Raw genomic sequence first — 166,478 nt, forward strand, 5'->3', positions numbered from 1 at the left:
CGCTTACCGCTCATGGGCACCTCTCTTTAAGCCATCTTAAATGACTCTGAGGTGTCTGTTAAACCCGTGGCGATTCAGTATAGCGAAGAGATTTATACCCCACAATGTCACCCTCTATTGACCTCAGTGAAAATCAGAGAGCAATGAGAGACTAGTAACCCGTTGTTTTTACTTAAAACGGGTTACGATTCCTTCTTTGACGGTGGCCCTACGCTGGCATTATCCAGATCAGGTAATACGGGTATTTCTCAGCCTTCACGCAGAAGGGCACCCCGAGTCGAATGGTACGCCAGCAGCATAAGAGAGGCGGCCAGCGAAAGCAATATAGCTACCTCTAAAGAGGTATTACCAGTTAGCGTAGTTCAGCATGATCTCGATCAACCAGCCGGGAAGAAAAAAAGGGCTTAATGCTGCGGGTTTTAAATTAAGCGGCTGCCAGCAAAATATTTTATTAAATATTAGCGAGCCGGGAATAGAGATCAGGAAACCGCGAGCGAAACCTCTGCTTTCGCCAGGCTGCCCTGTCTGCCGCATAAACCCCACCTGCCTGAGACAGTGAATAATAATTATAATTATCAATTAGTTAAATATATTCATTCAATCGCCGCCAGGCTCAGGAAAGCAAAATGACGTTTTTCCCGTTTATTCCGCATTGCCACCGCTGGCAGGATATTCATATTTCTCGCGCTTACGCCGTTGCGCCCAACGGCCGATCCTTTTTCTCTACTTTTATTTCCGCCCGCTGTCGACGTTGCGATGAAATTATTCATCGCATTTATTACCGTGATATCAGCGATGCGCAGGCGCGACGCTGGCTGGGTTAAAAAGCCTGCTGCAAGGTGACGCTTTTGGCAACGTCATGTTACGCTGATGTTACCCGATGCAGAAAACAGACGTGCCATGCCCAGCTTGCTTGATACGCTTACCCATCAGATTTACCTTTCCGCTCCGCTGTTTATTTTGATTCTCCTTGGCTATGCCCTGACGCGCATCGGCAAATGGCCGATAACCATCAGCGAAGGCATGAACCGCTTCGTGTTTAACGTTGCCCTGCCCTGCATGCTGTTCCGCGTTATGAGCGACTTCTATAAAAGCCCGCCGGTGGATGTGCGGCTGCTGCTGGCCTTTTTCGGCAGCTGCCTGCTGATTTTTATCCTCGGGCGTATCGTGGGCGCGCGTCTGTTTAAGCTCGACGGCGTCGCAGGTACGGTTTTCGCGCTCGGCGGCATCTTCTCCAACAACGTGATGCTGGGTATTCCGGTGGCGACGGTGCTGCTCGGCCCGCAGGCGCTGCCTTCGGTAGCGCTGGTGCTGGTGTTCAACAGCCTTATCCTCTGGACGCTGCTGACGCTCTCCGTGGAGTGGGCGAAACAGGGTAGCTTCTCGCTAAAAGGCATCGGTCATACGCTGCTCAGCGTGGCGAAAAATCCGCTCATTATCGGCATCCTCAGCGGCACCGCGTGGAGCTTTTTAAAACAGCCGCTGCCAACTATCGCCGCCGAACCGCTGCGTATGCTCGGCTCCATTGCCGCGCCGCTGTCGCTGGTAACGCTCGGCATGAGTCTGGCGCACTACCGCGTGCGCGACGGTCTGCGTGAAAGCTATACCATCTGTTTGTTCAAGCTGATTTTACAGCCGATGACGATCTGGGCGATCGCCTGGCTGGTGCACCTTCCGCCGCTGGAAAGCCGGGTCGTGGTCCTGCTGGGATCGATGGCGGTGGGCGTGAATGTCTACCTGATGTCGCAGAAGTTTAACGTGCTGACAGGTCCCGCGGCGGCCAGCATGCTCTTTTCTACCCTGTTTGCGGCGGTGACAACACCGGTGTGGATGATGCTGATGTCGATGGCGGGCTATTAAAAAAAGGCCCCGAGACAGAAATCACGGGGCCGTTGCGTGGCTATCGCAAAAAATTAAACTTATTCAGCCGGTTTGGTGCGGATCAGGTAGTCAAAAGCGCTCAGTGAGGCTTTAGCGCCTTCGCCGCTGGCGATGATAATCTGCTTGTAGGGCACCGTGGTGCAGTCGCCCGCCGCGAATACGCCTTTCAGGCTGGTTTCGCATTTAGCATCGATCAGGATCTCGCCCATTTTATTGCGCTCTACCGCGCCTTCCAGCCAGGTGGTGTTCGGCAGCAGGCCAATCTGCACGAAGATGCCGCTCAGCGCGATATCGTGCGCCGTCTGGCTGTTGCGATCGATATAGGCAAGACCGGTCACTTTGCTGCCGTCGCCTTTCACTTCCGTGGTCTGCGCGTTAAGGATCACGTCGACGTTTTTCAGGCTGCGCAGTTTGTTCTGCAGCACCTGGTCGGCGCGCATTTCGCCAGCGAATTCCAGCAGCGTAACGTGCTCGACGATACCCGCCAGATCGATAGCCGCTTCAACGCCGGAGTTGCCGCCGCCGATAACCGCAACGCGTTTGCCTTTAAACAGCGGACCGTCGCAGTGCGGGCAGTAGGTAACGCCTTTGGTGCGGTACTGCTCTTCGCCCGGTACGCCCATGTTACGCCAGCGCGCGCCGGTGGCGATGATGATGCTGCGTGATTTCAGCACCGCGCCTGACGCGGTTTCAATCGCATGCAGGCCGCCCTCTTTCGCCGCCGGGATCAGCTTGATCGCGCTCTGGGTGTCGATCACATCAACGTCGTAGTCGTCAACGTGGGCGCGCAGCGAACCAGCCAGCTTAGCGCCTTCGGTTTTCTGTACGGAGATATAGTTTTCGATATCCACGGTGTCGAGCACCTGGCCACCGAAACGCTCACCCATCAGGCCGGTGCGGATACCTTTACGCGCTGAGTAAATCGCCGCTGCCGCGCCCGCCGGGCCGCTGCCGACGATCAGCACTTCATAGGCGTCGCGCTTGTTCAGCTCTTCCGCTGCGCGTTTGTCCGCGTTGGTGTCGACCTTACCGACGATTTCGGCGAGGCTCATACGCCCCTGACCGAACTCTTTGCCGTTCAGGTAGACTGCCGGAACGCCCATCACGTTGCGCTCGGTAATTTCATTCTGGAACATGCCGCCGTCAATCGCCGTGTGCGAGACGCGCGGATTGATAATCGCCATCAGGTTCAGCGCCTGTACTACGTCAGGGCAGTTGTGGCATGAGAGCGAGTAGTAAGTTTCGAAATGCAGGTCGCTATCCAGCGACGCAACCTGGTCGAGCAGGCTCTGCGTCTCTTTCGACGGATGACCGCCGGTCTGCAGCAGCGCCAGCACCAGCGAGGTAAATTCGTGACCCATTGGCGAACCGGCAAAGCGCGGGCCGCTGTGCGAGCCAGGGTTGGTGATCAGAAAAGAGGGTTTACGCACCGGACGATCGTTCTCTTCGCGGAAGCTGACTTTTTCAGACAGGCTCGCGATATCCGCCAGCAAATCGCGAATTTCCGCTGATTTGGCGCCATCGTCCAGGGTGGCGATCAACTCAACAGGCCTGGTTAATTTCTCAAGGTAGGCCTTGAGCTGGGTTTTTAAGTTGGTGTCGAGCATAGTGAGTTCCTGTCAGAAGAAATCGGGTGCCGTAGCACCCGATAGAGAAGATCGAAAAGCCGGTACAGAAATTAGATTTTGCCAACCAGGTCCAGAGACGGAGCCAGAGTTGCGTCGCCTTCTTTCCATTTAGCCGGGCAAACTTCGCCTGGGTGAGAAGCGACATACTGAGCAGCTTTCACTTTACGCAGCAGGTCAGACGCGTCGCGGCCGATACCTTCAGCAGTGATTTCGATTGCCTGGATGATGCCTTCCGGGTCAACGATGAAAGTACCGCGGTCAGCCAGACCTTCAGCTTCGCGCATGATTTCGAAGTTGCGGGTCAGCGCGCCAGTCGGGTCGCCGATCATGGCATACTTGATTTTCGCGATGGTTTCAGAAGAACCGTGCCAGGCTTTGTGGGTAAAGTGGGTGTCGGTAGAAACAGAGTAGATATCTACGCCCAGTTTCTGGAATTCTTCGTAGTGGTCAGCCACATCACCCAGTTCAGTCGGGCAAACGAAGGTGAAGTCAGCTGGATAAAAGAAGAATACACTCCATTTACCTTCAACGTCTTTCTCAGTTACGTCGATGAATTCGCCGTTTTTAAACGCAGCGTTTTTGAACGGTTTAATTTTGGTATTGATGATAGACATCTGAAGTCCTCCGCTAAAAGATGTGATGTACGTTACAAAATTTTCGGGCCAACTTCTAATATGCAGTCGTTATCAATCAGATAAACGAAAGCTATCAAACGCGGCAAGCCGCACCGCTATTGACGCCGCCCCGGCATTCTACACGCAAAGCACATTGATTTAACGTCGTTTATCTTTTCATGGCAGAACTGCTAGTTTTGTAGAAAAGGCGTTAAGGGAGTTTATCCGTGCTGATCCGTTCTTATACCGAAGCCGATCGTCCGTTTCTGAGAACCCTGTTTCTGGCTGCGCGCCGCCATAACTGGCGCTGGCTTGACGACAGCCACTGGCAGCTGGAAGATTTTGACAGTGTGATCCTGGGAGAGACCGTCTGGGTCGCCGAGCTTGAGGGGCATCGCGTCGGTTTTGCCGGCGTGCTGGAGAATGATAATTTTCTCCATAGCCTGTATGTCGATCCCGCTTATCAGGGCCGCGGCGTCGGCGCCGCGCTGCTGGAGAAAGTGCAGGCGCGCTTTACCAGCACCGGTGCGCTGAAGTGTCTGCTGATGAACAAGGCGGCGCAGGCGTTCTATCTTAAGCACGGCTGGAAGATGATCGCGCAAGGCGAGAGCGAGCAGGGAAAATATGTGCTGATGCACTTTCCGCTGGCGTCCTGACGCGACGCCAGCGGTACGCTGGCCTACAGCGCGCGGAAGGCGATATCGCCGGGGATCACTTCGCCCTGCCAGTAGAGACGCGCCGCGACGCGACCCGCCAGCTGGCGATAGAGCGCGGTAAACTCGCTCTCCGGGCGACGGATCACCGTCGGTTCGCCGTCATCCAGATCTTCACGCAGGTTGATATGCAGCGGCAGCTGCGCCAGCAGCTGCGTCTGATAATCCGCCACCAGCTTTTCCGCGCCGCCCGTGCCGAAAATCGGCTCATGGAAGCCGCAGTGGCTGCAGATATGCAGGCTCATGTTCTCCACGACGCCCAGCACCGGCACGTTTACCTTCTCAAACATCACCATGCCTTTTCGCGCGTCGATCAGCGCAATATCCTGCGGCGTGGTGACGACAATGGCGCCCGTCACCGGCACGTTTTGCGCCAGCGTCAGCTGAATATCGCCGGTGCCTGGCGGCATATCAAGCACCAGATAGTCAAGGTCTGGCCACAGCGTCTCATTGAGCAGCTGCATCAGCGCCTTACTCGCCATCGGACCGCGCCATACCATCGCGTTATCGTCCGTCACCAGATAGCCGATAGAGTTGGTGGCGAGACCGTGCGCCATAATCGGCGCCATATGGGTGCCGTCCGGCGAGGTAGGACGCTCGTGCTCAGTGCCCAGCATATTCGGCACTGACGGACCGTAGATATCCGCATCAAGAATGCCGACGCGCGCCCCTTCCGCCGCCAGCGCCAGCGCCATATTGACGGCGGTGCTCGATTTGCCAACGCCGCCCTTGCCGGAGCTGACGGCGATAATGTTCTTCACGCCGTTAACGCCGGGCTGGCCTTTGACGCGCTTCAGCGTGGCGATATCGTGGCGCAGCCGCCAGTCGATCGCCTGCGCACCGGTCAGGCGCAGCAGCTCAGCGCTGGCCTGCGCTTTCAGCTCTTCAAAGGCGCTCGCCCAGGCGAACGGCATAACGAGTTCGATATGCAGCTTGCCGTCCAGCAGCGCCACATGATGCAGCGCTTTCAGCGTGGTGAGATTGTGATCGAGGGTTGGATGCCGGAAGCCGCTTAACACGCCCATAACCACGGCGCGCAGGGCTTCAGGTGAATGTGATGTCCGGGATTGTGCTGTCATCCCCACTCCTTGTTATTTTTTCTGTCGCTGGGTTCAGCGGTAACACAACAATCATATCAGATGTCGGCACAGTCGACGCCAGGCCGCCCTTGTGTTTACGCCCGCCAGGGCATGAGTTACCATCTAAGCCCGTTTTTTCAATCAACAGAAAGCTACGCAAACTATGACTCAAGTCGCTAAAAAAATAATGGTAACGTGCGCCCTGCCGTACGCGAACGGATCGATCCATCTCGGCCACATGCTCGAGCATATCCAGGCAGACATTTGGGTGCGTTACCAGCGAATGCGTGGCAATCAGGTCTATTTCATCTGCGCTGACGACGCGCACGGTACGCCGATCATGCTGAAAGCGCAGCAGTTAGGCATCTCGCCGGAGCAGATGATCGCCGAAATGAGTCAGGAACATCAGGTCGATTTCGCCGGTTTCAACATCAGCTACGACAACTACCACTCGACGCACAGCGACGAGAATCGCGTGCTGTCCGAGCTGATTTACACCCGTCTGAAAGAGAACGGTTTTATTAAAAACCGCACCATCTCTCAGCTGTACGATCCGGAGAAAGGCATGTTCCTGCCGGACCGTTTCGTTAAGGGCACCTGCCCGAAATGTAAATCGCCGGATCAGTATGGCGACAACTGCGAAGTGTGCGGCGCGACCTATAGCCCGACCGAGCTGATTGAGCCGAAATCGGTAGTCTCCGGCGCGACGCCGGAAATGCGCGACTCTGAGCATTTCTTCTTCGATCTGCCTTCATTCAGCGCCATGCTGCAGGCCTGGACGCGCTCCGGCGCGCTGCAGGAGCAGGTCGCGAACAAAATGCAGGAGTGGTTTGAGTCCGGCCTGCAGCAGTGGGATATCTCACGCGACGCGCCCTACTTCGGCTTTGAGATCCCGGACGCGCCGGGCAAATATTTTTACGTCTGGCTGGATGCGCCGATCGGCTATATGGGCGCGTTTAAAAACCTGTGCGACAAACGCGGCGATATCGATTTCGACGAGTTCTGGAAGAAAGATTCCACCACTGAGCTTTATCACTTTATCGGCAAAGATATCGTCTACTTCCACAGCCTGTTCTGGCCGGCAATGCTGGAAGGCAGCGATTTCCGCAAGCCCAACAATCTGTTCGTGCATGGCTATGTGACGGTAAACGGCGCCAAAATGTCCAAATCGCGCGGCACCTTTATCAAGGCCAGCACCTGGCTGCAGCACCTGGATGCTGACAGCCTGCGCTACTACTATGCCGCCAAGCTCTCCTCGCGCATCGACGATATCGACCTCAACCTGGAAGATTTCGTACAGCGCGTAAATGCTGACATCGTTAACAAGGTGGTCAACCTGGCGTCGCGCAACGCCGGCTTCCTGACCAAACGCTTTGACGGCCAGCTGTCGGCCGAGCTGGCGGATCCGGCGCTCTACCAGACCTTTGTCGACGCCTCTGAGAAGATTGGCGAAGCCTGGGCGAGCCGCGAGTTCAGCCGCGCCATTCGCGAAATTATGGCGCTGGCCGATCTGGCGAACCGCTACGTAGACGAACAGGCGCCCTGGGTGGTAGCGAAAGAAGAGGGTCGCGACGCCGATCTGCAGGCGATCTGCTCGATGGGCATCAACCTGTTCCGCGTGCTGATGACCTGGCTGAAGCCGGTGCTGCCGAGCCTGAGCGAGCGCGCCGAAGCGTTCCTCAACAGCGAATTAAGCTGGGACGCTATCCCGCAGCCGCTGCTCAGCCATCAGGTAGCGCCGTTTAAAGCACTTTATGGACGTATCGAAATGACCAAAGTTAACGCGCTGATTGAAGCGTCGAAAGAGGATGCCGCAGCGGCCAGCAAACCGGCCACTGGCCCGCTGGCGGATGCGCCGATTGGCGACACCATTACTATTGACGACTTCGCGAAAGTCGATATGCGCGTGGCGCTGATTGAAAACGCCGAACTGGTGGAAGGCTCTGATAAGCTGCTGCGTCTGCAGCTCGATCTGGGCGGCGAGAAGCGTCAGATTTTCTCCGGCATTCGCGCCGCCTATCCGGATCCTTCGGTCTTGATCGGCAAGATGACGATTATCGTCGCCAACCTCGCGCCGCGTAAAATGCGCTTCGGCGTTTCGGAAGGCATGGTGCTGTCAGCCGGTCCGGGCGGAAAAGATCTGTTTGTGCTCTCCGTCGACAGCGGCGCGCAGCCGGGTATGCCAGTTAAGTAAGGGTTACAGGCTGGATAAGGGCGACAGCATTGTCGCCCTTAGGCTTTCGCTAACGTGCCCGTCGCGGGGGACATGGCCCGATCGCACAGACGCCAAAAACGGCATCTCGGCCTGCGCGGCTACGCGCCTATCCCTGAGGTGCGCCCGTAAACGGGCTAACGCGCTGCGTTTTTGTTCCTGCCGCAGGACGCTTTGCTCTTTGGTCCATCTCCCCCGCTTGCTGGCTTGTTTGCGGCCATTAGCCAGGAAAAGTGTCGTCCTCAAGGTAAGTGTGATCGCTAGCACGCTTAACGCTTAGTGCGTATTATGTTGTGCAGTGAAAACAGGAGCCTGCTATGCCCACCGTGCTGTCTCTTTGCTGGCGCTACGTACGCGCCTTCGTCATCATCTATCTCTGTCTCTATGCGGGTAACGCCATCGCCGTACTGCTGCCGATTACTATTCCTGGCAGCATCCTTGGCATGCTGACGCTGTTCGCCCTGCTGGCGACGCAGATCCTCCCCGTGGACTGGGTTAAGCCAGGCTGCCATCTGCTGATCCGCTATATGGCGCTGCTGTTTGTGCCCATCAGCGTCGGCATCATGAACTACACCGACGTGCTGAGCGCCCAGTTCGGTCCAATTGTGGTCTCTATCGTGGTCAGCACCTTTCTTGTCCTGACCATTGTCGGCTGGAGCGCCCATAAAATTCATACGCGAAGCGTGCAGGAGAAGCCCGGTGAGTGACATCTGGTGGTCGCTGCCGCTCAGCGTCGGCGCCTTTATGCTGGCGCGCCGCCTGGCGGCAAAGCTGAAAATCTCGTTACTCAATCCGCTGCTGGTGGCGATGGCGATCATCATCCCGCTGCTGCTGCTGCTGCACATCCCCTACACGCGCTATTTCGCCGGCAGCCAGATCCTTAATCAGCTGCTGCAGCCGGCAGTCGTTGCGCTGGCGCTGCCGCTCTACGAGCAGATGCATCAAATTCGCGCGCGCTGGAAGTCGCTTATCGGCGTCTGCTTTATCGGCAGCCTGACCGCCATGGTTTCCGGCACCGCTATTGCGCTGTGGATGGGGGCGACGCCGGAAATCGCCGCCACTATTCTGCCTAAATCCGTGACCACGCCGATTGCGATGGCCGTCTCCGCCTCGCTGCACGGCATACCCGCTATCAGCGCCATCTGCGTGCTGATTGCCGGCGTGCTCGGCGCGGTATTCGGCCATATGGTGCTGAACCTGCTGGGGATAAAAACCCGCGCGGCGCGCGGACTGGCGATCGGCAATGCATCTCACGCGCTCGGCACGGCGCGCGCAGCGGAGGTGGACTACCAGGAAGGCGCGTTCAGCTCGCTGGCGCTGGTGCTGTGCGGCATTATTACCTCACTGCTGGCGCCCTTTATTTTTCCGCTGCTGCTGCACGCCTTTGGCTAAAACTTTGCGATAGATCTCGCAAAGTTGAAACGATGCAAATCTGTTGCATTGTCAGAGCGATACAGATCACATATAACCCTTCAGGCGGCAATGGGCCGCCTGATATTGACGAGGCTATCATGCATCCACGTTTCACCTCCGCCTTCGACGCGCTGCCCGCGGCTCTGCAAAGCGCGCTGCGTCCGATCCTTGACGACGCGCAGTTTCAGGCGATGCTGACGCCGGAGCAGGTTGCATCGCTGATGCAGCAGACCCAGCTGGACGCCGATGCGCTCGCCCTGGCGCTGCTGCCGCTGGCGGCAGCCTGTGCAGTTGTGCCGGTCTCGCGCTTCAACGTGGGCGCCGTGGCACGCGGCGTCAGCGGCCACTGGTATTTCGGCGCCAATATGGAGTTTACAGGCGTGGCGCTGCAGCAAACGGTACATGGCGAGCAGAGCGCAATCGCGCACGCCTGGCTACGCGGCGAGCGCCGTCTGGAAGCCGTTACCGTCAACTACACGCCGTGCGGCCACTGTCGCCAGTTTATGAACGAACTCAACAGCGGCACCGATCTGCGCATCAGCCTGCCTGGCCGTAACGTCAGCACGCTGGGCGACTATCTGCCGGACGCGTTCGGCCCACGCGACCTGAACATCACCACGCTGCTGCTGGATAAGGTGGACCACGGCTATCTGGCGGAAGGCGATGCGCTGGCGCAGGCGGCAATCGCGGCCGCTAACGAGAGCCATGCGCCCTACAGCGGCTCCCACAGCGGCATTGCGCTACGCACCTCGGGCGGCGCGATAGTCACAGGACGCTACGCCGAGAATGCCGCCTATAACCCGAGCCTGCCGCCGCTACAGGCCGCGCTGATCCTGCTGAATATGCAGGGTGAAGCCTGTGAAAATATCGAGGCGGCAGCGCTGGCTGAAGTGGAAAACGCCACGCTGAACCAGTTCGCCGCCACTCAGGCGACCCTGGCCGCGCTGGGCTGCACCCAGCTCGCACGCGTCACGCTGCGCAAAGCCTGAGGCGCGCAACACGCTTTTCAACAATTGCAATATCTTTTATTTACAAAAGCTGTACATCGGCGAGAAATTTCATAGGATCGTGCGCCAGCAACACAAAAAAAGAACGACTGGCGTCTGAGCTTTGCCAGACAACACCGCAACCGGAGCATCAATTCATGGAACATGAGTACGAAAGTAAGCGTCCGCTGTACATCCCCTACGCTGGCCCGATCCTGCTGGAATTTCCCCTGCTGAATAAAGGCAGCGCCTTCTCGCTTGAAGAGCGCAACGAATTTAACCTCAACGGCCTGCTGCCTGAAGCGGTCGAGAGTATCGAAGAGCAGGCTGAGCGCGCCTGGCGTCAGTTCCAGGATTTCAAAAACAATAACGATAAACACGTCTACCTGCGCAATATTCAGGACACCAACGAAACCCTTTTCTATCGCCTGCTCGACAATCATCTCGAAGAGATGATGCCGATTATCTATACCCCGACCGTCGGCGCGGCCTGCGAACACTTCTCCGAGATCTACCGCCGCGCACGTGGCGTCTTTATCTCCTATCCGAACCGCGCCCATATTGAAGATATGCTGCAAAACGCCACCAAGCAGAACGTAAAGGTGATTGTGGTGACCGACGGCGAGCGCATTCTCGGCCTCGGCGATTTGGGCATCGGCGGCATGGGCATTCCTATCGGCAAGCTGTCGCTCTATACCGCCTGCGGCGGTATTTCACCTGCCTATACGCTGCCGGTGGTGCTGGACGCCGGTACGAACAACCAGCAGCTGCTTAACGATCCGCTCTATATGGGCTGGCGTCATCCGCGCATTACCGGCGAAGAGTATGACGCGTTCGTTAATGACTTTATCCAGGCGGTAAAACGCCGCTGGCCGAACGTGCTGCTGCAGTTTGAAGACTTTGCGCAGAAAAATGCCATGCCGCTGCTGCAGCGCTATCGCGATGAAATTTGCTGCTTCAATGACGATATTCAGGGCACCGCCGCCGTGACCGTCGGCACGCTGATCGCTGCCAGCCGCGCCGCGGGCAGCCGCCTGTGCGAGCAGAAAGTGGTCTTCCTCGGCGCGGGTTCCGCCGGTTGCGGCATCGCCGAGCAGATCATTGCCCAGATGAAATCTGAAGGATTAAGCGATGAAGAGGCGCGCGCGCGCGTGCTGATGGTCGATCGCTTCGGCCTGCTGACCGACAAACTGCCTAACCTGCTCGACTTCCAGAGCAAGCTGGTGCAGAAGAGCGAAAACCTGAAAGAGTGGGATACCGTAAGCGATTCAATCTCGCTGCTTGACGTGGTGCGCAACGCCCGTCCCGATATTCTCATCGGGGTATCCGGCCAGCCGGGGCTCTTTACCGAAGAGATCATCCGCGAGATGCACAAACACTGCGCGCGACCCATCGTGATGCCGCTCTCCAACCCGACATCACGCGTGGAAGCGACGCCAGCGGATATTATCGCCTGGACAGACGGCGCGGCGCTGGTAGCGACCGGCAGTCCCTTCTCGCCGGTGAGCTGGAAAGGCAAAACCTATCCGATCGCGCAGTGTAACAACTCCTATATCTTCCCTGGCATCGGTCTGGGCGTTATCGCCTCAGGCGCGACGCGCGTTACCGACTCAATGCTGATGACGGCAAGCCGCGCGCTGGCCGACTGTTCGCCGCTGGTGAACGAAGGCGAAGGTCCGGTACTGCCGGAGATTAAAGATATTCAGGGCGTATCGAAAATTATCGCCATGGAAGTCGGCAAAGCCGCGCAGCTGGCTGGCGTCGCGGTAGTCACGTCGGAAGATGTGCTGTCGCAGGCGGTGGCTAATAACTTCTGGCTGCCGCAGTATCGCCACTATCGTCGTACCTCTATCTGACAGACCAACGCCGGGCCGTCTCAGGCCCGGCAGTCGCGCAAAAATCCATCAGCCAGCCGGCGGTAACTTGCTTCGTAGCAGGTCCTCAAGTAGCCTTGATGCACCGAATTTTCCTGACCTCGAGCGCCCACGCGTATGTTGAAACGCGTTTTTATTGGTCTTCTGTTCATCATCTTACTGGTGGTGGCGACCGCGCTCGGCCTGGATCGCTGGATCAGCTGGAAAACCGCCCCCTATATTTATGAAGACGTCGCCTCGCTGCCGCATCGTCAGGTTGGCGTGGTACTAGGCACCGCGAAGTATTACCGCACCGGCGTCTATAACCAGTATTACCTTTATCGCATTCAGGGCGCGCTGAACGCCTACAACAGCGGCAAGGTCAACTATCTGCTGCTGAGCGGCGACAACGCCATGAGCAGCTATAACGAACCCATGACCATGCGTCGCGATCTGATCAAAGCTGGCGTCGATCCACAGGATATCGTGCTGGACTATGCGGGTTTCCGTACGCTTGACTCGATCGTGCGCACGCGCAAGGTGTTCGACACCAACGATTTTATTATTATCACCCAGCGGTTCCACTGCGAGCGCGCCCTGTTCATCGCCCTGCATATGGGTATTCAGGCGCAGTGCTATGCGGTGCCCTCACCGAAAAATATGCTCAGCGTCCGTTTCCGCGAGGTGGGCGCACGTCTCGGTGCGCTGGCCGATCTCTATGTAATGAAGCGCGAGCCGCGCTTCCTTGGCCCGCTGGTGCCGATACCGGCGGTGCATGAGGTGCCGGAAGATGCGCAGAGCTATCCGGCGGTGACGCCGGAGCAGCTGCTGGAAAGCGAGCAGAAAGCGCAGAAATAGAAAGAGCGGCCCGAGGGCCGCTCATGAAAAACAGAATTGTACTCGCGCGGATGGCATGGCTCGATCGCAAAGTCGCTCAAGGCATCCATGCTCGCTCGGCCCGCGACATCCCTGTCGCGGGACGCTTTGCTCTTCGATCCATGCCACCCACGCTTTGACGCCCAGGCCGTTTGCAAGAAGCCTGAGCGCTGCCCTTATTACTTCTTACGCGAGTACTTCAGCGAGTCCAGCGCCACGGCGAAGATAATGATGCCGCCCTTGATAATGTACTGCCAGTAAGGGTTCACGCCGATATAGGTCAGACCGTAGTTGATCACGGTAAAGATGATCACACCGGTCACCACGCCCGCTACCGTACCTACGCCGCCCGCAAAGGAGACGCCGCCCACCACGCACGCCGCGATAGCGTCCAGCTCATACATAAAGCCGAGGTTGTTGGTGGCACTGCCGATACGGCCCGCTTCCAGCATCCCGCCGAAGGCGTAAAACACGCCGGAAAGGGCATAGATAAGGATCAGGTTAAAGTTCACGTTAACGCCAGAAACCTTCGCCGCTTCCGGGTTGCCGCCGATAGCAAAAATGTTTTTGCCGAAGCGGGTTTTGTTCCACAGGATCCAGACGAAAACGATAGCGATAATGGCGTAGAAGGTAATATAGGAGAGCTTAAAGTCGCCAAAGCGGAAGAAGCCCTGCGTGAACTTTGAGAAGCCCGTATCAAACCCGGCAATCGGCGACGCGCCGACAAAATCGTAATAGAGCGAGTTGATGCCGTACACGATAATCATGGTGCCAAGCGTGGTAATAAACGGCGTTACCTTGAGATAGGCGATAATGACGCCGTTCAGCAGACCGATCAGGCCGCCAATAACGCACACCACCAGAATAACCAGCGGAATCGGTACGGTTTCCAGCGTCGGGAAGACCTTGTTGGCGTTTTCCATCGACTGCAGCAGCGTTGCCGCCACTACCGCCGCCAGCCCCACCTGACGCCCGGCCGAGAGGTCGGTACCCTGGGTAACGATCAGCCCCGCCACGCCCAGCGCGATAATAATACGCACCGAAGACTGGGTGAGGATATTACTCAGGTTCATCAGGCTTAAAAATGTCGGATCCTGGAAAATAATAATAGCCAGTAAAACCAGCAGAACGACATAAATGCCGCCCTCTTTCAGCCAGGTTAGCGCATTCTTTTTAGTAGTCGCTTTCATGTTAACAGCCCTTGCTTCATTAAAGGTGTAATGACGCTAAACGCAATATTTCGTTCTGCGTGGTTGTCTTGGTATCTACAATGCCCGCTACCTGACCGTTGCTCATCACCAGAATACGATCGGTAATGCCCAACAGCTCCGGCATTTCGGAAGAGATAATAATGATGCCCTTCTCTTTCTTCGCCAGCTCAGCAATCAGCTGGTAGATTTCGAATTTCGCGCCGACGTCAATACCGCGCGTCGGTTCGTCAAGCATCAGTATTTCAGGCTGGGTCAGCAGCCAGCGGCCGATAATAACCTTTTGCTGGTTGCCGCCCGAAAGCGATCCAATTTGCGTATGGTGCCCCGGCGTTTTTACGCGCATGGCGTCGATAACCCACTGGGTATCGCTCTTCATGCGTTTATTGTCCAGTAGCCCGATATTGTTTTTATACTTCTTAATATTCGAGATTAACGAGTTAAACCCGATATCCAGAAAGGCATAAATACCGGTAGAACGACGCTCCTCCGTCACCAGCGCAAACCCGTGATTAATGGCTTCGTTGGCGCTGTGGTTATTAATCGCTTTGCCGTGCAGCTTAATAGTGCCGCTGACTTTCTCGCGAATACCAAACAGAGTTTCGACGATATCGGTACGCTTGGCGCCTACCAGCCCGGCAATGCCCAGAATCTCCCCTTTACGCAGATCGAACGAAACGTCGCGAATCGACGGCTGACGCAGCGACGTTAAATTACGCACCTCAAGAATGGTTTCGCCCGGCACGTTAGTTTTGCTGGGAAAGCGCTGGTTAAGGGAGCGGCCGACCATCATGGCGATGATCTTATCCATATCCAGCCCTTCCAGCGGCTGGGTGGCGATCCACTGCCCGTCACGCAGAATAGTAATTTCGTCGCACAGCTGGAAAATTTCTTCCATCTTGTGCGAGATATAGACAATGCCGCAGCCGCGATCTTTCAGCTTGCGGATAATGGTGAACAGGTGGTTCACCTCTTTTTCCGTCAGCGAAGAGGTCGGCTCGTCCATAATGACGATTTTGGCGTCATAGGAGAACGCCTTGGCAATTTCAATCATTTGCATCTGCGAGACAGAGAGCGTCGCCACTTTGTCACGCGGATCGATATCAATATCCAGCTCGTCGAAAATCGCTTTGGTATCGCGATACATTTTATCCTGATCGACGAACGGGCCTTTTTGCGGATAGCGACCCAGCCACATATTGTCCATGACGGTGCGCTGTAAAACCAGGTTCAGCTCCTGATGCACCATCGAAACGCCGTTTTCCAGCGCCTCTTTTGAACTTTTAAAATCTATTTCCTCACCCTGAAACAGGATGCTCCCCGTATCTTTTTTATAAATACCAAACAGGCATTTCAATAATGTCGATTTACCGGCGCCGTTTTCACCCATCAATGCATGAACGGAGTGAGGCCGCACTTTTAAATTCACATTATCTAAGGCTTTAACCCCTGGAAATGATTTTGACACATTCGTCATTTCCAGCAGATATTCACGCTGCGCGGTCGGATTATCACTGGCCATAATTTACCTGGCTAAAAAAAGCGTTGGTCAAGTGAAAACAGGGCGCGGCTCAGCCGCGCCCGGACAGGATTACTTCTGGAACTGAGACAGATTCTCTTTATCGACCGGAACGTAAGGTACGCGGACGATTTTGTCGGTAATTTTATAGCTGGTACCTTCGGTCGCCGCTTTGCCGTCCGCCAGGTTTTTCGCCATATCCAGCGTCGCTTTCGCCTGGTTTTCAGCATCGTTCAGCACGGTGCCCGCCAGCGCGCCCGATTTCACCAGCGCCAGCGCTTCCGGCAGCGCATCGACGCCGAACACAGGAATCGAGGTCTTGTTATGCGCCTTCAGCGCTTCAACCGCGCCCATCGCCATGGCGTCGTTGTTAGCGATCACCACTTCGATTTTGTTGGCGTTCGGGCCAGAGAGCCACGCGTCCATCTTGTCTTTAGCCTGCGCGGTGTCCCACATTGCGGTATCCATCGCCAGCTGCTGAGTTTTGATGCCGTCTTTGTTCAGGGTATCGATGACATATTTGGTGCGCGCTTCGGCATCCGGATGGCCCGGTTCGCCTTTCAGCAGCACGAACTGAATCTGACCATCTTTGTTCAGGTCCCAGTTCGGCGAGGCTTTCCAGTGTTTCTCAATCAGCTGGCCCTGAATAATGCCGGACTCTTTAGAGTCGGTGCCGACATAGTAAGCTTTGTCGTAGCTGGCCAGCACTTTCGCGTTTGGCTCCTTGTTGAAGAACACTACCGGCACGTCATTGCTGCGTGCTTTATCGATCACCACGGCCGCCGCAGCCGGATCCACCAGGTTAATCGCCAGCGCCTTCACGCCTTTCGCCATCAGCACGTCGATCTGGTCATTCTGCTTGGACTGGTCGTTCTGCGAGTCATTCATCAGCAGCTGCACGCCGCCGAGGTTTTTGGCTTCTTTCTCGATGTCCTTGCGTACCATCGACATAAAGTTGTCGTCATATTTATAGATGGTCACGCCGATACGCGTGTCCGCTGCGTGTGCCGTTGCGCCGAACATCATGCTGGCAACCAAAGCTGTAAGCGTGAAAACCTTCTTATTCATGGTATCTCCGGTTTTTTGCAGGGTAGTACTGGCTCAGACGCGTCGGACGCGTAAGAGCTTTCGGTAAAATAAGATTCGGCGAGTCAAAAAGAGGCGAGTGGTATTCCGCTACCCCGCTGAATCGCCGTCCAGAAACCTGACTTCCTTGTGCGACAACGCATCCTGAAGATGTGATGAACCTTTTCAACGGGTTGCTGAAACCACGCCTGCTGCGGTTATGGCGGCGTTACATAATGTTTCAGTCCGGTAAGACGCAGCCATCATAGTGAGCGGCATGTTAATTAACTGTGAATACAATCACAGATTGAAAACGGTTACATCAGGCTATCGCCTGAATTAGTGACCGACTCCACATTTTGTCGCTGAGCCACTGAATGACGACGCACCAGCGTTGGCATAAAGACGTGCTGCGCGCTGGCGTCCAGCTGGCCCGCCGCGCCGCTCAGCGCCAGCTCTGTCGCCAGTTTCGCCATAGAAACAATGGGATAGCGCACCGTAGTCAGTTGAGGATCGGTGTAACGTGACATGGGAATATCATCGAAACCGATAATGGAGAAGTGCTGCGGCACCTGAATGCCGTTATCTTTCAGCGCGGTAAGCGCACCGGCCGCCATGCCGTCGTTGTAGGCGAAAATCGCGCTGAGATGCACGTTGCGCCCCAGCAGTTCCACCATGGCCGCTTCGCCGCCCTGCATATCGGGTTCGGCGCTGGCGATCCAGCTCTCCTGCGGACGAATGCCCTGCTCCACCAGCGCCTGCTCCCAGCCGTCGCGGCGCTGCTGCACATCCTCGATCGGATGGCTGGAGCAGAGATAGCCAACGCGGCTATGTCCCTGCTGCAGCAGCATTCTGGTCGCCATCAGCGCGCCAGCCACGTTATCCAGGCTGACGCAGCGATGGGCGAAGCCCGGCACGATGCGGTTTACCATCACCATGCCCGGCACCTGCTGCATAAAAGAGGCCAGCTCTTCGTCTGAAAGCGTTTTCGCGTGCACCACCAGCGCATTGCAGCGCTGACGGATCAGCACCTCAATCGCATGGCGCTCTTTATCTTCCTGATGCCAGGAGTTGCTGATCAATACATGTTTATGCAGGCGCTGTGCCACGGTATCCACCGCTTTTACCAGCGCGCCGAAGAAGGGATCGGAAACGTCCATTACCACCACGCCGATGGTATCGCTGACCTGCGTCGCCAGCGCCTGCGCGTTGGCATTAGGGCGATAGCCCAGCGACTCCACGGCCTGCAGCACCGCATCGCGCGTGTCGGCGGTGACGGCGCTACTGTTATTCAGCACGCGTGAGACGGTCGCCACCGACACGCCAGCCAGACGGGCAACATCACGAATCGTTATCATGCAGCTGTTCCACAGAGGAAAAAAAGGCATCACGCCAGGAAGTAAACCCGGCGCTATTCTGTCAGGCGCAGCTAACCAGCAGCGTGAATCACGTCACACTGATGAAAACGGTTACATACAATTATGTAACCTTTGTGATGAACATCATTATCTGAATGAGGGACGATGCGGCGTTTTGCCTGCCGCCAGACGCGTCAGCCGACGCCAGAGCCACTCAAGCGGCCCCTGCGGGAAAAAGCGCAGCCAGATTACCGAGAAGAGGATATTGACGAGCCAGACAGCAGGGACAAACGCCAGCAGCTGCAGGCGGTCGAAGCGCATAAAGAGATCAAAGCGATAAAACAGCGTGGTGCAGATCAGCGTCTGCAGCAGGTAGTTGCTCAGCGCCATACGGCCGACGCACTGGATCGCCGCGCTGAAGCGCCAGCGAACCAGCCGCGGCCAGTAGGCCAGGATAAGCGCAGCATAGCCGAGGCTGATAAAGGGGCTGGCGAGATCGCGCGGCACCTGCAGATAGAAGGCGCTCCAGCGAAACGACCAGTGCAGCATCCACTGCGACACCACGCCGGACAGCGCGATGGCATAGCCTGTTATCAGCAAGAACGCGGCACAGCGGCGATAGTGTCGCACGCTAAATCCGCCGGTCAGCCAGCCGCAACGCAGCAGCGCGGCGCCCATCATCATCAGTCCGGCCAGCTGCCAGCCATACTGCGCCGCCAGCGCCATCAGGCTGGAAGAGAGATGATCGAGACGGTTATGCACCGCTTCCCATCCGCCGGCCAGCTTCCAGAAGCGTTCATACTCCAGCTCGGCCGCGCCTGGCAGCCATGAACTGCTCGGTTCAGGATCGGAGATGGAACCGAAAATAAGCAGCACGCCGCAGCCCACCAGATAAAGCAGCGCGCCGGTATGAAACAGGCTGCGCGTTGAGGGCACGTCGCGCAGCATACGCCAGACGATCAGCCCGATAATGGCATAATCAAGCAGGATATCCCCTTCCCACATTGCAATGGCGTGGAACAGACCGATAATCGCCAGTAGCGTCAGGCGCGCCGACAGCCAGCGGCCGCCGCGCGGCAGCTGGAGCTGCAGACCCGCGCCGAACAACAGCGCGAACAGGGTAAGGAATTTCAGCTGTGCCAGGGTATCAAGCACCGCCCAGGTCCAGACCTCGTCGGTAGCGGGTTCGCCATGCCAGGCAGGATTCAGATAAGCGGCGGAAGGTAAAGCGAAGCCGACGATATTAAGCAACAAAATGCCGAGGATGGCGCAGCCGCGAATAAAATCCAGCGCATGATAACGTTGCATATCGGTCCCTGTTGACGTGAGAAACAGAGGCGGCTTACAAAGCCTGCAGGCGGATGGCACAGACCGAAGAGCAAACGTCCCGCATCAGGAAAAAAACGCCGGGAGCGTTTTTGCACAACGCAGAGCCCTGGCCCGCTAACAAAAGCACCTCAAATAAGGTGCCTGTCTGCACGGGCCGCGATCTCCTGTTTGCGTCTTTACGATCGGGCGCTCTCACCCGCGCAGGCGCATAGCCAACAGCCTCGCCCTGAGATTTAAATATGGCGTACCGCGCGCAGGAATTCCTGGCGGGTATTCTGGCTCGACTTAAACAGACCGCCCAGCGAAGTGGTGGTGGTTGCGCTGGTGGCATCCTTCACCCCGCGCGCTTTCACGCAGTAATGCACCGCATCGATAGAAACCGCGACGTTGTTGGTACCAAGCAGCGTCTGCAACGCCACCAGCACCTGCTGCGTCAGACGCTCCTGCACCTGCGGACGCTGGGCGAAGAACTGGACGATACGGTTGATCTTCGACAGGCCGATCACCTTATCTTTTGGAATATAGGCCACGGTGGCTTTGCCGTCGATGATCACAAAGTGATGTTCGCAGGTGCTGGTCAGCGTGATATCGCGCACCGTCACCATCTCATCCACTTTCATTTTGTTTTCAATGACGGTGATTTTGGGGAAGTTAGCGTAATCCAGGCCGGAGAACACCTCATCCACATACATTTTGGCGATGCGATGCGGCGTCTCCATCAGGCTGTCATCCTCAAGATCCAGATTCAGCAGCTGCATGACTTCAGTCATGTGGCCAGCGATCAGGCGCTTACGGGTTTCATCATCCATTTCACGCGTTGGCGCGCGTAACGGCGTTTCCAGGCCTCGCGCCAGCAGCGCTTCGTGAACCAGGATAGCTTCCTGACTAAGGGTGCTCATCGTACTCATCTCCGCAGGTGTAACGCCCGTCGGAGAGACCGACGGGTTCAATTCTGAGCGCGTATTGTGAAGCTTTCCGTTTGGGTAATCCAGTAATCAATCCAATCGGCGATGAAAGCTTTTCATTATGATCGCCGCCAGACCAGAAGACCGCCCGCGGCCAGCCCCAGACCGGCGATCCACAGCGCCGGCTCCAGCCGATGCAGCAGCGCGGTAGAGAGCGACGACAGCACCGGCCCCACCAGCTGCCCGATGGCGTAGCCGGTAGTCAGCAGTCCCGCCATATAGCGCGTATGCTGCGGCGCCAGCTCGCGCGCGCAGGCCAGCGCAAGCTGCACCACACAGAGAAAGCCGCCGCCCACCAGCAGCGCGCCGATCAGCAGGCCGCTAAAGCCCGGCAGCCACGCCGCCGCCACGACGCCCAGCGCCTGCGCCCAGAGCACCAGCGCCAGCCGCCGGTGCGTGCTGGCGAGGCCGCGCGTCAGGATCCCCAGCGCGATACCGACTATCGCCGCGCCGCCGAAAATCGGCCAGACGAACTGGGCGAATGCGCCATCGGGAAAGCGCGCCGCCGCCATCTGCGACAGAAAAGTCGCGGGCAGAATATAGCCGAAGCCCGCCAGGCTGTAGCTCAGCACCAGCCGTCGCAGATCCCTGGTCAGCACCAGCGGCTGCGGCGCCTGATCGGGTCGATGCAGATCGCCGACGCGGCGCGGCAAATTGCGCGCGACAGCGGCGATAAAGAGCAGCGCCAGCAGGCCGTAAGCCGCCCAGGCCAGCGAGGCGGAAACCTGAAACGTATGCAGCTGCACCGCCAGCAGGCCGCTGATGAAAATCCCCGCGCCGGGTCCGGCGAATACCGCCGCTGACAGGCTGGGGCGGCCGTAATGATGCAGCTGTTCGCTGCTCCAGGCGGCGACCAGCACCAGCGCCATGCCGCTCGCCCAGCCGATAAGAAAGCGCACCGCCCCGTGCAGCCAGGGGCCGCTGACGCAGGCGGAGAGCAGCGTCAGGATCACCGCGCCCCAGACGCCCAGCTGCAGGCGCAGTTCGACATGACGCCTGGCGCGCATCGCGTCAAAGGAGCCGCACAGGTAGCCGAGATAGTTAAGCGCCGCGACCAGGCTGGCGCTGGTTAGCGTCAGCTGGCCGTCGTGTATCATCAGCGGCACCTGCGGCGTAAAGGCGAAACGTCCAATCCCCATCACCACTACCAGCGCCAGAAAGGCGCTGAGCGCCACGCGAAAAGCCATTTCCCTACTCCTGCGTTTTATTATCTCTTGCTTATAACATGCCAGCTTATTAAACTCACGAAAACTGAATAATTCACATCAAGTTGTTTACGGGAAGAGAATACATGGATCTTGTCCAGCTACGTATGTTCTGTTCTGTGGCCGAAACCGGTTCGCTGGCGCGCGCCGCGGAACAACTCCATCGCGTCCCCTCTAATCTCACCACGCGGCTGCGCCATCTGGAAGAGGAGATTGGCGTCGATCTGTTTATCCGCGAGAAACAGCGCATTCGCCTGTCGCCGATGGGCCACAACTTTCTTAACTATGCGCAGCGTATCCTGACGCTGAGCGACGAGGCGCTGAGCATGGCGCGCGCCGGCGAACCGGCGGGTAACTTCGCGCTCGGCTCAATGGAGAGCACCGCCGCGACGCGCCTGCCGGGCCTGCTGGCGGCCTACCATCAGCGCTTCCCGAAGGTCGCGCTGTCGCTGATCACCAGTACTTCCGGCGAGATTATCGACAAAGTGCGCGAAGGCACGCTGGCCGCCGCGCTGGTTGACGGCCCAGCGCCTTATGACGATCTCAACGGCTGTATCGCCTTCCGGGAAACCCTGACGCTGATCACCAGCCTCGATCATGCGCCGGTGGAGAGCGCGCGCGACGCGCAAAACGATACGCTGTTCGCTTTTCGTAACAGCTGCTCCTATCGCGTGAAGCTGGAAGCCTGGTATCGCGACAGCGGTGTCGCGCCCGGCAGCGTCATGGAGATCCAGTCCTACCACGCGATGATGGCCTGCGTGGCGGGCGGCGCGGGCGTGGCGATGATCCCGGAATCGGTATTAGCGCAGATGCCTGAGCGCGCCCGCGTGCAGGCGCATGAGCTGCCGCCGGCGTACCGCGACACCGCCACCTGGCTGATGTGGCGACGCGACGCTTTTACGCCCAACGTCGAAGCCCTGAAGTATTTGATTATTGATATGTTTGACGACCGGCCGCAGGACGATCGGCTGCTGCATCCGCTGCAGGTCGCAGACTAATTACTCAGTTACGCGCTATTTTTATTGATATCACGACTACGGGCGCGACCGCTTCGGCGCGCCCCCATCTGACCGCAAGAGGGAATGCATGAACATGATTAAAACCCGTGCCGCCGTTGCCTGGGCCGCTGGCGAACCGCTGAAAATCGAAGAAGTGGATTTGATGCCGCCGCAAAAAGGTGAAGTGCTGGTGCGCATCGTTGCCACCGGCGTTTGCCATACCGATGCCTATACCCTGTCGGGCAAAGATCCGGAAGGCGTGTTCCCGGCGATTCTCGGCCATGAAGGCGGCGGCATTGTGGAAGCGGTCGGCGAAGGCGTGACCAGCGTCGAAGTAGGCGATCATGTGATCCCGCTTTACACGCCGGAGTGCGGCAAGTGCAAATTCTGTCTGTCGGGCAAAACTAACCTCTGCCAGGCGATCCGCTCAACGCAGGGCAAAGGCCTGATGCCGGACGGCACGACGCGCTTCTTTAAAGACGGCAAGCCGATTTTCCACTATATGGGCACCTCGACGTTCTCCGAGTACACCGTCGTGCCGGAAATTTCGCTGGCGAAAATCAGCAAAGAAGCGCCGCTGGAGGAAGTCTGCCTGCTGGGCTGCGGTGTCACTACCGGTATGGGCGCGGTGATGAATACCGCCAAAGTTAAAGAAGGCGATACCGTGGCGATTTTCGGCCTTGGCGGCATCGGTCTGTCGGCGATTATCGGCGCAAAAATGGCGAAAGCCGGACGCATCATCGGTATCGACATCAATACCAGCAAGTTCGACCTGGCACGCAAGCTGGGCGCGACCGATCTGGTGAATCCGAAAGATTATGAGAAGCCGATCCAGGACGTTATCGTTGAGATGACCGACGGCGGCGTAGATTTCTCCTTTGAGTGCATCGGCAACGTCAACGTCATGCGTTCCGCGCTGGAGTGCTGCCATAAGGGCTGGGGCGAATCGGTAATTATCGGCGTGGCCGGCGCGGGCGAAGAGATCTCTACCCGTCCGTTCCAGCTGGTCACCGGTCGCGTCTGGCGCGGTTCTGCCTTCGGCGGCGTGAAGGGTCGCTCGCAGCTGCCGGGCATCGTGCAGGACTATCTGGACGGTAAATTCGCCCTGAACGACTTTATTACCCACACCATGCCGCTGGAAGAGATTAATGAGGCCTTCGATCTGATGCACGAAGGAAAATCTATTCGTTCGGTGGTGCACTTTAACAAGTAATCGGGAGGCGATATGGCAACCACGCTGGAACTGCTGGAAGAACACCGGATGTTCGGCGGCTGGCAACAACGCTGGCGACATCAGTCAGACGTGCTGAACTGCCCGATGACCTTCAGCATTTTTTTGCCCAGTCCGAAAGACGACACGCCGCCGCCCGCGGTGTGGTTTCTGGCAGGGCTGACCTGCACGGATGAGAACTTCAGCACCAAATCCGGCGCGCAGCGCGTCGCCTCGGAGCTGGGACTGGTGTTAATTATGCCGGACACCAGCCCGCGCGGTGATGCGGTCGCCAACGACGCCGCTTACGATCTCGGTCAGGGCGCGGGGTTCTATCTCAACGCCACCCAGGCGCCCTGGTCAGCGCACTACCGCATGTTCGACTACCTGAGCCAGGAGCTGCCGACGCTGATCGCTGGCAACTTCAGTATCAGCGAGCGGCAGTCGATTATGGGGCATTCGATGGGCGGCCACGGCGCGCTGATGCTGGCGCTGCGCCTCGGCAATCGCTTCGCGTCGGCGTCGGCTTTTGCGCCTATCGTCAATCCCAGCGACGTGCCCTGGGGTCAGAAAGCGTTTAGCGCCTACCTGGGCGAGGACCGCGCGGCCTGGCGCGACTATGACAGTTGCGCGCTAATGCGCGAGGTGCAGGCGCGTCTGCCGATCCTGATCGATCAGGGGGACAGCGATCAGTTCCTGGCGGATCAGCTGCAGCCGGAGCGGCTGGATATGGTGGCAAGAGAGGTGGGATTCCCGCTGACGTTGCGCGTGCAGCCCGGCTATGACCACAGCTACTACTTCATCGCGACCTTCGTCGAGGATCATCTGCGCTTCCATGCGCAGCATCTGCTGGTGTAGTGCATTGAGGGCCGCAATGCGGCCCTGAATATCAGAGGTGCGGCACGCTATTTAAACCAGCGCTGAATCTGCCAGCCCGTCGATCATTACCTGCGGCATCCCCTGCGAGCAGCGCTCAATACGTCCTTTCACGCCATAGACCTGCGCCAGCGTTTCCGGCGTAATCACCCGATCCGGCGCGCCGTCCGCTATCAACGCGCCCTCTTTCAGCATCAGTGCATGGTGCGCATGGCGTAAGGCGATATTAATGTCATGCACCACCACAACGGTGACGATATTGCGCTGGGCGGTTTCGCGCCGTACCAGATCCATCACATGGAACTGATAGTTAAGATCCAGCGCGCTCAGCGGCTCATCCAGCAGCAGCAGTTCCGGGCGACGGATCAGCGACTGCGCCAGGCCCACCAGCTGTTTCTGGCCGCCCGAAAGCTGATCGAGATAGCGCATCGCCAGATGTGAAATGCCAAGCTGTTCCAGCAGATACATCACTTCCGCCTCGCTGGCGGCGTTGTGCAGCCCGCCAGACGCGCGCTGCGCCACAATGATCGACTCCAGCACATGCAGATGCACGCCCGCAGGCAGCGACTGCGGCAGATAGACCACGCGCCGGGCGCGGCGGGCAAAAGGTTGCTTCATCAGCTCCTCGCCGTTCAGCCAGAGTTCGCCCTGCCCTTTGTTCAGCCCGGCCAGCGCACGCAGCAGCGTCGATTTACCGCAGCCGTTCGGCCCCAGCAGCACGGTGATTTTGCCGCGCGGCAGCAGCGGCACGCTGAGATCCTCAATGACTTTGCGTTTCGGGTAGCCCGTCGTGAAGTGTTTTAACGTCAGTCCCTGGTTCATACATTCCCCCGGTGGCGCAGAATAATGCTCAGGAAGAAAGGTACGCCAACCAGTGAGGTGACGATGCCGACAGGAATAATCACGCCAGGGATCAGGTTTTTCGACGCCACCGACGCCATTGAGAGTACCAGCGCGCCGGTCAGGGCGCTGGCGGGCAGGTAGTAGCGATGATCTTCGCCGAAAATCATGCGGGCGATATGCGGCGCCACCAGCCCGATAAAGCCGATCGGCCCGACAAAGGCGACCGCCAGCGCGGAAAGAATACTGATGCGCAGCAGCGTCGCGAGGCGCAGACGGCGGACGTCGATGCCGAAACTGACCGCGCGGTCTTCGCCGAGGCGCAGCGCGGTCAGCTTCCAGCTGCTGAGCAGCGAGAACGGCAGCAGCAGCGCAAAAGCGGCACTCAGCACGCCCAGCTTCTCCCAGGAGGCGCGTGCGAGGCTGCCCATGGTCCAGAACACCAGGCCCTGCAGGGTATCTTCGCTGGCGATAAACTGCATCATCGACACCAGCGCGTTAAAGGTAAACACCAGCGCAATGCCGAACAGCACCACGCCTGAGGTAGAGACCCGCGTCCAGCGCGTCACACCGTCGAGCATCAGCGCGGCGAACAGAGCAAAAACAAAGGCGTTGGCGGAAATCAGCCACTGATCCGGCACGCCAGGAATGCCGATACCGAGAATAATCGCCAGCGCTGCGCCAAAAGCCGCCGCCGAGGAGACGCCAAGGGTAAAGGGGCTGGCCAGCGGGTTATTAAGGATGGTCTGCATCTCGGCGCCCGCCAGCCCAAGACAAAATCCCACCACCACCGCCATCAGCGCATAGGGCAAACGGATATCCCAGACGATCACGCGCGTACCGGCATCGACGGTTGTGGGGTGAAGCAGAGATTGCCACAGCGTCGGCAGCGAGAGTCCAGCCGGGCCAAGCGTAAAATCCAGCACCAGCGAGGCAATAATGGCCAGCACCAGTACGGCGATCATCAGCATGCGGCGGCGCAATACCTGATGATAGCGGCCCATAGCGCCCTGCGCGGGCAGAGTTGAGTCCGTCATAAAAAGCCTGTTCTAAAGGTTCGGTCGAAAACGCTGCCACAATAGAGCAGATGATAATAATTATCAATTCTTCAACCTAAACAAAAGGGCACCTTAACGCAAAAAGCGCGGACCCGCCGCGCTTCCTGTGCTTACGCAAATGACAAGGCCCGAGCGCAAAGGCGACCCACTTTTCTGTGGTCGGACGCTTTGCTCTTCGGGCCTCGTCACCTGTGCAGTGAGCTTTACTCTTTGTGGATCGGGAATTCCATGTCGCTGTACTTCACGAAACGGGTGCCTCGCGTCAGCCTGTAGCCGAACCAGATAATCAAAAACAGCGGCAGTCCGATATAGGTGGCGGCGACGCCGTACCAGTCGATTTTGTCGTTAAGGAAAGCCTGATAGTTCTGGCCCAGCGTGATGATCAGACAGAGCACGAAGGCAAAAATCGGACCGACCGGGAAAAAGCCTGAACGGTACGGCAAATCGTCAAGGTTGTGGCCCTGCGCGATATAGCCGCGACGGAAGCGATAGTGGCTGATGGCAATGCCCAGCCAGGCGATAAAGCCGGTCATACCGGAGGTATTCAGCAGCCACAGATAGACTTCCTGGTTGCCGAACTTCGAGGTCAGGAAGCAGAGACCCGCCACGACGGTGGTCGCCAGCAGCGCGTTACGCGGCACGCCGCCTTTCGACAGCTGCGCGAAAATGCGCGGTGCTTTGCCTTCGCTCGCCAGGTTATAGAGCATGCGCGTTGAGGCGTACATGCCGGAGTTGCCCGCTGACAGCACCGACGTCAGGATTACCGCGTTCATCACCGCCGCCGCCGACAGCAGGCCCGCATTCTGGAACACCAGGGTAAAAGGACTGACGCTGATATCGGTTACATCGTTATGCAGCAGCTGCGGATCGGTATAAGGCAGGATCAGGCTGATAATCAGGATAGCGAAGATATAGAACAGCAGAATACGCCAGAAAACCTGACGCACCGCGCGCGGAATGTTTTTCGCCGGATCTTCCGACTCGCCCGCCGCGATGCCGATAAGCTCAGTGCCCTGGAAAGAGAAGCCGACAATCATCGCCACGCCGATCATCGCGGCGAACCCGCCCGCGAACGGCGCGTCGCCGACCTGCCAGTTATGCCAGCCGGCATGTGCGCCGCCGCGCAGAATGCCAAGGATCATCAGTACGCCGACGACGATAAAGATAATGACGGTGACGACCTTAATCAGTGAGAACCAGTATTCCGCTTCGCCGAAGCCTTTCACGGAGATGAAGTTAAGCAGGAACATCAGGCAGAGGAACATCGCGCTCCAGATCCAGCCCGGCGTATCAGGGAACCAGTAGTTCATTACCAGCTGCGAGGCGACGAGATCCACGGCGATGGTGACCGCCCAGTTGTACCAGTAGTTCCAGCCCAGGGCGAAACCAAAGCCTTCTTCAACATATTTTGAACCGTAGGTGGCGAAAGAGCCGGAAACCGGCATAAAAGCCGCCAGCTCGCCGAGGCTGGTCATCAGAAAGTAGACCATCAGGCCAATCAGCGCGTAGGAAAGCAGCGCGCCGCCGGGGCCCGCCTGAGAGATAGTGGCGCCGGAGGCCACAAAAAGGCCGGTGCCGATCGAACCGCCGATGGCGATCATCGTCAGGTGACGCGCCTTTAACTCGCGTCGTAACGCAGGTTGTTGTGTTGTATTTGTGTCGTTATGCATGTGTAAACACTAGGCTCGCTAAAAATGAGGCGCGATTGTAGCAATTCACCCTGCCCTGTATAGCATTGAGGCCGTGTTATTAGTTACCTTCATGATCGCCGCTGAATTATAAGCAAAAACCTCTTGCAGCTATTCGCGGCAGTAAGAGAGAAAGCGGTTAAGCGCCCTGGAAAGATGCTTCTGACGATGGTGAATACGGTACAGCGTGCGCGTCAGGCGCGGCAGCGGAAGCGACAGCTCCACTAACGTTCCCGCCTCCAGCAGATCGGCAATAACGCGACGCGACAGACAGCTGATGCCCATATTGTGCCGCACCGCATGCTTGATCGCCTCTGAGTTGCCCAACTCCATGCCCAGCTGAAAAGCTGGCAGATGCGAGAGCAGCAGATAGTCGACGATTTCGCGCGTGCCGGACCCGCGTTCGCGCAGGATCCAGGGCGCGTTGCCGAGGCTCTCCAGCGTGACCGGCTGGCGCAGAATCTCCGCATCGGGCGCGGCGAACACCACCAGCTCATCCTCCAGCCAGGGATCGCTCACCAGTTCGGTCATATGACACGGCCCTTCAATCAGGCCGACATCGACGCGGAAATCGGCCACCGCGTTAATGACGTCCTGGCTGTTGCCGACGCTCAGCTCCAGCGGCAGGCCGGGAAAGTCGCGACGAAAAGCGGCTATCATGCCCGGCAGCAGGTAATTGCCGATGGTGCTGCTGGCGTAAATACGGATTGCGCCGTTGTCCTCTTTAAACAGCTGTTCGATTTCACTCGCCTGCTCCAGCAGGCCGATGGCGCGCGGATAGAGCAGACGACCGTGTTCGTTCAGCACCAGCCGCTTGCCGACGCGATCGAACAGCTGAACGCCAAGCTGGCCCTCCAGGTCCGCCAGCGCCGCGCTCACCGCAGACTGCGAGAGCGCCAGCACCTGCGAGGCCTGGGTCGTCGAGCCGCTTTTCAGCACCTCGGTAAACACTTCTATCTGACGCAGCGTGATATGCATGGTTTCTCCTCACATGGCGTAGCGATGCACCAGGTAAAACAGCACCGCCAGCCAGATCAGCACCATTAAAAACAGGCCAAAGCCGCTGACGACCTTTTTGCCGCGCGCGCGCTGCACTTCGGCACGCTCCGCGCTGCTGATACGCACGTCGCGCGGCAGCAGGCGCAGCAGGATCAGCACGCCCAGCGGAATAATAATCGCATCGTCCAGCAGACCGACGATCGGGATAAAGTCGGGAATAAGATCGATGGGGCTGAGCGCATAGGCCACCAGCCCAAACGCCAGCAGCTTAAACCACCACGGCGTACGCGGATCGCGGCAGGCGAACCACAGCGTCAGCACATCTTTTTTGATCAGGGCGGCCCAGCGGCGCAAACGGGCAAATAACATCTTTCGGCCTTATCGGTTTATCTGGTTGATTGCAAATATATTAGCAATTTCACTTTTAAGCCAGCGCGCCGCGTGGTTCCCATAACATATAAAGACTGTGCGATGCCCTGAATGCCGCAATTGCCGCCAGCAAGGTTCAATCTGCTGGCGCAGCATTTCTTGCATCAGGCGCATCGGGTATGATGCGGGCTTCTTTTAGTCAGCCTTTTCAGGAGAAGCGGCATGAAATATATCGGCGCACACGTCAGCGCTGCTGGCGGCGTAGATCAGGCAGTGATTCGTGCCCATGAACTGGAAGCCACCGCGTTTGCTCTGTTTACCAAGAATCAGCGACAGTGGAAGGCGGCCCCGCTCTCTGCCGCCACTATCGACGCGTTTAAAGCCGCGTGCGAAAAATATAATTTTGGCCCGCAGCAGATCCTGCCGCACGACAGTTTTCTGATTAACCTCGGCCATCCGGTTATGGACGCGCTGGAAAAATCGCGGGCAGCCTTTATTGATGAGATGCAGCGCGCTGAGCAGCTGGGCCTGACCCTGCTTAACTTCCATCCCGGCAGCCATCTGAATCAGATCGAGGAAGAAGCCTGCCTGAAGCGCATCGCCGAGTCGGTGAATATTGCGCTGGATAAGACGTCGCAGGTTGTGGCGGTAATTGAAAACACAGCCGGTCAGGGCAGCAATCTCGGCTTCCGCTTCGAACATCTGGCGACGATTATCGAGCACGTCGAGGATAAATCCCGCGTCGGCGTCTGTATCGATACCTGCCACGCCTTTGCCGGCGGCTACGATCTGCGTACCGAAGCGGCGTGCGAAGAGACCTTCGCCGCCTTTGAGCGCATCGTCGGCCTGCAGTATCTGCGCGGCATGCACCTTAACGACGCCAAAAGTGCCTTTGGCAGCCGCGTCGATCGCCATCACAGCCTGGGCGAAGGCAATATCGGCAAAACGGTCTTTAGCTGGCTGATGAAGGATGCGCGCTTCGATGGCATCCCGCTGATTCTGGAAACCATTAATCCGGATATCTGGAAGGATGAGATCGCCTGGCTGAAGTCAGAGCAGAAAAGTTAAAGACGCGCTGCTGCTACAAAGCAGCGGGTAATGTTGAGGCGATAAAAAAGAAGGGAGCCATCTGGCTCCCTTCTCCCTTTTCTGTTACGCCGGGGTTCAGGCTTTCGCCAGCTCCTCTTCCGGACGTTTCAGAATGGCGTAACCCAGTCCCGCCACCGCAGTGCCGACGATAATCGATACCAGGTAGCCCAGCACCGGCGTAATCGCGCCAGGAATAAGCAACACGAACAACCCGCCGTGCGGCGCCATCAGCTTCGCGCCGATATACATAGAGATCGCGCCGGTAATCGCGCCGCCGACAATACAGCACGGCAGTACGCGCATCGGGTCACGCGCCGCGAAGGGAATCGCGCCCTCGGAGATAAAGCAGAGACCCAACACCAGCGCCGCTTTACCCCCCTCCTGCTGACCTTTATTAAATTTACGACGCGCAACCAGCGTCGCTACGCCCATCGCCAGTGGTGGCACCATACCCGCAGCCATAATCGCCGCCATCGGCGCGTAGGTTTGCGAACTGAGCAGCCCGACGCCGAAGGCGTACGCCACTTTGTTCACCGGACCGCCCATATCGGTACACATCATGCCGCCCAGAATCGCGCCCAGCAGTACCGCATTCGCCGTGCCCATATTCGCCAGCCATGCGGTCAGGCCGCTCATGATCGCCGCGACCGGTTTGCCTACTACGTAGATCATCAGCAGGCCGGTGATCAGGCTGGCAAACAGCGGAATAATCAGGATCGGCTTCAGCGCTTCCATACTCTGCGGCAGTTTGACCTTGCCGCTGATCAGCTTCGCTGCGTAACCGGCAATGAAACCGGCGATAATGCCGCCGAGGAAGCCGGCGTTAATGCTGGTGGCGATCATGCCGCCAATCAGACCTGGCGTCAGGCCGGGACGATCCGCGATGGAGAAAGCGATATAGCCCGCCAGCACCGGCACCATCAGCGCGAAGGCGCTGCCGCCACCGATCTGCATCAGCGCCGCTGCCAGCGTGCCCGGCTCTTTAAAGGCGGTAATCCCGAAGGCGAAGGAGAGCGCAATGCTCAGACCACCCGCCACCACCATCGGCAGCATATAAGAGACGCCGGTCAACAGGTGACGGTAAGCGCCTGCTTTCTCTTTTTTCTCGTTCTGCGGCTCGCCGCTCTGCGCGCCAGCGGCTTTATAAGGTCTGGCTTCGACAACGGCTTTATCCAGCTCCTGCGCGGTTTTCTTCAGCGCCAGCCCGGTTGAGGTGCGGTACATCGGCTTACCGGCGAACTTCGCCAGGTCGACCTCGATATCCGCCGCGACGATCACCAGATCGGCCGCCGCGACTTCTTCGGGCGTAATCGCATTGCCTGCGCCAACGGAGCCGCGGGTTTCCACTTTCACCCACCAGCCGCGTTTGGTCGCTTCAGCCTGAATAGCCTCGGCGGCCATAAAGGTGTGCGCCACGCCGGTCGGACAGGCGGTGACCGCAACGATACGTTTCTGGCCGCCTGCCTGCGCAGCGGCTGGCGCCGCAGCGACGGCGGTCGGCTGCCAGGGTTTTGCTTCCGCTTTCGCCTGGGCAAGGAACTGCTCCGGCGCGCGTACGGCCTGCTGCACATCGCCCAGCCAGACCGATTTGCCGTTCAGCGCAGCGTCGTTCGGCAACTCGCGGCCAGTGACGATCACCAGCTCCGCTTCCGCCGGGTTTTCCGTCAGGGTTAAGCCAGCCTGCGCGGCGGCCGCCGCCAGCCGCTGTTGCGCCATATAGGCAGAGGCCAGCCCAATAGAAGGATCTTTTATCAGCAGCGTTTTCATTATCGCTCTCCTGCTGTCAGTTAACGGGTTGTAAGTCGACGCGCGCCATCATTGCGGCCAACTGGGTACGATCGGTCACGCCGACGTTGCTCTGGCTGACGGCCATCGCCGCCACTGCCGTCGCGAGACGCAGCGTATGCTCGCTGGATTCACGCATCAGCAGGCCGTAGATCAGCCCGCCGACCATTGAATCGCCTGCGCCCACGGTGCTGACTACTTCACACACCGGCGGTTTGGCGATCCATTCGCCTGAGGCGTTCACCCAGAGCGCGCCCTCGGCGCCCAGAGAAATCACCACATGGGCGATGCCCTGTTCGCGCAGTTCATGCGCCGCGCCAATCACATCCTGCAGCGTCGGCAGTTTGCGACCGGCCCAGATTTCCAGCTCGCGGCGGTTTGGCTTCACCAGCCAGGGGGCGGCTTTCAGGCCCGCCACCAGCGCTTCACGGCTGCTGTCGAAAATAATGCAGGGGCAATGGGTGCGCAGCTCGCTCATCCAGCGGGTAAAGGCTTCCGGCTGTACGCCCGACGGCAGGCTGCCGCTGACGCACACCATGTCGAACTGGCCCAGCCAGGTGAGCGAGTCGCTGGTAAAGCGATCCCAGTCCTGCTGGCTTACTTCAAAACCAGAGAAGTTAAGATCGGTGACGTCGTTGTTCTGCTCGGTGAGCTTGACGTTGATGCGGGTGCGGCCCGGCACGACCTGAAAACGGTTAGCGATCCCTAGCTCGCTGAACAGCTGCTGAAAGCCGTCCTGATTCTCTTTGCCAAGGAAGCCGCCAACCGTAACGTCGATGCCGAGATCCTTCAGCACTTTCGCCACGTTAATGCCTTTGCCTGCCGCGTGCAGCCCGGTGGTTTTCACCAGGTTGACTTCGCCGCGCTCGATCTCCGGGGTAAAACCCACCAGATCGTAGGCGGGATTCAGGGTAATAGTTGCGACGCGTCTGCTCATGCTACCCCCTCGCCCAGGCCGGAATTAATCGCCTCTTCAATGGCGTTGAGCGCCTGCTGCGCATCGTCGCCGCTGGCGGTAAAACGCAGACGGTGACCTTTCTTCACGCCCAGTGCGACCACTTTCATCAGGCTACGTCCGTTGGCAGGTTTGCCGCTGCCGTCGAGGTTAGTGACGGTAATATCGCTGTTGAACTGTTTGATGACGGTTACCAGCGCCGTGCCGGGACGCGCATGCAGCCCGTGCTCGTTACGAATGGTGAACTCCGCGCTCAGCACGTCGGCCTGCTCGTCCACTTCGCTGGTCAGCAGCGCATAGAGGCCCGCTGCGTCCGCTTTCAGCAGGCGATCCGCCTTGCCGTTGAGCAGCAGCGTGCTGAGATAGCTCAGCACTTCCAGCGGGCGATCGTCGACGGCGGAAACCGTCACCAGCAGCGCCACTTTTTCGCCTTCGTGCTCACCAGGCGTGGCGGCGCGGCTGACCGCAACCGCGCTGCGCAGATTGCCGCGGCGGCTGTCGCTCAGCCAGATGCCCTGCCCCAGGCTCAGCGGCGTCGCGGCGACGACGTCGGCAACAAAGCTGGCGTCTACCGCGCCAGCCGCCTGCAGGCGACCGGCATTCAGCGCCTGTAGCGTAATCAGATCGTTTGCGGCCACGTCTAAGGTAATCAGCGAGGTGTCGAAGCTGAATTCAGCTGGCTGTTTTTCACCCATCAGCAGCGCACGCAGATCTTCCGCCGAGGCGGTTTTCAGCTGTTCGGCGATGCTGTCGTCGCTCAGCACATGCGTCAGCTGGCGTAGCAACGCCAGATGCTCGTCAGATTTCGCGGCGATACCGATCGCCACATACGCGATCTGATCTTCGCCCCAGGCGATGCCCTGCGGAAACTGAAACACCTGTACGCCGGTTTTCTGCACCAGGTCGCGCGTATCGGTGGTGCCGTGCGGAATGGCGATGCCGTTGCCCAGGAAAGTTGAGGTCTGCTGCTCGCGCGCCAGCATGCCGTTGACATAGCCCTCCGCCACGTTGCCCGCCGCGGTCAGCGCCGCGGCGACCTGGCGGATAGCCTCTTCTTTATTTTGTGCACTGGCTCCGGTGTGGATGGCCTGCAATTCGAGCTGGAACATATTTCTCCTCGCTTACTGAAATTGAATCGTTTCAGCCTGATGGCCGTTTAAAGCGCAGCGAGGTTGCGCAAGGCGCGTGTCTGCTACGCTGAAACGTTTCAAGGAGTCTGGTACAGCGCACAAGGCCATGCAAGAAAATGCGTAAAATGCGTAGCAGATTTTTGACGTTACGCACAATTCACAAGGACCGGACGAAATTAAGGCGGCGTAAGCTGAAAGGGATGCTGTAACGACGTCACCACGCGGCGCGAAACCGTCAGCACCGTCAGCAGACTCAGGGCGCGGTATCCGCTTCCAGCTGCAGCAGGTAGACCATAGCATCGTGGCGAGTCGCGCCGCACATATCGCGCGACGGCTGCAAGCCGGCGCAGACGGCGGGCCGCAGCGGGGAGCCGAACAGTTTGCAACGCAGATCGGCATCAAGCTGGATGCAGGGCGTGTTCGCCGGCTTGCCATGCGGCATACCGGGGATCGGCGAAGAGATAGAAGGCGCGGTACAGCAGGCGCCGCACTGACTACGGCATTGCATGATGCGCTCCAGCGGGTATGAAGCCGCGACAATAACAGCCCGCGTGCGCGAAAGCCATGACTGCGTCATTGCGCGCATTTTTTCCGGCGCCATATTGCCTGTTTAACCCGGCGCGAGTAACGTGGCGCGCATCGGAATCCTCCTTTAAGCGAGAGTTGCAATGCCAAGAGCGAATGAGATCAAAAAAGGGATGGCGGTAAGCTGGAACGGCAAACTGCTGCTGGTCAAAGATATCGATATTCAGAGCCCAAGCGCGCGCGGCGCCGTCACGCTGTATAAAATGCGCTTCACTGATATTCGTACCGGCCTGAAGGTAGAAGAGCGTTTTAAAGGCGACGATATTCTGGACGTCATCCAGCTCAGCCGCCGCAGCGTCACCTTCTCTTATATTGACGGCGACGAATACGTTTTTATGGATGACGAGGACTATACGCCTTACTCATTCAAGAAAGATCAGATCGAAGAAGAGCTGCTGTTTATTCCTGAAGGCGGCATTCCGGGCATTCAGGTGCTGACGATGGACGGTCAGGTGCTGGCGCTCGAACTGCCGCAGACCGTGGATATGGAAATTGTCGATACCGCGCCGGGCATTAAAGGCGCCTCTGCCAGCGCGCGCACCAAACCGGCCGGCATGAGTACCGGACTGAGCATTCAGGTGCCGGAATACCTGAGTAACGGCGACCGCATCCGCATTCATATCGCTGAACGCCGTTATATGAGTCGCGCCGACTAACCGCCGCGATTTATGTTATAAAGTAACATTATGGCCGCCTTCGCGGCCATTCTCATTTAAGGAGGCAGAGCATGACGCGCGTAAACCTTATTACCGGCTTTCTCGGCAGCGGTAAAACCACCCTGCTGCGCCATCTGCTGGCGGGCAAGCCGGAGCAGGAAAAATGGGCGGTTCTGGTTAATGAGTTCGGCGAAATCGGCATTGACGGCGCATTGTTGCGCGACAGCGGCGCGGTGCTGAAGGAAATTCCCGGCGGCTGCATGTGCTGCGTCAACGGCCTGCCAATGCAGGTAGGGCTGAATATGCTGCTGAAGCAGAACCGCCCCGATCGCCTGCTGATTGAACCGACCGGGCTCGGTCATCCGCGCCAGCTGCTGGAGATGCTGAACGCGCCGGTTTATCAGCCGCATCTGCAGCTTAACGCCACGCTGACCCTGCTTGACGCGCGTCAGCTCGCCGACCCACGCGTAACGGCGAATGAAAATTTCCGCGATCAGCTGGCGGCGGCCGACATTATTATTGGCAATAAAAGCGATGGCTGGAACGACGATGACCGTCAGCGCCTGCAACAGTGGCAGGACGCAACGCTCAACGGCCGCCCTTTTATCGCTACCCGCTTCGGCGCGATCGATCCTGCGCTGCTCGATCTGCCGCGCACAAACCGTCAAACGCTGCCGCAGCCTGCACATCATCATGCTCACCTTAAACGCGATAGCGGCCTCGCCGCGCTGCGCCTTGAGGGCGGAACGCGCTGGCGCCGCGCGTTAAATGAAGGCCAGGGTTACGTTGCCTGCGGCTGGATCTTCGACAGTGCGACGCTTTTCGATGGCGAAGCGCTGCTGGCCTGGGCGCGTCTTGCGTCGGTCGAGCGCATTAAAGGCGTGCTGCGTACGCCGGACGGCTCGCTTCGCATTAATGGCCAAAAGAGCGATGTACATGTCGAAACGCTTACTGCCGCTGCGCCCGACAGCCGTATTGAACTGATCCATTCGCAACCGGTTGACTGGAATCGTTTGCAGTCCCAGCTGTTGAGGCTTCGTTTAAACTAGCCAGGTTAGTTTCTGCCGTTAATTTTTATTTGAGTGAATACGATGCGCGCAACTCGTCTTATCACAATTCTGCTACTCAACGCGCTTGGCGTTGTTTTGTTTCTCTCCTGGTATTTGCCGCCCGACCACGGTTTCTGGGCTGGCGTTGATAAAGGGATCTTTTTCAGCTTCAACGACCAGATGGTCGATCATCCTGGCTTTGCCATGCTGGTGGCGATCACTAACTTCCGTGGGTTCGATCTGGTGTCGCTGCTGGCGATGGGCGCGCTTTATCTCTTTTACTGGCGTCGCGAAACGCCGCCGGGCCGTCGTCGTCTGCTGGCGATCGGCATTACTATGCTGTTCAGCGCGGTTATCCTCAATCAGCTCGGCCATCTGTTGCCGGTGCAGCATAAAAGCCCGACGCTGTTTTTCGAAAATGCGCATCGCGTCAGCGAACTGACCGGTATTCCGGCCAAAGACGCCTCAGCCAACAGCTTCCCTGGCGATCACGGCATGATGCTGATGATTTTTGCCTGTTTTATGTGGCGCTATTTTGGCTTCCGCGCCTTTCTTATCGGCGCGGCTATCGTGGTGATTTTCGCGCTGCCGCGCGTGATGGCGGGTGCGCACTGGTTTACTGATATTGCCGTCGGTTCGCTTTCGGTACTGCTGGCTGGACTGAGCTGGGTGCTGCTGACGCCGCTGAGCGACGCTATCGTCAGCTTTTTCTACCGTAAACTGCCGGGCAAATATAAGCCCTGAATACCCTCGGGTATCGCAAGTCGAAATAGACTGATAAGCGCGGATGGAAGAATAGCCTTTTTCTTATCCCTCCGCGCTTAATAAAATCAGCGCAGTATTATTAGCACGCTAACCATATAGTGATATAAAGAAAATAGTATGACGTTTTCTGCTGATAAAGGCGCTTTTCCCCCGGCTGTCCAGCCCCAACGCTCTTAAAAAGCGTCCTACCCGTAGAATTAGCCCTGTTTTTACCGCTTATTTTAAAGATAATTTTTTAAAATTGCCGATAAAGTAACCACTCTGTTACAGACTGATTTCACATCAAAAAAAGCTATCAGAATTTACGTAAAACCACTCGCCACGGCGTCTGGAATCGGTTAACCTCCCATGCGTTGAGGGTACGGCAGCAGAAAATGCGGTTCTTTTTATACCAAAACGTGTTCGTTAACACATTTTAGTAATTAAGGAATTGTCTTAGCGTGCAACGCTTATTAATCTCAATCCGTTTTGTCATCTGGCTGGCGACATTCTGTCGTAAGGACATCGAAGGAATATACGAACAATGGTCAAGTCTCAACCAATACTGAGATATATCTGGCGGATTGTGCCTGCAGTAGCGCTGGCAACTCTCCTCTCGGCATGCAGCAGTACCGGTCAACACGCAAAAAACGAGAATCATGACGTTAAAAACCAGAATGGTTTTTTACTTCAGGCGTCTCAGGATGAGTTCGAAGAGATGGTGCGGAGCGTGGATGTTAAGTCCCGCATCATGGAGCAATATGCCGACTGGAAAGGCGTGCGTTACCGCCTCGGCGGCGATACCAAACGCGGCATCGACTGTTCTGCTTTTGTTCAACGTACGTTTCGCGATCAGTTTGGTTTAGAACTGCCGCGCTCGACCTCTGAACAGCAGGATACCGGCAGTGAGATTTCACGCAGCAAGCTGCGTCCGGGAGATCTGGTTCTGTTCCACGCCGGTTCGACGGGGCGTCACGTTGGGATCTATCTGGGCAACGATAACTTTGTCCATGCGTCCACCAGCAGCGGCGTAATGATCTCCAGTCTGAACGACAGCTACTGGAAAAAACGCTACCGCGAAGGGCGTCGGGTATTAAGCCGTAATCCCAGCTAATCCCTGACCTTCGATCGTTTCTCAGCCAGAGAAAACAGAACGCTGCTTCGGCAGCGTTTTTTTTTGCCCCTGTGCCAGATAAAGGCGTATTAATAACGTAAAAAGTGATTGTTTATCAGAAGAATATCGAGACATTTCCTGTCATCTCGTTATATTCTCATGACCTTCGCCAGAGAGCAGTCGTGCACAGTCAATAATAAAAGATAAGACAAGGGGAAAGCACTTCATGCCACTGTCCAGGGCGCTGATGCGCCAGGCCACCTATCCTCGCCGCATCGCCTGGAGCAGCGCGATTTTCGGTAGCCTGTTCTTTATTTTTTTTACCCTGACTCTGCTGACTTACACCTGGTATAAGCGGCAGCATCAGCACCAGCAACTGCTGCACGACAGCCGCGCAGATCTACAACAATCGCTGGATACGCTTGTCGCCAATACCCTGAATCCCCTTCTCTCTTTAACCCGTTTCGACTGCCATGCTATTAATCAGGAGCTGACTTCCCGCGCTGCCTTCGCCAACGACCTGCGTGCGATTTTACTGGTGCGCGAGGGCTACGCCTTCTGCTCCTCGGCAACCGGGGCGTTTTCCCTGCCGCTTAATGCCATTTCAGACCAGACCGATCTCAGCCGGGATCGCGATCTGCGCCTGCTGAGCGGCACGCCATTGCAGCCCGGCAAGCCCGTTTTTGCGCTCTGGCTGCGTAATCCGCAAAGCGTGCAGTCCGGCGTGTTCGCGACCGTTAATCTTAACCTGACGCCCTATCAGCTGCTGGCCTCTTACCATTCGGAAATCTCCGGCATGGCGCTGGTGGCGCAAAGCAGCGCGCTTACCAGCTGGCGACAGACCGTTATCCCCAACAGCGAACTGCCGCAGCAGCCGCTGATGCAGCTGCCGCTCGACGGTTATCCGCTGCAGTTTGTACTCTATGGCGATACGATATCGACGCGCGATATTCTTATGATCGTGCTGAGCGGCATTCTGCTGTCGCTGCTGGTCGGCGGCGGCTGCTGGTTGCTGCTCTCGCTGAATCAGCGCCCAGGCAAAGAGATCCTGCTCGGTATAAAACGCGGCGAATTTCATGTCGAGTACCAGCCGCTGATCAGCACCCATAGCGGGCGCGCTTACGGGCTGGAGGCGCTGCTGCGCTGGAACCACCCCAGCGAGGGCATGATCCCGCCGGATATGTTTATCAGCTACGCAGAGTCGCTGAACCTGATTATTCCGCTGACGCGGCATCTGTTCGAACTGGTGGCGCGGGACGCCCACAGGCTCAATCCTTACGTGCCCGCCGGCACCCATATGAGTCTCAATCTTTCGCCGCTGCATCTGGCGTCGGAGAGTTTTCAGCAGGACGTTAAGCGCTGGATAGCGGCGATGCCGGATAACCATTTTAACTACGTGTTTGAAGTGACTGAGCGCACCATGGTGCGGGATAAAAACGCCGGAGAGGTTTTCGCCTGGCTTCATCAGAACGATATTCAGATTGCGATAGATGACTTCGGCACTGGCCACAGCGCCCTGATCTATCTTGAAAAATACCCTTTTGATTATCTTAAGATCGACCGTGGCTTTGTGCAGAGCATCGGGACGCAGACCCTGAACTCCCCGGTGCTGGACGCCGTGCTCCATCTGGCGAAAAAGCTGAATCTGAAAACCGTGGCGGAAGGCGTGGAGACGGGCGAGCAGGCGGCATGGCTGGTGAAGCACGGCGTCTGTCATATGCAGGGCTATCTTTTCAGTCGCCCTCTGAAGCCGGACCGCCTGATTGACTATTACCGCAGTCGCAGCCTGGCGACGCTGTCAGGATAACAGACCGCCCCGCCCCGGATGTTGAATGACGACAGGAGAGCGCTAACCCTATGCTGTTTCGCCTGATCATGCTGTTGCTGGTCGCCCTTAGCACGCCGCTGCGCGCGGAAGTGGTGCATGAAAGCCGCGCATTCGCCACGCTGGGCGAGCCCAAATATGCGGCCGACTTTAGCCACTTCGACTATGCGGATCCCGCTGCGCCTAAAGGCGGCAAACTTATCCAGGCGGTAGTTGGCACATACGACAACTTTAACCGTTACGCCTCGCGTGGCAATCCCGGCGCAGGCACCGAGGCGCTCTACGATCGGTTGTTTGTCGGGTCTGATGACGAACCGGGTAGCTACTATCCGCTTATTGCCGAGTCGGCGCGCTATGCCGACAACTTCCGCTGGATGGAGATACGCCTCAATCCGCGCGCGCAATTTCACGACGGCACGCCGATTACCGCGCAGGACGTCGCCTTTACCTTCGATAAATTTATGCGCGAAGGCGTGCCGCAGTTTCGCGTCGTTTATCGCGGCGTGACGATCAAAGCGCTGGATAGCCAGCGCGTCCGTATTGACCTGCCGAAGCCAGAAAAAGATTTGATGCTGGGTCTGCTGACCTTGCCGGTGCTGCCGCAGAAAGAGTGGCAGGATAAAAAATTCAATGAGCCACTGAGTTCGCCGCCGCTCTCCAGCGGCCCTTACCGTATCAGTCGTTACAAGCTGGGTCAGTATATCGAGTACAGCCGGGTGAAAAACTACTGGGCGGCCGATCTGCCGGTGAACCGGGGCCGGTTCAATTTCGATACCCTGCGCTATGACTACTATCTTGACGATAACGTCGCGTTTGAAGCTTTTAAAGCGGGCGCGTTCGACCTGCGCGAAGAGACCTCCGCTAAAAAATGGGCGACCCAGTATCGCGGCCGTAACTTCGACGATCAGCAGATTGTCAAAGAGACCACGCCCAACAGGGTGTCGACCAATACCACTTGGCTTGCCATGAACAATGAAAAAGCGCTGTTCCGCGATCGTCGGGTTCGCCAGGCGATCACGCTGGCCTTCGATTTTGAGTGGATGAACAAAGCGCTGTTCTATGGCACTTATCAGCGGGTCAGCAGCTATTTTCAGAATACCGAGTACGCCGCGCAGGGTCTGCCGGACGCGGCGCAACAGGCGTTGCTGGCGCCTTTTAAAGAACAGCTGCCGCCTGAGGTTTTCAGCGCACCCTACGCGCCGCCGCGCACCGATGGCAGCGGCTATGATCGGGCTAACCTGCTGAAAGCACTGGATCTGCTGCGTCAGGCGGGCTGGCAGGTAAAAAACCAGCAGCTGGTGGACGACAAAACCGGCCAGCCGATGCGCATTGAACTGCTGCTGCGCAGCGGCGCGAGCAACGACTGGGCCCTGCCCTTCCAGCATAGCCTGTCGCGTCTCGGCATCAGCCTGACGCTGCGTGTGGTGGATGCCTCACAGTACCTGCGCAGGCTGCGCGAAGGCGATTACGATATGATCGCCCGCGTTTATCTGGCGATGCCCACACCCAGCTCGGATCTCCAGACCAGCTGGCAATCTGACTTTATCGACTCTTCATGGAACAGCGCGCGGCTCAAAGATCCGCTGGTCGATCACTTTGTCAAAGCCATCGTGGCGCATCAGGGCGATAAAGCGGCGCTGCTGCCGCTCGGCCAGGCGCTGGATCGCATCCTGCTGTGGAATGCGTATATGATCCCGATGTGGTACAACGCTGAGGATCGCATGGCCTACTGGGATAAATTCTCCCATCCCGCGGTAAAGCCCGCCTATGCCAGCGGTCTGGAAAACTGGTGGTATGACGTGAACAAAGCCGCGCGTTTGCCGGCCGAACGACGCTGAGGAGCCTGAGTTGGCCGCCTATTTCTTGCGCAGAATGCTGCTGATTATTCCCACGCTGTGGGCGATTATTACGCTGAACTTTTTTATCGTGCAGATCGCGCCCGGCGGCCCGGTTGACCAGGCGCTGGCTAACATTCAGTTCGGCCAGACCACAGGCCTGCCCGGCGGCGGCGAGAGCGGCGCGCGCGCGTCCCTGAACCGCGCCAGCCCCGGCGACAATCAGTACCGCGGCGCGCGCGGCCTCGATCCGGAAGTGATTGCTGAAATTAAAAAGCGCTACGGTTTCGATAAGCCGATGTGGCAGCGCTATGTCGAGATGCTCTGGAACTATGTGCGGTTCGATTTCGGCGACAGCCTGTTTCGCAGCGCATCAGTGCTGCAGCTGATTAAAGAGAGCCTGCCGGTTTCCATCAGCCTTGGGCTGTGGAGCACGCTGATTATCTATCTGGTATCGATTCCGCTGGGCATCAAAAAAGCGGTGCGCAACGGCAGCGCCTTCGACGTCTGGAGCAGCACCTTTATTATTATCGGCTATTCGGTGCCCGCCTTTCTGTTCGGCATTATGCTGATTGTCCTGTTCGCTGGCGGCAGCTATCTCGACTGGTTTCCGCTGCGCGGTCTCACCTCGCCGCAGTTTGACTCTCTCTCCTGGTACGGCAAAATCGCCGACTACCTGTGGCATATCAGCCTGCCGGTGCTGGCGACGGTGATTGGCGGCTTCGCCACCCTGACGATGCTGACCAAAAACAGCTTTCTCGATGAGATCCGCAAGCAGTATGTGGTGACGGCGCGCGCCAAAGGCGTGAGCGAGCGACGCATTCTTTATCATCACGTGTTCCGCAACGCCATGCTGCTGGTTATCGCCAGCTTTCCCGCCACCTTTATCAGCATGTTTTTTACCAGCTCGGTGCTGATAGAGGTGATGTTTTCGCTGAACGGACTGGGCCTGCTGGGCTATGACGCCACTATTCAGCGCGACTACCCGGTGATGTTCGGCACGCTCTATATTTTTACCCTGATCGGCCTGCTGATGAATATCCTCAGCGACCTGACCTATACGCTGGTCGATCCCCGTATTGATTTTGAGGGCCGCTGATGCGCTTGTCTCCCGTCAATCAGCAGCGCTGGCTGCGTTTCCGCCACAACCGACGCGGTTACTGGTCGCTGTGGATTTTTCTGGTTATCTTCGTGCTTTCACTCGGCGCCGATCTGCTCGCCAATGAGAAGCCGCTGCTGGTGCGTTATCAGCAGCGCTGGTTTGTGCCGCTGCTGGTCAGCTACAGCGAAAGCGATTTCGGCGGCGCGCTGCCGACCGCCGCCGACTATCAGGACCCCTGGCTGCAAAAACAGCTGAATGAAAAAGGATGGGCGCTGTGGGCGCCGATACGCTTTAGCGACAGCACCATCAACTTCGCGACCTCGACGCCCTTCCCCTCGCCGCCTTCGGCGCAAAACTGGCTGGGCACCGACGCCAGCGGTGGCGACGTGCTGGCGCGTCTGCTTTACGGCACGCGCATCTCACTGCTGTTCGGGATTATGCTGACGCTCTTTTCCAGCGTTATCGGCATTATCGTCGGCGCTGTTCAGGGCTATTTCGGCGGCCGCATCGATCTTATCGGTCAGCGCGTGATTGAAGTCTGGTCCGGCATGCCCGCGCTGTTTTTACTGATCCTGCTCTCCAGCGTCATCCAGCCCAACTTCTGGTGGCTGCTGCTGGTGACGGTGATTTTCGGCTGGATGGGGCTGGTCAGCGTGGTGCGCGCCGAGTTTCTGCGCACGCGCAACTTCGACTATATCCGCGCCGCACGGGCGCTGGGGGTCAGCGACGGGCGCATTATGCTGCGGCATATGCTGCCCAACGCCATGGTTGCCACCCTCACTTTTCTGCCGTTTATCCTGTGCGGATCGATCGCGACTCTGACCTCGCTCGATTTTCTCGGCTTTGGTCTGCCTGTGGGGTCGCCGTCGCTCGGCGAACTGCTGTTGCAGGGTAAGAATAATTTGCAGGCACCCTGGCTGGGGCTGGCGGGCTTCTTTACGCTGGCGATCCTGCTGTCACTGCTGATCTTTATTGGCGAAGCGGTACGCGACGCCTTCGATCCCGCCTGGGGAGGCTGATTATGTCGCTGCTTGCCATTCATCATCTTTCCGTCGCCTTTGCCCGCGGCGGCGTGACGCGCACCGTGGTTGAGGATCTCTCCTTCAGTATCGACGCTGGCGAAACGCTGGCGCTGGTGGGCGAATCGGGCTCGGGCAAAAGCGTGACCGCGCTTGCGGTAATGCAGCTGCTGCCTGCGCCGCCGACGCGCTATTCCGGCGGCGAAATTCTGTTTAACGGCGAGGATCTGCTGCGCGTCAGCGAGCGGAGAATGCGGGGTCTGCGGGGCAACCAGATGGCGATGATCTTTCAGGAGCCGATGGTCTCCCTTAACCCCTTACACACCATTGAGAAGCAGCTTTATGAGGTGCTCTCTCTGCACCGCGGCATGCGGCGCGAAGCGGCGCGTGGGGAGATCCTCAGCTGCCTCGATCGGGTCGGCATCCGTAACCCTGCCTCGCGGTTGAATGATTTTCCTCATCAGCTCTCCGGCGGCGAGCGCCAGCGCGTGATGATCGCCATGGCGCTGCTTACCGAACCTGCGCTGCTGATTGCCGACGAGCCGACCACCGCGCTGGACGTCACCGTTCAGGCGCAAATCCTGCGCCTGCTGCGCGAGCTGCAGCGCGAACGCAACATGGCCATGCTGTTTATTACCCACGATCTGGGCATCGTGCAGCAGCTGGCGGACAACGTCAGCGTGATGCGCCAGGGTAAAATCGTCGAGCACAACAGCAGCCATGCGCTGTTCAGCCAGCCGCAACATCCCTATACGCAGCAGCTGCTTGCGGCGGAGCCGGAAGGCCGCGCCGTACCGCTGCGTCCCGACGCGCCGCTGCTGCTGCAGGTGCGCGACCTGCGCGTTAGCTTTCCGGTCAGGCGCGGCCTTTTCAGGCGGCAGGTGGCGGAAAAAGTTGCCGTCAGCAACCTCAGCTTCTCGCTGCGGCGCGGCGAGAGCCTCGGACTGGTGGGCGAATCCGGCTCCGGCAAAAGTACCACCGGCCTGGCGCTGTTGCGGCTGCTCAGCGCGCAGGGCGAGATCTGGTTCGACGGCCAGCCGCTGCACGATCTGTCGCGCAGGGAGCTGTTACCGCTGCGTCGTCGCATACAGGTGGTATTTCAGGATCCCAACTCGTCTCTGAATCCGCGTATGACGGTGCAGCAGATCATTGCCGAGGGGCTGGCGGTGCATCAACCCGCTCTCGACGCTACCCAACAGGAAGCGCGCGTGATCGCGGTGATGGAGGAAGTTGGATTAGACGCGGCGAGCCGTCATCGCTATGCGGCGGAGTTCTCCGGCGGTCAGCGCCAGCGGATCGCTATTGCGCGCGCGCTGGTGCTTGAACCGCAGCTGATGGTGCTGGACGAACCGACCTCTTCACTGGATCGCTCAGTACAGAAACAGATTCTGACGCTGCTGCGCAGGCTGCAGCAGCAGCACCAGCTGACCTATCTCTTTATCAGTCACGATTTACAGGTGGTGCGTTCGCTGTGTCATCAGGTGATGGTATTACGTCAGGGCGAAGTCGTGGAGCAAGGCGACTGCGAGAGGCTGTTCGCCGCGCCCGCCGCAGACTATACGCGCGAGCTGCTGGCCTCGGCGCAACTCAGTGACCGTTAAAGGTTTCCGCGATCGCCACACCCTGGTTTTTCAGGCAGCAGTTCGTCGCGCTTTCGTCGCTGCGCAAAATAAAGAGACAGGGCGACCCTTCGCACTCCGCTACTTTGCACTCGACCTGAATCGACGCCAGCGCATCCTGCAGCTGATGCATGATCTCCCAGCCAAGATGACCATCATGGCTAATCAGGCGCAGCGCAATAAGATCCTGCTCGTTGGCGACGCCCTCTTCCGCCACGATAGCGCTATGAAGCTCGCTGGCCCAGCGAAAGCGCTGCGGCAGGCGATGCACGATGGAAAGTTGCAGCATAGTTAACAGATATCCCCAGAGCGATTAACTTCAGTCACGATGAACGTCGCTTGCTGTTGCTGCTAAACGGCAGAAACGGACGTCAAGGCCTGCTCTCTCGTTTCCCACTAAACGAAGTGGGAAAAGATTGTTATTTGCGAGTCGGCTCGCATTTTGGCCTATTAGTACCGCGTTCATCGACAGTTAACAATCAGTTTAGACGCAATCTCGTTACTTTCTTAATCATTAATTTTCACATATAAGAAACATAACGACGGTAGCGTCAGAGAGCGAAGCGGGGAAAATACCAAAAAGGGCATGTCAAAGGGGCGGTGACAACCTTGCCGACGCTGAGTGGCCTGGCCCTGTCGCAAAGCCGCTTAAAGCGTCCCTGCGCGGGACGCTTTAAGCGGCGGGGCTGGGGCTTAGCGTCTGATAGCGCGAGGGCGCGACGCGTAGATAAAGAAGAGAACAGAGAGCGTAGCGCATGCCGCGATGGTGCCCACCATCGGCCAGGCGCTGTTAAAGCTGGCCGTCGACAGCAGCGCGCCTACCAGCGCGCCGACGCCAAAGCGCAGCGTGCCCGCCAGCGACGAGGCGGTGCCTGCCATATGGGGAAACTCATCCAGAATAACCGCCATGGCGTTGGAGGAGACCATCGAGACGCAGCCGATAAACATGGCGACGCCCAGCACCATAGGAATAAAGCCCATGTGCAGCGCGCTGACCGCCAGCAGCCAGATGCCCATCGCGAACTGAATCAGCAGCCCGGCGCGGAACATCGCCAGCGGGCCAAAGCGGCGCACCGCGCGGCTGTTGATCAGGGTCATGACAAACAGAAACACCACGTTCAGCGCGAAGTAATACCCGAAGTTCTGCGGCGACACGTGGTTTACCTCGATATAGACGAACGGACCGGCATTCAGAAAGGTAAACAGCCCGGCAAAAGAGAAGCCGCTCGCCAGCATATAGCTGAAGGCGCGCTTGTGACGGAACAGCGTGACGAAGTTACCCAGCATGGTGCGCAGGTGAAAACGCTGACGCTGTTCCGGCCTGAGCGTCTCGCGGATTTGCGTCATCACCATCACGGTGGTGATCAAGGCGGCGATCGACAGCGTCCAGAAAATGGCGTGCCAGTCCCATACCAGCAGCAGCCAGCCGCCGATAATCGGTGCCAGCAGCGGTGCAATGGTGGTGATCAGCATGACAAACGACATCATGCGCGAGAAATCCTCTTTCGAGTAGCTGTCCCGCATCAGGGCGTTAATCACCACGCTGGCTGCGGCGGCGGAAAGACCGTGCAGAAAGCGCATAAGAATCAGCTGGTCAATCGACTGCGACAGCGCGCAGGCTGCTGCGGCACAGGCGAAAATCAGCGTGCCGAGCACAATGACCGGTTTGCGGCCGTAGCTGTCCGCCAGCGGGCCATATACCAGCTGACCGATGGCGAAACCAAGGATATAGAGATTAAGCGTCATCTGCACGCGACCCGCCGCTACGCCGAATTCGCGGGCGATCTGCGGCATCGCGGGCAGATACATATCAATGGAAAGCGGCATCAGCATCGCCAGCAATCCCAGAATCACTACCAGTCCCACAGCTGAATTTTTATCCTTGCGCACGGCCGCTCCGCTATTTCTGTTTTAACTCGTCGGGCAGCCCGACGCTGGCAATTTCATCTTCCGTCAGCGGACGATACTCGCCCGGCTCCAGATCCGCATCCAGCACGATGCCGCCGATGCGCTCGCGATGCAGCCCAACCACGCGATTGCCGACAGCGGCAAACATGCGCTTCACCTGGTGATAGCGCCCTTCGCTGAGCGTCAGCAGCACCTCGGTCGGCGTAATCTCTTCCAGCCGCGCCGGTTGGGTCAGGGATTTTTCGCCGTGCAGCTGAATGCCTGCGGCGAACTGCTGCGCCACATCTTCAGCGACGGGATGCTCCAGCGTGACGCGGTAGGTTTTCTCGCAGTGATGGCGCGGCGAGGTAATACGGTGCGACCACTGTCCGTCGTCGGTCAGCAGCACCAGACCGGTAGTGTCGATATCAAGGCGCCCTGCGGCATGCAGCTTCCACGCGGTCGGCTCTTCAATAAAAAACAAGATAGTCGGGTGATCGGGATCGTCCGTGGAGCAGACGTAGCCCTGCGGCTTGTTCAGCATAAAATAGCGCGGCCCTACCTGCAGCTGCAGCGGATTGCCGTCATATTCCACCTCATGCTCGGGCAGGATTTTGAAGGCGGTGTCGCGCACCACTTCGCCATTAACGGTGACTTTTTGCCCCCGGATTTCACGACCGGCAATAGCCCGGCTGACTTCCAGTTGCTGAGAGATGAATTTGTCGAGTCGCATGAATTCGCTTTGCCTGTTACTGCGGAGGGAAACTGAAACGGGGTTTTACCCGTTGAAAAAGTAGGAGAAGTATAGCCCGAACCGAGGCTGTCGCACAGAGCCGTTCCTGCGTTTCCTCTATTTTCATGGCATAATCTCGCTCAGTTTCGCAAAAGTGATCGGCAATGGCTTTTACTCTACGTCCCTATCAGCAAGACGCGGTTAACGCGACTCTCAATCATTTTCGTCGTCACGCCGAACCGGCGGTGATCGTACTGCCGACCGGCGCAGGCAAAAGCCTGGTGATCGCCGAGCTGGCGCGGCTGGCGCGCGGACGCGTGCTGGTGCTCGCGCACGTTAAAGAACTGGTGGAGCAGAACCACAGCAAATATCAGGCCTATGGCCTTGAAGCGGATATCTTCGCCGCCGGTTTGCAGCGCAAAGAGAGTCAGCGCAAAGTGGTATTCGGCAGCGTGCAGTCGGTAGCGCGTAATCTGGATCAGTTCGACAGCGCCTTTTCGCTGGCGATCGTGGATGAGTGCCATCGCATCAGCGATGACGACAACAGCCAGTATCAGCAAATTTTCACTCATCTGCGCCAGCACAATCCGCAGCTGCGCCTGCTGGGCCTGACGGCGACTCCCTTTCGCCTCGGCAAAGGCTGGATCTATCAGTTTCACTATCACGGCATGGTGCGCGGCGACGAAAAAGCCTTTTTCCGCGACTGCATCTACGAGCTGCCGCTGCGTTATATGATCAAACACGGCTTTCTGGTGCCACCGGAGCGGCTTGATATGCCGGTGGTGCAGTATGACTTCAGCCGTCTGACAGCGCAGGCCAACGGGCTGTTCAGCGAGTCCGATCTTAATCGCGAGCTAAAGCAGCAGCAGCGTGTAACGCCGCATATCATTAGCCAGATCGTGGAATTCGCCGAGGATCGGCGCGGCGTGATGGTATTTGCCTCGACGGTAGAGCACGCGCGCGAGATCCTCTCGCTGCTGCCCGACAATAGCGCGTTGATCTCGGCGGAAACCACCGCTAAAGCGCGCGATGCGACTATCGCCGCCTTTAAGGCGCAGCAGCTGAAATTCCTGGTTAACGTCGCGGTGCTGACGACCGGCTTCGATGCGCCCCACGTCGATCTTATCGCTATTTTGCGCCCTACCGAGTCGGTCAGCCTCTATCAGCAGATCGTCGGGCGTGGTCTGCGCCTGTCGCCGGGCAAAACCGACTGCCTGATTCTCGACTACGCCGGCAACCCGCACGATCTCTTTACGCCGGAAGTGGGCGCGCCGAAAGGCGCCAGCGACAATGAGCCGGTACAGGTGTTCTGTCCCGCCTGCGGGTTCGCCAACACCTTCTGGGGCAAAACCACCGCAGACGGCATGATTATCGAGCACTTCGGCCGCCGCTGTCAGGGCGTGCTGGAAGATGACGAAGGCAACCGCGAACAGTGCGATTTCCGCTTCCGCTTTAAAAGCTGTCCCGACTGCGGCGCCGAAAACGATATCGCGGCGCGCCGCTGCCATCAGTGCGATAAAGTGCTGGTCGATCCCGACGATATGCTGAAGGCGGCGCTGAAGCTGAAGGATGCGCTGGTGCTGCGCTGCGGCGGCATGACGCTGGCGCATGGCCGCGATGATAAAGGCGAATGGCTGAAGGCGACCTATTTCGACGAGGATGGCACCAGCGTCGACGAACGCTTTCGTCTGAGTACGCCCGCTCAGCGTAAGGCGTTCGAACAGCTTTTTATGCGGCCGCATCAGCGCGCGCCGGGCGTGCCGCTCGGCTGGCAAACCGCGGCCGACGTGGTCGCGCTGCAGCCGCTGCTGCGCCATCCCGATTTTGTGGTAGCGCGCGCTAAAGGGCAGTTCTGGCAGGTGCGCGAGAAGCTTTTCGACTATCAGGGACGCTTTCGCCGCGCCAACGAGCTGCGCTAAACGGCGGAATCATTTGCCCGCCCCGCCCATTACCGCTATACTGCCGCCCGCTTTTGCATTCGCATTAGCCTTTGAACAACCCTCCTGTTGCTGGGTCGCCTGTAGCAGGAATTATTAAAGAGACATGATAATGTTGACCATCAACGCAGAAGTACGTAAAGAGCAGGGTAAGGGTGCGAGCCGCCGCCTGCGCACAGCGAACAAATTCCCGGCCATCATCTATGGTGGTAGCGAAGCCGCTGTTTCTATCGAACTGGACCACGACTCAGTAATGAACCTGCAGACCAAGCCAGGTTTCTACACTGACGTTCTGACTCTGGTTGTCGACGGTAAAGAAACCAACGTCAAAGTGCAGGCTGTTCAGCGTCACCCGTTCAAGCCAAAACTGCACCACATCGACTTCGTACGCGCCTAATCGCCTGCGAATCGACATAAAAAACGCCGCTTATGCGGCGTTTTTTTTTGCTGGCTGACAGCGCCTGCACGCTTATTTGCCGCTGGTGCGTCGCTGCAGCTGATCGCGCAGGTTCGGCGGCGTGCCCTTAATGGTTAAGGTATCGGTGGCCGGATCCCAGAAGATGCGCTCACCCAGCAGCGCGGCGTCGAAATTTAGCGTCAAACCGCCGCCGCTGCCGGAGAATTTGGTCAGCTGGCGCAGCGTGCTGCGATCCGCCGGAAAGTGCTCCTCCAGCTCATAGCCCTGCTCCTGCGTAAAGGCCTGAAAGGATTTCTCGCCGAGCGGCGGCAGCTCCTTCGACAGATCTTCCAGCGCGATCTCCTCGCCCGCCTGCAGCTGCTCGTTGCAATAGCTGTAAACCTGCTGGCGATAGCTCTGTCGTTCGTTCTTATCAAGCGCCGACTCCGCACAGTAGTCATCCACCGCCTGCAGCAGGCCGCGGTTTTGCGCTTTAGTATCAAGACCGACGCTGGCGCCGAGGAAGTCCATAAAGAAATCGGCGACTTTGCGCCCTACGCGGCCGCGCAGAAAAGTCAGATAGCGGGTGGAGTCCGGCGTCAGTTCCCACTCGGTTAAGTCGATGCGCGCCACGATATCGGCATGGTTGATGTCAAGATAGTGGGTGCTGCTGATGTCGAGCTGCTCATTGACGCGCATGCTGCTCTGGCTATTGAGCACCGCCACCAGCAGATATTCCACCGCCAGATAGCGATAGTGCACAAACAGCACCACGCCACCTTCGGCGAAAGGATATTTTGCCAGCTCGTCGCGCAGACGGCCGGTCGCCGCGCGGCTGAACGCCAGGAAGTCATCATTGCCCTTCCGGCAGTTGCGCAGCGCTTCGGCCAGTTCGCTATCTTCGTTAAACAGACCGTAGGCTTTATTTTTGGCGCTGTAGACGCGGTGCAGCTCCTCTACCATCGCTTCCACGGTGGCGTTGGCGGGCAGCAGCGTATCGCGCAGCACCAGCTCAAGCTGATTCTCGTCGCGCTTGATAAGCTGATGCAGGGCAATCTGGTCGATATCCAGACTCATGGTAGACTCTCCTTTTGGTTCAGGCGCGTATTCAAACACCGCCCGCACCGGCTTTCAACTCCATGCGATAGCCGAACGATGCGCTTTCGATAAAATTGCGGCAAAAACCCTGTTGTTACGGTACTATATCGCCTTTTGAAACGAGATTAGTCGACGATATGCCACAATCATCCCGTTACAGCGACGAACGCGTGGAAAAACTCCTCGCGCAACTGGCCCAGGTGCTGCAGAAAGACAATGCGCCGACCGACCTTTCCCTGATGGTGCTGGGGAATATGGTGACCAACGTGATCAACAGCGACGTTGCGCCGGCGCAGCGCCGTTCACTGGCACGATCTTTCGCGGAAGCCCTGCAGGCCTCCGTACGTGACGACAACGCCCATTAATCGCTGATTTGACCGCATAATATGGTAACCAACCGGCAGCGCTACCGCGAAAAAGTGTCCCAGATGATCAGTTGGGGGCACTGGTTTGCTCTGTTTAATATTTTATTCGCGTTGATTTTAGGCAGCCGCTATCTGGCGGTCGCCGACTGGCCCGCTTCGCTCGTTGGACGCGTTTACGCTTTCAGCAGCTGGATCGGCCACTTCAGCTTTATTGTTTTCGCCGTCTACCTGCTGGCGATATTTCCCCTGACCTTTGTCGTGATGTCGCAGCGGCTGCTGCGCGTCCTGTCGGCGATTATCGCTACCGTCGGGCTGACGCTGATTATGGTCGACAGCGCGGTGTTCAACCGCTTCCATCTGCACCTTAATCCGGTGGTGTGGGAGCTGGTGATCAACCCGGACCAGAGCGAGATGGCGCGCGACTGGCAGCTGATGTTTATCAGCGTGCCGCTGATTTTCCTGGTGGAGATGCTGTTCGCCACCTGGAGCTGGCAGAAGCTGCGCAGCCTGAACCGGCGCTCGTTCGGCAAGCCGCTGGCGGCGCTGTTTATCAGTGCGTTTTTCGCCAGCCACCTGCTCTATATCTGGGCCGATGCCAATTTCTATCGTCCGATTACCATGCAGCGCGCTAACCTGCCGCTCTCCTATCCGATGACCGCCCGACGCTTTCTTGAGCGCCACGGTTTACTGGACGCGCAGGCTTATCAGCAGCGCCTGATTCAGCAGGGCGATCCGGAAGCGGTTTCGGTACAGTACCCGCTTAGCGATATCACCTTCCGCGATGGCGGCACGCGCAATAACCTGCTGGTCATCACCGTGAAAACGCTGAACGGCGGCGATATGGCAAAAACGCTGCCGCAGCTTAATCAGTTCGCCAGCGATAATGTGCGTTTTACCCAGCACTACAGCGCAGGCGATATTCCGGAAAAAGGGCTGTTTGGCCTGTTCTACGGCATTTCTGCCAGCTATATGGACGGCGTGCTGGCGGCGCGCATGCCGTCGGCGCTGCTTGGCGCATTAAGTTCGCAGGGCTACCAGTTTGGGCTTTTCTCATCGGAGGGCTTTAACCAGCCGCTCTATCGCCAGGCGCTGCTGACGGACTATACGCTGCCGAATACCGACAGCCAGCCCAACGCCAGCACGGTCACCCAGTGGCAAAACTGGCTGAACGGGCAGAAAGGCGACGGCAACCCCTGGTTCTCCTGGCTTGCGCTGGACGGCGTCGATCTGAGCGGCACGCCGGCGAAAATGCGTCAACGCAGCTACTTGCGTCAGGCTGCGACGATTGATGAGCAAATTCATAACGTGCTCACCACGCTGCAACAGCGCGATCTGCTGAAAAAGACCGTGGTGGTGATTACTGCGCAACAAGGCGTGGCGCTGGACGGCAACGCCGGTAACGTAGGCAATCGTGCGAACCTGCAGGTTCCGCTGGTGATTCACTGGCCGGATACGCCTGCGCAGACCATCGATCGTCTGACCGACCATCAGGATGTGATGGCGACGCTGATGCAGCGCCTGCTGCATGTGCGCACCAGCCCGGTGAATTATTCGCAAGGGGAAGATCTCTTTGCCGCGCAGCGCCGCCACGACTGGGTCGCCAGCAGCGAAGATAACCGTCTGGTGGTGACCACGCCTCAGGTGACGCTGGTGCTCAACAATAATGGCAGCTATCGCGCCTACGATGCGCAGGGCAATCTCCTGAAAGATCACCGGCCAGAGCTGGCGTTATTGCTGCAGGTGCTGACGGAAGAGAAGCGCTTTATCGCTAACTGATTATTTATGAGGCAGTTAGACGCCAGCTGCTTGCATTCCGGCGAAGAAACAGTAGACTAAGCCCCACTGTTCGGCACGTAGCGCAGCCTGGTAGCGCACTGTCATGGGGTGTCAGGGGTCGGAGGTTCAAATCCTCTCGTGCCGACCAAAATTCCCAACTAAAGCAGCCTGTTAAGGCTGCTTTTTTTATGCCTGAATCTTACGATGGCAAACCTCGTGCTGAAGAAATGAAGCGTTGATGACTATACAGGCTCGTCATCCCGTCAAACGCGCATAATGATGTCACTTACGTTTCCGGTACACCGGCCTCAGCGGACGCCTTGCCCGCGATTTTTATCCGCTGTCTGTAATGACAAAACCGCCGCCCGTCCGGGTTATCAACCTGCTCTCTTTTAACCTGCTCAGTACCTCTTCGCCGCGTTCTGTGAACGGTGTGCTTCGAACTTACGTGCCGTGACGAGTGCTTCATCGAAGGATGGGTATAAAAACAGCCAGAGCACGGGAGACTTTATCAGGTTACGTTCATTCTCAAATGAGAAGAAATACGTTCACGTCTTCTGTTTACTAAAGAGAGAATTTTCTTAATATAGAAAACGGTTCGTTGGCCGCCCCTTCTGAAGAATTGTATTCCGTTAATCCTGTGGCCGGTTCCTCCTCAAACAAGAAAAGCGTCGAGGGTAACGTATGGATACAGTTGAAGAGCTTAACGGAGCATATTTCTATGCAGGGCGATCCAACCTTACCGCCTCTGAGCTTTTTTTCATGGTTTTTGTAATGAATACTGCGAATCATTTCGGCATTCAGGATATTGCCGCTGTGGTTGCCCTCTATAGTGGGGTGAATAATCAGAAAACCAGGGCGAAACCTGCTGGAGCGAAACAAGGCACATCACGAGCATCTCAGTCCATGAGAGGGCTGTTTAAAACAGCAAAATTTCCTTTTGGGATCAAATTACCAACGTGGGTCGGAGGTTACACCCCATGGACAGCAGAACGCAGAATGGTTGCTAAAATCAGTACCTTCGTCGGTCGAACTATCCCTCTTATAGGTGAAGTTATTTTAATTACCGATGTCTCTCGTATCACCTACTGTTCTGTACGGGATTACAATGCCATAGCACGAGGTAAGGATAAATTATGGTAGATGATATTGAGCAGCGTATTTACCACTTAGTCAGGCGCTACAACGGCGTTTATTTATTTAATAACGAGAAAAAACAAAGGAAGCTAAATCCGAAGACCGATTTAGATACAGATATGCAGTTAGATGTAAGTGAAGCCGAAGATCTTATGGACGAATTTTTTACAACTTTCAACATTGACAAGGGCAACTTTAAAATAGAGACCTATTATCCTGACGTGCCTGTTTCATGGAACCCCTTTAAAAAAGTCCCGCCGATACCCGTCCCAGATTTCACCATCGGTATGCTAATTGAATCAGCGAAGGCTGGTCGCTGGTTATACGATTAAACACAAGTAAGGAGCGTTAAAATGGCCGTACCTGTTCACTTATTTTTGACCGATGACGGCGGTTCAGTTATCCAGGGGGCATCCGATGTGCTGGATCGTGAAGGAAGTATAGAGCTACGAGGCTTTCACCATAGCTTAACTCTTCCTACAGACCCGATGACAGGGAAAGTAACGGGAACACGCCAGCACTCGCCTTTCCAGTTTACTAAAGAAATTGATAGCGCCTCTCCGTATCTTTTCAAGGCTGCAGCAACGGGCCAGACACTTCGCTCAGCTGAGTTTCGTTTTTATCATATCGATTACGCTGGGCAAGAGGTGGAGTATTACCGAATCACGCTTGAAAAGGTCAAAGTGATTTCGCTCAGCCCCATGATGCACGACACCCGTGATTGTCCGGGCACAGGTCATATGGAGGAAGTCGCGCTGAACTACGAAAAAATAACCCATCTGTATAAGGACGGTAATCTGCTGGCTCATGATTCATGGAATGAGCGACCTACCACCTGAGCCGACATGCCGTGATGGTATCGCAAACGTAATTATTAACCATTCCCACCCTTCGATGCAGATAAACCAGACGCGGCTTGTTCCCTCAGTTAGCTCCAACACGCCAACTGCCATGATCTGAAGCGGCCTGCTTTTCATTAAGCAAAGAAGGCGATTACATTTTTGCTACTGGCGCAGTTATTGTCCGGTTAATTCTGATGTCACTTTTACGTCAAAAGAAAGACATGATCTGCAACCCGCCTTGTACTCTTTGCTGCCCCCCTTTTGTTACTGCCGTGCCGGGCCTGAACCGCTCCCTTCCACCATCGGGTCAGAAACATGGTCTATACTCTCTTTTGTGTGTGGGTAACAAGAGGAGAGTTTATGCATTACATTGAAAAAGACGATCCAAACAACGCGCCGGAGTCAGGCGATAAACGTCCTGAACCGGATAAAAAGCAGTAACCCACTAAGGCCGCCATGTGCGGCCTTTTTAATGGCTGCGCTCTATGAAAATGAACAGAGTAACTGCCAGGAGAGTAAAAGATTTGTAGGCCCTTCAGCTGCTTACTCTGTGCAATCATCCCTGACCGGTCTCACAAAAATTGCAAGCCGTCGCGCTTTTTAACCCTAATGAAACAAAACTGTCATAAAAAGTGATTAATCTAAAGATCTCTGAATTTCGGATGGATATCACAATGGTTATCAAAGCGAAGAGCCTGCAGGATGCAGAAGAACTGCTTCATTCAGGCGTCAGTAAAGTGGAACTGGCTTACAATATCGGCAGCGACGATTTTTTTCGGCTGGCCTCTCGCTGGTGCGATCGCGGCGCGCGCATCACCAAGGGTCACAACCATTTCGTGGTTTCCGTGAAGGGCTTTGCCATTCCGCCTAACGACTAAGCGGTTGCCGCGTCCATGGTGGGCTGCTTTAATGCCCTTTTGCGCGCTGCCGTGGAACCTCATGAATCTTCAAATGATTTCCCTGCCGCCCCCCGAAGGCGGCTTTATTTATACCTCCCATATGCACCGTGGCGATCACGTGCTGGCGCAGGCGCGCTTCGATCTAAACCTCTATGACGACGACCTCAGCGTGCGCTGGAACCTGCCTCTCCCTTCCGCTTTGCGCCGGGCGGTGAAAAAACGTCGTGCCGAGTACCTTGCCAGCCGCTGGCTGACGCGCGAAGTGATGCGCGGCTTTGGCATCTCTGATTTTCTGCTGCGGAACCACAGCGATCGCTCCCCTGTCTGGCCGCCGGGTATTCAGGCATCGCTGTCGCACACCGACGGCGCGGTGGCGCTGGCCGTTACGCAGCAGCCGTGCTGTGTTGGCGTCGATATCGAAATGACAATGAGCCAGCGCACCGCCGAAGAAACCGCTGCTGTACTGATGAGCGATGAAGAGAACGCACGACTGCGTGTGCTGCCGCTGCCCTTTCCACAGGCCGCGACGCTGCTCTTTTCGCTGAAAGAGAGCCTGTACAAAGCGCTGTGGCCGCAGCTGCACCAGCCGATGGATTTTCATCAGGCGAGCCTGCAGGAGGTCGATTTAACAACGGGCAAGGCGGTAATCAGTCTGAATGACTCTTTTAGCCGGGCTTTCGCCGCGGGTACGCGGCTGGAAGCGGAATTTCAGCTGGAGGCGGATCGGGTGCTGACGCTGTTGGTCCATCCGCTTACGGGCAATAAAAAACCGGCTTAGCAAGAGAGGCTAAGCCGGTATAAACACAAGACGACAGAAAATATTCCAGGGAGGCAAAAACGGCTGTTTTTGCTGAGGCACAGCTTAACGCCAGCGCCAGCAACCCCGCCACTAACCCTTTACGCTAAGCTTTCTCATTTTGCGGATAAGACAGATCGGTGCGCTGTACCGCATCCAGCGTCGCCATTTCACGCTCGCGTCCGGTCAGCTCGCTGAGTTTGCCTTCGCGCATTTCAAGCAGCCGGTCGGCATGGATAAAATAGTGGTCGTCGTGGCTGATAGCGAACACGGTTTTGCCTGACGCCTGCAGCCAGGGCAGCAGCTCGCGATAGAAGACACGGCGGAAATGGGGGTCCTGATCCGCCGCCCATTCGTCCAGCAGCAGCACGTCGCGCTCCTCAGCCGCCGCCAGCAGCAGCGCCACTCGCTTACTCTGCCCTTTCGACAGCTGCAGGTTGAGTATTTTGTTGCCTTCGATTTTCAGCTTGTCCTGCATTTTCAGACGCTCAAGCCAGGCCTGTACCAGTTTAGGGTTAGCGGGCACGCCCTCCCGGCCAATCAGCCTGTCGAACAGGTGCACATCGGTAAACACGGCGGAGAAATGCTTGCGCCAGTGGTCAAGCGCTTCCGCGCCGATCGGCTTGCCATCCAGCAGCAGCGTGCCGGCGTGCGGCTGGTAGAGGCCCGTCAGCAGCATCGCCAGCGTCGACTTGCCGCTGCCGTTGCCGCCAATCAGAAACACCAGCTCGCCGCGCCGCAGCGTCAGGTTGATTGGCCCGACTTCAAAGCCGTTTTTCCCGTAGTGGAACCTGACGTCGCGCAGTTCCAGCGTGCGCCACTCCGCCAGCGGCGGCAGCGTATGGAAGCCCTCCTGGTAAGGTGCAAGGTCAAAGGCATTAAGCTTGCGAAACGCCACCTGCGCGCTGAGCAGCGTCGGCAGCGCGCCAACCGCCGACAGCAATGGCGTGCGCAGGAACAGCAGCGTCAGTGAGAAGGTTGCCGCCACCGCGGTGTTCGCCCAGCCAAGACTGTTCGCCATAAAAAACACCATGCCGATGGCGCCGAGCGTCATGATGTTTGACCAGTTCACCGCGCTGAGATGGTAGGTGTCGGCGCGCACAATATGGTGACGATAAGCTTTCGCGTCCTCCTGATAAACGGTCTCGTAGATCAGCTGGGCGCGCTCGCGGTTAAGATGCAGCTCTTTGCGCCCTTCCGTCACCGTCTGGAAATCACGGTAGAGATCATCTTCAACCTCGCGCAGTTTCGCCATATGGCGATAAACGCGCGACACCAGCAGCCAGCCGCCCACCAGTGTGATCGCCATCCACAGGCTGGAGACCATCAGCATTTTCGGCGACAGCCAGGCGAGATAGAGAGCGGAGCCCAGCGTAATGATGATGCCCTGAATCAGCTCCGGCAGACGGACAAAGGCGATCGTAATCGCGCGAATATCGCTGGTCAGCCCGGCCAGCAGCTGCGCGTTGCCGATCTGCTCCAGCCGTTCGACGCGGGTATCAAGAATGCGCTTAATAAATTCGCCGCGCAGCCGCCAGACAAACTGGTGCCCCAGCAGCGTCAGCGCCAGCTGCGCGGCGAGCGTCACCGCCATCAGCAACACCAGCTGCAGCAAAAAGCCAGGCAGCACGGAGAAAGAGGTATTGATGGCCGAGATCATTTCGCTGTTGATATAGGCGATCATGGCGATGCCGAGCACGGCGCTGAGCAGCGTCAGCAGGATGACACCGATAAAAGGCCAGCGAAACTGGCGAAAAACAACCTTGAGCAACGCCATAAATAAGTCCAGCAGTCAGGAAAGCAGCCAGCAGTTTAAAGCGATGCGGAATGATAGCAATAGTTATTCGCAACAACGCCGCGCTCAGAAGGCGCGGCGGAAGGTCAGGTTGTAGCGGAACGCGCCAGCAAGCGGATGGTCGCCAGGCTTGAGCGGTAAAATACCGTGATAACGCAGGCGCGACGGCCCACCCCATACCACCACGTCGCCATGCTCCAGCAGCACGCGCTGGGTGGCGTCGCCGCGCGCGAAACCGCCGAACTGAAACACCGCCGGTAGTCCCAGCGAAACCGATACGATCGGCTGATGCAGATCCTTCTCATCTTTGTCCTGATGCAGCGACAGCTTTGCGCCAGGCTCGTAGCGGTTTATCAGGCAGGCGTCGGGATTAAAGTGCGGAAATCCCGCCTCGCGCGCGCAGTCGAGCGCCAGCTGACGAAACAGCGGCGGCATTGGCGGCCACTTGCGGCCACTCTCGCGGTCCTGTTCGGTGTACTGATAGCCGCGCGAGTCGCTCGACCAGCCGAAATCGCCGCAGTTAGTCATCGCCACCGACATGCGGTGGCCGCCTGGCGTGATGCGATGATAAAACGGGTTCTGCTGCGCTACCGCCAGGATCGCCGCCATTAGGGCTGGCGCTTCTTCACGCGCGCGACGTCGCAGGATCACCGCGCCGTCAGCCAGCGGCTCCTGCCACGGCGCTTCTTCGCTAAACAGGTCAAGCATTATTCCCCCTTGCGCTTTTATTCGCTGTCGATCACAAAGGCAGCAAACTGCGGCGACATCCAGCTGACGAATTTATCGCCCTCTTTACTGATCAGGTAGACCGCCAGATGCTGCTGCAGCGCCAGCGCTTTCGCCTTCTCGCTGCCCAGCACCATCAGTCCGGTATCCCAGCCGTCCGCCTCCAGCGCCGTCGTCGCGATAACCGTGGCAGAGACCAGCTTATGCTCGATGGGACGGCCAGTCGCCGGATCGATGACGTGCGAAATGCGTTTGCCATCCAGTTCATAATAGTTGCGATAGCTGCCGGATGTGCTGATGCCGTGTCCCTGCAAATCGACGCGCGCCTGTACGGCGTTCTCGCTGTCGGTGGGCTTCTGAATTGCCACGCGCCAGCTCTGTCCCTGAGCATTCTGGCCGCGGCTCAATACCGCCCCGCCTACCGAAACCAGATAATTATTGATCCCTTCGCGCTCCATCAGCCGCGCCAGGTGATCGGTCGCGTAGCCTTCGCCCATCGTAGAGAGATCGACATAGAGTCCGGGCAGATCTTTCTGCAGCCACTGCCCTTCTACCGACTCGATCACGCGCAGATGCTGCAAGCCAGTTAGCGCTTTCGCTGCGGCGATTTCAGCCTCCGTTGGGGTGTGCGCAGGCTGTTTTGCCGGACCGAAGCCCCAGAGATTGACCAGCGGCCCCACGGTAATATCCATCGCGCCGCCGGTTTTCGCGCCGATACGCAGCGCCTCAGTCACGATATCCGCCATGTCGGCGCTGACCGGCTGTGGCGCGCTCCCCTGATAGCGGTTAAAGCGCGACAGCACTGAATCAGGTTTCCAGGTTGAAAGCGCCTGGTCGTCCGCGTCAAGCTGCTGCTGGATCGCCTGCTGCAATCCCGCTTTGCGAGCGGCGTCAACGCCCGCCAGCGATACACGCCACACCGTCCCCATGGTTTTGCCTTCCAGCACCATCGCCTGCTGCGGCGTCGCCTTATCACAGGCGCTCAGGGCGCAGATCACCGCTGTCATTAGCAGAATATTCCAGTATCGCATTCTTCTCTCATCTGTAACGCTATATTCCAGCCCGAAACAAAGCATAACTAGTCAGTAAAGTAACCAAAAGCGGCTTGTAAACCCGCGCAGCCTGGCACACCCTGTGGTGCTGTCCCGGCTGATAACAGGAGGCTCCTATGATCTATCTGATTCTCGCCATCGCTGGCGGCGTATTTATTTTCAGCATCATCAAGCTGCTTCAACAGCGGCGTCAAAAACGGCTCGCATGGGGCGCGGCGCGCCAGCGTTGAGCAGAGCTGCACCAAAATGCTGCGGCAGTGTAGCAAAGTATGCGGGTAATCCGTGGCTGTGAGAGCGATCGAGCTGGCATGAATGCTGCACTGTTTAGACCGGGTTTATTTCCGGGAGGTGCAGCATGCGTAAATCATCGTCAACGTTCAGCCAGTGGCAACAGTGGCTGAGTTTTTCCGCGTTTACTCTGGCAGGAACAGGATTTGAAGGCAGCGTGCCGCCGCAGCCTGAGAAAAAACAGGCGGCAAGGCGCAGGCGCACACCGCAGTCGTAATTACATGCCCAGCTCGCTAAGCCCCGGATGGTTGTCCGGGCGCCTGCCGAGCGGCCAGTGGAAACGGCGTTCGCTGGCCGTAATCGGCAGATCGTTAATGCAGGCGAAACGCTCGATCATCAGGCCATCCGCGCCGAAGCGCCAGTTTTCATTGCCGTAGCTGCGAAACCAGTTGCCGCTGTCGTCATGCCATTCATAGGCAAAGCGTACCGCCAGCCGATCCTCATGCCACGCCCACAGCTCTTTGATCAGACGGTAATCGAGCTCTTTGGCCCACTTGCGGCTGAGAAACGCCACCACCGCGTCGCGCCCCTGCACATTTTCGCTGCGATTGCGCCAGCGCGTCTCCAGGCTGTAAACCTGTGATACCCGCTGTGGATCGCGGCTGTTCCAGGCATCTTCCGCCATACGTACTTTTTGTATTGCACTCTGTTCGCTAAACGGAGGAAGCAGCATTGTCATCTCCTGTGGTTAAAGTCAGTCGGTAGACAGGTTTGTCTACTTGCTTTACTCTGCTGCATGTAGACAATTCTGTCTACCAAAAAACGCAGGTCTGATTATGCTCGCTCCGCTCCTTTTCGATCCTGACGCCTCTGCCCGAGACCGTATTCTGACCACGGCGCAGCGGCTCTTTTATCAGCAAGGTATTCGCGCCACCGGCATCGACAAAGTGATTGCGGAGGCTGGCGTAACCAAAGTGACTTTCTATCGCCATTTCCCGGCGAAAAACCAGCTTATCGCTACGGTGCTGGATCTGCGTCATCAGCGCTGGATGCAGGGATTTCAGCAGGCGCTGGCGCAGATGCCGCTGTTGCAGCATGCCCTGCCCGCCGCGCTGAAAAGCTGGTTTGATGAAGAGGACTATCGCGGCTGCGCCTTTATTAACGCCAGCGCAGAGCTGGGTGATAGCCTGCCCGATATTAGCGAGCGGATTCGACGGCATAAGCGAGAAATGGCGGACGCCATTGCACGGCGGCTGGCGCCAGAAGAGCGATGCAAAACCGGACAGATCATGTTGCTGGCGGAAGGCGCGATTGTGCAGGTACAGCTGGGAGGAGAGGCGGAGGCGGTGACGGCGGATTTAGCGGCCGCGCTGGCGGCGATTCTGCAAACGGGAGCGTAGCCCGCAGGCTACGCTCCTGGCGGGTTTAGAACTGATAAACCAGACCCAGCGCGACGATATCGTCGGTATTGATACCGGCAGCGTCGGTGAAGGCGTTGTCGTCCAGCAGGTTGATCTGGTAATCAACGTAGGTTGACATGTTTTTGTTGAAGTAATAGGTCGCACCTACATCAACATATTTTTTCAGGTTCTGTTTGCCCCAGTTCTGCACGTCGGTGCCGCGTGAGGTAACGAACGCCAGAGACGGGCGCAGGCCGAAATCGAACTGATACTGTGCCACCAGCTCCCAGTTATCCGCTTTGTCGGCGAAACCGTACGCCGTGTCGCTCGTGGATCCGAAGCGCGTCGCATTGTAGGAACGGCTGTACATCGCCGCCAGGTAGATATTGTTGGCGTCATACTTCAGGCCGCCAGTGTAGACTTCCGCCTTGTCGCCGCGGCCCAGGATGCCTGGCGCTGCGCCGTTCTGGTTGTTGGTGCGGTCAGACTCAAACATCGCCGCGCCGATACCGAAGCCGGAGCCCAGATCGTAGGTGGTGCTCAGGCCCCAGCCGTCGCCGTTCTCGCCCAGCACGCTACGACCAGAGGTTTCGCGGCTCGGGTTGTCGTTTTTGCCCTGATACTGAACGGCGAAGTTCCAGCCGTCCACCAGACCAAAGAAGTTAGAGTTACGGTAGGTTGCCAGACCGTTGCTGCGCTGGAACATAAAGTTGTCCGCGCCGTAGGTGTCGCCGCCGAACTCCGGCAGGACGTCGGTCCAGGCACCGATATCGTAAGCTACGCCGTAGTTACGGCCGTAGTCGAATGAGCCCGCATCGCCGAACTTGATACCGGCGAAGCCAACGCGGGTATAGCTGTCAGCGGTGCCTTCACTTTCCGCCGTGTTCAGCGCCGCCTGATACTCCCACTGGCCGTAGCCGGTCAGCTCGTTGGAGATCTGGGTTTCGCCTTTAAAACCGAAGCGCAGGTAAGACTGATCGCCGTCATTACCGTCGTTATCTGAGAAATAGTGCAGACCGTCGACTTTACCAAACAGGTCTAATTTGTTGCCGTCTTTGTTGTAAATTTCCGCTGCGCTTGCAGAACCTGCTGCAACCAGCAGCGCAGGGATCATCAGGGAGAGAACGCGACGTTTCATTTTATTACCCTCTGTTATGTGCCTTATTTTTGCCACTGCGAGCTGAATGCTTAAAAATTCAGCCGGCACGCCATTGTTATTTTATAAAGGGCAATAAGCTATCACGAAAATGCTACGAAATTTCCAAAACTGTTTCATAATTCGAAATAGTTATTTCCAAATGTAAATTTTGCGGAACTAATAACCAGCACGCATCGATAAAAATTATCGCACAAAATATCAAATGGATTTTTTATCCTTAAATTTCATGTTATTAGAATCACTAATTTCTGAGCACTGAATGATAAAACATATGCGTCATCTGTGAATACAATAGATCCCGCTATCATCATTTATTTCATTATTACCTTCATTCACCCCGAATGAGATGTTTACCCTATTTCCCGCCGGGCCTGTATGCCCGGCATTTTTTTGCCCTGCATTTCCTGTTATCCCGCCTCGTAAGTTAAGTCAGTAACTTCGTTTAAAATTGCTCCACTTCCCTTGAGCATTTATTGCTAATAATCGCACATCCAGTTAATTGTGTTCTTTAATATTCTCGCCAATGATTTATCACGGTAATAAAGCGTTGAGTTTCCTGTTGCCCCTGGGCTTATTTCTCTTCAGCGCTGCGTTCGTCGTGATATATTTCACCGGAAAAGGTGTAGCCTTTCAGTGCGTTGTTTATAACCCGAACGGCCGACGCACCTGTTGCGCCAGGCTGACCCAGACGGCTTTTTAAAAGCGTTAAGAGGGCTATTTTCAATGGAGAAAACTGGCTTTAGCGTCGCTGCTTTTCCACAAGCGAGCCAGGAAAGTTCTGGAAAAGCGTGGAGGCGGGGTAAAAGTCATTAAAATGCCGGTTTTTACATGGAATTATCGTTACTCTGCCTTTACCGGCAACGCGTGCGGCAATGGCTTTAATGCTACACTTCGTCGCTTTAACACTCACGAAAATGACTATGACCGCACTGGACGCCGCATCACCCAGGAAACTTCACAACCGTGTCAGTCTGGGGACACGCCTCGTTTTTCTTATCGCCGGTCTCGGCATGTCCTCCTGGGCGCCTCTGGTGCCGTTCGCCAGCCAGCGTCTGGCGCTGAGCGGCGCTTCGCTGGGCGCGCTTCTACTTTGTCTGGGCATCGGTTCGCTGGCGGCAATGCCGGTAACCGGCTCGCTGGTCGGCCGTTTCGGCTGCCGTCGGGTCATGCTCTGTTCTACGCTGGTGATCCTGGCAACGCTTCCACTGCTGGCGACGCTGAACGTCATGTGGATGATGGCCGTGACGCTGATGATCTTCGGCGCCGGGCTGGGCATGCTGGACGTCGCCATGAACGTGCAGGCGGTCGAGGTAGAGAAAGCGGCGCGCAGGCCGATGATGTCTGGTTTCCACGGCTTCTTTAGTCTCGGCGGCATTCTGGGTGCAGGCGCGATCAGCCTGCTGCTCGGCGTCGGCCTGTCGCCGCTGGCATCGGTCATGCTGGTGATGCTTCTGATGCTGCTACTGCTGGCAACGAGCCTGCCGACGCTGATGAGCGAGCGCCTGCACCAGCCCGATCAGCCGTGGCTGGTGGTCCCGCGCGGCTTCGTCGCTTTTCTTGGCCTGCTCTGCTTTATTCTGTTTCTTGCCGAAGGCGCCGTACTCGACTGGGGCGCGCTGCTGCTGCTGCAAAGCCCGGAAATGTCAACCGCGCACGCGGGCCTGGGCTATGCGCTCTTCTCGGTGGCGATGACCATTGGCCGTCTGACCGGCGACAGAATCATCCACCGTTTTGGCCGTTTTCTCGTTATGCTGACAGGCGCGCTGACGGCGGCGGCCGGTCTGGCGCTGGCGGTATATCTGCCCTGGCCGCAGATGGCCCTGCTCGCGTTTCTGCTGGTGGGCTTTGGTTTATCCAATACGGTGCCGATGTTATTTAATGCCGTCGGGAATCAAAAGGATATGCCCTCAAATCTGGGGATTTCCGCCATGACAACGCTGGGATATGCGGGTATTCTCTCAGGTCCGGCCTTAATCGGATTTATTTCTCAATGGCTGAGCCTCAGCGGTGCCTTTCTGCTCATCGCGCTGCTGCTGCTGGCTGTGGCCGCCAGTGCCCGACTGGTTGCGCGATGATTTCAGGTGCCTGACACGCTATGTTGCCCTTTAAGTTTCCACTGACATCCGGCAATGTCACTCGCTTTTTTGTGATTTTTAATCTGGTGCTGCTGCTGGCGCTGGGCTTTATGGTACACAACTCGGTCAACGCCTGGCTGACCGAGAAACGCTATGCTATGACCGATCTGGCGCGAGCGACGCAAAAACGTATCGACGCCTATCGCTTCGCCACCTGGCAAATCTATGAAAATCTTGCCACCAGCGCGGCGGGAAGCTCGCCGAACAGTAGCCTGCAGGAGACGCGGCTGCGTCCGGACGTCTACTATCTGGAAAAAACTCGCCGCAAAACGGAAGCGCTGATTTTCGGCTCGCACGACAGCAGCACGCTCGATATGACAATGCGCATGTCGAGCTACCTGGATACGCTGTGGGGCGCGGAGAATCCGACCTGGTCGATGTATTTCCTCAATGGTCAGGACAACAGCCTGATTATGATCTCCACCCTGCCGCTGAAAGATATGGCGACGCGCTATAAAGAGAGCGCCATCAGCTCGCTGGTGGATGGTCGTCGCGCCGAGATGCTGCAGCAGGCCAATGCACTGGACGAGCGCGAGAGTTTCTCGCCGCTGCGCCATTTCGCCTTTCAGAACGATCACTACTTTACGCTGCGCACGACTTTTAACCAGCCGGGCCATCTGGCGACGGTGGTCGCCTTCGATCTGCCGATCAACGATCTCACGCCGCAGAACATGCCGATTGAAAATTTCCAGCTGCGCCAGGACGCCACCCTGCCTGCCGCAAACGATCAGGAAGAGAGCGAAAACACGCAGATCGCTATCGTCAATCCTGACCTGGAAATAGCCGCTTCCCTGCCGAGCACGCCGCTGCAGCTGGTCTACCGCGTGCCGCTCACCAGCCTGATGATGGATACGCTGCATAATCTGCTGTGGCCGCTGCTGGTGAACCTGGTGCTGTTCCTGCTCTCTTTCGCCGGTATGACGCTGCTGCGCCAGCAGTCGCTGCGCCCGAGCGAAAACCAGAGCGCAGAGCTGGATTCGCTGCGCGTGCTGAACGAAGAGATCGTCGCCAGCCTGCCGGTTGGCCTGCTGGTGTATGATTTCGCCAGCAACCGCACCATTCTCAGCAATAAGATCGCAGAACATCTTTTGCCGCATCTGAACCTGCAAAAAATCATTAATATGTCTGACCAGCATCAGGGCGTTCTGCAGGCGACCATTAACAACGAAGTGTATGAGATTCGCCATGCGCGCAGCGTGCTGTCGCCGCATACTCAGCTCTTTTTGATGCGCGATCAGGATCGCGAGCTGCTGGTAAACAAAAAGCTGCAAAAGGCGCAGCAGGTACTGGATCGCAACCATCAGATGCGGCAACAGCTGCTGCAAAATCTCGGTCACGCGCTGAATCGTCCGCTGGAGAAAGTAGTGGCGCAGCTGGTGCAGCTTAGCCAGCGCGACGAAGATGAAACCGTGCTCGACCTGCTGGACCAGAGCCAAAGCCTGGCGCGGCTGGTAGACGATATTGTGCTGCTTAACCGACTGGAAGCGCACGACTGGTCGCCCGACGCCAGCGTTTTCAGTCTGCAGGAACTGCTGGATGAGATCGCCCTGGAAAGCCTGCCGCTGATGCGGCGTAAAGGGTTGTCGCTGGTAGTGAATAACCTGCAGCCCAATGATGAACAGCGTTTCGGCGACCGTCGCGCGCTGCGTAAAGTGCTCGCCACGCTGATGCACTATGCGCTGACCACCACGCGCTGGGGCAAGATTTCCCTGACGGTGAGCGCCGATGAGGCCCGTCCGGAGCGCCTGATGATTGAGCTGGTGGATACCGGCGCGGGGCTGACCGTCGACGAGCTGGCGAACGCCGACTTCCCGTTCTTGGGCGAAACCAGCCAGGATCGCTATGGCCAGGCGTCCGGCATGGCCTTTTTCCTCTGTAAGCAGCTCTGCAAGCAGATGGGCGGCAGCCTGGACATTATCGCTAAGCCGGATATCGGCACACGCTACTCTATTCAGCTTCCGCTGGCAGTAGAGCCGCAGACGGAAGAAGAAGAGGAGAAGCTGCTGGACGGCGTGACCGCGCTCATCGAGATTGAGGTAGAGGATGTATACAAAATCGTCTGCCGCCATCTGGAAAACTGGGGCGCGCGCTGCCTGTCGCCCGAGGAGCGGCTGTCAGGCCAGGAACATGACGTGCTGGTGACCGACGATCCTGCCAGGCTGAGCGGCTGGGCGCTGCTGCTGGCGGAGGATGAGTTGGGTCATCACGCGCTAAACGATCGGCAATACCGGGTCAACTTCAATCTCAGCAATGCGCTCCAGGATGCGCTGCTGGCTCTGATTGAACAACAGCTGGCCCATGATTCCATGGAGGAGAGTACAGAAGACGAGGAACTGACCCCGCTGCTCAGCGGTGGCTACTTCCAGCTGTTTACCGAGACAGTACCGCCTGATGTAAAGAGACTGTATACTGAGTCGGCGGAAAAGGACTACGCCATGCTTGCTCAGACAGCGCATCGCCTTAAAGGCGTGTTTGCCATGCTCAACCTGACGCCGGGCAAACAGCTTTGTGAAGAGTTAGAACAGCACATCAAAGCATGTGACGATTCAAACATTACAAATACCACCAGTGCCATCGACGCTTATGTCAATGAACTGCTGCAGCAAGGTAACCAATAAGATGAATAACTTAAATGTAATTATTGCCGATGACCATCCAATTGTTCTTTTCGGTATCCGAAAGTCTCTGGAGCAAATTGAATGGGTCAACGTTGTAGGTGAGTTCGAAGACTCAACAGCACTGATTAACAGCTTGTCAAAGCTTGACGCCAACGTCCTGATCACCGATCTCTCCATGCCTGGCGAGAAGTATGGCGATGGCATCACGCTGATCAAATACATCAAACGTCACTATCCCGATCTGTCAATTATTGTTCTGACCATGAACAATAACCCGGCAATCCTCAGCGCCGTACTGGATCTCGATATCGAAGGCATCGTGCTGAAACAGGGCGCGCCGACCGATCTGCCGAAAGCGCTGGCCGCTCTGCAAAAAGGTAAAAAGTACACGCCGGAAAGCGTGGCGAAGCTGCTGGAGAAAATCAGCGCCGGCGGCTATGGCGACAAGCGTCTGTCGCCGAAAGAGAGCGAAGTGCTGCGTCTGTTTGCCGAAGGCTTCCTGGTGACAGAAATCGCCAAGAAACTGAACCGCAGTATTAAAACCATCAGTAGCCAGAAAAAATCGGCGATGATGAAGCTGGGCGTAGATAACGATATCGCCCTGCTGAACTATCTCTCTTCCGTCAGCGCCACCCAAATCGACAAGGATTAACGCGCTGCTCAGACGGTGCTAACGCGCCGTCTGCTTTTCCTTTCCCAAACCACGCTGACACCACCTACCCTTCCCGCGTTTTTCTTACGCGCTCGGCATAAACCGCCAGCGTGGTTTTCAGCACGTCCAGCGTTACGGGTTTCGACAGGCAGTTATCCATACCGGCTTCCATACAGCGCTGCTTCTCTTCCGCCAGCGCGTTGGCGGTCACACCGATCACCGGGAAAGCATGGCCGAGCTGGCGCAGACGCTGCGTCAGACGGTAACCGTCCATATTCGGCATATTCACATCGCTCAGCACAATATCGATCTCGCTGCGGCTGATGACGTTAAGCGCATCGACGCCGTCCTGCGCGGTTTTCACCTGATAACCCAGGGTGCCCAACTGTTCCGACAGCAGCATGCGGTTGATAGGGTGATCGTCGACAATCAGAACCATGATGTCGTCGTTGCTGATCACCTCCTCCGCCGGCGCAGAGAGCGCCAGGTTGGTCGCTGTATCGCTCTGGATAGCGATGCGGTAGATGCGCGCCAGCAGGCTCGGCAGCTCGTGCGGCGTCGCCGTGCTGTGCAGCCAGCGTCCCGGCGCGATTTCACGCGGCATGTCGATATGCGCGCCGCTGAAGATAATAACCGCCTGCAGCGGCTGGTCGGTTTCGAATTCGTAGTCGGTGATCAATACGTCGTCGCTGCCCGCTTTGCCGGTATAGGGCTGGATATAAATGCCCTGCTGTTGCAGATCGCGCTCGATAAAGCTGGCGAGATAGTCGTTGCGCATATCGATCCACAGGGTTTTATCGTGCAGCCCGTCGAGAAGCGGCGGCGCAGGATGCTGGCCGTTATAGACGGGAATACGCACGATAAACTGACTGCCCATGCCAGGCTCGGAGTCCACTTCGATATCGCCATCCATCATATTGGTCAGCTTTTCACAAATGGCGAGCCCCAGCCCGGTGCCCTGGAAGTTGCGCTGCACGCCGTTACCCACCTGGAAAAAAGGATCGAACAGTCGCGTAATCTCTTTCGCGGGGATGCCGACGCCGGTATCGCGAATGCGGAACGCCAGATACCCCTCTTTCACGCTGGCATGCAGGATAATGCAGCCGGTGTGCGTGAACTTAATGGCGTTACTGAGCAGGTTGGAGATCACCTGCTGCAGCCGCAGCGGATCGCCATCCAGCGCCAGCGGCACGTCATGCTCGATAAAGCAGTAGAGCGTCAGCCGCTTTTTCATTACCAGCGACAGGTAGTTGCCCGCGATATGGCTAAGAACCTCGCGCGGCGAGAAAGGACGCGGCTCGATTTTCAGCTGTTCCGACTCGATTTTTGAGAAGTCGAGAATATCGCTGATGATCTTCAGCAGCAGGCTCGACGAGTTATTCATCGCGGTCACCAGCGAATCGACCTCTTTCGGCAGCTGTTTGGTCTGCAGCAGATCGAGATTGCCGATAATGCCGTAAAGCGGCGTGCGCAGCTCATGGCTGACGGTGGCGAGGAACATCGATTTCGACTGGCTCGCCTGCTCCGCCGCCTGGGCCATCTCCTGCAGCGACTGCTCCATGCGCACGCGCGCGGAGACATCCACCAGCACGCAGATCGCCACATTCTCATTGCGGTAGCGCGAATGCACGAAGCTGATTTGCAGGTTGGTGTTGCTGCCGGTCAGCACGTCGACGAAATTTACCTGCTGGCTGCCGATAATTTCATTGAGCCGCTGGCGATCTTCCTGTGTCAGCAGCGTCAGATAGTTATGCGCCAGTTCGTTACTGAGGATATTCGTGCCGTCGCGGGTGCGTAAAATACAGATGCCCACCGGCGCCGACGCGACGATTTTGCGGTTGAACTGCTCATGCTCCTCCAGCCGGTGCGCATTCTCTTCGGCCGGCAGAAACATCCGGCGCTCGAAAAGCCAGGCCAGGGTGAAGAGCACAATTGCGCTTAGCAGATTCAGCAGCAGCGCGTTGATGATCATCAGCTTGAGCTGATCGACCAGCACGCGCGTCGATACCGACCACACCACGCTTAAATCAGAGGGCGGCAGCGGCTTTTTCAGCACCAGCTGCCGGTAGCCGTCAAGATAGCCGAACCAGCTTTTATCATCCGACAGATCGTCCAGCGAGAAACCTGCGCCGCCGCGACGCGACGTCAGCAGCGGGCGATAATTCTCGTCGATAATGGTGGCCACCACCGGCAGGCTGCCTGGCTGGATAAACTCGTCCAGGCGGATGTTCTGTTCGACGCCCAGCAGCGCCTGCAGCTTATTGGCGACATAGACCGGCACCATCATATAAAAGGTGCCGACGCCGGGCTGCGCACTGGTGTTGACCCAGTAGATCGGGTTGCGGCGCTCTTCGTCGTTGCCGTTGCGATAGCGCAGCACGCGCTCACGCAGCGCCTTCAGGCTGCGTTCGCGATCCACCTTGCTGCTGCCGATGCTAAAGTCCGCCAGACACTGGCTCTCGCCGCCGATAAAAAATACGCGGTTCAGCTCGTAGGTCGAGGCGAAGTTGCTTTTCCAGTAGTTGATGTAGTAGCTGAGGGTATCCAGCGAGTTGCGCCAGGTATTGCTCATGGAGGAGCAGTCGCCGTCGGAGAAGAGCGGCGTAAACTGCGGCAGCGTCGATTTGCCCGGCAGCACGCCGTTAAGCATATCCAGACCGCTGCTGGCGCTGGTAAGGCGATTTTCAGTAATGTACTTCAGTTCGCGCATCACGTCGGCGGAGTGGCGTACATACCATTCCGCCTGACCGTAGTTGCTGGCGAACTCTTGCCGCACGCTGCTCTCTTTATCATGCAGCACGCTGATGATAAAGAAGGTGGTCAGCACCGCGCCCAACGTCCAGAGCAGCAGCGCCAGCGCACGGAACAGGTAGCGTGAGATACGCAGCGTGGTTCGGAAAGAGACCAGATATTTCAAGGGAAACTCACTACGGCAAGGTTAATAACGGGCTGGCTTCAGAATGCTCATTACACTAGCTTTATCAGGAAAGAAAAGCCAGTCAGCATCGGTGCGTAACAAGCCGCGCCGTAAAAAACAACGGCAGGTCGGGTTGCCCTTTCCTGCCGTAAAATTCAGTGCCGCCCTCCCTGGCGGCGTGAGCCTGAAGCGTTACTCTTCTTCGTCCGCTTCCGGCGCGTCGTCGTCAGTTTCAGCTTCCGGCGCGATATCCTCTTCGCCTTCCGCCACGCTGCCGTCGATAGCGTCGAGCTCTTCTTCTTCCACCGGTTCGGCTACGCGCTGCAGACCAACCACGTTCTCATCTTCCGCAGTACGGATCAGGATTACGCCCTGGGTGTTACGACCCACGATGCTCACCTCGGAGACGCGGGTGCGCACCAGGGTGCCGGCATCGGTAATCATCATGATCTGATCGCTGTCGACAACCTGTACCGCGCCAATCACCGGACCGTTACGCTCAGTGACCTTAATGGAGATCACGCCCTGAGTCGCACGCGACCGGGTAGGATACTCGCTAATCGCGGTACGCTTGCCGTAGCCGTTTTGCGTCACGGTGAGAATCGCGCCCTCGTCGCGCGGCACAATCAGCGACACCACGCGATCCCCTTCCGCCAGCTTGATGCCGCGCACGCCTGACGCCGTACGGCCCATGGCGCGGACAGCGCTTTCCGCAAAGCGCACCACTTTACCGCCGGCAGAGAAGAGCATCGCCTCGTCGTTGCCGTTGGTCAGCGCGACGCCGATCAGCTCGTCATCTTCGCGCAGGTTCACGGCGATGATGCCCGCGCTGCGTGGACGACTGAACTCCTGCAACGCCGTTTTCTTCACGGTGCCGCTGGCAGTCGCCATAAAGATATTGAAGCCTTCGGTATATTCGCGCACCGGCAGGATAGCGGTAATACGCTCGTCAGGCTGCAGCGGCAGCAGGTTGACGATTGGGCGGCCACGCGCGCCACGGCTGGCTTCCGGCAGCTGATAGACCTTCATCCAGTAGAGACGGCCGCGGCTGGAGAAGCAGAGGATAGTGTCGTGGGTATTGGCTACCAGCAGACGATCGATAAAATCCTCTTCCTTGATGCGCGCCGCCGACTTGCCTTTGCCGCCGCGACGTTGCGCTTCGTAATCCGAGAGCGGCTGATATTTGACGTAACCCTGATGCGACAGCGTCACGACCACATCTTCCTGATTGATCAGATCTTCGATGTTGATATCGGCGCTGTTGGCGGTGATCTCGGTGCGGCGTTCGTCGCCGAACTGGTCGCGCATGGCGATCAGCTCTTCCCGGATCACTTCCATCAGACGCTCAGCGTTCATCAGGATATTGAGCAATTCAGCGATCTGCTCCAGCAGCTCTTTGTACTCGTCGAGCAGCTTTTCATGCTCAAGTCCGGTGAGCTTCTGCAGACGCAGATCGAGGATCGCCTGCGCCTGCTGTTCGGTCAGGTAGTAGCGACCGTCGCGGATACCGAACTCTTCGTCCAGCCATTCCGGACGCGCGGCGTCATCGCCCGCACGTTCCAGCATGGCGGAGACGTTGCCCAGATCCCACGGCTGCGCGATCAGGCCCGCTTTCGCCTCGGCCGGGTTCGGCGCGCGGCGAATGAGTTCGATAATCGGATCGATGTTGGCCAGCGCGATCGCCAGACCTTCAAGGATATGCGCGCGGTCACGCGCTTTGCGCAGTTCGAAAATGGTACGGCGCGTGACGACTTCGCGACGATGACGCACAAAGGCTTCGAGGATCTCCTTCAGCGTCATGATCTTCGGCTGGCCCTGATGCAACGCCACCATGTTGATGCCGAAAGAGACCTGCAGCTGCGTCAGCGAGTAGAGATTGTTCAGCACCACTTCGCCGACGGCATCGCGCTTCACTTCGATCACGATGCGCATACCGTCTTTATCGGACTCGTCGCGCAGCGCGCTGATGCCTTCGACGCGCTTCTCTTTCACCAGCTCGGCGATTTTCTCAATCAGGCGCGCTTTGTTGACCTGATAAGGGATCTGGTGCACCACGATGGTTTCGCGGCCGGTTTTGGCGTCGGTTTCCACCTCGCCGCGCGCGCGGATATAGATTTTGCCGCGCCCGGTGCGGTACGCCTCTTCAATGCCGCGGCGGCCGTTGATAATGGCCGCAGTCGGGAAGTCGGGACCCGGGATGTGCTCCATCAGCCCTTCGACGCTGATATCTTCATCGTCGATATAGGCGAGACAGCCGTTGATCACTTCCGTCAGGTTGTGCGGCGGAATATTGGTCGCCATCCCTACGGCGATGCCGGATGAACCGTTCACCAGCAGGTTAGGGATTTTAGTCGGCAGAACTTCAGGGATCTGCTCGGTGCCGTCATAGTTCGGAACGAAGTCGACGGTCTCTTTTTCCAGGTCAGCCAGTAGATCGTGCGCGATACGCGACATGCGCACTTCGGTATAACGCATCGCTGCGGCGGAGTCGCCGTCAACGGAGCCGAAGTTGCCCTGTCCGTCCACCAGCATGTAACGCAGGGAGAAAGGCTGAGCCATGCGGACGATGGTGTCGTAAACGGCGGAATCCCCGTGCGGGTGATATTTACCGATAACGTCACCGACCACACGGGCGGATTTCTTATAGGGTTTGTTCCAGTCGTTACCCAGTTCGCTCATCGCGTAGAGTACGCGGCGGTGGACAGGCTTCAGGCCGTCACGAACATCGGGTAAGGCTCGGCCAACAATGACCGACATGGCGTAATCGAGATAGGAGCTCTTTAACTCTTCTTCGATATTGACCGGTGTAATTTCTCTTGCAAGGTCGCTCATGGAGCCGCTTTCCCTCTACATATGCCCGGATTTTAAAGGTGCGAAAGTATATCACACCCCAGCCCGCTGGTGAACGTTAACCACCGTTTTCACGCGCTTTTCCTCGTGCCGGAAAGGTGCCCCCGGCGGCAATAAGCGTTTATACTCAGTCAACATTTTTTCCGGAGTAATGATTCAATGAATGCACAACCGCAGGAAACGCAGCCCAACGTCGATGCGCAGGAAATCGCTAAGTTTGAGGCCGTCGCCTCACGCTGGTGGGATCTGGAGGGAGAATTTAAGCCTTTGCATCGCATTAACCCGCTGCGTCTGGGCTTTATCGCGCAACACAGCAACGGTCTGTTCGGCAAGAAGGTGCTGGACGTAGGCTGCGGCGGCGGCATCCTGGCGGAGAGCATGGCGCGTGAAGGCGCAGAGGTTACCGGTCTCGATATGGGCGCCGAGCCACTGCAGGTGGCGCGCCTGCATGCGCAGGAAAACGGCGTGACGCTCGATTACGTGCAGCAGACGGTGGAAGACCACGCCGAGGCGTTCGCAGGTCGCTATGACGTGGTGACCTGCATGGAGATGCTGGAGCATGTGCCCGATCCGCGTTCGGTGGTGCACGCCTGTGCGCGTCTGGTGAAACCGGGCGGCGAGGTTTTCTTCTCCACTATCAACCGCAACCCAAAGGCCTGGCTGATGGCGATATTCGGCGCGGAATATGTGCTGCGCATGGTGCCGCGCGGCACGCACGACGTGAAAAAGTTTATCCGCCCTTCTGAGCTGCTGGGCTGGGTCGATGAAACCGCGCTGCGCGAGCAGCACATCACCGGCCTGCACTACAACCCGCTGACCAACAGGTTTCGTCTGGGGCGCGGCGTCGACGTGAACTATATGGTGCATACCCGCCACGTCAAAAAGTAACCCTCTGGCGCGCAAGCTTATTGCGCGCCTGTCATCTCGCTGTCATCACTTTTTCTTACCCTGCCGCTCCTTCGGTAGACGGTTGTCGGGAAAAAACACAGCGATGTGCGAAAAATCAGCGGTCGATCAAAATCTCGAATTTTTTACCGCGGCAGTTGACACGCCATTGAGCCTTATAAGTCGCGGGGTTAAGAAATTCCGCAAAAAATACAAGTCCCAGGGGCATCATTTTTCCGTCTTGTTATCTGGCCACAGGTCACTAGAATAACCCCCATATTGTTACTTAATCTCTCCTAACCCCCAACATATAGTGTTTATCCACAGAATTATTCACATTGAATAACCCTGTGAATAAACAGGGGACTCTTTTTCACTTACGGATGGTATAACGCGACATGAATCAAAGTCTGCTCGTTACTAAACGCGATGGCCGCCAGGAACGCATTGATCTCGATAAAATTCACCGGGTACTCGACTGGGCCGCTGAAGGGCTGAACAACGTCTCGGTTTCCCAGGTCGAACTGCGCTCCCATATCCAGTTTTACGATGGCATCAGAACGTCTGATATTCATGAAACCATCATCAAGGCCGCAGCAGACCTGATCTCGCGCGACGCGCCGGACTATCAATACCTTGCTGCCCGCCTGGCGATCTTCCACCTGCGTAAAAAAGCGTACGGCCAGTTCGAGCCGCCGAAGCTTTACGATCAGGTGGTGCGCATGGTGGAGATGGGCAAATATGACCGCCACCTGCTGGAAGACTACACGGTTGAAGAGTTCGAGCAGATGGACGGCTTTATCGACCACTGGCGCGATATGAACTTCTCCTACGCGGCGGTAAAACAGCTGGAAGGCAAATATCTGGCGCAGAACCGCGTCACCGGCGATATCTACGAGAGCGCACAGTTCCTCTACATTCTCGTCGCCGCCTGCCTCTTCTCCGGCTATCCGCGCGATACGCGTATGGACTACATCAAGCGCTTCTACGACGCGATTTCGACCTTTAAGATCTCGCTGCCGACGCCGATCATGTCTGGCGTGCGCACCCCGACGCGCCAGTTCAGCTCCTGCGTGCTGATTGAGTGCGGCGACAGCCTCGACTCTATCAACGCTACCTCCAGCGCCATCGTGAAGTATGTGTCGCAGCGCGCCGGTATCGGCATCAACGCTGGCCGCATTCGCGCGCTGGGCAGCCCGATCCGCGGCGGCGAAGCCTTCCATACCGGCTGCATCCCGTTCTACAAGCATTTCCAGACCGCGGTGAAATCCTGCTCGCAGGGCGGCGTTCGCGGCGGCGCGGCGACGCTGTTCTACCCGATGTGGCATCTGGAAGTGGAAAGCCTGCTGGTGCTGAAGAACAACCGCGGCGTTGAAGGCAACCGCGTCCGCCATATGGACTACGGCGTGCAGATCAACAAGCTGATGTATCAGCGTCTGCTGAAGGGCGAAGATATTACTCTGTTCAGCCCGTCCGACGTGCCTGGCCTCTACGACGCCTTCTTTGCCGATCAGGAAGAGTTTGAACGTCTGTACACCAAATATGAGCAGGACGAGAGCATCCGCAAGCAGCGCGTTAAAGCGGTCGATCTCTTCTCGCTGATGATGCAGGAGCGCGCCTCCACCGGTCGTATCTACATTCAGAACGTCGACCACTGCAACACCCACAGCCCGTTCGACGCCAGCATCGCGCCGGTGCGCCAGTCTAACCTCTGCCTGGAGATCGCGCTGCCGACCAAACCGCTGGAAGACGTCAACGACGAGAACGGCGAAATCGCGCTCTGTACGCTGTCGGCGTTTAACCTCGGCGCGATTGAAAGCCTGGACGATCTGGAAGAGCTGGCGACCCTGGCGGTACGCGCGCTCGACGCTCTGCTCGACTATCAGGACTACCCGATTCCAGCCGCCAAACGCGGCGCGATGGGCCGTCGTACCCTGGGTATCGGCGTTATCAACTTCGCTTACTATCTGGCGAAGAACGGCGTGCGCTACTCCGACGGCAGCGCCAACAACCTGACGCACAGAACCTTCGAAGCGATTCAGTATTACCTGCTGAAAGCCTCGAACGAGCTGGCGAAAGAGCAAGGTGCCTGCCCGTGGTTCAACGAAACCACCTACTCGCAGGGCATTATGCCGATCGATACCTATAAGAAGGATCTCGACACCATTTGCAACGAGCCGCTGCACCTGGACTGGGACGGTCTGCGCGAGTCGATCAAGACTCACGGTCTGCGCAACTCTACGCTCTCTGCGCTGATGCCTTCTGAGACCTCTTCGCAGATCTCTAACGCCACCAACGGCATTGAGCCGCCGCGCGGCCATATCAGCATCAAAGCCTCCAAAGACGGCATTCTGCGTCAGGTGGTGCCAGAGTATGAGCGTCTGAAAGATCAGTACGAGCTGCTGTGGGAAATGCCGTCCAACGACGGTTATCTGCAGCTGGTCGGCGTTATGCAGAAGTTTATCGACCAGGCGATCTCCTCTAACACCAACTACGATCCGTCGCGCTTCGCCAACGGCAAGGTGCCGATGAAGCAGCTGCTGAAAGATCTGCTGACCGCCTATAAGTTCGGCGTCAAAACGCTCTACTATCAGAACACCCGCGACGGTGCGGAAGACGCGCAGGACGATCTGGCGCCTTCCATTCAGGATGACGGTTGCGAAAGCGGCGCTTGTAAGATTTAAGGTTGGGCGGGAGCGCGTCTCCCGCCTGCGTCATTTCACGGGGCCGCGCTGCGCCCCGTTCACATTTGGACAGTTTGTATGGCTTACACTACGTTCTCACAGAATAAAAACGATCAGCTGAAAGAGCCGATGTTCTTTGGTCAGTCCGTCAACGTGGCGCGCTTCGACCAGCAGAAATATGACATCTTTGAAAAGCTGATTGAAAAGCAGCTCTCCTTTTTCTGGCGTCCGGAAGAGGTAGACGTCTCACGCGACCGCATCGACTATCAGGCGCTGCCGGAGCATGAGAAGCACATCTTTATCAGCAACCTGAAATATCAGACCCTGCTCGACTCGATTCAGGGCCGCAGCCCGAACGTCGCGCTGCTGCCGCTGATCTCGATCCCTGAGCTGGAAACCTGGGTGGAAACCTGGGCCTTCTCCGAGACTATTCACTCGCGCTCTTACACCCATATCATTCGTAATATCGTTAACGACCCTTCGCTGGTCTTCGACGATATCGTGACTAACGAGCAGATCCTCGCGCGCGCGCAGGATATCTCGAAGTACTACGACGATCTGATCGAGATGACTAACTACTGGCATCTGCTGGGCGAAGGCACGCATCAGGTTAACGGTAAAACCGTGACCGTGAATCTGCGCGCGCTGAAAAAGCAGCTCTATATCTGCCTGATGAGCGTTAACGCGCTGGAAGCGATTCGCTTCTACGTCAGCTTCGCCTGTTCTTTCGCCTTCGCCGAACGCGAACTGATGGAAGGCAACGCCAAAATTATTCGTCTGATCGCACGCGACGAAGCGCTGCACCTGACCGGCACCCAGCATATGCTGAACCTGATGCGCACCGGCGAAGACGATCCTGAAATGAAAGAGATTGCCGCCGAATGCCGTGAAGAGTGTTTCGATCTCTTCAAGAAAGCGGCCGAGCAGGAGAAAGAGTGGGCGGAATATCTGTTTAGCGGCGGTTCGATGATCGGCCTGAACAAAGATATTCTCTGCCAGTATATTGAGTACATCACCAATATCCGTATGCAGGCGGTGGGCCTGGATCTGCCCTTCCAGACGCGCTCCAACCCGATTCCGTGGATCAACTCCTGGCTGGTGTCGGACAACGTGCAGGTGGCGCCGCAGGAGGTAGAAGTGAGCTCCTACCTGGTGGGTCAGATTGACTCGGAAGTAGGCGAAGACGACTTCAACGATTTCCAGCTGTAAGTATGAGCCGTGCCGTTGTTATCCTGCGCAGTTCCGGTCAGCGACTGGAGTGCGCAGAGCATCACCCCAACCTGTTGACGACGCTGGAAGCGCATAATCTGTGCGTGGAGTTTCAGTGCCGTGAAGGCTACTGCGGTTCGTGCCGCACGCGGCTGCTGAAGGGCGAAGTGCACTATGCCGAAACGCCGCTGGCGTTTGTTCAGCAGGGGGAAATTTTGCCCTGCTGCTGTCTGGCGAAGGGTGAGATTGAAATCGAGCTATAGCAAGGCCGGTTATCTGCGATAGCAGTGCCAACGCGGGTGTCATGGCCCGATCGCAAAGACGCAAAAGCGGCATCCCTGCCAGCTCGGCCTGCGCCATCCCTGGCGCAGGAGGCTTTGCTCCCCGGGCCATGACCCCCGCGCTTTAACATTTCAGCCGTCTGTTAGCAGTGCCCCACTACAGCTTCACTGATTCCAGAATATCAATCCAGCCGTGACCGGTGCTGACCTCGCTGCCGTGCAGCCAGCGACGCAGCATATTCATCGCCATCATCGCCACCACCTTCTGTCGCGTCTCCAGATTATGGCGACCGTGGGTGAACTTCACTCGCTGTCCCCAGCTCGCTTCCGGCGTATGCAGCGCCAGCGAAACCTCGCCCTCTTCCAGCGCGCCGGTCGATAACGCCAGCACTGTGCCGTGATGCGCCGCCAGCGCGCGTGTACGCTGAACCTGCTCTTCCAGCCCCTCCTGATGCAGCGGGAGGATTTCCGCCGCGCTAAGCGGTACTTCTGCCGCGGCCAGCTGCCAGTGCAGCAGCCCGGCGGTGTACTGCTCGCTGAGCGCCAGACGGAAACCACGCTCTTTCAGCTCGCGCGCCAGCAGCGCTGGCAACCCTTCGGTGCCTTCAAAAATAGTGCACTCCGCCAGCAGCAGACGCACCTGCTGCCAGACCTGCTCCATGGCCACGCGCTGGCTGGCTGGCCCGGTCAGCTTTATCTCGATAATCGGCATCGAAGAGCGATAACCCATTACTACGCCCTCCGGCAGCGCCAGCGGCTCCAGCTCGGCGGCGATGTCGCTTTCGCCGCGACCAAACGTCGTCAGGCGCAGACAGAGCGGCGGCTCCGGCAGCTCAAAATGCTGTTTGAGGCGCGGCAGAATCTGCTGTTCCACCATCACCTTAAATTCGGACGGCACGCCAGGCGTAAAGAAGATCCAGCAGCGGTTAAGCCGCAACGCAAAGCCGCAGGCGGTGCCCACCGGGTTATCGATCATCTCAGCATTGGCGGGTATCTCCGCCTGCTTGCGGTTGCTCGCCGCCATTACGCGCCCGCGGCTGGCGAACCACGCCTCGATGTTATCGAGCCATTCCTGATGCAGCACCAGTTCGACACCGCTCGCTTTCGCCGCCGCCAGCGCGCTGAGATCGTCGCTGGTTGGGCCGAGGCCGCCATTCACGATAAGCACATCCGCGACTTCGCTACGCGCCTGCAGCGTTTCCACCAGCGACGACAACGAATCGCCTACCGTGCTGCGGCTGGTCATCGGTAAACCGTGCTGAAACAGCAGATCCGCCAGCCAGGCGGCGTTGGTATCCACGATTTGGCCGTGCAGCACCTCATCCCCTGTAGACAACATCTCGACTCTTATCACGTTTTGATCTCCTTTTGTCCGTCGATCTACTGTAGGAAGCACGCTGATTAAACTCAACACTATCCTGCGCTTTTCGCATCAGGAGCATAGAGAGAGGGAGAAGAAGAACGGCGCGGGGCTAATATGAGAAAGGTAACAAAACAAACGGCGGGAGAGCCCCGCCGTTTTCAGTGGCGTAGCCTTAACGGCGCGCCAGCAGCAGGCCGAGCACCAGGCCAGCGGCTGCGCCGATGCCGATACCCTGCCAGGGTTTCTCATGCACATAGTCATCGGCGCGGTAAGCTACATTTTTAGCGCGATAGTAGTAGCTGTCAGAGGCCTGGCTGACGCGTGATTTCACATCTTCCAGCGCCTGCTCCGCTTTGGTTTTAAGTTCAACGTACTTCTGATCGGTCGGATCGCCTGATGACTTCAGCACCTCTTCCAGCGTCTCGGTCAGCAGCGCCAAATCATCATCCAGATTGGTGTCGAAAGCTTCTGTCTCTTTTACCATCATTTCCTCCGTGTCATTTATAAAGCAGTCTCTTAACTATAGCGGCTAAATCGCCGTTTGCAGGATGGTTTCGCCAGGATTCCCCTGAGTTTCCTGCTGAAGGACTCAATACGAAATTCCTCGGCCTTCTTGATTAATCTGATAAATTTAAGGCGGACTGAATTTTTCATCTACCAGACTGTCGTACCCTGCTGTTATCTGCGCTTTTGGCTCACCTGAGCGCAGAGCTGGGCAGTCACAACACACTCGAACGCTAAGGAATAATTTCTGGCATGAATCGAAGAATGTTTATGAAAGCGTCAATGGCCTTCTCCGCCGTCAGCGGTATGACCGGCCTGTCCACGCTGTTTGCGCAATCCGCCTGGGCAGAAGATGGCATTGCTGACGGCGCCGCTGTGCGCTTCGATTTCGATGTACTGAAAAAGAAAGCCGCCGCGCTGGCGAAGCAGCCCTGGGGTGGCGCGCCAGGCGCGCTGCCGGAGACGCTGGCGACGCTGACGCCGCAGGCGTACAACGAAATTCAGTACGACGCCGGTCATTCGCTGTGGAACACTATCCCCGATCGTCAACTCGACGTGCAGTTTTTCCATGTCGGTATGGGCTTTAAGCGCCGCATCCGCATGTTTTCCGTTGACGCTGACAGCCGTGAGGCGCGTGAGATCCATTTCCGCCCTGAGCTGTTTAACTATAACAACGCGAAGGTAGATACCCAGCAGCTGGTGGGCAAAAACGATCTCGGCTTCGCCGGCTTCCGTGCCTTTAAAAAACCGGAGCTGGCGCGCCGCGATATCGTCTCCTTCCTTGGTGCCAGCTATTTCCGCGCGGTGGACGACACCTATCAGTACGGCCTCTCCGCACGCGGTGTGGCGGTCAACACCTTCAGCAACGGCAGCGAAGAGTTCCCCGACTTCACCGCGTTCTGGTTTGAGACGCCGAAAGCGGACGATACCACGTTTGTCGTTTACGCCCTGCTGGATGGCGCCAGCGTCACCGGCGCCTATAAGTTCACCATTCACTGCGAAGCGCAACGCGTAGTGATGGAGGTGGAAAACCATCTCTTCGCGCGCAAAGAGATCCGCCAGCTCGGCATTGCGCCGATGACCAGCATGTTCAGCTGCGGCACCAACGAGCGCCGCATGTGCAACACCTACCATCCACAGATCCATGATTCCGATCGCCTGGCGATGTGGACCGGCAGCGGCGAATGGATCGCCCGTCCGCTGAATAACCCGCAGAAGCTGCAGTACAATGCCTATCAGGATGAGAACCCGCGCGGTTTCGGCCTGTTGCAGCTTAACCACGACTTTAAGGACTATCAGGACGTTATCGGCTGGTACGACAAGCGTCCCAGCCTGTGGGTCGAGCCGGTCGGCAAATGGGGCAAAGGCGCCATCAACCTGATGGAGATCCCGACCACCGGAGAAACGCTGGATAATATTGTCTGCTTCTGGCAGCCAGCCGAGCCGGTGAAAGCCGGCAGCGAGTTCAGCTTCTCCTATAAGCTGTACTGGAGCAGCCTGCCGCCGGTTCGCAGTGGACTGGCGCGTGTCGATGCGACCCGCACCGGCATCGGCGGCTTCCCGGAAGGCTGGGCGCCGGGCGAGCACTTCCCGGAGCAGTGGTGCCGTCGCTTCGCTATCGATTTTGTCGGCGGCGATTTGAAAGCGGCTGCGCCGAAGGGCATTGAGCCGGTCATTACTCTCTCATCCGGCACCTTCAAACAGGTCGAGATCCTCTACGTCGAGCCGATGAACGGTTATCGCATCCTGTTCGACTGGTATCCCAACAGCGACGCCACCACGCCGGTAGAGATGCGCCTGTTCCTGCGCACCAGAGATGAAACCCTGAGTGAAACCTGGCTCTACCAGTATTTCCCGCCGCCGCCGGATCAGCGCAAATATGTGGATGACAGGCAGATGACGTCAGGCTAAAAAAGCGAGCGGCGAGCCCAGGCTTGCCGTTTGACGTCGGCTATTGAACTGCGCGGGTGCTATAGCCGCGCAAAAGATGGCCCAGCCTGCGCTATCCATGCCGCAGGCCGCTTTGCTCTTCGAACCATGTTAGCTGTTTGTAACGGCGAGTCTCTGCGGGCTCGCCGTTTTTTATTTGCGCATATCGATATGGGGAATATTGTCTTCGAGGTAGATATCCCCGACCGCCTGAAAACCGAGACGCCCATAGAAATTTTGCAGATGCGCCTGCGCAGAAAGATAAACCTCGCGCCCAGGCCAGTGCTGTTCGCAGCTGAGCAGCGCCTGCTCCATCAGCCGGTTTCCGAGATTCAGACCACGCGCGCTGGCGGAGACGATAACGCGCCCTATCGCCACTGGCGCAGCGTCATCAGCAGGGGTAAGGATACGCGCATAAGCCACCAGCTCATCGCCGCGCATCCCCAGAATATGGCGGTTATCGGCCGTCAGATCCTGGCCGTCAACATCCAGATAAGAGCAGCTTTGCTCGACGATAAAAACGGCGCAGCGCAGCGCCAGCACCGCATAAAGCTGCTGCGCGCTCAGTTCGCTGTGATGCTTATCCTGCCAGTTGATCTCCATAGTCGCTCCTGAAGGCAAAAAAAATCAGGCCCGCGGGCCTGATTTCATTAAGGGAAAGGCAGTTTACATCAGCGGCTGAGCCATCTGCACCAGCGTAATCAGCGGCTGCGGATAAACGCCGAGCAGCAGCACCAGAATCGCTGAAATCAGCACGACCACGCCGCCCGCGGTAAACGCCCAGTTAGCTGGCGTATCGCGCGTATGCAGCTCCGGCGGGCTGAGATAGAGGCTCACGGTCACGCGCAGGTAGTAGTAGAGGCCGATGGCGCTGCCGATAACCACGGCTGCCGTCAACCACCACAGGTGCGCATTGACGCCTGAAGCGATAACGTAAAACTTGCCGATAAAGCCGAGCGTCATCGGAATGCCCGCCAGCGACAGCATCATCACCGTCATCACTGCCGACAGCACAGGACGGTGCCAGAACAGGCCGCGATAGGAATAGAGCGAGTCAGCATCCGGGCCGCGGTAAGGGCTGGACATCAGGCTGACGACGCCGAACGCGCCGAGGCTGCTGAACAGGTAACCCGCCAGATAGACGCCCGCGGTCTCCAGCGACAGCTGATGGGTTTTCACCGCAATCAGCGCCACCAGCAGGTAGCCGAGATGCGCGATAGAGGAGTAACCCAGCAGACGTTTGATATTGCTCTGCGAAATCGCCATCAGGTTGCCGAACAGAATCGACACGAAAGCGATCAGGCCCAGCACAGTGCGAACGGCTTCGCTGTCGGTCAGCGGCGCGTACATAAACAGACGCATGATGACGCCGAAAATAGCGATCTTGCTGGCGGTTGCGAGGAAAGTCGATACCGGCGCAGGCGCGCCCTGGTAAACGTCCGGCGTCCAGAGATGGAACGGCACCAGCGACAGCTTAAAGCCCAGCCCGATAATCATCATGCCCAGACCAACCAGCAGCAGCGGCTGTTGGATCATGGTGTCGTTCAGGCTCTCTCCCAGCTTAACGAAGCTCAGGCTGCCGGAATCGGCATAGATCAGCGCGATGCCGAACAGCAGGAAAGAGGAGGCGGCCGCCGACAGAATGGTATATTTCAGCGCCGCTTCTAAAGAACGTTTCTGACGGAAGGCGTAGCCAATCATACCGAACAGCGGCAGCGACAGCAGCTCGACGCCGATAAACAGCGACGCCAGATGGTTAGCGCTGGCCAGCACGATCCCGCCCAGTGCCGCGATCAGCACCAGCAGATAGAACTCATCCTTGTTGTCCGGGAAACCGGCCAGCCAGGGATAGGCGAAAGTACAGGTCGCCAGGCTCGCCAGGATCACCAGCGCGGTATAGAACACAGCGTAAGGATCGACCCGCAGCAGCGGCGTCACGTCCATTGCGCCGGCGTGCGCCACATACCAGAGTGAAACCAGCGCCAGGTTCAGACCAATGACCGTCAGCGTGGCGTTAACAAAGTGGTTGCGTCGCCAGGCAATGGACAGCATCACAACTACCACCGTCAATCCGACGATCAACAGCGGCAGTAGCGCGATCAATTGTTGAAAAGTTATTGTCATGGCGAATTACGGCCTTGTAGTTGAAATTGAAGCGGTAAACCACTGCTGAATATTGCTCATGGCGGCATGGGACGTATCCAGAATCGGCTGTGGGTAAACACCCAGCAGCACCAGCAGAACCACCAGCACCATGATCATCGTGAATTCACGCGGCGACATGCCCGGCAGCGGATCTTTCGATTTCGCTTCGCCGTAGTAGGCGCGCTGCATCATGATCAGCGAGTAAACCGAGGCGAAAACCAGGCCGAAAGTACCAATCACGATAATGACCGGCACCACCTGGAAACTGCCCGTCAGGATCATAAATTCGCCCGCGAAGTTGCCGGTACCCGGCATCCCCAGGTTTGCCACCGCAAAGAAGAGCGACAGGCCCGGGATCCACTTAATGCGCGACCAGAGGCCGCCCATCTGACGCATATCGCGCGTATGCAGACGCTCATAGAGCTGACCGCACAGGATAAAGAGCGCGGCGGCGGAGAGGCCGTGCGCAATCATCTGCACGACTGCGCCCTGGAAGGCGAGCTGGCTGCCGGTATAGATGGCGATCAGCACAAAGCCCATATGCGAAATCGACGTGTAGGCGATCAGGCGTTTAATGTCGGTCTGCGAGAAGGCCATCCACGCGCCGTAGAAGATGCCGATAATGCCCAGCCACATGGCGATCGGGGCAAACTCCGCCGAAGTGTTGGGGAACAGCGGCAGGCTGAAGCGCAGCAGACCGTAAGCTGCGGTTTTCAGCAGGATCCCCGCAAGGTCCACCGAACCGGCAGTCGGCGCCTGGCTGTGTGCGTCAGGCAACCAGCCGTGCAGCGGCACCACCGGCATTTTTACCGCGAAGGCGATAAAGAAGCCCAGCATCAGCAGATATTCCACCGTGTGCGACATCGGCGTTTTCAGCAGTTGCTCGTAGTTAAACGTCCAGACGCCGGTCGCGTTATAGTGCACGAACACCAGCCCCAGAATCGCAATCAGCATCACCAGACCCGAAGACTGGGTATAAATGAAAAACTTGGTGGCTGCGGTGATACGGGTTTTGCCGTCGGATGCCTTATGACCCCAGAGCGCGATGAGAAAATACATCGGCACCAGCATCATCTCCCAGAAGAAGAAGAACAGGAACATATCGATAGCCAGGAAGACGCCGATGACGCCGCCCAGGATCCACATCAGGTTGAGGTGGAAAAAGCCCTGATACTTTTCGATTTCGTTCCAGGAACAGAGCACCGCCATCAGGCCGAGCAGGCCGGTCAGCACCACCATCAGTAGCGACAGACCATCCAGCGCCAGATGGAAATTGATGCCGAAACGCGGGATCCAGGTGGCGGAGAACTCCGACTGCCACTGCGGCATACCCGCTGCCTGCGTCAGTGAATAGCCGCCCTGCAGCCAGAGCTGCAGCGAAATCGCCAGCGTCAGGCCCATGGTAATCAGGGCTATCCAGCGCGGCGTCTTCGCGCCAAGGCGCTCAGCCAGCCAGCAGAGTAAACCGCCGACGAATGGAATGATTATTAGCCAAGGTAATAGCACTGAAGTCTTTCCCTTATATGTCCTTTTTATGGGCTATTCAGCTTGCCCTCTTTGCCGCCGACAGCGCTCGCAATCTTTACGTAGTTAACTACGTTCCGGTTGCTGCGTGCTGTCGACGTCAAAACTGGCTGCGCCGATAACGCTCACTACTCAGGCACTTTTTGCATATCCGATGAGATGAAAATCTTTCATCCCGCTCATCTTTTAAACCACCAGCATCAGCGCCAGCACCACCACGGCACCCACGCCCATTGAGGCGACATACCAGCGCAGATAACCGTTTTCGCTGACCACCAGACCTTTATTGGCGATACGCGACACCAGCGCGGGCAGGTTCATCACCGCATTCAGCGGATCGCGCTGCAACAGCCAGGCGATACCGAGATAAGGTTTGACGAACACTTTGTCATACAGCCAGTCGAAGCCCCATGCGGCAAACCACCAGGTGCCGAAGAAACGGCCCGGAGCGCTGTTGGCGACGCGGCTGACCAGCTGGCGTTTGCCCAGCCAGAGCGCAGCAGCGATCAGGATGCCCACCACAGCGACCACGCCAGAGGCGATCTCCAGTCCGACCTTGCCCGCTTCGCCCGCTTCACCTTGCGGCAGTACGCCAGCCAGCGGCGGGGTAATCAGCGCGCCGACGAAGGTCGACAGTACCAGCAGCACGATCAGCGGCAGATGATGAGTGATACCTTTACCCGCATGCGCGTGGATCTTCTCTTCGCCGTGGAACACGATGAAGATCATGCGGAAGGTGTAGATTGAGGTCAGGAAAGCCCCCACCAGGCCAGCCACCATCAGATTGATGTGGCCGTTCGCCAGCGCGCCGAACAGAATTTCATCTTTACTGTAGAAGCCTGCCGTAATCAGCGGTAGCGCAGCCAGCGCGGCACCGCCCACCAGGAAGCAGACATAGACCAGCGGGATGCTCTTACGCAGGCCACCCATTTTAAAGATGTTCTGCTCGTGATGGCAGGCAAGGATCACTGAACCCGATGAGAGGAACAGCAGCGCTTTAAAGAACGCGTGCGTCATCAGATGGAAAATCGCCGCGTCCCACGCCTGTACGCCGAGCGCCAGGAACATGTAGCCGATCTGGCTCATGGTCGAGTAGGCCAGCACGCGCTTGATATCGGTCTGCACCAGCGCGGCGAAGCCCGCCAGCACCAGCGTAATCGCGCCGACGATACCAACCAGATGCAGGACTTCCGGCGTCAGCAGGAACAGGCCGTGGCTGCGGGCGATAAGGTAGACGCCCGCCGTTACCATGGTTGCGGCGTGGATCAGCGCCGATACCGGAGTCGGACCGGCCATCGCGTCTGCCAGCCAGGTCTGCAGCGGCAGCTGCGCGGATTTACCTACCGCGCCGCCCAGCAGCATCAGCGTCGCCCACTGCAGCATATGGTTATCCGCCGCGAAGTGCTGCGGCGCCAGTTCCATCATTTCGCGGAAGTTGAGCGTACCCAGTTCGTTGTAGAGGATGAACAGTGCAAAAGCGAGGAAGACGTCGCCGACGCGGGTGATGATAAAGGCTTTCATCGCCGCTTTGCCGTTTTCCGGATTGCTGTAGTAGAAGCCGATCAGCAGGTATGAGCAGAGCCCTACCCCTTCCCAGCCGAGATACATCAGCATCAGGTTATCGGCCAGTACCAGCACCACCATGCTCGCGATAAACAGGTTGGTATAGGCGAAAAAGCGGGAGTAGCCCTCTTCGCCGCGCATATACCAGGAAGCGAACATATGGATCAGGAAGCCGACGCCAGTCACCACAGAGAGCATGGTGAGCGAAAGTCCGTCCAGCGTCAGGTTGACCTTAATGTCGAAATTACCGACCTGCATCCAGGTCCAGAGCGCCTGAGTAAAGGGCTGCTGACCATTAGCAAAGAAGTCAATGCCGACATAGAGCGTCACCAGCGCCGCCAGGCCCACCGAGCCCATGCCGATCGCAGCCGACAGGTTCTCCGACCAGCGACCACGGGAAAACGCCAACAGCAAGAAGCCGATCAGCGGAAACAGGATTGTTAAATAGAGAAGATTCATCCGCGCATCTCGCTCACAGTATCAATGTTCAGCGTCAGACGACGACGATAGAGCTGGAGCAGCAGCGCCAGGCCGATGCTGGCTTCCGCCGCCGCAAGGCTGATCGCCAGGATATACATCACCTGTCCATCCGCCTGTCCCCAGTAGCTGCCCGCCACAACGAGCGCCAGCGCGGCCGCGTTGATCATAATCTCGAGGCCGATCAGCATGAACAGCAGGTTGCGACGCAGCACCAGTGATGTCAGTCCAAGGACAAACAGCACGGCGGCCAGAATTAAGCCGTGTTGTAACGGGATCATGCGTGCTCCTCCTTATTGGCGTCACGATTGCTCACCACTTCGCCCTGACGCTCTTCGCGTCCAACGTGGAACGCTACGACCAGACCCGCCAGCAGCAGCATTGAGGCGAGTTCCACCGCCAGGACGTAAGGGCCGAACAGGCTGATGCCTACCGCTTTGGCGTCGATAACCGTGCCATCGATGCCCTGATCGTTAGCGGTCAGAATGGCATAGACCATGACCACCAACAGCAATAGCGAAACGATGCCAGGACCAATCCACAGCGAAGGCTGCAGCCAGTCGCGCTCCTGCTTCATCGTGGCGTTGCCCATATTGAGCATCATCACCACGAAGACGAACAGCACCATAATGGCGCCGGCGTAGACGATGATCTCCAGCGCGCCGGCGAAATAGGCACCGAGCGAGAAGAAAACGCCTGCGACGGAGAGCAGCGACACGATCAGATACAGCAGCGCATGCACCGGATTGGTGTGGGTGATGACGCGCAGCGTCGTCAGCACCGCCACCAGACCGCAAAGATAAAACGCAATTTCCATGCCGGGCTCCTTAAGGTAACAAACCTTTGACGTCGATGGGTTTGGCTTCGTTTTCGGCGTCGCCCTTATCTTTCCCTTCGATCGCCATACCTGCCATGCGGTAGAAGTTGTACTCGGGATATTTGCCCGGACCGGAGATCAGCAGATCTTCTTTTTCATACACCAGATCCTGACGCTTGAACTCACCCAGTTCGAAATCGGGCGTCAGCTGGATCGCGGTAGTCGGACAGGCCTCTTCGCACATCCCGCAGAAAATGCAGCGCGAGAAGTTGATGCGGAAAAATTCCGGGTACCAGCGGCCATCTTTGGTCTCTGCTTTCTGCAGCGAAATACAGCTGACCGGACAGGCCACCGCACAGAGGTTACAGGCTACGCAGCGCTCTTCGCCGTCGGGATCGCGCGTCAGCACGATACGACCGCGATAGCGCGGCGGCAGATAGACCGGCTCCTCCGGATACATCTGAGTTTCGCGTTTGGCGAAGGCATGCATGCCTATCATCCAGATACTGCGCACTGTCGTGCCGAAGCCAACGACAATATCTTTTAAAGTCATCTCAACACCTCTTACTGCGCGTTGTACAGAATCACTGCGGCGGTCGCCAGCAGGTTCAACAGCGTCAACGGCAGACAGACTTTCCAGCCGAACGACAGCACCTGGTCATAGCGTGGACGCGGAAGCGCAGCACGAATCAGGATAAACATCACCATAAAGAACGCCGTCTTCAGGGCGAACCAAATGAACGGCGGCAGGAACGGGCCTTGCCAGCCGCCGAAGAACAGCGTCACGATCAGCGCTGATACGGTGGTGATAGCCACATACTCGCCCACGAAGAACAGACCGAACTTCATCCCGGCATATTCGATATGGTAACCGTCCGCCAGCTCCTGCTCCGCTTCCGGTTGGTCGAACGGGTGACGGTGACACACCGCCACGCCCGCGATACAGAAGGTCAGGAAGCCGAAGAACTGCGGAATGATGTTCCACAGATGCGCCTGGCTTTCAACGATAGCGGTCATATTGAATGAGCCCGCCTGCGCCACCACGCCCATCAGCGACAGACCGAGAAACACTTCATAGCTCAGCGTCTGCGCGGAAGCACGCATCGCGCCCAACAGTGAGTATTTGTTATTGCTCGACCAGCCGGCGAACAGCACCGCGTAAACCGCCAGACCCGCCATCATCAGGAAGAAAAGCAGCCCGATGTTAAGGTCAGTCACCATCCAGCTCGGCGACACTGGCACGATGGCGAACGCCAGCAGCAGGGAGACGAACGCAATGACCGGCGCAAGCGTAAAGATAAAGCGGTCGGTAAAGGGTGGAACCCAGTCCTCTTTAAAGAACATCTTGATCATATCCGCAGCGAGCTGCAGCGAACCGCCCCAGCCCACGCGGTTCGGCCCGTAGCGGTTCTGCCACAGACCGAGCAGGCGGCGTTCGGCGAAGCTCATAAACGCGCCGCACGCCACTACGACCAGCAGAATGACGATCGCCTTCACCACGGTCAGAATGATGTCGATAACGTCCGGTGTTAACCAGCTCATTGCGCCGCCTCCTGCAGTTTGTCAATGTGCGCGCCCGCCAGGAACGGCGGAACGCCCGGCATACCCAGCGGCAGGCCTATCTGACCCGGCTGCAGCGCGCTGGAGAAGCGCACCGGCAGACGCAGGGTCTCGCCTGAACAGGTGAACTCAACGGCCGTGCCTTCATTCACGCCCAGCTTCGCCGCATCGCTCTGATTGATCACCAGCATCGGTTGCGGCATACGTTTCTGGAACACCGCCGAACGCTGGGTCATCTCTTCGCTACCGAACAGCTGGTAGTAAGGCGCGACACGCCACTGCTCGCCGCCAACAAACGCGGTCGGGACCTCAGTGAACCACGGCAGCGACGCATCGCCTGCTTCGAACAGACGCACGCCGGGATCGCCGTTGCGCAGCTTGCCGCCCACTTCGGCCTGGAACTTGTTCCACGCCTGCGGGGAGTTCCAGCCTGGCGCCCAGGCGAAGGGGATTTGCGAACGCGGCGCGCTCGGCTGGTTGTTGCCTTCCATCGAGAAGGCAAACATGCTGTCCCGATCCTGCGGCTGACGCGGCTCGTGCACGCTGATATTGGCGCGCGCGGCGGTACGTCCGCTGGAGCGGTTTGGCGAGCGGGCCAGTTTTTGTCCGCGAATGCGGAAGCTGGCGTCCGGCGCGGCTTCTTTAATGCCTTTCAGCTGCGGCAGCTTCGCCACCACGGCGTCGATGACGTGATCAAGCTGCGTCCAGTCGGGATGGCGGCTTTCCAGCGTGCTGTGCAGCGAGTGCAGCCAGCGCCAGCTCTCCAGCATCACGATGCTGTTGTCGTAGTAAGCCGGATCGTAAACCTGGAAGAAGCGCTGCGCGCGGCCTTCATGGTTGATCGAGGTGCCGTCGCTTTCGGCGAAGCTGGCGGTAGAGAGCACCAGGCCCGCTTTCTCCAGTGTCGCGGTGCGCTGATGATCGACCACAATCACATTCGTGGCGTTAGCCAGCGCGGCATCTACCTGCGCTTTCGGCGCATGACGATAGAGATCGTTCTCCAGCACCACCACCGTATCCGCTTCGCCGCTGCTCAGTTGTTCCAGCGCGCTGTCGAGCGTGTTGCCGCCCATCAGGCCCAGACCCATGCTGTTTGCCGCACCGGCCAGCAGCGTAATGCCGACCTCGGCGCCGCGCACCTTCAGCGCTTTAGCGACGTTCGCCGCCGCTTCGATCATCGCCGTGCTGCCCGAGTGGGTACCGGAGATAATCAGCGGTTTTTTCGCACCGGCCAGCGCCTGCACCACGACGTCCAGCTTGCCGCTAAGGCTGCTGTCGAAATCGCTGACTACCGGCGCACTTTCATCCAGCGCGCTGGCGATGGCGAAGCCGAGACGCGCCTGATCTTCCACCGGCGCGCGATAGCTCCACGCGGCGATATCATCAAGGCGGGTTTCGTCGACGTTAGTGACGAACAGCGGATGTTTAGCGTGCTGACCGATATTAAGAATGGCGGCGATCTGCCAGTCGGCGACTTTCTGCGCCGCGGCCATTTCGCGCGCTTTGCCTTTTACCGCCTGACGCACAGAGAGCGCCACGCGCGCGCCGACCTGGGTCAGATCTTCGCCCAGCACCAGCACAGCGTCATAGCTTTCCATTTCGCGCAGGGACGGCGTATAGATGCCGCTTTCGCGCAGGATTTTAAGCATCAGTTCCAGACGCGCCTGCTCCCCCGCCGGCATGCCGGTAGAGAAGTTTTCCGCACCCACCAGCTCACGCAGCGCAAAGTTGCTCTCTACGCTGGCGCGCGGGGAGCCGATGCCGATAACGCGCTTCGCCTGACGCAGGACGTCAGCCGCCGCGTTAACCGCCTGCTCCGCATTCAGCGTGACCCAGTCGTTGCCGCGCAGCAGCGCAGGATGACGAGGACGATCTTTACGGTTGACGTAGCCGTAGCCGAAACGGCCGCGGTCGCACAGGAAGTAGTGGTTTACCGTACCGTTGTAGCGGTTTTCGATACGACGCAGTTCGCCATAGCGCTCGCCGGGGCTGGTGTTACAGCCGACGCTGCACTGCTGGCAGATGCTCGGCGCGAACTGCATATCCCATTTACGGTTATAGCGCTCGGAGTGCGTTTTGTCGGTGAAGACGCCGGTCGGGCAGATCTCCACCAGGTTGCCGGAAAATTCGCTCTCCAGCGTGCCCTCCTCCGGACGGCCGAAGTAGACGTTATCGTGCGCACCGTAAACGCCCAGATCTTTGCCGTCGGCATAATCTTTGTAGTAACGCACGCAGCGGTAGCAGGCGATACAGCGGTTCATTTCATGAGAGATGAACGGGCCGAGATCCTGATTCTGGTGGGTACGTTTCGTAAAGCGGTAGCGGCGGAAGCTGTGGCCGGTCATCACCGTCATATCCTGCAGGTGACAGTTGCCGCCCTCTTCGCAGACCGGACAGTCGTGCGGGTGGTTGGTCATCAGCCACTCCACCACGCTTTCGCGAAACTCTTTCGCTTCGCCGTCGTCAATAGAGATAAAGGTGCCGTCGGAGGCCGGCGTCATGCAAGACATGACGAGACGGCCGCGGGTATCTTCGGCATTCTGGAATTGCTTCACCGCACACTGGCGGCAAGCCCCAACGCTTCCCAGCGCCGGATGCCAGCAAAAATAAGGAATATCAAGGCCCAGAGAGAGACACGCCTGCAGCAGGTTGTCCGCTCCGTTCACATCATATTCTTTACCGTCTACATGGATTGTAGCCATAGTGAACATGCTTCCGTAAGGCTCGTCAGAGACGAGCGTTAATCATATTCTTGCCCCGGTTTTGGGGCAGCGGCGCAGAGCCGGTTCCGTGTGCTGCGGCGAATTACCAGCGTGCTTTCAGCAGGTTAGGCTGAATACCGCCAATTGCGCGCGTATTGCCGAAGACCTGCGGCGCAATGCCGGCTTCAAACTCTTCACGGAAATATTTAATGGCGCTCTGCAGCGGCTCCACTGCGCCGGGCGCGTGGGCGCAGAAAGTTTTGCCTGGACCAAGCTGGCGGCAAAGCTGCTGCAGGGTTTCGATATCGCCCGGCTGCCCTTTGCCCTGCTCCAGCGCGCGCAGGATTTTCACACTCCACGGCAGGCCGTCGCGGCATGGCGTACACCAGCCGCACGATTCGCGCGCGAAGAACTCTTCCAGGTTGCGCACCAGCGACACCATATTGATCTCGTGGTCAACGGCCATCGCCAGCGCCGTACCGAGGCGGCTGCCTGCTTTACCAATGCTGGCGAACTCCATCGGCAGATCGAGATGCTGCTCGGTCAGGAAGTCGGTACCCGCGCCGCCCGGCTGCCAGGCTTTAAAGCGCAGACCGTCGCGCATGCCGCCTGCATAATCTTCCAGGATTTCACGTGCGGTAATGCCGAACGGCAGTTCCCATACGCCTGGATTTTTTACGCGACCGGAGAAGCCCATCATTTTGGTGCCGGCATCGTCGCTTTTCGACAGGCCTTTGTACCACTCGACGCCGTTGGCCAGGATCGCCGGTACGTTGGAGAGCGTTTCCACGTTATTAACGCAGGTCGGCTTGCCCCACACGCCCGCACTCGCCGGGAACGGCGGCTTGGAACGCGGGTTGGCGCGACGACCTTCAAGCGAGTTGATCAGCGCCGTCTCTTCGCCGCAAATATAGCGGCCCGCGCCGGTGTGTACGATCAGCTCGAAGTCGAACCCGGTGCCGAGAATGTTTTTACCGAGGAAGCCCGCTTCGGTCGCTTCCGCGATGGCGCGACGCAGATTCACCGCCGCTTCGATATACTCGCCGCGCAGGAAGATGTAGCCGCGATAGGCTTTCAGCGCGAAGGCGCTGATCAGCATGCCTTCCACCAGCTGGTGCGGCATCTGCTCCATCAGCAGGCGGTCTTTATAGGTGCCCGGCTCCATCTCATCGGCGTTACACAGCAGGTAACGGATGTTCATAGATTCGTCTTTCGGCATCAGGCTCCACTTCAGACCAGTGGAGAAGCCTGCGCCGCCGCGCCCTTTCAGGCCCGAATCTTTCACCGCCGCGACAATTTCGTCCGGCGCCATGCCGTTCAGCGCTTTTTCCGCGCCCGCATAGCCGTTTTTACTGCGATATTCTTCGAACCATACCGGCTGTTGGTCATCGCGCATGCGCCAGGTGAGCGGATGCGTTTCCGCAGTACGAATGATCTGTTTGATGGTCATTGATACTGCTCCAGTAATGAGGCGATGCCTTCCGGCGTCAGATGAACGTGCGTATCTTCATCCACCATCATGGTCGGGCCTTTGTCGCAGTTGCCCAGACAGCAGGTCGGCAGCAGCGTAAACCGGCCGTCCGCCGTGGTCTGGCCAGGCTTGATATTGAGATTCTGCTCCAGCGCCGCCTGAATGCCCTGATAGCCGGTGATGTGACACACTACGCTGTCGCAATAGCGGATAACGTGACGGCCGACCGGCTGACGGAAAATCTGGCTATAGAAGGTGGCGACGCCTTCGACGTCGCTCGCCGGAATGCCCAGCACCTCGGCGATAGCGTGGATGGCGCCGTCCGGCACCCAGCCGCGCTGCTTCTGCACAATCTTCAGCGCCTCAATCGACGCCGCGCGCGCATCTTCATAGTGGTGTTTTTCGTGCTCGATAGCGTGATGCTCTTCCGCGCTCAGCACGAAGACCTCGTTCGGGTCGATCGTATGAATGGCAATTTTTTGATCGTGCATAATTAGCGGTCCACGTCTGACATAACAAAATCGATACTACCGAGGTAAACGATCAGGTCGGATACCAGGCTGCCGCGGATCACCGACGGGATCTGCTGCAGGTGCGGGAAGCTCGGCGTGCGCACGCGGGTGCGATAGCTCATGGTGCTGCCGTCGCTGGTCAGGTAGTAGCTGTTGATCCCTTTGGTCGCCTCAATCATCTGCAGCGATTCGTTGGCCGGCATAACCGGGCCCCATGAAACCTGCAGGAAGTGAGTGATCAGCGTTTCAATGTGCTGCAGCGTACGCTCTTTTGGCGGCGGTGTGGTCAGCGGGTGATCCGCCTTGAACGGACCTTCCGGCATATTGTTCAGGCACTGCTCAAGTATACGCAGCGACTGCCACATCTCTTCCATCTTCAGCTGTACGCGCGTGTAGGCATCGCTGATGCCAGCTCCAACCGGAATTTCAAAGTCGAAGTTTTCATAACCTGAATAGGGACGCCATTTACGCACGTCGAAATCCAGGCCGGTGGCACGCAGCGCGGCGCCGGTGGTGCCCCAGGCCAGCGCCTCTTCCATGTTATAGGCGGCAACGCCTTTTGAACGGCCGACCAGCACGCTGTTGCGCAGCGCCGCTTTGTCATACTCTTTCAGGCGCTTCGGCATCCAGTCGAGGAACTCGCGCAGCAGGCGCTCCCAGCCTTTCGGCAGATCGTGCGCTACGCCACCGATGCGGAACCAGGCCGGATGCATACGGAAGCCGGTAATGGCTTCAACCACGTCATAAATCTTCTGGCGATCGGTAAAGGCGAAGAAGACCGGCGTCATCGCGCCGACGTCCTGAATAAAGGTCGAGATGTAGAGCAGATGGCTGTTAATGCGGAACAGCTCAGAGAGCATGACGCGAATAACGTTGACGCGATCCGGCACCACGATGCCAGCGAGTTTTTCCACCGCCAGCACGTAAGGCATTTCGTTTACGCAGCCGCCGAGGTACTCCACGCGATCGGTATAGGGAATATAGCTGTGCCATGACTGGCGCTCACCCATCTTCTCCGCGCCGCGGTGGTGATAGCCGATATCCGGCACGCAGTCGACGATCTCTTCGCCGTCCAGCTGCAGAATAATACGGAAGGCACCGTGCGCCGACGGGTGGTTCGGCCCCAGGTTGAGGAACATAAAGTCCTCGCTGTTGGTGCTGCGCTTCATACCCCAGTCTTCTGGCTTGAAGGTCAGCGCCTCCATCTCCAGATCTTCTTTCTGTTTGGTGAGCGTAAAGGGGTCGAACTCTGTGGCGCGCGCCGGATAATCTTTACGCAGCGGATGCCCTTCCCAGGTCTGCGGCATCATGATGCGCGTCAGGTGCGGGTGGCCATCAAAGGTTACGCCGAACATCTCCCAGGTTTCGCGCTCGTACCAGTTGGCGTTCGGGAAGATTTTCGTCAGCGTCGGCAGATGCAGATCGTTCTCCGACAGCGCCACCTTGAGCATGATGTCGCGATTACGTTCGATCGACAGAAAATGGTAGAAAACGGAAAAATCCGCGGCGGGCAGACCGGCGCGGTGGGTACGCAAACGCTCATCCATGCCATGCAGGTCATAGAGCATGACGTAAGGTTTCGGCAGTTTACGCAGGAATGTCACGATCTCCAGCAGCTGCTCGCGCTTTACCCAGACCACGGGAAGGCCCGTGCGGGTAGGCTGAACGGTAAAGGCATCCGGCCCAAAACGGTTACGCAGCTCGCCGATCACCGGGTCATCCAGGTGATCCCGGGTTTGCCATGCAGGCTGAGCGAGATCGTGCGTGGTTAAATCTGTCATACGTTACTCACCATTCCGGCCTGTCGCCAGGCACTCAAAAGAAGGCGTCAGGATGGGGCCGCGCATTAAATTGTGATGTTTTGCCGCGGCCGTGGAATCCATCCATGTACGGTGTTCTTACACTTCGTCAGGGGTGCGAAGATTAGTGACGGCGATGCGCTCGCCGCGTTTTCTTTCACGTTCCGACTGCATATTGGCGCGATAAACGCCCTGATCGCCAACGACCCACGACAGCGGACGGCGCTCTTTACCGATCGACTCGCGCAGCAGCAGCAACGCCTGCATATAGGCTTCAGGACGCGGCGGGCAGCCGGGAATATAGACATCGACCGGCAGAAACTTGTCCACGCCCTGCACCACGGAGTAGATGTCGTACATGCCGCCTGAGTTAGCGCAAGCGCCCATCGAAATCACCCACTTCGGCTCCAGCATCTGGTCGTACAAACGCTGAATCACCGGCGCCATTTTGGTAAAGGGCGTACCGGCGATCACCATAAAGTCCGCCTGACGCGGCGAGGCGCGCATAACTTCCGCACCAAAACGCGCCACGTCGTGCACGGCGGTAAAGGAGGTGGTCATCTCTACATAGCAGCAGGACAAACCAAAGTTATAGGGCCACAGGGAATTCTTACGGCCCCAGTTCACCATGTCATGCAGGGCATGCTCGAGCTTGCCCATGTAGACGCTGCGATGAACGTGCTGCTCAAGGGGATCGGTTACGATCTCCTGTTTTTGCAGAGGGTAACGGTCGTTCTCACCACCGTTGGGGTCTATGCGGGTGAGCGTATAGTCCATCAGATTGCCTCGCTTTTACTGCTTATGAGGGTTGGTGTGACCGATCGGGCTGGATTTGACCACCACGCGACGGCGTGCAGGCGCCCAGTCCAGCGCGCCGATACGCACCAGATAGACCAGCCCCGCCAGGAGCACCAAAATGAAAATTGCGGCTTCGACAAAGCCGACCCAGCCGCTTTCGCGAATAGAGGTCGACCATGCGTATAAAAAGAGCGCTTCCACGTCGAAAATGACGAAGAACATGGCGACGAGGTAGAACTTCGCCGACAGGCGGATATGGGTGTCGCCAACGGATTCGATACCAGATTCAAACGGCGTCTCTTTATAGCGAGCGCGGGCGCGGCCGCCTAAGAGCCATCCTCCGGCAAGCATAAAGGCGCAAAGGCCGAAAGCGATAATGACAAATATGATAAACGCCCAGTGGTGAGCGACGACTTCGGTGGCTGTTGACATACTCTTTGCTTACTCATCAAAAGTGGCGATGGCATCCTGCGCAGGTCACTTGCAGCAAACGCACCACATCGATTTAAGGGAAGGAAAAAAACCTTATAAATTATGCTGTCATTATCAATTAGGCAGCAATTTTATGGGGTCTTTTACTCCTTTCTATAACCTTTTGTCAACTTTGACAAAAGTATCCAAACATTATTTTACACGCGCATCAAAATTTTAACATATGATGCGCGCGATGCCAGCTAAATCGCTTCAGTCTGTATGGGCTTTTAGAATATAGCTGGAATGCAAATGCATGGATCGTGCATTTATCCGACGTATTCTGGCAGGCTTTAACGAATTTTCCTTCCCCTTGTCAGGGTTATTTTTTTGATCCAGGACACAAAACCCGCCTTTTTGTCCTTTTTTTCAGCATATGTTGCGCAAATACGGAACAGGCCTTTCAAATTTTCAGACAAGAAATTCCATTATTTACTTGACTGAAATGTGGTGTTGTTTTGTTGAGGGGTTAAAGAGAGACTAGCAGGTGAAGCGGTAGTACGCGTTCGTTTTAAATGAATAAAAAAAAGCCCTTCGATGCGTAAGCATAACGAAGGGCTTTTTTATTACAGTTTGCCTGACTGACCGCGAGATTAAAAAGAAACCGGCAATGTTGTCTGCGGGTTACTCTTCATCATCGAGCAACAGCGTCCCGTCCGGGTTGGCACTCAGATTGTAGGGATCGTTGGTGGACTGCATGGCGTTGAAAATCGCCAGCGCCAGCTCGTTATCGCTGTCAGGATTGCGGCACAGCAGATATTGCGTATCCGGCAGCACAGGCAGGCCTTCCGCCGCGCCCATTACGCGCAGTTCAGGACTCATCATCTCCACCGGACGCGCAGTGACGCCCAGCCCCGCTTTCACCGCGGCGCGGACTGCAGCGAGCGTAGAGGCGACGTAAGAGATACGCCATGGAATGCCCGCCTCGTTGAGGTGATCGATCGCCATATCGCGGTACGGGCTGGGTTCATCCAGCAGTACCAGAGGAATCGCTTCGCCGCGCTGAAAAATATAATCCGCCGCGCAGTACCACAGCGTGGGCGACGTACGCAGCACCTGATGAGTAAAGCTGCCGGGACTTGAGGTCGTCACAACCAGATCGACTTCGCCCTGGTTCAGCATCTCCATCATAAAGGGGTTACGTTTTACACGGACATCGATCGCCAGCTTCGGATAAACCGAGGTTACGCGGTTCAGCAGAAACGGCAGGATGGTGTCAGAGGTGTCATCTGAAGCGCCGATGGTCAGTACGCCCTGGATGTTGCTGTACATCAGCGATGTACAGGCCTCGTCGTTGAAACGCAGGATTTTCCTGGCGTAGCCTAAAAGCTGAATACCATGCTCAGTTAATAATTTATTACGTCCATGTCTGGCAAACAGCTCTTTACCTACCAATTGCTCCAGACGTTGCATCTGCTGGCTGACGGCTGACTGGGTTCGGCACACAGCGGCAGCGGCGGCCGCAAAGGTGTTCAGGTCCGCAACGGCAACAAACGTTCTCAGCAGATCGAGGTCGAGATTCAGTATCGGACGATTTGCATTAGTCATGTTTTCTTCACTTATAAGATTTTTAAAAAACTACTACCCTGGTGTTATTACGCTACTTATCAAAGAGATAAGCGGTAATGATGCTCATTGCCGGCCCTGTGTTAGACCGCCAAAGAAATTCGTGTCAGACGTATACCGACAAACGCGCATCCCGAAACAGCGGGAAGGCAGCGTTAAGTAGACAGAAACAACTTCTGGACCGACAGCGCGGGAGCGCAAATGCAGGAAGCTGCGTTGGTGTCTAGGGTTCCGTACCTTCAGCGGACGGAAAAAGCCAGCTACCGGATTATGAATTGCGTAGCGGCTAAATGCGACAAATAATAAATTATACTTAATCATTTTTACGTTCAAAATGGAAATGATTTTGTGAAAAGCATCGTAATTTTTGACCAGATCGCATTTCAAGCCCATCCTGGCATATCGCTGTTCAACTTTTAACCGCCCTGTTTCTGAAAAGCGAGATAAAGTGCGAAGATAGGCCTTAAATACCTTTTATTGGGTAAGCAATGGACCTTTCGCACAGGGAACTTTTCCGGCTATTTTCAGCCATAAACGCGCCCCGGCAGGCGCGATCGCTTCCGGGTTGGCTTATCTGTCGATCAGGCCGGACGCTTTTTTAAGCATTTATGTAAAATAGCTTAACTATTTCCCTGTTCATCTACTTGCGTTTGCGGTTTTAATTCGGCGTAAAACTTCTTGATTACTTCTTCAAAAAGCGGACAGCGCTGTTTACAGCCACAAGGCCGCTCCGTAGAGAAAAATATCGCTCGGCAACAAAAAATCAGTTTTTGTAACCAGCTAATTGCAAAGAAATTATGCATTACGCCATAGCTACCGTAAAAAGATGGCAAAGACGCCAAAACCTGCCGCTGCCCTTCTTTTGTCGCTATGAGGAGAGTACATTGTGCTGGTTTGATTTCTGCGGCAGCAAAAGGATTCTGCCCACAAAGGCGATTAAAAATGACTTTTCAAATTGATAAATCCGGCAAGCTGGAAAACGTCTGTTACGACATTCGCGGGCCGGTACTTAAAGAGGCTAAACGTCTCGAAGAAGAAGGCAACAAAGTCCTCAAGCTCAATATTGGCAACCCTGCGCCTTTCGGTTTCGAAGCGCCCGACGAAATTCTGGTCGATGTGATCCGCAATCTGCCCAGCGCTCAGGGCTACTGCGATTCAAAAGGCCTCTATTCCGCGCGTAAAGCGATTATGCAGCACTACCAGGCGCGCGATATGCGCGACGTCACGGTTGAAGATATCTATATCGGCAACGGCGTTTCAGAGCTGATCGTGCAGGCGATGCAGGCGCTGCTGAACAGCGGCGACGAGATGCTGGTGCCCGCGCCCGACTATCCGCTCTGGACGGCGGCGGTGTCGCTCTCCAGCGGCAAAGCGGTGCACTATCTGTGCGACGAATCCTCAGACTGGTTCCCGGATCTTGACGATATTCGCAGTAAAATCACGCCACGCACGCGCGGCATCGTCATCATTAACCCGAACAATCCCACCGGCGCGGTTTACAGTAAAGAGCTGCTGCTGGAGATCGTTGAGATCGCGCGACAGCATAACCTGATCATTTTCGCCGACGAAATTTACGACAAGATCCTGTATGACGAAGCGCAGCACCACTCGATCGCCGCGCTGGCGCCCGATCTGCTGACCATCACCTTTAACGGCCTCTCTAAAACTTACCGCGTGGCGGGTTTCCGTCAGGGCTGGATGGTGCTTAACGGGCCGAAGAAACATGCCAAAGGCTATATTGAAGGGCTGGAGATGCTGGCGTCCATGCGTCTGTGCGCCAACGTGCCAGCGCAGCATGCGATCCAGACCGCGCTGGGCGGCTATCAGAGCATTAGCGAATTTATCGCGCCGTGCGGCCGCCTCTATGAGCAGCGCCAGCGCGCCTGGGAGCTGATCAATGATATCCCCGGCGTCAGCTGCGTGAAACCGAACGGCGCGCTCTATATGTTCCCGCGCATCGACGCGAAAAAGTTCAATATTCACGACGACCAGAAAATGGTGCTGGACTTCCTGCTGCAGGAAAAAGTGCTGCTGGTTCAGGGCTCCGCCTTTAACTGGCCGTGGCCGGATCACGTACGCATCGTCACGCTGCCGCGCGTCGACGATCTGGAGATGGCGATCGGTAAATTTGACCGTTTCCTGCAAGGGTATCGCCAGTAAAACCTGCCGCGTATACTGACAGCATTTGGGGAAGCGTGACGCTTCCCCCGTTGCTGACAGGATAACGCATGACCCGAAGCCACTTTTTCGCCCATCTTTCCCGCCTTAAACTGATCAACCGCTGGCCGCTGATGCGCAACGTGCGCACTGAAAACGTTTCTGAGCACAGTCTGCAGGTCGCGATGGTGGCGCATGCGCTCGCCGTGATTAAAAACAAAAAGTTCAACGGCAGTCTCAATGCCGATCGTATTGCGATGCTGGCGCTTTACCATGACGCCAGCGAGGTACTGACGGGCGATCTGCCGACGCCGGTTAAGTATTACAACGCGCAAATCGCTCATGAGTACAAAAAGATAGAGAAGATTGCCCAGCAGAAGCTGATCGAGATGCTTCCTGAAGAACTGCAGGAGGTTTACCGCCCGCTGCTTGATGAGCATCAGCACAGCGAAGCGGAACAGTCGGTGGTAAAACAGGCGGACGCGCTCTGCGCCTATCTGAAATGTCTGGAAGAGCTTTCCGCAGGCAATAATGAGTTCCTGCTGGCCAAGGCGCGTCTGGAGAAAACCCTGCAGCAGCGCCGTTCGCCGGAAATGGACTATTTCGTCGAGGTGTTTATTCCCAGCTTCAGCCTGTCGCTGGACGAAATCTCGCAGGATTCACCGCTGTAACGCGGCGGCGTGATGCCGCCGCCTGGTTTTATCTTTTCAGGTGCAGGGAAAAGCCGCCTTCGGCCTGCGGCGTAACCTGCAGTGACGCTAGCGAGTTAAGCTGCATCAGGGTTTCCGTCAGGCGCGGCGTATCGACGGGCGCATTGAGTGCGATAACCGCGCAGCGGGCGTTCAGACCAGAGAGGATCCCGGCTGGCGCGTCCTCCACCACCACGCACTTCTCCGCCGGCAGTGCCAGTTTTTGCGCCCCGAGCAGATAGGGATCCGGCTCCGGCTTGCCCTTCTCGACCTGTTCGGCAGTAATAAAGACCGACGGCAGCGGCAGGCCAGCAGCTTGATGGCGCGCCTGCGCTACCGGTTTTGTGCCGGACGTTACGATAGCCCAGGGGATCTGCAGCGCATCTAAATGTGTCAGCAGCGCGTGCGCACCCGGCAATGCGCGCACGCCGTCGGTGTCCTGCGCTTCTATTTGCTCCAGCGCGCGAAACTCCGCCTGAATGGCCGCCTCCGGCTGACCCGCCATAAAATGGCGCAGCGAGGTGATCGCCTGCTTGCCGTGAATAAAACTCAGAATCTCATCGGCTGCGATGCCGTGCCGCGCTCCCCAGTTACTCCACGCCCGCTCTACGGCAGGCAGAGAGTCCACCAGCGTGCCATCCAGATCAAACAAAAAACCGCAATAGGTCACAGGCCACTCCCGTCAGGCGTTAATAATCTGCGCGATTTCAGTCGCGCTCAGGTGATACTGACGCGGACAAGTGTGCCATACCGCTCGCATACGTTGATACTTTTCCCACATCGGCGTCTGCGCGTTAAAGCCGTGGGTGCCGGAATCGAAGTGAGTATAACGCCCTTCGGTATTCACCATAAAACGTACGTAGCCGAGATAGCGCGCTTCGGTGGCGGCATCAAAGCCAAGGAAAGCGAGCCGACGCTCATCCAGCGAGGCTTTATCGCCAAGATTGGCAAAGGAGACATGCAGCGCATGGTGCATCTCCATAATGTCGATAATGGTACGACAGGTTTCTTCCGTCAGTTCACCGAACTCTTTATCCAGCTCGCGCATCTGCAGCCCGTAGCCGCGCTCGATTATGGTCTGATAACGACGATAGCGCTCGGCGTTATCCGGCTCCAGCATCGCCATAATCTTGTACTGGTTAGAGAGAATCAGACGCTGTGCGTGGGTCATTTCCATCAGAGGCTCCTGGGCCGAACGGCCGCTCAAGAATTAGACGGGAAATGATGGCATAAGGCGGGTGATGCGGGTACGCCCGCATCACTTTTCTTTGATTTAACCCCGGCTGAGCGGCAAATTCTCTCAGCGGGAAAAAGGCGGTCGATCAAAGATCGTCAAGGAAGGTGCGATCCAGCTGCTTAAATGCCCGCTTGAGCAGGTCGGCAAGCGCCTGATAGGTCGGCTTACCCTCAACCGGCGCAATCGCCTGTCCCGCTTCTTCCAGCCGGGCGCGCACCTCATGGAACCAGTGCAGCAGCGTGGGCGGTAGCGGCGTTACCGAGCGCTTGCCCAGCCACCACAGGCCCTGCATCGGCAAGCTACAGGCAAAGAGCGCGGTAGCGACTGCCGGCCCCAGCTGTCCGCCCAGCGCGATTTGCCAGCTCAGCGTAAAAACAGCCAGCGGCGGCATAAAGCGGATCGCAAAACGGGTCACGCTCGATACACGGTTTTCAGGAAAGACAGGCGCGAGGCGTTTGTCATTCGGCCAGGTCTTCATATAGTGCTGGCCGTTTTGAAAAATACGGAACCAGCCAGTAGTGCCAGAATCATTCGCCATGGCGGACCTCAACTAAAACAGCAAAAAATAAAATTATTTTATAACTACACAACTTTACGTGACATCCTTCAAAAATTTTTGTCTTTAAAGGGGACACTCGCTATTCTGACCCAGCCTCAATAACGTACTGGAAGCGGGTAAGAAGGTAAACGACAAACGTAACGGCCGGCTTTCGCTAAGCAAATTTCAAAAAATTGCGTAAAATTACCGAAATTTTTTTGCGGAGAAGCAACATTTTGACTACCGCAACGGGGTTATCATTAATCTCCCCGCTTTCATGGGCTACGCTGATAGTCTGATTGCCTTATTTTTAGCCACTTTTAACAAATAGGTACTTCCATGTCGAGTAAGTTAGTACTGGTTCTGAACTGCGGCAGCTCTTCACTGAAGTTCGCCATCCTGAATGCCGCCAGCGGAGAGGAATACCTGTCCGGTCTGGCTGAATGCTTCCACCTTCCGGAAGCGCGCATTAAATGGAAACTGGACGGAGAAAAACACGAAGCCCCTCTTGGTGCCGGCGCCGCTCACAGCGAAGCCCTGAATTTCATCGTTAAAACTATTCTGGCACAAAAACCAGAGCTTTCGGCACAAATTGCTGCAATTGGTCATCGCATCGTTCATGGCGGTGAGCAACTGACTGAATCTGTCGTTATCACCGATGCTGTGGTGCAGGGCATTAAAGACAATGCCTCTTTCGCGCCGTTGCACAATCCGGCGCATCTGATCGGCATTGAAGAGGCGATGAAAAACTTTCCGCATCTTTCCGATAAAAATGTGGCGGTTTTCGACACGGCGTTCCATCAGACGATGCCGGAAGAGTCTTATCTCTATGCCCTGCCCTACCATCTCTATAAAGAGCATGGTGTTCGCCGCTACGGCGCGCACGGCACCAGCCATTACTATGTGACGCACGAAGCGGCCAGGATTCTGAACAAACCGGTCGACGAGCTGAACATCATTACCTGTCACCTCGGCAACGGCGCATCCGTCGCGGCGGTGCGCAACGGCAAGTGCGTCGATACCTCAATGGGACTGACGCCGCTCGAAGGCCTGGTCATGGGCACCCGCAGCGGCGACATCGACCCGGCTATCATCTTCTATCTGCACGATACGCTGGGCATGAGCGTCGATGCCATCAACAAGCTGCTGACTAAAGAGTCCGGCCTGCTGGGCCTGACCGGCGTCACCAGCGACTGCCGCTACGTTGAAGATAACTACGAAACCAAAGAGGACGCGAAACGCGCCATGGATGTATTCTGCCATCGTCTGGCAAAATATATCGGCAGCTACAGCGCCATGATGGAAGGCCGACTGGATGCGGTGATCTTTACCGGCGGCATCGGCGAAAACGCGGCGATGGTACGTGAGCTATCGCTGAAAAAGCTGGGCCTGCTCGGCTTCGAGGTTGACCACGAGCGCAACCTGGCAGCGCGCTTCGGCAAATCCGGCTTTATCAATAAAGAGGGCACTCGCCCGGCTATTGTAATTCCGACCAACGAAGAGCTGGTGATCGCCCAGGATGCGGCGCGTCTTACCGCCTGATTTTTCCTTCACCGTCAGCTTCGGCTGACGGCGTTGTTTTGACACTACCTAAAGCGAGGTTCAAACGTGTCACGTACAATTATGCTTATTCCTACCGGCACCAGCGTCGGCCTGACCAGCGTCAGCCTCGGCGTGATCCGTGCCATGGAGCGTAAAGGCGTTCGTCTCAGCGTCTTTAAACCTATCGCGCAACCGCGCGCTGGCGGCGATAAGCTGGACCAGACCACGATGATCATCCGCAAGAACTCGTCGATTCCCGCCGCCGATCCGCTCAAAATGTCGCGCGTGGAGTCACTGCTGGGCGCTAACCAGCAGGACGTGCTGATGGAAGAGATCATCGCTCGCTACCATGAAAACACCAAAGATGCGGAAGTGGTGCTGGTAGAAGGTCTGGTGCCGACGCGTAAACACCAGTTCGCCAACGCGCTCAACTATGAGATCGCCAAGACGCTGAACGCCGAAATCGTCTTTGTTATGGCGCTTGGTAACGACTCCCCTGCCCAGCTCAAAGAACGTATCGAACTGACGCAGAGCAGCTTCGGCGGCAGCAAAAACAAAAACATCACCGGCGTCATTATCAACAAGCTGAATGCGCCGGTGGATGAACAGGGACGCACGCGCCCCGATCTGTCGGAAATTTTCGACGACTCCACCAAAGCCAGCGTCGCCAATATCGATCCGAAACAGCTGTTCGCCGACAGTCCGCTGCCGGTGCTGGGCTGCGTGCCCTGGAGCTTTGATCTGATCGCCACGCGCGCCATTGATATGTGTCGCCACCTTGACGCCGAAGTGATCAACGAAGGCGAGATCGCCACTCGTCGCGTCAAGTCGGTGACCTTCTGCGCGCGCAGCCTGCCGCATATGCTGGAGCATTTCCGTCCAGGTTCGCTGCTGGTAACCTCAGCGGACCGTCCCGATGTGCTGGTGGCCGCCTGTCTCGCCGCGATGAACGGTGTAGAGATTGGGGCCATTCTGCTGACCGGCGGCTACGAAATTGACAGCCGCATCGCGAAGCTGTGCGAGCGCGCCTTCCAGACCGGCCTGCCGGTATTTATGGTGAAAACCAACACCTGGCAAACCTCGCTCAGCCTGCAGAGCTTCAACCTCGAAGTGCCCAGCGACGATACCCAGCGCGTTGAAAAAGTGCAGGAGTATGTCGCCAGCTATATTAACGCCGACTGGATCGAGTCGCTGACGGCCACCTCTGAGCGCAGCCGTCGCCTGTCGCCGCCGGCCTTCCGCTATCAGCTGACCGAGCTGGCGCGCAAAGCGGGCAAACGCATCGTGCTGCCGGAAGGCGATGAGCCGCGTACCGTTAAAGCGGCCGCTATCTGCGCCGAGCGCGGCATCGCTACCTGCGTGCTGCTGGGCAATCCAGATGAGATCCAGCGCGTCGCCGCCGCACAGGGCGTCGAACTGGGCAAAGGCATCGAGATCGTGGATCCGGAAGTGGTGCGCAACAACTATGTGCCTCGTCTGGTCGAGCTGCGTAAAAACAAAGGCATGACCGAAGTGGTTGCGCAGGAGCAGCTGGAAGACAACGTGGTGCTCGGCACCATGATGCTGGAGAGCGGCGAAGTCGACGGTCTGGTGTCGGGCGCCGTGCACACCACCGCCAATACCATTCGTCCGCCGCTGCAGCTGATCAAGACCGCGCCGAACAGCTCGCTGGTCTCCTCAGTGTTCTTTATGCTGCTGCCGGAGCAGGTGCTGGTTTACGGCGACTGCGCCATCAACCCGGACCCGACGGCGGAGCAGCTGGCGGAAATCGCCATTCAGTCTGCGGACTCTGCGCATGCCTTCGGCATCGAACCGCGCGTGGCGATGATCTCCTACTCGACCGGCACCTCCGGCGCAGGCAGCGACGTGGAGAAAGTTCGCGAAGCTACACGCATTGCACAGGAGAAGCGCCCGGATCTGGTGATCGACGGTCCGCTGCAGTATGACGCGGCGATTATGGAAGATGTGGCCAAATCCAAGGCGCCAAACTCTGCGGTCGCGGGTCGCGCTACGGTCTTTATCTTCCCGGATCTCAACACCGGCAACACCACCTACAAAGCGGTACAGCGTTCGGCGGATCTGATCTCTATCGGTCCGATGCTGCAGGGTATGCGCAAGCCGGTTAACGACCTGTCGCGCGGCGCGCTGGTCGACGATATCGTCTACACCATCGCCCTGACCGCGATTCAGTCGCAGCAGGCGGAAGGCTAAGCTCTCTCCACACAGGGAGTGATCTTTGACCTTTGAGTCCTCTAAAGAGCATGCGCGAGCGTGCTCTTTTTTTATCCTCTTCTCACTGGCGAAACTCGCCCGCCACGCTAACACTGAAAAGATCCCGTTTCAGCGCACCAGCGAGGTTCCGCCATGATCGACAGCGAGTTGCATACTCGTCGCCTGAACGCAACGCCGCGCGGCGTGGACGTCATGTGCGTTTTCTTTATGGTGAAGGCTGAAAACAGCAGCTTTACGCAACAGACCGTTTTCTGCGCCTGGAAAGCACAAACTTAAGTACGCAAAAACAAAAAACGCCCATCAGGGCGTTTTTTTAACAGGTCTAACTTACGCGTCGCCGTTGCGCGTCAGCCAGAGCGACAGCGCCTTGAGCGAGTCATCGGTAAATTCATCGCAGCGCGCGGTAATCTCGTCCGCGGTCATCCAGAACACCTCATCCACCTCTTCTTCCTGCATGGCGAACGGGCCGTGGTAAACGCAGCTGAACAAACCGCCCCAGACGCGGACATGCTCATCTTCGAAGTAGAACTTGCCGTGCTCGGCGAAAGGCACATCGGCAATGCCCAGCTCCTCCTCGGCCTCGCGGCGCGCCGATTCCAGCAGATCTTCGCCGCTCTGCACCACGCCGCCTGCGGTGGCGTCCAGCATGCCGGGCATGAAGTCTTTGGTCTCGGTGCGGCGCTGCACCAGAATCTTGCCTGCGCCGTCATGCACCACGATATAGGTGGCGCGATGACGCATACGCTGCGCGCGCATCTGCGCGCGTGTCGCCTGCGCAATCACTTCATTCTCTTCATTGACGATATCGACCCACTCGATGCCGTCGCCCGCGGTTTGATCCACCATCCGGTAACCCTTTTCTGTTCTGGCGTGCCGTGCGACACGCGCCTGATTGCCACGTCGTTGTTATAGTGTGCTGTAAGGTAATCACTTCCGCTCGCCTGAGCAAGCGGCGCAAACTATCGTTGTTTGCCGCTTTCCGCCAGCCAGAGCTGAACCGAGGCGCGCTGCCACTGAAATTCAGCATATTCCCTGAGCTTATCGGGCAGCGCGTCGCCGTGCAGCGCCAGTCGATTCAGCATCACCGCCAGATCCGTGTCGGCAACAGACCACTCGCCAAATAAATTCTGCTGGTTATCCGGCAACAGACGCAGACTCGCCGCAATCAGTTTCTCCACCGCCTGCGTGGCCGCCGGGGTCAGCGGCGGGAAACGCTCGCCCGCAAACAACACTTCAGTTGGCCGCTCCTGACGAATCGGCATGAAATCGCTGCGCAGCCAGGCCTGCACCTCGCGTGCCCGCGCGCGCTTCTCGCGATCGCGCGGGTAGAGTCGCTCAAACTCAGGGGCAGGAAAACGCTCTTCCAGATATTCAGCGATAGCAGAGGACTCGCTCAGTACAAACTCATCAACCTGCAGCGTCGGCACGCGACAGGTCAGCGACAGCGCGCGGTAATCGCTGGCGAACTGCTGATTTTGCGAGAGATCGACGCGTTTAAGCGTAAAGGGCACCCCTTTTTCCGTGAGCGCAACGTAAACCGACATGGCGTAAGGACTAAAAAACGATGAATCAGACCACAGGGTGATGGACGGGTAATTCATCTGCTACCTCAACTGGCTTTTCCGGGTAGCCTGATATTTACCGACTTTTTTTCAGCAAAGCAATCTCCTGCTGGTCCGATCTTCTCAAAGCGCGACGCAGTGCAGCAGCGCGCGGCCGCGCTTCTTCTATGCTGAAACAGTGCGTATCAGAAAAATGATAAGGAGACGCGAGATGCACATACTTATGACCGGTGGCACCGGACTCATCGGCCGCCATCTTATTCCACGCCTGTTAACGCTGGGACATCAGGTCAGCGTTGTTACGCGCGATGTCGCCGCCGCGCGCGAAAAGCTCGACGCGGGCGTCGCGCTCTGGTCAGGACTGGCGCAGCAGCAAAACCTTGACGGCATCGACGCGGTTATCAACCTCGCGGGCGAACCCATTGCCGACAAGCGCTGGACCGAACAGCAGAAGCAACTGCTGTGCGAAAGCCGCTGGCAAATTACCGAACGCATCGCCTCGCTGATTAACGCCAGCCACTCTCCGCCGCGCGTATTGATCTCCGGCTCGGCAACTGGCTACTACGGCGATACCGGCGAGCTGGTGATGACAGAGGAGGATCAGGGCCAGGAAGAGTTTACCCACAGCCTCTGCGCGCGCTGGGAGCAGCTGGCGCTCAGCGCCCAGAGCGAGCGCACCCGCGTCTGCCTGATGCGTACCGGCGTGGTGCTGGCCAGCGAAGGGGGCGCGCTAAGTAAAATGAAGCTGCCGTTCAGGCTCGGCGTCGGCGGCCCCATCGGCAGCGGTAAACAGTATCTGCCATGGATCCATATCGACGATATGGTGAACGCCATCCTCTGGCTGCTGGATCATGACGAACTCAGCGGCCCGTTCAATATGGTGGCGCCCTACGCGGTGCGCAACGAGCAGTTCGCCGCCACGCTCGGCCATGTTATGCATCGCCCGGCTTTTATGCGCACGCCCGCCAGCGCCATCAAAATGATGATGGGCGAATCGGCGGTGCTGGTGCTTGGAGGTCAGCATGTGCTGCCGAAACGGCTGGAAGCCTCCGGCTTCGGCTTTCGCTGGTATGATTTGCAGGAGGCGTTGCAGGATGTGGTGGGGAAACCGGCAGGCAAAGGCGCGGCTTAACGGCCGCCTCCTCCGCGTAACGGAGGAGGCGGAAGTCTACTTCAGCGAGCCTTTCAGAAACTGCTGCAGGCGTGGGCTTTTCGGACTGCCAAACAGCGCGTCCGGCGGCCCTTCCTCTTCAATCTTGCCCTGATGCAGAAAGATCACGTGGCTGGAGACGTGACGCGCAAATTCCATTTCATGGGTGACCACCACCATGGTTTTGCCCTCCTCCGCCAGCTTCTGCATGATACGCAGCACTTCGCCCACCAGTTCAGGATCGAGCGCCGAGGTCGGTTCGTCGAACAGCAGCACTTCCGGCTCCATCGCCAGCGCGCGCGCGATAGAGACGCGCTGCTGCTGACCGCCGGAAAGGTGCACCGGATATTTCGCCTGCGCACGTTCGTCGATGCCAACCTTGTTGAGATAGTTGATGGCGCGGGTGCGGGCCTCCGCCTTGCTGAGCCCCAGCACCTGAATCGGCGCCTCCATCACGTTCTCCAGCACCGTCATGTGGCTCCACAGGTTAAAGTGCTGGAACACCATGGTCAGCCGGGTGCGCAGCGAACGCAGCTGCTCTTTATTGGCGACCTTGAGCTGACCGTCCGTGTCGCGCACCAGATTGATCGGCTCGTTGGTGACGGAGATAGTGCCTTCGCTCGGTTTCTCCAGGAAATTAATGCAGCGCAGGAAGGTACTTTTCCCCGAGCCGGACGATCCAATGATGCTGATGACATCGCCCGCATCGGCCTGTAAAGAGACGCCTTTTAATACTTCATGGTCACCGTAACGCTTATGCAGTTCGGTCACGCTCAGTTTGTTATCAGCCATAGTTCCACTCAATGCGATGACGAAGGTTTGATGTGTGCGAGGAAGCGGCGCTCCGCCAGACGGAACAGGCTAATCAACACATAAGAGATAATCAGATAGAGCACCGCCGCAAGGCCGAACGCGGTAAAAGGCTGATAGGTCGCCGAGTTAATATCGCGCGCGATCTTCAGCAGGTCCGGCACCGTTGCGGTAAAGGCGAGCGCCGTAGAGTGCAGCATCAGGATCACTTCATTGCTGTAGGCAGGCAGCGCGGTGCGCAGCGCCGACGGCAGAATAATGCAGCGATAGAGCTTGAAGGTCGAGAAGCCATAGGCGCGCGCCGCCTCGATCTCGCCGTGCGGTACGGCGCGGATCGCCCCGGCGAAGATCTCCGTGGTATAGGCGCAGGTGTTAAGGGTAAACGCCAGCAGCGTACAGTTCAGCCCGCTGCGAAAAAAGGCGTTCAGCAACTCCGAGCCTTTCACCACTTCCAGCGTATACATGCCGGAGTAGAACACCAGCAGCTGCACATAAAGCGGCGTACCGCGGAACACATAGGTAAAGAGCCAGACCGGCATGCTGACAAAGCGGTTCGGCGACACGCGCGCGATCGCCAGCAGCACCGCCAGACAGCCGCCGATGACTACCGAGAGGATCAGCAGCCATAAGGTAATGGCGACGCCGGTAAAGCGGTAGCCGTCGGTCCAGAGCAGGGATTTCCAGTACTCCTGAATAATGTCGATCATAGCTCTGCCCTTTTTACGCCGACTGAGTAGCGGCGATTCAGCCACCACAGCACGCCGTTAGACAGCGTGGTAAAGATGAGATAGATAGCGCCCGCGACAATGGCGAAGTAGAACGGCTGCCAGGTACTTTTTCCCGCCAGCTGCGTCGCCTTCACCACATCCTCCAGCCCCAGCAGCGACACCAGCGCCGTGGCTTTTAGGATCACCTGCCAGTTGTTGCCGATGCCCGGCAGCGCATAACGCATCATGCCGGGGAACAGGATGCGGCGAAACACCTGCGAACCGGTAAAGCCGAACGCCGTAGCGGCTTCGATCTGCCCTTTCGGCACTGCGAGAAACGCGCCGCGAAAAGTTTCGGTAAAGTAGGCGCCGTAAATAAACCCGAGCGTAATAATACCGGCCACCATCGGGTCGATATCGAACTGGGCAAGGCCCATAGCGTCGGTGAGCGTGTTAAGCGCGATCTGCAGACCGTAAAAGATCAGCAGCATCAGCACCAGATCGGGCACGCCGCGAATCAGCGTGGTATAGCCTTCAGACAGCATCGCCAGCGGGCGACTGCGGGAGAGTTTCGCGCCCGCGCCAATCAGGCCGAGCACCACCGCCAGCACGACTGAACTGAGTGCCAGCTCCAGCGTGACCAGGGTGCCTTTCAGAATAACATCGGAATAGCCGTACAACATTTAATCAATCCTGTCGTGGAGAAAGATGAATGTCCTGCCCGCGGGCGCGCCAGCGGGCAGTCCTGACCAGATTTTGCGTTGCGCCGTGCGGCTCAACGAAGAGGGATCAGGCAAAGGTCGACAGGGTTAGTCACCGTACACATTGAAATCAAAATACTTTTTCGCGATCTTATCGTAGGTGCCATCTTTGCGCATCGCTTCGAACGCCTTATCGATAGCCGCTTTCAGCTCGCTGTCATCTTTACGCAGTCCCATACCGGTGCCGACGCCGAAAATCTTGTCGTCTTTAACCGCCGGACCGGCGAAGGCGTAATTTTTGCCAACCGGCTGCTTCAGAAAGCCTTCGCTCGCCTGCACTTCATCCTGGAACGCCGCATCGATACGGCCTGCGTTCAGATCCTGATAGACCAGATCCTGGTTAGCGTAAGGCGTAACGTTAACGCCTTTGGGCCGCCAGTTTTGATTGGCGTAAGTTTCCTGCGTGGTGCCCTGCAGCAGGCCGATGTTTTTACCCTTCAGCGACTCGATGGTCGGCTGGATCGGCGAGCCTTTCGGCGCGACGAGACGGGCGTTGGCCGCATAGAGTTTGTCGGAGAAAGCGATCTCTTCCTGACGTTTCGCGGTAATAGAGAGCGACGAGATGATGGCGTCGATTTTCTTCGCCTTCAGCGAAGGGATCAGCGCATCGAAGTCGCTTTCGACATAGGTGCACTTGGTATTCATGCGTTTACAGATTTCGTTAGCGAGATCGATATCGAAGCCTACTAACTGTCCTTGCGCGTTTTTCGATTCAAACGGCGGGTAAGTTGGGTCAGTCCCAATGCGAATCGACGACGGCACCGCGGCGAAAACGCTGGCGGCGCTGGTCAGGCCCAGCATGAGAGAAAGAGCCAGAACTCGCTTTTTCATAGATTACCCTCAGTGAAGTGCTTTTTGTTATGGGTGCGTGATGTGTGTTTGCGCTTGTTAAGCCACATATTTCTTGCATATTTCATGCCAGCAATGCAAGCCATTAGCGCGCCCGGCAGAACGCCAGCGAGGCGATTCCACCGGGTTTGTGAGGGGAATATATCAGTGATGTAAGAGAGAAAAAGCGACTTTGTTAACTTTTGGTGCATCAAATGCACGAAGAGTGATCGCCCACGCGCATTTGCACCTCAATAGTGCAAAATCTGACGGTCATGCACCGTTCCAGCGCGTAAAAAGATCCTGCGGCAGCGTGATATCGAACTGATCAACCACGCGATTCACCGTCTGATCCACCAGCTCCATGATCGACTGCGGTCGATGGTAGAAGGCTGGCACCGGCGGCATGATGACCGCGCCCAGCTCGGCGGCAGTGGTCATCATACGCAGATGGCCGATATGCAGCGGGGTTTCGCGCACGCCCAACACCAGCTTGCGCTGCTCTTTCAGCACAACGTCGGCGGCGCGCGTCAGCAGACTGTCGCTGTAGCTGTGCACGATGCCGGAAAGAGTTTTCATCGAACAGGGCAGGATCGCCATGCCAAGGGTCTTGAACGACCCTGAAGAGATGCTGGCGGCAATATCGCGCACGTCATGCACCACGTCCGCCAGCGCCTGCACTTCACGCAGCGTATAGTCCGTCTCGAGACTCAGGGTTTGTCGTGCCGCCGGACTCATCACCAGATGGGTTTCCACCTCGCTGACCTGCTGCAACACCTGCAGCAACCGCACGCCGTAGATCGCGCCGCTTGCGCCCGAGATGCCAATGATGAGTCGTTTCATACTTCTTCCTTGCCGTTTCAGTAAGGCGCTATGATAGCGCGTGCCGGATCGGGAAAACAAACGGGGCGGATTTCTCCGCCCCGTTTTCATCTCATCATAGCTGAGAACGCGATTAACCTTCGTTATGCAGCTCGAGGTTTTCGACTTCGTTCTGACGCTGAAGGGCTTTGGCGTCATCGTTGCGCAGCGACTGGAGATACTCCAGATACTGCTGGTCGACATCTTTAGTGACATAGACGCCGTTAAACACCGAACATTCGAACTGGGCGATATCGGGGTTCTCTTCGCGCACCGCCTCAATCAGGTCATCCAGATCCTGGAAAATCAGCGCGTCAGCTTTGATTAACTGGCAAATCTCTTCCACTTCACGCCCATGAGCGATCAGCTCGGTTGCGCTCGGCATATCAATGCCGTAGACGTTCGGGAAACGAATTTCCGGCGCGGCAGAGGCCAGATAGACGCGTTTCGCGCCCGCTTCGCGCGCCATCTCGATAATCTGCTCAGAGGTGGTGCCGCGTACGATAGAGTCATCCACCAGCAGCACGTTCTTGTCGCGGAACTCGGCGCGGTTGGCGTTGAGCTTGCGGCGAACGGCACTGCGGCGCAGCTGCTGGCCCGGCATGATAAAGGTGCGGCCGACGTAGCGGTTTTTCACAAAGCCCTGACGATAGGGTTTGTCGAGAATGCGTGCAATCTCCAGCGCAATATCGGTAGAGGTCTCCGGAATCGGGATCACCACGTCGATATCGAGATCTTCCCACTCGCGAGCAATCTTTTCACCCAGCTTGGTGCCCATGCGCACGCGCGCGCTGTAGACGGAAATCTTGTCGAGGAACGAGTCCGGACGAGCAAAATAGACATACTCGAACAGGCACGGATTGCTTTTCGGGTTCTCGGCACACTGGCGCGTAAAGAGCTGGCCCTGCTCGGTAATATAGACGCCTTCGCCCGGCGCGACGTCACGCAGGAATTCAAAGCCCAGCGTATCGAGCGCCACGCTCTCAGAGGCGACCATATACTCAACGCGACTGTCCGGCAGCACGCGTTTGCCCAGTACCAGCGGACGGATGCCGTTGGGATCGCGGAAGGCGACCATGCCGTGGCCGATGATCATGGCGACGACGGCGTAAGCGCCGCGCACCTGCTGATGCACCGCCGCTACCGCAGCGAAAATATTGTCCGCTTCCAGCGGGTCGTTCTGAAAACGGTCCAGCTCCTGCGCGAAAATATTAAGCAGAATTTCAGAATCTGAGGTGGTGTTGACGTGGCGGCGGCCCTTTTCGAACAGGTGCTTGCGCAGCTCGTGCGCGTTGGTCAGGTTGCCGTTATGAGCCAGGGTAATACCGTACGGCGAGTTAACGTAGAACGGCTGCGCTTCAGAGGCGCTGGAGCTGCCTGCGGTAGGGTAGCGAACGTGGCCGATCCCCATATTGCCCTGCAGACGCTGCATGTGGCGAGCTTCAAAGACATCGCTGACGAGGCCGTTCGCCTTACGCAGACGGAAGCACTTCAGCGCATCGATAGTACAAATGCCTGCGGCGTCCTGCCCGCGGTGCTGAAGCACCGTTAACGCATCATAGATCGACTGGTTGACCGGCATAAACCCGGTGATACCAACAATACCGCACATGTTGTCATTTCCTCATTAGCCGCACTCCCGGTGGCGTCACCGGGGTAAAAAACTCGACGTGCTTTTCAGGTAGTCAAAAAACCATCTGATTATATAACTGAACTGGGGAATGAGCTGGGACTGCTGCCAGTCCGGACTTTTGGAAAAGCCGGTGAATGTGTCGAGGAAGAAAAGAATCGCGCTAACGATCAGCACGCCGCGTAACGCCCCGAAACAGACCCCCAACACCCTGTCGGTTCCCGACAGGCCGGTCTTTTCAACCAGCGAGCCGATCACATAGTTGACTATCGCGCCGACAATTAGCGTCGCGACGAACAGCACCGCGATGGCGATACCGTTACGCACCAGTTCGTCGTCAAAACCTGTAAACCAGACTGCAAGGTAGGCGTAGTAATGACTGGCGACAAAAAACGCGCATCCCCAGGTAACGAGAGATAAGGCTTCGCGGACAAACCCTCGAATCAGGCTGACCAGAGCCGAAAAACCAACTACCGCAATAATGACGTAATCAATCCAGATCATGAACTCTTCCAGCGCCAGTGCGTTTGCACCCCTGCATCCAGTTCGGGGCGCATTCTAACAGAAAAAGAAAACGTTTGCGTAGCGCTTTTCCTTTTCAGCTTCCATAAAAAGGGCGATGAAAAAAACTTTCCTCGCCCGACGGAGACTCAGCCGGACAAGCCGTTGAATCTTAATAAATTATATTAGCCAGCGTCGCTTTAACACTGCGTGCGGCGCCGCCTTTTTATGCTATCGGCGGCGCCTGTTGATGCTTTAATGCGCGCTATAGGGCTTCACGACACCGCCGAGGCCGGAAACGCTCTGCAGCTCCGACAGCGAGCTTTGCAGCTTCGCTTTTGAGGCGTCCGGGCCAACATAGATACGGGTGATTTGCCCCTGTACCGCCGTCGATGGCACGGTGAAAGCGCGATAGCCTGACAGACGCAGCTTCGCGACGATCTCATTGACCTTCGCTGCGTTTTTCAGCGCGCCGAGCTGCACCACGTAAGCCTGACCGGCAGGCGCGCTCTGCTCTGCTGGCTTCGGCGTTTCCGCTGGCTTCGCCGGTTCGCTCTGCTTCGTTTCCACCGGCTTCGACTCAACCGGCTTCGGCTGCTCTACCGGCTTCGGCTGCGTTTTCGGCTGCTCGGCCGCTTTCGCTTTCGGCTGTTCGACCGGTCTGGTTCTTGGCTGCTCAACCTGACGCGGTTTCGTCGGCGCGCTCTGATGCACCGGCGGCGGCGTCACTACGCTCGGCCCGCTGTTGCTCTGCGGCGTAGCGTTGCCCTGCTCGGCGACGGGATTGCTGGCGCCGCTGTTGCCGCCGCTTACCGCGCTGCCTGCGCCCTGCGGCGGCTGAGCAGGCAATGGCTGCGTAACCGGCGGCACCATCTCGCTGTCCTGTTGATCGTCGGGCTTCGGCACCAGCGGGATCGCCGCGAACTCCTCTTTATAGTGCTTCTTTTTGCCGTCCAGCAGGCCCGGCAGCACAATCACGCCCACCGCCACCAGAATAATGGTGCCGACCAGGCGGTTCTGAAACTTACTCGCCACGACCTTTCTCCATCTCTGTCGATTCCATGACCTGCGCCACGGTATGGAAAGATCCACATACCAGCACAATGTCCTGCGCCTCGGCCTGCTGACGCGCCGCCTGCCAGGCGCTGTCCACGTCGGCAAAGGCCGTCGCCGCGTCGGCCGGCAGATGCGCCATCAGCTCATCGGCAGTAGCGCCGCGCGGGCCGTCAAGCGGTGCGCAGTACCAGCGGTCGATTTGCGGCGCCAGCGCCTCAAGGGTGCCGGCGATATCTTTATCATGCAGCATTCCCACCACCGCATGCACGCGGCCGCTATTCGGCAGCTGCGCCAGACGCGACGCCAGATAGCTCGCCGCATGGGGGTTATGCGCCACATCGAGGATGACGCGCGGCGATTCGCTTACCGTCTGAAAACGGCCAGGCAGGATCGCCAGCGGCAGATAGTCGCGGATCGTCGCATCGCTGACGTTCAGCCCGGAAGCGCGCAGCGCCGCCAGCGCCGTGGCTGCATTCGGCAGCGGCACCTGCGGCAGCGGCAGATCGTTCAGCTCGCCCTGCGCGTCGCGAAACGCCCAGCTTTCCGGCTGCTGGCTGTAGCACCAGTCGCGGTCGCGCTGCAACAGCTGCGCGCCCTTCTCCGCCGCGACGGCGGCGATGCTGGCGGGCATATCCGGTTCGCCGACCACGGCGGGCCTGCCGCCACGAAATACGCCCGCTTTTTCGCGGCCGATGCTTTCACGATCCGGGCCGAGCCAGTCGGTATGATCCAGCGCGATGCTGGTTACCACTGCCACGTCGGCGTCAACGATATTGGTGGCGTCCAGGCGACCGCCCAGTCCTACTTCGAGGATCACCACATCCAGCTGCGCCTGTTGAAACAGGTTCAGCGCGGAGAGGGTGCCGAATTCAAAATAGGTCAGGGAAACGTCGCCGCGTCCCGCTTCGATTTTCGCAAAGCTGGCGCTGTGCAGCGCGGGATCGAGCTCTTTGCCCTGTACGCGCACGCGTTCGGTATAGCGCACCAGATGCGGCGAGCTGTAGACCCCGACGCGATAGCCCGCCGCCATCAGCAGCGTCTCAAGCGTGCGGCAGGTGGTGCCTTTGCCGTTGGTGCCGGCGACGGTGAAAACGAAAGGCGCGGGCTTCAGCAGGTCGAGGCGCTGCGCGACGCAGCGAATGCGATCCAGGCCCAGCTCAATGGTCTGCGAATGCAGATGCTCAAGATAATAAAGCCACGTGGCCAAAGGCGACGTGGCTTGAGGAAGGTGAAGAGTGTCCATATGTCCCGTTTAACAGATTTTGACCCGGTTCAGCCGGTTCGACGGTGCATTGGTGAAAGGCGCGCCGCGCGCGCCTCTCTCTCCTGTCAGGCCTCGTTGCTTTCCGGCTCATCCGCAGGCGCGGTCGGTTCGCCATCATGCAGCGGCGCGGGAAGATTCATCATCTTCGCCAGCAGGCTCGCCAGTTTATAACGCATTTCCGGGCGACGAATAATCATGTCGATCGCGCCCTTCTCAATCAGGAACTCGCTGCGCTGGAAGCCCGGCGGCAGTTTTTCGCGCACGGTCTGCTCGATTACGCGCGGACCGGCAAAGCCGATAAGCGCTTTCGGCTCGGCGACGTTAAGATCGCCCAGCATCGCGAAGCTGGCAGAGACGCCGCCCATGGTCGGATCGGTCAGCACCGAAATATAGGGCAGACCGCGCTCCTGCATTTTGGCCAGCGCGGCGCTGGTTTTCGCCATCTGCATCAGCGACATCAGCGCTTCCTGCATACGCGCGCCGCCGCTGGCAGAGAAGCAGATCAGCGGGCAGTTATCTTCCAGCGCCTGCTCAACCGCACGCACGAAGCGCGCGCCGACCACGGAGCCCATAGAGCCGCCCATAAAGGCGAACTCAAACGCCGCCGCGACAACCGGCATACCGTGCAGCTGACCTTTCATCACGATCAGCGCGTCTTTCTCTTCCGTCTCTTTCTGCGCGGCAGCAAGACGATCTTTATATTTCTTGGAGTCGCGGAACTTCAGGATGTCCTTCGGCTCCAGCTCGCTGCCCAGCTCAGTCTGCGTGCCCTGATCGAGCAGGCTGTTGAGGCGCTCGCGGGCGTGCATGCGCATGTGATGGTCGCACTTCGGGCAGACCTCAAGATTACGCTCCAGCTCGGCGCGGTACAGAACCTGACCGCAGCTGTCGCACTTAGTCCAGACCCCTTCAGGGATGCTGGCACGACGTGCAGGCGTAACGTTGCTTTTATTAAGAATGCGTTCAATCCAGCTCATTGAAGACCTTTTTGTTTAAAACTGACCTGGTCCAGTCATCTTATTTGCCGCTGAAAACCGCTTCAGCGGACATGAAATGTCGCTCATTAAACCACAACCAATTCAGACTGTGGATAAAAATCTGGTCTAACCGCGGCGCGACCGCACCCTTTACGGCTGTTTGTGCTGTTTCGCCTGGCGGCGGTGACGCCAGACCTCAATCAAGCCGGGCAGTACCGAAACCACAATGATCCCGACGATCAGCAACTTAAGATTCTCCTGCACTACCGGCAGGTCGCCAAACAGATAGCCCGCGTAGGAGAACAGCAGCACCCACGCCAGCGCGCCGGCCACGTTAAACAGGGCGAAATGGCGATAGGACATATGCCCCATACCGGCGACGAAAGGCGCAAAGGTGCGCACAATCGGCACGAAACGCGCCAGGATAATTGTTTTCCCGCCGTGACGCTCATAAAAACCATGGGTTTTATCGAGATAGCTGCGACGGAAGATGCGAGAGTTCGGGTTGCTGAAAAGCCGCTCGCCGAACAGACGGCCGATAGTATAGTTCACCGCATCGCCCAGCACGGCGGCCACCACCAGCAGCGCCGCCATCAGGTGGATATTAAGATCGTTGCCCGGCAGCGCCGCCAGCGCGCCCGCTACAAACAGCAGCGAATCGCCCGGCAGGAACGGCGTAACCACCAGACCGGTTTCACAAAACAGGATCAGGAACAGAATGGCGTAAATCCAGATGCCGTACTGCGCAACCAGCTCGGCCAGATGCACATCAATATGCAGAATAAAATCAACCAAAAAGTGGACGAACTCCATAACGCCTCTCTGAAAATGACCTGCTAAATTAATCCACCAGGAACAAGGGTCCCATGGGCGGTTCGGGTAACGCAAAATGCGACGGATAATCCACCGCGACTAAATAAAGCCCTTCCGCTCTGGCCGTCGCCGCCGCCTGCGTACGATCTTTCGCCGCCAGCAGCGTCGCCATCCACTCCTCCGGCTGGTTGCCGCAGCCGATCTCCATCAGGCTGCCGACGATATTGCGCACCATATGATGCACAAAGGCGTTGGCTTTGATGTCGACGATGACAAACGCGCCCTGCCGCGTGACGTTCAGATGCATCAGGTTGCGCCACGGCGTGCGCGACTGGCACTGCACAGCGCGAAACGAGGTAAAGTCGTTTTCGCCCAGCAGGCACTGTCCGGCGCGGTGCATCTTCTCTGCATCCAGCGGATGATAAAAATGCGTGACGCCGCGACCAAGGATAGCGGGACGCAACCGCTGGTTGTAGATCAGATAGCGGTAGCGCCGCGCCGTCGCGCTGAAGCGCGCGTGAAACTCATCCGGCACCGCCTTTACCCAGCGTACCGCGATATCCTCCGGCAGGTTGGCATTTACGCCCAGCGTCCAGGCGCCGTCGGCGCGCTGCGAGGTGGTTTCGAAATGCACCACCTGTCCGGTGCCGTGCACGCCGGCATCGGTGCGGCCGGCGCAAAACACGTTTACGTCATGGTTCGCCACTTTCGATAGCGCTTTTTCCAGCTTTTCCTGCACGCTGCGCACTTCCTGCTGGCGCTGCCAGCCGTAATAACGGCTGCCATCATACTCGACGCCAAGCGCCAGCTTATAGGTCTGACCTTCCGACATTAATAGAGATACTCCTGCACCAGCTTCTCAGCGGTTTTGACCGCCATCAGCGCGCCGCCGAAGCGAATATTGTCCGCCACCGACCAGAACTGCAGCAGTTCAGGAATACCGTAGTCGTTGCGCACGCAGCCGACGCTGAGCTGCTCATTGCCGGAGGCGTCGCCAACCTGCGTCGGGTAGTCATCTTCGTCGCTCAGGCTGATATCGGCAGCCTGCGCCAGCTCGCCGCGCGCCTCATCTGCCGACAGCGGACGCAGGCTCTCCAGATGCACAATCTGCGCGTTGCCGTAAAAGACCGGCGCCTGCACGCTGCTGACCGCAATCGGCAGGCCTTCGTCCTGCAGCACTTTACGCACCTGATCAACCAGACGACGCTCGCTGGCGACGCTGCCCTCCGCGTCGGCCAGCTGCGGCAGCAGGTTAAACGCCAGCTGACGGCCGAAAAAGTGCGCTTCCGCCGGTACGCCGTTAAGCAGTCGCGCGCTCTCGCCCGCCAGGCCGTCTACCGCGCTTTTGCCGTGGCTGGAGGCGGAGATCAGATTTGTGACCTGCAGGCGACCTAAACCGGCCGCATCCACCAGCGGTTTGATTGCGCAGAGCAGCTGGCTGGTCAGGCTATCGGCAACGCTTATCAGGTTACGATTGCGGTAGTCCGCCAGCACGTGCGGGTTGACGTCCGGCACCACCAGCGGCACATCCGGCGACAGCGCAAAGCAGTCGCTGCTGTCGATCACCAGGCAACCGGCACTGGCGGCGTCCTCGGCATAGCGCGCCGACGCGTCGCGCCCGGCGACGAAAAAGGCCAGCTGCGCCTGTGACCAGTCGAAATCCGCCGCGTTCTCAACGCGCAGCGAACGCCCCTCGAAACGCAGGGTCTCGCCGGCGCTGTTTTCGCTCGCCAGCACATACAATTCACCAACCGGGAACTGGCGTTCCGCCAGCAGTTCCAGTACAGCGTTCCCTACTGCGCCTGTCGCGCCAAGTAGCGCAATATTCCAGCCGTCAGACATGTTGGTTTACTCCAGACAATGACATAAAAACAGAAGGCGGTGATATTCACCGCCCAGGTTTCGGAATTATCCCTCGCCATATTTGGCACGGCGAGAAGTTTAATTTAGCTGTTGTTGAGACGCGCGCAAAACCCAAGGGCGTTCAGCAGGCTAACGGTCTCTGCGTCGCTGCAGATCACCTCCAGCGATGACCACTCGCGGCGCTCTTCATACTCTTTGCGCAGGCGGTCAAATTCGCCGGGTTTAGCCGCCACTTTACGGAGCGGCGCGTCGTCGCGGCGCACATCATACACCAGATGCGCCAGACGTTTCAGCGTTGGCTGATCGAGCGGGCCGTTAAGGGTGACGCTGCTGAATTCCGGGGTCGGCAGCAGCTCGCTGAGCGGCACCTGCTGCGGCTGGCCGAGAAAGTCGCACCAGGCTTCAAACACCTGCGTCGTGCCGCGCGCCTTGCCCTCCAGGGTATAACCGGCGATATGGGCCGTGCCGATATCCACCTTGTCCAGCAGGTCGAGCGACAGCGCCGGTTCCGGCTCCCAGACATCCAGCACCACGCTGAGATCGGCGCGCATTTTCAGCACCTCCAGCAGCGCGGCGTTATCCACCACCGGCCCGCGACAGGCATTGATCAGAATGGCGTTGGGCTTCAGCGCCATCAGCAGCGCTGCATCGGCGAGATGCCAGCTTTTATAAGGCCCCTCTTTAAACAGCGGCGTATGGAAAGTCAGGATATCCGCCTCCGCCACCAGCGCGTCAAGAGAATGGAATTCCCCCTCGTCGCCGCGATCGGCGCGCGGCGGATCGCACAGCAGGGTTTTCACGCCCCAGGCTTCTAGCCGCTTTTGCAGTCGTCCGCCCACGTTGCCCACGCCGACGATGCCGACGGTGCGGTCGCGCAGCGCGAATCCGTCGCGTTCCGCCAGCAGTAGCAGCGCGGAAAAGACATACTCCACCACGGCGATGGCATTACAGCCAGGCGCGGCGGAAAAGGCGATGCCCGCCTGTTGCAGCCACTCTTCATCGATATGGTCGGTGCCCGCCGTGGCGGTGCCGACGAATTTGACCGGCTTGCCGGCGAGCAGCGCTTCGTTCACCTGTGTGACCGACCGCACCATCAGGCCGTCGGCATCGTCCAGTTCCTGCTGCGGCAGCGGACGTCCCGGCACCGCCAGCACCCTGCCGGTGCGGCTGAACAGTTCACGCGCATAAGGCATATTTTCATCGACAAGAATCTTCACCACGGCTTACCTGCTGGTTGCATTATTAAGATGCGCTATTGTGGCACAAACGCGCCTGTTAACCCAGGCGTGCGCGGTAGCGATCCGGCGTGGTGCCCGCCTGCTGCTAGAACATCACAATCAGCGCCGACGCCGAGCTGTAGCCGAGATCGTGCGCAATCGCCTGCACGCTTTTGCCCTGCCCCAGCTGCGCGACGGCGTGCAGAAAACGCAGCCGCTGTCGCCACTCGCTGAAGGACATATGCAGATCCTGCCGACAGCGACGCGCCAGCGTACGCTCGGTGGTAAAGACGCGCGCCGCCCACTCCGCCAGCGTGGTGTTGTCGCCGGGATGCGCCTCCAGCGCCTGCAGCACCGGCGCAAGAAACTTATCCTGCGAACCGGGCAGATAGCTCTCCTGCACCGGCGCCAGCCGCAGCCGATCGCGCAGCACCTCGCACAGCCGCCACTGCTCCGGGCTTTCCGGCTGCTCCAGCCCCAGGCGCGCGAACTCATCCATAATCGCATGTACGATAGCGTCGGCATTCAGCAGGCACGCCTGCTGGGGCAGGCCATCGCACAGCGAGGCGGCGAGATTAAACGTGCGGAACTGCGCCTGCTGGTGGTTATAGCTGGCGTGCCGCTGACGCGGTGGGATCCAGATAGGAATGCTGGCAGGCGTTAACAGCCGCTCGCCCTCGACGTTCATCTCCAGTACGTGACGCGTCACGAATATCACCTGCCCCCATTCGTGGGCATGCGGCAGATATTCCGTTTTGGCGTTGGTCTGCTCATAGCGCATAAAGTAGTGAAGCCGCAGCGCATCTTCAGGCGGCTGGTATTCAACCTGTAAATTCATTCTGTCCGGTCAGCAACGTTTTTTGTCTGGTTTTAACTATCTCCTTAAAAGCAGTCAAAAGTAAACTGATCGCATTACTTCTCAGGAGCCCATCATGAATTTACTTTTTCCGCTGCTGGCGGTGCTGATCTGGTCGGTGAATACCATCGTCAGCAAGCTCTCCGCCGGGAGCATCGATCCCGCCGCTATTTCGTTTTATCGCTGGCTGCTGGCGCTTATCGTGCTAACGCCTTTTGCGCTGCCGGGCGCGTGGCGGCATCGCCATACTATCCGGGCCAACCTGGGACGGCTGCTGATCCTCGGCCTGCTCGGCATGGTGCTGTATCAGAGCCTGGCTTACTACGCCGCGCACAGCGTCTCGGCGGTCATGATGGGCATTCTCGGCGCGACTATTCCTCTGCTGACCATTCTGCTCAGTCTGGTGGTGCTGCGGCTGGCGCCGACGCGCGGTATTCTTATCGGCGGCCTTCTGTCGTTTGCGGGCCTGGTATGGCTGGTGAGCGAGGGCCATCCTGCGCAGCTGCTGCAGCAGCGTCTGGGCAGCGGCGAACTGATGATGCTGGCCGCCTCGACCTCTTATGCGCTCTACGGCGTGCTGACCCGGCGCTGGGCGATTCCGCTGCCTAACTGGCAGAGCCTCTATGTGCAGATCTGCTTTGGCGTCCTGCTGCTGCTGCCGGGCTTTCTGCGCGCGCCTGAGGTCGCGCTTAACGCGCAAAATATCCCGCTGGTGCTGTTTGCCGGGCTGTTCGCTTCGATTATCGCGCCCTTTCTGTGGATCCTCGGCGTACAGCGCCTGGGCGCCAGCACGACCAGCATCTTTATGAATTTTATCCCGGTCTTTACCGCTATTATCGCGGTGCTGTTCCTGCATGAGCAGCTGCACGCCTATCACTGGATCGGCGGCGCGATGACGCTGACTGGCGTGCTTCTTGCGCAGCGTCTGAAAACCCCGCTCAGGCGTCGTCAGGCGGCAACGACGCCTGGCTGAATAAACACAGGCCCCCGTGTGATTTCCCGGGGGCTTTTGCTATCATGGCGCATCTTTTTTCCGGCGCACCCCACGCTGTTCTGTTTTCAAGGATTCCGCCATGCAACCTCTTAGCGGCCCCGGTGCGCCGATGGGCGATCGTTCTGCTGTCACGCCGTCAACCGGCGCGCCCCGCCCCGGCGCGACGCCTGGCGATCAGCCTCTTTCTCCAGCCCAGCGCACCACGCTGGAACGCCTGATTGTGCGCATTATGTCATTCAGCACGCTAAAAGCGCCTGAACTCTGGGCGGGCGTACAGCGCGAAGTGGGCGTGAAAAGCGAGGCGGAGCTGCAGTCGCGCCATTTTCCGGCGGCGGAGCAGTATCTGAACAGCCGCCTGACGCAGGCGGAAAACGGACGCGCCACGCGCCAGCTGCTCACCCAGCTCACCGACCTGCTGCCGCAGGGCAATAACCGTCAGGCGGTAAGCGATTTTATCCGTCAGCAGTTCGGCCAGACGGTGCTGAGTTCGCTGTCGCAGGATCAGCTGCGTCAGGTACTGACCATGCTGCAAAACGGTCAGATGGCGATCCCGCAGCCGCAGCAGTCGCGCACCACCGACCGTACGCTGCTGCCTGCCGAACATCAGACGCTGAACCAGCAGATCGCCCGACTGGCGGCCGCCACGGGCGAATCCACCGGAAAAATCTGGGCCTCGGCGCTTAAGCTGGTCAATCTCACCAGCGGCGATCCTATTCCGTCGCGCCATTTCCCGCTGCTGACGCAATATCTGCAGGTGCGCCAGACGCTGAGCCAGCACAGCGCGCCTACTTTGCAGATACTGGAAGTCTCGCTCAAGCAGCCGCTCGATCGCAGCGAACGCCAGCAGCTGGAGGATTACAGCCTGCAGCGTTTCCAGGCGACGCCGCAAACGATCCTGACGCCTGCCCAGACGCAGGATCTGCTCAATCAGCTCTTTGCGCGCCGCGCCGAAAAAAATCAGGAGCAGCCTCTGGCCGACAGCGCGCTGCGCCCGCAGCCGATCTGGGCGCCCTTTATCGCCGCGCTGCCGCAGCCGCTGGCGCAGCGCCCGTTGCTGGGCGTGGCTGTCGCGCTGATTGTGGTCGCTCTGCTGCTGTGGCTGCTGCTCTGAGTTAACAGCCGCACTGCGCGCCGGGGGTGGCTGCAGGCCATTCGCCCGGCGCGTCGCCCCAGCACATCGGATGGCCGTCGCGCCGCCAGAAATCCAGCCCGCCGATCAGCTCCTTCACCTGAAAACCCAGCGCCGCCAGCTTATATGCCGCTTTGGTCGATCCGTTGCAGCCGATGCCGTCACAGTAGGTGATATAGACTTTGCTGCGATCCAGTCCTGCCGTGCTTTCGGCGTTCATATTGCGATGCGGAAAACTCAGGGCGCCGCAAATATGTCCCGCGCGGTAGGCTTCCAACGAACGCGCGTCAATCACCACGATTTCCGCTACCTGATGAGCCAGATCGTCCGCGACATCCCAGGCGTCGGCGTACCAGGCCAGTTTATTTTGCAAATAGTCGAGGCTTTGCTGCGGCGACGGCGGCGGGAAACGTAGAACCTGTGACATGATCATTCTCCTGTTGTGGTAGGCGGACAGTTTACGGCAAAGTGGACTGCTCCCTGAGACCCATATTCACGTTGAGATAAGACCATTATGAGTACGCCGCTGCTGACGCTTTTCAGCCACAACGCGCAGGGCGGGCTGCGCGAACGCCTGTGCGCCACGCTGCGCCAGGCGATTGCCGCAGGCCATCTCAGCTTCGGGCAAAAAGTGCCGTCGACGCGCCAGCTGGCGGGCGATCTTGGCCTGTCGCGCGTGACGGTGGAGGCGGCCTATGCGCAGCTGGAAAGCGAGGGCTATCTCAGCCGCGAAGTAGGACGCGGCACCTTTGTCGCCATTGTGATGCCCACGCAGACGCCGCGCGCCGCGTCTGCGGAGCTGCCGCGCTTCTCCTCGCGCGGCAGTGCGGTTATCGCCACCGGCGGCTGCCAGGATCCCCCCTTCCCCCACGCTTTCGCCGCCGGTTCGCCGGAGCTGCGCGCTTTTCCGCACCGCCTGTGGCGGCGGCTGAGCGCCAGCGTGCAGCGCGCCGAGGGAAGTCAACTAATGGGCTACGGCGATCCGCTCGGTTATCTGCCGCTGCGCAGCGCGGTAGCGGACTATCTGGCGCTGTCGCGCGGGATGCGCTGCCGCCCAGAGCAGGTAATTATCCTGACCAGCTCGCAGCAGGCGTTACAGCTGCTGGCGATGATGTTTCTCGATCCCGGCGATGAGGTGTGGCTGGAGACACCCGGCTATCCCGGCGCGCGCAACGCCTTTGTGGCGGCAGGCGCGCGCTGCCGCGGCGTGCCGCTGGATAGCGAAGGCGCACAACTGCTGAGCGGCGCGGCAAAGCTGCTCTACCTGACGCCGTCGCACCACTACCCTGGCGGCGTCGCGATGAGCCTGCCGCGCCGCCTTGCATGGCTGGCGTGGGCGCAGCGCCACGGCAGCTGGATTATCGAGGATGACTATGACAGCGAGTTTCACTATGACGATCGGCCGACGCCCGCCATGCAGGGGCTGGATCGCCACGGGCGAGTGATTACGCTGGGCACCTTTTCCAAATCACTCTTCCCCTCGCTGCGGCTGGCGTGGATGGTGGTGCCGCCTGCGCTGGTCGCCCCGCTCGGTCAGGCGCGCAGCGTGATGGACGGGCACAGCGCTCTGCTGCCGCAGGCGGTGACGGCGGCCTTTTTGCAGCAGGGACACTTCGCCAGCCACCTGCGGCTGATGCGCCAGCTCTATCGCAGCCGCCGCGACCTGCTGCTGGCGCGGCTGCAGCCCCTTTCGCCCTGGCTGACGCCGATCGCCACACCCGGCGGACTGCAGTTAACAGTCCGGCTCTGCGCAGGCGAAGATGAGGCGGCGCTGACCGCGCAGGCGGAAAGAGACGGGCTGACGCTGCCGCGTCTCAGCCCGCTGGCGATCGATACGCCAGCGCAGCCAGGCTGGATCCTTGGGTTTTCCGCGCTGGCGCCCGGCGAAATCGCCTCAGGCTGCGCGAAGCTGGCCGCGCTATTCAGGCGCGGCGGGAAAAGCGCCAGGTAACGACCATACCCAGCAGCGCGCAGCAGGCGCCCGCAAGGTAGACCGAGCCGTAGCCCAGCGCGGTTGCGATGAGTCCGGCAATCGGCCCGCTGGCGCCGTAGGCGACATCCTGAAAAGCGGAGAAGCCCCCCAGTGCCGTACCGCGCACCTGCGGCGAGACGCGTTTCACTACCTCGACGCCAAGCGCCGGGAAAATCAGCGAGCAGCCGCAGCCGGTCAGCGCGGCGCCGATCAACGCCATCCAGCCATTGACGGCAAACGCCAGCAGCAGCAGACCCGCCGCCTCTACCAGCAGCGAAATCAGCGCGACGCGGATGCCGCCGTGGCGGTCCGGCGTGCCGCCGAAAACCAGGCGCACCAGCACAAAGGCGACGCCGAACGCCGTCAGGGTAAAGCCCGCGTTGCCCCAGTGCTGGACGGCAAAATAGAGCGAAGTGAAGGTGCCGATCACCGCAAAGCCGACGCCCTGCAGCGCCAGCGCCAGGCCCGGCTGGAGCACAGCGCGGATCACGCTGAACAGCGAAGGCCGCTCGCCACCCATCACCGGCACCGGGCGGATGCCGCTGTTGAGCGCCAGCGCCGCCAGCGGCAGAGCCGTTGCGACCGCACCCAGCAGCGCAAAGCCGCCGTGCTGGTGCAGCAGCAGGCCGAGCGGCGCCCCGGCAGCCAGCGCGCCGTAAATCGCCATGCCGTTCCATGACATTACCAGCCCGGATCGCTTCGCGCCGACCAGTCCCAGCCCCCAGGTCAGGTTGCCGGTAAGCAGAAAACTTTCGCCGAAACCGAGCAGCAGACGCCCCAGCGCCAGCAGCGCGAACTTAATCAGTGCCGGAACCGGCAGCAGCGCGGCGGCAAGGTAGGCGACGCCCACCAGCATAATCGCCAGCATCCCCTGCTGCGTGGTGCGCTTCGCGCCGTGCCGATCGGCGCGGCGACCGGCAAAGCCGCGCGTCAGCAGCGTGGCGAAAAACTGAATGCCGACCGCGACGCCGACCATCACGTTATTCATGCCCAGTTCCTGATGCACGTAGAGCGGAATAACCGGCAGCGCCAGTCCGGCGGTAAGATAGGTAATAAAGACGGCCAGCGAAGAGCAGGCCAGCGGCAAGGTGGAAGCCGACTGCGGCTCGGTTGCGGTTGTGGTCATAACGGACGTAGCTCCTTGTTATAAACGTCTCTGCTCCTGCCCCACAAAAGAAAAAGGGCCGGTCAGACCGGCCCTTTATAAAACATTTTTAGCGATTACGCCTGGAACTTACGCATCGTCAGGGTCGCGTTGGTGCCACCGAAGCCGAAGCTATTGGACATCACGGTGGTGAGCGCTTTTTCCGTCGGTTTGGTGATGATGTTCATCCCTTCCGCCGCCGGATCTGGCGTTTCGATATTGATGCTCGGCGCGATAAAGCCGTGCTCCAGCATCAGCAGGCTATAGATCGCTTCCTGCACGCCCGCCGCGCCCAGCGAGTGGCCGGTCATCGCTTTGGTGGCGGAGATAGCCGGGGTGTTGTCACCGAAGACTTCACGGATTGCGCCCAGCTCTTTCACGTCGCCCACCGGCGTTGAGGTGCCGTGGCTGTTCAGGTAGTCGATCGGCGTATCAACGCCTTGCATCGCCATCTTCATGCAGCGCACCGCGCCTTCGCCTGATGGCGCAACCATATCCGCGCCGTCAGAGGTCGCGCCGTAGCCGACGATCTCTGCGTAGATATGCGCGCCGCGCGCCAGCGCGTGCTCCAGCTCTTCAACCACGACCATACCGCCGCCGCCAGCGATAACGAAGCCGTCGCGCTCGCTGTCATAGGTACGAGACGCTTTTTCAGGCGAGTCGTTATATTTGGTGGAAAGCGCGCCCATCGCGTCGAACTCGCACGCCATTTCCCAGCACAGCTCTTCGCCGCCGCCGGCAAACACGATGTCCTGTTTGCCCAGCTGGATCTGCTCGACCGCGTTGCCGATACAGTGCGCGGAAGTCGCGCAGGCAGAGCTGATCGAGTAGTTCACGCCGTGGATTTTAAACGGTGTGGCGAGACAGGCGGAGACGCCAGATGCCATCGCTTTGGTTACCACATAAGGGCCGACCGCTTTCAGACCGCGCGGGCTACGCATAGCGTCAGCGCCGAATACCTGGAAGCGCGGCGAACCGCCGCCGGAACCGGCAATCAGACCCACACGCGGGTTGCTCTGATACTGCTCGTCGGTCAGGCCAGAATCTTTGATCGCTTCTTCCATAGAGAGGTAAGCATAGATAGACGCATCACTCATAAAACGCACAACTTTGCGATCGATAAGGCCGGTGGTATCCAGTTTGACGTTACCCCAGACGTGACTACGCATGCCGGAATCCTTCATCTCCTGAGAGAAGGTGATGCCGGAACGGCCTTCACGCAGAGAAGCCAGCACTTCCTGCTGGTTATTACCAATGCTGGAAACAATCCCCAGGCCAGTAATCACTGCACGTTTCATTCAGTTGTCCTCATTCCACTTCTTTTTGGATTGACGTGCACTCTAGCTTACACTTGTACGCCGAACAAGTCCGATCAGCCATTTCCTTTTGTAAATTTGCGTCATGTGACCCTGGTCGCTAAAATCGCGCCATTGCCTGAAAAATGAGCCTTTACCGTGAAATTCTCCCCGGTTGAACACGCCCAGCTAAGCTGGAATGAACAGGGTACACCTGTTTCCCGAGCCTTTGACGACGTCTATTTTTCCAATGACAACGGTCTGGAAGAGACGCGTTACGTCTTTCTGGGCGGCAACGATCTGCCGGAGCGTTTCACGCGGCATACACGCGATCTCTTTATCGTGGCGGAAAGCGGCTTCGGCACCGGCCTTAATTTTCTGACGCTGTGGCAGGCGTTTGACGCTTTTCAGCAGGCGCAGCCTGACGCCGCCCTGCAGCGGCTGCACTTTATCAGCTTTGAAAAATACCCGCTGACGCAGGCTGACTTAGCGGCGGCGCATCAGCGCTGGCCGGAACTGCAGCCCTGGGCCAGTCAGCTGCAGCGGGAGTGGCCCGTCGCCCTGCCCGGCTGCCAGCGCCTGCTGTTCGACGGCGGCAGCGTCACGCTCGATCTCTGGCTCGGCGATATTAATCCCCTTATTGAAACCTTTGATGACAGCCTCTTTCGCCAGGTAGACGCCTGGTTTCTCGACGGCTTCGCACCGGCGAAAAATCCCGATATGTGGACGCCGCAGCTGTTCAGCGCCATGGCTAAGCTGGCGCGGCCCGACGCCACTTTCGCCACCTTCACCGCCGCTGGCTTCGTGCGTCGCGGTTTGCAGGAGGCGGGCTTTGAGGTCACACGCCGCAAAGGCTTCGGCCATAAACGCGAGATGCTGTGCGGCGTGCTGAGGCAGGCGCCGGATCTGCCCGCCGCGCAGCCCTGGTATACGCGTCCCGCCGCGCAAGAAAACGAGGCGGCGATCGTCGGCGGCGGCGTAGCGAGCGCGGTGCTGGCGCTTGCCCTGCTGCGCCGCGGCTGGCGCGTCACGCTCTACTGCGCCGATGAAGCTGCCGCGCTGGGCGCGTCGGGCAATCGCCAGGGCGCACTCTATCCGCTGCTGAATCAACACGACCCGGCGCTGGCGCGCTTCTTTCCCGCCGCTTTTAGCTTTGCGCGTCGGCTGTATGACGCCACGCCGGTAAGCTATGAACATCACTGGAGCGGCGTACTGCAGCTCGGCTGGGATGAGAAAAGCGCCGACAAAATTACGCAGATGCTGGCGATGGGGGTGCCAGAGACAATCGCGCGCGGGGTGAGCCCGGAAGAGGCGGAGGCGCTGGCGCAGGTTGAGCTGGGTGTCGGCGGCATTTTCTATCCGCTCGGCGGCTGGCTCTCCCCCGCCGAACTTACCAGCGGCCTGCTGGCGCATGGCGAAACGCAGGGGCTGCGCATTCACTGGCTGCACCGCCTGACGCAGCTTTCGCAAACGGATAAAGGCTGGACGCTGCGCTTCGCCGACGGTAAAGAGGCGCGGCACCAGAATGTGGTGCTGGCGACCGGCCACCAGCTCAGCGCCCTGCCGCAAAGCGCGCAGCTGCCGACCTATGCGGTTTCCGGCCAGGTGAGCCATATTCCCAGCACGCCGGGTCTGAAGGCGCTGAACACCGTGCTCTGCTACGACGGCTATCTGACGCCGGTCAGCCCGCAGTTCGGCACCCACTGCATCGGCGCCAGCTACCATCGCGGCGATACCGCGACCGTCTATCGCGAAGAGGATCAGCAGCAGAACCGCACGCGGCTGCTCCACTCTCTGCCCGGCTGCGGCTGGGCGGAAAAGGTGGACGTCAGCGCGGGTGAAGCGCGCATCGGCGTGCGCTGCGCCACGCGCGACCATCTGCCGATGGCGGGCGCCGTGCCCGACTACGATGCGACGCTGGCAAGCTATGCGGATCTGCCCGAGCAGCGCGCGCGCGGCGAAGCCATTGCCGCGGCGCCGCACTATGCCGGGCTTTTTCTGCTGGGCGCGCTGGGATCGCGCGGCCTGTGCAGCGCCCCGCTTGCCGCCGAAGTGCTGGCAGCGCAGATGAGCGGCGAACCGCAGCCGCTGGATGGCGCGACGCTGGCCGCGCTCAGCCCGAACCGCTACTGGGTGAGAAAGCTGCTGAAAGGGAAAAAAGCGGGGAAATAGTACCGGGGCGGCATTGCGCCGCCCCGCTGTCTCAGGCGGTCTGGCGCGCCTGCTGGAACAGGTTGTCCCACATGCCGACCACCAGCACCTGATCGCGCGGCGACAGCTCGCCGGCGGCAATGGCGTTTTGCAGGCTGTTGGCAACCTGGGTCTGCAACGCTTCCGGCGTATGCTCGCCCGACTGTTCGATTTCCGCGACCGCGAGGGTCAGGTGACCGCGCAGATAGCCGCTGGCGAACAGCTCGTCATCGCTGGCGTGATCGACCATATCGTCAATCAGGGCCAGAATACGCGCTTCAAATTCTGCGATCATCTCAATTCCTCTTTAATAATGTCTGCACTCATCACAGATCGTCTGGCCAGGGAAACTGTGCTGACGTCAGTGCAGGCGTGCCATAAAAGTCCGCCAGAGCGGTGATAAAACGCGCGGGCCGCGCAGGAATGCCATTCTCCAGATAAGAGATAACCTGAGCATGGACCTTGCGCTGAAACGCGATGCGATCGGGTTCACAATCTCCGTCGAGATTGTCACAGCTGACATTGAACGGAAAGCCCGCCGCGACGCAGAACATCCACTCCAGCGCCTGCGGCTTGATCTCCACGGATTCAAACTGATTCTGCGTCTGAGCGTCGCGTCCGTCCGGGCAGTACCAGTAGCCGAAATCCACCAGCTTGCGCCGCGCCTCACCGGCGATACACCAGTGAGAAATTTCGTGCAGCGCGCTGGCGTAAAAGCCGTGCGCGAACACGACGCGGTTCCACGGCGAACTCTCGTCTGCCGGAAGATAGATGGGTTCGTCGTCGCCTTTAATTAGACGGGTCTGAAACTCGTCGCGAAAGCAGCTATCGAAAATCGTAATCAGTTGTTCGTAATGGTGCGTCGTGTTCATGGTGTCATCGTAAAAACGGCGTCATTATCGCGGCGCCGGGAATGAATGTATTACAGCGCGGCGATCCACGCCAGCAGCGCGCTGCCGTGAGCGTCCCACAGCAGCTTCGCGCTCATTACCGCAGAAACGATCACCACCATCGGGCGGATCAGCTTCTGTCCGCGGCTCAGGACCAGCCGCGCCCCAAGCCGCGCGCCGCAGAAGGCGCCGAGCAGCATAATAAAGCCGGTTCCCCAGATCACTTTACCGCCGAACATAAAAAACAGCAGGCTGGCGAAGTTAGAGGTGAAATTCAGAATTTTGGCATGCGCGGTGGCTTTGGCGAGGTTAAAGCCGCACAGGGTAACAAAAGCGAGCGCATAGAAAGAGCCCGCGCCAGGCCCGAAAAAGCCGTCGTAAAAGCCGACGCAACCGCCGCCAATCAGCGCATAGGGCAGTCCATAGAGGCGGCGCGCGCGATCTTCTTCGCCGAGACGCGGCATCAGCAGAAACCACAGGCCGATAGCGATCAGCAGCAGCGGCAAGACCTGACGCAGCGCATCAGCGTTAAGGTGCTGGATCAGGATGGTGCCCAGCACCGCGCCGATAAAGGTCATGGCGATATTGAGCCGCTGTTCGCTCAGTTTTACCGCGCCGCGGCGCACAAAATAGAGGCTCGCGGAGAAAGAGCCGCCCACTGACTGCAGCTTATTGGTCGCCAGCGCCTGCGCAGGAGAGAGACCGGCCGCCAGCAGCGCGGGCACGGTGAGCAGCCCGCCGCCGCCGGCGATGGAGTCAATAAAGGCCGCCAGCACGGCGACCAGAAACAGAATCCCGACGACCATCGGGCTGACGACAAACCACTCCATGGAGATCCCTTATAACAGATGTTTATCCAGCAGCGCCTGACACGCCTGCGGCAGTGGCGGCGGCTCGCGCTTCACAGGCGCGCCGCTCCCCGGTTTTTTCGGCAGGAACCAGCTCTCCAGCTCGGCGCCGCAGCCGTCGCCCGGCGGCGGCGCAGGCTGATCTTCACAGCCGATACTGTTGGCCGGGCAGCGCAGGCGCACATGCATATGCGCGCGATGAGCGAACCACGGACGCACCTTGCGCAGCCAGTCGCGGTCGGCTCCAGCGTCGGCGCAAAGCTGCTTTTTAATCGCCGGATTGACGAAGATGCGCGTAACATCGTTATCTTTCGCCGCCAGTTTGATCAGGCTGTCGATCTCCGGCTGCCAGTGACGCGCCACCACGCTTTTGTCATCCGCCGTCACCAGGTCGAGCGGCTGCGGCTTCAGCAGCTGCTGCGCGCTCCAGCGGGTTTTGGGCAACTGCAGCCAGATATCGACGTCGAGTCCGGTCTGATGGCTGGCGTGCCCGCTGCTGAAGCGCCCGCCCGCCGCCATGCCCATATCACCTATCAGCACGTTGCCGAGCTGCAGGTTGTGCGCCTGCGTGCTGAGACGCTGAATAAACAGGATAAGATCGGGATGGCCGAAGTAACGTCGCTGATCCTGGCGCATCACCTGATAGGCAGGCGCGTTCAGCGGCAGCGCCTGCGCGCCGACGATGCAGCCGTTGGCGAAGGAGCCGATAGACTGCGCGCTTCCCGGGATCGGCTGCTGAATACGCTGCCACGGCGTCGCGGCCAGCCCTGAGGCGCTGAAGATCAGCGCCGATAAGAGAATAAACAGTGATTTCATAGCGTCACCAGCGCGGTACGGTGCTGTTGACGTCGGCGTTCTGCGCACGGTGGCGCAGCAGATGATCCATCAGCACGATCGCCATCATCGCTTCGGCGATCGGCACGGCTCGGATCCCCACGCAGGGATCGTGGCGCCCTTTGGTGATCATCTCTACCTCTTCGCCGCTGCGCGTAATGGTGTTGCCCGGCACGGTGATGCTGGAGGTCGGCTTCATCGCCAGTTTGGCGCTGATGGTCTGGCCGCTGCTGATGCCGCCGAGGATGCCGCCCGCATGGTTGCTCTGGAAACCGCTGGCGCGGATCTCGTCGCGATGCTGGCTGCCGCGCTGGTTCACTACTGCAAAGCCGTCGCCGATCTCCACCCCTTTCACCGCGTTGATGCTCATCAGCGCATGCGCCAGGTCGGCGTCAAGGCGATCAAAAACCGGCTCGCCGAGGCCCGGCGGCACGTTTTCCGCCATCACCGTGACTTTGGCGCCGATAGAGTCGCCCTCTTTCTTCAGGGCGCGCATTAGCTCGTCCAGCGCCTCCAGCTTGCTGGCGTCCGGGCAGAAAAAGGGATTCTCTTCGACGATGCTCCACTCTTTCAGCTCGCACGCCACGTCGCCAATCTGCGCCAGATAGCCGCGAACCAGGATGCCATGCTTCATCTGCAGATATTTTTTGGCAATCGCGCCCGCCGCGACACGCATCGCGGTTTCACGCGCCGATGAGCGGCCGCCGCCGCGATAGTCGCGCAGGCCATACTTTTGCTCATAGGTGTAATCGGCATGGCCGGGACGAAACAGATCTTTAATCGCGCCGTAGTCCTGCGAACGCTGGTCGGTATTTTCAATCAGCAGGCCGATCGAGGTGCCGGTGGTGACACCCTCGAAAACGCCGGACAAAATTTTCACCTGATCCGGCTCGCGGCGCTGCGTGGTATAGCGCGAGGTGCCGGGACGGCGGCGGTCGAGATCGTGCTGGATATCCGCTTCGGTCAGCGGAATGCCAGGCGGCACGCCGTCAACGATGCAGCCCAGCGCGAGACCGTGTGACTCGCCAAAGGTAGTTACGCGAAAAAGTTGTCCGATGCTGTTTCCGGCCATGGTGATTCCTTGTTACGAAGCGTTCGCTCAGTCTTTATAAATAGAAAAGTGATGTTGTGCGTCGACGATCTGCTGGCGCGTCAGCATAAAGACGCCGTCGCCGCCGTTATCGAACTCCAGCCAGGTAAAGGGCACGTCGGGATACTGATCGATCATATGCACCATGCTGTTGCCTACTTCGCAGATCAGCACGCCGTTGTCGCTCAGATAGCCAGGCGCGCAGGCGAGAATGCGGCGCACCAGCTTCAGGCCGTCGCTGCCCGCCGCCAGGCCCAGCTCCGGCTCGTGGCGATATTCGTTCGGCAGATCTTCCATATCTTCCGCGTCGACATAGGGCGGGTTGGAGACGATCAGATCATATTTCAACGGCGGCAGTTCGCGGAACAGATCGGCGCGGATCGGCGTCACCTGTTGAGTCAGGCCATGCTCGTCGATATTCTGCTCGGCCACCGCCAGCGCGTCATAAGAGATATCCACCGCGTCGACTTCCGCTTCCGGGAAGGCGTAAGCGCAGGCGATAGCGATACAGCCGCTGCCGGTACACATATCGAGGATATGACGCGGCGCTTCGGAGATTAATCCGGCAAAGCGGTTTTCAATCAGCTCGCCGATGGGCGAGCGCGGTACCAGCACGCGTTCATCGACAAAAAACTCGTGGCCGCAAAACCAGGCTTTATTGGTGAGATAGGCCACGGGAATACGTTCGTTGACGCGGCGGATCACGCGCTCAACGATACGATGACGCTCGCTGGCGGTAAGGCGCGCGCTGCGCATATCTTCCGGAATATCCAGCGGCAGCCAGAGCGTGGGCAGGACCAGTTGCACCGCTTCGTCCCAGGGATTGTCGGTGCCGTGACCGTACCAGATCCCGGCGGCGGAAAAACGGCTGACCGCCCAGCGCAACATATCCTGAATGGTGTGCAGTTCGTTGACTGCCTCATCGACGAAAATTTTGTCCACGTAGCCCTCCGCAGGCCCAATTGCTAAATCGGCCGATAGTGTGCCATGAAGCCGGGGAGAATTCAGCGCAGCAAGGTGAAAAAGCTGACAATTAGCGGATCGGGCGGTAAGGTAACGCCATTCGCTGTTTTCCAGCCTTATCAGACAAGATTCGCCTGAAATGAGTAAAAAAAACCCTCTGAATGACGACGACAAAGCGTTGTTTCGCCAGCTAATGAGCGGCACGCGCAAAATAAAGCAGGACACCGTGGTGCATAAACCCGCGGTGAAAAGCCGCGAGCTGCCGCTAAAACGATTAATTTCCGAACAGGTGGATAACAGCCACTACTTTTCCGACGAGTTTCAGCCGTTGCTGGCAACCGAAGGCGCGACGCGCTATGTACGCGCCGACGTCAGTCATTACGAGCTGAAAAAGCTGCGGCGCGGCGACTATACGCCGGAAATTTTTCTCGACTTGCACGGCTTAACGCAGCAGCAGGCCAAACAGGAGCTGGGCGCGCTGATCGCCGCCTGTCGGCGCGAACATCTGTTCTGCGCCAGCGTCATGACCGGCCACGGCAAACATATACTCAAGCAGCAGACGCCGCTCTGGCTGGCACAGCACCCTTACGTCATGGCCTTTCATCAGGCGCCGAAAATGTTTGGCGGCGACGCGGCATTGCTGGTGCTGATTGAGGTTGAGGAGTGGCAACCGCCCGAGCTGCCTTAAGAAGGGATGGGCCGTCTCGCGGCCCGCGGGCATTATATGGCTTTCGCCAGTTTAGAGGGGCTGACCTGCCACAACAGCTTGCCTTCGCAGCTGGCGGGATCGAAATCCACGCAGGCGATGGCGGAAGTGGCGAACATCGGCGGCGCTTCCTGCGGGCAGAGTTCCGACACCAGATAGCCGACCAGCGGCAGGTGCGAGATCACGATGGCCGACTTCACCCCTTCATTCCCCAGCGCCTGCAGATAGCAGGCCACCAGGCCGGGATCGCCGCCGGGCGTCAGTTCCGGCAAAATATCCTGCCCCTCCGGCAGATTTAACGCTTCGCGTACCGTCGCCAGCGTCTGCTGAGCACGAAGATAGGGACTGACCAGCACACGTTCTACGTCCACCGTCTGGCTGTTAAGCCAGCTCGCCATCTGGCGTGATTCATCACAGCCGCAATGGGTAAGAGGTCGCACCGAATCACTGGCGGCTTCAAGAGCAGCATCGCCGTGACGCATGATAAAAACTTGCATAAAGCACCGCTGTTGTTTGTCGATATCGCCCGGCGCGGAGGCGCCTGACTCTTCATTCTGCGAATGAACGCTGTGTTGTACCCCAATGACTTGAGTATAGTCAACCGGTTGTTTATTAAATAAGCGCTTCTCAGATTGGCGCCGCGCCGCCTGCTTCGGCGGCGCTTTTCTAACCCGCTGAATCGGTACGGTTATTCCATTCAGTCAGGAAATGTAAAATTTCCTTTCCTGCTGTTCCATCTGCAGCAGCCCCTCGCAGGGGGCGAAGCGGTCGCCATACTGACCCATTAACGCGCGTAAGGTTTGTACAATATTCGCCGCTCCACGCCGGTCCATATAGCGGAACGGGCCGCCGAGAAAAGGCGGAAAGCCGATGCCGAATACCGCGCCGACGTCGCCGTCGCGCGCGCTGCGGATAACCCCTTCATCCAGGCAACGCGCCGCCTCGTTAAGCATCATCATCATGCAGCGCTCGGCGATCTGCTGTTCACTCTGTTTCGCCGCAGGCTGCAGCCCCAGCAGCTGATAGAGCGAGGGATCGGGCTTTTTGCCGCGCTGCCTGCCGCCATACAGATAGAAGCCTTTACCGTTTTTCCGCCCTTTGCGATCGTCCTTCAGCACCGCTTCAAACGCGGCGGGCGCGGCGAAGCGTTCGCCATACGCCTGATGCAGAACCGGCGTGATCTTACTGCCGACGTCAATGCCTACCTCGTCCAGCAGCTGAATCGGGCCGATGGGGAAACCCGCTTTTACCAGCGCGCGATCGATATGCTCAATGGGCTCGCCTTCCAGCAGACAGCGCATCGCTTCATTTATGTAGGGCGCGAGGATGCGGTTTACATAGAATCCGGCGCGATCCGCCACGACGATGGGTGTTTTACCCTGCTTTTTCGCCAGCGCAACGGTGGTGGCCAGCGTCTGCTGCGAGGTGCCGCTGTGCGGGATCACCTCCACCAGCACCATTTTTTCCACCGGACTAAAATAGTGCAACCCGATAACGTTTTCCGGCCGCTGCGCCTGCGCGGCGATATCCGCAATGGGCAGCGACGAGGTATTAGAGGCGAAAATGGTATGCGGCGCGCAGTGCGTTTCTACCTCGCGCACCATCTGCTGTTTGAGCGGCAGATCTTCGAATACCGCTTCAATCACCAGATCGCGCTGCGCAAAGCCCTGATAATCGATACCGCCAGTGATGCGCGCCATCTGCTGCTGGCGCTGCGCCGCGCTGATATGCCGCCATTTTACCTTTTCGCTCAGTCCATCCCAGCTGGCTTTCAGCGCATGGTTGACGCCCTGCAGGTTGATATCCTTGATGCGTACCGGCAGACCGGCATTAATCGCCGTTACGCTGGCGATACCGCCGCCCATCAGGCCGCCGCCCAGCACGCCGATCTCTCTTAGCGCGCGCGGTTCGGCATCCGCCCCCCGCTCTTTTTTCATCGCCGTGCTGGCGAAGAACAGGCTGCGCAGCGCCGCGGATTCCGGCGTCATCGCCAGTTCGCCGAACGCGCGCGCCTCAGCCCGGTGTCCCGCCTCGCTGCCCTGCTCAATGCCGGTGCGCACCACGTCGATAATGCGCTGCGCAGCCGGATAGTTGCCGTGCGTTTTACGGGCGGTTTCGCGCTGCGCCAGCGCGAAGAACGCATGGCGCGCCAGCGGCGCCTGCATGACGCGGTCACGCAGCGGCAGTTCGCGGGCGGTATGCCTGCCCTTCAGCACACGCGCCACCGCCGTTTCCAGCAGGATGGCCTGAGGCACGGCATCATCCACCAGCCCCAGTCTGCGCGCCTGTTTTGCCCGCAGGGTTTTGCCGGTCAGCATCAGCGGCAGCGCCTGTTGCAGCCCCACCAGCCGCGGCAGACGCTGCGTGCCGCCCGATCCGGGCAGCAGCCCCAGCTGCACTTCCGGCAGGCCGAGCCGGGTTTTATCGTCCAGCGTACAGATACGCGCATCGCAGGCGAGCGCCAGCTCCAGCCCGCCGCCCAGGCAAGCGCCGTGAATCGCCGCCACCACCGGAAACGGCAGCGCCGCGATCGCCGCCATCGCCTCCTGTCCCTGGCGCGCCAGGGCCTCAGCCTCCTGCGCGCTGCGGCAGTCGGCGATCATGCTGATATCGGCACCGGCGATAAAGTTATCCGGCTTGCCGGAGATGAGCACCAGGCCGGCCAGTTGCGTATTGCGCCGCGCCTCGTCAATTACCGCCGCCAGCTGCTGCGCAAAAGCCGCGCGCAGCGTATTCATTTTTTCGCCCGGGACGTCGATAACGATGACGCCGACCTGATCCTGCCGCATCTGTAAAGAGAAAGCGCTCTGCTCCATTATTCCGCCTCCAGAACCATTGCCGCGCCTAAGCCGCCTGCGGCGCAGGCGGTAACCAGCCCCAGCCCGCCGCCGCGCCGCCGCAGTTCATGCAGTGTTTGGGTGATCATGCGCGCGCCGGTGGCGGCGAAAGGATGGCCGTAGGCGATTGAGCCGCCGAGAACGTTAAAACGCTCTTCATTGACCTCGCCCAGCGCGTGCGGCCGGTTGAGTTTTTCGCGCGCGAAGCGTTCGTCGCTAAAACAGCGCAGATTGCAAAGCGTCTGAGCGGCGAAGGCTTCATGCATATCGATCAGCGTTAAATCGCCAAGCGCGACGCCAGCGCGATCCAGCGCCAGCGGCGAGGCGTAGGCGGGACCGAGCAGCATGTCCTGCTGGACGTCAGTGGCGGTAAAAGCGTAGCTGCGCAGGTAGCCCAGCGGCGAGAGACCCAGTTCGCGCGCGCGTCCTTCGCTCATCAGCACTACCGCTGCCGCGCCGTCGGTAAGCGGCGTACTGTTGGCCGCCGTAACGCTGCCGTGCTGGCGGTCAAATGCCGGACGTAGTCGCGTATAGTCTTCGATTTTCGCCGCCATGCGCACGTTATTGTCCTGCTCAATCGGCGCTTTCCACGGCGGCGCGAAGGCGGGCATCACCTCCTGCTGCAGTACGCCGGACTGCCAGGCGCTGGCGGCGCGCTGGTGCGACCGTAGCGCCAGCGCGTCCTGCGCGGCGCGGGTAATGCCGTGCGTTTTCGCCATCTGCTCCGCCGTATCACCCATGCGCAAACCGGTGGAGTACTCGGCGACGGCAGGCGGCACCGGCAGCAGATCGCGCGGCCGCAGCCGACGCAGGATCTGCATCTTCTGGCCGACGCTGCGCGCTTTGCTGAGGTCGAGCAGCGCACGCGCCAGGGTTTTGCTGACGCCGATCGGCAGTACCGATGAGGAGTCCGCGCCGCCTGCAATACCCGCTCTGATAGTGCCCGCCATCAGGCTTTCCGCCAAGTTGGCGACCGCCTGAAAGCTGGTGGCACAGGCGCGACTGACGCTGTAGGCGTCGGTGTGCACGCTCAGCCCGCTACTGAGAACAATCTCCCGCGCGATATTGGGCGCTTCCGGCATCTGGATAACCTGCCCGAATACCATCTGTTCTATTACCTCGACCGGCAGTTCGCTGCGCGCCATCAGTTCGCTTACTACCATCCGGCCGAGCTCCACGGCGGGAATGCCATGAAAACCTGTTGCCTGGCGCAGGAACGGCGTGCGAAGTCCATGAGTGATGGCGATACGATCGCCCGCACGCGTCAGCAACGGCTGCGCTTTGCTCATCTTTTTCACCTGTGAAAGTTGACCGGGCATCATCGCCCTGAGAGGTCTGACCTGATCCACAGTGTTAACGACAAGCGGGCGTGCCGCCAATCAGGAAAGAAAAAAAGTGCGAGGGGAAACACGAAAATGAAAAACGCCGTTTAGCAACGGCGTTCAGAGGCTTAGCGCAGGCCCAGCTGAAAAATCAGAGTTTCGGCCTGGCAGGCGAAGGTGAAACTGATATCAAGCTGCACGCCGTTGTCGCGCTCATCGAAGCGGGCGTCGATCTGGCAGGGGTCGGATTCAACCTGCCGCGCTTTTTTCGTCAGGCTCGCCAGTTTCGCTTCGGCTTCGCTACGCTGCGCGAACCATTCTGACCAGGTGGCGGTACAGTCGCTGTTATCCATCACGGTGCCGACATCCACGCAACAGCAGGCGGCAGTTTCATTAGCGCTGCATTTATTCATGGTATTGGTCATTGTTTTCTCCTGGGAATAAACCGGTTAGCGATCTGGATTAACGGCCGAAATTTTACGCCTCCCGCTAAAAATGCGCCATGAGAGTCTCGCTAAGTGACGAATATCACAATAAAATTTGATCCAAAACAAATTAGAGTCGCTATGCTGCTCTTAGTCCCGCCCGTTTTGTTAAGCAGATCGAAATTTTGCAGATCAATTCAGAAATATTTTAAAAACAATATTGCAACATCTACACAGGTCAGACCTATACTTGCCGCACTGGTCTGATTTGTCAGCTTCTGGTCAGTCCCTACAATCCGCCGACCCTTGTTACGCCATGTAACAATTACAGTTAATAATAATTCATATGAGGTTGTGGTCATGAGCCATAAAAACCTGTTCGCAAAGTCAGCCGTGGCGGCTGCAGTGGCGCTTGTCTCTTCACACGTATACGCAGCGGGCTTTCAGCTTAACGAATTCTCCTCTGCTGGGCTGGGTCGTGCCTATTCCGGCGAAGGCGCGATGGGCGACACTGCCGCATCGGCCAGCCGCAACCCGGCGACGATGGCGCTGATGGATCGCCCGATGTTTTCCATCGGCGCGGTTTTTATCGATCCTGATGTCGATATTACCGGCAACAGTCCGACCGGCCGCAGCCTCAACGCCAGCAATATCGCGCCGACGCAGTGGATCCCCAATCTTCACTATGTGCAGCCGATTAACGATCAGTAGTGGGTCGGCGCATCCGCAACCTCAAACTATGGTCTGGCGACGGAATTCAGCGATGACTATACGGCGGGCGGTTACGGCGGCAAAACCGACCTGATGACCGCCAACTTTAATCTCAGCACCGCTTACCGTCTTAACGAGCATTTCAGCTTCGGCGTCGGTTTTGACGCCGTTTATGCGCGCGCCAAGATTGAGCGCTACGCGGGCGAGGCGGGCACGGCGCTGGGCTTCCCTGCCGATACTCAGGTCGCTCATCTGAAGGGCGACGAGTGGGGCTACGGCTGGAACGCAGGCATTCTGTATGAAGTGGATAAAAACAACCGCTTCGGCTTTACCTATCGTTCGGAAGTTAAAGTCGATTTCGACGGCGACTATAAAAGCAGCCTGCCCACCGCCGTTAACCGCATCAATCAGGCGGCCAACTTAGGGCTGCCTTACGCCACCGGCGGCTCGACCATTCCGGGCGCGCTGACGCTAAACCTGCCTGAAATGTGGGAAGTGTCCGGCTGGCATAAAGTGGCGCCACAGTGGGCGGTACACTACAGCCTGGCCTACACCAGCTGGAGCCAGTTCCAGGAGCTGAAAGCCACCGGCTCAAGCGGTCAGACGCTGTTCTATAAAGATGAGAGCTTTAAGGACGCCTACCGCATCGCGCTGGGCACCACCTATTACTATGACGATAACTGGACCTTCCGCACCGGTATTGCTTTTGATGACAGCCCGGTTCCGGCAGACAAGCGTTCTATCTCTATTCCGGACCAGGATCGTCTCTGGCTGAGTGCGGGCGCCTCTTATGCCTTTACACAGGATGCCTCAGTGGATGTGGGCGTCTCTTATATGCATGGCCAGCACGTCACGGTGGAAGAAGGTCCTTATACCTTTAACTCTGTAGGTAAAGCCTGGCTGTACGGCGCGAACTTCAACTATAAGTTCTGATAGCTGAAGTGAGTGAAAATGGCGACCTCTGGGTCGCCATTTTTTTGCGTGCATCGAACGTAAAACGCGAGTGGCATGGGCAGAAGAGCAAAGCGTCCCGCGCCAGGGAAGGCGCGGGCCGAGCTGGCATGGATGCCGCTTTTTGCGTCTTTGCGATCGGCCCATGCCACTCGCGTCGGCTCCCAGCCTGAACAAAAATGGCGACCCTGAGGTCGCCATTGCATCTGTTGCCGCCGTTACTGCGCGTCGATATCTTTTAAATCGTCCTGAATCGCGCTGGCGTTCGGGTTCTCTTCCGGCTTCAGTCGACCGCCGTTCGCCAGGAAATCATGACGCTGGAAATAGGCGTTGCGAATAAAGGCGTAGGGATCCGACTGCTGCTTCAGCAGCGCATCGGAGTCGAGCAGCTGCGCGCGCGTCTCCACCCCTTCCAGCGTCCACTTAGCGATAGACATCGGCCAGGTCAGCCAGCCGAGCACCGGATAGAGCGTATCCACATAGTCGCCGCCATCTTCGCGAATGGTGAAGCTGCCGTAGGCTGGCAGCTCGACGTAAGGTCCATAGCCGACGCCGTAGTGGCCGAGCGTGCTGCCGAAACGGTGCGGCACTTCACGCGCCAGCTCCGGGTTCGCCTTGCCCGCGACATCGATAAAACCGCCCAGACCCAGTATGGAGTTCAGGAAGAAGCGGGTGAAGTGAATGCCCGCCTGGCGCGGCTCGCCTACCAGAATCGAGTTCACCATACTGGCCGGCTCTTCCAGGTTGCCGAGGAAATTGCTTAAACCGGTACGCGCCGGTACCGGCACGTAATCGCGCCACGCCACCGCGACAGGGCGCAGCACATATGGATCCAGCACGTTGTAGTTAAAGTTAAACATCGTGCGGTTAAAGCCTTCAAGCGGATCGCTGCGCTGCGCAGGCGCCTCGCTGTCCGGCTTTGAGCTGGCGCATCCAGCCAGCATGACACTGGCCAGGACCAGGCTGGTCAGGCGGTAAGCCATTGTTATCTCCCTGTGCGGTTTAATGATGTATCGCTTCAGGGCTGCTGTTGATTAATCTCCACAGCCATGTGCTGATGACCGTCCCAGGGCGTTAACGCGCTCAGACCAAACCAGTCGCCCGATTGCGGACTGGCGCTGCCGTCGCGGGAGATACGCACCCGAACCTGTACCTGATGCTGCGCCGAAAGCAGGCGCTCCGGCATCATGGCGTTGCTGTCATCCAGCGTAAGCGATAACGGAAAGTGGCTCAGCGGCAAGCGCTTAACGGCCACGGGCACCGGTGAAACACCGTCAGAAACAGAAATATACATTACTCCGCCCGGCGGTAACATTTTTTCTGCCTCCGGCGTCAACGTCACCGTCAGCGCCAGCTGCGTATTCTGCTGGCCCGCGTCGGTTTTTGCTTGTTCAATGCTGCGCTCGATCATCGCGCGGCGTTGATCCTCTGCCGGGATCTGTTTCAGCATAGCCTGCCACGCGCTGATAGCCTGGTCATACTGCTGCTGTTCATAGGCGTTAAAAGCCAGCAGGCCGAGCGTACGCAGATTATTGCCGTCATCTTTCAGCATATCGCGCAGCATCAGGCCAGCCTGGCGGTTATCCTGCGGATCGCTGGAGCGCGTCAGTACTTCAGCATAGTCCTGTTTCAGCGTAAGGTTGTTGGGCGCGAGCTGCAGCGCATGCTCAAACGCCTGGCTGGCGCTGGCGGCGTTGTTCAGCACCATGCCGAGACGTCCCAGCATGGTCCAGTCGTTAAGGTTATCCGGCTGCGACTGCAGCGCGGTGCGCAGGCCGAGCTGCAGACGCGCCAGCTCCTCCATGGTCAGCGGTTTCGCCTGCGGATCCATCACCCGCGCACGCAGCGCCGGATAATCCTGCTGCACCTGCATCCAGCCAGCAACCTGCGCCAGCCCGCCGCCTTTCAGATACATGCCAAGCGACACGGCGATAAGCACCACGACGCCGGGCAGCAGCGCCAGACGGCTGCTGGCGCGCGACGGCGCGGCCCCCTGCTGCGGAATATCGGTCAGCAGCGTCTGCTGCAGTTCGCTGACCATCGTGGCGCGCTCGCCGATAACGCCCTGCGCCTCATCCTCTTCCAGCTCGCGCAGGCGCTGATGATAAAAATCGGTATTAAGGCGATCGCGATCGGCCTCGCTCGACTGACGCTGACGCCATCCGGCGCCGAGAAACAGGGCGCTGGCGGCCGCCAGCAGAATAATAATGCTTAGCCACAAAGCGGTCATTTCAGCTTCCCGTCGCGTTTAAGTATCGCCGCAAGGCGCTGTTGATCGGTATCGTCCAGCTCGCTGCGCGTTTTACGCTGGCGGCTGCGCAGGATAATAGTCAGGCCGCCCAGCAGCGCGAACAGCGCCGGGCCGACCCAGAGGATCAGCGTCGACGACGTTACCGGCGGCTCATAGGTAACGAAATTGCCGTAGCGCGCCACCATATAGTCGATAATCTGCTGGCGGCTCTGGCCCTGCTTCATCAGCTCATAGACCTTGAGGCGCATATCCGCTGCGATCATCGCGTTCGAGTCGGCGATGCTGTTGTTCTGGCATTTCGGGCAGCGCAGCGAGCCGGTCAAATCGCGATACTGCTCTTCCTGCGCCACGGAGTCGAACTGGTAAGTATCGATCGCCGCCCACAGGCTGAAGCTAAACAGCAGACCGCAGAGAGTAAGAAGAACGCGTTTCATACGCCCTCCTTGCTGTATTTCCGCCACAGCGGCAGCACTTCCTGCTGCCAGACGCGCGCGTTCAGGTCGCCCGCGTGGCGATAGCGGATAATGCCGTTGCCGTCGATCAGAAAGGTTTCCGGCGCGCCATAAACGCCGAGATCCAGCCCCAGCATGCCGTCGCCATCATAAAGGCTGAGCGCGTAAGGATTACCCAGCGAGTTAAGCCAGGTGACCGCTTTAGTGCGATCGTCTTTATAGTTCAGCCCTACCACGCGGATGCCCTGCTCCGCCAGCGTGTTCAGATACTGATGCTCCGCGCGACAGGTCGGGCACCATGTCGCCCAGACGTTCAGCAAGATCGGTTTGCCGTCGTTCAGGATCTTCTGGTCGTAGATCTTGCCGGGCCGATCGAGCGCTTCCAGCTTAAACAGCGGCACCGGCTTGCCGATCAGCGCCGATTCAAGACGCGTCGGATCGTCACCGCTGGCGTTACGCGACAGCTGCCAGAGCAGCGCCGCCGCCAGCAGTAAAAAGAGAATCAGCGGAATAAAGAGGATTTTTTTGTTCATGCCCGTTCCTCCCGCGCAGCTTTTTTCCGCGAGCGGTAACGCGGATCGAGCAGACAGAGCAGGCCGCCGACCGCCATAAACACGCCGCCGAACCAGATCCAGCGCACAAAGGGTTTGTAGTAGATACGCACCGCCCAGGAGCCGTTATCCAGCTCTTCGCCCAGCGCAGCGTAGAGATCGCGGGTAAAGCCGCCGTCGATCGCCGCTTCGGTCATCATGGTGCGCGCAGCGGTGTAGAAGCGTTTTTCGGCGTGCAGCACCGCTTCAGGCTTACCGTTGCGGCTGACGTCGATAATGCCAACGCCGCCGCTGTAGTTCGGGCCCTGCAGGTTATGCACGTCGCGGAACACAAAGTGATAGCTGTGAATATCGACGCTGTCGCCCGCTTTCATGCGCACGTCACGCTCGACGCTGTACTGCGTGCTGAAGGCGATGCCGATCACCGTCACGCCGACGCCGAGATGGCCCAGCACCATGCCCCAGTGGCTGCGCGACAGATGACGCAGGCCGCGCAACAAGGAGTGACGATGGGTGGCGCGCTCGTGCAGCTCCATCAGCGTCAGCACAATAATCCACACCGACATCAGCAGCCCAACCACCGTCATCGCCTCGATGCGATCCTGCAGCAGCCAGGGGAGCAGAATCGAACAGGCCAGGGTCACTGCCAGCGCCAGCGCCAGCCGACGCCATAGCTTCTGCGGCTCGTCACGACGCCAGCGCACCAGCGGCCCGATGCCGAGCATCAGCGCGAACGGCGCCATCAGCCAGCTGAACATGGTGTTAAAGAAAGGTTCGCCCACGGAGATGCTGCCGAGGCCGAGCTGCTTGTGCACCAGCGGCAGCAGCGTCCCGAGCAGCACCACCAGCATGGTGGCGATCAGCAGCACGTTGTTGCCGAGCAGAAAAGATTCACGCGACCAGGTTTCGTTCTGCACCCGACTGCGCACCTGTCCGCCCTTAATGGCGTAGAGCAACAGCGAGCTGCCGATAACGATCACCAGGAAAGCGAGGATAAACATGCCGCGCGCCGGGTCGGAAGCGAAGGAGTGCACCGACACCAGCACGCCGGAGCGCACCAGAAAGGTACCGAGCAGGCTAAGGGAAAAGGCGGTGATCGCCAGCAGCACTGTCCAGGCCTTAAAGGTGCCGCGTTTTTCCGTGACCGCCAGCGAGTGCATCAGCGCGGTGCCCGCCAGCCACGGCATAAAGGAGGCGTTCTCAACCGGGTCCCAGAACCACCAGCCGCCCCAGCCGAGCTCATAATAGGCCCATGCCGATCCCAGCACGATGCCGATGGTGAGAAACACCCAGGCCGCGGTGGTCCAGGGCCGCGACCAGCGCGCCCAGGCGGTATCCAGCCGTCCCGCCATCAGCGAGGCGATGGCGAAGGCGAAGGCGACCGAGAAGCCGACATAGCCCATGTAGAGCAGCGGCGGATGGAAGATCAGGCCGATATCCTGCAGCATCGGGTTGAGATCGCGCCCGTCGATGGGAAAGTCCGGCAGCGTGCGGGTAAAGGGGTTCGAGGTAAGGATAATAAACAGCAGAAAGCCGAGATTGATCATCCCCATAACCGCCAGCACGCGCGCCAGCGCATCCTGCGGCATGCCGCGGCTGAAAATCGCTACCGCCAGCGTCCAGGTGCTGAGCAGCAGCACCCACAACAGCAGCGAACCTTCATGCGCGCCCCAGGTCGCGGCGATGCGGTAATAGACCGGCAGCAGCGTATTAGAGTTGGCGGCGACATAGGCGACGGTAAAGTCGTTGACCACAAAGGCGTGCACCAGCACCAGGAAAGCGGCAGCGATACAAAGAAACAGCCCGCTCGCCAGCGGACGCGCCAGCCCCATCAGGCGGCCATCCTGACGTAGCGCGCCCCACAGCGGATAGACGCTTAACAGCAGCGCGATGCCCATCGCCAGGCAGAGCAGAAAACTTCCAATCTCAGGCATCATGACTGCGTTCTCGCCTGTTCCGCCAGCGCCTGCGGGCTCTTGTGGTTTTTCTTCATCGCATCCTCGATTTCCGGCGGCGTATATTTCTCGTCATGCTTCGCCAGCACCTCTTTGGCGTTGATCAGATTGCCCTCTTCCAGCACGCCCTGGGCGACGACGCCCTGCCCTTCGCGGAACAGGTCCGGCAGAATGCCTTCGAAGCTGACGCTCACCACACCGTTGGCGTCGTAAAGCTTAAAGGAGACCGCAAGCGTATTCGGGTCGCGCTTCACGCTGCCCGGCATCACCATGCCGCCGACGCGCAGGCGCTGCCCCGCCTCCGGCTTCTGATGATCTTCCCCTTTGCCGTAAAGAATTTCACTTGGGGTGTAGAACAGGTCGATATTGGAACGCAGCGCATACATGACCAGCGACGTGGCGAGGCCCAGCCCCACCAGTATCGCGATGACAACGTACAGGCGCTGACGACGACGGGTATTCACATTGGATCTCCTGCCGCTTCACCGGCGGCCTGTTTCATTTTCGCCGAACGGATGCGGCGCTCCCTGGACTGACGCTGGCGGATCTCGGCCAGCAAGCGGCGACGCTGCAGCAGCGTATGCAGCAGCAGCGCGCCAAGCGAAATAAGCGTGCAGATCACCGCCAGCCAGACGTAAAAGGCGTAGCCGCCCATCGCAAAAAAAGCAGAAAGGGAAGAGAAAGCGGGCGTCATGCTTTACGACCTCCGTTAGCGATCTCCGCGACCCAGGGGCGGTGACGTTCGGTGTAGAGAATGAGATTGCGCAGGCGCATCAGCGTCAGCGTGATGAACAGCAGCAGATAGCCGAGGATTGCCCAGCGCAGCGGCGTGCGCATGCTCGGCGCGATCGCCTGCTGCAGAATGCCCGACGATCCCTGATGCAGGGTATTCCACCACTGCACCGAGAAGTGAATAATCGGCAGATTGATAACGCCGACCAGGATCAGAATTCCTGCGGCGCGTCCCGCCGTGCGGCGATCGTCAAACGACTGATAGAGCGCCATCACGCCCATATAAAGGAAGAGCAACACCAGCTCCGACGTAAGGCGCGCGTCCCAGATCCACCAGGTGCCCCACATCGGCTTGCCCCAGGCGGAACCGGTGATAAGCGCGATAAAGGTAAAGACCGCGCCGACCGGTGCCATCGCGGTCGACACCAGGTCGGCCATCTTCATCTGCCACACCAGCCCGGTAAAGGCGGCGACCGCCATCGCTGCGTAAACGCCCATCGACCACATTGCCGCCGGAACGTGAATATACATAATACGGAAGCTATCGCCCTGCTGGTAATCAGCCGGCGCGAAACCGAAGCCCCACACCCAGCCAAGCAGCAGCGTCGCCGCGCTCGCCACGGCAAACCAGGGAATTAAACGTCCGCAGAGCTGATAAAGCCGCTCCGGCCTCGCCAGCTGATGTAACCATTTCCACATGTTGCATTGCTCACAGGTTAAAAAATTAGCATTCCCGACATGTCTGATGCATGTGCGGTTCAGTGCAGCGCGATACGCAGCGCGGCGGCGGTGGCGAACGGCGCCAGCGTCGCGCTGGCTGCCAGCATTGCGCCGAGGATCGCCAGATAACCGCCGATCGGTAAGCCCTGCCCCGCCGCGTCGATCGCCGCGCTGGCGAAAATCAGCACCGGCACCGCCAGCGGCAGGACCAGCAGGCTCAGCAGCACGCCGCCGCGCCGCAGCCCAACCGTCAGCGCGACGCCTATCGCGCCGAGAAAGCTGAAGGTCGGCGTGCCAAGCAACAGCGTCAGCGCCATCGCCAGCCAGCTGTTGAAATCGAGCGACAGCAGCAGCGCCGCCAGCGGCGACAGCAGGATCAGCGGCAGCCCCGTCACCAGCCAGTGGGCGATCACTTTACCCAGCACGGTGACCGGCAGCGGCGTCGGCAACAGCAACAGCTGCTCCAGCGAGCCGTCGAGAAAATCATCGCGAAACAGCCGCTCCAGCGCCAGCAGTGATGAGAGCAAGGCGGCAACCCAGACCACACCTGGCGCGATGCGCGCCAGCTGCTGCGGCTCCGGCCCGATACCGAGCGGAAACAGCGTTATCACAATCAGAAAGAACCAGAGCGGGTTAACCACCTCCGCACCGCTGCGAAAGGCGATGCGCAACTCGCGCTGAATAACGCGCAGGGTCATCAGATTAGCTCCGCGCCAGTAAGCCGTATTTTACGCACCCGCGCATGGCTTTTTGGCAGATCCTGATGCGTGGTGAGAATAACCGCTCCGCCCTTATCGGCATGTTGCGTAAAACGCCTCATTAATTTTTCCACACCCTCTTTATCTATCGCCGTCAGCGGTTCATCCAGAATCCAGAGCGCGGCGTCGCTGAGCCAGAGCCGGGCCAGCGCCACACGCCGCTGCTGTCCCGCCGAAAGTTGCGCCACCGGCACCTCTTCGTAGCCCAGCAGATCGACACACTCAAGGGCGTCAAATATCTGCGATTCGGCGCGGTCCGGATGATAAAAACGCAGATTTTCCAGCGGCGATAGTACCGCTTTTACGCCCGGCTGATGACCAAGAAAAAGCAGGCTTTGATGCCACTGTTCGCGCTGTTGCCGTACAGGCTGGTTTTGCCAGCGCACTTCGCCCTCTTCCGGCCGACTCAGTCCGGCCAGCAGGCGCAGCAGCGAGGTTTTTCCCGCGCCGTTCGGCCCTTCGACCTGCACGATATCGCCTGCCGCCACTTCGAACGACAAACCCTGAAACAGGATGCGTTCATCGCGAACGCAAGAGAGATTAATGACTTCGAACATGCAGGAGGTGTCGCGCCTGGTAAAAAGAGGCCGGGATAATAGCACAAGGTTGTTATGGTCCGAAGCCCATGCCGTGCGGCGTGGCGCGCCAGGCTTGATGGTTACGCCTCTTCCGCTGCGAATATGCTTAAAAAACGAACAGCGTTAAAACTTTGTAACGCTTCATCGGAAAGCCAGTTACATTTCGACCCCGCCAAAACAGACTACGCTTATTGCGCGCAGCAATAATAACAAGGAGTAAACATGAAACCTTCCCCATCTGTTCACCAGGATGAAAACGATGTCGACAGCGAAGAGAAAGAACAAGGCACTGAAATCGAGGTAAATGAAGACGCCCTGCCCTCGCGCGCGGCGGCGATACATGAAGAGATCCGCCAGGATGGTGAAAAGGAGCTGGAGCGTGACGGCATGGCGCTGCTCTGGTCAGCGATTGCCGCTGGCCTGTCGATGGGTGCCTCGCTGATGGCGAAAGGGATTTTCCACGTGCATCTCGACGGCCTGCCCGGCGCTTTTCTGCTGGAAAACCTCGGCTACACCTTTGGCTTCGTCATTGTCATTATGGCGCGCCAGCAGCTCTTTACCGAAAACACGGTGACAGCGGTGCTGCCGGTGATGCACAAACCGACGCTGGGCAATATTGGCCTGCTGCTGCGGCTGTGGGCGCTGGTGCTGCTGGGCAACCTGATCGGCACTGCACTCGCCTCGCTCGCCTTTGCGGAGATGCCGATTTTTGACGACGCCACGCGCCACGCGTTTAGCACCATCAGCCTGAAGGTGATGGAAAATACGCCCGGCGAGATGTTTGCCAATGCGGTGATCTCCGGCTGGATTATCGCGACGATGGTCTGGATGATGCCGCAGGCGGGCGCCACCAAGCTTATCGTGATCGTAATGATGACCTGGCTGGTGGGGTTGGGCGATCTGGCGCATATCGTGGTGGGTTCGGTGGAGGTTCTTTATCTGGTCTTTACCGGGCAGGTTAGCTGGCAGGCATTTATCTGGCCGTTCGCGCTGCCGACGCTGCTCGGCAACCTTACCGGCGGCACGCTGATTTTCGCGCTGATTAGCCATGCGCAAATCCGTAACGATATGAGCGAGGCGGCGAAAGAAGAAGCAAAATCGAAGCAGCGTGAAGCGAAGCAGCAGGAAGAGCAGCGCTAAGCTGTTGAGGAAATGAGCAAACGCGCCGCAGTTGGGTTATTCTTGCGGCGCATTTACGCTATACTGCGCGCCGCCGTCCCCTTAGTTAAATGGATATAACGAGCCCCTCCTAAGGGCTAGTTGCAGGTTCGATTCCTGCAGGGGACGCCATTTAGTAGTTCGCTCCCATCCGAAGCAGTTCGCCAACCCCCCGTCAAACCTGACTTTGTCAATAACAACCGTTCGTCTCAGTTCGTCATCGTCCGTTGACAGCCTGACTTTTGTCTGGGTAAATTCTGGGTAAACGTATTTTACCCACCGGATTTTTACCCAATGCTCACAATTAAGCAGATTGACGCAGCAAAGCCTAAGGATAAGCCGTACAGGATTGCAGACGGCAACGGGCTCTATCTCTATATCCCGGCGTCAGGCAAGAAAGTCTGGCAGCTCCGGTATCAGTTCGAAGGGAAAGAAAAAATACACACGGTGGGCAAGTATCCGGAGATCGGACCTGCCGATGCCAGGAACATGGCTTTTGAGGTAAAGCGTGATTTGGCGATTGGGCTTAACCCGGCGACAAAGAAACGCCAGCAAGAAAAGGCGCCTGACACTTTTTCCTCTATATATGAGGAGTGGTACAAGCACAAACGTCCTGTCTGGTCAGAGGGGTATGCAGTGGAGCTTCAGCGAATGTTCGAAGCCGACATACTTCCTTATATAGGCAAGATGGCGATGGATGAGATTGAACCGATGACACTTTTAAAGGTGCTCAGAAGGTTCGAAGATCGCGGGGCAATGGAGCGGGCTAACAAGGCGCGTCGCCGCTGCGGTGAGGTTTTCCGGTATGCGGTTGTTACCGGTCGGGCAAAATACAATCCTGCGCCAGATTTGGCTGATGCTATGCGAGGCTACAGGAAACAGAACTTCCCTTTCCTTCCGGCTGACCAGATACCGGCCTTTAACCAGGCACTGGCCGGTTACTCTGGAAGCATCATTTCAAAGGTTGCGACACAGGTTCTGCAATACACCGCCATGCGTACGAAGGAACTCCGGAGCATGCAATGGGTAAACGTCGATTTTGAGAACAGGGTTATCAATATTGACGCTGAGATGATGAAAAAGAAGCGCACTCATGTAGTGCCCATGTCTCAACAGGTTTATGACTTACTTCAGATGTTGAAGCCAGTAACGTCCGTGTCACCATACGTCTTCGCCGGCAGAAACGATAAAAGTAAGTCGATAAGCGAGAACGCCGTATTGCTTGTCATTCGTCAGATTGGATATGAAGGCCTGGCAAGCGGTCACGGCTTCCGGCATCAGTTCAGCACAATCCTCAACGAGCATGGCTGGTCATCAGATGCTATCGAGCGACAACTGGCGCACGTAGACAAAAACAATATTCGCGGCGTCTACAATCATGCGCAGTACATGGATACGAGACGCGAGATGATGCAATGGTGGGCTGACTACATAGACGGAAAGGTTAGCTGAGGATTAGCAATCATTGGCTCTGCGGCTGTGAGATTACTCTATATTAGAAGCGGGACCTTATAATCTTCTCCGCAAAATCATAACATTCGTTCGCACACAGCAGCACAAACAACCATAAAGTTACACACCTTCATGATTGCCCGCTTTAAGCGGGCTTTTTCATGCCTGCGGCCTGTTGGACATTTATACTGTACTGCCCCGGGTGACACTCAGCATCCCATTCATATCGTCGGCCGGTCCGGTTCTTCATCGTCGAGAATCGTCGCCGTCACTTTACCCAGCACGATGATCCTCTCCATCACATCGCCTTCCAGCGTTTCACCGTCTGGCGTAATCAGCCCGGAAGAAAACAAAATCCCTATCATCGGATAGCCATCGTACTGAAACGCCACTTCGTCACCAGGCTTCACTCGCTCCGCGCTGTCCACGATGACAAAGCCATCTTGCGTTTCGATACGGAAGCTGCTCGATGTGAAAGGCGTGTAGTCCGCTTTTACCTGGTTTAGGTCGTACGGCTCAAATGGGCCGGTCACATCACATACCCCATGTTGCGCAGCGCCCACGTTTTGTTTTCCTTCACAGCGTCTATCTCAAAAAAATTCGACTGGTAGCGCAGGATATACTCGTTGCACTGCTCCATCGTCCAGATGTGGTTGTACTTTGCCAGTGCCAGGCGGAAATCGTTCGTTGTCACCATTCGTCTACTGCGACTGTCCAGCTTGATAGCGTCCCGAAATGCCCAGCCTACTTCGTACCCGCGCGCCATAAATTTCCCCTTTTAAAATTACTGTATATAAACACAGTAATATCGAGAGGTTTTTTTGGCAAGCCGCTGCGTTTGGGACTTTTGTAAGGAGCATGATACGAAAGGGATTTTTCCGGAAGGTATCGGCGTGAGCGGCTAAACTGTAGTCACTCACCCCGCAGTCTGCTCAGATGGGCGCGGTACGTAGCTGCCCCGTCGCCGGGGCTTTTTTAAAAGCATTACGCAGGCTTACAAATTCTTGCCTTGAGGCCTAACCGGTGCCAGAATCTTGACCTTCTGATATTAAGGTTATTCCTAATGGCTAAGCTATTCGCACGCTATTTTTCTGTCGGGATCATAAATACATTGATTCACTGGGTTGTTTTTACAGCCTTGTACACAGAAGGCCAGACACAGTCATTGTCTAACTTTGCTGCGTTCTGCTTTGCTGTAACGTTCTCGTTCTTTGCTAATGCAAAATGGACGTTTAACGCAGAAATCACAACTATTCGCTATCTGCTCTATCTTTTTTTCATGGGCGGAATGGCGTCCGCCGTGGGCCTGTATGCCGATCGCACGCATTCTAACCCCATTGTTACGCTTGTCGCCTTCTCAGCAATAAGTCTGATATGCGGCTTTATTTACTCTAAATATATTGTTTTCAAGGATCGGAGATGAAGATATCGCTAGTCGTCCCGGTGTTTAATGAAGAGGACGCTATCCCAATTTTCTACAGTGAAGTCAGGAATTTCCCTGCTTTCGCTGGGCATGAAGTAGAAATTGTTTTTGTTAATGATGGAAGCCAGGACGCAACCGAAAGACTTATTGTCGAACTGGAACAAGCCGACTCGCTTATTAAGCACATATCATTCACCCGAAACTTTGGTAAAGAGCCAGCACTCTTCGCTGGCCTTGAGAGTGCCACTGGCGAAGTCATCATCCCCATAGATGTCGATTTACAAGATCCAATTAGTGTCATCCCTAAATTAATTTCAAGGTGGGAAGATGGCGCAGATGTTGTTCTGGCAAAGCGCATAGACAGAAGCTCAGATGGCAAGCTTAAACGCATGACTGCGGAATTGTTTTACAAGTTACATAATAAGATTAGCTCGCCAAAAATTGAGGAGAACGTCGGCGATTTCAGGCTTATGTCTCGCGAAACCGTTGAGCACATCAAGCTGCTTCCTGAGCGAAATTTGTTCATGAAAGGGATATTGTCTTGGGTAGGCGGAAGGGTCGATGTGGTTGAATACACCAGAGCAGAGCGCGTCGCAGGGAAAACTAAATTTAATGGGTGGAAGCTCTGGAACCTTGCGTTAGAAGGGATAACAAGCTTTTCAACCTTCCCGTTAAGAATGTGGACTTACATAGGCCTTTTCGTGGCGGGATGTGCGTTTTTCTATGGCGCTTATATGATTATGGATACGCTTATCTTTGGTAATCCTGTGAGAGGATACACTTCCATAATGGTATCCATGTTGTTTCTTGGGGGCGTACAACTGATTGGAATTGGCGTGCTCGGTGAGTACATAGGCCGAATTTATATTGAAACCAAGAAAAGACCCAGATTCATTACAAAGTCAAAGGATTGATATCGATATGATTTCATCTGTTAAAACCCTGACCAACAGAACTGTTATTCTGTTATTTTCTCTGCTTGTCTGCCTTTACACGTTACCTATAATTTTAACAGGAAGACTTTACATTGATGATCTTGGAAGGACTCTGTATGGATACGCTGGATGGGGACTAAACGGCAGGCCTTTAAGTGATGTCATCATGCAGGCAATGAGCCTTGGTGGCGAACTGCTTGACCTGTCTCCTCTCACTCAGATAATTAGCGTTTTCGTGCTATGCCTTGCTCTGTATTATTACACCAGAAGAAATTTCACTGGCATCAGCTTGGCTGGAGCAATGACTGTCTCGTTCCTTTTCATTGCCAATCCTTTCTACATTGAAAACCTGTCTTATAAGTTTGACTCTCTGACTATGGCCCTAAGCATGGTGCTACTCATGTTGCCATATACAGTAACCGAAAAAAAATCCATTAATAGCCTGCTGTCTGTAATACTAATTATTGCATCTTTGTCTCTCTATCAGGCATCCATAGGATTATTTGCCATTATGGCTGTTATAGAGGCTGCAGTCGTTAAATCCGACCGCAGCAACAAGGAGGTTTTTTACTCCATTGCTCAAAGAGCAATTCAGTTAGCAGTTGCATTTGTTTTGTACAAGATATTCATCGCTTCAAATTTTGTGAAAGATGATTATAACGTCACACACTCTGAGATGGTTAAGCTTTCCTCAGACTCAATACCTGTAATTATCGACAACATACATAATCTTTCATGGTTCCTGAAAAGCTACTTATCAACAATTCCCACAACACTAAGAATGGTAGTTGTGGCTGCGATTGCTTATTCTGTCTTAAGGATGTCTTTTGATTTATGCCGGGAAGGCTATAAAAAACACATTATATCAATTTTATTAGTGTTATTTTCTCCCGCTCTTGTGGTTATACTGGCTTTAATCCCTCTGGTGATTCTTAAAAGCCCTGTATTCGCTCCAAGAGTGTTACTTGCCCTGTCTGGTGCCATTATGCTTTACGGCTTCATGATATTCAGGAGCGTTAAACATCCGGTTATCCTGGCTGTTATTTTCGTGCCGTTAGTATGGATAAACTTTGTTTATAGTTATTCCTTCGCTTCCGCATCCAGGAGCCAGGGAGAGACAGACAGGCTGATAGCATCCTCTGTATTCCAGGATGCTTTGCATTCAGGTGAAGCGTTTAAGTACGTAACTGTTTCTGGAGAGATGCCAAAATCACGACAACTTCTTATAGCTGAAAATAAGTTACCATTAATGTCCAAGTTAGTCCCTGTGTACCTGAATTACGACTGGGTATGGGGCTCAGAGCTTCTTAATCATTATGGAATGAGTCTGGAGTTTAAGGTCTTGGGTTCTGAGAAAAGCAACCTGATCTGCAAAGGGAGATTGGTATCAAAAGGAAACGTTTACTCTCTTTATTCATATAACGACATTTTGATTATCGATTTTCTGAATATTAAGTGCTAAAGATGCCCCGGCCATAGCCGGGGCTGTATTCAACTCATCTCGGGCCAGGCAATATCAGGTGCTGTAGACGTGTCTACCCGGCTTAGCAGTACGCGATATTTTTTCCAGGCTGTAAGTTGCGCCTTTTCTTCATCTGTTGCCATATCCAAATCAACCGCATCCTGAAGGATAGAAATGGTCTGACTTGCCTCTGATGTAAGGCTTGCCTTCTGTTGGTTAGCCTGAGCAACTAAATCCTCTTTAGGTATCTCCGGCACAGGTGGCGGCGTGAATGTTCCATCTTTATATGTCCAGCCTATTCCAGCGCCGCTATCCCCTGTTTTAAAAGCCTCAGTGCCTTCAGGTGGTTCCCACTCTGTTTCGCCATCCCACAGACTTGTACTGATTACATTGCCGTCCGAGTCTACTACTGCATATACTTCAACACCCATCATGCATACTCCTCAATGATTGCAATTCCGGGACGACCAGCAGCGCCTGCATTAATCGCTTGCGAGGGGCCATTGGCACACCCTGACGCGCCTGATCCAAAGCCTCCGCCTGTAGTTGCGTTTGTATTAATGGCAGGAATTGAACCGCCAACACCTAACTGACCATTGGCACCCCTGGATCCGGCCGCATAGCTGGTTGATACAGCTACTGCTGCTTCTGCGCCTGGCCCCGAGGTTCCGACGATATTCCAGCCCGTAGGGGCGGACCCATTGTTATTTGCTACAGGCTGAAAAGGTGGGTTTGCAGGCCCTGCTGGCAAGCCTGCTTTTCCGCCAGGTGCTGTAATGAACGACCCAACTGAGGTTGCACTTCCGTCTGCGCCATAAGGAGAAGATGAAGAACCGCCAGCCCCGCCAGAGCCAATGGTTATGGTAGCTGACGTGATTCCGCTTACATCGTATAAACCTTCAGCATAAGAGCCTGCTCCGCCGCCATTACTTACCGACACCTGACCGGTACTGGTCGCAGGAGCAGCCGAGCTTCCGCCTCCTCCGCCAACAACGCGGATACGCCATTTTTTTGCGCCGGCCGTTTTGGTTATGGTTCCGTTAGCAGTAAATGCCTGAACATTCAGCAGGCGTCCAGGGGTCAAAACAGTCATCCCTGCCTTAAGGTTCGCGAGTATCGTCGCTGTGTTGCCATTGTCCAGAACATCCACGCCCGCTGAGTCGGAAATAAACTGAGCGAGTACGGATGCCATTACTGTGCTCTGGCGCAGGGCTTTATTTATCTGCGCTGAAGAGGCCTTTCCACTTTGGAAACCGCTCAGTAGTGCTGCCAGCGCTTCATAATCTGACTGACTTGTTACGTTAGCACTGCCGCCAATAGCGAATGCCTTAAAGTTATTAGTTGCCATTAAAGTGTTGTCTCCCAGGCGCCATTATCAAATCCGGCGATAGAATCGTTATCCATGTCGAACCCAAAAAAACGAGTTCCTACGGATGGTGTTTGTATATATCCGGCCCATACTCCAGCAGCCTTTACAGTCAGGTAGCCCTGTTTTATTGCAGCGAGGAGTTCTAGAGATACGAGTGATATATCGATCTCAGGGAATACCCAGACAGAAATAGTCATGTCCTGGTTATCGACTATCTGCATTTTCAGGCCGGAGCCTTCCAGTGCCGTTTCCAGAATCGCTGGTAGGGAGTCGTTTTGTCCGTCCCAGTTGTTGATGGCTATCTTCGCTTTCAGGACGATGCGGTAAGTGTCATCACTCAGGCTTGTGAAACCTGCGTCTGGGTCATAAGGACCTTGCCAGACGCCCTGATCCCACCCCAGCCCATCAGTATCGAAAGAGAAATACACCCCAGAAATAGGCTGACTGACGATGCGCGTACGACCTATCCATTCGCCCAGAACGTCCAGCTGTACGCCGACAGCACTGTCAATGTCGAATGCATCGATAAGGCTTTGCAGCGCGGAAGAGGTGTCTGTAAGCGGCCGCGTAGACAGATCAACATGCTGAACAAACAGGGGCTTTCCCCTGTGGTAGTTCGTTATCAGGTCGGTGTATTTGCTCATGACGTCACCGTGAGCGCGATGTTGCTTTTGTTGCAGGACGCAGATTCGTTGAAGGCAATCACGACATTGGCCGCAGCCAGAGACCCTGCAGATCTGCCAATGGTCAGGGCATTGATGTCATAGTATTTCGAGTTGCCGCCGCTTACGACGCCAAGATTAGCGGGAGAGTAAAGACGACTGAGAAGCACGTCATCACCTATCGTCAGGCCGTTAATGTAATCAGCGATCGCCTGTTTTATCTGCTCGCCAATCTGTGTCGTGTAACCTGTGAAAACTTTCAGCGTCATGGCGATATATATCGGCACGTCAGTTGACCGTGAGAAACTGATGGCATGTGGGTTGTCGTATTTATCCGGCACGGTTACCGTCGTCGAACCATAGGTGCTTACACCCTGACCTTTCTTCCCACGAATAGTTTGCGCAATCTCGGTGACATCTCCACCATCCACTATGGCTGCGATTGCGTGCGCCGGAATGCCATTGCTGTCTACCGAACCAGTATCATTCTCGTAGAGCTTGTGGCGGGTAACGCCGGTTACGTTGGCGATCGCACCATCGACTGCCTCGAATGGTGTTAGCGACGGTATTGCAACACTTTGCGCCTGCCGTATGCGCAACTGAGCATCCGTTTCTGCTGCGGTCCCTACAGTCGCCGCGTTTGCGTTTGACGCAGCCGTCCAGCCGCGCGTTGGGGTGTTTATTTTGGTGATGCTACCCGCAACTGCCGCAACGGCGCCTGAATTAGCGCAGGTTGCCGTTACCGTCACCGATCCACCCACGTCGATTGTCACGCTGGGCGGCAGGTTCCAGATGATGCCGTTGTCATCCTTTACAGAGCCATTAGTTATCGTCGTTCCAGCCGTGCCGATCAGCGTCTCGTCAACTGTGGAATTGGTAGCCGCTTTGCGCGCAATGCCGTTAATTTTGACGTTACGCGTCAGGGCATCGGTCATGCCAGACGACGGGGAGAAGGAGTTATAAACCTGAATCGCCGTGTTATTGGCATCGTGTACCGCCAGCGCAAAAAGCGCGACCATCTGACCGTCTTTGCTGTCTGGCTCGAGATAAGCGTCGGCGCCGTAAATCTGCTGAAAATATTCGGTGATAGTGCTCAGGATTGTCTGGTAATCAGGCGCACTTATCCCTGAGGCGGTCACCGTAGCGGAGAGCCCCAGCGTATCTAAATTGAGAGCCATTACGCCTCGCTTGTGACTGTCGTCGTTCCGTAGATAGTGTCGATCGTCGCGGTAAACACTACGCGGCGGGATGAGGTATTCAGCGTCGTATCGAACGACTTGATAGAGTTAACGCCTTGCGTCTCAAGGATGCGCTGGCGGATGGCGAGGTTATAAGTTTCCGGCTTCTGCTTACCCAGTACGGACTGGATCCACGGCGTTCCCTCTGTCGTGTCGAGGAACCACTGTCCGTACCACAGCAGGAAGCGCGTTTTTATTGCCTGCGCCACCGTTTCCGGTGAATTAATCAGCCAGGTGTCATCGCCCTGCCCGAAGGTGTAATCACCGTCGTCATCTTCGCGTCTGTATCGCATCAGTTCACCTTGCCAGAGTTGCCAGTACCAGTCTGGACGCCGCTATGGGTGTGCTGGTCGCTGATGTCCTTGCCGTTGGATGTGAGCGTGCCGATAAACTGGATCGCACCTGTGATTTTGGCCGCTGTGCCAGCTGCGATACTACCTACCATTCCTCCCATCCATGTCAGCAGGCCGTTAATGGTTACAGCCGCGCTAAATTTGGCGAGAGGCGTAGTCACGTTTAGTCCGCCCGGCGCCACGATGTTTACGGCGTGACTGTTGGGGTCGAGCTCGATATAAGCAGCGCCGTCATCAGTACGCATCTGCAGCGTCGAGGTACTGATATTGCCTATCACCTCTGCCTGTGACTGGGGGCCGATGAACGCGAAGGCGTCTGAAAGGTCATGCTGTCGCGGATCAACCGGCTCCTGCACGCCGCCGTTCTGCCACCAGAAGTCGATACAGCGATCGGAGAAAACAACCAGGCATTCATCGCCAGCTTTAACAGGAAAGGTAATGGTGCAGCCACCACCGCGTGGAAAGACCACCGGCACGTCAACGAGCAGAGGTAATGGTGCTGACTTAAAATTGCCCGCAGCATCGGCAACCTGACCCGTTATCGCAGGTTGAACGGTGCAGGTATTAGCTATGGGGTCGTATGATTCAACTATGCCAGGAAGCGACACGCGAAGCATTGAGAAGATGCTATCTGAAAGCGTCTTCATGGCCTGCTGCTCACCGCCAGCCAGCGACTGAGGATTTACTGACATTGAATCGCCACGGGTTTAACAGACACCTCAGAGTCATTTAAGATGGCTTAAAGAGAGGTGCCCATGAGCGGTAAGCG

General features: G+C 57.8%; 154 protein-coding genes, 2 tRNA genes, 2 pseudogenes and 1 riboswitch. Of the genes and pseudogenes, 60 read left to right on the forward strand and 98 right to left on the reverse strand.

Annotated elements, in window-relative coordinates; translation table 11 throughout:
- Nucleotides 1-188 precede the first annotated feature (188 nt).
- A riboswitch (TPP riboswitch) is annotated at nucleotides 189-285 on the reverse strand.
- Between the two features lie 341 nt (nucleotides 286-626).
- Nucleotides 627-824 (forward strand): hypothetical protein, encoded by a 198-nt coding sequence (locus EKL29_RS13745; protein ID WP_126689980.1) that lies wholly within the window; start codon nucleotides 627-629, stop codon nucleotides 822-824.
- A gap of 76 nt (nucleotides 825-900) precedes the next feature.
- Nucleotides 901-1,860 (forward strand): AEC family transporter, encoded by a 960-nt coding sequence (locus tag EKL29_RS13750; RefSeq protein WP_120453221.1) that lies wholly within the window; start codon nucleotides 901-903, stop codon nucleotides 1,858-1,860.
- A 59-nt stretch (nucleotides 1,861-1,919) separates the two neighbouring features.
- Here the strand turns inward: EKL29_RS13750 and ahpF are convergent, their stop codons facing one another.
- Both ahpF and ahpC read right to left on the reverse strand, forming a co-directional pair.
- A complete protein-coding gene (gene ahpF, locus EKL29_RS13755) occupies nucleotides 1,920-3,488 on the reverse strand; it encodes an alkyl hydroperoxide reductase subunit F (protein WP_120453219.1) in 1,569 nt (522 codons plus the stop codon).
- A gap of 71 nt (nucleotides 3,489-3,559) precedes the next feature.
- Nucleotides 3,560-4,123: an alkyl hydroperoxide reductase subunit C gene (ahpC, locus tag EKL29_RS13760; protein WP_120453217.1), complete on the reverse strand. Its 564-nt coding sequence runs from the start codon at nucleotides 4,121-4,123 to the stop codon at nucleotides 3,560-3,562.
- A 227-nt stretch (nucleotides 4,124-4,350) separates the two neighbouring features.
- Between ahpC and EKL29_RS13765 the strand changes: the two genes are divergently transcribed.
- Nucleotides 4,351-4,779, forward strand: a complete 429-nt coding sequence (locus tag EKL29_RS13765; protein ID WP_120453215.1) for a GNAT family N-acetyltransferase — start codon at nucleotides 4,351-4,353, stop codon at nucleotides 4,777-4,779.
- Nucleotides 4,780-4,802: 23 nt separating this feature from the next.
- Here EKL29_RS13765 and apbC read toward each other — a convergent pair whose 3' ends face one another.
- Nucleotides 4,803-5,915 carry an iron-sulfur cluster carrier protein ApbC gene (gene apbC / locus EKL29_RS13770; RefSeq protein WP_120453213.1) on the reverse strand — a complete coding sequence of 371 codons (1,113 nt, stop codon included), beginning with the start codon at nucleotides 5,913-5,915 and terminating at the stop codon, nucleotides 4,803-4,805.
- 163 nt (nucleotides 5,916-6,078) lie between these two features.
- On the opposite strand from apbC, the gene metG reads away from it, so the two are divergent.
- From metG to sanA, 6 genes are all read left to right on the forward strand, one after another.
- Nucleotides 6,079-8,109 (forward strand): methionine--tRNA ligase, encoded by a 2,031-nt coding sequence (gene metG / locus EKL29_RS13775; protein WP_126689981.1) that lies wholly within the window; start codon nucleotides 6,079-6,081, stop codon nucleotides 8,107-8,109.
- Between the two features lie 335 nt (nucleotides 8,110-8,444).
- Nucleotides 8,445-8,834 carry a CidA/LrgA family protein gene (locus EKL29_RS13780; protein ID WP_120453208.1) on the forward strand — a complete coding sequence of 130 codons (390 nt, stop codon included), beginning with the start codon at nucleotides 8,445-8,447 and terminating at the stop codon, nucleotides 8,832-8,834.
- On the forward strand, nucleotides 8,827-9,519 hold the full coding sequence (locus tag EKL29_RS13785) for a CidB/LrgB family autolysis modulator (RefSeq protein ID WP_120453207.1): 693 nt from the start codon (nucleotides 8,827-8,829) through the stop codon (nucleotides 9,517-9,519). The genes EKL29_RS13780 and EKL29_RS13785 overlap by 8 nt, the downstream gene beginning before the upstream one ends.
- A gap of 119 nt (nucleotides 9,520-9,638) precedes the next feature.
- The gene (gene cdd / locus EKL29_RS13790) at nucleotides 9,639-10,529 is read left to right on the forward strand and encodes a cytidine deaminase (RefSeq protein ID WP_120453205.1); all 891 of its coding nucleotides are present in this window, start codon (nucleotides 9,639-9,641) and stop codon (nucleotides 10,527-10,529) included.
- A gap of 155 nt (nucleotides 10,530-10,684) precedes the next feature.
- Nucleotides 10,685-12,382 carry an NAD-dependent malic enzyme gene (locus tag EKL29_RS13795; RefSeq protein ID WP_120453203.1) on the forward strand — a complete coding sequence of 566 codons (1,698 nt, stop codon included), beginning with the start codon at nucleotides 10,685-10,687 and terminating at the stop codon, nucleotides 12,380-12,382.
- A gap of 135 nt (nucleotides 12,383-12,517) precedes the next feature.
- Nucleotides 12,518-13,237 (forward strand): outer membrane permeability protein SanA, encoded by a 720-nt coding sequence (gene sanA, locus EKL29_RS13800; RefSeq protein ID WP_120453202.1) that lies wholly within the window; start codon nucleotides 12,518-12,520, stop codon nucleotides 13,235-13,237.
- 197 nt (nucleotides 13,238-13,434) lie between these two features.
- On the opposite strand, the gene mglC is transcribed toward sanA, so the two are convergent.
- The 7 genes from mglC to EKL29_RS13835 form a co-directional block, all read right to left on the reverse strand.
- Nucleotides 13,435-14,445, reverse strand: coding sequence for a galactose/methyl galactoside ABC transporter permease MglC (mglC, locus tag EKL29_RS13805; RefSeq protein ID WP_120453200.1), 1,011 nt, complete (start codon nucleotides 14,443-14,445; stop codon nucleotides 13,435-13,437).
- A gap of 19 nt (nucleotides 14,446-14,464) precedes the next feature.
- Nucleotides 14,465-15,985, reverse strand: a complete 1,521-nt coding sequence (mglA, locus tag EKL29_RS13810; protein ID WP_120453198.1) for a galactose/methyl galactoside ABC transporter ATP-binding protein MglA — start codon at nucleotides 15,983-15,985, stop codon at nucleotides 14,465-14,467.
- 69 nt (nucleotides 15,986-16,054) lie between these two features.
- A complete protein-coding gene (gene mglB / locus EKL29_RS13815) occupies nucleotides 16,055-17,050 on the reverse strand; it encodes a galactose/glucose ABC transporter substrate-binding protein MglB (protein ID WP_120453196.1) in 996 nt (331 codons plus the stop codon).
- Nucleotides 17,051-17,364: 314 nt separating this feature from the next.
- A complete protein-coding gene (galS, locus tag EKL29_RS13820) occupies nucleotides 17,365-18,405 on the reverse strand; it encodes an HTH-type transcriptional regulator GalS (RefSeq protein ID WP_120453194.1) in 1,041 nt (346 codons plus the stop codon).
- A 147-nt stretch (nucleotides 18,406-18,552) separates the two neighbouring features.
- Nucleotides 18,553-19,713 carry a DUF418 domain-containing protein YeiB gene (gene yeiB, locus EKL29_RS13825; protein ID WP_126689982.1) on the reverse strand — a complete coding sequence of 387 codons (1,161 nt, stop codon included), beginning with the start codon at nucleotides 19,711-19,713 and terminating at the stop codon, nucleotides 18,553-18,555.
- A gap of 254 nt (nucleotides 19,714-19,967) precedes the next feature.
- Nucleotides 19,968-20,633 (reverse strand): GTP cyclohydrolase I FolE, encoded by a 666-nt coding sequence (gene folE / locus EKL29_RS13830; RefSeq protein ID WP_120453189.1) that lies wholly within the window; start codon nucleotides 20,631-20,633, stop codon nucleotides 19,968-19,970.
- Between the two features lie 125 nt (nucleotides 20,634-20,758).
- Nucleotides 20,759-21,886 carry a YbfB/YjiJ family MFS transporter gene (locus tag EKL29_RS13835; RefSeq protein ID WP_126689983.1) on the reverse strand — a complete coding sequence of 376 codons (1,128 nt, stop codon included), beginning with the start codon at nucleotides 21,884-21,886 and terminating at the stop codon, nucleotides 20,759-20,761.
- 104 nt (nucleotides 21,887-21,990) lie between these two features.
- On the opposite strand from EKL29_RS13835, the gene ptrR reads away from it, so the two are divergent.
- The 3 genes from ptrR to fghA all read left to right on the forward strand — a co-directional run bounded on the left by ptrR (nucleotide 21,991) and on the right by fghA (nucleotide 24,970).
- Nucleotides 21,991-22,902 (forward strand): putrescine utilization regulator PtrR, encoded by a 912-nt coding sequence (gene ptrR, locus EKL29_RS13840; RefSeq protein ID WP_126689984.1) that lies wholly within the window; start codon nucleotides 21,991-21,993, stop codon nucleotides 22,900-22,902.
- Nucleotides 22,903-22,990: 88 nt separating this feature from the next.
- Nucleotides 22,991-24,115: an S-(hydroxymethyl)glutathione dehydrogenase/class III alcohol dehydrogenase gene (locus tag EKL29_RS13845; protein ID WP_120453184.1), complete on the forward strand. Its 1,125-nt coding sequence runs from the start codon at nucleotides 22,991-22,993 to the stop codon at nucleotides 24,113-24,115.
- Between the two features lie 12 nt (nucleotides 24,116-24,127).
- Nucleotides 24,128-24,970 (forward strand): S-formylglutathione hydrolase, encoded by an 843-nt coding sequence (fghA, locus tag EKL29_RS13850; RefSeq protein ID WP_126689985.1) that lies wholly within the window; start codon nucleotides 24,128-24,130, stop codon nucleotides 24,968-24,970.
- 51 nt (nucleotides 24,971-25,021) lie between these two features.
- On the opposite strand, the gene EKL29_RS13855 is transcribed toward fghA, so the two are convergent.
- The 5 genes from EKL29_RS13855 to EKL29_RS13875 all read right to left on the reverse strand — a co-directional run bounded on the left by EKL29_RS13855 (nucleotide 25,022) and on the right by EKL29_RS13875 (nucleotide 29,942).
- Nucleotides 25,022-25,810, reverse strand: a complete 789-nt coding sequence (locus EKL29_RS13855; protein WP_126689986.1) for an ABC transporter ATP-binding protein — start codon at nucleotides 25,808-25,810, stop codon at nucleotides 25,022-25,024.
- Nucleotides 25,807-26,865, reverse strand: a complete 1,059-nt coding sequence (locus tag EKL29_RS13860) for an iron ABC transporter permease (protein ID WP_120453178.1) — start codon at nucleotides 26,863-26,865, stop codon at nucleotides 25,807-25,809. Before EKL29_RS13860 ends, EKL29_RS13855 begins: the two co-directional genes overlap by 4 nt.
- 224 nt (nucleotides 26,866-27,089) lie before the next feature.
- The gene (locus tag EKL29_RS13865; protein WP_126689987.1) at nucleotides 27,090-28,556 is read right to left on the reverse strand and encodes an amino acid permease; all 1,467 of its coding nucleotides are present in this window, start codon (nucleotides 28,554-28,556) and stop codon (nucleotides 27,090-27,092) included.
- Nucleotides 28,557-28,685: 129 nt separating this feature from the next.
- Nucleotides 28,686-29,552 (reverse strand): DNA-binding transcriptional regulator YeiE, encoded by an 867-nt coding sequence (gene yieE, locus EKL29_RS13870; RefSeq protein WP_120453175.1) that lies wholly within the window; start codon nucleotides 29,550-29,552, stop codon nucleotides 28,686-28,688.
- A gap of 9 nt (nucleotides 29,553-29,561) precedes the next feature.
- On the reverse strand, nucleotides 29,562-29,942 hold the full coding sequence (locus EKL29_RS13875) for a YkvA family protein (RefSeq protein ID WP_126689988.1): 381 nt from the start codon (nucleotides 29,940-29,942) through the stop codon (nucleotides 29,562-29,564).
- Nucleotides 29,943-30,164: 222 nt separating this feature from the next.
- Between EKL29_RS13875 and nfo the strand changes: the two genes are divergently transcribed.
- A complete protein-coding gene (gene nfo, locus EKL29_RS13880; protein ID WP_120453172.1) occupies nucleotides 30,165-31,010 on the forward strand; it encodes a deoxyribonuclease IV in 846 nt (281 codons plus the stop codon).
- A 96-nt stretch (nucleotides 31,011-31,106) separates the two neighbouring features.
- Here the strand turns inward: nfo and fruA are convergent, their stop codons facing one another.
- The 4 genes from fruA to EKL29_RS13900 form a co-directional block, all read right to left on the reverse strand.
- Complete coding sequence (gene fruA / locus EKL29_RS13885) at nucleotides 31,107-32,798, reverse strand: PTS fructose transporter subunit IIBC (RefSeq protein WP_126689989.1); 1,692 nt, start codon at nucleotides 32,796-32,798, stop codon at nucleotides 31,107-31,109.
- Between the two features lie 16 nt (nucleotides 32,799-32,814).
- Entirely contained in the window at nucleotides 32,815-33,753 is a 939-nt protein-coding gene (gene fruK, locus EKL29_RS13890; RefSeq protein WP_120453168.1) for a 1-phosphofructokinase, read from the reverse strand.
- Entirely contained in the window at nucleotides 33,750-34,880 is a 1,131-nt protein-coding gene (gene fruB / locus EKL29_RS13895) for a fused PTS fructose transporter subunit IIA/HPr protein (RefSeq protein ID WP_120453167.1), read from the reverse strand. The genes fruK and fruB overlap by 4 nt, the downstream gene beginning before the upstream one ends.
- A 274-nt stretch (nucleotides 34,881-35,154) precedes the next feature.
- The gene (locus EKL29_RS13900) at nucleotides 35,155-35,409 is read right to left on the reverse strand and encodes a YkgJ family cysteine cluster protein (protein ID WP_120454174.1); all 255 of its coding nucleotides are present in this window, start codon (nucleotides 35,407-35,409) and stop codon (nucleotides 35,155-35,157) included.
- A 160-nt stretch (nucleotides 35,410-35,569) separates the two neighbouring features.
- Here EKL29_RS13900 and yeiP point away from each other — a divergent pair, with 160 nt between their 5' ends.
- The 9 genes from yeiP to yejF all read left to right on the forward strand — a co-directional run bounded on the left by yeiP (nucleotide 35,570) and on the right by yejF (nucleotide 46,431).
- A complete protein-coding gene (yeiP, locus tag EKL29_RS13905) occupies nucleotides 35,570-36,142 on the forward strand; it encodes an elongation factor P-like protein YeiP (protein ID WP_103794119.1) in 573 nt (190 codons plus the stop codon).
- Nucleotides 36,143-36,213: 71 nt separating this feature from the next.
- Complete coding sequence (locus tag EKL29_RS13910; RefSeq protein ID WP_126689990.1) at nucleotides 36,214-37,191, forward strand: GTP-binding protein; 978 nt, start codon at nucleotides 36,214-36,216, stop codon at nucleotides 37,189-37,191.
- 42 nt (nucleotides 37,192-37,233) lie between these two features.
- Complete coding sequence (locus tag EKL29_RS13915) at nucleotides 37,234-37,935, forward strand: phosphatase PAP2 family protein (RefSeq protein ID WP_120453164.1); 702 nt, start codon at nucleotides 37,234-37,236, stop codon at nucleotides 37,933-37,935.
- Nucleotides 37,936-38,479: 544 nt separating this feature from the next.
- Nucleotides 38,480-39,049, forward strand: a complete 570-nt coding sequence (gene mepS, locus EKL29_RS13920) for a bifunctional murein DD-endopeptidase/murein LD-carboxypeptidase (protein ID WP_120453162.1) — start codon at nucleotides 38,480-38,482, stop codon at nucleotides 39,047-39,049.
- Between the two features lie 226 nt (nucleotides 39,050-39,275).
- Nucleotides 39,276-40,856 carry a cyclic di-GMP phosphodiesterase gene (locus tag EKL29_RS13925; protein ID WP_120453160.1) on the forward strand — a complete coding sequence of 527 codons (1,581 nt, stop codon included), beginning with the start codon at nucleotides 39,276-39,278 and terminating at the stop codon, nucleotides 40,854-40,856.
- Between the two features lie 50 nt (nucleotides 40,857-40,906).
- Nucleotides 40,907-42,712 (forward strand): extracellular solute-binding protein, encoded by a 1,806-nt coding sequence (locus EKL29_RS13930; protein WP_126689991.1) that lies wholly within the window; start codon nucleotides 40,907-40,909, stop codon nucleotides 42,710-42,712.
- Between the two features lie 10 nt (nucleotides 42,713-42,722).
- Entirely contained in the window at nucleotides 42,723-43,808 is a 1,086-nt protein-coding gene (locus tag EKL29_RS13935; RefSeq protein ID WP_126689992.1) for a microcin C ABC transporter permease YejB, read from the forward strand.
- Nucleotides 43,808-44,830 (forward strand): ABC transporter permease, encoded by a 1,023-nt coding sequence (locus EKL29_RS13940; protein WP_126689993.1) that lies wholly within the window; start codon nucleotides 43,808-43,810, stop codon nucleotides 44,828-44,830. The genes EKL29_RS13935 and EKL29_RS13940 overlap by 1 nt, the downstream gene beginning before the upstream one ends.
- Before the next feature lie 2 nt (nucleotides 44,831-44,832).
- On the forward strand, nucleotides 44,833-46,431 hold the full coding sequence (gene yejF / locus EKL29_RS13945; RefSeq protein ID WP_126689994.1) for a microcin C ABC transporter ATP-binding protein YejF: 1,599 nt from the start codon (nucleotides 44,833-44,835) through the stop codon (nucleotides 46,429-46,431).
- Here the strand turns inward: yejF and EKL29_RS13950 are convergent.
- From EKL29_RS13950 to rsuA, 3 genes are all read right to left on the reverse strand, one after another.
- On the reverse strand, nucleotides 46,418-46,738 hold the full coding sequence (locus tag EKL29_RS13950; RefSeq protein WP_120453151.1) for a hypothetical protein: 321 nt from the start codon (nucleotides 46,736-46,738) through the stop codon (nucleotides 46,418-46,420). The genes yejF and EKL29_RS13950 overlap by 14 nt on opposite strands.
- Nucleotides 46,739-47,142: 404 nt before the next feature.
- Complete coding sequence (locus EKL29_RS13955; RefSeq protein ID WP_120453149.1) at nucleotides 47,143-48,339, reverse strand: Bcr/CflA family multidrug efflux MFS transporter; 1,197 nt, start codon at nucleotides 48,337-48,339, stop codon at nucleotides 47,143-47,145.
- Nucleotides 48,340-48,349: 10 nt separating this feature from the next.
- A complete protein-coding gene (gene rsuA / locus EKL29_RS13960) occupies nucleotides 48,350-49,069 on the reverse strand; it encodes a 16S rRNA pseudouridine(516) synthase RsuA (protein ID WP_120453147.1) in 720 nt (239 codons plus the stop codon).
- A gap of 164 nt (nucleotides 49,070-49,233) precedes the next feature.
- Here rsuA and EKL29_RS13965 point away from each other — a divergent pair, with 164 nt between their 5' ends.
- Nucleotides 49,234-50,988: a DEAD/DEAH box helicase gene (locus EKL29_RS13965; RefSeq protein WP_126689995.1), complete on the forward strand. Its 1,755-nt coding sequence runs from the start codon at nucleotides 49,234-49,236 to the stop codon at nucleotides 50,986-50,988.
- 130 nt (nucleotides 50,989-51,118) lie between these two features.
- Nucleotides 51,119-51,403, forward strand: a complete 285-nt coding sequence (rplY, locus tag EKL29_RS13970) for a 50S ribosomal protein L25 (RefSeq protein ID WP_033750384.1) — start codon at nucleotides 51,119-51,121, stop codon at nucleotides 51,401-51,403.
- Nucleotides 51,404-51,475: 72 nt separating this feature from the next.
- Here the strand turns inward: rplY and yejK are convergent, their stop codons facing one another.
- Complete coding sequence (yejK, locus tag EKL29_RS13975) at nucleotides 51,476-52,480, reverse strand: nucleoid-associated protein YejK (RefSeq protein WP_126689996.1); 1,005 nt, start codon at nucleotides 52,478-52,480, stop codon at nucleotides 51,476-51,478.
- A 158-nt stretch (nucleotides 52,481-52,638) separates the two neighbouring features.
- On the opposite strand from yejK, the gene EKL29_RS13980 reads away from it, so the two are divergent.
- The 8 genes from EKL29_RS13980 to EKL29_RS14015 all read left to right on the forward strand — a co-directional run bounded on the left by EKL29_RS13980 (nucleotide 52,639) and on the right by EKL29_RS14015 (nucleotide 58,298).
- A complete protein-coding gene (locus EKL29_RS13980; protein ID WP_033750387.1) occupies nucleotides 52,639-52,866 on the forward strand; it encodes a YejL family protein in 228 nt (75 codons plus the stop codon).
- Between the two features lie 21 nt (nucleotides 52,867-52,887).
- Nucleotides 52,888-54,642: an LPS biosynthesis-modulating metalloenzyme YejM gene (yejM, locus tag EKL29_RS13985; protein WP_120453141.1), complete on the forward strand. Its 1,755-nt coding sequence runs from the start codon at nucleotides 52,888-52,890 to the stop codon at nucleotides 54,640-54,642.
- A gap of 71 nt (nucleotides 54,643-54,713) precedes the next feature.
- Nucleotides 54,714-54,790, forward strand: a tRNA-Pro gene (locus EKL29_RS13990).
- Between the two features lie 536 nt (nucleotides 54,791-55,326).
- Nucleotides 55,327-55,785 (forward strand): STM2901 family protein, encoded by a 459-nt coding sequence (locus EKL29_RS13995; protein ID WP_120453139.1) that lies wholly within the window; start codon nucleotides 55,327-55,329, stop codon nucleotides 55,783-55,785.
- The gene (locus EKL29_RS14000) at nucleotides 55,779-56,111 is read left to right on the forward strand and encodes a DUF1493 family protein (RefSeq protein ID WP_120453137.1); all 333 of its coding nucleotides are present in this window, start codon (nucleotides 55,779-55,781) and stop codon (nucleotides 56,109-56,111) included. Before EKL29_RS13995 ends, EKL29_RS14000 begins: the two co-directional genes overlap by 7 nt.
- A gap of 21 nt (nucleotides 56,112-56,132) precedes the next feature.
- Nucleotides 56,133-56,618, forward strand: a complete 486-nt coding sequence (locus EKL29_RS14005; protein WP_126689997.1) for a type VI secretion system tube protein TssD — start codon at nucleotides 56,133-56,135, stop codon at nucleotides 56,616-56,618.
- A gap of 677 nt (nucleotides 56,619-57,295) precedes the next feature.
- Nucleotides 57,296-57,499, forward strand: coding sequence for a hypothetical protein (locus EKL29_RS14010; protein ID WP_120453133.1), 204 nt, complete (start codon nucleotides 57,296-57,298; stop codon nucleotides 57,497-57,499).
- A 61-nt stretch (nucleotides 57,500-57,560) separates the two neighbouring features.
- Nucleotides 57,561-58,298, forward strand: a complete 738-nt coding sequence (locus EKL29_RS14015; protein WP_311779028.1) for a 4'-phosphopantetheinyl transferase superfamily protein — start codon at nucleotides 57,561-57,563, stop codon at nucleotides 58,296-58,298.
- A gap of 124 nt (nucleotides 58,299-58,422) precedes the next feature.
- Here the strand turns inward: EKL29_RS14015 and EKL29_RS14020 are convergent, their stop codons facing one another.
- The 3 genes from EKL29_RS14020 to apbE all read right to left on the reverse strand — a co-directional run bounded on the left by EKL29_RS14020 (nucleotide 58,423) and on the right by apbE (nucleotide 61,868).
- Nucleotides 58,423-60,093 (reverse strand): multidrug ABC transporter permease/ATP-binding protein, encoded by a 1,671-nt coding sequence (locus tag EKL29_RS14020; RefSeq protein ID WP_120453129.1) that lies wholly within the window; start codon nucleotides 60,091-60,093, stop codon nucleotides 58,423-58,425.
- An 84-nt stretch (nucleotides 60,094-60,177) separates the two neighbouring features.
- Nucleotides 60,178-60,819, reverse strand: a complete 642-nt coding sequence (alkB, locus tag EKL29_RS14025; RefSeq protein ID WP_120453127.1) for a DNA oxidative demethylase AlkB — start codon at nucleotides 60,817-60,819, stop codon at nucleotides 60,178-60,180.
- A 17-nt stretch (nucleotides 60,820-60,836) separates the two neighbouring features.
- Nucleotides 60,837-61,868 carry an FAD:protein FMN transferase ApbE gene (apbE, locus tag EKL29_RS14030; protein WP_126689999.1) on the reverse strand — a complete coding sequence of 344 codons (1,032 nt, stop codon included), beginning with the start codon at nucleotides 61,866-61,868 and terminating at the stop codon, nucleotides 60,837-60,839.
- Between the two features lie 376 nt (nucleotides 61,869-62,244).
- Between apbE and EKL29_RS23325 the strand changes: the two genes are divergently transcribed.
- Nucleotides 62,245-62,394: a hypothetical protein gene (locus tag EKL29_RS23325; protein WP_269950037.1), complete on the forward strand. Its 150-nt coding sequence runs from the start codon at nucleotides 62,245-62,247 to the stop codon at nucleotides 62,392-62,394.
- Here the strand turns inward: EKL29_RS23325 and EKL29_RS14035 are convergent, their stop codons facing one another.
- A complete protein-coding gene (locus EKL29_RS14035) occupies nucleotides 62,395-62,850 on the reverse strand; it encodes a nuclear transport factor 2 family protein (protein ID WP_205685216.1) in 456 nt (151 codons plus the stop codon). It lies immediately after the preceding gene.
- 103 nt (nucleotides 62,851-62,953) lie between these two features.
- Between EKL29_RS14035 and EKL29_RS14040 the strand changes: the two genes are divergently transcribed.
- Nucleotides 62,954-63,517 (forward strand): TetR/AcrR family transcriptional regulator, encoded by a 564-nt coding sequence (locus tag EKL29_RS14040; protein WP_126690000.1) that lies wholly within the window; start codon nucleotides 62,954-62,956, stop codon nucleotides 63,515-63,517.
- A 25-nt stretch (nucleotides 63,518-63,542) separates the two neighbouring features.
- On the opposite strand, the gene ompC is transcribed toward EKL29_RS14040, so the two are convergent.
- The gene (ompC, locus tag EKL29_RS14045; RefSeq protein ID WP_120453121.1) at nucleotides 63,543-64,655 is read right to left on the reverse strand and encodes a porin OmpC; all 1,113 of its coding nucleotides are present in this window, start codon (nucleotides 64,653-64,655) and stop codon (nucleotides 63,543-63,545) included.
- Between the two features lie 941 nt (nucleotides 64,656-65,596).
- On the opposite strand from ompC, the gene EKL29_RS14050 reads away from it, so the two are divergent.
- From EKL29_RS14050 to rcsB, 3 genes are read left to right on the forward strand one after another with little or no spacing between them, the layout of a single operon-like run.
- A complete protein-coding gene (locus tag EKL29_RS14050) occupies nucleotides 65,597-66,751 on the forward strand; it encodes an MFS transporter (protein ID WP_126690001.1) in 1,155 nt (384 codons plus the stop codon).
- 23 nt (nucleotides 66,752-66,774) lie between these two features.
- A complete protein-coding gene (gene rcsD / locus EKL29_RS14055; RefSeq protein WP_126690044.1) occupies nucleotides 66,775-69,429 on the forward strand; it encodes a phosphotransferase RcsD in 2,655 nt (884 codons plus the stop codon).
- Between the two features lies 1 nt (nucleotide 69,430).
- A complete protein-coding gene (gene rcsB / locus EKL29_RS14060) occupies nucleotides 69,431-70,081 on the forward strand; it encodes a response regulator transcription factor RcsB (protein WP_033750421.1) in 651 nt (216 codons plus the stop codon).
- 64 nt (nucleotides 70,082-70,145) lie between these two features.
- On the opposite strand, the gene rcsC is transcribed toward rcsB, so the two are convergent.
- Both rcsC and gyrA read right to left on the reverse strand, forming a co-directional pair.
- Nucleotides 70,146-72,998, reverse strand: coding sequence for a two-component system sensor histidine kinase RcsC (gene rcsC / locus EKL29_RS14065; RefSeq protein ID WP_126690002.1), 2,853 nt, complete (start codon nucleotides 72,996-72,998; stop codon nucleotides 70,146-70,148).
- A 192-nt stretch (nucleotides 72,999-73,190) separates the two neighbouring features.
- Nucleotides 73,191-75,830 carry a DNA topoisomerase (ATP-hydrolyzing) subunit A gene (gyrA, locus tag EKL29_RS14070; protein WP_120453115.1) on the reverse strand — a complete coding sequence of 880 codons (2,640 nt, stop codon included), beginning with the start codon at nucleotides 75,828-75,830 and terminating at the stop codon, nucleotides 73,191-73,193.
- 177 nt (nucleotides 75,831-76,007) lie between these two features.
- Here gyrA and ubiG point away from each other — a divergent pair, with 177 nt between their 5' ends.
- The 4 genes from ubiG (at nucleotide 76,008) to yfaE (ending at nucleotide 80,889) form a co-directional block, all read left to right on the forward strand.
- Complete coding sequence (gene ubiG / locus EKL29_RS14075; RefSeq protein WP_120453114.1) at nucleotides 76,008-76,736, forward strand: bifunctional 2-polyprenyl-6-hydroxyphenol methylase/3-demethylubiquinol 3-O-methyltransferase UbiG; 729 nt, start codon at nucleotides 76,008-76,010, stop codon at nucleotides 76,734-76,736.
- A gap of 395 nt (nucleotides 76,737-77,131) precedes the next feature.
- A complete protein-coding gene (gene nrdA, locus EKL29_RS14080) occupies nucleotides 77,132-79,417 on the forward strand; it encodes a class 1a ribonucleoside-diphosphate reductase subunit alpha (RefSeq protein WP_126690003.1) in 2,286 nt (761 codons plus the stop codon).
- A gap of 78 nt (nucleotides 79,418-79,495) precedes the next feature.
- Complete coding sequence (gene nrdB, locus EKL29_RS14085) at nucleotides 79,496-80,626, forward strand: class Ia ribonucleoside-diphosphate reductase subunit beta (RefSeq protein WP_120453110.1); 1,131 nt, start codon at nucleotides 79,496-79,498, stop codon at nucleotides 80,624-80,626.
- A 2-nt stretch (nucleotides 80,627-80,628) separates the two neighbouring features.
- The gene (yfaE, locus tag EKL29_RS14090; RefSeq protein WP_081140402.1) at nucleotides 80,629-80,889 is read left to right on the forward strand and encodes a class I ribonucleotide reductase maintenance protein YfaE; all 261 of its coding nucleotides are present in this window, start codon (nucleotides 80,629-80,631) and stop codon (nucleotides 80,887-80,889) included.
- 175 nt (nucleotides 80,890-81,064) lie between these two features.
- Here the strand turns inward: yfaE and EKL29_RS14095 are convergent, their stop codons facing one another.
- Both EKL29_RS14095 and elaB read right to left on the reverse strand, forming a co-directional pair.
- Nucleotides 81,065-82,261, reverse strand: coding sequence for a nicotinamide mononucleotide deamidase-related protein YfaY (locus tag EKL29_RS14095; RefSeq protein ID WP_126690004.1), 1,197 nt, complete (start codon nucleotides 82,259-82,261; stop codon nucleotides 81,065-81,067).
- A gap of 181 nt (nucleotides 82,262-82,442) precedes the next feature.
- Nucleotides 82,443-82,754 carry a stress response protein ElaB gene (gene elaB, locus EKL29_RS14100; RefSeq protein ID WP_120453106.1) on the reverse strand — a complete coding sequence of 104 codons (312 nt, stop codon included), beginning with the start codon at nucleotides 82,752-82,754 and terminating at the stop codon, nucleotides 82,443-82,445.
- A 272-nt stretch (nucleotides 82,755-83,026) separates the two neighbouring features.
- Between elaB and EKL29_RS14105 the strand changes: the two genes are divergently transcribed.
- Complete coding sequence (locus EKL29_RS14105) at nucleotides 83,027-84,685, forward strand: glucan biosynthesis protein D (protein ID WP_126690005.1); 1,659 nt, start codon at nucleotides 83,027-83,029, stop codon at nucleotides 84,683-84,685.
- A 171-nt stretch (nucleotides 84,686-84,856) separates the two neighbouring features.
- Here the strand turns inward: EKL29_RS14105 and EKL29_RS14110 are convergent, their stop codons facing one another.
- From EKL29_RS14110 to lrhA, 15 genes are all read right to left on the reverse strand, one after another.
- On the reverse strand, nucleotides 84,857-85,306 hold the full coding sequence (locus EKL29_RS14110) for a GNAT family N-acetyltransferase (protein WP_126690006.1): 450 nt from the start codon (nucleotides 85,304-85,306) through the stop codon (nucleotides 84,857-84,859).
- Between the two features lie 63 nt (nucleotides 85,307-85,369).
- Nucleotides 85,370-86,827, reverse strand: a complete 1,458-nt coding sequence (nuoN, locus tag EKL29_RS14115; protein ID WP_126690007.1) for an NADH-quinone oxidoreductase subunit NuoN — start codon at nucleotides 86,825-86,827, stop codon at nucleotides 85,370-85,372.
- A 6-nt stretch (nucleotides 86,828-86,833) separates the two neighbouring features.
- Nucleotides 86,834-88,354, reverse strand: coding sequence for an NADH-quinone oxidoreductase subunit M (gene nuoM / locus EKL29_RS14120; RefSeq protein ID WP_126690008.1), 1,521 nt, complete (start codon nucleotides 88,352-88,354; stop codon nucleotides 86,834-86,836).
- Nucleotides 88,355-88,558: 204 nt separating this feature from the next.
- Nucleotides 88,559-90,394 carry an NADH-quinone oxidoreductase subunit L gene (gene nuoL / locus EKL29_RS14125; protein WP_120453096.1) on the reverse strand — a complete coding sequence of 612 codons (1,836 nt, stop codon included), beginning with the start codon at nucleotides 90,392-90,394 and terminating at the stop codon, nucleotides 88,559-88,561.
- A complete protein-coding gene (gene nuoK, locus EKL29_RS14130; RefSeq protein WP_120453094.1) occupies nucleotides 90,391-90,693 on the reverse strand; it encodes an NADH-quinone oxidoreductase subunit NuoK in 303 nt (100 codons plus the stop codon). The genes nuoL and nuoK overlap by 4 nt, the downstream gene beginning before the upstream one ends.
- Complete coding sequence (gene nuoJ / locus EKL29_RS14135; protein WP_120453092.1) at nucleotides 90,690-91,229, reverse strand: NADH-quinone oxidoreductase subunit J; 540 nt, start codon at nucleotides 91,227-91,229, stop codon at nucleotides 90,690-90,692. Before nuoJ ends, nuoK begins: the two co-directional genes overlap by 4 nt.
- A 10-nt stretch (nucleotides 91,230-91,239) precedes the next feature.
- The gene (nuoI, locus tag EKL29_RS14140; protein ID WP_120453090.1) at nucleotides 91,240-91,782 is read right to left on the reverse strand and encodes an NADH-quinone oxidoreductase subunit NuoI; all 543 of its coding nucleotides are present in this window, start codon (nucleotides 91,780-91,782) and stop codon (nucleotides 91,240-91,242) included.
- A gap of 11 nt (nucleotides 91,783-91,793) precedes the next feature.
- The gene (nuoH, locus tag EKL29_RS14145) at nucleotides 91,794-92,771 is read right to left on the reverse strand and encodes an NADH-quinone oxidoreductase subunit NuoH (RefSeq protein WP_033750471.1); all 978 of its coding nucleotides are present in this window, start codon (nucleotides 92,769-92,771) and stop codon (nucleotides 91,794-91,796) included.
- The gene (nuoG, locus tag EKL29_RS14150) at nucleotides 92,768-95,491 is read right to left on the reverse strand and encodes an NADH-quinone oxidoreductase subunit NuoG (RefSeq protein ID WP_126690009.1); all 2,724 of its coding nucleotides are present in this window, start codon (nucleotides 95,489-95,491) and stop codon (nucleotides 92,768-92,770) included. The genes nuoH and nuoG overlap by 4 nt, the downstream gene beginning before the upstream one ends.
- Nucleotides 95,492-95,594: 103 nt before the next feature.
- A complete protein-coding gene (gene nuoF, locus EKL29_RS14155; RefSeq protein WP_179256397.1) occupies nucleotides 95,595-96,935 on the reverse strand; it encodes an NADH-quinone oxidoreductase subunit NuoF in 1,341 nt (446 codons plus the stop codon).
- Between the two features lie 2 nt (nucleotides 96,936-96,937).
- Nucleotides 96,938-97,453: an NADH-quinone oxidoreductase subunit NuoE gene (nuoE, locus tag EKL29_RS14160; RefSeq protein ID WP_120453084.1), complete on the reverse strand. Its 516-nt coding sequence runs from the start codon at nucleotides 97,451-97,453 to the stop codon at nucleotides 96,938-96,940.
- A 2-nt stretch (nucleotides 97,454-97,455) separates the two neighbouring features.
- A complete protein-coding gene (nuoC, locus tag EKL29_RS14165) occupies nucleotides 97,456-99,255 on the reverse strand; it encodes an NADH-quinone oxidoreductase subunit C/D (protein WP_120453082.1) in 1,800 nt (599 codons plus the stop codon).
- 117 nt (nucleotides 99,256-99,372) lie between these two features.
- Nucleotides 99,373-100,050, reverse strand: coding sequence for an NADH-quinone oxidoreductase subunit B family protein (locus EKL29_RS14170; protein WP_120453080.1), 678 nt, complete (start codon nucleotides 100,048-100,050; stop codon nucleotides 99,373-99,375).
- Between the two features lie 15 nt (nucleotides 100,051-100,065).
- Nucleotides 100,066-100,503 carry an NADH-quinone oxidoreductase subunit A gene (locus EKL29_RS14175; RefSeq protein ID WP_120453078.1) on the reverse strand — a complete coding sequence of 146 codons (438 nt, stop codon included), beginning with the start codon at nucleotides 100,501-100,503 and terminating at the stop codon, nucleotides 100,066-100,068.
- 663 nt (nucleotides 100,504-101,166) lie between these two features.
- The gene (gene lrhA / locus EKL29_RS14180) at nucleotides 101,167-102,090 is read right to left on the reverse strand and encodes a transcriptional regulator LrhA (RefSeq protein ID WP_033791641.1); all 924 of its coding nucleotides are present in this window, start codon (nucleotides 102,088-102,090) and stop codon (nucleotides 101,167-101,169) included.
- 960 nt (nucleotides 102,091-103,050) lie between these two features.
- Between lrhA and EKL29_RS14185 the strand changes: the two genes are divergently transcribed.
- Both EKL29_RS14185 and yfbR read left to right on the forward strand, forming a co-directional pair.
- Complete coding sequence (locus EKL29_RS14185; RefSeq protein WP_126690010.1) at nucleotides 103,051-104,268, forward strand: pyridoxal phosphate-dependent aminotransferase; 1,218 nt, start codon at nucleotides 103,051-103,053, stop codon at nucleotides 104,266-104,268.
- A gap of 68 nt (nucleotides 104,269-104,336) precedes the next feature.
- A complete protein-coding gene (gene yfbR / locus EKL29_RS14190) occupies nucleotides 104,337-104,936 on the forward strand; it encodes a 5'-deoxynucleotidase (RefSeq protein ID WP_120453074.1) in 600 nt (199 codons plus the stop codon).
- 28 nt (nucleotides 104,937-104,964) lie between these two features.
- Here the strand turns inward: yfbR and EKL29_RS14195 are convergent, their stop codons facing one another.
- The 3 genes from EKL29_RS14195 to yfbV form a co-directional block, all read right to left on the reverse strand.
- A complete protein-coding gene (locus tag EKL29_RS14195) occupies nucleotides 104,965-105,624 on the reverse strand; it encodes a sugar phosphatase (RefSeq protein WP_126690011.1) in 660 nt (219 codons plus the stop codon).
- A 12-nt stretch (nucleotides 105,625-105,636) separates the two neighbouring features.
- Nucleotides 105,637-106,131, reverse strand: a complete 495-nt coding sequence (locus tag EKL29_RS14200) for a YfbU family protein (protein ID WP_126690012.1) — start codon at nucleotides 106,129-106,131, stop codon at nucleotides 105,637-105,639.
- 145 nt (nucleotides 106,132-106,276) lie between these two features.
- Nucleotides 106,277-106,729: a terminus macrodomain insulation protein YfbV gene (gene yfbV / locus EKL29_RS14205; RefSeq protein ID WP_120453069.1), complete on the reverse strand. Its 453-nt coding sequence runs from the start codon at nucleotides 106,727-106,729 to the stop codon at nucleotides 106,277-106,279.
- 339 nt (nucleotides 106,730-107,068) lie between these two features.
- Between yfbV and ackA the strand changes: the two genes are divergently transcribed.
- The 3 genes from ackA to EKL29_RS23120 all read left to right on the forward strand — a co-directional run bounded on the left by ackA (nucleotide 107,069) and on the right by EKL29_RS23120 (nucleotide 110,779).
- Nucleotides 107,069-108,271 carry an acetate kinase gene (gene ackA, locus EKL29_RS14210; protein ID WP_126690013.1) on the forward strand — a complete coding sequence of 401 codons (1,203 nt, stop codon included), beginning with the start codon at nucleotides 107,069-107,071 and terminating at the stop codon, nucleotides 108,269-108,271.
- A 66-nt stretch (nucleotides 108,272-108,337) separates the two neighbouring features.
- Complete coding sequence (gene pta, locus EKL29_RS14215; protein ID WP_205685215.1) at nucleotides 108,338-110,482, forward strand: phosphate acetyltransferase; 2,145 nt, start codon at nucleotides 108,338-108,340, stop codon at nucleotides 110,480-110,482.
- A gap of 153 nt (nucleotides 110,483-110,635) precedes the next feature.
- A complete protein-coding gene (locus tag EKL29_RS23120) occupies nucleotides 110,636-110,779 on the forward strand; it encodes a hypothetical protein (RefSeq protein ID WP_158618935.1) in 144 nt (47 codons plus the stop codon).
- A gap of 51 nt (nucleotides 110,780-110,830) precedes the next feature.
- Here the strand turns inward: EKL29_RS23120 and yfcD are convergent, their stop codons facing one another.
- On the reverse strand, nucleotides 110,831-111,349 hold the full coding sequence (yfcD, locus tag EKL29_RS14220) for an NUDIX hydrolase YfcD (protein WP_120453064.1): 519 nt from the start codon (nucleotides 111,347-111,349) through the stop codon (nucleotides 110,831-110,833).
- Between the two features lie 113 nt (nucleotides 111,350-111,462).
- Nucleotides 111,463-112,104, reverse strand: coding sequence for a glutathione transferase (yfcF, locus tag EKL29_RS14225; RefSeq protein WP_126690014.1), 642 nt, complete (start codon nucleotides 112,102-112,104; stop codon nucleotides 111,463-111,465).
- Nucleotides 112,105-112,276: 172 nt separating this feature from the next.
- On the opposite strand from yfcF, the gene EKL29_RS14230 reads away from it, so the two are divergent.
- Complete coding sequence (locus tag EKL29_RS14230) at nucleotides 112,277-113,197, forward strand: TIGR01777 family oxidoreductase (RefSeq protein ID WP_120453061.1); 921 nt, start codon at nucleotides 112,277-112,279, stop codon at nucleotides 113,195-113,197.
- 36 nt (nucleotides 113,198-113,233) lie between these two features.
- Here the strand turns inward: EKL29_RS14230 and hisP are convergent, their stop codons facing one another.
- The 15 genes from hisP to EKL29_RS14305 form a co-directional block, all read right to left on the reverse strand.
- Nucleotides 113,234-114,007 carry a histidine ABC transporter ATP-binding protein HisP gene (hisP, locus tag EKL29_RS14235; RefSeq protein WP_120453059.1) on the reverse strand — a complete coding sequence of 258 codons (774 nt, stop codon included), beginning with the start codon at nucleotides 114,005-114,007 and terminating at the stop codon, nucleotides 113,234-113,236.
- Between the two features lie 8 nt (nucleotides 114,008-114,015).
- Nucleotides 114,016-114,732 carry an ABC transporter permease gene (locus EKL29_RS14240; RefSeq protein WP_120453058.1) on the reverse strand — a complete coding sequence of 239 codons (717 nt, stop codon included), beginning with the start codon at nucleotides 114,730-114,732 and terminating at the stop codon, nucleotides 114,016-114,018.
- Nucleotides 114,729-115,415: a histidine ABC transporter permease HisQ gene (locus tag EKL29_RS14245; protein WP_120453056.1), complete on the reverse strand. Its 687-nt coding sequence runs from the start codon at nucleotides 115,413-115,415 to the stop codon at nucleotides 114,729-114,731. The genes EKL29_RS14240 and EKL29_RS14245 overlap by 4 nt, the downstream gene beginning before the upstream one ends.
- Before the next feature lie 126 nt (nucleotides 115,416-115,541).
- Entirely contained in the window at nucleotides 115,542-116,324 is a 783-nt protein-coding gene (gene argT, locus EKL29_RS14250) for a lysine/arginine/ornithine ABC transporter substrate-binding protein ArgT (RefSeq protein WP_120453055.1), read from the reverse strand.
- Between the two features lie 270 nt (nucleotides 116,325-116,594).
- A complete protein-coding gene (locus tag EKL29_RS14255) occupies nucleotides 116,595-117,164 on the reverse strand; it encodes a UbiX family flavin prenyltransferase (protein WP_033750543.1) in 570 nt (189 codons plus the stop codon).
- Between the two features lie 112 nt (nucleotides 117,165-117,276).
- Entirely contained in the window at nucleotides 117,277-118,794 is a 1,518-nt protein-coding gene (purF, locus tag EKL29_RS14260; protein ID WP_120453053.1) for an amidophosphoribosyltransferase, read from the reverse strand.
- A gap of 36 nt (nucleotides 118,795-118,830) precedes the next feature.
- A complete protein-coding gene (gene cvpA, locus EKL29_RS14265) occupies nucleotides 118,831-119,316 on the reverse strand; it encodes a colicin V production protein (protein ID WP_021509181.1) in 486 nt (161 codons plus the stop codon).
- Between the two features lie 252 nt (nucleotides 119,317-119,568).
- A complete protein-coding gene (gene dedD / locus EKL29_RS14270) occupies nucleotides 119,569-120,348 on the reverse strand; it encodes a cell division protein DedD (RefSeq protein WP_126690015.1) in 780 nt (259 codons plus the stop codon).
- Nucleotides 120,338-121,612, reverse strand: coding sequence for a bifunctional tetrahydrofolate synthase/dihydrofolate synthase (gene folC, locus EKL29_RS14275; RefSeq protein ID WP_120453049.1), 1,275 nt, complete (start codon nucleotides 121,610-121,612; stop codon nucleotides 120,338-120,340). The genes dedD and folC overlap by 11 nt, the downstream gene beginning before the upstream one ends.
- 86 nt (nucleotides 121,613-121,698) lie before the next feature.
- Nucleotides 121,699-122,610, reverse strand: a complete 912-nt coding sequence (gene accD, locus EKL29_RS14280) for an acetyl-CoA carboxylase, carboxyltransferase subunit beta (protein ID WP_120453047.1) — start codon at nucleotides 122,608-122,610, stop codon at nucleotides 121,699-121,701.
- Between the two features lie 150 nt (nucleotides 122,611-122,760).
- On the reverse strand, nucleotides 122,761-123,423 hold the full coding sequence (locus EKL29_RS14285) for a DedA family protein (protein ID WP_120453045.1): 663 nt from the start codon (nucleotides 123,421-123,423) through the stop codon (nucleotides 122,761-122,763).
- Nucleotides 123,424-123,451: 28 nt separating this feature from the next.
- A complete protein-coding gene (gene truA, locus EKL29_RS14290; protein ID WP_120453044.1) occupies nucleotides 123,452-124,255 on the reverse strand; it encodes a tRNA pseudouridine(38-40) synthase TruA in 804 nt (267 codons plus the stop codon).
- Nucleotides 124,255-125,265, reverse strand: coding sequence for an aspartate-semialdehyde dehydrogenase (locus EKL29_RS14295; RefSeq protein WP_126690016.1), 1,011 nt, complete (start codon nucleotides 125,263-125,265; stop codon nucleotides 124,255-124,257). Before EKL29_RS14295 ends, truA begins: the two co-directional genes overlap by 1 nt.
- 104 nt (nucleotides 125,266-125,369) lie before the next feature.
- A complete protein-coding gene (gene pdxB, locus EKL29_RS14300) occupies nucleotides 125,370-126,503 on the reverse strand; it encodes a 4-phosphoerythronate dehydrogenase PdxB (protein ID WP_126690045.1) in 1,134 nt (377 codons plus the stop codon).
- 106 nt (nucleotides 126,504-126,609) lie between these two features.
- Entirely contained in the window at nucleotides 126,610-127,341 is a 732-nt protein-coding gene (locus EKL29_RS14305; RefSeq protein ID WP_126690017.1) for an AraC family transcriptional regulator, read from the reverse strand.
- 94 nt (nucleotides 127,342-127,435) lie between these two features.
- On the opposite strand from EKL29_RS14305, the gene EKL29_RS14310 reads away from it, so the two are divergent.
- Both EKL29_RS14310 and flk read left to right on the forward strand, forming a co-directional pair.
- The gene (locus EKL29_RS14310; protein ID WP_126690018.1) at nucleotides 127,436-128,332 is read left to right on the forward strand and encodes a DMT family transporter; all 897 of its coding nucleotides are present in this window, start codon (nucleotides 127,436-127,438) and stop codon (nucleotides 128,330-128,332) included.
- A gap of 100 nt (nucleotides 128,333-128,432) precedes the next feature.
- Nucleotides 128,433-129,464, forward strand: coding sequence for a flagella biosynthesis regulator Flk (gene flk, locus EKL29_RS14315; RefSeq protein WP_120453033.1), 1,032 nt, complete (start codon nucleotides 128,433-128,435; stop codon nucleotides 129,462-129,464).
- Between the two features lies 1 nt (nucleotide 129,465).
- Here the strand turns inward: flk and EKL29_RS14320 are convergent, their stop codons facing one another.
- On the reverse strand, nucleotides 129,466-129,909 hold the full coding sequence (locus EKL29_RS14320) for a rhodanese-like domain-containing protein (RefSeq protein WP_126690019.1): 444 nt from the start codon (nucleotides 129,907-129,909) through the stop codon (nucleotides 129,466-129,468).
- Nucleotides 129,910-129,996: 87 nt separating this feature from the next.
- On the opposite strand from EKL29_RS14320, the gene EKL29_RS14325 reads away from it, so the two are divergent.
- On the forward strand, nucleotides 129,997-131,433 hold the full coding sequence (locus EKL29_RS14325) for a PLP-dependent aminotransferase family protein (RefSeq protein WP_126690020.1): 1,437 nt from the start codon (nucleotides 129,997-129,999) through the stop codon (nucleotides 131,431-131,433).
- Here EKL29_RS14325 and EKL29_RS14330 read toward each other — a convergent pair.
- The gene (locus EKL29_RS14330) at nucleotides 131,405-132,580 is read right to left on the reverse strand and encodes an arabinose transporter (RefSeq protein ID WP_126690021.1); all 1,176 of its coding nucleotides are present in this window, start codon (nucleotides 132,578-132,580) and stop codon (nucleotides 131,405-131,407) included. The two genes, EKL29_RS14325 and EKL29_RS14330, sit on opposite strands and share 29 nt — an antisense overlap.
- 95 nt (nucleotides 132,581-132,675) lie before the next feature.
- Entirely contained in the window at nucleotides 132,676-133,896 is a 1,221-nt protein-coding gene (gene fabB / locus EKL29_RS14335; protein ID WP_120453025.1) for a beta-ketoacyl-ACP synthase I, read from the reverse strand.
- Between the two features lie 156 nt (nucleotides 133,897-134,052).
- On the opposite strand from fabB, the gene mnmC reads away from it, so the two are divergent.
- Nucleotides 134,053-136,065, forward strand: a complete 2,013-nt coding sequence (gene mnmC / locus EKL29_RS14340; protein ID WP_126690022.1) for a bifunctional tRNA (5-methylaminomethyl-2-thiouridine)(34)-methyltransferase MnmD/FAD-dependent 5-carboxymethylaminomethyl-2-thiouridine(34) oxidoreductase MnmC — start codon at nucleotides 134,053-134,055, stop codon at nucleotides 136,063-136,065.
- 31 nt (nucleotides 136,066-136,096) lie between these two features.
- Here mnmC and EKL29_RS14345 read toward each other — a convergent pair whose 3' ends face one another.
- The 6 genes from EKL29_RS14345 to prmB are packed head-to-tail and all read right to left on the reverse strand — an operon-like array spanning nucleotide 136,097 to nucleotide 140,687.
- Entirely contained in the window at nucleotides 136,097-136,378 is a 282-nt protein-coding gene (locus EKL29_RS14345) for a YfcL family protein (RefSeq protein ID WP_120453021.1), read from the reverse strand.
- A gap of 31 nt (nucleotides 136,379-136,409) precedes the next feature.
- The gene (locus EKL29_RS14350) at nucleotides 136,410-136,955 is read right to left on the reverse strand and encodes an elongation factor P hydroxylase (RefSeq protein WP_126690023.1); all 546 of its coding nucleotides are present in this window, start codon (nucleotides 136,953-136,955) and stop codon (nucleotides 136,410-136,412) included.
- Between the two features lie 50 nt (nucleotides 136,956-137,005).
- On the reverse strand, nucleotides 137,006-137,803 hold the full coding sequence (locus EKL29_RS14355) for a sulfite exporter TauE/SafE family protein (protein WP_126690024.1): 798 nt from the start codon (nucleotides 137,801-137,803) through the stop codon (nucleotides 137,006-137,008).
- Nucleotides 137,804-137,812: 9 nt separating this feature from the next.
- Nucleotides 137,813-138,637, reverse strand: a complete 825-nt coding sequence (mepA, locus tag EKL29_RS14360) for a penicillin-insensitive murein endopeptidase (RefSeq protein WP_126690025.1) — start codon at nucleotides 138,635-138,637, stop codon at nucleotides 137,813-137,815.
- 4 nt (nucleotides 138,638-138,641) lie between these two features.
- Nucleotides 138,642-139,727 (reverse strand): chorismate synthase, encoded by a 1,086-nt coding sequence (gene aroC / locus EKL29_RS14365; RefSeq protein WP_126690026.1) that lies wholly within the window; start codon nucleotides 139,725-139,727, stop codon nucleotides 138,642-138,644.
- Nucleotides 139,728-139,754: 27 nt separating this feature from the next.
- On the reverse strand, nucleotides 139,755-140,687 hold the full coding sequence (prmB, locus tag EKL29_RS14370; RefSeq protein ID WP_120453011.1) for a 50S ribosomal protein L3 N(5)-glutamine methyltransferase: 933 nt from the start codon (nucleotides 140,685-140,687) through the stop codon (nucleotides 139,755-139,757).
- 160 nt (nucleotides 140,688-140,847) lie between these two features.
- On the opposite strand from prmB, the gene smrB reads away from it, so the two are divergent.
- Nucleotides 140,848-141,396, forward strand: a complete 549-nt coding sequence (smrB, locus tag EKL29_RS14375) for an endonuclease SmrB (protein WP_081140321.1) — start codon at nucleotides 140,848-140,850, stop codon at nucleotides 141,394-141,396.
- 32 nt (nucleotides 141,397-141,428) lie between these two features.
- Here smrB and sixA read toward each other — a convergent pair whose 3' ends face one another.
- From sixA to EKL29_RS14395, 4 genes are all read right to left on the reverse strand, one after another.
- Entirely contained in the window at nucleotides 141,429-141,911 is a 483-nt protein-coding gene (gene sixA / locus EKL29_RS14380; RefSeq protein ID WP_120453009.1) for a phosphohistidine phosphatase SixA, read from the reverse strand.
- Between the two features lie 204 nt (nucleotides 141,912-142,115).
- Entirely contained in the window at nucleotides 142,116-144,230 is a 2,115-nt protein-coding gene (fadJ, locus tag EKL29_RS14385; protein ID WP_126690027.1) for a fatty acid oxidation complex subunit alpha FadJ, read from the reverse strand.
- Entirely contained in the window at nucleotides 144,230-145,540 is a 1,311-nt protein-coding gene (gene fadI / locus EKL29_RS14390; RefSeq protein ID WP_126690028.1) for an acetyl-CoA C-acyltransferase FadI, read from the reverse strand. Before fadI ends, fadJ begins: the two co-directional genes overlap by 1 nt.
- 161 nt (nucleotides 145,541-145,701) lie before the next feature.
- Nucleotides 145,702-145,998, reverse strand: coding sequence for a YfcZ/YiiS family protein (locus tag EKL29_RS14395; protein WP_120453004.1), 297 nt, complete (start codon nucleotides 145,996-145,998; stop codon nucleotides 145,702-145,704).
- Between the two features lie 360 nt (nucleotides 145,999-146,358).
- Between EKL29_RS14395 and fadL the strand changes: the two are divergent.
- Nucleotides 146,359-147,642 (forward strand): annotated as a pseudogene (gene fadL / locus EKL29_RS14400) (long-chain fatty acid transporter FadL).
- Nucleotides 147,643-147,878: 236 nt separating this feature from the next.
- Here the strand turns inward: fadL and mlaA are convergent.
- From mlaA to ccmA, 10 genes are read right to left on the reverse strand one after another with little or no spacing between them, the layout of a single operon-like run.
- Entirely contained in the window at nucleotides 147,879-148,643 is a 765-nt protein-coding gene (mlaA, locus tag EKL29_RS14405) for a phospholipid-binding lipoprotein MlaA (protein WP_120453000.1), read from the reverse strand.
- A gap of 35 nt (nucleotides 148,644-148,678) precedes the next feature.
- The gene (ccmI, locus tag EKL29_RS14410) at nucleotides 148,679-149,890 is read right to left on the reverse strand and encodes a c-type cytochrome biogenesis protein CcmI (RefSeq protein ID WP_126690029.1); all 1,212 of its coding nucleotides are present in this window, start codon (nucleotides 149,888-149,890) and stop codon (nucleotides 148,679-148,681) included.
- Entirely contained in the window at nucleotides 149,887-150,345 is a 459-nt protein-coding gene (locus EKL29_RS14415; protein WP_126690030.1) for a cytochrome c-type biogenesis protein, read from the reverse strand. The genes ccmI and EKL29_RS14415 overlap by 4 nt, the downstream gene beginning before the upstream one ends.
- On the reverse strand, nucleotides 150,342-150,896 hold the full coding sequence (locus tag EKL29_RS14420) for a DsbE family thiol:disulfide interchange protein (protein WP_120452994.1): 555 nt from the start codon (nucleotides 150,894-150,896) through the stop codon (nucleotides 150,342-150,344). The genes EKL29_RS14415 and EKL29_RS14420 overlap by 4 nt, the downstream gene beginning before the upstream one ends.
- Nucleotides 150,893-152,851, reverse strand: coding sequence for a heme lyase CcmF/NrfE family subunit (locus EKL29_RS14425; protein WP_126690031.1), 1,959 nt, complete (start codon nucleotides 152,849-152,851; stop codon nucleotides 150,893-150,895). Before EKL29_RS14425 ends, EKL29_RS14420 begins: the two co-directional genes overlap by 4 nt.
- A complete protein-coding gene (ccmE, locus tag EKL29_RS14430) occupies nucleotides 152,848-153,333 on the reverse strand; it encodes a cytochrome c maturation protein CcmE (RefSeq protein ID WP_120452990.1) in 486 nt (161 codons plus the stop codon). Before ccmE ends, EKL29_RS14425 begins: the two co-directional genes overlap by 4 nt.
- Nucleotides 153,330-153,563: a heme exporter protein CcmD gene (ccmD, locus tag EKL29_RS14435; RefSeq protein WP_120452988.1), complete on the reverse strand. Its 234-nt coding sequence runs from the start codon at nucleotides 153,561-153,563 to the stop codon at nucleotides 153,330-153,332. The genes ccmE and ccmD overlap by 4 nt, the downstream gene beginning before the upstream one ends.
- Complete coding sequence (locus EKL29_RS14440) at nucleotides 153,560-154,300, reverse strand: heme ABC transporter permease (RefSeq protein WP_126690032.1); 741 nt, start codon at nucleotides 154,298-154,300, stop codon at nucleotides 153,560-153,562. The genes ccmD and EKL29_RS14440 overlap by 4 nt, the downstream gene beginning before the upstream one ends.
- A 59-nt stretch (nucleotides 154,301-154,359) precedes the next feature.
- Entirely contained in the window at nucleotides 154,360-155,019 is a 660-nt protein-coding gene (gene ccmB / locus EKL29_RS14445; protein WP_120452984.1) for a heme exporter protein CcmB, read from the reverse strand.
- A complete protein-coding gene (gene ccmA, locus EKL29_RS14450) occupies nucleotides 155,019-155,636 on the reverse strand; it encodes a cytochrome c biogenesis heme-transporting ATPase CcmA (RefSeq protein ID WP_126690033.1) in 618 nt (205 codons plus the stop codon). The genes ccmB and ccmA overlap by 1 nt, the downstream gene beginning before the upstream one ends.
- A gap of 243 nt (nucleotides 155,637-155,879) precedes the next feature.
- On the opposite strand from ccmA, the gene EKL29_RS14455 reads away from it, so the two are divergent.
- The 3 genes from EKL29_RS14455 (at nucleotide 155,880) to EKL29_RS14465 (ending at nucleotide 158,267) form a co-directional block, all read left to right on the forward strand.
- Nucleotides 155,880-156,797 (forward strand): formate/nitrite transporter family protein, encoded by a 918-nt coding sequence (locus tag EKL29_RS14455; protein ID WP_120452980.1) that lies wholly within the window; start codon nucleotides 155,880-155,882, stop codon nucleotides 156,795-156,797.
- A 75-nt stretch (nucleotides 156,798-156,872) separates the two neighbouring features.
- Nucleotides 156,873-156,947 (forward strand) — tRNA-Arg (locus EKL29_RS14460).
- A gap of 162 nt (nucleotides 156,948-157,109) precedes the next feature.
- The gene (locus EKL29_RS14465; RefSeq protein ID WP_126690034.1) at nucleotides 157,110-158,267 is read left to right on the forward strand and encodes a tyrosine-type recombinase/integrase; all 1,158 of its coding nucleotides are present in this window, start codon (nucleotides 157,110-157,112) and stop codon (nucleotides 158,265-158,267) included.
- 221 nt (nucleotides 158,268-158,488) lie between these two features.
- Here the strand turns inward: EKL29_RS14465 and EKL29_RS14470 are convergent, their stop codons facing one another.
- Together EKL29_RS14470 and EKL29_RS14475 are read right to left on the reverse strand one after the other, a co-directional pair.
- Complete coding sequence (locus EKL29_RS14470) at nucleotides 158,489-158,830, reverse strand: phage repressor protein (RefSeq protein ID WP_158618936.1); 342 nt, start codon at nucleotides 158,828-158,830, stop codon at nucleotides 158,489-158,491.
- On the reverse strand, nucleotides 158,797-159,033 hold the full coding sequence (locus EKL29_RS14475) for a hypothetical protein (protein ID WP_126690036.1): 237 nt from the start codon (nucleotides 159,031-159,033) through the stop codon (nucleotides 158,797-158,799). Before EKL29_RS14475 ends, EKL29_RS14470 begins: the two co-directional genes overlap by 34 nt.
- A 297-nt stretch (nucleotides 159,034-159,330) precedes the next feature.
- On the opposite strand from EKL29_RS14475, the gene EKL29_RS14480 reads away from it, so the two are divergent.
- From EKL29_RS14480 to EKL29_RS14490, 3 genes are read left to right on the forward strand one after another with little or no spacing between them, the layout of a single operon-like run.
- A complete protein-coding gene (locus EKL29_RS14480) occupies nucleotides 159,331-159,690 on the forward strand; it encodes a GtrA family protein (protein WP_126690037.1) in 360 nt (119 codons plus the stop codon).
- Nucleotides 159,687-160,604 carry a glycosyltransferase family 2 protein gene (locus tag EKL29_RS14485; RefSeq protein ID WP_126690038.1) on the forward strand — a complete coding sequence of 306 codons (918 nt, stop codon included), beginning with the start codon at nucleotides 159,687-159,689 and terminating at the stop codon, nucleotides 160,602-160,604. Before EKL29_RS14480 ends, EKL29_RS14485 begins: the two co-directional genes overlap by 4 nt.
- Nucleotides 160,605-160,611: 7 nt before the next feature.
- Nucleotides 160,612-162,087, forward strand: coding sequence for a glucosyltransferase domain-containing protein (locus EKL29_RS14490; RefSeq protein WP_126690039.1), 1,476 nt, complete (start codon nucleotides 160,612-160,614; stop codon nucleotides 162,085-162,087).
- A gap of 29 nt (nucleotides 162,088-162,116) precedes the next feature.
- Here the strand turns inward: EKL29_RS14490 and EKL29_RS14495 are convergent.
- From EKL29_RS14495 to EKL29_RS14520, 6 genes and pseudogenes are all read right to left on the reverse strand, one after another.
- Nucleotides 162,117-162,380 (reverse strand): annotated as a pseudogene (locus EKL29_RS14495) (tail fiber assembly protein); the annotation flags it as partial.
- Between the two features lie 137 nt (nucleotides 162,381-162,517).
- Nucleotides 162,518-163,435, reverse strand: coding sequence for a hypothetical protein (locus tag EKL29_RS23330; RefSeq protein WP_311779030.1), 918 nt, complete (start codon nucleotides 163,433-163,435; stop codon nucleotides 162,518-162,520).
- Nucleotides 163,435-164,100, reverse strand: a complete 666-nt coding sequence (locus EKL29_RS14505; protein ID WP_126690040.1) for a DUF2612 domain-containing protein — start codon at nucleotides 164,098-164,100, stop codon at nucleotides 163,435-163,437. Before EKL29_RS14505 ends, EKL29_RS23330 begins: the two co-directional genes overlap by 1 nt.
- Complete coding sequence (locus EKL29_RS14510) at nucleotides 164,097-165,296, reverse strand: baseplate J/gp47 family protein (protein ID WP_126690041.1); 1,200 nt, start codon at nucleotides 165,294-165,296, stop codon at nucleotides 164,097-164,099. Before EKL29_RS14510 ends, EKL29_RS14505 begins: the two co-directional genes overlap by 4 nt.
- Nucleotides 165,296-165,649 carry a hypothetical protein gene (locus EKL29_RS14515; RefSeq protein ID WP_126690042.1) on the reverse strand — a complete coding sequence of 118 codons (354 nt, stop codon included), beginning with the start codon at nucleotides 165,647-165,649 and terminating at the stop codon, nucleotides 165,296-165,298. Before EKL29_RS14515 ends, EKL29_RS14510 begins: the two co-directional genes overlap by 1 nt.
- Entirely contained in the window at nucleotides 165,649-166,401 is a 753-nt protein-coding gene (locus EKL29_RS14520; protein ID WP_126690043.1) for a Gp138 family membrane-puncturing spike protein, read from the reverse strand. Before EKL29_RS14520 ends, EKL29_RS14515 begins: the two co-directional genes overlap by 1 nt.
- Nucleotides 166,402-166,478 lie beyond the last annotated feature (77 nt).

The organism is Pantoea sp. YU22 (genome assembly GCF_003970755.1).
Taxonomy (GTDB): Bacteria; Pseudomonadota; Gammaproteobacteria; order Enterobacterales; family Enterobacteriaceae; genus Pantoea; species Pantoea piersonii.

What these genes read in the sequence shown, in the direction of transcription:
- EKL29_RS13745 (WP_126689980.1), top strand. Translation starts at nt 627, where the DNA reads ATGACGTTTTTCCCGTTTATTCCGCATTGCCACCGCTGGCAGGATATT.
- EKL29_RS13750 (WP_120453221.1), top strand. Translation starts at nt 901, where the DNA reads ATGCCCAGCTTGCTTGATACGCTTACCCATCAGATTTACCTTTCCGCT.
- ahpF (WP_120453219.1), bottom strand. Translation starts at nt 3,488, where the DNA reads ATGCTCGACACCAACTTAAAAACCCAGCTCAAGGCCTACCTTGAGAAA.
- ahpC (WP_120453217.1), bottom strand. Translation starts at nt 4,123, where the DNA reads ATGTCTATCATCAATACCAAAATTAAACCGTTCAAAAACGCTGCGTTT.
- apbC (WP_120453213.1), bottom strand. Translation starts at nt 5,915, where the DNA reads ATGACAGCACAATCCCGGACATCACATTCACCTGAAGCCCTGCGCGCC.
- metG (WP_126689981.1), top strand. Translation starts at nt 6,079, where the DNA reads ATGACTCAAGTCGCTAAAAAAATAATGGTAACGTGCGCCCTGCCGTAC.
- EKL29_RS13780 (WP_120453208.1), top strand. Translation starts at nt 8,445, where the DNA reads ATGCCCACCGTGCTGTCTCTTTGCTGGCGCTACGTACGCGCCTTCGTC.
- cdd (WP_120453205.1), top strand. Translation starts at nt 9,639, where the DNA reads ATGCATCCACGTTTCACCTCCGCCTTCGACGCGCTGCCCGCGGCTCTG.
- EKL29_RS13795 (WP_120453203.1), top strand. Translation starts at nt 10,685, where the DNA reads ATGGAACATGAGTACGAAAGTAAGCGTCCGCTGTACATCCCCTACGCT.
- sanA (WP_120453202.1), top strand. Translation starts at nt 12,518, where the DNA reads ATGTTGAAACGCGTTTTTATTGGTCTTCTGTTCATCATCTTACTGGTG.
- mglC (WP_120453200.1), bottom strand. Translation starts at nt 14,445, where the DNA reads ATGAAAGCGACTACTAAAAAGAATGCGCTAACCTGGCTGAAAGAGGGC.
- mglA (WP_120453198.1), bottom strand. Translation starts at nt 15,985, where the DNA reads ATGGCCAGTGATAATCCGACCGCGCAGCGTGAATATCTGCTGGAAATG.
- mglB (WP_120453196.1), bottom strand. Translation starts at nt 17,050, where the DNA reads ATGAATAAGAAGGTTTTCACGCTTACAGCTTTGGTTGCCAGCATGATG.
- galS (WP_120453194.1), bottom strand. Translation starts at nt 18,405, where the DNA reads ATGATAACGATTCGTGATGTTGCCCGTCTGGCTGGCGTGTCGGTGGCG.
- yeiB (WP_126689982.1), bottom strand. Translation starts at nt 19,713, where the DNA reads ATGCAACGTTATCATGCGCTGGATTTTATTCGCGGCTGCGCCATCCTC.
- folE (WP_120453189.1), bottom strand. Translation starts at nt 20,633, where the DNA reads ATGAGCACCCTTAGTCAGGAAGCTATCCTGGTTCACGAAGCGCTGCTG.
- EKL29_RS13835 (WP_126689983.1), bottom strand. Translation starts at nt 21,886, where the DNA reads ATGGCTTTTCGCGTGGCGCTCAGCGCCTTTCTGGCGCTGGTAGTGGTG.
- ptrR (WP_126689984.1), top strand. Translation starts at nt 21,991, where the DNA reads ATGGATCTTGTCCAGCTACGTATGTTCTGTTCTGTGGCCGAAACCGGT.
- EKL29_RS13845 (WP_120453184.1), top strand. Translation starts at nt 22,991, where the DNA reads ATGAACATGATTAAAACCCGTGCCGCCGTTGCCTGGGCCGCTGGCGAA.
- fghA (WP_126689985.1), top strand. Translation starts at nt 24,128, where the DNA reads ATGGCAACCACGCTGGAACTGCTGGAAGAACACCGGATGTTCGGCGGC.
- EKL29_RS13855 (WP_126689986.1), bottom strand. Translation starts at nt 25,810, where the DNA reads ATGAACCAGGGACTGACGTTAAAACACTTCACGACGGGCTACCCGAAA.
- EKL29_RS13860 (WP_120453178.1), bottom strand. Translation starts at nt 26,865, where the DNA reads ATGACGGACTCAACTCTGCCCGCGCAGGGCGCTATGGGCCGCTATCAT.
- EKL29_RS13865 (WP_126689987.1), bottom strand. Translation starts at nt 28,556, where the DNA reads ATGCATAACGACACAAATACAACACAACAACCTGCGTTACGACGCGAG.
- yieE (WP_120453175.1), bottom strand. Translation starts at nt 29,552, where the DNA reads ATGCATATCACGCTGCGTCAGATAGAAGTGTTTACCGAGGTGCTGAAA.
- EKL29_RS13875 (WP_126689988.1), bottom strand. Translation starts at nt 29,942, where the DNA reads ATGTTATTTGCCCGTTTGCGCCGCTGGGCCGCCCTGATCAAAAAAGAT.
- nfo (WP_120453172.1), top strand. Translation starts at nt 30,165, where the DNA reads ATGAAATATATCGGCGCACACGTCAGCGCTGCTGGCGGCGTAGATCAG.
- fruA (WP_126689989.1), bottom strand. Translation starts at nt 32,798, where the DNA reads ATGAAAACGCTGCTGATAAAAGATCCTTCTATTGGGCTGGCCTCTGCC.
- fruK (WP_120453168.1), bottom strand. Translation starts at nt 33,753, where the DNA reads ATGAGCAGACGCGTCGCAACTATTACCCTGAATCCCGCCTACGATCTG.
- fruB (WP_120453167.1), bottom strand. Translation starts at nt 34,880, where the DNA reads ATGTTCCAGCTCGAATTGCAGGCCATCCACACCGGAGCCAGTGCACAA.
- EKL29_RS13900 (WP_120454174.1), bottom strand. Translation starts at nt 35,409, where the DNA reads ATGCAATGCCGTAGTCAGTGCGGCGCCTGCTGTACCGCGCCTTCTATC.
- yeiP (WP_103794119.1), top strand. Translation starts at nt 35,570, where the DNA reads ATGCCAAGAGCGAATGAGATCAAAAAAGGGATGGCGGTAAGCTGGAAC.
- EKL29_RS13910 (WP_126689990.1), top strand. Translation starts at nt 36,214, where the DNA reads ATGACGCGCGTAAACCTTATTACCGGCTTTCTCGGCAGCGGTAAAACC.
- EKL29_RS13915 (WP_120453164.1), top strand. Translation starts at nt 37,234, where the DNA reads ATGCGCGCAACTCGTCTTATCACAATTCTGCTACTCAACGCGCTTGGC.
- mepS (WP_120453162.1), top strand. Translation starts at nt 38,480, where the DNA reads ATGGTCAAGTCTCAACCAATACTGAGATATATCTGGCGGATTGTGCCT.
- EKL29_RS13925 (WP_120453160.1), top strand. Translation starts at nt 39,276, where the DNA reads ATGCCACTGTCCAGGGCGCTGATGCGCCAGGCCACCTATCCTCGCCGC.
- EKL29_RS13930 (WP_126689991.1), top strand. Translation starts at nt 40,907, where the DNA reads ATGCTGTTTCGCCTGATCATGCTGTTGCTGGTCGCCCTTAGCACGCCG.
- EKL29_RS13940 (WP_126689993.1), top strand. Translation starts at nt 43,808, where the DNA reads ATGCGCTTGTCTCCCGTCAATCAGCAGCGCTGGCTGCGTTTCCGCCAC.
- yejF (WP_126689994.1), top strand. Translation starts at nt 44,833, where the DNA reads ATGTCGCTGCTTGCCATTCATCATCTTTCCGTCGCCTTTGCCCGCGGC.
- EKL29_RS13950 (WP_120453151.1), bottom strand. Translation starts at nt 46,738, where the DNA reads ATGCTGCAACTTTCCATCGTGCATCGCCTGCCGCAGCGCTTTCGCTGG.
- rsuA (WP_120453147.1), bottom strand. Translation starts at nt 49,069, where the DNA reads ATGCGACTCGACAAATTCATCTCTCAGCAACTGGAAGTCAGCCGGGCT.
- EKL29_RS13965 (WP_126689995.1), top strand. Translation starts at nt 49,234, where the DNA reads ATGGCTTTTACTCTACGTCCCTATCAGCAAGACGCGGTTAACGCGACT.
- rplY (WP_033750384.1), top strand. Translation starts at nt 51,119, where the DNA reads ATGTTGACCATCAACGCAGAAGTACGTAAAGAGCAGGGTAAGGGTGCG.
- yejK (WP_126689996.1), bottom strand. Translation starts at nt 52,480, where the DNA reads ATGAGTCTGGATATCGACCAGATTGCCCTGCATCAGCTTATCAAGCGC.
- EKL29_RS13980 (WP_033750387.1), top strand. Translation starts at nt 52,639, where the DNA reads ATGCCACAATCATCCCGTTACAGCGACGAACGCGTGGAAAAACTCCTC.
- yejM (WP_120453141.1), top strand. Translation starts at nt 52,888, where the DNA reads ATGGTAACCAACCGGCAGCGCTACCGCGAAAAAGTGTCCCAGATGATC.
- EKL29_RS13995 (WP_120453139.1), top strand. Translation starts at nt 55,327, where the DNA reads ATGGATACAGTTGAAGAGCTTAACGGAGCATATTTCTATGCAGGGCGA.
- EKL29_RS14000 (WP_120453137.1), top strand. Translation starts at nt 55,779, where the DNA reads ATGGTAGATGATATTGAGCAGCGTATTTACCACTTAGTCAGGCGCTAC.
- EKL29_RS14005 (WP_126689997.1), top strand. Translation starts at nt 56,133, where the DNA reads ATGGCCGTACCTGTTCACTTATTTTTGACCGATGACGGCGGTTCAGTT.
- EKL29_RS14010 (WP_120453133.1), top strand. Translation starts at nt 57,296, where the DNA reads ATGGTTATCAAAGCGAAGAGCCTGCAGGATGCAGAAGAACTGCTTCAT.
- EKL29_RS14015 (WP_311779028.1), top strand. Translation starts at nt 57,561, where the DNA reads ATGAATCTTCAAATGATTTCCCTGCCGCCCCCCGAAGGCGGCTTTATT.
- EKL29_RS14020 (WP_120453129.1), bottom strand. Translation starts at nt 60,093, where the DNA reads ATGGCGTTGCTCAAGGTTGTTTTTCGCCAGTTTCGCTGGCCTTTTATC.
- alkB (WP_120453127.1), bottom strand. Translation starts at nt 60,819, where the DNA reads ATGCTTGACCTGTTTAGCGAAGAAGCGCCGTGGCAGGAGCCGCTGGCT.
- apbE (WP_126689999.1), bottom strand. Translation starts at nt 61,868, where the DNA reads ATGCGATACTGGAATATTCTGCTAATGACAGCGGTGATCTGCGCCCTG.
- EKL29_RS23325 (WP_269950037.1), top strand. Translation starts at nt 62,245, where the DNA reads ATGCGTAAATCATCGTCAACGTTCAGCCAGTGGCAACAGTGGCTGAGT.
- EKL29_RS14035 (WP_205685216.1), bottom strand. Translation starts at nt 62,850, where the DNA reads ATGCTGCTTCCTCCGTTTAGCGAACAGAGTGCAATACAAAAAGTACGT.
- EKL29_RS14040 (WP_126690000.1), top strand. Translation starts at nt 62,954, where the DNA reads ATGCTCGCTCCGCTCCTTTTCGATCCTGACGCCTCTGCCCGAGACCGT.
- ompC (WP_120453121.1), bottom strand. Translation starts at nt 64,655, where the DNA reads ATGAAACGTCGCGTTCTCTCCCTGATGATCCCTGCGCTGCTGGTTGCA.
- EKL29_RS14050 (WP_126690001.1), top strand. Translation starts at nt 65,597, where the DNA reads ATGACCGCACTGGACGCCGCATCACCCAGGAAACTTCACAACCGTGTC.
- rcsB (WP_033750421.1), top strand. Translation starts at nt 69,431, where the DNA reads ATGAATAACTTAAATGTAATTATTGCCGATGACCATCCAATTGTTCTT.
- gyrA (WP_120453115.1), bottom strand. Translation starts at nt 75,830, where the DNA reads ATGAGCGACCTTGCAAGAGAAATTACACCGGTCAATATCGAAGAAGAG.
- ubiG (WP_120453114.1), top strand. Translation starts at nt 76,008, where the DNA reads ATGAATGCACAACCGCAGGAAACGCAGCCCAACGTCGATGCGCAGGAA.
- nrdA (WP_126690003.1), top strand. Translation starts at nt 77,132, where the DNA reads ATGAATCAAAGTCTGCTCGTTACTAAACGCGATGGCCGCCAGGAACGC.
- nrdB (WP_120453110.1), top strand. Translation starts at nt 79,496, where the DNA reads ATGGCTTACACTACGTTCTCACAGAATAAAAACGATCAGCTGAAAGAG.
- yfaE (WP_081140402.1), top strand. Translation starts at nt 80,629, where the DNA reads ATGAGCCGTGCCGTTGTTATCCTGCGCAGTTCCGGTCAGCGACTGGAG.
- elaB (WP_120453106.1), bottom strand. Translation starts at nt 82,754, where the DNA reads ATGGTAAAAGAGACAGAAGCTTTCGACACCAATCTGGATGATGATTTG.
- EKL29_RS14105 (WP_126690005.1), top strand. Translation starts at nt 83,027, where the DNA reads ATGAATCGAAGAATGTTTATGAAAGCGTCAATGGCCTTCTCCGCCGTC.
- EKL29_RS14110 (WP_126690006.1), bottom strand. Translation starts at nt 85,306, where the DNA reads ATGGAGATCAACTGGCAGGATAAGCATCACAGCGAACTGAGCGCGCAG.
- nuoN (WP_126690007.1), bottom strand. Translation starts at nt 86,827, where the DNA reads ATGACAATAACTTTTCAACAATTGATCGCGCTACTGCCGCTGTTGATC.
- nuoL (WP_120453096.1), bottom strand. Translation starts at nt 90,394, where the DNA reads ATGAATCTTCTCTATTTAACAATCCTGTTTCCGCTGATCGGCTTCTTG.
- nuoK (WP_120453094.1), bottom strand. Translation starts at nt 90,693, where the DNA reads ATGATCCCGTTACAACACGGCTTAATTCTGGCCGCCGTGCTGTTTGTC.
- nuoJ (WP_120453092.1), bottom strand. Translation starts at nt 91,229, where the DNA reads ATGGAAATTGCGTTTTATCTTTGCGGTCTGGTGGCGGTGCTGACGACG.
- nuoI (WP_120453090.1), bottom strand. Translation starts at nt 91,782, where the DNA reads ATGACTTTAAAAGATATTGTCGTTGGCTTCGGCACGACAGTGCGCAGT.
- nuoH (WP_033750471.1), bottom strand. Translation starts at nt 92,771, where the DNA reads ATGAGCTGGTTAACACCGGACGTTATCGACATCATTCTGACCGTGGTG.
- nuoG (WP_126690009.1), bottom strand. Translation starts at nt 95,491, where the DNA reads ATGGCTACAATCCATGTAGACGGTAAAGAATATGATGTGAACGGAGCG.
- nuoE (WP_120453084.1), bottom strand. Translation starts at nt 97,453, where the DNA reads ATGCACGATCAAAAAATTGCCATTCATACGATCGACCCGAACGAGGTC.
- nuoC (WP_120453082.1), bottom strand. Translation starts at nt 99,255, where the DNA reads ATGACAGATTTAACCACGCACGATCTCGCTCAGCCTGCATGGCAAACC.
- EKL29_RS14170 (WP_120453080.1), bottom strand. Translation starts at nt 100,050, where the DNA reads ATGGACTATACGCTCACCCGCATAGACCCCAACGGTGGTGAGAACGAC.
- EKL29_RS14175 (WP_120453078.1), bottom strand. Translation starts at nt 100,503, where the DNA reads ATGTCAACAGCCACCGAAGTCGTCGCTCACCACTGGGCGTTTATCATA.
- lrhA (WP_033791641.1), bottom strand. Translation starts at nt 102,090, where the DNA reads ATGACTAATGCAAATCGTCCGATACTGAATCTCGACCTCGATCTGCTG.
- EKL29_RS14185 (WP_126690010.1), top strand. Translation starts at nt 103,051, where the DNA reads ATGACTTTTCAAATTGATAAATCCGGCAAGCTGGAAAACGTCTGTTAC.
- yfbR (WP_120453074.1), top strand. Translation starts at nt 104,337, where the DNA reads ATGACCCGAAGCCACTTTTTCGCCCATCTTTCCCGCCTTAAACTGATC.
- EKL29_RS14200 (WP_126690012.1), bottom strand. Translation starts at nt 106,131, where the DNA reads ATGGAAATGACCCACGCACAGCGTCTGATTCTCTCTAACCAGTACAAG.
- yfbV (WP_120453069.1), bottom strand. Translation starts at nt 106,729, where the DNA reads ATGGCGAATGATTCTGGCACTACTGGCTGGTTCCGTATTTTTCAAAAC.
- ackA (WP_126690013.1), top strand. Translation starts at nt 107,069, where the DNA reads ATGTCGAGTAAGTTAGTACTGGTTCTGAACTGCGGCAGCTCTTCACTG.
- EKL29_RS23120 (WP_158618935.1), top strand. Translation starts at nt 110,636, where the DNA reads ATGATCGACAGCGAGTTGCATACTCGTCGCCTGAACGCAACGCCGCGC.
- yfcD (WP_120453064.1), bottom strand. Translation starts at nt 111,349, where the DNA reads ATGGTGGATCAAACCGCGGGCGACGGCATCGAGTGGGTCGATATCGTC.
- yfcF (WP_126690014.1), bottom strand. Translation starts at nt 112,104, where the DNA reads ATGAATTACCCGTCCATCACCCTGTGGTCTGATTCATCGTTTTTTAGT.
- EKL29_RS14230 (WP_120453061.1), top strand. Translation starts at nt 112,277, where the DNA reads ATGCACATACTTATGACCGGTGGCACCGGACTCATCGGCCGCCATCTT.
- hisP (WP_120453059.1), bottom strand. Translation starts at nt 114,007, where the DNA reads ATGGCTGATAACAAACTGAGCGTGACCGAACTGCATAAGCGTTACGGT.
- EKL29_RS14240 (WP_120453058.1), bottom strand. Translation starts at nt 114,732, where the DNA reads ATGATCGACATTATTCAGGAGTACTGGAAATCCCTGCTCTGGACCGAC.
- EKL29_RS14245 (WP_120453056.1), bottom strand. Translation starts at nt 115,415, where the DNA reads ATGTTGTACGGCTATTCCGATGTTATTCTGAAAGGCACCCTGGTCACG.
- argT (WP_120453055.1), bottom strand. Translation starts at nt 116,324, where the DNA reads ATGAAAAAGCGAGTTCTGGCTCTTTCTCTCATGCTGGGCCTGACCAGC.
- EKL29_RS14255 (WP_033750543.1), bottom strand. Translation starts at nt 117,164, where the DNA reads ATGAAACGACTCATCATTGGCATCTCGGGCGCAAGCGGCGCGATCTAC.
- purF (WP_120453053.1), bottom strand. Translation starts at nt 118,794, where the DNA reads ATGTGCGGTATTGTTGGTATCACCGGGTTTATGCCGGTCAACCAGTCG.
- cvpA (WP_021509181.1), bottom strand. Translation starts at nt 119,316, where the DNA reads ATGATCTGGATTGATTACGTCATTATTGCGGTAGTTGGTTTTTCGGCT.
- folC (WP_120453049.1), bottom strand. Translation starts at nt 121,612, where the DNA reads ATGGACACTCTTCACCTTCCTCAAGCCACGTCGCCTTTGGCCACGTGG.
- accD (WP_120453047.1), bottom strand. Translation starts at nt 122,610, where the DNA reads ATGAGCTGGATTGAACGCATTCTTAATAAAAGCAACGTTACGCCTGCA.
- EKL29_RS14285 (WP_120453045.1), bottom strand. Translation starts at nt 123,423, where the DNA reads ATGGAGTTCGTCCACTTTTTGGTTGATTTTATTCTGCATATTGATGTG.
- truA (WP_120453044.1), bottom strand. Translation starts at nt 124,255, where the DNA reads ATGTCGGAAGGTCAGACCTATAAGCTGGCGCTTGGCGTCGAGTATGAT.
- EKL29_RS14295 (WP_126690016.1), bottom strand. Translation starts at nt 125,265, where the DNA reads ATGTCTGACGGCTGGAATATTGCGCTACTTGGCGCGACAGGCGCAGTA.
- EKL29_RS14305 (WP_126690017.1), bottom strand. Translation starts at nt 127,341, where the DNA reads ATGAATTTACAGGTTGAATACCAGCCGCCTGAAGATGCGCTGCGGCTT.
- EKL29_RS14310 (WP_126690018.1), top strand. Translation starts at nt 127,436, where the DNA reads ATGAATTTACTTTTTCCGCTGCTGGCGGTGCTGATCTGGTCGGTGAAT.
- flk (WP_120453033.1), top strand. Translation starts at nt 128,433, where the DNA reads ATGCAACCTCTTAGCGGCCCCGGTGCGCCGATGGGCGATCGTTCTGCT.
- EKL29_RS14320 (WP_126690019.1), bottom strand. Translation starts at nt 129,909, where the DNA reads ATGTCACAGGTTCTACGTTTCCCGCCGCCGTCGCCGCAGCAAAGCCTC.
- EKL29_RS14325 (WP_126690020.1), top strand. Translation starts at nt 129,997, where the DNA reads ATGAGTACGCCGCTGCTGACGCTTTTCAGCCACAACGCGCAGGGCGGG.
- EKL29_RS14330 (WP_126690021.1), bottom strand. Translation starts at nt 132,580, where the DNA reads ATGACCACAACCGCAACCGAGCCGCAGTCGGCTTCCACCTTGCCGCTG.
- fabB (WP_120453025.1), bottom strand. Translation starts at nt 133,896, where the DNA reads ATGAAACGTGCAGTGATTACTGGCCTGGGGATTGTTTCCAGCATTGGT.
- EKL29_RS14345 (WP_120453021.1), bottom strand. Translation starts at nt 136,378, where the DNA reads ATGATCGCAGAATTTGAAGCGCGTATTCTGGCCCTGATTGACGATATG.
- EKL29_RS14350 (WP_126690023.1), bottom strand. Translation starts at nt 136,955, where the DNA reads ATGAACACGACGCACCATTACGAACAACTGATTACGATTTTCGATAGC.
- EKL29_RS14355 (WP_126690024.1), bottom strand. Translation starts at nt 137,803, where the DNA reads ATGGAGTGGTTTGTCGTCAGCCCGATGGTCGTCGGGATTCTGTTTCTG.
- mepA (WP_126690025.1), bottom strand. Translation starts at nt 138,637, where the DNA reads ATGAAATCACTGTTTATTCTCTTATCGGCGCTGATCTTCAGCGCCTCA.
- aroC (WP_126690026.1), bottom strand. Translation starts at nt 139,727, where the DNA reads ATGGCCGGAAACAGCATCGGACAACTTTTTCGCGTAACTACCTTTGGC.
- smrB (WP_081140321.1), top strand. Translation starts at nt 140,848, where the DNA reads ATGAGTAAAAAAAACCCTCTGAATGACGACGACAAAGCGTTGTTTCGC.
- sixA (WP_120453009.1), bottom strand. Translation starts at nt 141,911, where the DNA reads ATGCAAGTTTTTATCATGCGTCACGGCGATGCTGCTCTTGAAGCCGCC.
- fadJ (WP_126690027.1), bottom strand. Translation starts at nt 144,230, where the DNA reads ATGGAGCAGAGCGCTTTCTCTTTACAGATGCGGCAGGATCAGGTCGGC.
- fadI (WP_126690028.1), bottom strand. Translation starts at nt 145,540, where the DNA reads ATGAGCAAAGCGCAGCCGTTGCTGACGCGTGCGGGCGATCGTATCGCC.
- EKL29_RS14395 (WP_120453004.1), bottom strand. Translation starts at nt 145,998, where the DNA reads ATGACCAATACCATGAATAAATGCAGCGCTAATGAAACTGCCGCCTGC.
- mlaA (WP_120453000.1), bottom strand. Translation starts at nt 148,643, where the DNA reads ATGGCTTACCGCCTGACCAGCCTGGTCCTGGCCAGTGTCATGCTGGCT.
- ccmI (WP_126690029.1), bottom strand. Translation starts at nt 149,890, where the DNA reads ATGACCGCTTTGTGGCTAAGCATTATTATTCTGCTGGCGGCCGCCAGC.
- EKL29_RS14415 (WP_126690030.1), bottom strand. Translation starts at nt 150,345, where the DNA reads ATGAAACGCGTTCTTCTTACTCTCTGCGGTCTGCTGTTTAGCTTCAGC.
- EKL29_RS14420 (WP_120452994.1), bottom strand. Translation starts at nt 150,896, where the DNA reads ATGAACAAAAAAATCCTCTTTATTCCGCTGATTCTCTTTTTACTGCTG.
- EKL29_RS14425 (WP_126690031.1), bottom strand. Translation starts at nt 152,851, where the DNA reads ATGATGCCTGAGATTGGAAGTTTTCTGCTCTGCCTGGCGATGGGCATC.
- ccmD (WP_120452988.1), bottom strand. Translation starts at nt 153,563, where the DNA reads ATGACGCCCGCTTTCTCTTCCCTTTCTGCTTTTTTTGCGATGGGCGGC.
- EKL29_RS14440 (WP_126690032.1), bottom strand. Translation starts at nt 154,300, where the DNA reads ATGTGGAAATGGTTACATCAGCTGGCGAGGCCGGAGCGGCTTTATCAG.
- ccmB (WP_120452984.1), bottom strand. Translation starts at nt 155,019, where the DNA reads ATGACCCTGCGCGTTATTCAGCGCGAGTTGCGCATCGCCTTTCGCAGC.
- ccmA (WP_126690033.1), bottom strand. Translation starts at nt 155,636, where the DNA reads ATGTTCGAAGTCATTAATCTCTCTTGCGTTCGCGATGAACGCATCCTG.
- EKL29_RS14455 (WP_120452980.1), top strand. Translation starts at nt 155,880, where the DNA reads ATGAAACCTTCCCCATCTGTTCACCAGGATGAAAACGATGTCGACAGC.
- EKL29_RS14465 (WP_126690034.1), top strand. Translation starts at nt 157,110, where the DNA reads ATGCTCACAATTAAGCAGATTGACGCAGCAAAGCCTAAGGATAAGCCG.
- EKL29_RS14475 (WP_126690036.1), bottom strand. Translation starts at nt 159,033, where the DNA reads ATGGCGCGCGGGTACGAAGTAGGCTGGGCATTTCGGGACGCTATCAAG.
- EKL29_RS14480 (WP_126690037.1), top strand. Translation starts at nt 159,331, where the DNA reads ATGGCTAAGCTATTCGCACGCTATTTTTCTGTCGGGATCATAAATACA.
- EKL29_RS14485 (WP_126690038.1), top strand. Translation starts at nt 159,687, where the DNA reads ATGAAGATATCGCTAGTCGTCCCGGTGTTTAATGAAGAGGACGCTATC.
- EKL29_RS14490 (WP_126690039.1), top strand. Translation starts at nt 160,612, where the DNA reads ATGATTTCATCTGTTAAAACCCTGACCAACAGAACTGTTATTCTGTTA.
- EKL29_RS23330 (WP_311779030.1), bottom strand. Translation starts at nt 163,435, where the DNA reads ATGGCAACTAATAACTTTAAGGCATTCGCTATTGGCGGCAGTGCTAAC.
- EKL29_RS14505 (WP_126690040.1), bottom strand. Translation starts at nt 164,100, where the DNA reads ATGAGCAAATACACCGACCTGATAACGAACTACCACAGGGGAAAGCCC.
- EKL29_RS14510 (WP_126690041.1), bottom strand. Translation starts at nt 165,296, where the DNA reads ATGGCTCTCAATTTAGATACGCTGGGGCTCTCCGCTACGGTGACCGCC.
- EKL29_RS14515 (WP_126690042.1), bottom strand. Translation starts at nt 165,649, where the DNA reads ATGCGATACAGACGCGAAGATGACGACGGTGATTACACCTTCGGGCAG.
- EKL29_RS14520 (WP_126690043.1), bottom strand. Translation starts at nt 166,401, where the DNA reads ATGTCAGTAAATCCTCAGTCGCTGGCTGGCGGTGAGCAGCAGGCCATG.